Raw genomic sequence first — 223,951 nt, forward strand, 5'->3', positions numbered from 1 at the left:
CACCACCGCAAGCTGATCGATGATGACCTTACGCGGCTGGCCAAAGCCCAGCACCGCCAAGGTGTCGGCGATCTGGCGCAGTGGCGCCAGCAAGGCATCGAGGTCGTTGGTGTGTTGGCGGTCGCTGCGCACGAACAGGTCGAGGCGCTCCTTGACCCGCACCAGCTCCTCGCACAAGGCGCCGAGCACCGAGCCCATGGCATTGCGGTCAGGTCCAGCCAAACGTGCACGCTCGGCATCGACCACCGCGCTGTCGGGCAAGGCTTCATCCAGCCCGTATCGTTCCTTTAGGCTTTGCATGCGCGGCGTCGGCCGGGTGACCTTGGCCACGTAGAACAACAGGCTTTTTAGCAGCTCATCCGGCGCTGGCTGGTTGATGCCGCCGATGCCCTGGGCCAGCAGGCGCTTGAGTTGCTTGTCGCTGGCCTTGAGCAGGCTGCGCAGCGCCGGGCTGTTGGCGATCACGCCGGTGAGCATGCCTTCGACCAGCGCCGAGGTGACTTGCCACAATGGCAGCAATGGCGCGCCCTGGCACAGCGCTTCGAGGCGCGCGAACACCCGCGCCATGTCTTCCAGGTTGCTGGGGCCGTGGTCTTCACGCAACAGCCCGGCCAGGGCCTGTTGCAGCAATTGATGCCACTGGCGCAGTTGCTCGTGAAGGTCCGGCAGCATGCGCTGGGCCAAGGCCTCGTCGGGCAACGGCGCAATCGACAACAGTTGCGGGCTGAACAGGCTGGTCTCCGACAGCAGGCTTTCACCGCGCGCACTGCGCAGGTCGTTGAGCAGCGGCAACACCACCAATGGCAGGTCGCGGCGGGCGCTGTGCACGCGGTCGAGGTACAGCGGCAGTTGGCCGAGGGCCTGTTGCAGCAGGCGGATGCTTTCATCGCGCTGGCTGACGCGCTCGGCCTGCAGGGCCAGGGCCAGTGCTTCGATCTCTTCGGCCAGCAGCGCCGCGCCGTAGAACTCGACCATTTGCAGCGCGCCATGCACTTGGTGGATGCCGGCCAGGCACTCGGCAATGGCGTCGCTGTCGCGGGTTTCGACAAACGTGTCCAGCGCCGAACGGGCCTGTTTCAGGGTTTCGGCAATGTCGCCCTTGACCCATTCGAGGGCCACGTAGTCGTGCCGATCAACCATAACTGCTCCGCTTAGAATTCGTGAATTGCGTGTGTTGCCAAGATCTCAAATCAAAAGGAGATCCAATGTGGGAGCGGGCTTGCTCGCGAAAGCGGTGGGCCAGCTAATAGATCAGCTGACTGATACACCGCATTCGCGAGCAAGCCCGCTCCCACAGTTGGATAGCATTTCAATCGTCCACCTGCTTGGCGGCTGGCAACGTGAAACCCGACACCGAACGCCGCAACTGGCTGGCCATTTTTGCCAGGTTGCCGATGCTCTCCGCCGTGGCGGTCGAGCCCGATGACGTCTGCGTGGTGATCTGCTGGATCACGTTCATCGTCAGGGAAATCTGCCCGGCCGACGAGGTCTGTTGCTGCGCCGCGTTGGAAATACTCTGGATCAACGCTGCCAGGGTTTTCGACACGCCTTCGATCTCTTCCAGCGCCACCCCGGCGTCTTGCGCCAGCCGCGCGCCACGCACCACTTCGGTGGTGGTCTGTTCCATGGAAATAACCGCTTCGTTGGTGTCGGTCTGGATCGCCCGCACCAGGGTTTCAATTTGGCGGGTGGCGGCGGACGAGCGCTCGGCCAACCGCTGCACTTCGTCGGCCACCACGGCAAACCCGCGCCCGGCATCACCGGCCATGCTCGCCTGAATCGCGGCGTTGAGGGCAAGGATGTTGGTCTGATCGGCAATGTCGTCGATCAGGCTGACGATGTCGCCAATCTCCTGGGACGACTCGCCCAGGCGTTTGATGCGCTTGGCGGTGTCCTGAATCTGCTCGCGAATGTTGTCCATGCCGTGGATGGTGTTGTGCACCACCTCATTGCCCTTGTTGGCGATTTCCACCGAGCGCTCCGCCACCGCCGAAGACTCGGCGGCGTTGGCCGACACCTGGTCGATGGATTGGGCCATCTGGTTGATCGCGGTAGAAGCCTCGGCGATTTGCTGGGCCTGATGCTCCGAGGCCTGGGCCAGGTGCATGGCGGTGGCCTGGGTTTCCTGCACCGCGCCGGCCACTTGCCCGGCCGTGAGGTTGATGGTCGCCACCAGATCGCGCAGCTGGTCCACGGAATAATTGATGGAGTCGGCGATGGTGCCGGTGAAGTCTTCGGTGACCGAGGCGGTCACCGTCAGGTCACCATCGGCCAGGTCTTCGATTTCATCGAGCAGGCGCATGATCGCGTTCTGGTTGCGCTCGTTTTTCTCAGCGGTTTCATGCAGCTGGCGGTTGGTCTCGCGCACCATCACCAAGCCGATCAGAATGATCGAGGTCAGCGCCAGCAAGCCCAATACGTAGCCGCCGATGGTGTCGAAGCTGCGCCCGCTGGCGAGGTTTTCAAACCCGGTGGCCAGGTGCGAGGCTTCATCGAGCAGTGTTTGCGACAGGTTGAAAATATTGCTCGCCGAGGCGCGTACCTGGAACAGCTGCGGCGAGGTTTCGAGAATTTCATCCACGGAGCCGGAGACAAATTCAAACAGCTCGGCGATTTCCGCCAGCCGCGCACGGGCGTCGTGGTCTTCAACCTGAGCAATGCGCAGGCCGGCGTTGCCCTGGAGCATGCCGTTAAGCACTTGGCCAAAACGGTTGGCGTCGCGGCCAAAGGCATCGGCGGCCTGCACCGAGGTTTCGTCGCCGGCCAACACGGTATTGACTGCGCCGAGGATGCGTTCGGCCAGTAATGATTGGCGCTGGGCCAACACCACCTGGCTGGCCGGGGCGCCGCGTTGCAGCAGAATGTCGACGACCTTTTCCGATTCCATCTGCAATTGCGGCACGGTTTCGGCAAGGGTCGCGGCCACTTGGTGCAACGACAACACGGTCTGTTCGCTGGCGAGAATCGCGTCGGTGTTTTTCAGCAGCGCTTCCCAGTCGGTCTGCACCGCGCGCATTTCGGCGCGTACCGCGTTGGGTGCAGCCGGCAGGCCGGTCTCGGTGTCGCCTTTTTTCAGATAGCCCCAGCGCTGGGCGAAGTCGTTGCGTGCATCGCCCAGCAGCTTGAACGCGGCCGCCTTGCCGGCGGCGGCTTCGGTGGCGTTCTTGGCGATGCGCTGCGACAGCACGCGCAGCTCACCGGCGTGGCCGATGTACTGTTTGTCGTACGTGGACTGGGTATTGAGGTACGCGAAGTTGGCGAACAACAGCATGATGAACACGATCAGCGCGATAAACAGCACGATGATCTGCGAACGGCTGCGCGATGCGGCTTGCGGTTTGGGCGTGGTAGCGGTGGTCATGCGGCGACATCCATGAAGCCTGGGGCCTGGGCCAAAGCGAAGGGGCTGAAGACCTGCCACAGCTGGTCACTGTCGAACTGGCCCTGGATAAACGGCGCGGTGGGCGCGGTGCTCGCCAACAGTGCGTCTTGTGCGAAATGCTGCATGCCCACCACCTCGTCCACCAGCAGCCCGACAAACAAGTCGTTGAATTCCACCACCAGCACCCGCCGTTGCTTGCGGGCCCTGGACAGCCCGAGGTCGAGGAACCCGCCCAGGTCCATCACCGGCAGTAAACGCCCACGCAGGTTGGCCACGCCTTTGACCCAGGGCTTGACGCCGGGCATCAAGGTGCAGCGCGGTTCATGCAACACCTCGGCGACTTCGCCCATCGGCGCCACGTACCAATACGGCCCCAGGCGAAAACCGATCCCGCTCCAACGTTGCAGGCGGGTTTCCTGGGACGGCAGGTCGGCGGCCAGCAGGCGGCAGCGGCGGTCGATGTCCAGCAGCAGCTCGAAGGCGGTTTGTGACTCGGTCATGATGGCGTGCCGTCAGCCGGCCAACACCTTGTTCAGGGTGGCGATCAGAGTGTCTTCGTCCACGGGTTTGGTCAGGTAATCCTTGGCGCCCTGGCGTGCGCCCCAGATCTTGTCGGTTTCCTGATCCTTGGTGGTGATGATGATGATCGGGATGCCGTTGGTTTCCGGCTCCTTGGACAGCTGGCGGGTGGCCTGAAAGCCATTGAGGCCCGGCATCACGATGTCCATCAGCACGGCGTCGGGCTTTTCCTGACGGGCCAGGGCCACGCCGTCTGCGCCGTTTTCGGCTTTGAGGACCTGGTGGCCGTGCTTTTCCAGCATGCCGGTCAGTTTGTACATTTCGGTCGGCGAATCGTCGACGATCAGAACACGTGCCATGGTTTTCCCCACTACATTGGTGGACGCCGGCCCTTGTGAGGCGGTGTCAGTGTGCTTGTTCTACTGCGGCGAAGCCGGGCACGTAGGCCTTGATCGCGCTCAGCAGTTCTTCCTTGCTGAAAGGCTTGGTCAAAAACTGATCGACACCCACGATGCGCCCCTTGGCCTTGTCGAACAGGCCGTCCTTGGAGGACAACATGATCACCGGAATCGACTTGAACGCCGGGTTGTTCTTCACCAGCGCGCAGGTTTGATAGCCATCCAGGCGCGGCATCATGATGTCGACAAAGATAATGTGCGGGTGATGATCAACAATCCGGGCCAGTGCATCGAAACCGTCGATGGCCGTGATGACTTCGCACCCCACGTTCTTCAACAGGGTCTCGGCGGTGCGGCGGATCGTTTTCGAATCGTCGATCACCATCACTCTCAAGGCGTTGGAATGCTGTTCCATATCTGCTCTACCATCGCCACAGCGAATCGGTTTTCGGTGTGTACTGCCTGATGTTGCACAGGATGAGCGCTGCAAGCCTTGGAATTCAAGGGCTGCTGCACCGTGGGAGTCTTTTTAGCACAGTCTCCGGGCGCAATCTATCGAGCAACCGGCCAGGTGGTTTTTCCTTGACCCACAACAGCCGCAGCGCCACTCTGACGCCACTTTTATGCGCCCTAATTTGCTAGAGGAAATCCCCCATGAGCGTTCGCGTCGGCATTGTCATGGACCCTATTGCCAGCATTTCCTATAAAAAGGACAGTTCGCTGGCCATGCTCCTGGCCGCCCAGGCCCGCGGCTGGACGCTGTTCTATATGGAGCAGCCGGACCTTTACCAGGGCGACGGCGAGGCCCGCGCACGCATGCGCCCGCTGCAGGTGTTTGCCAACCCTGAAAAGTGGTTCGAGCTTGCAGATGAAATCGACAGCCCCTTGAGCGATCTGGACGTGATCCTGATGCGCAAGGACCCGCCGTTCGACATGGAATTCGTCTACTCCACTTACTTGCTGGAACAGGCCGAGCGGGCTGGCGTGCTGATCGTCAACAAGCCGCAAAGCCTGCGCGACTGCAATGAAAAGCTGTTCGCCACCCTGTTCCCACAGTGCACGCCGCCTACCGTGGTGAGCCGCCGCGCCGACGTGTTGCGTGAATTCGCCGCCAAGCACGGCGACGTGATCCTCAAGCCGCTGGACGGCATGGGCGGCACGTCGATCTTCCGCCACCGTGCCGGCGACCCTAACCTGTCGGTGATCCTGGAAACCCTGACCGCGCTGGGCACCCAGCAGATCATGGGCCAGGCTTACATTCCGGCGATCAAGGACGGCGACAAACGCATCCTGATGATCGACGGCGAGCCGGTGGATTATTGCTTGGCGCGTATCCCGGCCGCAGGCGAGACCCGTGGCAACCTGGCAGCCGGCGGTCGCGGTGAAGCGCGACCGCTGTCGGACAAAGACCGTTGGATCGCTTCCCAAGTCGGTCCAACGCTGCGCGAAAAAGGCCTGCTGTTCGTAGGACTGGACGTAATTGGTGAGAATCTCACCGAAATCAACGTCACCAGCCCGACCTGCATTCGCGAGATCGACAACGCATTTGGCACGAACATCGGCGAAATGTTGATGGCAGCCATCGAGCGCAAGCTGCAAGCCAAGTGACATAGAACAGCCGGACACACACCAACATTGCGTTATCATGCGGCACCTGTGAAACGCGCGATGTTGGTTTTTTTGTCATGACGCTCCCGCCCGATCTGCCCCCCGAACTCTCCCACAGCGGCGTGCGCCCGGCTGATCGGCTCGGATTTACCCTGTTTCTGGCAGCGCTGATCCACCTCGCCTTGTTACTCGGTCTGGGTTTCACCTTTGCCGAGCCCAAGCAGATCACCAAAACCCTGGAAATCACCCTCGCCACGTTCAAGAGCGAAAAACAGCCCGAAAAGGCTGACTTTCTCGCCCAGGACAATCAGCAAGGCAGCGGCACGCTCGACAAAAAGGCCGTGCCCAAGACCACCGAAGTGGCGCCGTTCCAGGACAACAAGGTGAATAAAGTCACCCCGCCGCCGACGCCCAAGCCTGAGGTCAAGCAGGCCGCGCCCAAGGCCGCCGTGACCACTGTTGCGCCGAAACCGCAAAAAGCCCCGACCCAGCGCGAGAAAACCAAGACTGAGCCGCAGCCCGAGCCGGTCAAGCCGGCGCCGACCTTCGACAGCTCGCAGCTCTCCGACCAGATCTCCAGCCTCGAAGCCGAACTGGCCAACGAACAACAGTTGTACGCCAAGCGCCCGCGCATCTATCGCCTGAACGCCGCCTCGACCATGCGCGACAAAGGCGCCTGGTATAAGGACGAATGGCGCAAGAAGGTCGAACGCATCGGCAACCTCAACTACCCGGACGAAGCCCGGCGCCAGCAGATCTATGGCAATTTGCGCTTACTGGTGTCGATCAACCGCGACGGTTCGTTATATGAAGTGCAGGTGCTGGAGTCGTCCGGCCAACCGTTGCTGGACCAGGCGGCTCAGCGCATCGTGCGCCTGGCCGCGCCTTTCGCGCCGTTTACCGGCGACTTGAACGACATAGACCGCCTGGAAATCATCCGCACCTGGAAGTTTGCCCGGGGTGATCGGCTTTCCAGTAACTGATCGTTCCTACACCCTGCCAAAGGCTGCACGCCCGTGTGGCGAGCGGGGCTGTCGTGGCGAGCGGGCTTGCCCCGCGCTGGGCTGCGAAGCGGCCCCCAACAGGGCCACCGCGCGCTGCCTGAAAGACCACAGCGCCAGATTTCAAGGCTGCTTCGCGCCCCAACGCGAGGCAAGCCCGCTCGCCACAACAGCTCGCTCGTCACGACAAGTCCACCCGCCACGGCAAGCCCGCTTACCACAATTAGCGTCCGCCGCAGCTTGTCAGTTCGCCCCTCCGACGCCACACTAGCGGACATGAAAAATGTCAGCCCGACCTACCTCAAGCACCAATTCCTGATCGCCATGCCCCATATGGCCGACCCGAACTTTGCGCAAACCTTGACCTACATCGTCGAGCACACGGCCAATGGTGCCATGGGGTTGGTGGTGAACCGCCCGCAAGAGCTGAACCTGGCCGACATTCTTGAGCAACTGCGCCCCGAGATCGACCCACCGGCGCGCTGCCAAAACGTACCGATCTACATCGGCGGGCCGGTGCAGACCGATCGCGGTTTTGTGCTGCACCCCACCGGGCCGAAGTTCCAGGCCACGGTCGACCTGGAAGGTGTGTCGTTGTCCACGTCCCAGGACGTGTTGTTCGCCATCGCCGACGGCGTGGGGCCTGAGCAAAGCGTGATCACCCTCGGCTACGCCGGCTGGGAAGCCGGGCAACTGGAAGCCGAACTGGCCAGCAATGCCTGGCTGACTTGCCCGTTCGACGCCGACATCTTATTCAACACCGCCAGCGAGCTGCGCCTGGAAGCGGCGGCAGCCAAGTTGCGGGTCAACCTCAACCTGCTGACCAGCCAGGCGGGGCACGCCTGATGGCCTTGCGCTTGATCCTCGGTTTTGACTACGGCACCAAACAGATCGGCGTAGCGGTCGGCCAGGTGATTACCGGCCAGGCCCGCGAGTTGTGCACCTTGAAGGCCCAGAACGGCGTTCCGGACTGGAACCAGGTCGAGGCCCTGATCAAGGAGTGGAAACCCGACGCCGTCGTGGTCGGCCTGCCCTTGAACATGGACGGCACCCCCAGCGACATGTGCCTGCGCGCCGAAAAGTTCGCCCGCCGCCTCAATGGCCGCTACAACCTGCCCTTCTATACCCACGACGAGCGCCTGACCACCTTTGAAGCCAAGGGTGAGCGCCGTGACCGTGGCGGGCAGAAAGGCAGCTACCGCGACAACCCGGTGGACGCCATCGCCGCCGCCCTGCTGTTGCAGGGTTGGCTGGATGAAAACACCGCTTTATTTGAATCCTGACTGACGCGGCTTGCCGCGTCTTTTTACGTTTGAGCCCGGACCTTGCCTGCGCGAGGCCTTGAAGGAGCCACCATGAGCCTGCCCAATCCCGCCGACCTGATCAGCCAGATGGCGATTCGCCTCAAGGCGCACTTGCAACACCGTGCCATCAGCGAACCGCGCTTCATCGGCATTCGCACCGGTGGTGTGTGGGTGGCCCAAGCGTTGCTGAAAGAGCTGGGCAGTGATTCGCCGCTGGGCACGCTGGACGTGTCTTTCTACCGCGACGACTTCAGCCAGAACGGCCTGCACCCGCAGGTGCGCCCTTCGGCCCTGCCGTTCGAGATCGAAGGCCAGCACCTGGTGCTGATCGACGACGTGCTGATGAGCGGCCGCACCATCCGCGCCGCCATGAACGAGTTGTTCGATTACGGCCGCCCGGCCAGCGTGACGCTGGTGTGCCTGCTCGACCTGGACGCTGGCGAATTGCCGATCAGCCCGGATGTGGTCGGTGCCACCCTGTCCCTGGAGGCCCACCAGCGGGTAAAATTGTCCGGTCCCACGCCGCTCGAACTCGAACTGCAAGACCTTGCCCTTTAAACCGCCTTGTACAGAGTCCCCGCGATGACGCCTCTAGATGCCAAGCGCCCGCTGCAGCTCAATGCTCAGGGCCAGTTGCAACACTTCTTGTCCCTCGACGGTTTGCCCCGCGAACTGCTGACTGAAATCCTCGACACCGCCGACTCGTTCCTCGAAGTCGGTGGCCGCGCGGTGAAGAAGGTCCCGCTGCTGCGCGGCAAGACCATCTGCAATGTGTTCTTCGAGAACTCCACCCGCACCCGCACCACCTTTGAACTGGCGGCCCAGCGACTGTCGGCCGACGTGATCACACTGAACGTGTCGACCTCGTCGGCGAGCAAGGGCGAGACCCTGCTCGATACCCTGCGCAACCTCGAAGCCATGGCCGCCGACATGTTCGTGGTGCGCCACGGCGACTCCGGCGCCGCACACTTCATCGCCGAGCATGTGTGCCCGAACGTGGCAATCATCAACGGCGGCGACGGCCGTCACGCGCACCCAACCCAAGGCATGCTCGACATGCTGACGATCCGTCGGCACAAGGGCGGTTTTGAAAACCTCTCGGTGGCCATCGTCGGCGACATCCTGCACTCGCGGGTCGCGCGCTCGAACATGCTGGCTCTCAAAGCCCTGGGTTGCCCGGACATCCGCGTGATCGCGCCGAAAACCCTGCTGCCGATTGGTATCGAGCAGTACGGCGTCAAGGTCTACACCGACATGACCGCAGGCCTCAAGGACGTAGACGTGGTGATCATGCTGCGCCTGCAACGCGAGCGCATGGCCGGTGGCCTGCTGCCGAGCGAAGGTGAGTTCTACCGCCTGTTCGGCCTGACCACCGCGCGGCTGGCCGGCGCCAAGCCGGATGCCATCGTGATGCACCCAGGGCCGATCAACCGTGGGGTTGAGATTGAGTCGGCGGTGGCCGACGGCAGCCAATCGGTGATCCTCAATCAAGTCACCTACGGCATCGCCGTGCGCATGGCGGTGTTGTCCATGGCCATGAGCGGGCAAACCGCGCAACGTCAATTCGAGCAGGAGAACGCCCAGTGAAGCTCAGCATTCTCGGCGCCCGAGTCATCGATCCGGCCAGCGGCCTGGATCAAGTTACCGATCTTCACCTGGAAGCCGGCAAGATCCTCGCCATTGGCGCTGCGCCTGCGGGATTCAACGCCAGCGAGACGATCGACGCCAAAGGCCTGGTGGCCGCGCCTGGTTTGGTCGACCTGAACGTCGCCCTGCGCGAACCGGGTTACAGCCGCAAGGGCACCATCGCCAGTGAAACCCGCGCCGCCGCTGCCGGTGGCGTCACCAGCCTGTGCTGCCCGCCGCACACCAAGCCAATCCTGGACACCTCGGCGGTGACCGAGCTGATCCTGGACCGCGCCCGCGAAGCCGGCAATTGCAAAGTGTTCCCCATTGGCGCGCTGAGCAAAGGCCTGGAAGGCGAACAACTCGCCGAGCTGATCGCCCTGCGCGACGCCGGTTGCGTGGCATTCGGCAACGGGCTGGAAAGTTTTCGCAGCACGCGCACGCTGTGCCGCGCCCTGGAATACGCGGCCACCTTCGACCTGACGGTGATCTTCCACTCCCAGGACCGCGACCTGGCCGAAGGCGGCCTGGCCCATGAAGGCGCCGTCGCCAGTTTCCTCGGCCTGCCGGGCATCCCGGAAACCGCTGAAACCGTGGCCCTGGCCCGTGATCTGCTGCTGGTGGAGCAAAGTGGCGTGCGTGCGCACTTCAGCCAGTTGACCAGCGCGCGCGGCGTGGCCCTGATCGCCCAGGCACAAGCGCGCGGCCTGCCGGTGACGGCGGACGTGGCGTTGTACCAGCTGATTTTGACCGATGAAGCGCTGATCGATTTCTCCAGCCTTTACCACGTGCAGCCACCCCTGCGCACGCTGGCCGACCGTGACGGTTTGCGCGCGGCCGTGAAGTCGGGTGTGGTGTCGGCAATCTCCAGCCACCACCAACCCCACGAGCGTGATGCCAAGCTGGCGCCGTTTGGCGCGACCGAGCCGGGCATCAGCAGTGTCGAACTGCTGCTGCCGCTGGCGATGACCCTGGTGCAAGACGGTCTGCTCGACCTGCCAACGCTGTTGGCGCGCCTGAGTGCCGGCCCGGCTGAGGCCTTGCGGCTACCGGCGGGCAAGGTGGCGGTGGGTTCGGCGGCGGACCTGGTGCTGTTTGATCCGACCAGCTCCACGGTTGCCGGGGAACACTGGCTGTCCAAGGGTGAAAACTGCCCGTTCATCGGCCATAGCCTGCCGGCGACGGTGCGGTACACCTTGGTGGATGGGCGGATCAGCTACCAGGCCTGATAGATCGCAAAATCTAAAGTGGCCACCGTGGGATCTGGCTTGCCTGCGATGCAGGCACCTCGGCCTTTCAGCCAAACCGAGGTGATGCTATCGCGGGCAAGCCCGGCTCCCACATTGCCCGTGCTCGCATTGAATGTATGCGCGCTTATCGGCCGTTGTTGCGCTCGGCATTGCGGATCGAAACCTGCGTATTCAGCGTCCAGAAGTCATACAGCACGCCCACCAGGAACAAACCGCCGGTCAGCAGGTAGATCAGGCCGGTGATCCATTTGCCCTGATACATGCGGTGCAGCCCGAACACGCCCAGGAACGCCAACAGTACCCAGGCCACGTTGTATTCGATCGGCCCGGCGGTAAAACGCAGGTCTGCTTCACGGTCCATGGCGGGGATCAGGAACAAGTCGATCAGCCAGCCGATCCCGAAAAGTCCAAAGGTGAAAAACCAGATCGTCCCGGTCACCGGCTTGCCGTAATAGAAGCGGTGCGCCCCGGTAAAACCGAAAATCCACAGCAGGTAACCGATCACCTTGCTGTGGGTGTCCTGCTGCATCACATCCTCTCGATAGGTGTTCATGGAGTACCTCTTTTGCCTCGATAGATAAATTTTTTCATTTTCTTTGTGACTTTTTTACGGGCGCCCGACGCACGGCAAATGGTATCTTCCTTCCCGCAAAGCCTTATGCCACCTGACCTCTGCAGGACAATAGCGGCAATTCGTCGCGTTTTTCCTGAATTTGACCCCAGGGTTCAGTCGACAAACGGCCTTAGAACGACACAAAAAGCTGTTATAAAGTTGCGCGCAAACCAAAAAGAGCCACGCCTAATGCGACCATTTTTCAAGACATGGCTAACCATCTGCCTATTAATGCCACTGGCCGCCCACGCCACCAATCGTGAGCAACGTCTTCCTAACGTTAACGGTTTCACCCCTAAAGTTCACAGCACACCAGGCACCGCCAAGTCGGTAAAGCTGACCGTCAACCGCCCGACTCAAGTGAGCAAGGCCCACGGTAAAGCAACCGCCGGCCTGATGGCAGTCAACACCAAACAAAGCAGCAACGTCCTCAGCCGCGCGGTTAATGTGCTCGGTACTCCTTATCGTTGGGGCGGCAGCAGCCCAAGTAAAGGGTTCGACTGCAGTGGTTTGGTGAAATATGCGTTTAATGACGTCAAAGCGGTGGATTTGCCACGCACTTCCAACGCCATGGCCGCCGGTCACGGGCTGAAGGTTGATCGTAAAGACCTGAAACCGGGCGACCTGTTGTTCTTCAAGCTCAAGAGCCGCCAGGTCAATCACGTTGCCATCTACCTGGGCAACGACCGCTTCATCCACGCACCGCGTCGTGGCAAGTCGGTAAGCATCGACACGCTGAAAAAGCCGTTCTGGGACAAGAACTACGTGATTGCCAAACGAGTTCTGCCGAAAGAGCAGAACAACAACCTGCGGGTTGTGCAGCGCTGATTTCAGTCTGATATGCGGTAACCAATGTGGGAGCGGGCTTGCTCGCGAATGCGTTAGATCAGTCAACCAAGCTGGTGACTGACACTGCGCATTCGCGGGCAAGCCCGCTCCCACATTTGATTTTCATTGCCCGCAAGACCTCAGATGTCCCCAGGCACCCTCGCCTGCCCCCGCGCATCTTCCCGGCTGATCAACCCCTCGCTGACCAACGCCTTCAAGCTCATGTCCAACGTTTTCATCCCCAGCGCCCCACCGGTCTGGATCGCCGAGACCATCTGCGCCACTTTGTCTTCACGGATCAAGTTACGAATAGCCGGTGTCCCCAGCATGATCTCGTGAGCCGCCACCCGCCCGCCGCCGATTTTCTTGACCAGCACTTGCGACACCACCGCCTGCAACGATTCCGAGAGCATCGAGCGCACCATGGCTTTTTCCGCTGCCGGGAACACGTCCACCAGCCGGTCCACGCTCTTTGCGGCCGACGTGGTGTGCAGGGTGCCAAATACCAGGTGCCCGGTCTCAGCGGCGGTCAGCGCCAGACGGATGGTCTCAAGGTCGCGCAATTCGCCCACCAGAATCACATCCGGGTCTTCACGCAGAGCCGAACGCAGCGCCGCCGAAAAGCTGTGGGTATCGCGGTGCACCTGGCGCTGGTTGATCAAGGCCATTTTCGGCCTGTGGATAAATTCGATGGGGTCTTCGAGGGTGAGGATGTGCTGGCGTCGATGCCCGTTGAGGTAGTCGATCATTGCTGCCAGCGTGGTGGACTTGCCCGACCCGGTCGGCCCGGTGACCAGCACCAGGCCGCGCGGCAGTTGCGCGATCCGCTGGAACACCGCCCCCAACCCGAGGCTTTCAAGGCTCTGCACCTCGGCGGGAATGGTGCGAAACACCGCCCCCATGCCGCGGTCCTGCTGAAATACGTTCACCCGGAACCGCGCCACGCTCGGCAGTTCAAAGGCAAAATCGGTTTCAAGAGATGTTTTGAAATCCTTTTGTTGGTAGCTGTTGAGCAAAGGGCTCAATAAGTCCGCAACTTGCGGGGGCGTGAGCACCGGGCCTTCCAGAGGCCAGACCTCGCCATCGACACGCAGCATCGGTGCCAGGCCGGCCGACAAATGCAGGTCGGAGGCGCCACGGCGCACGCTGGCCGTCAGCAATTCAGTGATATCCATAGGGCTTTCCATTTCCAGTAGAATGCCGCGGACTCCATATCCACGGGTGCATCTTGAATGTCGACGATAGCAGACAACATTGGCCTGGTTAGCGAGCGGATCCGTGCCGCGGCCCACGCCGTGCAACGTGACGAAAACAGCATCCACCTGCTGGCCGTGAGCAAGACCAAACCCGCGCAAGCTGTGCGCGAGGCCTACGCCGCCGGGATGCACGATTTTGGCGAGAACTACCTGCAGGAAGCCTTGGGCAAACAGGCGCAATTAACCGACCTGCCCTTGAGTTGGCACTTCATTGGCCCCATTCAATCGAACAAGACTCGTGCGATCGCCGAGAACTTCGCTTGGGTACATTCCGTGGACCGCTTGAAAATCGCTCAACGCCTGTCCGAACAACGCCCGGCCGACCTGCCGCCGCTGAACATCTGCATCCAGGTCAACGTCAGTGGCGAAGCCAGCAAATCCGGCTGTACGCCCGCCGACTTGCCGGCCCTGGCCCATGCGATCAGCGCTTTGCCGCGCCTGAAACTGCGCGGCTTGATGGCGATCCCCGAGCCGACTGAAGAGCGCGCCGCACAAGATGCGGCGTTCGCAGCGGTGAGAGACCTGCAAGCCAGCCTGAATCTGCCGCTGGACACACTTTCCATGGGCATGAGCCACGACCTCGAGTCGGCCATCGCCCAAGGCGCCACCTGGGTGCGGATCGGTACCGCCCTGTTTGGCGCCCGCGACTACGGCCAGCCGTGAAATGGCTGACTTTCCTCTGAATAAGGACTTGTCATGAGCAACACGCGTATTGCCTTTATCGGCGCCGGTAACATGGCGGCCAGCCTGATCGGTGGCCTGCGGGCCAAAGGCCTCGAAGCCTCCCAGATCCGCGCCAGCGACCCGGGCGCCGACACCCGCGCCCGCGTCAGCAACGAGCATGGCATTGAAACCTTTGCCGACAACGCTGAGGCCATCCAGGGCGTTGACGTGATCGTACTGGCGGTGAAACCGCAAGCTATGAAGGCCGTGTGCGAAAGCCTGCGCCCAAGCCTGCAACCGCATCAGTTGGTGGTGTCGATCGCCGCCGGCATCACCTGCGCCAGCATGAACACCTGGCTCGGTGAACAGCCAATCGTGCGCTGCATGCCCAACACCCCGGCGCTGCTGCGCAAGGGCGTGAGCGGCCTGTACGCCACCGCCGAAGTGACGGCTGAGCAACGCGATCAAGCGCAAGAGCTGTTGTCCGCCGTCGGCATCGCCGTGTGGCTGGAGCAAGAGCAGCAACTGGATGCGGTCACCGCCGTTTCCGGCAGCGGCCCGGCGTACTTCTTTCTGTTGATCGAAGCCATGACCGCCGCCGGCGTGAAACTGGGCCTGCCACACGAAGTGGCTGAGCAACTGGCTGAGCAAACCGCGCTGGGCGCCGCCAACATGGCCGTCGACAGCGACGTGGACGCCGCCGAACTGCGCCGCCGCGTAACGTCGCCGGGTGGCACTACGCAAGCGGCCATTGAATCGTTCCAGGCCGGTGGCTTTGAAGCCCTGGTGGAAAAAGCCCTGGGTGCTGCGGCACATCGTTCGGCCGAGATGGCCGAGCAACTGGGCAAATAGTCGTCCCCTGCAACTGGACCCGATAGGAAACAAACATGCTCGGAATCAATGACGCTGCCATTTTCATCATCCAGACCTTGGGCAGCCTGTACCTGCTGATCGTGCTGATGCGCTTTATCCTGCAATTGGTGCGGGCGAACTTCTACAACCCGCTCTGCCAGTTCGTGGTGAAAGCCACCCAACCGCTGCTCAAACCGCTGCGCCGCGTGATCCCAAGCCTGTTCGGCCTGGACATGTCATCGCTGGTGCTGGCGCTGCTGCTGCAGATTTTGCTGTTTGTGGTGATCCTGATGCTCAACGGCTACCAGGCCTTCACCCCGCTGCTGTTGCCATGGGGCCTGATCGGTATCTTCTCGCTGTTTTTGAAGATCATCTTCTGGTCGATGATCATCAGCGTGATCCTCTCGTGGGTTGCACCCGGCAGCCGTAGCCCTGGCGCGGAGCTGGTGGCCCAGATCACCGAACCGGTGCTGGCGCCGTTCCGTCGGTTGATCCCGAACCTGGGCGGCCTGGATATCTCGCCGATCTTCGCGTTTATCGCGATCCAGCTGCTGCAAAGCTGGGTGATCCCGCGCCTGGCTTACTACGCGTTCATGCCCAAGGAGCTGTTCGGGCTGATTTGATTCCTGGCGGATCACTGTGCAAGCCGCTTTTGGGTAAGCTGGCTTGCCTGCGATTGCATCACTGCGGTGTGACTGAAACACCGAGGTGACTGCATCGCAGGCAAGCCAGCTCCCACACAAGCCCCCTCCCACATTTGTATCTTTGTACGGGCGCAGGCCTTTGCTTGCCGCTAGGTGCAGCGGTCTTTAGACTTACGCCTCATTTAAACGAGAGCAGGGTCGATGCCAGCTGCCTTCCCCCCCGATTCTGTTGGACTGGTCGTGCCCCAAGTGGCGCACTTCAGCGAACCGCTGGCCCTGGCCTGCGGCCGTTCGCTGCCGGCCTATGACCTGATCTACGAAACCTATGGCCAACTGAACGCCACGGCGAGCAACGCCGTGCTGATCTGCCATGCCTTGTCCGGCCATCATCACGCCGCCGGTTTCCACAGTGCCGACGAGCGCAAGCCCGGCTGGTGGGACAGCTGCATCGGCCCCGGCAAGCCCATCGACACCAACAAATTCTTTGTGGTCAGCCTGAACAATCTCGGCGGCTGCAACGGCTCCACCGGCCCGAGCAGCCTCAACCCGGAAACCGGCAAACCGTTCGGCGCGGATTTCCCGGTGCTGACCGTGGAAGACTGGGTGCACAGCCAGGCGCGTCTGGCTGACCTGCTGGGCATCGGCCAGTGGGCTGCAGTGATCGGCGGCAGCCTGGGCGGCATGCAAGCGCTGCAATGGACCATCTCCTACCCGGACCGCGTGCGCCATTGCCTGGCAATCGCTTCGGCGCCGAAACTGTCGGCGCAGAACATTGCTTTCAACGAAGTGGCGCGTCAGGCCATCCTCACCGACCCCGAGTTCCACGGCGGTTCGTTCCAGGAAGCGGGCGTAATCCCCAAACGTGGCTTGATGCTCGCGCGCATGGTCGGGCACATCACTTACCTGTCCGATGACTCCATGGGCGAAAAATTCGGCCGTGGCCTCAAGAGCGAGAAGCTCAACTACGACTTCCACAGCGTCGAGTTCCAGGTCGAAAGTTACCTGCGCTATCAGGGCGAGGAGTTTTCCGGGCGTTTCGACGCCAACACCTACCTGCTGATGACCAAGGCGCTGGACTACTTCGACCCGGCCGCCAATTTCAACGACGACCTGGCGAAAACTTTTGAGGGTGCCACCGCCAAGTTCTGCGTGATGTCGTTCACCACCGACTGGCGCTTCTCGCCGGCCCGCTCCCGTGAGCTGGTGGACGCACTGATGGCCGCCAAGAAAGATGTCTGCTACCTGGAGATCGATGCTCCGCAAGGCCATGACGCCTTCCTGATTCCGATCCCGCGCTACCTGCAGGCTTTCAGCAATTACATGAACCGCATAACTCTGTGAGAACGCCATGAGAGCCGACCTGGAAATCATCCAAGACTGGATCCCCGCCGGCAGCCGCGTGCTCGACCTCGGTTGCGGTGATGGCGAACTGCTGAGCTGGCTGCGCGACAACAAGCAAGTCACCGGCTACGGCCTGGAAAATGACCCGGACAACATTGCCCAATGCGTGGCCAAGGGCATCAACGTGATCGAGCAGGACCTGGACAAGGGCCTGGGCAACTTTGCCAGCAACAGCTTCGACATCGTGGTGATGACCCAGGCCCTGCAAGCCGTGCACTACCCGGACCGCATTCTCGACGAAATGCTGCGTGTGGGCCGCCAATGCATCATTACCTTCCCCAACTTCGGCCACTGGCGCTGCCGCTGGTACTTGGCCACCAAGGGCCGGATGCCGGTGTCGGACTTCCTGCCGTACACGTGGTACAACACCCCGAACATCCACTTCTGCACCTTCGAAGACTTCGAAGCCTTGTGCGGAGAGCGTGAGGCCAAAGTCATCAACCGCCTTGCCGTCGATCAACAGCATCGCCACGGCTGGGCGAGTAAGCTATGGCCCAATCTGTTGGGCGAAATCGGGATCTACCGCGTCAGCAGTCCTGGCCTCACGGACCATCAAATTGCCGTCTAACCATTTTCAAGGAGGACGAACATGAGTCGTTTGGCTGTATTTCTACTCACCGCATGCCTGGGCGTCAGCGCCATGGCGGCGGATGCCATCGATGGTAATCGCCAGAAAGAATTCGGCGATATCACGGTGCATTACAACACCCTGACCACGAGTTTCCTGACGCCGGAAATGGCTCAGGAAGCCGGGATAGTACGCAGCAAAGAGCTGGGCATGATCAATGTGTTCGTGAACAAGGGCGTCGAACCGATCGACGCAACCGTCACCGGCACGATCAAAGACCTGGGCGGCAAGAGCGAGATGCTCACGTTCAAGAAAATCATCCAGAACGGCTCCACGCTGTATGTCGCCCAGTACGCGGTGCCACAGCAGGAAACCAAGATTTTCACCATCAATGTTGAAACCGGCGGCAAAGCCCACGGTTTCCAATTCAACCAAGAACTGTTTCCGGCCGACTGATGAACCTCACACAACTCGTACTGGCCAGCCATAACGCCGGCAAACTCAAAGAGCTCCAGGCGATGCTCGGTAATTGCGTGCAACTGCGCTCGATCGGCGAGTTCAGCCAGGTCGAGCCGGAAGAAACCGGCCTGTCGTTTGTCGAAAACGCGATCCTCAAGGCCCGCAACGCCGCGCGTATCTCCGGTTTGCCGGCGCTGGCGGATGATTCGGGCCTGGCGGTGGACTTCCTGGGCGGAGCACCTGGCATTTATTCGGCGCGGTATGCCGACGGCAAGGGCGACGCGGCCAACAACGCCAAGTTGCTGGACGCTCTCAAGGACGTGCCGGACGCGATGCGCGGTGCGCAGTTTGTCTGTGTGCTGGCGCTGGTGCGCCACGCCGACGACCCGCTGCCGATCCTCTGCGAAGGCCTGTGGCACGGGCGCATCCTGCATGCGGCCAGCGGCGAGCACGGGTTTGGCTACGATCCGCTGTTCTGGGTGCCGGAGCGTAATGTTTCCAGCGCCGAACTGAGCCCGGCCGACAAGAACCAGATCAGCCACCGCGCCCGCGCAATGGATTTGCTGCGCCAACGCCTGAGCCTGAAATGACCCAGAACACCTCCGCGCAGCCGCTGATCCACGGCGGCGCGCAAACGCCTCGGGCGGCCCTGCCGCACCTGCCGCCCTTGGCGCTGTACATCCACATTCCGTGGTGCGTGCGCAAATGCCCGTATTGCGACTTCAACTCCCACACCGCCAGCAAAGTGCTGCCGGAAGAAGAGTACGTGGACGCGTTGCTGGCTGACCTTGATCAAGACCTGCACGCGGTTTATGGCCGTGAACTCAGTTCGATCTTCTTCGGTGGCGGCACGCCAAGCTTGTTCAGCGCCGCTGCGCTGGGCCGTTTGCTCAAGGGCGTGGAAGCACGCATCCCGTTTGCCGGCGACATCGAAATCACCCTGGAAGCCAACCCCGGGACCTTCGAGCAAGAGAAGTTCGTGGCCTACCGCGCGCTGGGCATCAACCGCCTGTCCATCGGCATCCAGAGTTTCCAGCAGGAGAAGCTCGAAGCCCTGGGCCGCATTCACAACGGTGACGAAGCCGTGCGCGCCGCCGGCATGGCGCGCCAGGCCGGGTTTGATAACTTCAACCTGGACCTGATGCATGGCTTGCCCGATCAAACCCTGGACGACGCCCTGAGCGACTTGCGCCAGGCCATCGCCCTGAAACCGACGCACCTGTCTTGGTATCAGCTGACCCTGGAACCCAACACCGTGTTCTGGAACCAGCCGCCCGCGCTGCCGGAAGACGACACCCTGTGGGACATTCAGGAAGCCGGCCAGGCGCTGCTGGCTGAACACGGTTACGCGCAATATGAAGTGTCGGCGTATGCCCAAGCGGGCCGCCCAGCACGGCATAACCTCAATTACTGGAGCTTCGGCGACTTTATCGGCATCGGCGCTGGCGCCCACGGCAAGCTGAGCCATCCGGATGGGCGCATCGTGCGCACTTGGAAGACCCGAGCACCCAAGGACTACCTCAACCCGGCCAAAAGCTTTCAGGCCGGGGCGAAAGAACTGACCAATGAAGAGCTTCCATTCGAGTTCCTCATGAATGCGTTGCGGCTCACCGAAGGCGTCGACGCCACGCTCTACGCCGAGCGCACCGGCCTTGATCTGGCGAGCCTTGAGGAAGGCCGCCGTGAGGCAGAACAAAGTGGCTTAATGCAGGTCGAACCGTCACGCCTGGCGGCGACCGACCGCGGGCAACTCTTTCTCAATGACCTGTTGCAGAAGTTTTTGAGCTGACGCTCTAAGGAATTCGAATGGATTTGGTACTCGACCTGCTCGCCACCGTATCCCGCTGGAGCCGAAGTAACCTGTCGGAAATCTCTCTGGCTCTTGTCGGCTGCTTGCTGGTGTTGTTCGGCGCCGATATCAAAGGCTGGGTCGAGGCCCGCCTGGGCAGTATCGCGGGCGCATTGCGCGTCCCCTTGATGGCGCTGGTGTGCATGATCGGCAGCGGTGCGGCGTTGATCTACGCCACGCCATGGATTGTGCGGGGGTTGAGCCAGTTCAATAACTACAGCCTGGCGCCGGTGTTGGTGGTGGTGCTGGTGTTGATTGGCGTAGTAGCAGACCGCCGCTGACTGCCAATCCAACGGGGATACAAATGTGGGAGCGGGCTTGCTCGCGAAAACGGTGTGTCAGTCACCTTACAGGTCGACTGATTCAGCGCCTTCGCGAGCAAGCCCGCTCCCACTTTTTTGACCGTATTGCACGCTAATGGCTTGTCAGTCGACCTTCTCGAACTTCAGATCCCAAACGCCATGCCCCAACCGCTCGCCGCGGCGCTCGAACTTGGTGATCGGACGCTCAGCCGGGCGTGGCACGCATTTGCCGTCCTCGGCCAGGTTGCGATAGCCAGGGGCGACGTTCATCACTTCCAGCATGTACTCGGCGTACGGTTCCCAGTCGGTCGCCATGTGCAGGATGCCACCGACTTTAAGCTTGCTGCGCACCAGCTCCGCGAACGAAGCCTGGACGATGCGACGCTTGTGGTGACGGGCTTTGTGCCACGGGTCCGGGAAGAACAGCATCAGGCGATCGAGGCTGTTATCGGCGATGCAGCGGTTGAGCACTTCAATCGCGTCGCAGTCATAGACCCGCAGGTTAGTCAGGCCTTGGGTCAGCACGCCGTTGAGCAACGCGCCGACACCCGGACGGTGTACTTCCACACCGATGAAGTCCTGCTCCGGCGAGGCCGCGGCCATTTCCAGCAAGGAGTGACCCATGCCGAAACCGATTTCCAGGGAACGCGGGGCCGAACGGCCAAACACCTGGTCGTAGTCCACTGGCGCGTCGGCCAATGGCAAAACGAACAGCGGCGTGCCCTGCTCCAGGCCCTTTTGCTGGCCTTCGGTCATACGGCCCGCACGCATCACAAAGCTCTTGATGCGGCGGTGCTTGGACTCGTCGCCCTCTTCCACGGTGTTCGGCGTTTCGTTTGATTCAGTCATCAATAGCTCTTACTTGATCAGACCATCCAGCGGCGAAGAGGCGCTGGCATAGAGTTTTTTCGGCATACGGCCGGCGAGGTAGGCCAGGCGGCCCGCAACGATCGCATGGTTCATGGCTTCAGCCATCATGATCGGCTGCTGGGCATGAGCGATGGCCGAGTTCATCAGCACCGCATCGCAACCCAGCTCCATGGCAATGGTGGCGTCGGAGGCAGTGCCTACGCCCGCGTCCACCAGCACCGGAATCTTGGCTTCTTCGAGGATGATCTGCAGGTTGTACGGGTTGCAGATACCCAGGCCGGAACCGATCAGACCGGCCAGCGGCATCACGGCAATGCAGCCGATTTCTGCCAGTTGGCGGGCAATGATCGGGTCATCGCTGGTGTAAACCATCACGTCGAAGCCTTCCTTGACCAGCGTTTCGGCGGCCTTCAGGGTTTCGATCACGTTGGGGAACAGGGTTTTCTGGTCGGCCAGCACTTCCAGCTTCACCAGGTTATGGCCGTCGAGCAGCTCGCGGGCCAGGCGGCAAGTGCGCACCGCTTCAATCGCGTCGTAGCACCCGGCGGTGTTCGGCAAGAAGGTGTAGCGGTCCGGCGACAGCACTTCGAGCAGGTTTGGCTCGCCCTCGATCTGCCCGAGGTTGGTGCGACGCACGGCGAAGGTAACGATCTCGGCGCCCGAGGCTTCGATGGCCAGGCGGGTTTCTTCCATGTCGCGGTACTTGCCGGTGCCGACCAGCAGACGGGACTGGTAGGTACGACCGGCCAGAACGAAGGGCTTGTCGCTACGAACGATGCTCATGGGAAATCCTCGAGGTGGGGTGAGGTTCTGCAGAATGCGGATTGGCGCGCTGGCGCGCCGGGCGACTAGCCGCCGCCGATGGCATGGACCACTTCGACCTGATCACCTTCGGTGAGCGCGGTCTCGGCGTGCAGGCTACGCGGGACGATATCCAGGTTGAGCTCCACTGCGACGCGACGCCCGGTCAAGTCCAGACGGGTCAGCAGGGCCGCAACGGTTTCACCGTCGGGCAGTTCAAAGGATTCGCCGTTCAACTGAATGCGCATGCCACGGGCCGCCATCGTTTTTAGGGGCCAGCATTCTAGCCCGATTGGCGTTGTCGGCCCAAGCCCCTCGGTCAGATGACCTGCAGGCGCCATGCGGTGAGGCCGAGAAAGAACCAGCCCAACAGGAATGCCAGCCCACCAAACGGCGTAATGATGCCGAGCTTGCTGATGCCGGTCAGGGTCAGTGCATACAAGCTGCCGGAAAACAGCAGGATACCGACGGTAAACGAGATGCCCGCCCAGCTGACCAGCCGGCCAGGAATGTGCGCGGCCAGCAGCGCCACGCCGAACAGCGCCAGGGCGTGCACCAGTTGGTACGTCACGCCGGTATGGAAGATCGCCAGGTACTCGGCGCTCAAGCGGTTTTTCAGGGCATGAGCAGCAAAAGCGCCGAGGGCAACGCCGGTGAAGCCAAAAAAGGCAGCCAGCATCAGAAAGCTACGCAGCATGAGGAACTCCAGTCAGACTCAAAGGGCCGGGTCTGTATAATGGCCCGCTCAACGGGTTCGGCCAAGCCATCTCTATGCTGCGTCTCCTCTTCAAGCGTTTTCTCAAAGTCGTGAAATGGTTTGCCATCGGCAGTGTGCTGCTGGTGTTGCTGTTTCGTGTCGTGCCGCCACCGTTCACCGCATTGATGGTGGAGCGCAAGGTCGAATCCTGGGTCGACGGCGAGCCGATTGACCTGCAACGCACGTGGGTGGCGTGGGACGAGATCTCCGACGACCTCAAAGTGGCGGTGATGGCCGGTGAAGACCAGCGCTTCCCGCAGCATTGGGGCTTTGATTTTGACGCGATTCAAGCGGCGCTGCTGCACAACGAACGCGGCGGTTCTATTCGCGGCGCCAGCACCCTGAGCCAGCAAGTGTCGAAAAACCTGTTTCTGTGGACCGGCCGCAGTTACCTGCGCAAAGGCCTGGAGGCCTGGTTTACCGGGTTGATCGAGGTGTTCTGGCCCAAGCAACGGATTCTTGAGGTGTACCTCAACAGCGTCGAATGGGATGAAGGTGTGTTCGGCGCCGAAGCGGCGGCTCGGCATCACTTTGGCGTGAGTGCCAAAGGGCTTTCCCGTCAGCAGGCCAGTTACCTGGCGGCGGTGTTGCCGAACCCACGGGTATGGAGCGCCAGCCATCCAACCGCCTATGTGGCGCGACGGGCTGCGTGGATTCGCCAGCAGATGAGCCAGTTGGGGGGCGATGGTTATCTGGTCGAACTGAACAATTCGCGCAAGGCACCCTGGTCCGACTGATACCCACTGACGCAACACAAAAACAAATGTGGGAGCGGGCTTGCTCGCGAATACGGTGGTTCAGTCAACATTTGCGATGACTGACACTCCGCTTTCGCGAGCAAGCCCGCTCCCACATTCGATCGTGGTGTTTTCGAAACCAGCGTTTAGGCGGCGATGGACAGTTTCAGCTTGTTCATCGCGCTTTTTTCAAGCTGACGAATCCGCTCGGCCGACACGTTGTACTTCTGCGCCAAGTCGTGCAGCGTGGCTTTTTCTTCTGCCAGCCAGCGCTGGTAGAGGATGTCACGGCTGCGGTCGTCCAACACTTCCAGCGCTTCGTGCAGGTTGTGGTTGGAGTTGTCGCTCCAGTCCGCATCTTCCAGTTGACGCGCCGGGTCGTACCGGTGGTCTTCCAGGTAGTTGGCCGGCGACTGGAAGGCGCTGTCGTCGTCCGCTTCGGCGGCCGGGTCGAAGGCCATGTCATGACCGGTCAGGCGGCTTTCCATCTCGCGCACTTCACGCGGCTCTACACCGAGGCTTTCGGCCACACGGTGGACTTCCTCGTTGTTCAGCCACGCCAGGCGTTTCTTCTGGCTGCGCAGGTTGAAGAACAGCTTGCGCTGGGCCTTGGTGGTCGCGACTTTCACAATGCGCCAGTTGCGCAGGATGAACTCGTGAATCTCCGCCTTGATCCAGTGCACAGCAAACGACACCAGACGCACACCCATTTCAGGGTTGAAGCGTTTTACAGCCTTCATCAGGCCGACGTTGCCTTCCTGAATCAGGTCAGCCTGGGCCAGACCGTAGCCGCTATAGCTACGGGCGATATGTACGACAAAACGCAGGTGGGCGAGCACCATCTGCCGAGCCGCCCCCAAATCCTGCTCATAGTAGAGACTCTCGGCCAGTTCACGCTCCTGCTCGGGCGTCAGCAATGGAATGCTGTTGACCGTGTGCACATAGGCCTCCAGGTTCGCACCCGGGACCAGAGCATGAGCAGGTTGCAAAGAAGTGGTCATACGAAAAAACCTCCGACTTACATAACTCGTGCAGTTCAGCACTGCGAAAATTGACCGGGAACCGTAGGATAAGTTCCCTAAACCACTGATACGGTCAATACAAACGAAACCACATTAATCTGACATTAACTACTTCGGCGCCAGCTCACGTAAGTGACGAGCGACCGCAATCCACGCACCGATATACCCCAACAATACCGCGCCAAGCAAGAGTGACAACCCATCGGCAACCGGCACGCCGGCCAGGGCAAAATCGCTGCCGTACAAGCCGGCAAGCCCGACTACCGCGTCGTTCAGCCAGTCGAGGCCAAAAGCCAGTACGCCCCAGGACAAAATCCCGGCACCAAAGCCATAAAGCGCGCCCATGTACAGAAAAGGACGACGCACATAGCTGTCCGTGCCGCCAACCAGTTTAATCACTTCTATCTCGGTGCGACGGTTTTCAATATGAAGACGAATGGTATTACCTATCACCAAAAGTAATGCAGACACCAACAGCACCGTCAGGCCGAACACAAAGCGGTCGCCCAGCTTGAGAATCGCGGCAAGACGCTCTACCCAGACTAGATCAAGTTGCGCCTGTTGTACCTTCGGCATCTCTGCGAGTTTTTGTCGCAGGGCCTCCAGCGCCGGCTTGTCGACTTCATTTGGTGTTACCAGCACCACGCCCGGCAGCGGGTTCTGCGGCAACTCTTTGAGCGCCTCACCCAGGCCGGATTGCTGCTGGAACTCCTCAAGCGCCTGGTCGCGACTGATGTACTCGGCGTCCGCCACACCCGGCAGGTTCTTGATGTCATCGCGCAAGTTCTCGCCGTCTTTGGCGCTCGCGTCGAGGTTCAGGTACAGCGAAATCTGCGCCGCACGCTGCCAGGAACCGCCCAAGCGCTCGACATTGTTGAGCAGCAGCGACAAACCCATCGGCAGGCTCAGCGCCACGGCCATCACCAGGCAGGTGAAAAAGCTGCCAATCGGTTGCTTGCCCAGACGGCGTAGGCTGTCGAGCAGGCTGGCGCGATGGCTTTCGATCCAGGCGCGCAGCAGCGTGCCGAAGTCCGGACCGTCGTCCTCGTCGCGTTTTTTCTTCTGCGGCTGCGGGTCGGCGGCTTTAGGCGCCACACGCTCGGATACTTTAGGGCTGCGTGTTGCACTCATACGCCGGCCTCCCCATCACCAATCAGGCGGCCGCGTTGCAGGGTCAGCATGCGGTGGCGCATGCGCGCGATCAGCGCCAGGTCGTGACTGGCGATCAGCACGCTGGTGCCCAGGCGATTGATATCTTCGAATACGCCCATGATCTCGGCCGCCAGGCGCGGGTCGAGGTTACCGGTAGGTTCGTCCGCCAGCAGCAAGGCCGGGCGGTGAACAATCGCGCGGGCGATGCCGACGCGCTGTTGCTGGCCGGTGGACAAATCGCCCGGATACAGGTCTGTCTTGTCCGACAGCGCCACACGCTCCAGGGCCGAGTCCACCCGCTTGACGATCTCGGCCTTGGACAGCCCGAGAATCTGCAACGGCAGCGCAATGTTGTTGAACACGGTGCGATCAAACAGCAGCTGGTGATTCTGGAACACCACGCCAATCTGACGGCGCAGGAACGGAATCTGTGCATTGCTGATGGTGGCCAGATCCTGGCCCGCCAGCAGCAACTTGCCGGTGGTCGGGCGTTCCATGGCCAGCAGCAGCCGCAACAGCGTACTTTTGCCCGCGCCCGAATGACCAGTTACAAACAAGAATTCGCCACGACGCACTCGAAAGCTCAGCTCATGCAAGCCCACATGCCCGTTGGCGTAGCGTTTACCGACCTGTTCGAATCGAATCATGAACGCTCCCGCTCGGCGAAAAGTGCCTGTACAAAGGGTTCGGCTTCAAAGGTGCGCAGGTCGTCGATGCCTTCACCGACGCCGATGTAACGAATCGGCAACCCGAACTGTTTGGCCAGGGCGAAGATCACGCCGCCCTTGGCCGTGCCGTCGAGCTTAGTCAATGCCAGGCCGGTGAGTTGCACCGTCTGGTTGAATTGTTTGGCCTGGCTGATGGCGTTCTGGCCGGTGCCGGCGTCAAGCACCAGCAACACTTCGTGCGGCGCGTCGGCGTCGAGCTTGCTGATGACGCGGCGGACCTTTTTCAACTCTTCCATCAAGTTGTCTTTGGTGTGCAGACGACCGGCGGTATCGGCAATCAATACGTCGATGTTACGGGCCTTGGCGGCTTGCACGGCGTCGAAGATGACGGACGCGGAGTCGGCGCCGGTGTGCTGGGCGATGACCGGAATCTTGTTGCGCTCACCCCACACCTGCAGCTGCTCCACGGCTGCGGCGCGGAAGGTGTCGCCGGCGGCGAGCATGACTTTCTTGCCTTCCGACTGCAGCTTCTTGGCCAGCTTGCCAATGGTGGTGGTTTTGCCGGCGCCGTTGACACCGACAACCAGGATCACGAACGGCTTGTTCGGCGTGATCACCAGCGGCGCTTCCACGGGTTTGAGCATCGCGGCCAGTTCAGCCTGCAGCGATTTGTAGAGCGCGTCGGCGTCGGTCAGTTGTTTGCGCGCAACCTTCTGCGTCAGGCTCTGGATGATCACCGCAGTGGCTTCGACGCCCACGTCGGCGGTCAGCAGACGGGTTTCGATGTCTTCCAGCAGCTCGTCATCGATGACCTTTTTGCCCAGAAACAGACTGGCCATGCCTTCGCCGATGCTGGCGCTGGTCTTGCTCAGACCTTGCTTAAGGCGGGCAAAGAAGCCGGTTTTGCTGGTTTCAGCGGCAGCGGCGACCGGCTCCGGGGCAGCGGGCGGCTCGATCACGGCAGGCGCGGCAACGACGACAGGCGCTGGCGCAGGCTCAACAACTGCCGGCGCAGGCGCTTCGATGACAGGTGACGACTCAACCACAACGGCCACCGGCTCGACCGCGACCGGAATCGGCGGCGTCACGTGCTCAGCCTGCACATCCTCGACCAGTGCCACAGGTTCTTCGGCAACCGGTAGCTCAAGCCACGGCTTGTGTTCAGGCTCAGGTTCCGGCACCTCCTCAACCACCGGCTGCAACACCGGCTCGGCCATCGGCAACACCACCGGTGCCGGGATTTCAGCAACCGGTTCGGCGTCAACTATAGGTTCGGGAATCGGCTCAGGCTGAACCTGTGGCTGTTCGACGACGGTTTCCTGCGGCTTTTTGCGCAGCCATCCGAACAGGCCTTTTTTCTCGCCAGCCGCAGCTGGGCTCTTCTTGTCGTCGTTGGAACCAAACATGGAGGACGGCTATCTCAAAGTAGCGATGCGCCAGGGCGCCTCGGTAAATAAATTCGATGCAGAACAGACTGCTTTAACGCTCGCTTGTTCATGCGCAACATTCTGCAAGGCGTAAATAAAGGCCTCAACAAATCGTTTCAATAAAGGACTGAAGCGACAAAATCGGCGAAAAGTGGAAGATCATCGGGGAAAACCACCCTCTATTCCAACATTTCTACGACTGGATCCGGGACAAGATGGCCGCCGCAGTGGCCGTCCCTAAATCGGATCAGTATCCTAGCACCTCCTCGCCCGCCGACGCTAAGACCAAGCGGGCAGCCCAACAGGTTTAAAAACGAATGAATGCTCTAGCCCGCCGCGCTGCAGGCCTGCTGCTCAGCACAGTTTGTCTGCCCCTTTCAGCCTTGGCTGCCGACCCACAACCCACCCACGAATTCACCCTGGATAACGGCCTCAAAGTGGTCGTGCGCGAAGATCATCGCGCGCCGGTGGTGGTTTCACAGGTTTGGTACAAGGTTGGTTCGAGCTATGAAACGCCCGGCCAGACCGGGTTGTCCCACGCCCTGGAACACATGATGTTCAAGGGCAGCGCCAAGGTCGGCCCCGGCGAAGCCTCGCTGATCCTGCGCGACCTGGGCGCCGAAGAAAATGCTTTCACCAGCGACGACTACACCGCCTACTACCAAGTGCTGGCCCGTGACCGCCTGGGCGTCGCGTTCGAGTTGGAAGCCGACCGCATGGCCAGCCTGCGCCTGCCGGCCGATGAGTTCAGCCGCGAGATCGAGGTGATCAAGGAAGAGCGCCGCCTGCGCACCGACGATAACCCGATGTCCAAAGCCTACGAGCGCTTCAAGGCCATGGCCTACCCGGCCAGCGGCTACCACACGCCGACCATCGGCTGGATGGCGGACCTGGAGCGCATGAAAGTCGAAGAGCTGCGTCACTGGTATCAGTCCTGGTATGTGCCGAACAACGCCACGCTGGTAGTGGTCGGCGATGTGACCCCGGATGAGGTCAAGAACCTTGCCCAGCGTTATTTCGGCCCTATCCCCAAGCGTGACGTGCCACCCGCGAAAATCCCGCTGGAACTCGCCGAACCCGGCGAACGCCTGCTGACGATGCACGTGCAGACCCAACTGCCGAGCGTGATCCTGGGCTTCAACGTGCCGGGCCTGGCCACCGCCGAAGACAAGCGCTCGGTACAAGCCCTGCGTCTGCTCTCGGCGCTGCTCGACGGCGGCTATAGCGCGCGTATCTCGGAGCAACTGGAGCGCGGTGAAGAGCTGGTATCTGCCGCCTCCACCAGCTACGACGCCTACACCCGGGGTGACAGCCTGTTCACCCTGACGGCCACGCCGAACCAGCAGAAGAAAAAGACCATTGCCCAAGCCGAAGCCGGCCTGTGGCGCCTGCTGGATGAGCTGAAAGCCAAGCCGCCGACCACCGAAGAACTGGAGCGTATTCGCGCTCAAGTGATTGCCGGCGTGGTCTATCAACGTGACTCCATCACCAGCCAGGCCACGGCTATCGGCTCCCTGGAAACCGTCGGCCTGTCCTGGAAACTGATGGACACCGAACTGGCCGACCTGCAAAGCGTGACGCCGGAAGATATCCAGAAAGCCGCACGCACTTATTTCACCCGCGAGCGTTTGAGCGTCGCCCATGTTTTGCCTGAGGAGACCGCTCATGAATGATCGTAAAAGCAGCCGCCTGATCTTTCCTGGCCTGGTCGTCGTTACCCTGATCGCCGCCAGTGCCGTGTACTTCCTGCGCCCAAGCGAATCCGTCGCCAGCCAGGCCCTGGATAAAGCTGAATCGGCCAACAAATTGCAATCGCTGGCGGAACTGGACGGCAAGGCGCCGACCAACCGCAAGCTCGACGTGCAAACCTGGACCACCGCTGACGGCGCCAAGGTGCTGTTCGTCGAAGCCCACGAATTGCCGATGTTCGACATGCGCATCCTGTTCGCCGCCGGCAGCAGCCAGGACGGCGACACGCCCGGCCTGGCACTGTTGACCAATGCAATGCTCAACGAAGGCGTACCGGGCAAGGATGTCAGCCAGATCGCCAGCGGTTTTGAAGGCTTGGGCGCCGATTTCGGCAATGGTGCTTACCGCGACATGGCGCTGGTTTCGCTGCGCAGCCTGAGCGACAGCGACAAGCGCGACGCGGCCCTGGCGCTGTTCGACGACGTGATCGGCAAGCCGACCTTCCCTGCCGATTCCCTGGCGCGGATCAAAAACCAGATCCTCGCAGGCTTTGAATACCAGAAGCAGAACCCGGCCAAGCTGGCCAGCCTTGAGCTGTTCAAGCGCCTGTACGGTGACCATCCTTACGCCCACCCGAGCGAAGGCACGCCGGACAGCATTGCGAAGATTAACCTCGCGCAATTGCAGGCGTTCCACGCCAAGGCTTATGCCGCGGGCAATGCGGTGATTGCAGTGGTCGGCGACCTGACCCGTGCCGAGGCCGAAGCCATGACGGCCAAGGTCTCCGCGTCGCTGCCTAAAGGCCCGGCCCTGGCGAAGATCGCCCAACCGACCGAACCGCAACCCGGCTTGAGCCATATCGAATTCCCGTCCAAGCAGACGCACCTGCTGTTTGCGCAATTGGGCATCGACCGCGCCGACCCGGACTACGCGGCCTTGTCGCTGGGCAACCAGATCCTGGGCGGCGGTGGTTTCGGCACCCGCTTGATGAGTGAAGTGCGTGAAAAACGCGGCCTGACCTACGGCGTGTACTCCGGCTTCTCGCCGATGCAGGCACGCGGCCCGTTCATGATCAACCTGCAGACCCGCGCCGAAATGAGCGGCGGCACCCTGCGCCTGGTCGAAGACGTGCTGGCCGACTACCTCAAGACCGGCCCGACGCAAAAGGAACTGGACGACGCCAAGCGTGAGCTGGCCGGCAGCTTCCCGCTGTCCACCGCGAGCAACGCCGATATCGTCGGACAGCTGGGCGCCATGGGTTTCTACAACCTGCCGCTGAGCTATCTTGAGGATTTCATGAACCAATCCCAGGCCCTGACCGTAGAGCAGGTCAAGGCTGCAATGAATAAACACTTGAGCGCCGACAAGATGGTCATCGTGACCGCCGGCCCGACGATTGCGCAAAAGCCACTACCGCCCCCCACTGATAAACCTGCCGAGCAGCCGCTCGGGGTTCCGGAGCATTAATGGCCAGTTCATCTCGCCCGAAAAAACCCGTCCACAACGTGCATAACGGTGTGGGCCAACTGCGCATCATTGGCGGTGAATGGGGCAGCCGCAAGCTGAGCTTCCCCGACGTCGTAGGCCTGCGCCCGACGCCGGATCGCGTGCGTGAAACCCTGTTCAACTGGCTTGCGCCGTACATCGGCGGCGCCAAAGTGCTGGACCCGTTCGCCGGCAGCGGCGCGCTGTTCCTGGAGGCGCTGTCCCGTGGCGCGGCCCAGGCCCAGGCGCTGGATGCCAGCAATGTGGCGGTGTCCAGCCTCAAGGAGCACCTGGGCACTTTGCGCTGCACCACCGGCCAGGTCCAGACCGCCGACGCGCTGCGCTACCTGGAAACCCAGGCGGCGACTGAATACGACGTGGTGTTTCTCGACCCGCCGTTCAATCAGAACCTGTTGCCGACCGTGTGTGCGCTGCTGGAAGAGCGTCAGTGGCTGGCGGCAGATGCGTGGATCTACACTGAAAGTGAAACCGCGCCGTCTACCCTCGGCCTGCCGGGCGCCTGGCGCCTGCACCGCGAGCAGAAGTCCGGCCGGGTGTACTACGCGCTTTGGCATCGCCTGGTAGAAAGCGCCGCCTGATGTGTGGCAAGCGGGGCTTGCCCCGCGTTGGGCTGCGAGGCGGTCCCAAAAGAGTCACCGCGTTCACTCTGCCCGACCGCGGTGACTGAGCCAGGGCCACTGCGCAGCCCACGCAGGGCGGCCTGCTCGCCACATGAAGCCTCGCTCGCCACAACAAGTCCGCTCGCTACAGAGATGTCCATGACCCCTTCCGTCGACCTGTTCAAACCCGCTTTCGGCCTCGGCAACCCGCACCTGCAAACGCTGTGGGGGCCGTTGTGGCGTCCTACCACGCATATTGAACGCCAACGCGGACGCTTGTGGCTGGACGACGGCGACTTCCTTGACCTTGACTGGCACGGCCCCCATGACGCGCAAGCGCCATTGGTGCTGGTGCTGCATGGGCTGACCGGCTCGTCCAATTCGCCCTACGTGGCCGGCTTGCAAAAAGTCCTCGCCGCCCAAGGCTGGGCGAGCGCCGCGTTGAACTGGCGCGGGTGTTCGGGTGAGCCCAACCTGCTGGCGCGCAGTTACCACTCGGGCGCCAGCGAAGACCTGGCAGCAGCGATTGCGCATCTGCGCGCCAAGCGACCGTTGGCGCCGCTGTATGCCGTGGGTTATTCGCTGGGCGGCAATGTGCTGCTCAAGCACTTGGGTGAAACCGGCGAAGCCTCGGGGCTGCATGGCGCGGCCGCGGTGTCGGTGCCGTTTCGCCTGGACCAGTGTGCGGATCGCATCGGGCTGGGGTTTTCGCGGGTGTATCAGAAGCACTTTATGCGCGAGATGCTGGCGTATATCCGCGTCAAGCAACGTCGCTTTTTACAGGATGGCCAAGCTGACGGGCTGAAAACCCTCAAGGCACTCGGCTCACTGGAGAAGATGCGTACGTTCTGGGACTTCGACGGGCGGGTGACCGCGCCGCTGCATGGCTTTCTCAGCGCCGAGGACTATTACCGCCGCGCGTCGAGTCGCTATTACCTGGGCGATATTCGCACGCCGACGCTGATTATCCAGGCGGCCGATGACCCATTCGTGTTCGCCCACAGCTTGCCCGAGGCCAGTGAACTGTCGGCTTGCACCGAGTTCGAGTTGTTGGCCAAGGGTGGGCATGTGGGGTTTGTTGATGGGTCGCTGAAGCGCCCCACTTATTACCTGGAGCGTCGCATTCCACAGTGGCTACTGGCTCAACACGGCTAAAAATGTGGGCGCTGGCTTGCCGGCGATGAGGTCGTGTCAGTTGGCTGATTAAACACTGACACACCGCTGTCGCAGGCAAGCCAGCTCCCACACGTGATCTCATTTCAGACTGGGAATTTAGTCGCCGGTAGCAACTTCCCGCGCCGGGTCGGTAATCCACTCGCTCCATGACCCCGCATACAGCTTGCCCAACGGGTAACCCGCCAAACTCAGCGCAAACAGGTTGTGACACGCCGTCACGCCAGAACCGCAATACGCCACCAACTCTTCCGGCGAGCGGCCCTTCAACTGCGCAGCGAAACGCTGCTTGAGCTGCTCAGCTGGCAGGAAGCGACCGTCACTGCCCAGGTTTTCGTTGAACGCCGCACATTGGGCGCCGGGAATATGCCCGGCAATCGGGTCGATAGGCTCCACGTCGCCGCGAAAACGCGCTTGGGCGCGGGCATCGATCAAGGTCATGCCCGGTTCGCCCAAGCGTTTTTGCAAGTGCTCGGCGTCCAGCACGAGGTGATTGTCCGGGGTGCCGGCAAACGTCCCCGGCTCAACCACGGGCGCGTCCAGGCTCAGCGGGAAGCCGGCCGAGTGCCAGGCCTTGAGGCCTGCGTCCAGAATAAACACGCCGTCGCGTTTGCCCAGCCAGGCCAGCAGCCACCACGCGCGGGCGGCATAAGCGCCGGGGCCGTCGTCATACAGCACGATGTCCGTGTCGGCATTGATGCCCCAGGCCCGCAGTTGCGCGGCCAAGGTGTCCGCCGCCGGCAACGGATGACGCCCGGTCACGCCCTTTGTCACCGCACCGCTGAGGTGGCGCTCCAGGTCGGCATATTGCGCACCTTCGATATGCCCTTCGGCGTAGCTGCAAAGCCCGTAGTCCGGGTCTTCCAGGGCGAAGCGGCAATCCAGGATCACCAGCCCGGCCGCCTTCTGGCGCTCGGCGAGTTGCTGGGGGCTGATCAGTTGGGCAAGCGGCATGACGGACTCCTGTGAACAGATTCGGGAAAGGTCCTACTTCACTTCTTCCAGTGCCTGGTTCAACGGCACGTAAAACTCTTTGAACAAGGCGTCTACCGCCTCTTTGGCCTGGGGCGTGACAAACCCCGCCTCCAGCACCAGCACCTGGTACACCCCACGCTTGATCGCCTCGGCGCTCAAGTGGGCGGAATTTTCATTGGTGGTGCACAGAAATCGCACCCACGAGGTGAGGATGATCCAGGCATTGAGGGTCAGCGCCTCGGTTTGCACCGGGTCCATATTGAGGATGCCGGCATCGACAAACCCTTGATAGATGGCGCCGCCCTGGATCAGGCAACGCTGGGAAAAGCGCCGGTAGCCGGTGGCCAGCTCCGGGTCGCTTTCCAGCAGGTGTTCCAGGTCGCGGTGCAGGAAGCGGTAGCGCCACATGCCAGCCAGCACGGCCTGCAGGTAAAAACGCTTGTCTTCGACGGTGACGGCGCGGCCCTGGGGCGGGCGCAGGAAACTGTCCACTAGGACTTCGTATTCGCGAAACAGCACGGCGATGATCGCCTGCTTGTTGGGGAAGTGGTAGTACAGGTTGCCCGGGGAAATTTCCATGTGGGCGGCAATGTGATTAGTGCTGACGCTGCGCTCGCCCTGCTGGTTAAAAAGCTCCAGGCTGGTTTGCACGATGCGCTCGCTGGTCTTTACTCGTGGTGCCATAGGGGATCAGCTTCTGAACACGTGATGGGGCATCTTACGGCCTATCCTTGTCTGGATAAATCCGCATGTTGCTGCAATGACATTTGACAATTTAGAGCAATGACTCTAAAAATCCAGGCAGACCTATAACAATCGGGAACTGCGCCATGTCTGCCAACGTTGCCTACCTGCAAGATTCCCAGACACTGGATCAGCTCCAGGACCTGTTCGACGCCCAGCGCCGTGCCTATGCCGCCAACCCGATGCCACCGGCGGCGCAGCGCCAACAATGGCTCAAGGCATTGCGCGATGTACTCAGCGACGAACGCCAGGCCCTGATCGACGCGATCAGCCAGGACTTCAGCCACCGCAGCGCAGACGAAACCCTGTTCGCCGAATTGATGCCAAGCCTGCATGGCATTCACTACGCCAGCAAACACCTCAAAGGCTGGATGAAACCTTCCCGCCGCGCTGTAGGCATCGCCTTCCAACCGGCATCTGCCAAGGTCATCTATCAACCACTGGGCGTGGTCGGCGTGATCGTGCCGTGGAACTACCCGTTGTATTTGGCCATCGGCCCATTGGTCGGCGCGTTGGCGGCCGGTAACCGAGTGATGCTCAAGCTCAGCGAATCCACGCCCGCTACGGGTGAACTGCTCAAGGCGCTGCTGGCGAAAATTTTCCCCGAAGACCTGGTGTGCGTGGTGCTGGGCGAAGCAGAAGTGGGCATGGCGTTTTCCAAATTGCGCTTCGATCACCTGCTGTTCACCGGCGCCACTAGCATCGGCAAGCACGTGATGCGCGCGGCGGCTGAACACTTGACCCCGGTGACGCTGGAGCTGGGCGGCAAGTCGCCGGCAATAGTCTCCGCCGATGTGCCGCTCAAGGACGCCGCCGAGCGCATCGCCTTCGGCAAATGCCTGAATGCCGGGCAAACCTGCGTGGCGCCGGACTACGTGCTGGTGCCCGAAGATCGCGTCGAGGGGTTCGTCGAGGCATACAGCAAGGCAGTTCGCGGGTTTTACCCAACCCTGACCGACAACCCGGACTACACCGCCATCATCAATGATCGGCAACAGGCCAGGCTGAATGCCTACGTCAAAGACGCCACCGACAAAGGCGCCACCCTGATCGCCTTGTACGACCAAGGCCAGGCACGGCGCATGTCCCACAGCCTGTTGCTGAATGTCAGCGATGAAATGACCGTGATGCAGGACGAAATCTTCGGCCCGGTGCTGCCGATCGTGCCGTATCGCGGCATCGACCAGGCGTTTGCCTACATCAACCAACGCCCTCGCCCGTTGGCCCTGTATTACTTCGGCTACAACAAGGGCGAGCAGAACCGCGTACTGCATGAAACCCACTCCGGCGGCGTGTGCCTGAACGACACCCTGCTGCATGTGGCCCAGGACGACATGCCCTTCGGCGGCATCGGACCTTCCGGCATGGGCCACTACCACGGCCACGAAGGGTTCCTTACGTTCAGCAAGGCCAAGGGCGTGCTGGTGAAGCAGCGCCTCAACGCGGCGAAATTGATCTACCCGCCCTATGGCAAGTCGATTCAGAAGTTGATTCAGAAGTTGTTTATTCGCTGATTCCGCCACTCTCGGGACAACAATGACAATGAACCCTAGCCTGACTGAAACACCTGCGCTGTCGCGGCGCGGCGTCTTGAAAATTGGCCTGTGTGCCAGCGCGTTCCTGGCCACTGCCGGGCTGGGCGCCAGCCTCAGCGGGTGTTCCAGCAGCACCCCGGCCAGCGGCTTTGCCATGCTGCGCAGCAGCGACTTGCCGTTCTTGCGCGCGGTGATCCCGGTGCTGCTCGAAGGCGCGGCCAGCGCCCAGGACGTGGTCGCCGGGATTGAAGACACGCTGAAAAAACTCGACTACAGCCTGCAGCACCTGTCGCCGGAGATGTTCAAGCTTACCCAGCAACTGTTCGACGTGCTGGGCATGGGCATCACCCGCGGCCCGCTGACGGGGATCTGGGGCAGTTGGGAAAATGCCAGCGGTGAGCAGATCCGCAACTTCCTACATCGTTGGGAAAACAGCTACCTGAACCTGCTGCGCATGGGCCAGGGCTCACTGCTCAAGCTGGTGATCATGGCGTGGTACTTCCGCCCGCAATCCTGGGCCCATTGCGGCTACCCCGGCCCGCCGAAGATCTAGACCTGACAACCCGATTAGAAAATGTGGGAGCTGGCAGGCCTGCGATGGCGGTGTATCAGCGATGAATTGATCGGCAGGCAAACCGCTATCGCAGGCAAGCCAGCTCCCACACTGGTCGCAACTTCGTACAGAAAAATAAGAGTGCACACCTATGCCCGTACCCGATCTGTTCCGCGACGGCCTGGCCCGCGGCTGGAAAACCCACAATGGCGCCGCACTCGACAGCGACCTGACGCTGGAAGCCGATGTGGTGATCATCGGCAGTGGTGCCGGCGGTGGCACCACCGCCGAAATCCTCAGCGCCGCGGGCTACAAGGTGCTGCTGATCGAAGAGGGCCCGCTCAAGACCAGCAGCGACTTCAAGCTGCTCGAAGACGAGGCCTACGCCAGCCTGTACCAGGAAGGCATTGGCCGCATGACCAAGGACGGCGCGATCACCATCCTGCAAGGTCGAGCCGTGGGCGGCACCACATTGATCAACTGGACGTCGAGTTTTCGCACGCCCGACGCCACGCTTTCCCACTGGGCCAGCGAGTACGCGGTAAAAGGCCACAGCAGTGCCGAGATGGCGCCGTGGTTCGAAAAAATGGAACAGCGCCTGGGTATCGCGCCATGGGCGATTCCACCGAATGCCAATAATGATGTGATCCGCAAAGGCTGCGAAAAGCTCGGTTACAGCTGGCACGTCATCCCGCGCAACGTGCGCGGCTGCTTCAACCTGGGCTATTGCGGCATGGGCTGCCCGGTCAACGCCAAGCAATCGATGCTGGTGACCACCATCCCGTCCACGCTGGAGAATGGCGGCGAGCTGCTGTACCTGGCCCGCGCCGAACGCTTGAACTACAGCGGCGACACCATCAGCAGCCTGGAATGCGTGGCGATGGACGCGCGCTGCGTCGCGCCCACGGGTCGCAAGATAACGGTCAAGGCCAGGCATTACGTGCTGTCGGGCGGCGGCATCAACAGCCCGGCGCTGCTGATGCGTTCGGACGCGCCCGACCCGCACTCGCGCGTGGGCAAGCGCACGTTTCTGCACCTGGTGAATTTCTCTGCCGCGCAGTTCGACGAGGTGATCAACCCGTTCTACGGCGCGCCGCAGTCAATTTATTCCGATCATTTTCAGTGGGTGGACGGCACCACCGGCAAAATGTCCTATAAGCTGGAGGCACCGCCCTTGCACCCAGGGTTGGCCAGCACGCTATTCGGCGGTTACGGCACCGGCAACGCGCTGGATATGAGCCAGTTGCCACATACCCACGCCATGCTTGCCCTTTTACGTGATGGTTTTCATCCCGACAGCCCTGGCGGCACGGTGGAATTACGCGGCGACGGTACGCCGGTTCTGGATTACCCAGTATCGCCCTACGCCTGGGACGGCCTGCGCCGAGCCTTCCACAGCATGGCCGAGATCCAGTTCGCGGCGGGCGCCAAGTCGGTCAAGCCGTTGCATCACGACGCGCGTTACGTCAGCACCCTGGCCGAGGCACGCAGCCTGATCGACGGCCTGAGCCTGGAACTGCATCGGACCACCCTGGGCAGCGCCCACGTGATGGGCGGTTGCGCCATGGGCGAAGACCCGAAAAACGCAGTGGCTGACAGCCTCGGTCGCCATCACCAGTTGCGCAACCTGTCGATCCACGACGGCTCGTTATTCCCCACCAGCATTGGGGCTAACCCGCAATTGTCGGTGTATGGATTAACCGCGCAACTGGCGACAGCGTTGGCCGAACGTCTGAAAACAGCGTGAAAAAACAGGTTATTCGCGGTGTCTATAGTGCTTTCTTCTGCATAAGTTGACTTGGCCGACCGGGATGGCTGCGATACCATCCGGTTCCCCAACGGACTCCGCCAGGACGACGCGATGAACCGAGTGTTGTACCCAGGTACCTTCGACCCGATTACCAAAGGCCATGGCGATCTGGTCGAACGCGCCTCTCGCCTGTTCGACCATGTGATCATCGCGGTCGCTGCCAGCCCCAAGAAAAACCCGCTGTTTCCCCTGGAACAGCGCGTGGAACTGGCGCGTGAGGTCACCAAACACCTGCCTAACGTGGAAGTGGTGGGTTTTTCGACGCTGCTGGCACACTTCGCCAAGGAGCAGAACGCCAATGTGTTCCTGCGTGGCCTGCGCGCGGTGTCCGACTTCGAGTACGAATTCCAGCTGGCCAACATGAACCGCCAACTGGCGCCGGACGTCGAAAGCCTGTTCCTCACGCCGTCGGAGCGTTATTCGTTCATTTCCTCGACGTTGGTCCGTGAAATCGCCGCTTTGGGCGGAGATATCACCAAGTTCGTGCACCCGGCTGTGGCGGATGCGCTGACACTGCGCTTCAAGAAGTAATTTTCTGATGAGCGGGCTTGCCTGTGCCAAGCCTGACTTGTCCATGCTGAGCCTGATTTGCCTGCACTGAGCAGGCTTATTGTGGCAGCGGACTTGCTGTGGCGAGCGGGCTTGCCCCGCGTTGGGCTGCGAAGCAGCCCCAATGAAGCCACCGCGTAGTTCCAGCCAAAACACCGCCGCCTGTTTTTAGCGCCGCTTCGCAGCCCAAACCGGGGCAAGCCCGCTCCCCACAACAAGCCCAACGATCGCCACAGCTCGCACTGCGGGCGCCAATGCGGCACAATTGCGCGCATTCGTTTTCAGATGCCCTGGCTGACAGCCCTGGCAGGAGTTTCCATGTCCCTGATCATCACCGACGATTGCATCAACTGCGACGTCTGCGAACCTGAGTGCCCGAACGCTGCGATTTCCCAGGGTGAAGAGATCTACGTGATCGACCCCAACCTGTGCACCCAATGCGTCGGCCACTACGACGAGCCTCAGTGCCAGCAAGTGTGCCCGGTGGATTGCATTCCGCTGGACGAGGCACACCCTGAGACTGAAGAGCAGTTGATGGAAAAATATCGGTTGATTACCGGTAAGGCCTGAGGTTCTTGCAGTGCCTGCAAGGGCCTCTTTGCGAGCACGCCCGCTCCCACCGTTGACCAAGTACTCACATCAAAATGCGGTCGAATGTGGGAGCGGGCTTGCCTGCGATGGCGACATCAGCCCTCACACAACACTCAGCTCTGGCACTTAGGGCAAAACACACTCGCCCGCTGCCCCAACACCACATTGCGCAATTCGCTGCCGCAGACCTTGCACGCCTCGCCGCCCCGGCCATAGACGAACAGTTCCTGCTGAAAATACCCCGGCTGCCCGTCACCGCCGATGAAGTCCCGCAATGTGGTGCCGCCACGCTCGATGGCGGCGGCCAGCACACGCTTGATCTCAATCGCCAGCTTCAAATAACGCCCGCGAGAAATGCCACCGGCAGCCCTGCGCGGGTCAATCCCGGCGGCAAACAGCGCTTCGGTCGCATAGATATTGCCCACGCCCACCACCACCGCGTTGTCCATGATGAACGGCTTCACCGCCATCGACTTGCCGCGGGACAGCTGGAACAGCCGCTCGCCGTCAAACAGGTCAGTCAACGGCTCCGGCCCCAGGCGAATCAGCAATTCGTGGTTGTGCGGGTCCTGGCTCCAGAGCATCGCGCCGAAGCGCCGCGGGTCGGTGTAGCGCAGCGCCATTCCCGACTCCAGCTCGATGTCCACATGCTCATGCTTGAGCGCGGGTGAACCGGCTTCCACCAGCCGCAGGTTGCCCGACATGCCCAAGTGGCTGATCAAGGTGCCCACTTCGGCATTGATCAACAGGTACTTGGCCCGCCGCTCCACCAGCACGATGCGCTGCCCGGACAGGCGCACATCCAGGTCTTCCGGGATCGGCCAGCGCAAGCGCCGCTCACGCACCACCACACGGCTGACGCGTTGGCCTTCCAGGTGCGGCGCAATCCCGCGCCGGGTGGTTTCGACTTCTGGTAACTCGGGCATGTGTACCTCGTGAAAAAAGGGTCAGTGCGCGCCCAGTTCGCGGATCGACAACTTCATGCTTTCGAAGTCGTAGTCCGACAGGCCCACGTAATCCAGCACCAGATGGCCGATGCCATTCCATTCATGGTCCACGGCCTGGTTACCCAGCACGCGATAGGACGAACAGATGTGCTCAGCCATTTTCAGGATGGCCAGCAGGTTTTTAAGTTGCGGCGTGCGCGATGACTCATCGCTGAAAATCGCCAACGCGTTGTGGTGGTTGGCAATCGCGTCGGTCACATGCTCCGGCAGACGCCAGGATTTGGCGGTGTAGTAGCCGACCACGGCATGGTTGGTGTTGAACGCGTTGTTCTCGGTGTCGACCACGCGGCAATCGGGCCCCGCATTGGCGTAGGCCTGCTCCAGCACCGTCATGTAATTGGGGAACCGCTTGAGCATCAACGGCACGCCGCAATCGTGGAACAGCCCCAGGGCATAAGCCTCGTCCACCGCCTGCGAGCCGGTGCGCTTGGCCAGGGTCAGGCAGGTCATGGCCACATCCTGGGCGGTGTCCCAGAAACGGTTGAGGGTGACAATGGTGTCGTCGCTCATCTCGCCTTTGATCGACTGCGCGTTGATCAAGTTGATGATCGAACGGCTGCCCAGCAGATTCACCGCGCGCTGGATCGAGGCAATCTTGTTGCTCAGGCCGTAATACGGCGAGTTGACGATCTTCAGCAATGCGCCGGACAGGCCAGGGTCCTGTGAGATCAACCGCGCGATCACTTCCAGGTCCGGGTCGGGCATGTACTGCTCCATCTGCAAATCCACCATGATTTGCGGTTGAGGCGGCACGCTGATGCCTTGCAGGGCCTGTTGGATCTGCTCGGCGGAAAGCTCTTGGGACATAAGTACACACTCTGGGCTAGGCGGGGATTCTAACCCTTATGAAGACTTGACCGACACCCAAATGCCGAACTGAAACCGGATCAAATGTGGGAGCGGGCCTGCTCGCGAAAGCCCGGTTTCAGTCACCCAATACAGTGGCTGATCCACTGCTTTCGCGAGCAAGCCCGCTCCCACATGTCCGGCGGCGCCGCGAATTCATGCACAACACGGTATACTCCCGCTCTTTTTTCCGGAGCGACGTCATGTCCCTGCCAAGCCTGCGTCTCAAAGCCAACGCCGATCGTCGTTTGCGCAACGGCCACCTGTGGGTCTACAGCAACGAAATCGACGTGGCCGCCACCCCACTTCACGGCTTCCAGGCAGGCGACCAGGCTATCCTGGAAGCGGCCGGCGGCAAGACCCTGGGCATCGTGGCCATGAGCCCGAACAACCTGATCTGCGCACGCCTGCTGTCGCGCGACATCAAGTTGCCATTGGACAAGTCGCTGCTGGTGCACCGCATCAACGTCGCGCTGTCGCTGCGTGACCGCCTGTTCGACAAGCCGTTCTACCGCCTGGTGTATGGCGACTCCGACTTGTTGCCAGGCCTGGTGGTCGACCGTTTCGGCGACATTCTGGTCGTCCAGATCGCTTCGGCGACCATGGAAGCCCACAAAGAAGACGTGATCGCCGCCCTGACCCAAGTGCTCAAGCCAAGCGGCATCCTGTTCAAGAACGACTCCGCCGCGCGCGACGCCGAAGGCCTCAACCGCTACGTTGAAACCGTGTTCGGCCTGGTGCCGGAATGGGTCGCGCTGGAAGAGAACGGCGTGAAATTCGAAGCCCCGGTAATCCAGGGCCAGAAGACCGGCTGGTTCTACGACCACCGCATGAACCGCGCCCGCCTGGCGCCGTATGCCAAAGGCAAACGCGTGCTGGACCTGTACAGCTACATCGGCGGCTGGGGCGTGCAAGCTGCAGCCTTCGGCGCCAGTGAAGTGTTCTGCGTCGACGCTTCGGCCTTCGCCCTCGACGGTGTTGAGCGCAACGCGGCACTGAACGGCGTTGCCGAGAAGATGACCTGCATCGAAGGCGACGTGTTCGAAGCCCTCAAAGAGCTGAAAGCCAGCGAAGAGCGTTTCGACGTGATCGTGGCCGACCCACCTGCCTTCATCAAGCGCAAGAAAGACATGAAGAACGGCGAAGGCGCCTACCGCCGCCTGAACGAGCAAGCCATGCGCCTGCTCAGCAAGGACGGCATCCTGGTCAGCGCGTCGTGCTCAATGCACCTGCCGGAAGACGACCTGCAAAACATCCTGCTGACCAGCGCCCGTCACCTGGACCGCAATATCCAGATGCTCGAACGCGGCGGCCAGGGCCCGGATCACCCGGTGCACCCGGCGATTGCCGAGACTCGGTATATCAAGAGCATTACGTGCCGGTTGTTGCCGAATAGCTAAGTAACATCGCGGACCAAATGTGGGAGCTGGCTTGCCTGCGATAGCATCACCGCAGGGTATCTGACATACCGAGGTGCTTGCATCGCGGGCAAGCCCGGCTCCCACACAAGTCCATATAGCTTCCCGCAACGGTTTTGATTGAATTCCATTTTTCGCAGACTAGTATCGGTTTCTGGTTTTACTCCGGAAAATAACAACAATGTCTGATTCCTCTTATTCGCCGCCCCACGGCGACGTAAAACGCCATCATCTCTCGCGCTTCATCCTCATCACCTGCATTTCGCTGATCAGCTTTTTCCCGATCAATATCCTGCTGCCCTCATTCCCGGCCCTCGCCGCCCGATTCGACATGCCCAGCGCAGATGTCGCGCTATCCATCAGCCTGTTCACGCTGGTTTTTTCGATTTCCCAACTGGTCGCCGGCCCGCTGTCGGATAAATGGGGCCGCAAGGAAGTCTTGCTCGGTTGCATCACGCTGTCGATCCTGGGTGCGATAGGTTGCGCATTATCGACGGACTACCTGAGCTTCCTTCTGTTTCGCTCGGTCCAGGCCATGGGTTGCGGCTTCTTCGTACTGGGCCACGCGTTAGTGGAAGACCTGTTCGAAGAACAGGATAGAGCCCGTGTGCGCCTCTACTACATGACCCTGAGCGGCTCGTTCGTCGCTTTGTCACCGCTGATCGGCTCCTGGTTGCAAACCACCTTCGACTGGCAAGGTAGTTTCTATGGATTCGCACTGATGGCATTGGGCATGTTGATCCATGCGTTCTGCATACTGCCCTCCAAGTCCGCCAGCCCGCACCGCACGTCGGTGTCGATCATCGGCACGCTGAAAGATGTCGCGACCAATCGCGACTTCCTGCGTTACTGGTGGATCGCCGCGCTGGTGTTCGCCTGCTACTTCGCCTTGATCAGCGTGACACCGTTGATTTTCATGGACTCGTTGAAACTCTCCGAATACCAGTACGCACTGGTACTCATGGTGTATGGCGTGGCCTATCTGCTCGGTGGCTTGGCGGCGTCGTATCTTCAAAAACGCATTTCGCTGTCCCGGCAAATCAACATCGGCCTTGGATTGCTGCTTATCGCAGGCGTGCTTCTGATGCTGATCGTCGGTCTTGGGGCTATCACCACCATCACCCTGCTGATCCCGATGCTGATCAGCGCCCTGGCCGTAACTCTGGTTCGCCCCGCCGCGATTTCCGCCGCCATGTTGCTGTTCTCCAGCAGCGCCGGCACCGCCGCCTCGGCCGGCAACAGCATCATGTTCATCACCGCTGCCGTCAGCAGCGCCGCCCTCGCCCAAGCCGGGGCCAACCTGCTGATGACCATCGCCATCAGCTTCATCGTGTTCAGCGTTTGGGGCGTGGTGACGAACGCGCGGGTCGGCCGCTGACCATGAAACTTGCATACCCACACGTCTCGTAAGCGCTATCTACACGCTGGCGGCCATTCCCTCCGGCCGCCAGCGGTGTAGAATCGACCCTATTCATCGCCAGTCATCCCCCGGCGGGTTTATGAGCTCGAGGCCCAAGCACGCGGCGATCCCGCGACGCGAGTGGCAACGTTTGGACACACAGCCATTTTCTGAGTGTTCCAGACGCCAATAGAGGCTCACTTCCCTTTAGTACTTGATTAGCCGCCCGGAGTGCTTCATGCCTGATTACCGCTCGAAAACATCCACCCACGGCCGCAACATGGCCGGCGCGCGCGCACTGTGGCGTGCCACGGGGATGAAAGATGACGACTTCAAAAAGCCGATCATCGCGATTGCCAACTCGTTCACCCAGTTCGTACCCGGCCACGTCCATCTCAAGGACCTGGGCCAACTGGTCGCCCGCGAGATCGAACGCGCCGGCGGCGTGGCCAAAGAATTCAACACCATCGCCGTGGATGACGGCATCGCCATGGGCCATGACGGCATGCTGTATTCGCTGCCGAGCCGCGAGATCATCGCCGACTCCGTGGAATACATGGTCAACGCCCACTGCGCCGACGCCATCGTGTGCATCTCCAACTGCGACAAGATCACCCCCGGCATGCTGATGGCCTCCCTGCGCCTGAACATCCCGGTGATCTTCGTCTCCGGCGGGCCGATGGAAGCCGGCAAGACCAAACTCGCCTCCCACGGCCTCGACCTGGTCGACGCCATGGTCATCGCCGCCGATTCCAGCGCGTCTGACGAGAAAGTCGCGGAATACGAGCGCAGCGCCTGCCCTACCTGCGGTTCGTGCTCCGGCATGTTCACCGCCAACTCGATGAACTGCCTGGTGGAAGCCCTGGGTCTGGCCTTGCCGGGCAACGGTTCCACGCTGGCCACCCACAGCGACCGCGAGCAGCTGTTCCTGCAGGCTGGCCGTACCATCGTCGAGCTGTGCAAGCGTTACTACACCGACAACGATGAGTCGGTGCTGCCGCGCAACATCGCCAACTTCAAGGCGTTCGAAAACGCCATGACCCTGGACATCGCCATGGGCGGTTCCACCAACACCATCCTGCACTTGCTGGCCGCCGCCCAGGAAGCCGAGATCGATTTCGACCTGCGCGACATCGACCGTCTGTCCCGCCACGTGCCGCAACTGTGCAAAGTCGCGCCGAACATCCAGAAGTACCACATGGAAGACGTGCACCGCGCCGGCGGGATCTTCTCGATCCTCGGTTCGCTGGCCCGCGGCGGCCTGATGCACACCGACCTGCCGACCGTGCACAGCACGAGCATGGCCGAAGGTATCGCCAAGTGGGACATCACCCAGACCACCGACGAAGCCGTGCATCACTTCTTCAAGGCAGGCCCGGCCGGCATCCCGACGCAAACGGCGTTCAGCCAGTCCACCCGCTGGGACACCCTCGATGACGACCGTGAAAACGGCTGCATCCGCAGTGTCGAGCACGCCTACTCGCAAGAAGGCGGCCTGGCCGTGCTGTACGGCAACATCGCGCTGGATGGCTGCGTGGTGAAAACCGCCGGTGTGGATGAATCCATCCATGTGTTCGAAGGCAACGCCAAGATCTTCGAAAGCCAGGACAGCGCCGTGCGCGGCATCCTCGCCGACGAAGTCAGAGCCGGCGACATCGTGATCATCCGCTACGAAGGCCCGAAAGGCGGCCCGGGCATGCAAGAGATGCTCTACCCGACGTCGTACCTGAAATCCAAAGGCCTGGGCAAAGCTTGTGCGTTGCTCACTGACGGCCGTTTCTCCGGCGGCACCTCGGGCCTGTCCATCGGCCACGCTTCGCCAGAAGCCGCTGCCGGCGGCGCGATTGGCCTGGTGCAGGACGGTGACAAAGTGCTGATCGACATTCCGAACCGCTCGATCAACCTGTTGATCAGCGACGAAGAGCTGGCCGCGCGCCGGGTCGAGCAGGACAAGAAAGGCTGGAAACCGGTCGAGAAGCGTCCGCGCAAAGTCACCACCGCGCTGAAGGCTTACGCCCTGCTGGCCACCAGCGCCGACAAAGGCGCTGTGCGTAACAAAGCGATGCTCGACGGCCTGTAAGCCTCGCACATGAAAATGCCCCGCCACGTGCGGGGCATTTTTTTGTCTGGATAAACCCTTCAGCAGTAGACCGAGTTCCAACATGCGTGTGTGGTCGAATGTGGGGGCTGGCTTGCCTGCGATAGTGGTGGGTCAGCTGACTCATGCAGGGCCTGACACAAAGCCTTCGCGGGCAAGCCCGCTCCCACAGTTGATCGGGTTCCGGCTTGAGCATGCGGTTGAATGTGGGAGCTGGCTTGCCTGCGATCGCGGTGGGCCAGTCGCCTCATGCAGGGCCTGACACGCCGCCTTCGCGGGCAAGCCCGCTCCCACAGTTGATCGGGTTCCGGCTTGAGCATGTGGTCGAATGTGGGAGCTGGCTTGCCTGCGATCGCGGTGGGTCAGCTGACTCATGCAGGGCCTGACACACCGCTTTCGCGGGCAAGCCCGCTCCCACAGTTGATCGGGTTCCAGCTTGTGCATGCGGTTGAATGTGGGAGCTGGCTTGCCTGCGATAGCGGTGGGTCAGCTGACTCATGTCGGGCCTGACACAAAGCCTTCGCGGGCAAGCCCGCTCCCACAGGTGACCGGGTTCGAGCTTGTGCATGCGGTCGAATGTGGGAGCTGGCTTGCCTGCGATAGCGGTGGGTCAGCTGACTCATGCAGGACCTGACACAAAGCCTTCGCGGGCAAGCCCGCTCCCACAGGTGACCGGGTTCGAGCTTGTGCATGCGGTCGAATGTGGGAGCGGGCTTGCTCGCGAAGCAGGCGGCTCGGTCTTACTGAATCTCGTCCGGCTTGACGATCACCCAGTTCTTGTCCGCCGTCACCGGCAGCCCTTCCTTGGCCTGGGCCGCTGCGTGCTTGGCCATCATGCCGTTGAGTTGGGTCATGTATTTATCCTTGCGGTTGACCCACAGGTGGACGCCACCCTTGGCCACGTCCACATCGTGAAACAACATGTAGCCGTCGCTGGTGGGGGTGTCGCCGCCCACGATCACCGGTTTTTTCCACTCATCAATGTAGGTGAGGATCGCTGCGTGCTTGCCGGCCATCCAGGTCGCCGGGGTCCACAGGTACGGGGTCAGCTCCAGGCCGAGGTTGGCTTTTTCGTCGTATTTGCCGGCGGCGATCTGTTTGCGCGCAGTGGTCAGCTCGCCGGTCTTGCGATCCTTGAGCAAGGTGCTCACGCCGATGACGTTCTCGGGTTTGACGTTGTAGCCGTACTTGGGATCGGCAGCGACCATGCGCACTAACTCCTCGGATGCGGCGGTCATCACATACACCTCGATGCCGTTTTCCATCAGTTTGTTGAACAGCTCAGCCTGGCCGGTGAAGACCTTCGGCGGCTGCACGTCCATGGTCTTGACCACATCACCGTCGTAATAGGTGACCGGCACCGGCTTGCCCGACGCCATCATCTCGTCGACGTAGCCCTTGAGCTCCTTGAGGGTGAAGCCGGAGAAAATCTGCGCAACCCACGGGTAGCAGACCATGTCGTCCACTTCGCAGAGTCGGTAGTAGTAGCTGAACAGGCTTTCCTTGTGGTCGGCGGTGTCTTTGAACGGGATCAGCTTGAGGGACGGGTCCATGGTGTCGCGGGTGATCAGGCCTTTGTTCTCAAGGTACGGCAGCAGGGACTCTTCGAGGTCGTAACGGTAACTGGTGTTGTCCATGTCGAACACCGCGAAGTTACCCTTGTTAGCGTTGGCGGCGATCATCTTGTTCAGTTGCTCGGCGGCAGGCGCCGGCCAGTGCTTTAACTCGGTGGCGGCAAATGCCTGGCTGGCGAGGCCCAAGCAGAAGGCGGCGGCCAGTAGTGTTGGCGCGAGCTTCATAAGCGTTTTCTCCCTGAGTGAAAGACATCGACGCTAACAAATCTGTGTGACAGTTATCGCCCGAGCACGACCGCTTGCGTCGTGATTGCGCCAAGAGCGTGTGCCTGAGCGTCAAACGCTTATTCCAAAAACGACAGTCACCATTCCATATCGGTATTAAATCAATATATTTCAAGCTGTTAGGATTTCCGGTTCGCAATCGCAGGCTCACGCGATTGGCTGCCTTCTCAACGGAGCTTCAATGAATCTGCCCCTGATTCTCAACGTACTGGTGTTCGTGGCCCTGCTTTTGGGCCTGGCACAAACGCGTCACACCCACTGGAGCCTCGCTAAAAAGGTCCTGTTTGCGCTGGTGCTCGGCGTGCTGTTCGGCGCGGCGTTGCACACGATTTATGGCGACGGCAACCCGGTGCTCAAAGCCTCGATCAGCTGGTTTGATCTGGTCGGCAATGGTTACGTGCAGTTGCTGCAAATGATCGTGATCCCGCTGGTGTTCGCCTCGATCCTCAGCGCCGTGGCGCGTCTGCACAACGCCTCGTCCCTGGGCAAGATCAGCTTCCTGACCATCGGCACGCTGCTGTTTACCACAGCGATTGCGGCGCTGATCGGTATCGGCCTGACCAACCTGTTCGGCCTCACCGCCGAAGGCCTGTTGGCCGGCACCCAGGAAATGGCGCGCCTGCAAGTGATCCAGAGCGATTACGCAGGCAAGGTCGCCGACCTGAATATCCCACAGCTGCTGCTGTCGTTCGTGCCAGCCAATCCGTTTGCCGACCTGGCCCGGGCCAAGCCGACGTCGATCATCAGCGTGGTGATTTTTGCTGCGTTCCTCGGGGTTGCCGCGCTGCAACTGCTCAAGGACGACGTGGAAAAAGGCCAGAAAGTGCTCAACGCCATCGACACCCTGCAAGCCTGGGTGATGCGCCTGGTGCGCCTGGTGATGAAGCTGACGCCCTACGGCGTGCTGGCGCTGATGACCAAAGTGGTCGCCGGCTCCAACCTGCAAGACATCATCAAGCTCGGCAGTTTTGTGGTGGTGTCGTACCTGGCGCTGGGCCTGATGTTTGTGGTGCACGGCCTGCTGCTGTCGCTGGCCGGGGTCAACCCGCTGCGCTTCTTCCGCAAGGTGTGGCCGGTGCTGACCTTTGCCTTCACCAGCCGCTCCAGCGCAGCCGCGATCCCGCTGAGCATTGAAGCGCAGACCCGCCGCCTGGGTATCCCGCAATCAATTGCCGGTTTCGCCGCCTCGTTTGGCGCCACAATCGGCCAGAACGGTTGCGCCGGTCTCTACCCGGCCATGCTTGCGGTGATGGTTGCACCGACCGTAGGCATCAACCCACTGGACCCGCTGTGGATCGCGACCCTGGTGGCGATTGTGACCTTGAGCTCGGCCGGTGTGGCCGGTGTTGGCGGCGGCGCGACCTTTGCCGCGCTGATCGTACTGCCGGCGATGGGCTTGCCGGTGTCACTGGTGGCGCTGCTGATTTCCGTGGAGCCGCTGATCGACATGGGCCGTACGGCGCTGAACGTGAACGGTTCGATGACGGCGGGTGCGATTACCAGCCAGATCATGGGGCAGACGGATAAAGCGTTGCTGAATGCCGATGAGCATGCGGAGTTAGCGCAAGCCTGATAGACCGCTATCGGGGGCAAGCCCCCTCCCACAGTTGACCGATCGAACGCGATCAAGTGTGGGAGGGGGCTTGCCCCCGATGCTTTTAGGCTTTTTCCCAGACTTCGAAGTTGTACGCGGGCTTATCGCCCTCGGCCGGGTTCTCGACATTCGACACCAGCTTCCACTGGTTCAGATCAAACTCGGGAAACCACGCATCCCCTTCCGGGCTCAACGCAACCCGCGTCAGATACAGGCGATCCGCCTGCTCCAACCCTTGCGCATACAACTGCGCACCGCCGATCAGCATCAGCTCATCCACGCCCTGCTCCAGCGCCCAGGCCTCAGCCCGTTCCACCGCCGCAGCCAGCGACGGAAAAACTTGCGCACCTTCAAGCTTAAGATCGGTCTGACGGCTGACCACAATGTTCAAGCGCCCCGGCAACGGTCGGCCCAGTGAATCCCAGGTCTTGCGCCCCATGATGATCGGCTTGCCGAGCGTGGTGGCCTTGAAATATTTGAAATCCCCCGGCAAATGCCAGGGCATGCTGTTGTCGACGCCGATCACGCGGTTTTCACCGAGGGCTGCGATCAGGCTTAAAGGGAGAGTTTTTTTCATGGCGACGAGAATACCAGAGCTGCGAGTCTGCGGTTATGCTCCAACCTCACTTGCTCAACAGGACGGCGCGTGACTGCTCTGACTCCCCTGCACACACTTTGGCTGACAGAAACCGTACGCCTGCGTGAAGAACACGCCGGCCCACTCGAAGACCTGGAAGCCAACCGCCTGGCCCGCACGGCCGGCGGCGACTTGCCGACGCGCATCCAGGCGCGCGCCCTGCACTTGGCCGAGCGCGACGGACTGACCGGCGCCCTCACCCGCTGGCTGCAAGGCGCCCGTTTGGCGTTGGTGCTGCTGGCCGTGGTCGCGGTGATCAGCGGCGCCGGCCTGGCGTTTGCTGCGCTGGGTAACGGCCTGACTCCGGTGAATGTGTTCTGGGCGCTGGGCAGTCTGCTCGGTTTGAACCTGATTCTGCTGCTGAGCTGGGCCTTGGGCCTGGCGTTTGCCGGCGAGCACAGCGCCAGCCTCGGCCGCCTGTGGCTGTGGCTCAGCGAAAAATTCGCGCGTGATGCCAAGGCGGCTCAGTTGGCGCCGGCGCTGCTGCTGTTGCTGCAACGCCACAAACTCAATCGCTGGGCAGTGGGTGTGCTGGTCAACAGCCTGTGGCTGCTGGCATTGCTCAGTGCCATGGTGATTTTGCTGACACTGCTGGCCACCCGGCGCTACGGTTTTGTGTGGGAAACCACCATCCTGGGCGCCGACACGTTTGTCGCCGTCACCCAAGCCCTCGGCAGCCTGCCCGCGCTGCTGGGCTTTAACGTGCCGACCGTCGACATGATCCGCGCCAGCGGCGACTCCGCCCTGAATATCGAAAGCGCACGGCAGGCCTGGGCCGCCTGGCTGGTGGGCGTGCTGCTGGTGTACGGCCTGCTGCCGCGGTTGATCCTCGCGCTGCTGTGCCTGTGGCGCTGGAAACGTGGGCGCGCCGCCCTGCGCCTGGACCTCAACCTGCCCGGCTACAGCCCGCTGCGCGAACGCCTGATGCCAAGCAGCGAGCGGCTCGGTGTCAACGATGCAGCGCCTGAACAGCTGCACCACGTCAGCGGCGGCGTCAGCGAACTGGAGAGCGACGGCGCCTTGCTGGTGGCCATCGAACTCGATGATCAGCACCCGTGGCCGCCCAAACTACCGGCCAGCATCAAAAACGCCGGCATTCTGGACAGCCGCGAATCGCGCAACAAACTGCTGGAACAGCTCACGCGCTTCCCACCCGCACGCCTGGCCATCGCCTGCGACCCTCGTCGCTCGCCTGACCGTGGCAGCCTGGCGCTGATCGCCGAACTGGCACGCAGCGCCACGGCCACCCGCGTGTGGCTGCTGCAGGCACCGCCCGGCCAGGCGCTGGACGCCGAGCGCCTTGGCGATTGGCACGCCGCGTTGCACCAACTCGAACTGCCCTTCGCCGACTGCGCGCCGCTCACATGGCTGGAGACCGGTCATGACTAAACCGCTGAAACTGGCCGTGGTCGGCCACACCAATGTCGGCAAGACGTCGCTTTTGCGCACGCTGACCCGTGACGTCGGCTTCGGCGAAGTCTCCCATCGCCCCAGCACCACGCGGCATGTGGAAGGCGCGCGGTTGTCGGTCGACGGCGAAGCCTTGTTGGAGCTGTACGACACGCCCGGGCTGGAAGACGCGATTGCCTTGCTTGATTACCTGGAGCGCCTGGATCGCCCCGGCGAGCGCTTGGACGGCCCGGCACGCCTGGCGCGTTTCCTGGAAGGCAGCGAAGCGCGCCAGCGTTTCGAACAGGAGGCCAAGGTGTTGCGCCAACTGCTGGCCTGCGACGCCGGCCTGTATGTGATCGACGCTCGCGAGCCGGTGCTCGCCAAGTACCGCGACGAGCTGCAAGTGCTGGCCAGTTGCGGCAAGCCGCTGCTGCCGGTGCTCAATTTTGTCAGCAGCAGCCACCACCGCGAACCCGACTGGCGCGAAGCCCTGGCCCGCCTGGGTCTGCACGCGCTGGTGCGGTTCGACAGCGTCGCGCCGCCGGAAGACGGGGAGCGTCGCCTGTATGAAAGCCTGGCCCTGCTGCTGGAGAATGCGCGGCCGCAGCTGGAACGGCTGATCCTCGATCAGCAAGCCCAGCGCCAGGCCCGCCAGCTGAGCGCCGCGCGGTTGATCGCCGAATTGTTGATCGACTGCGCGGCGTGCCGGCGCAGCGTGGTCACCGAGGATGAACAGCAAGCCATCAGCGATTTACGCAAGGCCGTGCGCCAGCGCGAACAAAAATGCGTGGAAGCCCTGCTCAAACTCTTCGGCTTTCGCCCGCAGGACGCCACCGCCAGCGATTTGCCGCTGCTCGACGGCCGTTGGGGCGATGACCTGTTCAACCCCGAAACCCTCAAGCAACTTGGCGTGCGCGTCGGCGGTGGGATCGCCGCAGGCGCGGCCGCCGGGGCCGGCGTGGATTTGCTGGTTGGCGGCCTGACCCTGGGCGTCGCCGCGATTGCCGGTGCGATTGCCGGCGGTGCGCTGCAAACCGCGCGCAGCTACGGCAGCCGTCTGCTGGGCAAGATCAAAGGCCATCGCGAGCTGACCGTCGACGACAGCGTGCTGCGCCTGCTCGCCTTGCGCCAGCGCCAGTTGCTCAAGGCCTTGAACCTGCGTGGCCATGCGGCGATGCACAGCATCAAGGTCGACACGCCCCAGGACAAAACCTGGCGCGAGGGCAAGCTGCCGGACGCGCTGCATAAAGCCCGCGCGCACCCGCAATGGTCGTCCCTCAACCCTCACGCCAAACTCAGCCAGGCCGAACGCCAGGAACAGGTCGAGGCGCTGGCCCTGCGCCTGGATGAACGCTAAGCCGCAAGCAATCGCCGGGCCTTGGCCTTCAACACTTCAAGGTCCAGCACCGGCACGTGCATGTCCTTGGCCTGCTCATCCCAGTGGCGCATGCGCAGGCTCACCGAACAAAGCGGGTCCTGTTCGAACGCCTGGGCTTCTTCGGCGCTCATCACGCCGCCCTGGTAACCCAGGGTGCGGCGGCTGGCTTCGCTCAAGCGGGCATGATAGTCCGGCTGGCTGAAGGTCAGGTAACGCTTGGCCTGCACGTGATATTCCACCAGCCTGGCCATGCGTTCGCTGAACCCTGCGCGGCGCAAATAATCCGCGCCCAGCCGCTCATGACTGACCACGCCGTAGCCGCCCATGTTCTCGCCGCCCTGGCCGCAGAGGTGCCCGATGTCGTGGAAAAATGCCGCCAGCACCACTTCATCGTCAAAGCCCTCAGCCATCGCCAGCTGTGCGGCCTGGGACATGTGCTCGATCTGCGACACCGGCTCGCCGATGTAGTCGGCCGTGCCATGTTGATCGTACAGGCCGAAGAGTTCGGCAATCGCCTGTTCCGGGTTCATCACGCCTCACCCCACATTGTGCTGATGTTTCGTTCGGCCATCGCCGGCCCGACGCTCATGCCCACGCCGGTGTGCATCAACGCCGCGCTCACGCCCGGTGCTACGCGCAGGAACGAAAACGGCCCCGGTCCACGCGCGCCATACACGCCCTGCCAGCGCTCCACCACCTGAACCTTGCAACCCAGGGTCTGCTGCGCCAGTTCGATCATCCAGTCATCGACCTGCTCGGTATTGAACGGCGAGGCATCGCGGCCGTAGTCATGGGAATCACCGATGATCAGTTCGCCATAAGGCGTCGGGCTGATCAGCAAGTGAATGCCGTGTTCATGCAAATGCGGTGAATCGCGCAGGATGTGCGCCTGCACGGGCGAAGCTTCCGGCAAATCGGCGAAGGCGCCGTAGTGCACACAACTGAGACCTGTGAGCAACGCGTGTTGCAGGTTCAGGTTAACGACGGGGCGGGCGCGCAGCATTTGCAGGCGACAGACACTCGGGTTGAGTTCGGCGATCGATTCCGCCAGCAGGGTTTGGTAGTCATGGCCGGAGCACACGATGACCTGCTCGCCACGAAAGCTCCCCGCCGTGGTGTGCACGTGGCCGGGCTCAACGTCGCGCACCAGCGTGGAGAAATGAAACTCCACCTTCAATTCGCTGCGAAGGTAGTTGATCAGCGCCGGAATTGCTTCGCGCGAATACAACTGCTGATCGTCTTTGCCATGCAGCGCGGCGCGGTGATGGCGGAACTGGCCGCCATATAAATCCTTCATCGCGGCGCCTTGCAGCAGCTCGACGTTGTAGCCGTAAGCCTGCGCACGACCGGCGCAAAAAGCTTCCAACAGATGTTCTTCCGCCTCTGTACGCGCAAACAGGTATGAGCCCTTGCGCTTGAGCTGCAGGCCGGCCACCTGCGCCCAATGCCCCCAGATATCACGGCTTTGCCGGGCCAGGTCGAGCATCGGCCCCGGCGGTTGGCCGGTGACCAGCGCCTGGCCAAAGTTGCGCACTGAGGCGCCGAGCGGCGTGGCGCTGCGCTCGAAGACCTTGACCTTGAGGCCGCGCTTGGCAGCGGCGTAGGCGTGGGACAGGCCGAGGATGCCGGCGCCGATGATCAATAAGTCGCTGTGTTGTGTCATTAAATGGTGTCCTGAATTCGAAGCCGCTATCGCCGGCAAGCCAGCTCTCACATTTTTGATTTATGAACACCGTCAAATGTGGGAGCTGGCTTGCCGGCGAAGAGGCCATCAGCCCTAACGAAAAGCTTACTGACCGGCCACCTTCTCGGACTTGCCGTCATAGCGCTTGCGCCATTCAGTCAGGATGCTGTCGCGGTTTTTCGAGGCCCAGGCAAAGTCGTTCTTGATCAGGCGTTGCTCATAGTCGGCGGGCAATTCGGTCTGCGGCTTGGCGATACCGGGCTGGGCAAGTACGGCAAAATTGTCTTTGTACAGGTCCATCGCCGCCGCGCTGGCGGAGAAGTCCGCGAGCTTTTTAGCCGCATCGGCGTGGGCAGTGCCCTTGATCACAGCAGTCGCTTCAATGTCCCAGCCCAGGCCTTCCTTGGGCAGGATGATGTCCAGCGGCGCGCCCTGGCGTTTCAGTTGAACGGCGGGGTACTCGAAGGAAATACCAATCGGGAACTCACCCGAGGCCGCCAGCTTGCACGGCTTGGAACCGGAGTGAACGTACTGGCCGATGTTCTGGTGCAGGTCGTCCATGTACTGCCAGCCCTGCTTCTCGCCGAAGGTTTGCAGCCAGGCACTGACATCCAAAAAGCCGGTACCGGAAGAGGCCGGGTTGGGCATCACGATTTTGCCCTTGTACTCAGGCTTGGTCAGGTCTTGCCAGCTCACCGGCTTGGTCAGGCCCTGCTTCTCGGCTTCGATGGTATTGAAGCAGATGGTTGCGGCCCACACGTCCATGCCGACCCACGCCGGCGGGTTGGCAGCGTCGCGGTAGTTTTTGCCGATCTTGTCCAGGCCCTTCGGCGCATAGTTATCCAGCATGCCTTGCTGATCGAGAATCGCCAGGCTAGAGGCAGCCAGGCCCCAGACCACGTCGGCTTGCGGGCGGTCTTTCTCGGCCAAAAGTTTGGCGGTGATGATGCCGGTGGAGTCGCGCACCCATTTGATCTCGACGTCGGGATTGGCCTTTTCGAAGGCCTGTTTGTAGGTCTTCAACTGCTCGGCTTCGAGGGCCGTGTACACAGTCAGCTCGGTCTTGGCGAAGGCATTCAGGCTGAATGCGGTGAGTACGGCAGCGACCAGCGCCAGGGGCTTGAACATGGAGCACCTCCTTCAAGGATGTTTATTGGCCGGGCGCGGTCTGGCGCCAGGCTTGTGAGCGACGCAGCGCGCCACGTGAGGCCCACGCCAGCAGCAGCGAGACGCCGGCCGAGGTGAACAGAATCAAGGTCGACATGGCCGCCGCACCGCCCACGTTGCCGGCGTCGTCCATGTTCAATACGGCGACGGCGGCGAGGATGGTGTCGGGGCTGTAGAGGAAGATTGCGGCCGACACGGTGGTCATCGCCGACACAAACAGGTAGCGCACGATGTCCAGCAGCGCCGGCAGGCAAATCGGCACGGTGACACGCAGATAGTGGCGGTACAACGGCGCCTTGAGGGACAGCGCGGCGGCTTCGAATTCGCTGTCCAGCTGGCGCAAGGCCGTGGTCGCGGTCATCTGCGCGGTGGTCAGATAGTGCGCAATGGTGCACACCACCAACAGGGTCATAGTCCCGTAGAACACATGCAGCGGGTTGCCGACCAAATTGAAAAAGAACACGTAGCCCAGGCCCAACACCAAGCCCGGCACGGCCATCGGCACAAAACTGAGCATGCGCAGGGCCAGGTTCAGGCCCTTCTGGCTTTTGGTCTTTTCCATCAGGTAGGCGCCGGTGAAGATCAACACGCTGCCGATCAGCGCCGTGCACAGCGCCATGGTCAGGCTGTTGCGATAGGCCAGCCAACCGCCGCCGGCCGTGTCTTCGAACTGGTAGTGGTTGAGCGACAACGACAGGTTGTACGGCCAGAATTTCACCAGCGAGGAATACACCGCCATGCCGAATACCAGCAGCAACACCGCGCAGATCAGCAACACAATGGCCAGGTAGCAACCATCGCGCAGCCGCGACGGTGCCGGCTGGAACACCTGGGCGCGGCCGCTCATGGCATCGCCCTGCCGACGTCGCAGCCAGGCATCGACGCCAAAGCTGAACAGCGCCGGTAGCAGCAACACCATGCCGATCAACGCGCCGCGACCAAACTGTTGCTGGCCGACCACCGCCTTGTAGGCTTCCAGCGCCAGCACCTGATAATCGCCGCCTACTACAACGGGTACTCCGAAGTCGGTGATGGTCAGGGTGAACACCAGGCAAAACGCGGCGAACACCGCTTGGCGCGTGGCCGGCCAGGTGATGCTGCGAAACGCCCGCGCGGGGCTGGCGCCCATGCTCGATGCCGCATCGAAAAGCCGCGCATCCGCCAGCGACAGAGCCGACAGCAGGATCATCAAAGCGTGTGGGAAGGTGTAGATCACCTCGCCCAGAACAATGCCCCAGAAGCCGTAGATATTGTCCGAGAGCACACCGCGCAACAGGCCTTGGTTGCCGAACAGGTACACCAGCGCAATCCCCGGCAGCATCGACGGCGCCATCAACGGCAGCAGTGACAGACCACGCCACATCGCTTTGCCGGGAATCAGCGTGCGTTGCAGGGCGTAGGCAAAGAGGTAGGCCAGCGGTACGACGATGGCCGCCACGCTCAGGGAGACTTTCAGGCTATTGCCCAGCAGCCAGTGGAAGTTAGCGCTCGTCAGCATTTCCCGCGCCGCAGCAAGACCGCCGCCCTGCCCGGCTTCACTGCTGAAACCGCGCCAGAAGATCGCCAGCAATGGCAGCAATACGGCGACACCCAGCAGCACCAGCCACAGCAGTTTGCCGCCGAGCACAAAAATACGGTCGCCGTTTTCGGCGCGCGATACCGGGCGCGGCAGTGTCATCACAGCCGCCATCTCAGGCAAACACCTGCAGGCTGCGCGGCGGCAAGGCGACCCAGATGTCCTGGGCACCCAGGCGTGGCATGGCTTCCGGGGCCAACTCAGCCAGCAGCGCGTGGCCGGGCAATTGTTCCAGTTCAAACCGCATGCGGCAGCGATTGCCAAGAAACGTGATCTCGCGAACCTTGGCCGGGAACAGGTTTTCTTCATGCACCGGCGGGTTGACGCTGATGGCTTCCGGGCGGCAGAACAAGCGCCCGGATTTCGCCATGCCAGCATCATCGGCCAGGCGCATGTTCATCCCGCCAACCTGGGCATGGCTCGCACTGTTGCGGCTGAACGGCAGCCAGTTACCCTGGCCGACAAACTCGGCCACAAACGGCGTGGCCGGGCGGTCGTAGATTTCCTGGGGCGTGGCGTATTGCTCAACCTTGCCGTTGTTCATCACGGCAATGCGGTCGGCCATCAGCATGGCCTCGTCCTGATTGTGGGTGACCATCAGTGTGGTGATACCCAGGCGCCGCTGCAGCTGGCGCAGCTCGGTGCACAAATGCTCGCGCACACGGGCATCGAGGGCCGACATGGGCTCGTCGAGCAGCAACAGCGATGGCGCCGGTGCCAGGGCACGGGCCAGGGCGACGCGTTGTTGCTGGCCGCCGGAAAGTTGGCCGGGGTATTTCTTTTCGCTGCCCAGCAGGCCGACCAGTTCGAGCATCTGGCCGACACGCGTGCGCACCTCATCGCGACCGCTGCCGGTGAGGCCGTAGCCGATGTTCGCCTCGACGGTAAGGTTGGGAAACAGTGCGTAGGACTGAAACAGAATGCCGTAGTCCCGCGCCTGCGGTGGCAGCAGGGAAACGTCGCGGTTGCCCAGGCGCAGCTCACCGCTGTCCTGGCGTTCCAGGCCGGCGATGCAGCGCAGCAAGGTGGTTTTGCCGCAACCGGACGGGCCCAGCAGGCACACCAGCTCGCCGGCGGCGACGTCCAGGGACACATTGTCCAGCGCAGTGAAGGCACCGAAGCGTTTCTGGATACCGCGCACCGTCATTGGCGCGCCGGGGTGGGTCAGGGCTGTGTTCATGGAGGCACCTCATCAAACTGATGAAGGCCATGCTAGGTGGGCAATGCGTACCTGGTGTGGCAGGAAGGCAAAACGCGGTGATAGTGGTATTGGTGGATTTGGGTAGGATTTGGAGACTGTGTCGTCAGGGCTGACGCCATCGCGGGCAAGCCCGCTCCCACATTTTGATTTGTGAACGCATTCAAAGGTGGGAGCTGGCTTGCCTGCGATGGCGATTGCAATGCCACAGCAAATCTCAGAGTGGCGACATTTCCTGCGCTAACCCAAGAAACGCAGCCGGCAGACGCGCCGACTTTCGTTCCTTGAGGCAGTACAAATACTCGGGAATCTGCGGCGCGTTCTCGATGGTCAGCACGCGCAACTGCGGGTCATGAGGCACTTCCTGACGAGCGATGATGCTGATGCCGATATTGCGCAGCACCGCCTCGCGAATCGACTCACGGCTGCCAATCTCCAGCAGCGGCCCGTAACTCACGCCGGCGCCCTGCAGCATTTCTTCGGTCAGCCGCCGCGTGGTGGAGCCTGCCTCACGCATCAGCAAGGTATGCCCGGCCAACGCATTGAGCGGCACGTGATCAAGCTTGGCCAAGGGATGGTTGCGGTGCACCGCCAACACCAAAGGATCGGTGCCGAGCACGCGGCGAATCAGGCGGGGGTCTTCCAGCAGTTGGGAGGACGCGGCGACATCGACGCGGTAATCGTCCAGCGCTTCGAGCACCTGCTGGGAGTTGCCGATTTCCACCGACACCTCCACTTGCGGCAGGCGTTCGCGAAAGGCTTTGACCAGGTCGAGGATGTAATACGGCGCCGTTGCGGCAATCCGTAACGTGCCCTGGACCTGTCCGTTGTTGCGCAGGAAGAACTCGATGTCGGCTTCCTGCTGCAACAGCGCCTTGACCATCGGCAGCAGGCGCGCGCCGTCGTCGCTGACGGTGAGGCGGCGCCCGCCACGGTAGAACAGCTCAACGCCGTATTGGCTTTCCAGGTTGCGAATCTGGGTAGTCACCGTGGGCTGGCTCAGCCCGAGTTTTTTCGCCGCCTGGGTAATGCTGCCCAGGCGGGCGACCATAAAAAACGCCTTCAACTCGGCACTCAGCACACCACCCTCACATCAATTATTTGCGCAACAGGCGCAGGCCATTGAACACCACTAGCAGGCTTACGCCCATGTCGGCGAACACCGCCATCCACATGGTCGCCATGCCGAGGAAGGTGACTGCGAGGAAGATCGCCTTGATCACCAGCGCCAGGGCGATGTTCTGCTTGAGGATACTCGACGTTTGCCGGGAGAGCCGAATGAAAGCCGGGATCTTGCGCAAATCATCGTCCATCAAGGCCACGTCGGCGGTCTCGATGGCGGTGTCGGTACCGGCGGCGGCCATGGCAAAACCGATCTCGGCGCGGGCCAGCGCCGGGGCATCGTTGATGCCGTCGCCGACCATGCCTACGCGGTGGCCTTGGCCGTAGAGGGTCTCGATGGCTTGCAGTTTGTCGGTGGGCAACAGGTCGCCCTGGGCCTGGTCGATACCAACCTGGGCCGCAATCGCCTGGGCGGTGTGGGTGTTGTCGCCAGTGAGCATCAGGGTCTTGATGCCCAGGTCGTGCAGTTGCTGGATGGCTTCGCGGCTGCTGTCCTTGACCGTGTCGGCCACGGCGAACAACGCCAGCGGCCCGGACTTGTCGAGCAGCAACACCACGGACTTGCCTTGTTTCTCCAGCGCGAAGAGCTTTTCTTCAAGCTCGGGTGAACACAGGCCAAGGTCTTCCACCAGGCGGTGGTTACCCAAGTGATAGGTTTCACCGTTGATATCTCCGCGCACACCACGCCCGGCCAGGGCCTCGAAGTTATCCACAACGTGGCTCTGCAGGTTTTTATCCACAGCCGCATTGGCGATGGCCAGCGACACCGGGTGGTCGGAGCGTCCGGCCAGGCTGGCAGCCAGGGCCGGCGCGCTGTCTTCGATATTGGGAAACAGCGCCAGGTAATCGGTTTGCACCGGTTTGCCGTGGGTGATCGTGCCGGTTTTGTCGAGGGCCAGGTAGTCGAGCTTGTAACCGCCTTCCAGGTACACACCGCCTTTGATCAGGATGCCTTTACGCGCGGCCGCGGCCAGGCCGCTGACGATGGTCACCGGGGTGGAGATCACCAACGCGCAGGGGCACGCGACGACCAGCAGCACCAGGGCGCGGTAGATCCAGTCGAACCACACGCCCGCCATGAACAGCGGCGGGATAATCGCCACACCCAGGGCAAACAAGAACACCGCCGGGGTGTAAACCTTGGCGAAGGTGTCAACAAAGCGCTGGGTCGGCGCCCGAGCGCCTTGGGCCTGTTCCACGGCGTGAATGATGCGCGCCAGCGTTGAGTTGTTCGCCGCTGCGGTGACTTTGTATTCCAGCGAACCGGCCTGGTTGATGGTGCCGGCGAAGACTTTATCGCCCACGCCCTTTTCAATCGGCAGGCTTTCACCCGTGATCGGCGCTTGGTCGATGGTGGATTGGCCGGCGGTGACTTCACCGTCCAGGCCGATGCGCTCGCCGGGCTTAACCCGCACGATGGCGCCAAGCTCGATGCTTTTGACTTCTTGTTCGATCCACCCGCCGTCGGCTTGCTGCACCGTGGCTTGTTCCGGGGTCATCTGCATCAGGCCACTGATGGCATTGCGCGCTCGGTCCAGGGACTTGGCTTCGATCAGCTCGGCGACGGTAAACAGGAACATCACCATCGCTGCTTCCGGCCATTGGCCGATCAGGATCGCGCCGGTGACTGCGATGCTCATCAGCGCGTTGATGTTCAGATTGAGGTTCTTGAGCGCGATCCAGCCTTTTTTGTAGGTGGTGAGACCGCCGCTGAGGATCGACACCAACGCCACCAGTGCAATCACCCACGTCGGGGCTACACCGGTGAAATGCAGCACTTCAGCGCCCAGCGCACCGACGCCGGACAGCGCCAGCGGCCACCAGTGTTTCTTGGCCGGCGGCGCGGCGGCGGGGGCGCCTTCTTCGATGGGGTCGGCCTGCATGCCGATGGATTTGATCGCGTCGATGATCGGCGCAGTGCTCGGCAGGTCATGGGTGACGCCGAGGATACGGTTGATCAGGTTGAATTCCAGCTGCTGCACGCCGGCGAGCTTGCCCAGTTTGTTCTGGATCAGCGTCTGCTCGGTGGGGCAGTCCATGGCTTCGATGCGAAAAGTGCTCAAGCGCGAGCCCGCAGTCGGCGCTTCACTCAACGTGACCACGGCAGGCGCTGCCTTGCTGGAGCAGCACGTGTCGCCGTGGCTGGCGTGGTCGTGCTTTTTGACCGGCGTCAGTTTGGCGCCGTGATCGTGGCTATGGTCATGGTCATGGTCATGATCGTGCTTGTGATCATGCTTTTTGGGGGTGTAGATGGAATCGCTCATTCTGTCGCGTCCGTAAAGGTGCCTGTTGCCAAGTAAAGACCCTGTAGCCACTATAGGGTCAAGCACCCATTTGGAGATTGCTGCGATGAAGATCGGTGAATTGGCCAAACTGACCGACTGTCAGGTGGAAACCATCCGTTATTACGAGAAGGAAGGCCTGCTGCCGCCACCTGCGCGCACTGACGCCAACTACCGGGTGTACACCCAGGCGCACACCGAGCGGCTGATCTTTATCCGCAACTGCCGCAGCCTCGACATGACCCTCGAAGAAATCCGCAGCCTGCTCGGGCTGCGCGACAGTCCTCAGGACCAATGCGAAAGCGTGAATGCGTTGATTGATGAGCATATCCACCACGTGAAAGCGCGGATCGATGGACTGCTGGCGTTACAGGAACAGTTGCTGGACCTGCGCCAACGCTGCGGCGGTGGGCCGGGATTGGATCAATGCGCGATTTTGCAGCGACTGGAGGTCAGCGGCAGTGTGGCGGCCAGCGAGGCTGAGCCTTCGCACGTGGGCAGAAGCCACGGCCATTAACTCAAGTGAACACGGACCCAATGTGGGAGGGGGCTTGCCCCCGATAGCGGTGGTTCAGTCACCCGGTGGGCGACTGGCAGACTGCCATCGGGGGCAAGCCCCCTCTCACACAAGCCCATCCATTAAGACCAAGACAGTCTTTAGATGGCCACGTCAGCCTTGATGCTTGGGTCCGCGTCGTAGCCGACGATTTCAAAGTCTTCGAACTTGTAGTCGTAGATCGACGCCGGTTTGCGCTTGATCACCAGCTCCGGCAGCTTCTTCGGCGTGCGCGCCAGCTGGGTGCGGATTTGTTCCATGTGGTTGCTGTACGCGTGGGTGTCGCCGGTGGTGACGATGATCTCGTGCGGGATCAGGTCGCATTGCTGGGCCAGCATGTGGGTCAGCAACGCCAGCGCGGCGGTGTTGTATGGCAGGCCGAGGAAGACGTCGGAGCTGCGGATGTACAACTGCATCGACAGATGGCCGTCATGCACAAACGCCTGGTACAGCAGGTGGCACGGCGGCAGCGCTTGCTTGCCGTTGCGCGCGTTTTCCTGCGGGCTCTTGGTTTCGTCCGGCAGGTATTCGACGTTCCAGCCGTGGAACAGGATGCGACGGCTGTTGGGGTTGTTCTTCAACGTGTCGACCATGTAGTCGATCTGGTTGATCTTGCCGCCGTCCTTGGTCGGCCAGGCGGTCCACTGCTCGCCGTACACCGGGCCCAGGTCACCGTCTTCGGTGGCCCACTCGTCCCAGATTTTCACGCCGTTTTCGTTCAGCCACTTGATGTTGGTGTTGCCACTCAACATCCAGATCAATTCATTGGCGATGCTTTTGAAGTGAAGCTTCTTGGTGGTCAGCAGCGGGAAGCCGTCGGCCAAGTTATGCCGATACTGACGGGCAAACACGGCTTTGGTGCCGGTGCCGGTGCGATCGCCCTTGGTCAATCCATTGGTCACGACGTCGTTCAGTAGTTCGAGATATTGCTTCATGTAAGTACCCGTAGCGTAGAAGCCGAGGCTCTGCAAAAGCCTCGGCATTCGAATTTAAAGCGCGGCGTTCTTGATGCCCTGCGGACGGTTGTAAGCCCACCACAGCAGGCCCAGGCCCGCCAGAATCATCGGCATGCTGAGAATCTGCCCCATGGTCAACCAGCCCCACGCCAGGTAGCCCAGCTGTGCATCCGGCACACGCACGAACTCGACGATAAAGCGGAAGATCCCGTAGAACAGCGCGAACATCCCCGACACGGCCATGGTTGGGCGTGGCTTGCGCGAGAAGATGTACAGAATCAGGAACAGTGCCACACCTTCCAGGGCGAACTGGTAGAGCTGCGACGGATGGCGCGGCAACTGCGCCGGGTCGCTGAATGGCGGGAACACCATGGCCCACGGCACGTCGGTCGGCTTGCCCCACAACTCGGCGTTGATGAAGTTACCGATACGCCCGGCACCCAGGCCAATCGGCACGAACGGCGCGACGAAGTCCATCAGCTGGAAGAACGACTTGCCGTTACGGCGGCCGAACCACCACGCGGCGATCATCACGCCGACAAAGCCGCCGTGGAACGCCATGCCGCCCTTCCACACCTCAAAAATCAGCGTCGGGTTGGCGATATAGGCTGGCAGGTCGTAAAACAGCACATACCCCAGACGCCCGCCGACGATCACGCCCATCGACATCCAGAACACCATGTCGGAGAGTTTCTCCTTGGTCCAGGTCGGGTCGAAACGGTTCAGGCGCCGGGAAGCCAGCAGCCAGGCACCGCCGATGCCGATCAGGTACATCAACCCGTACCAGTGGATTTGCAGCGGACCGATGGCCACGGCCACCGGGTTGATCTGCGGGTAAGGCAGCATTGCGACTCCTCGTTAAATCATTAGTCATGGCGCACCGGACCATGCCGGTGTGCGATTAAGCCTGCGTTACAGCCGCTATTTCAAATTAAGAAGTTCACACGCGCCCAATAGCCCCGCATGTTAACGGATGGAAGGCGTGCGGCCCAACTTCGATACGATGGAACGCCCGCGTTTGTCTGGGTAGAGTGGAGCAAAACACAAAGGGGAATGCCTTATGTGCCTGATTGTTTTCGCCTGGCGACCGGGCCACGCCCATCCGCTGATCGTCGCGGCCAACCGTGATGAGTTCTACGCCCGCCCCAGCCTGCCGCTGGCCCAGTGGCCGGATGCGCCGCACATTTACGCCGGCCGCGACCAGGAAGCCGGTGGCACCTGGCTTGGGGTCAGCGCCGAGGGGCGCTTTGCGGCCCTGACCAATATCCGCGACCCGCACCAGCCGCCGTCACGTAAGTCGCGCGGGGAACTGGTGGCGCGATTCCTCGGCGGTTCACTGTCAATTGACGACTACTTGGCCGACGTTAACGGCCGTTCGATTGAATACGCCGGGTTTAACCTGTTAGTGGGTACGCAGAATGAGCTGTGGCATTACAACGCCAATGAGACTACGCCGACACAACTGAAGGCCGGGGTTTATGGGTTGTCCAACGCCGGGCTGGATACGCCATGGCCAAAGCTGCTCAAGGCCAAGGCGGCATTTGGCGAATTATTGGAAAATCCGCAGCCGCAGGCTTTGCTCGACATACTGAGCGACCCGCAGACCGCCCCGTTTGCCGACTTGCCGGACACCGGCGTGGGGTTGGCGACCGAGAGTTTATTGTCGAGTGTGTTTATTGCCAGTCCCAGTTATGGGACCCGGGCGAGTACGGCGTTGATTGTGAATGCGGATGGGTCACGGCGGATGGTGGAGCGTAGCTTCGGGCCGCTGGGTGGCCGACTGGGTGAAGTCGAACTCAACATTTAGCGGTGACTGGACTGGCACCATTGCAGGCAAGCCAGCTCCCACAGTTGGAATTCATTCCCCTGTGGGAGCTGGCTTGCCTGCGATGGCCGTGCCTCGGTCTAGAGGGTCTTCGCCGAGGCCGGGTTGATCATCCGCGTCAGCCCCAGGTTCTTCAGCGCCAACTGCAGCGAGCTGTGGATAACTTGCGGGTTGTCGATAGTCATCAGCTCGGCCAGCAATTCCTTGGCCATGCTCAGGTTCACCTGGCGCAGCATCCACTTCACCTTCGGCAAGTTGGTGGCGTTCATCGACAGGCTGTCAAAGCCCATCGCCATCAACAGCACCGCTGCGGCCGGGTCGCCGGCCATTTCACCGCAGATGCTCACCGGCTTGCCTTCGGCATGGGCGTCGCGCACCACATGTTGCAAGGCTTGCAGCACCGCCGGATGCAGGTAGTCGTAGAGGTCGGCCACCCGTGGGTTGTTGCGGTCCACGGCCAGCAAGTACTGGGTCAAGTCGTTGGAGCCGACCGAAAGGAAGTCCACCTGCCGCGCCAGCTCTTTAGCCTGGTACACCGCCGCTGGAATTTCGATCATCACGCCGATCGGCGGCATCGGCACGTCGGCACCTTCGTCGCGCACTTCGCCCCAGGCGCGGTGAATCAAATGCAGAGCCTCTTCCAGCTCATGGGTGCCGGAGATCATCGGCAACAGGATGCGCAGGTTGTTCAGGCCTTCGCTGGCCTTGAGCATGGCGCGGGTCTGCACGAGGAAAATTTCAGGATGGTCGAGGGTCACGCGAATGCCGCGCCAGCCAAGGAAGGGGTTGTCTTCCTTGATCGGGAAGTAAGACAGTGACTTATCGCCGCCGATGTCCAGGCTGCGCATCGTCACCGGCAACGGGTGGAAGGCAGACAGTTGCTCGCGATAAATCGCCAGCTGCTCCTTCTCGCTCGGGAACCGTTGGTTGATCATGAACGGCACTTCGGTGCGGTACAGCCCTACCCCCTCGGCGCCGCGCTGTTGCGCGCGGGCCACATCGGCGAGCAGGCCGGTGTTGACCAGCAGCGGCACGCGGTGGCCGTCGAGCGTCACGCACGGCAGTTCGCGCAGCGAATCGAGGCCCAGCGCCAGTTGCTTCTCTTCTTCCACCACTTCGGCGTATTGCTTGCGCAACAGCTCGCTGGGGTTGGTAAAAACTTCGCCGCGATGCCCATCGACGATCATGTCGATGCCGTCAACCTTGGAATACGGCAGGTCCACCAGGCCCATGACCGTCGGGATACCCATGGCCCGGGCCAGGATCGCGACGTGGGAGTTCCCCGAACCCAGAACCGAGACCAGGCCCACCAGTTTGCCTTCCGGCACTTCGCCGAGCATGGTGGCGGTCAGCTCTTCACTGATCAGGATGGTGTTGTCGGGGTAGACCAGGTTGGTGGTGCGGTCTTCCTGCAGGTAGGCCAGCAGACGGCGACCAAGGTCACGCACATCCGAGGCACGCTCGCGCAGGTAGGCGTCGTCCATCAACTCGAAACGGTTGACGTGATCGGTGACCACTTGGCGCAGCGCGCCCTGGGCCCACTGGCCGGTCTTGATCACGGTTTTGACTTCATTACCCAGCGACGCGTCGTCGAGCATCATCTGGTACACGTCGAATAGCGCGCGCTCTTCGGGGCGCAGTTGCGTGGCCAGCTTGGTCGACAGGTTGCGCATGTCGGCGCGCACGCCTTCCAGGGCGGTCTTGAACAGTTTGATTTCGGCGTCGATGTCGTGGACGGTCTTGTCCGGCACCACATCGAGGTCGGCCGGTGGCAGCATGACCACCGCCGTACCGACGGCAGCCCCCGGCGAACCCGGCACGCCGACGAACTTGGCTTCCTGGATGCCCTTGCCCTGACGGCCCAGGCCGCGAATCGAGCCCGTCGCCTCGGCGTGGGCAATAACCCCGGCGAGCTGCGCGCTCATGGTCACGAGGAAGGCTTCTTCACCTTCGTCGAACTGGCGGCGTTCTTTTTGCTGGATGACCAACACGCCGACAACGCGGCGGTGGTGAATGATCGGTGCGCCGAGGAACGAGGCGTAGCGCTCTTCGCCGGTTTCGGCAAAGTAGCGGTAACGCGGGTGATCGGCCGCGTTTTCAAGGTTCAGGGGTTCTTCACGCGTCCCCACCAGGCCCACCAGACCTTCATTGGGCGCCATGCTGACCTTGCCGATGGAGCGCTTGTTCAGGCCCTCGGTGGCCATCAGCACAAAACGGTTGGTCTCGGGGTCCAGCAGGTAAACCGAGCAGACCTGGCTGCCCATGGCTTCCTTGACGCGCAACACAATAATCCCCAACGCCGCCTTGAGATCCTTGGCGGAGTTAACTTCCTGGACGATCTTGCGCAGCGTATTGAGCATGGCTCGGGGTCGAACTCCGTCGTCAGTCGCGCGCTAAAAGGCGCGGGGCAAGCTCTTTGAGAGCGCGACGATAAACCTCGCGCTTGAATGTCACCACCTGGCCCAACGGGTACCAATAACTGACCCAACGCCAGCCATCGAACTCCGGTTTACCGGTCAAATCCATCCGCACCCGCTGCTCGTTGGAGATCAGGCGCAGGAGAAACCATTTCTGCTTCTGGCCGATGCACAGCGGTTGGCTGTGGGTACGCACCAGGCGTTGCGGCAAACGATAGCGCAACCAGCCACGGGTACAGGCCAGAATTTGCACATCTTCGCGCTCAAGGCCGACTTCTTCATTCAACTCACGGTACAAGGCGTCTTCAGGGGTTTCGTCGGGGTTGATTCCGCCTTGAGGAAACTGCCAGGCATCTTGGTTGATTCGGCGAGCCCATAGCACCTGTCCGGCATCATTCGTAAGAATAATCCCGACATTAGGACGGAAACCATCGGGGTCGATCACGGCAACAACCTCGCAAACGCATGTCACCGCATTGTTCCACAAACGTTGTTCCAGCGGCAACGAGGCTTCTTACCTTATGTGCACTCTTGTGAAAAGACCGTATTCTGGACGCCTTTTTACAGACTTTTCAGCGAGTAACTGCAATGCGCCTGGCTTTATTCGACTTGGACAACACGCTTCTGGGCGGTGACAGCGATCACGCCTGGGGCGATTACCTCTGCGAACGCGGGATTCTCGACGCGGTGGCCTACAAGGCCCGCAACGACGAGTTTTACCAGGACTACCTGGCCGGCACGCTGGATAACGCCGAGTACCTGAACTTCTGCCTGGAAATCCTCGGCCGCACCGAGATGGCCCAGTTGAACGAGTGGCACAACGACTACATGCGCGACTGCATCGAGCCGATCATGCTGCCCAAGGCCATGGAACTGCTGGCCAAGCACCGCGCTGCGGGCGACAAGCTGGTGATCATCACCGCCACCAACCGCTTCGTCACCGCGCCGATTGCCGCACGCCTGGGCGTTGAAACCCTGATCGCCACTGAGTGCGAGATGGAAAATGGCCGCTACACCGGGCGCAGCACCGACGTGCCGTGCTTCCGAGAAGGCAAGGTGACGCGTTTGAATCGTTGGCTGGAAGAGACCGGCTATAGCCTGGAAGACAGCTACTTCTATAGCGACTCGATGAATGATTTGCCGTTGCTGGAGCAAGTGACCCACCCGGTGGCGGTGGACCCGGATCCGAATTTGCGGGCTGAGGCCCAGAAGCGTGGCTGGCCGGTAATCACGCTGCGTAGCTGATGGCCCTATCGGGGCAAGCCCCCTCCCACCTTTAACCGAGTAGATCCTTTGGAATGCGGTCGAGTGTGGGAGGGGCTTGCCCCCGATGCAGCCGACGCGGTTTAAAGCCTTAAACCGGCTTGGCGCCCATCAACCCGGCAATCGCCACAAACCCCACCAGGCTGACCACCGCCAGCACCAACGTGAAATTCAGGCTACCGCCCTCGCCTTTACGCAGGCGATTAAGTCGCGCCACCAGCCAGAACCAGGCCAGCGCCGCCACGGTGTAGAGGATGCTGGAGCCCAGAATCCAGGTTTGCCCCAGCGGCCAGCCGATCAGGTGCGCCAGCCACCAACCGGTAAACGGCATGCTGACCATGCACACCCCCATCAACAACCACACAAACGCCCACGGACGTTGCACGGTAGCGGTCGGACCGGCGCTGCGTTTGCGCCAGGCCAGTACCGCCAGGCCCAGGCCGCTGAGCAGCAGTAACACAGTGGCGGTGATGTGGATCACCTTGAGGGTGGTCAGCGTTTCCATGGTCTTGATTCCTTGAAGGCCGCTCAGTCAGCGTAGTCGCTTAACCGAGGAACAGCTGGTAGGCCGGGTTTTCGCTTTCATCCCAGTACGGGTAGCCGATTTGCGCCAAGGCCGCCGGCACCAGATGGCGCTCGTCCGCCGGCACTTGCAGGCCCGCGACCACACGGCCATCGGCCGCGCCGTGGTTGCGGTAGTGGAACATCGAGATGTTCCAGCGCCCGCCCAGTTTGTTAAGAAAGTTGAACAGCGCGCCCGGACGCTCCGGGAACTCGAAACGCAGCACCAGCTCATCGCTGACTTTGGCCGCGTGTCCGCCGACCATATGGCGGATATGCAACTTGGCCAGCTCGTTCTCGGTCAGGTCCAGCACCGGGAAACCCTGACTGGTAAGGCTGGCGATCAGCGCGCTGCGCGGGTCGTTTTCCGGGTGCGTCTGCACGCCGACGAAGATGTGCGCCTCGCGGCCGGAGTGATAACGGTAGTTGAATTCGGTGATCTGGCGCTTGCCCACAGCCTCGCAGAACGCCTTAAAGCTGCCCGGCTGCTCGGGAATGGTCACGGCGATGATGGCTTCGCGGCCTTCACCCAGCTCGGCGCGCTCGGCCACGTGGCGCAAGCGGTCGAAGTTGACGTTGGCGCCGGAGTCGATGGCCACCAGGGTTTGACCGGTGATGCCCCGCGTTTCCACGTATTTCTTGATTCCTGCCACGCCAAGTGCGCCAGCAGGCTCGGTGATGGAGCGCGTGTCGTCGTAGATGTCCTTGATCGCCGCGCAGATTTCATCGGTGCTGACGGTGATCACTTCGTCCACATAGTCTTTGCAGATATCGAAGGTGTGCTGGCCGATCTGCGCCACCGCCACGCCATCGGCGAAGATGCCGACGGTTGGCAGCACCACACGCTCGCCCGCTGCCATGGCGGCCTGCAGGCAGTTGGAGTCATCCGGTTCGACACCGATGATCTTGATTTCAGGGCGCAGGTATTTCACGTACGCCGCGATACCGGCGATCAGTCCGCCGCCGCCCACCGGTACGAAAATCGCGTCCAGCGGCCCAGGGTGCTGACGCAGAATCTCCATCGCCACGGTGCCCTGCCCGGCAATGGTGTGCGGATCATCGTAGGGGTGAATGTAAACGTAGCCTTTTTCGTCGACCAGTTTCAGCGAATACGCCAGCGCTTCCGGGAAAGAATCACCGTGCAGCACGACTTTGCCGCCACGCGAACGCACGCCTTCCACTTTGATTTCCGGGGTGGTCTTGGGCATCACGATGGTGGCCTTGACCCCCAGCACCTTCGCCGCCAGGGCCAGGCCCTGGGCGTGGTTGCCGGCAGACGCGGTGACCACGCCGCGCGCACGTTCCTCGCTGCTCAGTTGGGTCAGCTTGTTGTAGGCGCCGCGAATCTTGAACGAGAACACCGGCTGCAAGTCTTCACGCTTGAGCCAGACCGTGTTGCCCAGCCGCTCGGAGAGCTGGCGCGCGGTCTGCAAGGGGGTTTCTACGGCAACGTCGTAAACGCGCGAGGTGAGGATCTTTTTGACGTACTGTTCAAGCATCGGCGGGAATCACTGAGCAGGTTGGGCAGGGCCAAGGAGTCTAACCCGGCTTTTGGCCGGGCGACCACACGAATACCGAGGTTTTGTTGGGTTATACTCGCCGCCCTCGATAACTCCCCGCCCGTTCCGGAGCCCGCATGACCCAGGATCAACTCAAACAGGCAGTGGCCCAGGCCGCCGTCGATTTAATCCTTCCTAAACTCGACGACAAGAGCATCGTCGGTGTCGGCACCGGCTCCACCGCCAACTGCTTTATCGATGCACTGGCCCAGCACAAAGGTGCATTTGACGGCGCCGTGGCCAGTTCCGAAGCCACCGCCGCACGCCTCAAGGGCCATGGCATTCCGGTGTACGAGCTCAACACCGTGAGCGACCTGGAGTTCTACGTCGACGGCGCCGATGAAAGCGACGAACACCTGAACCTGATCAAAGGCGGTGGCGCAGCCTTGACCCGCGAGAAGATCGTCGCGGCCGTGGCCAAGACCTTTATCTGCATCGCCGACGCCAGCAAGCTGGTGGCGGTACTCGGCGCATTCCCACTGCCAGTGGAAGTCATCCCGATGGCCCGCAGCCACGTAGCTCGCGAGCTGGTGAAGCTGGGCGGCGACCCGGTGTACCGCGAAGGCGTGTTGACCGACAACGGCAATATCATCATTGATGTGTTCAACATGCAGATCACCAACCCGGTGGAGCTGGAGACGCAGATCAATGCGATCGTCGGCGTGGTGACCAATGGGTTGTTCGCCGCGCGTCCGGCTGATGTGTTGCTGCTGGGCACTTCTGAAGGCGTGAAAACCCTGAAGGCTTAAAAAACCGCGAATCCCCCTGTGGGAGCCGGGTTTGTGTGGGAGCGGGCTTGCTCGCGAATGCGCTGTGTCAGTCGCTGGATCAGTGGCCTGACACACCGTCTTCGCGAGCAAGCCCGCTCCCACATTTGCGATGGGCTGGCCTCGATAGTTATGTAACAAAAACGCTACTTTTCGCTGCATCCCCTCGCCAACATCGTGCGCCACCTCGCGGCATGTCACACCTCACTCAGTATCAAACCCGTTACAAATTACAGCCAGGCGACTCACGCGTTTAACAATGCGCCACTTTGCAATCGCTCAAGGAATGAGGCGCGCATTGTGCAATGGGTCTGGGCTTGACCTTCCCCATCACCTCAAGGACGACCTTGTGATAAAGCCCCTAGCCCTCGCGATCAGCGTGGTCGGCAGCCTGCTGTCGACACATACCCAGGCCTACGATTACGGCCAGCACGCCAACACCACCCTGGAAAAGCTGATCAACGATTACCCCGGCCGGTATCGCGGCACCGCCAATTTCGCCGGCGCAGCAGATTGGATGCAAAGCCAGATGGGCTCGGCCTATAGCCTCAGTCGCCAGAACTTCACCTGGAACAACGGCACTCGCGCCTCTCAAAACGTGGTGGCCTACGCCGCCGGCACCACGCCGCGGTACGTGGTGATTGGCGCGCATTTTGACACCTACTTCGGCCGCCCGACCCTGCAAGGCCTGGACGACAATGGCTCCGGCGCCAGCGTGCTGACCGAAGTGGCGAAGAACCTCGGCGGTCTGCAACTGGAAAACGGCCTGCAAATCGTCGGCTTCGGCGCGGAAGAGGAAGGCCTGCGCGGCTCCAAGGCGTTTGTCGACTCACTCAGCGCCAGCCAGCGCGCGAACATGCTGGCAATGATCAACCTCGACAGCCTGATCACCGGCGACATGATGTACGCCCACGCCGGCCAGAACAGCACGGCCAACCCCGCCCTGGCCTCGCTGCGCGAACACACTTTCCAGATCGCCAAGGAATTGAACATCCCCCTGTTCACCAACCCTGGCCTGGACCCGCAATACCCCAAGGGCACCGGCTGTTGCAGCGATGGCGAGCCGTTCGAGCCGCTGAAAATCCCGATTCTGTATATCGAAGCCACCCACTGGGAGCTGGGCGACCTGGACGGCTACACCCAAACCAACAACCCGAAAATTCCGGGTGGCTCGACCTGGCATGACCCGGCCGAGGACAACAAAGCCGTGCTCACCGACGCCTTCGGCCAGGCGCGCATCGACCAGCGCCTGCGCGACTATTCGCGCCTGCTCAGCCGCCTGGTGCTGGAGCTGACCAACGCCGACCTGATGGCCTCGACTGCCTCCGGCGGCGCCGTTGCACGCAACATGCAGGACAACCTACAGCGCCAGCACCAAGCCATGGTGCGCCTGCATGATCGGCGCTGGCTGAGCTTGCAAGCAGCCAGTCGCGAGGTTGGCAGCTTTGACGGCGAGGTTGGCGTGGACGGTGAATACACCCCGGACAGCGGCTTCGACAGCCCGCTCAACCCTGAAGCGCGGCGTTTGGGCGTGCACGCGCTCGGCGACTACCAACTCACGCCCAGCCTGAACATCGGCGCCAGCCTGAGCTACCTCAACGGTCGCGACAAACTCGAGCACCGCGGCAAACTCGACAGCGACACCTGGCAGGCCGCGGCCTACGCCTTGCTCAACGACGGCGGGCCGAGCTGGCTGGCCGGCGACCTGAGCGTGGGTCGTACGCGCTTTGATGCCAAGCGCAACTTGTTGATCCAGGCCAATGGCGGCCCGGTCTTGCTCAATCAGCAACTAAGCGGCAACACCGACGCATTGTCCTTGGGCGCGCGTGTCCTGGGCGGCTATGACTTCGACGTCGGCGCGGTCAAGAGTGGTCCGTTTGCCGGTCTGGATTACAGTCACTCGCGCATCGATAAATTCCACGAAAAACAGAACCTGCGCACGGCGCTTGAGTACCAGGAGCAATCTTTCGACTCCCTGGAAGCCAGCTTCGGTTGGCGCGTGCGCGGTGCCGTCGCCCTGCCCTATGGCGTGAGCCTGCTGCCTTACGGCGACATCGCCTGGGTCAAGGAATTGGCTGACGGGCGTCTCGACGACCTGCAATTGACCGCCCGCGCCGACGGCCGGGCGCGCACCGCCAAACTGGGTGCCGTGGACAAAAGCTTTGGCCGCGCCCAAGTCGGCAGCCAGCTGGCGATCACACCGCAGCTGGGCGTTTACGCCGAGGTAAACAGCCGCCTGGGGCATGCCGAAGGCAGCCAGACCGGCTATTCGCTGGGTGTGCAGTGGATGTTTTGATCAGGGTTTCTTGAACACGTAAAACAGGTTCGGCTCGCTGACGAGGTACAAGCTGCCTTCGTCGTCCATGGCGATGCCCTCGGCCTGAGGCACACGTTTTTGCAGGCCATGGCGCCCGTTGAGCAGAGAAAGGCTGCTGAGCGGGCGACCGTCGATGTCCAGCTCCAGCACCAGAAACGACTCATCCGACAGCGCCAGCAGATGGCCGCTGCGCTCGTCGTATTGCAAACTCGACAGATCGCGTACAAACAGTCCGGCATCGCGCTTGGGGTTGTTGATGACGTGCACCGAGTAGGTTTTTTCCGGCTTGAAATGAGGGAAACCGCGCACCTCGTAAATCAGCATCGGGTCGCGCTCCTTGGCCACAAACAGGCGCTTGCCGACCGAATCGTACGCCAGGCCCTCGAAACCCTTGTTGCCGCCCATGTGTAAACCCAATGTCATCTGCTCCGCATCGGCGGCGTCGAGGAACTGGGTGTCATCGTTCACGTGCACTTTGATCAGCCGCTGCTGATGCTCATCGCTGATCACGTAGATGTTGTCGCTGATGAACTCCACGGCCTCGGCATCGCCAAAACCCACCAGTGGAATGCGCCGCAAAATCTTGCCATCCAGGGACAGCTCGACCAGCTCGGCGTTTTTATTGGTGACGGTAAACAGGCTTTTGCGCACCGGGTCATAGGTGAGGGCCGAGACATCATCGTCGAGGCCTTCGATCACCTTGGCTTCCAGGCTGACGCGATAATCGGCCAGGCCGATGGAGCGCTCATCGGCCGGCTGGCGCCAGGCCTGCCAGTTAAACCATGCGCGCTCGAACAGACGCAATTGCTGTGCGACCACACCGGCGGCTACCAGGGCGATCAGCAGCACAGTAAAAAACGCGGGTTTGGGGCGGGCGAATCGACGCATCAGGGCAGCTCGAAGTCAAAAAGTGGCGAATGAATATCACGCCTGTCTGAATTTAAACTTAAACGCTGCCGGATGTCTGGCGAATGCCGCTATTGGAGAAATGCCCGACGTAATGGTGGGTTATTTCTGTTTTTCGAAACGGTAGAACAGGTTCGGCTCACTGACCATGTACAAGGTGCCGCGCTCGTCCATGGTCACGCCTTCGGCACGCGGAATGGTGCGCTTGAGGCCGTTGAAGCCGCCGAGCAAGGTCATGAAGCTGACTTGCTCGCCCTTTTCATCCAGCTCCAGCAACAGGTGGGAGTCGGCCGACAATGCCAGCAAGTGGCCGGTACGCGGGTCCACGGCAAGGGCCGACAGGTTGCGCATGTCCAGCTCGGTGCTGGCGAGTTTTTGCTTGTCGCCCGTCAGCGTGGCGCCATCGCTTTTCCAGGTAAACAGCGCCGGTGGGCGCTCCTCGCCCAGCACGAGCTGTTGATTGCGCTTGTCCCAGGTGATGCCTTCGAAGGCTTTGTTCTGATCCTTGGACGGGCCAAGGTCGTAGCTCTTGAAGTCAGCGATATTCAGTTGCTGGGTGCCGGCATCGACTTTCACCACGGTGAGCGTGTGCATGCGCTCATCGACAATGGCCATCAGGCCGTTCTCCATCATCGTCAGGCCTTCCGGGTTGTTCCAGCCGTTGAGTGGCATCTTGCGCAGCACATCGCCTTGCAGGCTCAACTCAATCAGGAACGGGTTTTTGCCCATCACGGAAAACAGGGTCTTGGTCTGCGGATTGTAGGAAAGATCCGAAGCCTCATCCTTCTCCATGCCGGGCAGCAACTTGCCGTCAATGACCGCATGGTAGTCCGGCAGCCAGACGCTGGCCTGCTGCTCAGCCGGCGTTTCAAAGCGTTCCGCCACCCACAGTACGCCACGGTCATCCCAATGCATGAGCCAGGCAACGCCATACACAATCGCCCCGGCGAGGAACAGCCAGGAATACCAGCGCAGGGCAAAGCGTGAACGGGGCTTGGGTGCAGCGGAGGGCAAAGTCACGGCCATTGAGCGCTTTTCCGGAAAGTCAGCGTTAGGTGATAGCACAGGATCAGCGGGCCCGCGCGCAGGAGGGTGTGGATTATCCGGATGGCGTGTGAAAAAAATGCAAAAGCAGGGATTCAGAATGTATGAAGATCCAATGTGGGAGCGGGCTTGCTCGCGAATGCGCAGTGTCAGTCACCGAATGTATTGACTGGTACACCGCATTCGCGAGCAAGCCCGCTGCCACATTTTTTACTGCGTTTGGCCAGGAGTCAGCGAACGCTGCTTTCGAAACGGCTCACACCCGTCAACTCCAGCACCAGCTCGTCACCCACGTTCAACGGACCTACGCCCGCCGGGGTGCCCGTGAGAATCACGTCACCGGCCTGCAGCGAGAAGCAGCCAGCCATGTGCTGGATCATCGGGATAATCGGGTTGAGCATCTGCGAGCTGTTGCCGTCCTGGCGCACTTCGCCGTTGATGGTCAGGCGAATACCGATATCGGTCACGTCCGCAAAGGTGCTGCCGACCACGAACGGTGCAATCACTGCCGCGCCATCGAACGACTTGGCGATTTCCCACGGCAGGCCTTTGGCTTTGAGCTCGGCCTGTTTGTCGCGCAGGGTCAAATCCAGGGCCGACGCGAAGCCGGAGATGGCGTCCAGCACTTCTTCACGGCTGGGTTTGTTCGACAGGGGCTTGCCGATCAACACCGCGATTTCCGCCTCGTAGTGCACCGAACCGCGTTCGGTCGGGATGGCGAAGCCGCCTTCCAGCGCGACCACGCAGCTGCCCGGCTTGATGAACAGCAACGGTTCGGTGGGCACCGGGTTGTCCAGTTCCTTGGCATGTTCGGCGTAGTTACGCCCGATGCACACCACTTTACCCAGGGGAAAGTGGATGTTGGTGCCGTCGACGTACTTGTGCTGGTAGCTCATGAAACGACTCCTACAGGGGCGATTAAACAGCGAAAATCTTGCCAGGGTTCATGATCCCGTTCGGGTCGAACACCGCTTTGACTGCCTTCATGTATTCGATTTCAACCGGCGAGCGGCTGTACGTCAGGTAATCGCGCTTGGTCATGCCCACGCCGTGTTCGGCGGAGATCGAGCCGTTGTACTTCTCGACGGTTTCGAACACCCACTTGTTGACGGTCGCGCACTTGGCGAAGAACTCGTCCTTGCTCAGGTTTTCCGGCTTGAGGATGTTCAGGTGCAGGTTGCCGTCGCCAATGTGGCCGAACCAGACGATTTCGAAGTCCGGATAGTGTTCGCCGACGATCGCGTCGATTTCCTTCAAGAACGCCGGCACCTTGGAGACAGTCACCGAGATGTCGTTCTTGTAGGGCGTCCAGTGGGAAATGGTCTCGGAGATGTACTCACGCAGCTTCCACAGGTTGTGCAGCTGGGTTTCGCTCTGGCTCATCACGCCGTCCAGCACCCAGCCCTGCTCGACGCAATGCTCAAAGGTTTCCAGGGCGTGGTTGGCGACTTCTTCGGTGGTGGCTTCGAATTCCAGCAGCGCGTAGAACGGGCACTCGGTGTCGAACGGTGCCGGCACGTCGCCACGGCCCATGACCTTGGCCAAGGCTTTGTCGGAGAAGAATTCGAAGGCGGTCAGGTCCAGCTTGCTCTGGAACGCGTGCAGCACCGGCATGATCGAGTCGAAATCCGTGGTACCAAGCACCATGGCGGTGAGGTTTTTCGGCGCACGGTCCAGACGCATGGTGGCTTCGACGACAAAGCCCAAAGTGCCTTCAGCGCCGATAAACAGCTGGCGCATGTCGTAGCCGGTGGCGTTCTTGATCAGGTCGCGGTTCAGTTCCAGCACATCACCTTTACCGGTGACCACTTTCATGCCGGCCACCCAGTTGCGGGTCATACCGTAGCGAATGACCTTGATCCCGCCGGCATTGGTGCCGATATTGCCGCCAATCTGGCTCGAACCGGACGACGCGAAATCCACCGGGTAATAAAGGCCCTTTTCTTCAGCGACGTTCTGCAATTGCTTGGTGACCACGCCCGGCTGGCACACGGCGGTGCGGTCGGTGAGGTTCACCTCGAGAATCTGGTTCATGTAGTCAAACGACACCACCACTTCGCCATTCGCCGCCACCGCCGCAGCCGACAGGCCAGTGCGGCCGCCGGAAGGCACCAGCGCGACCTTGTGTTCGTTGGCCCAACGCACGATGGCTTGCACCTGCTCGGTGGTCTTGGGAAACACAATGGCGCAAGGCGCGGGTGCGAAGTGCTTGGTCCAATCCTTGCCGTAAGCCTCCAGGGAGTCTGCATCGGTCAGCACTTTGCCAGGCTCAACCAGGGTCTTCAGCTCATCAATCAGGGCAGGATGGGTCATCGACAGAACTCTCGAACAATTCATGGTCATCCTGAGAACGCTTCACGTCGCAGGAATGGGTGTTTAGCGGGGCACGTATGCTAGCATACCGCCCCCGCAGGACAGAGCCCAAGGGCGTTTCTGCGGTGACGGCTTTCCTGCCGTCCGGGTCAGCTCTTGTGCACTGATTCAAGGCACTAACTGCTCGATTCCCTGCCATTTTTCTCCGGGATACAGGTTTACGCAGATGAGCAAGACTTCTCTCGATAAGAGCAAGATCAAGTTCCTTCTTCTGGAAGGCGTCCACCCATCGGCTGTCGACGTACTGAAGGCCGCTGGGTACTCCAGCATTGAGTACATCACCAGTTCTCTGCCGGAAGCCCAGTTAAAGGAAAAGATCGCCGACGCGCACTTTATCGGCATTCGCTCCCGCACTCAGCTGACCGAAGAGATCTTCGACCACGCCAAGAAACTCGTGGCTGTCGGCTGTTTCTGCATCGGCACCAACCAGGTCGACCTCAACGCGGCGCGCGAGCGCGGCATCGCGGTGTTCAACGCACCGTACTCCAACACCCGTTCCGTTGCGGAGCTGGTATTGGCCGAGGCCATCTTGTTGCTGCGCGGCATCCCTGAGAAGAACGCTTCCTGCCACCGTGGCGGCTGGATCAAAAGCGCGGCCAACTCCTTCGAAATCCGCGGCAAGAAGCTGGGTATCGTCGGTTACGGCTCGATCGGCACGCAGCTGTCGGTTCTGGCCGAAGGCCTGGGCATGCAGGTGTTCTTCTACGACACCCTGACCAAGCTGCCATTGGGCAACGCCACTCAGGTGTCGAGCCTGACCGAGCTGCTGGGCATGTCCGACATCGTCACCCTGCACGTACCGGAAACCGCTGAGACCCAGTGGATGATCGGCGAGAAGGAAATCCGCGCCATCAAGAAAGGCGGCATCCTGATCAACGCTGCACGCGGCACCGTGGTTGAGCTGGACGCCCTGGCTGACGCGATCAAGGACAAGCACCTGATCGGCGCCGCGATCGACGTGTTCCCGGTGGAGCCACGCTCCAACGATGACATCTTCGAAAGCCCGCTGCGTGGCCTGGACAACGTGATCCTGACCCCGCACATCGGCGGTTCCACCGCTGAAGCCCAAGCCAACATCGGCCTGGAAGTGTCGGAGAAGCTGGTCAAGTACAGCGACAACGGCACCTCGGTGTCCTCGGTCAACTTCCCGGAAGTGGCGCTGCCTGCTCACCCTGGCAAGCACCGTCTGCTGCACATCCACCAGAACATCCCTGGCGTGATGATGGAGATCAACAAGGTCTTCGCAGAAAACGGCATCAACATTTCCGGTCAGTTCCTGCAGACCAACGAGAAAGTCGGCTACGTGGTCATCGACGTCGACGCCGAGTACTCCGACCTGGCGCAAGAGAAGCTGCAGCACATCAACGGCACGATTCGTAGCCGCGTGTTGTTCTAAGGTTTCAACGCAGCATAAAAAAGGGAGCCCCGCGGGGCTCCCTTTTTCACATCTGAACAAATCTTACTTGACGTTAACCGTGATGACTTTCGAGGCTACAGTCGGGTTGAACTGCATGTGCAGTTTGTCGCCGGCTACCAGCTGCAAGGTGTGCTTGCCAGGGGTGAGGGTCAGCTCGGTTTCGGTCTGGGCCTTGCCGTAGTGGATCACGGTGTCGGTGGCCGGGATCGGCACGCTGGCGTCAGGCAGCTCTTTCTGGTCAATCAGCAGGTGGTGGTGGCCGGTGCCTGGGTCCTGGCTGGTGGCCGGGGCCAGTTTCAGGCCTTCCATGCCGAATTTGACGGTGAAGGTTTTATCGACAGTGGCGCCGTCTTTTGGCGACACGATAAAGACTTTGGCGCCTTCAGGCGGCGCACTGCGTGGGATACCGTCAGCAGCGGTAGCCAACATCGAAGCACCCAGCAGAACGCTGGCCAGGGTGGCACGGGACAAAAAGGCTTTCATTCGCTTCTCCAGTTTTTCTATGAAATCTGTAGGGTTATGACAACTTCGCGACAAATTGCTGTCCAAGGCACTCAACACCATAGCAAAGCGATGCTGAACGGCCCCTCGCGTAGACGAATTCATCAGGAGCGACCATGCGCTTTTCGCCTGGCCTTGTACTTTTGCTGCCCCTTCTGAGCCCATTGGCTCACGCCGAATTGATTGATGATGTGTTTGATCGTGGCGAACTGCGCATCGCCCTGGAGGCCAACACGCCGCCGTTCAACTTCAAGGACGGCGACAAGCTCACCGGCTTTGAAGTGGAACTGGGCGAGCAGTTGGCGAAGGAAATGGATGTACGCCCCTCATTCATCACCACCGATGACGCCGACATGCTGCCAGGCGTTGAAACCGGCAAGTACGACGTAGCCATCAACCATATCGCTATGACTGCCGAGCTGCAGGATCGTTTCGATTTCAGCGATCCCTACAAGGAAACACCTGAGCTGGCCATTCCATTCCAAAAGGGCAACCCGGCGTTCAAAAACAGCCTGGACAAGGCGCTGCAGCAGGTGAAGGCGGATGGTCGCTTGAAGGCGCTGACGCAGAAGTGGTTTGAAGGCGACACACCGGTCCTCAAGACACCCTAGATCAATTGTGGGAGCGGGCTTGCCCGCGAAGACGGAGTGTCAGTACCCGAAACGGTGACCGACATAACGCCTTCGCGAGCAATCCCGCTCCCACATGTTGATTCAGGTGAGGGTTGCGAGTCGGGCCAAGGCCGCAGCTGCCTCAGGCAACTCCAGCTCGCTGAACACCAACACCCCGTGGCGCTTGAGCAACGCCGCCGTCACGCCTTCGCCGCTGACCTTTACGCCAGTGAACGTGCCGTCATAGGTCAGCACGTTGCCGCAGGACGGGCTATTGGCCTTGAGAACGGCGACACGGATATTGTGGCGTTGCACCAGCGCCAGGGCTTGGCGGGCGCCATCGAGAAAGGCGGCGCTGAAGTCTTCACCCTCAGCGGTCAGCACCTGGGCACGGCCCTCCCACACATCGATGCCCTGCCCGCCCGGGATTTCGGCAGAGGGCCGGGGCGTCGGCAAACCGCCAGACACTTCCGGGCAGATCGCAACCACACGGCCTTCAGCCTGCCACGCCGCCAATTGATCGAACGGGCCGCTGGCGCCGCCGTCGTAGCGCACTTTGTGCCCGAGCAGGCAGCGACTGATCAGAATCTTTTCCATGTTTAAAACGGCTCGTTACCCCGCCGGCGAAACCAGCCGGTCAGGGACAGGCGTTCGCGCGTGGCGGGCAGGACTTCGTGGGGCACCTCCCCGGACAGGAACACCACCAGGCTACCGCCGGTGGGCACCACGTCGTATTCGACGCCGCCCTTGAGGTACATGCGCAGCTGGCCGCCATGCTCGGGCAGCCAGGCGTCGTTCAAGTAGACCACCGCCGAGACCATGCGCCGGTCATCGTCGCGAAAACGGTCCAGATGCTTGAGGTAAAACGCACCCGGCGGGTACATCGCAAAGTGGCTTTCGAAATCTTCCAGGCCTAGGAACAGCCCGCGGTTCATGGCCGACCGCAGGCTGTCCATTACGCCCATGTAGGTCTCGCAGACCGCTGCATCACCCTCTTCCAACCACTGGATATGGTCACCGCGAATGCCCTCGCGAATCTCCTGAGCCGGCCCGCGTCCTACAGCTGCGGGTGCCAATTCCCCCTCCGCCGCACGTTTACGGCACTCAGCCGCCAGTTCCAGGGTCAGAGCCTGGGGCAGGAAGCCGTTCTGCTGCGACCAGCCTTTTTCGGCCAGGTCGTCGACAATGCGTTGCAGCAGGGGATGATCGAGGGGTATTTGCATGGCGCGCATAGTATCCATACGCCTGTGAATCTGACAGAGCCGCCGAGCGTCTGAATACACTTTAGTCAGGTGACCGATAGGATTTCTCGACAAATCCTACGCCCGACACGGACAATAGTGGCCGACTGACAGGAGTCCATATGCGTCGTTTGTTTTTTTCCGTGCTGATGTTCTGCGTTTTGCCCGCTTGGGCAGACGGCCATGACCAGTTGTACAAGGTCGCCGGCTGGGCTGAACAGCGTGCGCATTTCAATGACGCTCTGAGTGCCGCTCAGCAACGCTACCGCAACAGCCTGCCGCCGGCGGTGTACCAGGCACTGGTGGACAACAGCAATAAACGCTTTGCCGCCCAGGCCGTGGACCAGCGTGCCGAGGCGCAATTGCGCAAAAACCTGGCGGACCCGAAGCCCGCCCTGGCGTTTTTCCAATCACCATTGGGCCGCAAGATTGTCGCCGCCGAGTTGCTGGCCACGCGCCGCGACCAGTTGGCGAAAAACGCCCAAGGCCTGCCGCACATCGAGGCCGATGCCACCCGCAGCCTGATCATCGGCCACCTGGCCCAGGCCCTGCCTGCCCGTGAAGCCGGTGCGGAAGTCAGCCTGGCGATTGCCGGTGTGGCCGCCGACAGCTTGAGCCAGATGATTCCGGGCCTGTTGGGCGGCGGTCAGGCTCAAGGCATGTTGAATGGACAGCGTGAGCGGCTGATGCAGCAGATCGGCAATGACCTGAACAACACGCTGTTGTATGTCTATCGGGATTTGTCTGACCCGGAGCTGGAGGAATTCGCCACGTTCGCGGAGTCGCCGGAGGGTCGGGCGTATTACAAGGCGGCGCTGGCGGCCATTCGCGCAGGACTTGCCGTCGGCCAGAGCACTTCCAGCCTGTCGCAGTAACCAATGTGGGAGCGGGCTTGCTCGCGAATGCAGTGTGTCAGTTAGCAAATTAGTTGACTGACACTCCGCATTCGCGAGCAAGCCCGCTCCCACATTTGGATGGTGTTACTTCAGGTGGTCCGTCAAATAACGGAAGTATGCCTCACGAATCTCCGCAATCTCATTCGCCAAATGATGCCTGCCACGCGGGATCATCAACACTTCAGGCTGATCAAACTTGCCCCGCAGCACTTGCAGGTTGTGCTGCCAGTCCACCGTCATGTCTTCCTCACCCTGCACAATCACCGGCCGTCGTGGACTACGCGGTGCGGCTTCGATGCGTTTGATCCAGCGTGCCAGTGCGCCCACCCAGGCAGTCGGCAAGTGGCGCGGCTGCAGCGGGTCAGCTTCCAGGAACGGTTTGAACGCAGGGTCGTGGGTGTTCTCGCTGAACCGCCGCGCGATGCCTTTGACGAAGGGCCGCAGCAAGTAATAACTGACCTGCGACCAACCCCACGCACGCGGACGCACCAAGGGTGACAGCAGGAAGGTCTTGCCCTGCGCCGGGCTGTCGGCGCCGTGATGGAGCACATGGTCCACCACCACTGCACCGCCGGTGCTTTGCCCGAACAGATGCCAGGGCTGCGGCAGTTGCAGCGCCGTGGCCTGGGCAAACAGCGCCTGCACCACGTCCTGGTACACCGCAAAATCATCGATGCTGGCGCGCGCGCCGCTCGACAGGCCATGGCCGGGCAGATCGCAGGCAATCACCACACAGCCCTGGTCCAGCGCCCAGTCCACCACATGGCGGTACAGTCCCATATGGTCGTAGAAACCGTGGAACATGAACATCGTCGCCACGGGCTGGGGTGGCCACCACACCTGCGCCACCACTTGGAAGCCATCCACATCGAAACGCCCCAGGCGGCTCACCGCCGGTACCTTGCGCGCGGCCAGGTCCAGCCCGTAGAAACGCTGGTAGACCCGCGCCTCGGCGCTGAGCGGTTGCGCATCCACAAGTGGCCGCAAGCTTTCGCGCAGATGATCGGGGTCAAAGCTCACAGGCATAAAGGGTTCCAGACTGACGGTGAAGATGAATATCGAGCGGTGATATTCATCTGTCAGGACAAGCATGGCAAGCTACGCGACCTTCGAGGATTGATCTGAATGCGACAGCCCTACCGTTCCGCCCTGTTCGCCAGCCTGATCCTGGTCATCTGCGCCGGCGTGCTGTGGGCGGCGTATGACTGGTTCCAGGGCCGCTACCTGCGTGCATTCAGCGAACACACGGCGGTCTTCTCCGGCGACGCGCTGCGCCTGCCCGCCGAACTCTCAGGCCCCGGCCCGATCCGCCTGGTGCACTTCTGGGACCCGGCCTGCCCGTGCAATGTCGGCAACCAGCAACACCTGGGCGAGTTGATCGAGCACTACGCGCCCCAGGGCGTAGAGTTCTACGCCCTGCAAAAGGCCGGCAGCCACGGCCAACTGCCCGACAACCTGCGCAAAATGAAAACCCTCCACGCCCTGTCCGGTGCCGAGCAGATACCGGCCACGCCTGCCGTCGGAATCTGGGATCGAAGCGGCAAACTTGCGTATTTCGGGCCCTACAGCGAGGGGCTCACGTGCAATTCCAGCAACAGCTTCATCGAGCCGATCCTGCAAGCCCTCGAGGCCGGGCGTGAGGTCGATGCCACCCATACGTTGGCCGTGGGCTGCTATTGCGAGTGGCGTTCGGCGCCCTCTGCCCCCTAAGACTTAACGCAACCGGTCATTCATCCACTAACTCTTCCCCCGCCTCTGCCTAAGCACGAAAGTTAATAGAAACGCCTCCACACAATTACTCGATGCACTCACAACTTGGCTGCACTAGAGTGCAGATGCTCATCTCTAAAAGAGCGAACAACTAACTTTATATACACGAGCATGGAATGGCTCGTGCTGGCGCGTCAAATGAGGGAACGCATCAATGCCATATAGACCCGGAGATACTGTTTTCCTTGGAGAAACAAGGATAACTGCTTATAGAGAGCAAACATTTGGCCCAAATAACGGAGGTGGATATGACGATTTCTCAGGCAGCCGAGAAGCACAAAGAATCGGCTCCGCAACCCGTAACTACATTCTGGAAAAGTTTCCACCGCTCGTCGCGGCCGCAGTAAGAAATCAAGAAACACTCTATTCAGCCAGACTGGGGGCTCTGGCCACATCCATAGATGACAGTCTTTCTGCCATCAGGGAAAAGATGGTGACTACTGCCTTAACGGCTATCGAGGCGTTAAATCAGGAACGATCAATCAGAGAAACACTGCTTGCTGAAAAATCAGCAGCGATAACAACGCAGATAGCCACTGCAAACAGCTATTACCGCTCCAACTTCTTTAGCCGGCGCGTCAGCGACTTCATGAGAATCGCTATCTCCGACAGCATGATTTTTGCCAACCCAGACAAAAACTTCCAAAATTGGCAAAACTCCTTACACGCCGCCTATGCTGCCAAACTCCTGAATGATGAAATCACGTACCTGACGCAACAGATCGCGTGGCTGACGGCTCAAGTCGAACAGGCCAAGGCTGCTGAAGCTGCCGAGCAAGCTCAACTTTTAGCGCAGGCACAGACCCTCCGGGCGGCAAACACGTTCAGGGTTTCCGCGCTGCCGGTAGGTGCGCAACTCAGTACCACAGCAGGCTCAATTGCATTGACGGCTGGCTCTTCGCTAACGCTGGATACAGCCATTCAAGCGGCGATCCAGGCCCTGAGAGGGCTTGCCGCGACCGTACTGGACCGGGCAACAGGAGTGGGCATTGGCTTACTGTTGTATTCACCGGCATTGGGTAACAGCGACCTTTACCCAACGGCAATGAGCATTCCTGCCGCAGGATTGGCACCGCAACTGCCGGGCAACCTACCGGAAATCGCCGCCGCTGGCGGGACTGTGGATATGCCGTATCGTATTTACGGAGACCGCACCCAGTACTCCCTGATCGCAACCCCTGTCGGCGATCGAGCTGCAGCAAAGGTCGCCGTAAGGGCGCTGACACTGGACCCTTCGCTCAACGCCTACACCTTCACCTCAGCCGACACACCACCCCGAACACTGGTGTTTCCCATTGCGGCACCCGGCAACAGCTCGACCACATCCCCCGCCCAACCAATGGATGTGCCTGTCTATTCAGGTGTTACGTTGACACCGATCACGGCGACGACCGAAGTGCTGCCAGCGGTTGACCCGCTGGATATACGAGATGCAATTTATGTGTTTCCTGCGGGGTCGGGTATTGCGCCAATCTACGCAGTATTCAGCTCTCCTTATGATGGGGCAACGACAAGAGGCAAGCATAGTGGCAGACCCTATAACTCTGGTAATACAGGGGGGCCAATCTTGAACCTGGACTGGACGACAGCATCGGTTACTCAAGAAGGTATTGAGTTAGTCAAGTTGCATACGCAGCGATTCGGCCCGTCTGCTGACAACGCGGTTATGATCGACCGATTAGAGAGAGCGTTACGTGGTGAAATTTCTATTACAGATGTAGACAAGAGATTCTACACTCATGAAATCAGAGAACTGGAACGCTACCGTGCTTTAGGCACACCTGATCATATCGTGGATGAGACCATATGGAATGACGCGCATACTGCAACGCTAGAAGACTTTAAAATCAACGAGAAAAATCAACCTTTATATACTTCAGAAGCCAACGAAGCCTACATCAAGGCCGAACAGCAAAAATACAATGGAGGCCTCTAATGTCATCTATCGAACACGTCATCCAAACTGAAAGCGTTGAAGATGTATTACTGGCATTTGCCCCCAACACCCCTTATCCAAGCATAGATAGGCTTTACGTTCAATTTAACTTTGACGTCATCTCAACCGGCCAGCTTCTGCCAACTTACAAACGATTATTGGCTGAAGGAAAGCTGGCAAAAGACGCCAATGGGCACACACTCAAAGGCCCCAACTGGAAAGAGCCGACGTTTATCACTGAGAAAAAATATTCGTTTGAATAAACCTTAATACAGCAGCTGACAACGCCCAGATCAATGCTGGGCCTTGTGCCCTATTGATTACGCCTAAAACCGCCCGATCCGCTCGAGATAACATACTGATTCCAACTATGGTGGCCAGTCGCGGCTAGCACGTCATGCAACGCGTAGCCCTACCCCAAACTGAACACAGCCTGTTCAACCGACAAACTCCAATCACCCGATCATTGCGCTGCTGTATCGTACGTTTTCAGTGAGATTGTAAGCGTAGGAATACATGAGCCAGTTAACCATCATCCTCTGGATGCTCAACGTTATCGTTGACACGTCCGGCCAGTTGGCCTTTAAAGCCGCCGCTTCGGCCAGCGCCGAGCATGATGGCATTGCCCACTGGAAGCACATGCTCAAGCGGCCGTGGATCTGGCTGGGGGTGATCTGCTACGTCTTCGAATTCGTGTTGTGGCTGGCGTTCCTGACCCTGGTGCCGCTGTCGGTGGGCGTGATGCTGGGCTCGATCAATATTGTCGTGATCATGATTGCCGGACGGTTCCTGTTCAAAGAGAGTCTGAGCAAATGGCGCCTGATCGGCATCATGCTGATCGCCTGTGGTGTGACAGTCGTAGGGTTTGAATGATGAAACGCTTTTATATCCTGGGTTTTCTCGCGCTGATCATTTTCGACACCTTGGCGCAGGTCAGCTTCAAGTTCGCCTCGGTGCATGCCGAGCCGCTGACCATGGACGCCGCCTGGCTGGTTCGCGTATTTGGCGCGCCGTGGATCTACGGCGCCTTTGTGGGCTATATCGGCGCGTTCTTCACCTGGATGACGCTGCTCAAATACGCACCGGTGGGCCCGGCGTTTGCGGCCTCGCACTTGGAGCTGATCAGTGTGACGCTGATCTCTGTCTGGCTGTTCGATGACACCTTGACCCTGCCTAAAATCATCGGCGGTGCGCTGATTATTGCGGGCATTCTGTGCCTGGCGCGCAGCGAAGACAAAGAGAGCAAACCGGTCGAGGTCGAGCCGGCGCAGGCCCCGGTGTCATGACCCGCCAATGGGAAATTCCGCCGACCGCAGGGCTCCCTTTGCGCTGGTGGGATTTGCTCGGTTGCTCAGTAGACCTGGCCGATTCGCTGGCCCGCCAATTCTCGATTCCAAAGCCGGCGCTGCCCTGCTCCGGCACGGCGGCGTTGATCATCGCGCTGCGCACCTTGCAGCAGCGCATGCCCGGCCGCACCCGGCTCATCGTGCCGGCCTACACCTGCCCGTTGGTGGCACTGGCTGCGCATTACTGCCCGCCGTTGCGGGTGGTGCCCTGTGATTTGCAACCGGGCGGCATTGACCTGGACGAACAGCAACTCCAGCAGCTGTGCGATGAAAGCACACTGGCCGTGGTGGTCACCCACTTGGCGGGGCGCGTGGCAGATGTCGACACCGCCAAACGCATTGCTGACTCAGTCGGTGCGGCGGTCATCGAAGACGCCGCGCAAGCGATGGGCGCACTCGACGATGGCCACAGCGTCGGGCTCAAAGGCGACGTGGGCTTTTTCAGCATGGCGCTGGGTAAAGGCCTGACCACGGCCGAAGGCGGCGTGCTGTTCAGCCGCGACCCGGTGCTGCATCAGGCGCTGCACCGGCAATGCCAGCAGGACCTGCCGTTCAGCCTGCGCTGGGAGCTGCAACGCACCGCTGAACTGTGGGGTTACGCCCTGGCCTATCAGCCGCGCGGTTTGTACTACGTGTACGGCAAAGGGTTGCGCGCGGCGCTGGCGCAAGGCGATGAAGTGGCCGCCGTGGGCGACGACTTTTCGGTCGATGACATCCCGCTACACCGCCTGGGCGCCTATCGCCAGAAGGTCGGCGCCGCCGCGCTGGCTCGTTTGCCCGATCACCTGCAACAAGGCCGCAACCGGGCACTGCACCGCGCCGCACGCTTGAATGCCTTGCCCGGTGTCTCAGTCGTGATGGACCGGCCGGGGCAGCAAGGCACCTGGCCGTTTCTGATGGTGATGATGCCGTCGGCACACATGCGTGATGCGGCGATGACGCAGCTGTGGACCTCAGGGCTGGGTGTGACCCGCCTGTTTATTCACACCTTGCCGGACTACCCGGCCGTGGCCCCGCTGTTACAGCCTGGCAGCGACATGACCCAGGCCCAAGCCTTCGCCACTCGCACGCTGTCGATCAGCAACAGCCACTGGCTGACGGACGCTCTCTTCGAGCAAATACTGGCCCAGCTAAAAGCTATCGTCGCCAGCCCTGATTGATACGCGCCACCAAACGGCTGTTCAGCTCGTTCTGCTGCTGTTGCCAGATTTGCACCTGCGCTTCGGGCAGTTGTTCCTGGCCATCGGAGGCACTCAACCAGCGCTTGAACTTGCTTTCATAGTGGTAGGCCGACACATCGCCGGTGACGTCCGCGCCGATGATCTGGCCCTGGCAGGCGCTGATCAGGTCATTCAAATGCTGCTCGAGGAATTCACCCTGGTCCCAGTTGGTGTTCACCACATCGGGGCTGAGCACGTCTTTGTCGATGGACAGGTACACCGGCAGCGAACGGTCAAACTGCGCCAGGAACGCGCGCATCAATTCATCCGGATGAGTGAACGCGCGATTGCTGCGGCCGGCGCCGACCCAGTTCATCCAGCGCGTGTCGACGTTGATATTCCAGTAGGTCAATTTGCGCTTGAGCAGCGGCGACCAGTGATTCTCCCAGGCGTGGCCCAGGCCGATGTCCTGCGAGCCAATGCCCAGCACATGCACATGCTCGATTTGCGGCAAACGGCTGGCCCAATAGACCCACGAACCGCAGTGAATGCCGAACGGGTAACGCATGTTGTCCGGGTGGTTGTCGCAAATGATCAGTTGAAACTTCTGCTGCGTGGGCAGTCGGTTCAACAGCAATTGGCTGAGGTGGTGATAATCGCCACTGCCGGTAAACACACAGCCGTAGTCGCCGGGCATTTGCGCCTGCAGAGCGGTCTCCAGCTCTTTGAACTGCGCCCACCGGCAGCCAAAGCGGATTTTTTCCTGCCAGGCCTGCAACGGCAAAGTGATAGCGCCGGGTATGTCACTGACGGCGCCATCGAAATCCAGAATCAGCGGTGGTCGATCCTGGCTCATGAGGTGTGCTCCTGTTGCCACTGGGCATCGCTTTCAAAGTGATGGCGGAATCGATTGCCCAGCTTGCGCAACAGCGGATTGCGCACCCAGACCAGGTGGCGGGTGAAGGTGAAGTCGGCGCCGAGGCTGGCCTTGACCTGCGGGTCGGTCCAGCCGGCCACGTAAAACTTCAGGCCGTTGGCGACTGCGTACTCCAGGTTTACAAACCAACTGACGAAGTACAGGTTGAACTCCAGCGCCTGCGGGTAGTTGAGGCCGATGTACTTGTCGAGCAGCTTGTCGCCCTCCACGTAGCAGAGGTTGTAGCCGATCAATTCGTCGCAGTGCCAGTAGCAGAACACTCGCCCGTTGCTGGCGGCGTCCTTCAATAGGCTGCTGAAAAACTCCGGCGTGAGCAGGTCAAAATGGATCTCGCTTTGGTCGTAGACCGCCCTGTACAGCGCGTATAAGTGCGCCAGCCAGGCATCATCGTTGAAGCGTGCATCGCCGGTGTCCAGGACTTCCACGCGCAGCGCTTCACGACTGCGCAATTTGCGTCGGATATTGCGCCGACGGCTGTGAGACAAGCGCGCCAGGTACTCGTCGATAGTGGTGAAGTTGATCGGTACATACGCCAGCGCCTGGCCTTCCAGGCTGATGAAGCCGCGCCGGGTGCAGTCATCGATCAGGTCGTGCGCGTAGCGGTTGTCCGCGTCGCTGAGCAGCGGCGAGTTGCACGGCACGTCTTTGATCACGGTGAGTTTGCGCTGCGGCGCACACTCATGTTGCAGCCACTGCGCAAGGTCCTGCGGCGACACGCCTTGGGGGAACGGCGAGTATTCGCTGACCGTGGTGCCGACAAAACAGCTGTCGATACGCAGCCACGAATGCCAGAAACCATACCCCGGCCAACCCCGCACACGGTTCACGAACTCATCATCGGCGGTGGTCAGCAGGTCAAAGGGCGTGAAGAAGTACGGCAGGCCCTGTTCGGACAGGCGCACGTCGAAACCCACTGGCGGGTGCTGCAAAAAGCGCCCGATCAGCGATTGCCCTTCCAGGCAGCACGCATACGTAGCCTCGGGGCGGCTGGAGTCTGGCAGTGGTTGCGTGGCGCAAGTCATGACAAAAAGCTCAAAGATGACAGGTGGAATAATAGCCTCTTCGGGGTGTTCTCCACTTGAACCTCGGCTGTCGGCAGGGCACATCAGCATTTCCCGCAGCCCGCGCCAAACCTATTAGACTCCGCTGACCTGAAAGGTGAATGACCAAGGACCGTCCATGAAACGCAGCCTGACCGTACTCGCCATCCTGATTGCCGCCCTCATGGCCGGCGCCGGCTGGTATGTCTACAGCAAGCAGCCCACTCGCCAGGGCACCGAAACACTGGCCAACCTGCAAGGCACGGTCACGGTGCGTTACGACGACCGTGGCGTGCCGCACATCCGCGCCGAGAACGAGACCGACCTGTATCGCGCCTTAGGCTACGTTCACGCTCAGGACCGGCTGTTCCAGATGGAGATCATGCGGCGCCTGGCACGAGGCGAACTGGCCGAGGTGCTGGGGCCAAAAGTGCTGGAGACCGACAAGCTGTTCCGCAGCCTGCGCATCCGTGAGCGGGCCTTGAGTTACGTGGAACACATTGACCACGACTCCAAGGCGTGGAAGGCCTTGCAAGCCTATCTGGACGGCATCAACCAATATCAGGACAGCCACGCCAGCCCCATGGAATTCGACGTACTGGGCATCCCCAAGCGGCCGTTTACCGCCGAGGACACCATCAGCGTCGCCGGGTACATGGCCTACAGTTTTGCCGCCGCGTTTCGTACCGAGCCGCTGCTGACGTACGTCCGCGACCAGTTGGGCAGCGATTACCTGAAAGTCTTTGACCTGGACTGGCAACCCAAAGGCGCGCTGAACCTGGCCGCCAGCGACTGGAACACCCTGGGTGCCATCGCCTCTCTGAGCGATCAGGCCTTGGCCGACAACGGCTTGCCGCAGTTCGAGGGCAGCAACGCCTGGGCCATCAGCGGCAGCCGCACCCAAAGTGGCAAGCCGTTACTGGCGGGCGACCCGCATATCCGCTTCTCGGTGCCATCGGTATGGTACGAAGCGCAGCTCTCGGCGCCGGGCTTTGAGCTCTACGGTTATCACAACGCGCTGGTGCCGGTGGCGTTCCTGGGCCACAACCTGGATTTCGGCTGGAGCCTGACCATGTTCCAGAACGATGACCTCGACTTGATCGCCGAAAAGGTCAACCCGGACAACCCCAACCAGGTCTGGTATCACGGCCAATGGGTCGACATGACCAGCAGCGAGCAGCAGATTGCGGTCAAAGGCCAAGACCCGGTGATACTCACCCTGCGTCGCTCGCCCCACGGCCCGATCATCAATGACGTACTCGGCGAGAACGCCGGCAACACACCGATCGCGATGTGGTGGGCATTCCTCGACACCGAAAACCCGATCCTCGAAGGCTTCTACCAACTTAACCGCGCCGACACGCTGGCCAAGGCACGCGCGGCAGCGGCGATGGTGTCGGCGCCGGGGCTGAATATCGTGTGGGCGAACGCCAAGGGTGATATCGGCTGGTGGGCGGCGGCGCAGTTGCCGATCCGCCCGACGGGGGTCAACCCCGGCTTTATCCTCGACGGCAGCACCGCCCAGGCCGACAAACTGGGCTTTTACCCGTTCAGCGCCAACCCCCAGGAAGAAAACCCGGCGCGTGGTTATGTGGTGTCGGCAAATGCCCAGCCGGTGTCGCCCACTGGCATGGAAATACCGGGCTATTACAACCTGGCCGACCGTGGCCAGCAGTTGAACACGCAGTTGAGCGACAAAAGCGTGAAGTGGGACGTCAATAACAGCCAGGCCCTGCAACTGGGCACTACCACCGCTTATGGCCCACGCTTGCTGGCGCCGCTGTTGCCGGTGCTGCGTGAGGTGGTCAAAGACCCGGCGCAGTTGAAACTGGTGGAGCAGCTTGCGAGCTGGAAGGGTGACTACCCACTGGACTCCACCAGCGCCACGCTGTTCAACCAGTTCCTGTTCAACCTCACCGACGCGGCCTTTCACCCCAAACTGGGCGACGCGATGTTCAAGTCCCTGCTCACCACGCGGGTGATCGATGCGGCGCTGCCGCGCCTGGCCGCCTCAGCGGACTCGCCCTGGTGGGACGGCAAGCGCGCCAACACGGTCAAACTGGCGTGGGACAACAGCCTGGCGCATCTGAAAGCCACGTTCGGCGACGACCCGACGCAGTGGCAGTGGGGCAAGGCGCACACCCTGACCCACGGCCACCCGCTGGGCATGCAGAAGCCGTTGGACAAGCTCTTCAACGTCGGTCCCTTCCCCGCCCCCGGCACCCACGAAGTGCCGAACAACCAATCCGCTATGATCGGCCCGGCACCCTGGCCAGTGACATACGGCCCATCGACGCGCCGCCTGATCGACTTCGCCGACCCCGCTCACGCCCTGACCATCAACCCGGTGGGGCAAAGCGGCGTGCCGTTTGACTCGCACTATGACGACCAGGCGCAAACCTACATCGAAGGCGGGTATGAGCAGGCGCATTTCAGCGATGAGGAAGTGACGGCGAATACCCGAGGTACGTTGAAGCTGTTGCCAGCCAGGAAATAGCGCTGAAGGCATGCGGTTCAATGTGGGAGCGGGCTTGCTCGCGAATGCGCAGTATCAGTCACCAGATGTATCGACTGACTCCCTGCATTCGCGAGCAAGCCCGCTCCCACATTTGCTTTGTGTTGTAGCGACTATCGTGTGCGCATTCGCCCCGGCGCTTCGCCATAGGTGTCCTTGAACTTCTTGCTGAACGCCGCCTGGGACTGATAACCCACCTGGGCGGCGATATCCAGCAGGCTCAAGCGCGACTGGCGCAGCAGGTTGAACGCCAGCTCCATGCGCAGCTGAGTCAGCAGCACCCACGGCGACACACCCGCCACTTTCACAAACGCACGCATGAAGGTGGCCCGCGACATCGTCGCCGCAGCGGCCAGGCTGTCGATGGTCCATTCATGACCGGGCTCGGCCAGCATCGCCTGCCAGGCCTTGGTCAGGCGCTTGTCGGCGAGCAGGGCGAAGGTGCCGGCCACGGGCGCCTGACGGGTCAGCCAGGTGCGCAGAACCAGGGTAAATAACGCCAACGACAGCGCATCGATAAACGAGCGCGCGCCCAGTTGCTCGCCGTCCGCTTCGCTGCGCAGCAGCGCGATCAGCGCCGCCAACTGCTCGTCGCCCTGCCACTGCCGGCTGGACACCACCAAATACTCCGGCAACGCACTGAACAGCAAAGACTGGCGGTTGTAGTGAAAGCTACCGCACAGCATGTCGACCTCTGGCCGCGCGCCGCCCAAGCGATGCACCGGCAGCACGCCCCCTTCGATGACCTGCGGCTGCATCGGTCGGATACGCGCACCCTGGCTGCGCAACAAATGGGTGGCACCGCCGGGCATCAGCAGGATGTCGCCCTCCTCCAGCGTCACCTGCTGCCCACCCGAGAGCTCTGCACGGCACGTTCCGCTGAGCACGATGTGGTACGGCGCTACGCCAAATTTCTCAGGCGGGTGATCCAGCGCCCAGTCGCCCTGGAACTGGCAACGCAAATCCAGACTGCCGCGCAGGTTGGCCAGCGCAATAAGCGTGTCGATCGAATTCATTTGCGAGCATCGGTCAAAAAGATGAGCGGATCGAACAATAACGCCAACGCCGAACAGCAGAAACTGGCTTCACACCCCACCTGTTCAGGAGTTACCGCAATGTTCAATAACTGGTCCGACTTGCTGCCTACCGTGAAGAAAGCCTTTGGCGCGCTGGGCAAGAGCAACCCGAAGATGGTCAAAGCCTACATGGCGCTGGGCGAGGCTGCCGAGGAAAACAATGTACTCGACGCCAAGACCCGTGAGCTGATTTCCATCGCCGTGGCCATCACCACACGCTGCGACGGCTGCATCGGCGTACATGCCGACGCGGCGATCAAGGCCGGCGCGACCCGCGAAGAAGTGGCGGCCACGCTTGCCACCGCGATCTCGCTGAATGCCGGCGCCGCGTACATCTACTCGCTGCGTGCGCTGGAAGCCTACGACACGCTCAAACCGGCGCCGCAAAGTTAAGCCGGAACTGCTGCGGCGTCACGCCCAGCCGGCGGTTGAACACGCTGCGCATGTGCTGGGCGTCGCGAAACCCGCATTGATAGGCCACGGTCTTGAGTGGCGCAGGGCTGCTTTCGAGCATCACCCGCGCCGCATCCACCCGCGCCCGCTCGACAAACTCCGCCGGGGTGATGCGCGCCTCACGGGCAAACACCCGGGAGAAATTGCGCGCGCTCATATTCGCCGCCTTGGCCAGGTCGGCGATGGTCAAATCACCGGTCAGGTTCGCCAGCACGTACAACTGCACCAACGCCACCGCCGAGGTGCTTTCGGCGTGGGGCGTCAGGAACGGACTGAACTGCGACTGCCCGCCCGAGCGCTGGGTAAACACCACCAGGCGTTTGGCCACGCTCAGCGCGACTTCCGGACCATGGTCCTGGGCCAGCAGAAACAGTGACAAGTCGATGCCGGCCGTGACCCCGGCCGAGGTGTAGAGGTTGCCGTCCTGCACGTAGAGGCGGTCGGCGTCGACCTGGGCCGAGGGGCACAGACACGCCAGGTCGGCGGCATCGTTCCAGTGGGTGGTGACGGTTTTGCCGTCCAGCAAGCCGGCTCGCGCCAGCATGAAGGCGCCGTTGCAGATCGAACCGAAGCGCTGCGCCCGCGCGGCGGCGGCACGTAGCCAGTCATCAAACGGCGCGCCGAAATCCTCGAAGGGCAATTGCGGGCCACCGGCAACCAGCAGCAGGTCGTAGGCTTGCAGGGCTTCGCTGTAATGCCGGTGGGCCTGCAGCGACAAGCCATTAGAGGCGGTCAGTGTGCCGTGGCCCAGGCCGAGCACTTCAAGCTGGTAGTGGTCTTGCGGCGGCAGAAAACGGTTGGCCTCGCAGAACACATCCATGGGACCGGTCACGTCCAGTGACTGGACGCCGGGGAAGATCAGGATGGCGACGGTTTTGCCCATGCTGCAAACACCTTTTCTAACTGAATAAATGCAAAACCCCTGTGGGAGCGGGCTTGCTCGCGAATGCGGTAGTTCAGTTGACACACGCATTAACTGACATACCACTTTCGCGAGCAAGTCGAATCGTCGCACCGCCGCTCCCACATTTGATCCTCTTAGGCTTCAAGAGACTATTCCCGCTGGCGCGATATCGCGCCACATTGGCCGACATCGCATCCTCGCCGCGATGGCCCCGTCGCGGGCGCGCGCCCAGACTGGACTCATCGGCGCCACCCCCGGCGCTTTGTTGAGGAGAACGACCATGAGCACCACCATCGCCGGCATCCAGATCCCGGACAGCGCCTTGGCCAAGGCCACCACCGAGTACATCCGCGACGTCGAATCCGACCTGCTCTACCACCACTCCCGCCGCGTATTCCTGTTCGGCGTGCTGAGCGGTGAGCGCAAACAACTGGCCTACAACCCGGAGCTGCTTTACGTCGGCGCCATGTTCCATGACCTCGGCCTGGTTGAAGGCCATCGCAGCGACAACGAGCGCTTTGAAGTGGACGGCGCCAATGCAGCGGCGGCGTTCCTCAAGCCTTACGGGCTGAGCGACGACGATATCGAACAGGTGTGGCTGTCCATCGCCCTGCACACCACGCCGGGCGTGCCGCAGCATCTGCGCCCGACCGTGGCGCTGGTAACCGCCGGTGTCGAGATGGACGTGCTGGGCATGGACTACGCCGCGTTTTCCAGCGTGCAGCGCGAAGCCGTGGTGCATGCGCATCCACGCGGTGAAGGGTTCAAGGAGTGCATTATCTGCGCGTTTGCCGACGGCTTGCGCCATCGCCCGCAGACCACGTTTGGCAACGTGAAGACGGATGTGTTGGTGGATCAGGAGCCGGGGTTCAAGCCGATGAATTTTGTCGAGGTGATTCGCAAGTCGCCGTGGGCGGCTTAATCAGCCTGAAATACAATCAAATGTGGGAGCGGGCTTGCTCGCGAATGCGGAGTGTCAGTCACCAGATGTACTGACTGATCCACCGCATTCGCGAGCAAGCCCGCTCCCACATTTTTGAGCCGGTTCCGCCAGGCTGCGCGGGTTAGACCGGAGCAGGCGCCCGGCGCTTGTCCGGCTGCTGCCAGCCATCCGCAGCCGCTTCTTCAATCGCTTGCTGAATGGCTTTCTTGCGGTGCTCTTCGGCACGGCGGCTGAAGAACCACACCAGGAAGGTCACCAGCGACACCGCCAACAGGATCAGGCTGGCCACGGCGTTGATCTCGGGCTTAACCCCAAGACGCACGGCCGAGAATACTTCCATCGGCAAGGTCGTCGAGCCTGGACCGGACACGAAGCTGGCCAGTACCAGGTCATCCAGCGACAGCGCGAACGACATCATGCCGCCCGCCGCCAACGACGGCGCAATCATCGGGATGGTGATCAGGAAGAACACCTTCCACGGCCGCGCGCCCAGGTCCATCGCCGCTTCTTCAATCGACAGGTCCAGCTCACGCAAGCGCGCCGACACCACCACCGCCACATACGCCGCACAGAACGTGGTGTGGGCGATCCAGATAGTGACGATGCCACGCTCCTGGGGCCAACCGATCATCTGCGCCATGGCCACGAACAGCAGCAACAGCGACAGACCGGTGATCACCTCGGGCATGACCAGTGGCGCCGTTACCAGGCCGCCGAACAGCGTGCGGCCCTTGAAGTGACTGATGCGCGTCAGCACGAACGCCGCCAACGTCCCCAGCGCCACGGCGGCCACCGCCGTGTAGCAGGCGATTTCCAGGGAGCGTGCCACCGAGCCCATCAACTGGGTGTTGTCCAGCAGGCCCACGTACCACTTGATCGACCAACCGCCCCACACCGTCACCAGCTTGGATTCGTTGAACGAGTAGATCACCAGGATCAGCATCGGCAGGTAGATGAACAGCAACCCCGCCACCAGCATGAAACTCGAGAAACTGAAGCGCTTCATATCTTGCCCTCCATCTCTTTGGCTTGGCTGCGGTTAAACAGGATGATCGGCACAATCAGGATCGCCAGCATCACCACCGCCAGGGCAGACGCCACCGGCCAGTCACGGTTGTTGAAGAATTCTTGCCACAGCACTTTACCGATCATCAGCGTTTCCGGGCCGCCGAGCAGTTCCGGGATCACGAACTCGCCCACCACCGGAATGAACACCAGCATGCAGCCGGCGATGATGCCGTTCTTGGACAGCGGCACGGTGATTTTCCAGAAGCTGTTGAAGGTGCTCGAGCCCAGGTCGGACGCGGCTTCCAGCAGGCTCTGGTCGTGTTTGACGAGGTTGGCGTACAGCGGCAGGATCATGAACGGCAGGTACGAATAGACCACGCCGATGTACACCGCGATGTTGGTGTTGAGGATCTGCAGCGGTTCGTTGATCAACCCGATGGACATCAGGAAGCCGTTGAGCAAACCGTTGTTGCTGAGGATGCCCATCCACGCATACACGCGGATCAGAATCGCGGTCCAGGTCGGCATCATGATCAGCAGCACCAGCACGGTCTGCATCTCTTTACGTGCGCTGGCAATGGCGTAGGCCATCGGATAGCCGATCAACAGGCACAGGATCGTGCTGAAAAACGCCATCTTCAGCGAGCCCAGGTACGCGGCGATGTACAACTCGTCGTCACCCAGCATCGCGTAGTTGCCCAGGTTGAGCACCAGTTGCAGCTTTTGCTCAACGAAGGTGTAGATCTCGGTGTAAGGCGGGATCGCTACGTCGGCTTCGGCAAAGCTGATCTTCAAGACGATGAAGAACGGCAGCGCGAAAAACAGAAACAGCCAGAGGAAAGGGATCCCGATGACCACATGCCGGCCACCGGGTGTTATTCGTTGCAGCTGGCGTTTGAACTTCTTCATATTCATGAGCGAAGCACCACGCCGCTGTCGTCTTCCCACCACACATACACCTGGTCACCCCAGGTTGGGCGCTGGCCACGGCGCTCGGCGTTGGCGACGAAGGACTGCACCAGCTTGCCGCTCGGCAGCTCGACGTAGAACACCGAGTGGCCGCCCAGGTAGGCGATGTCGTGCACCTTGCCGCTGGACCAGTTGTGCTCACAGGTCGGCATTTCGGTGGTCACCAGCAGCTTTTCAGGGCGGATGGCGTAGGTCACCGACTTGTCTTCCACCGCCGTGGCGATGCCGTAGCCCACGTAGATGTCGCGGTCCAGGTCCGGGCACTTGAGCACCGCGTGGCCTTCGGCGTCGTCCACCACTTGGGTGTCGAAGATGTTCACGTTGCCGATGAACTCGCACACCAGGCGGCTGGTAGGCGTTTCGTAGATGTCGATCGGGCTGCCGATCTGCGCAATCCAGCCCAGGTGCATGATCGCGATGCGCTCGGCCATGGTCATGGCCTCTTCCTGGTCGTGGGTCACCATCACGCAGGTCACGCCCACGCGCTCGATGATCTCCACCAGCTCCAGCTGCATTTGCGAACGCAGCTTCTTGTCGAGGGCACCCATCGGCTCATCGAGCAGCAGCAGTTTCGGGCGCTTGGCCAGGGAACGCGCCAAGGCCACACGCTGACGCTGGCCACCGGACAACTGGTGCGGCTTGCGCTTGGCGTACTGGCTCATCTGCACCAGCTTGAGCATCTCGGCCACGCGGGCGTCGACTTCAGCCTTGGGAATCTTGTCCTGCTGCAGGCCGAACGCGATGTTCTGCGCTACCGTCATGTGCGGGAACAAGGCGTAGGACTGGAACATCATGTTGATCGGCCGCTCATACGGCGGCATGTCGGTGATGTCCACACCGTCGAGGTAAATGCGACCTTCGGTTGGGCGCTCGAAGCCTGCGAGCATGCGCAGCAAAGTGGATTTGCCCGAACCCGAACCGCCGAGCAAGGCGAAGATCTCGCCTTTCTTGATTTCCAGGGACACATCGTCCACGGCAATCGTCTCGTCGAACTTCTTCGTGACCCGGTCGATTTTGACCAACACCTTTTTCGGTGTCTGGTCGCCCTCGAGGGCTTTCTTATAGGCGCCGGAGGCAACTGCCATTTACGAAACTCCCAACAAAATTTGAGGTTCACCCAATACGGGCGAAACCTTGGATAGTTTGAGCTTTAAGCCTTACTTGCCCGTCTTGACCTTGGTCCAGCTACGGGTCATTAAACGCTGCACGTTCGGGGGTAACTCGAAGTTGACAAACGTCCGGTCGAGAACCGCCTGCGGTGGGTAAACCGCTGCGTCGGTGCGTATCGATTGCTCCATCAGTTTGTCCGCCCCGGGGTTAGGGTTGGCGTAACCGACGTAATCACTGACCTGAGCGATCACCTCAGGTTGCAGTAAATAGTTGATGTAGGCGTGGGCCTCTTTAACGTTGGTGGCATCCGCCGGGATCGCCAGCACGTCAAACCACAGGTTGCCGCCTTCTTTCGGAATCGCGTAGGCGATCTTCACGCCCTTGCCCGCCTCGGCCGCGCGGGCCTTGGCCTGGAACACATCACCGGAGAAACCTGCCGCCACGCAGATGTTGCCGTTGGCCAGGTCCGAAATGTACTTGGACGAGTGGAAGTAAGTCACGTAAGGACGCACTTTCAGCAGTTTCTCTTCGGCCTTTTTATAGTCGGCCGGGTTGGTGCTGTTGGGGTTCAGGCCCATGTAGTTGAGCACCGCCGGCAGCATTTCATCGGCCGAGTCCATGAACGAGACGCCACAGGTGGCCAGCTTTTTCATGTTCTCCGGCTCGAACAGCACGGCCCAGGAATCGATATGGTCGACGCCCAGTACTTCTTTGACTTTTTCGACGTTGTAACCGATCCCGTTGGTGCCCCACAGATACGGCACGGCGTACTGGTTACCCGGATCGTTCTTTTCCAGACGCTTGAGCAGCGCCGGGTCGAGGTTTGCATAATGGGTCAGCAATGACTTGTCGAGCTTCTGGAACGCCCCGGCCTTGATCTGCTTGCCGAGGAAGTGGTTCGACGGCACGACCACGTCGTAACCGGTGCGCCCGGCGAGCAACTTGCCTTCCAGGGTTTCATTGGAATCAAACACGTCATACACGGGCTTGATGCCGCTGGCCTTTTCGAAGTTGGCCAGGGTGTCGGGGCCGATGTAGTCCGACCAGTTATAAATATGCACAGTCGGCGCGGCCTGCACGCTGACAGCCAGCGTGATACCTGCACCTACCAGCACGGCTTTGCGAAATAAAGAAATTGGCAAGTGGAGGTCCTCTTAAATAGTTGGGCCTTAAAGTTGTTGCCCGGCAACAAAACCGGCGCGCAACTTACCCTCGATAAACCGATCCGGCAAAACTTTCTGTCATTTAATTTGTGGAAGTCGGTTTAGGAGGAGCGGGCTTGCTCGCGAAGGCGATGTGTCAGCCAGCAGGTGCATCAACTGATACACCGCTTTGGCGAGCAAATCGAATCGTCGAACCGCCGCTCCCACACAAGCCCGCTCCCACAGGGTTTAAGGCTTATTTACCCGATTTGATTTTGGTCCAGCTGCGGGTCATTTCACGCTGAGTTGCAGCCGGCAAGTCAGCAATGGCGTAGAGCTTGGCTTGCACATCGGCGGACGGGTAGATGCCCGGGTCGCTGGTGATGTCTTTGTCGACCAGTGGGGTCGCTTTCTCGTTACCGTTCGGGAAACGTACGCTGTTGGTGATGGCAGCCATGACTTTCGGCTCCAGCAGGTAGTTCATGAACTTGTAGGCAGCGTCGACGTTTTCGGCATCTTTAGGGATGGCGACCATGTCATAGAAACTGCCGGCGCCTTCTTTCGGAATGTCGTAGGCCACCTTGACCTTGCCACCGGCTTCAGCCGCGCGGGATTTGGCCTGCTGGATGTCACCCGAGTAGCCCACGGCTACGCAGATGTTGCCGTTGGCCAGGTCCGAGATGTACTTGGACGAGTGGAAGTAGCCGATCGAAGGGCGCAGCTTGAGGAACAGGTCCTCGGCTTGCTTGAGGTCGGCCTTTTTCTGGGTGTCGGTCGGCAGCCCCAGGTAATGCAGGGCCACCGGCAGCATTTCGGTTGGCGAATCGAGGAAGCTCACGCCGCAGCCTTTCAGCTTGGCGAGGTTTTCCGGCTTGAGGATGGTGTCCCAGGATTCGATCTTGTCGATGCCCAGTGCAGCCTTGACCTTCTCCGGGTTGTAGCCGATACCGATCGAGCCCCACATGTACGGGAAGGCGTGCTTGTTGTCCGGGTCGCTGACCGACACGGCCTTGAGCAGGGATTTGTTCAGGTTGTCGTAGTTGGGCAGCTTGGACTTGTCCAGCTCCTGATAGACACCGGCCTTGATCTGCTTGGCGAGGAAGTTGTTCGACGGTACGACGATGTCGTAACCGGACTTGCCTGCCAGCAACTTGGCTTCCAGCGTCTCGTTGCTGTCGAAAACGTCGTACACCACTTTAATGCCCGACTCTTTTTCAAAGTTGGCGATGGTGTCCGGTGCAATGTAGTCGGACCAGTTATAGACGTGCAGCACTTTATCGTCTGCCTGGGCCGCGCCCGCCATTGCGCCCAACAGGGACAAGGCGAGGAGGGTCTTGCCAGCGTTCTTCAAACCTAATGCCTTCATTTGGTGATGCTCCAATTTTTCTTTTTTGGGCCACATTTTTTACACGTTCAGCGGCCCTTCCAAAGGGCAACAAAACAGGGCGACAGTCTGGCAAGTTCAGGGGCCGGCTTTCAACCAAAGCGCCCTTATTACTGCGTTTTTGTAACTGCCCGGACGCAGCACCCGAAGCCGCTGCGCCCTGAGCCTAGCACTTAGCCCTGCAATGCCGCCAAAGTCAGGTCCAGGCACTGGCGAGCCTTGGTCACCAGCTCGTCGATTTCCGCCTTGCTGATCACCAGCGACGGCGAAATGATCATGGTGTCGCCCACGGCGCGCATGATCAGGCCGTTCTCGAAGCAGAACGTGCGGCAGATCATGCCCACACCACGGCCTTCGTAACGTTTGCGCGTGGCCTTGTCCTGCACCAGCTCAATCGCCCCGAGCATGCCGACTCCGCGAACTTCACCCACCAACGGGTGATCAGCCAGTTCCCTCAGACGTTTCTGCAAATACGGTGCCGTTTCTTCGTGCACACGGTTAACGATTTTTTCATCGCGCAGGATGCGGATGTTTTCCAGCGCCACGGCTGCCGCTACCGGGTGACCTGAATAGGTGAAGCCGTGGTTGAAATCGCCACCTTCATTGAGCACGGCGACCACGTCGTCGTGCACGATCAGGCCGCCCATGGGGATGTAACCCGAGGTCAGGCCTTTGGCGATGGTCATCATGTGCGGCTTGAGGTCGTAGAAGTCGCTGCCGAACCACTCACCGGTCCGGCCGAAACCGCAGATCACTTCATCAGCAACAAACAGGATGTCGTACTTGGCGAGGATTTCCTTGATGCGCGGCCAGTAGGTTTCTGGCGGCACGATCACACCACCGGCGCCCTGGATCGGCTCGGCAATAAAGGCACCGACGTTGTCCACGCCCAGTTCCAGAATCTTCTCTTCCAACTGGTTGGCGGCCCACACCCCGAACTCTTCCGGGCTCATGTCGCCGCCTTCGCCATACCAGTACGGCTGGGCGATGTGGGTGATGCCCGGGATCGGCAAGTCGCCCTGTTCATGCATATAGGTCATGCCGCCCAGGCTCGCGCCGGCCACGGTAGAGCCGTGGTAGCCATTCTTGCGGCTGATGATGGTCTTCTTGTTCGGCTGGCCTTTGACTGCCCAGTAGTGGCGGACCATGCGCAACATGGTGTCGTTGCCTTCGGAGCCTGAACCGGTGAAGAACACGTGGTTCATGCCGGCCGGTGCGATGTCGGAAATAACCTTGGCCAACTCCAGCACCGGCGGGTGAGCAGTCTGGAAAAACAGGTTGTAGTAGGGCAGTTCTTTCATCTGCTTGGCGGCGGCGTCAGCCAGTTCATCGCGACCGTAACCGATCGCCACGCACCACAGGCCGGCCATGCCGTCGAGGATCTTGTTGCCTTCGCTGTCCCACAGGTAAACGCCGTGGGCTTTGGTGATGATCCGTGGGCCTTTCACTTTCAATTGCTTGAAGTCACTGAACGGCGCCAGGTGGTGATCGTTGCTCAAGGCTTGCCATTCACGGGTTTGCGGGTTGTTGCTGGACATACCAATCTCCTAGACTTTTTCAGGTGAGGGCGCGCCAATCCTGCGGCGCGCCCGGCGCATCAGACGGCGAAGAGCAGGAATTCCCGCTCCCATGAACTGATCACGCGCTTGAAGTTTTCATGCTCGGCCCGCTTGACCGCGACGTAGCCTGTGATGAATTTTTGACCCAGGTATTTCTCGATGGTCTTGCTGTTTTCCATGCGTTCCAGGGCGTCTTCGATGGTCAACGGCAGGCGCAGGTTGCGCCGCTCGTAGCCACGACCCACCACGGGCGCGCTCGGGTTATGGCCTTCGACCATGCCGATGTAGCCGCACAACAGGCTGGCGGCAATTGCCAGGTACGGGTTGGCGTCGGCGCCCGGCAGGCGGTTTTCGACGCGACGGTTCTGCGGGCCGGCATCCGGTACGCGCAGGCCCACGGTGCGGTTCTCTTCGCCCCACTCCACATTCACCGGCGCCGAGGTGTCGGGCAGGAAGCGGCGGAACGAGTTCACGTTGGGGGCAAACAGCGGCAGCAACTCAGGGATGAATTTCTGCAGGCCGCCAATGTGGTTGAGGAACAGTTGGCTCATGGTCCCGTCTTCATTGGAGAAGACGTTCTTGCCAGTGGCGATGTCGATGATGCTCTGGTGCAAGTGCATCGCGCTGCCGGGCTCGCCGGTCATCGGCTTGGCCATGAAGGTGGCGGCCACGTTGTGCTTGAGCGCGGCTTCACGCATGGTGCGCTTGAACACCAGGATCTGGTCGGCCAGGGACAGGGCATCGCCGTGACGGAAGTTGATTTCCATCTGCGCCGTGCCGTCCTCGTGGATCAGCGTGTCGAGGTCCAGCTCCTGCAGCTCGCACCAGTCGTAGACGTCTTCGAACAATGGGTCGAATTCGTTGGCCGCTTCTATAGAGAAGGATTGGCGACCGGTCTCCGGGCGCCCGGAACGGCCGATCGGCGGTTGCAGCGGGAAGTCCGGGTCTTCGCAGCGTTTGGTCAGGTAGAACTCCATCTCCGGCGCCACGATGGGCTGCCAGCCTCTGTCGGAGTACAACTTGAGGACTTTCTTGAGCACGTTGCGCGGCGACAGCTCGATCGGGTTGCCTTGCTTGTCGTAGGTGTCGTGAATCACCTGGGCGGTGGGCTCGATGGCCCAGGGCACCAGGAATACGGCGTTCTGGTCCGGGCGGCAGATCATGTCGATGTCGGCCGGGTCGAGCAATTCGTAATAGATGTCGTCTTCGACATAGTCGCCGGTCACGGTCTGCAACAGAACGCTCTCGGGCAGGCGCATGCCTTTTTCGGCGATGAACTTGTTGGTCGGCGAGATCTTGCCCCGGGTGATGCCGGTGAGGTCGCCAATCATGCATTCGACTTCTGTGATCTTGTGGTCTTTCAACCAATCGGTGAGCTGGTCGAGGTTGTTACTCATAAATGCCTCTGGGCTGTGTTTCCTGACATCCATTAAAGGTCAGGCGTAAGTTGACGCAGCATCCGCGTCGCGTTGCATCGCCCGCTGTCGACAGGCCGAACCAAAGGCCTGGAAGATCGCGAGGTAGTGCGGGTTAGAGCTTACCTGCCATTCGGGGTGCCATTGCACTCCTAAAGCAAAAGCCTTGCCCGCGGTGTAAGAAAAAGCTTCGATCAGCCCATCAGGCGCGGTGGCTTCGACCTGCAAACCGGGCGCCAGGCGGTCAACGCCCTGGCTGTGAATCGAATTGACCTGGATCGTCTGCGGCAACCCCAGGCTTGCCAATACCCCATTCGGGGAGATCGCCACGGCGTGCGCCGGGCCGTACTGGACCTCCAACGGCTGAGTGTCGTCTTCGCGGTGATCCATCATGCCCGGCACTTCATGAACCTTCTGGTGCAGGCTGCCGCCAAACGCCACGTTCATTTCCTGGAAGCCACGGCAGATGCCCAGCACCGGCACGCCTGCCGCAATCGCGGCACGCAGCAACGGCAAGGTGGTCTGGTCGCGTGCAGAATCATGAGCAGTCCCGGGCGCGCTGGCCGGACCGTCGTAATGAAAGGGTTCGATATTGGAAGGAGAGCCGGTAAATAGAATGCCATCCAGGCCGTCAAAAATATTGGCCGGGTCGAGCAGATCGCCCAAGGATGGAATGATCAATGGCAAGCCCTTGGCAGCGGTGGCCACTGCACGGACGTATTTGTCGCCACTGATGTGATAAGCATGCAGACCGACCTGTTTGGAGCAGGCGGTGACGCCGATTAACGGCAGGCGAGACATGAAGCACCCCGGTATTATTGCTGTTATGGGTTTGAATCGAGCTTAGCCTTGTTCATTTTTTTACACAACACCCCCGTAAAAAATACAACACGGCCCGCTCAAGCCTGCTAGTCCCAAGCCCTCCAAACCCAAAAAACCGCCCCAAAAAGCCCCAAAAAAGGCCTCAAGGCGCTTTTTTAGGGCAAAAAAGGCCTCGCTTGACTTCGGCATGCCGTTCGGGTTGACTGAAACCAGAAAAGATCAATGATTGATATTTTTAACAACAAAGGTGTTGCATCATGTCGGTACCCCCGCGTGCCGTTCAGCTTAACGAAGCGAACGCGTTCCTTAAGGATCATCCTGAGGTTCTGTACGTAGACCTTCTAATTGCGGATATGAATGGTGTGGTGCGCGGCAAGCGCATCGAACGCACCAGCCTCCACAAGGTTTACGAGAAGGGCATTAACCTGCCTGCCTCTTTATTTGCCCTGGATATCAACGGCTCGACGGTGGAAAGCACCGGCCTGGGTCTAGACATCGGTGATGCTGACCGAATCTGTTATCCGATCCCCGACACCCTGTGCAATGAACCCTGGCAAAAGCGCCCCACCGCGCAACTGCTGATGACCATGCACGAACTTGAAGGTGAACCTTTCTTCGCCGATCCTCGCGAAGTGCTCCGCCAAGTTGTCAGCAAATTCGACGACCTCGGTCTGACCATCTGCGCCGCCTTCGAGCTCGAGTTCTACCTGATCGACCAGGAGAACGTGAACGGCCGCCCCCAACCGCCCCGCTCGCCGATCTCCGGCAAACGCCCGCACTCGACACAGGTCTACCTGATCGACGACCTCGACGAATACGTCGACTGCCTCCAGGACATTCTGGAAGGGGCCAAAGAGCAAGGCATCCCTGCCGACGCCATCGTCAAGGAAAGTGCCCCGGCGCAGTTCGAAGTGAACCTGCACCACGTGGCCGACCCGATCAAGGCCTGCGACTACGCGGTACTGCTCAAGCGCCTGATCAAGAACATCGCCTACGACCATGAGATGGACACCACCTTCATGGCCAAGCCTTACCCAGGCCAGGCGGGCAACGGTTTGCACGTACACATTTCGATCCTGGACAAGGACGGCAAGAACATCTTTGCCAGCGAGGATCCCGAGCAGAACGCCGCATTGCGTCACGCGATCGGCGGTGTGCTCGAGACCCTACCCGCCCAAATGGCGTTCCTGTGCCCCAACGTCAACTCCTACCGTCGTTTCGGCGCACAGTTCTACGTGCCGAACTCGCCGTGCTGGGGCCTGGATAACCGCACCGTGGCGATTCGCGTACCGACCGGCTCGTCCGATGCCGTACGTATCGAACACCGCGTGGCCGGCGCCGACGCCAACCCTTACCTGCTGATGGCTTCGGTCCTGGCAGGCGTGCACCACGGACTGACCAACAAAATCGAACCGGGCGCTCCAGTGGAAGGCAACAGCTACGAGCAGAACGAACAAAGCCTGCCGAACAACCTGCGCGATGCCCTGCGCGAGTTGGACGACAGCGAGGTGATGGCCAAGTACATCGATCCTAAGTACATCGATATCTTCGTCGCCTGTAAGGAAAGTGAGCTGGAGGAGTTTGAACACTCCATCTCCGACCTTGAGTACAACTGGTACCTGCATACCGTGTAAGCGGTTGCTGGATTGAAAAAACGCCACAGGCTTTTGGTCTGTGGCGTTTTTTTATGGGTTTATTCATGGAGACCGGGTTGGTCCATTCGCAGGCAAGCCAGCTCCCACATTTAACCGAGTTCCCACTTCGGAACGCAGTCAAATGTGGGAGCTGGCTTGCCTGCGAAGGCGGCGCGGCAGACAACACACTTGTGTGCTCATACAATGCCCGCTGCCTTGTAGGAGACTTCCATGACGACTCGCCCCGCCGCTCCTCGCAAACCCCGTGCCCGCAGCCAGGCCCGGATTGATGCGATCCTCGACGCCGCCCGCACCTTGCTGGCAACCGAAGGCGTGGCCAGTCTGTCGATCTACAGCGTGGCCGAGCGCGCGCAGATTCCACCGTCGTCGGTGTATCACTTTTTTGCCAGTGTGCCGGCGTTGCTGGAAGCCCTGACCGCCGACGTGCACGCCGCCTTCCGCGCTGCAATCCAGGCGCCCATCGAGCATGAGTCACTCAAGCATTGGCGTGACCTGTCCTGCCTCGTCGAGCAACGCATGCTCAGTGTCTACGACCATGACGCCGCCGCACGCCAGTTGATCCTGGCCCAGCATGGGCTGACCGAAGTGACCCAGGCGGACCGTCAGCATGATCTGGAACTGGGGGATTTGATGCTGGAGGTGTTCAATCGTCACTTCGAAGTGCCGACGTTGCCCGCTGATGTGGATGTGTTCGCCCTGGCGCTGGAACTCAGCGACCGCGTTTACGCGCGCTCGGTGCATCAGCACGGCCAGATCACGCCGCGCATGGCAGAAGAAGGGATGCGGGTGTTTGATGCGTATGTGGGGCTTTATTTGCCGACGTATTTGCCCAAGCGGTAAGGCTTGTGGTGACTGGGCCGGCCTCTTCGCGAGCAAGCCCGCTCCCACATTTGAATGCATTCCAGCGTTGGAACTCGGTCAAGTCTGGGAGCGGGCTTGCCCGCGAAGGCAGCCTCCAGAGCGACGGCAATCACAACTTGGCGATCGACACCTCAGTGGACTTCACAAAGGCAATCACTTCGCTGCCAATCACCAGCTCCAACTCTTTGACCGAGCGCGTGGTGATCACAGAAGTCACGATGCCAGACGCTGTCTGAACATCGATTTCGGAAAGCACGTCGCCTTCGACGATTTCCTTGATGGTGCCCTTGAACTGGTTACGCACGTTGATGGCTTTGATAGTCATGGTGTTTTTCCTTCGTGGGACAAGTAAGTTATTGAGCCCAACGCAATTGCGTAGGCAGCGGTGAAACAGGTTCGGGTTCAGGCGGCGTGCCGGGCAACGACAGCACACGGTTAAGCACTTCGGCTTCCAGCGCCGCCAGGCGATGTGAGCCCCGGGCGCGTGGGCGCGGCAGGTCGACAATCAGGTCCAGACCGATCTCGCCGTCCTCGATGAGGATCACCCGGTCGGCAATCGCCACGGCTTCACTGACGTCGTGGGTCACCAGCAACACGGTAAAGCCGTGCTTCTGCCAGAGGTTTTCGATCAGCTGCTGCATTTCGATACGGGTCAGGGCATCCAGCGCGCCCAGCGGCTCATCCAGCAGCAGCAGGCGCGGCTGATGAATCAGCGCGCGGGCCAGGGCCACGCGCTGCTTCTGGCCACCGGACAAGGCCGCGGGCCACTCGTTGGCACGCTCGGCCAGGCCAACCGCTTCCAGCGCTTCAAGCGCCTTGGGACGCCAGTTGCCCTTCAGACCCAGACCCACGTTGTCGATGATCTTTTTCCACGGCAGCAGGCGCGCTTCCTGAAACATCAACCGCGTGTCTTCAATCGCATCGCCAAGCGGCGCAGAGCCCGCCAGCAACTCGCCGCCGCTGGCTTTGTCCAGGCCAGCCAACAAACGCAGCAAGGTACTTTTGCCGCAGCCGCTGCGCCCCACCACCGCCACGAACTGGCCGGCGGGAATGTGCAGATCAATTTCTTTAAGTACTTCCCGCGCACCAAAGGCCTTGCGCAATTTGCGCACCGCCAGCGGGATACCCTTGAGCAGGCGCGGAGGTTGTTGAGCCGTCATGCCGCACCGCCTTTATTCACTTGATACGCCGGGTGCCAGCGCAGCCACACACGCTCCAGACCGCGCGCGGCCAGGTCGGCCAGCTTGCCGAGGATGGCGTACATGACGATGGCCAATACCACCACGTCGGTTTGCAGAAATTCACGCGCATTCATCGCCAGATAACCGATGCCGGAGCTGGCCGAGATGGTTTCCGCCACGATCAGCGTCAGCCACATAAAGCCCAGGGCAAAGCGCACGCCGACCAGGATCGACGGCAGCGCACCCGGCAGAATCACCTGGCGGAACAGGCTGAAGCCGGACAAGCCATAGCTGCGCGACATTTCTACCAGCGCCGGGTCGACGTTGCGGATGCCGTGATAGGTGTTCAGGTAAATCGGGAACAGTGTGCCGAGGGCGACCAGGAAAATCTTCGCGGTCTCGTCAATGCCGAACCACAGGATCACCAGCGGAATCAGCGCCAGGTGCGGCACGTTGCGGATCATCTGCACCGAACTGTCCAACAGGCGTTCGCCCCATTTCGACAGGCCGGTGATAAAGCCCAGGGCCAAACCGATGCTGCCACCGATCACAAAACCCAGGCCGGCACGCCAGCCGCTGATAGCCAGGTGCGTCCAGATTTCGCCCGTGCGAACCAGGTTGACCCCAGCCTCGATCACCGCACTCGGCGCCGGCAGAATGCGGGTCGACAACCAGCCCGCCGACACCGACAGCTGCCACACCGCCAGCAACAGGATTGGCAGCACCCAAGGCGCGACACGATGGCTTAATTTTTCATAGTTCATGACTACGCCTCAGCTCTGCGACGCCGCTTTGGGAAGGATGTCGTTGGCAACCATCTCGCCGAACGGGCTGACGTAACCGGCGCTTTTGGGCAGCTCGGGACGTTCGATATCCAAGTGCGGGAACAGCAGTTCGGCCACCCGATACGATTCTTCCAGGTGTGGATAACCCGAGAAGATGAACGTGTCGATGCCCAACGCAGCGTATTCATTGACGCGTGCCGCGACGGTCGGGCCATCGCCCACCAGCGCGGTGCCTGCGCCGCCACGTACCAGGCCAACGCCGGCCCACAGGTTGGGGCTGACCTCGAGGTTGTCGCGGTTGCCGCCGTGCAAGGCGGCCATGCGTTGCTGGCCGACGGAATCGAAGCGCGCCAGGGACGCCTGGGCACGCGCGATGGTGTCGTCATCCAAGTGGGAGATCAGCTTGTCGGCGGCCTTCCACGCTTCATCGTTAGTTTCACGCACGATCACATGCAGGCGAATACCAAAGCGCACGGTACGCCCGAGCTTCGCGGCCTTGGCGCGCACCTGTTCGATTTTTTCCGCGACGGCGGCCGGCGGTTCGCCCCAGGTCAGGACCATTTCCACCTGTTCGGCTGCCAGGTCCTGCGCCGCTTCGGAAGAACCGCCGAAGTACAGCGGCGGACGCGGTTGCTGGATCGGCGGGTAGAGCAATTTGGCGCCTTTGACGCTGATGTGCTCGCCGTCGTAGTCCACGGTTTCGCCTTCGAGCACACGGCGCCAGATGCGCGTGAATTCGACCGAGGCCTGGTAGCGCTCTTCGTGGCTGAGGAACAAGCCGTCGCCGGCCAGTTCTTCCGGATCACCACCGGTGACCAGGTTGAACAGCGCACGGCCGCCGGACAGGCGATCCAGAGTCGCGGCCTGACGTGCGGCCACCGTCGGGGAAATGATCCCGGGGCGCAGAGCCACAAGGAATTTCAAACGCTGGGTCACCGGGATCAGCGAGGCGGCCACCAGCCACGAGTCTTCGCAGGAGCGGCCGGTGGGAATCAGCACACCACCAAACCCCAGGCGGTCAGCGGCCTGGGCCACTTGCTGCAGATAACCGTGATCGACGGCGCGAGCGCCTTCGGCGGTGCCAAGGTAATGGCCGTCGCCGTGGGTAGGCAGGAACCAGAAAATATTGAGGCTCATGGAGTTGTCTCCTGAAGAAATCGGATTACGGCGCTGTGGCAACGGCGGCGGGTGGCGTCCAGATAACGTCCTTGATGTTCAAGGGTTTGGGGATCAGTTTGAGCTGGTAGAAGCTGTCGGCGATTTTCTGCTGGGCGGCAACCACGTCCGGGGTCAGAAACAGCGCGCCGTAGCCTTGGCGCTTCACCGAGGTCAGGGTGATGTCAGCCGGCAGGCCAAGCAGCGGTGCGACTTGTTCGGTGACTTCCTGCGGGTTGGCCTTGGACCATTCGCCCACTGCGCGCACTTCCTCCACCAGCGCCTTGATCACTTCAGGGTGCTGCGTGGCATAGGGCTTGGTCGCCAGGTAGAACTGGTGGTTGTCGGCAATGCCGGTGCCGTCACGCAGGGTGCGTGCCTGCAGTTGTTTCTCGGCAGCAGCCTGGTACGGGTCCCAGATCACCCAGGCGTCGACACTGCCACGCTCGAACGCGGCACGGGCATCGGCGGGCGGCAGGAACACGGTCTGCACGTCGGTGTATTTCAGGCCGGCATCTTCCAGCGCACGCACCAGCAGGTAGTGCACGTTGGAGCCTTTATTGAGCACGATTTTCTTGCCCTTGAGCTCGGCCACGGATTTGATCGGCGAGTCTTTCGGCACCAGGATCGCCTCACTGGTCGGCGCTGGCGGCTCGTAAGCCACGTAGAGCAGATCGGCACCGGCCGCCTGGGCGAAGACCGGCGGGGTTTCGCCGATGACGCCGAAGTCGATGGAGCCGACGTTCAGGCCTTCGAGCAGTTGCGGACCACCGGGGAACTCAGTCCATTGCACCTGCACGCCTTGGGCGGCCAGGCGTTTTTCCAGGGTGCCCTTGGCTTTGAGCAGCACCAGCGTGCCGTACTTCTGATAGCCGATTCGCAGGGTTTCGGCGGCTTGGGCTTGAACCATGGCGCCGAAGGACACAGCCGCAACGAACAGTGCGACCAGACCACGACGCAAGATGACAGTGCGCATGGCGCTCTCTCCAAAAATGCGATGAGGGGGTTGGCTGCACCTGCTTGGCCGTTGGCGGCTGAGTAAGGTGAGTACTACAACAATCGGGTCAGGCTTAAATGCTCCAGCGAGCACTCAACAAACGTTCATTCAACACATTGGGGTCCAGCGGTTTGGGGCGACGGGCCATGGCGCTATAGAAGGTCTCCAGGGCCTCGTGCAAACGCTGTTCAAGCACGGGCACCAGCTGCGCCTGGGCGCTGCCTTCGGCATAAGCGATCTGGCTGTCCTCGGCAAAAATGCCGTGGAGCAATTCCTGGGCCTTGAGGGCCGACAGCACGGGCTTCAGCGCGTAGTCCACCGCCAGCATGTGCGCGATGCTGCCGCCCGTGGCCATGGGCAATACGATCTTGTGGGCCAGGGCGCGTTCGGGCAGCAGATCCAGCACGGTTTTCAACGCGCCGGAGAACGAGGCTTTGTACACCGGGGTGGCAATGACCAGGCCGTCGGCGTTGGCGACCTGTTGCAGCAGGTCGATGACCTTGGGGCTGTCGAAGCGTGCATGCAGCAAGTCTTCGGCCGGGAAGTCCCGTATCTGATAACTCACCACTTCCACGCCTTTGTCTTGCAGCCACTGACGGGTTTTTTCCAGCAAGACCCCGGAGCGGGAACGCTGGCTGGGACTGCCTCCAAGTGTTACGACCAGCATGCAGGTATTCCTTGAGCAAGTGTCGGCGGTTCGCTGTGTGGCGATGGCGCCAAGATGGGACAGACCCTATCAGCATATTTATATATCTTTAAATCTTATTTTTTCATTTGTTTATTCTATAAATGCATATGGACTTTATATATCCTGGGGCGAAAAAAAAGGCCGTCGAAACGGCCTGAAAACCCCTGCTATGTGAGACTGCAAATGCGTTGAAATGTGGGAGCGGGCTTGCTCGCGAAGGCGGTGTGTCATTCAAATGCATCAACTGAGAGTCAGCATTCGCGAGCAAGCCCGCTCCCACATTGGGTTGCGTGTTAACGGTTGGGCTGTGGGGTGAGGCGCAGGTACGGCTTCACTGCGCGATAGCCCTTGGGAAAGCGTTTCTTGATCTCTTCCTCATCCTTGAGCGACGGCACAATCACCACCTCATCGCCGTCCTGCCAGTTGGCGGGCGTGGCCACCTTGTGGTTGTCAGTCAGCTGCAGCGAGTCGATGACCCGCAGGATTTCGTGAAAATTGCGGCCGGTGCTGGCCGGGTAGGTAATTGTCAGGCGGATTTTCTTGTTCGGGTCGATCACGAACAAGGAGCGCACGGTGAGGGTGTCACTGGCGTTCGGGTGGATCAGGTCATACAGGTCCGACACTTTACGATCGGCATCGGCCAGGATCGGGAAGTTGACGACCGTGTTCTGGGTTTCATTGATGTCTTCGATCCACTTGTGGTGCGAGTCCACCGGGTCGACCGACAGGGCAATGGCCTTGACGCCGCGCTGGGCGAATTCGTCCTTGAGCTTGGCGGTAAAGCCAAGCTCGGTGGTGCACACCGGGGTGAAGTCCGCCGGATGGGAAAACAGCACGCCCCAGCTATCGCCCAACCATTCGTGGAAACGAATCTTGCCGGCGCTGGAATCCTGTTCGAAGTCGGGGGCGATGTCGCCCAGTCTTAGGCTCATGGTGTGGCTCCTGGTGAGTGCTTATGGAGCCCACTGTGCATGGGTTGAAGATTATTTAAAAAGAATAAATATCGATTTATTTAGACGATAAACGAATATTAAAAATCAATTCATTGGACGCGACAAAGGCCGAGGATCAACATCCATCACAAGGTTCGAGAAGGCCTTGAGACGCTGTACAAAGAGGGGATTCAGGAAGGGCTTGCGGGGGTTGAGCCCGACTTGAACAGTAAGTCACCCTGCCCGGCGTTGCGCCGGGCAAGGTTTTACGCTCTTACTTGAACGCGTAGCTATAGCTAACGATTACACGGTTTTCGTCCTGGGCACGGGTGTTGACCAGGTCGGTACGCCACATAGCGTTTTTCCAGGCCACGCCGAGGTTTTTCAGCGGACCTTCTGGAACAACGTAAGCCAGAGTCAGGTCGCGTTCCCACTCGGTTTTATCGCCGGCGGTGGTCTGGATGTTGCTGCCTTTGAGGTACACAACACCAGCAGTCAGGCCTGGCAGGCCAACCTTGGCGAAGTCATACGCGTAGCGAGCTTGCCAGGTGCGTTCGCCAGCACGGGCAAACTTCTGGATTTGCATGTCGGTGGTGGTGCTGTTCGAAGAACCATCACCCTGGTTCAGCCAAGGGAAGTCGCTGTCGCCCTTGGTGTACTGGTAGCCACCGCCGAAGGTGTGACCGGCAACCGAGTACAACGCCAGGTAGCTGTACAGATCGTTATCGACCTTGCCTTTAACCTTGGTGGCGTTGGTCGGGTGATCCGAGTAGTAACCCGAGGTGTAGTAGCCCGCTTCGTTGCCGTTGGCGCCGTTGTCGCGGCTGCGGTAGTAACGCAGGTCACTTTTCAGCACGCCAGGACCGATAGCCCAGTTGTGGACCAAGCCCAGGAAGTTCTGCGCGTAGAAGTCTTTCAGCTCGCCGTAGTAGTACGAAGCGGTCAGATCCTTGGTGATTTTGTAGTCAGCACCGGCGTAGTAGAACTTGTTGACGAAGTTGCCAGCGTCATAGTTCGAGCTACCGTTGGCACCCGCCAGCGACAGGCCTTCGTTGTTGCTGGAGTTACGGCCCTTGGAGTGCTCGATCTGACCAGCAGTCAGGGTCAGGTCTTTGATCTCATTCGAGGAGATCTCGCCACCTTGGAATGTTTGCGGCAGCAAACGACCGTCGTTGGTCTTGATGACCGGGTTGTTTGGCTGCAGGGTGCCGATTTTCAGCACGGTCTGGGAAACCTTGACCTTACCGGTCACACCCAGGCTGGCGAAATCGTTGACAGCTTTGTTGCCATCGCTTGGGAACACGGTGCCGCCAGACGCGGTGCCCGTGTAGTTACCGTGGTCGGCACGGCTGGAATCCAGACGCACGCCGTACAGGCCGATCGCATCAAGGCCGAAACCAACGGTCCCTTCGGTGAAGCCGGAGATGAAACGCAGGTCAAAACCTTGGCCCCATTCAGCGTTCTTGCTGCGGGTGTTCGAGGTCGCCGAAGGCTTCAAATCACGGTTGTCGGTGTTGATGTAAAAGTTACGCAGACCCAGTGTTACTTTGCTGTCGTCGATGAAACCGGCGGCGTTTACCTGTTGGGCAATCGCAGCGACAGCCACGGCCAACGCCAATGTTGACTTCTTCATGTACCGCTCCTCTCATTTCTAATTTTTGTATTTCTTTGGTCTCGGGTCTGACGCCCTCGATCCACAGATGCGCGATTAGCGCCAGATAGTGACCGACAAGTCAATCGTAACCTTGTGTGTCTACTACCTTCGTCTAGCCGCAGTTAATTTGGTCCCTGCAGGGTAATGAGTTTTTCATACACCCAAAAAGAATTGTTTCATTCTTTTTCATACCATCCAGGAATAAGCCCTTTCATGACGCGAGCCGATCAGCATAGATCAACCGCTCCATAAGCTAATTCCTAAAGGGTATTTACTAGCCTTTTTTTAGATCGATTAGTGTGGACGTTCAGTTGCATACGTCACCCACGATCAAAAAGGCGACGCCATCATGGCCAAACGCACATCCTCCCGTCAATTTGTTACAGTTTTTGTGTCACTAATACTTTCTTTTGGTGTCAAAGCGGCCGATTTAACCATCGGCTACCAGACCGGCATCGACCCCAGCAAAGTCCCACAGGCCGACGGCCTCTATGAAAAAGCCCTCGGCGAGAAGATTGCCTGGCGCCGTTTCAACAGTGGGCCCGACGTCGTAACCGCGATTGCATCGGGCGATGTGCAAATCGGCAACCTCGGTTCCAGCCCCCTCGCAGCGGCGGCTTCACGCAATCTACCCATCGTGGCCTTTATCGTATCGGCGCAGATCAATGCTTCTGAAGCCCTGGTGGTGCGCAATGGCAGTGGTATCGACAAACCGCAGGACCTGATCGGTAAAACCATCGCTACGCCCTTCGTCTCAACCTCTCATTACAGCCTGCTCGGCGCGCTGAAGCATTGGGGGCTGGACACCAAACAAGTCAAAGTAGTGAACCTGCAGCCCGCCGAAATTGCGGCCGCGTGGAAACGGGGCGATATCGACGGTGCGTTCGTGTGGTCACCGGCGCTGGGGGAAATCCGCAAGACCGGGAAAACCCTGACAGACGCCGCCCAGGTGGGTCAGTGGGGTGCACCGACGTTTGAGGTGTGGGTGGCACGCAAGGATTTCGCGGAAAAACATCCTGACACAGTGGCCAAGTTTGCCAAGGTCACGCTGGATGCATTCGCCGACTACGCCGCCCATAAAGACAGCTGGACGGTGGATTCAGAGCCGGTGCAGAAAATCGCCAAACTGACAGGTTCGAATGCCGCCGATATCCCTGAGCTGTTGGCCGGCAGCACTTTCCCGGATGCGCAGGCGCAGCAAACCGATGCCCTGCTTAAAGGGGGCACGGCGAAGGCGATTGGGGAAACGGCAAAGTTTTTGAAGGAACAGGGGAAGGTTGAAGCGGTGTTGCCGGACTACTCGGCTTTCGTGACCGACAAATTCATCAAAGACTGAACGCGATCAAATGCGGGAGCGGGCTTGCTCGCGAAAGCGCTGGATCAGTCAACACATTCAGTGACTGACACTCCGCCTCCGCGAGCAAGCCCGCTCCCACACTTAGACCTGCTTGAGTTCCAAAATCGGGCTTACAGGGCCTTCTCGAAAATCTTCGAGTTACGCTGATAGTTGTACAGCGACGCCCGCGCTGACGGCAGGCGGTCAACGCTGCTCGGCACAAACCCGCGCTCGCGAAACCAGTGTGCGGTTCGCGTGGTAAGCACAAACAGCGTCTTCAAACCCTGCGCCCGCGCACGGGTCTCGATGCGCTCCAGCAACACGTCACCGCGTGCGCCGTGACGATACTCCGGGTTGACCGCCAGACACGCCAGCTCCCCTGCATCCGAATCCGCGATCTGATACAGCGCCGCACAGGCGATGATCATGCCTTCGCGCTCAACCACGCTGAACTGCTCGATCTCACGCTCCAGCACTTCCCGCGAACGCCGCACCAGAATGCCCTGCTCTTCCAGCGGGCTGATCAGGTCGAGCAGACCGCCCACATCCTCAATCGCCGCCTCGCGCACTTGTTCGAATTGCTCCTGGGCCACCAGCGTACCGCCGCCGTCCCGGGTGAACAGCTCGGTGAGCAACGCGCCATCTTCGGCGTAGCTGACGATATGGCTGCGCCCTACTCCGCCACGGCACGCTTCGGCGGCAGCGTCCAACAGTTCAGCTTGATAGTTGCTGCCCAGGCGCTGCAGGTGCGCAGGCACTTGCTGCGGACGCAGCTCGCGGACCAGGCGACCATGTTCGTCGATCAGGCCCAGATCGGCGCCAAACAGCAGCAGCTTGTCGGCCCCCAGGTCGATGGCGGCGCGGGTGGCGACGTCTTCGCAGGCCAGGTTGAAGATTTCCCCGGTCGGCGAGTAACCCAACGGCGACAGCAACACGATGGAGCGCTCGTCCAGCAGGCGGTTGATGCCCTTGCGGTCGACCCGGCGCACTTCGCCGGTGTGGTGGTAATCCACGCCTTCAAGCACTCCGATCGGCCGCGCCGTCACCAGGTTGCCGCTGGCGACGCGCAGGCGCGAGCCCTGCATCGGCGAGGAGGCCATGTCCATCGACAGGCGTGCTTCGATAGCAATACGCAGGTGGCCGACCGCGTCGATTACGCACTCCAGCGTCGCGGCATCCGTGATGCGCAAGCCTTCGTGATAAGCCGGGGTGAGGCCGCGCGCTTCAAGGCGCGCTTCGATTTGTGGGCGCGACCCATGAACCAATACCAGCCGCACACCCAGGCTATGGAGCAGCACCAGGTCGTGGACGATATTGCCGAAGTTGGGGTGTTCCACACCATCGCCGGGCAGCATGACCACAAAGGTGCAGTCGCGGTGGGCGTTGATGTAGGGCGAAGCGTGACGAAGCCAATTGACGTATTCGGGCATAAAACCTGGGCCTGTAATAAAAAGCAGCCAAAAAAGGATGAAACATAAAAGCGCACAGCGGGCTGATGGTTATCGTCGGAACAGGCTTGGCGACACGCTCGCTCTCCTTATGTACGAATGGGCGGGGGTTAATTTATGCAGGTTTCAGGCAGTAATGGTCGATCAGTTCCCGCAATAGACGCACTGTAGGCGTCAAGCGTGACATTTCGAGGTACTCGCCCGGCTGGTGGGCGCAGGCGATATCGCCAGGGCCGAGCACCAGGGTTTCGCACCCAAGGCGCTGAAGATAAGGCGCTTCGGTGCCGAACGCTACTGCTTCGGCACGATGACCGGTCAATCGTTCCGCCACCCGCACCAGCTCGGCGTCTTCGGCCTGCTCGAACGGCGGCACTTCGGGGAACAACGGCGCATAGTCGATCTTGACCTTATGGCGCTCGGCCAGGGGTTCGAGCTTTTGCCGGATAGCGTCGCGCAGCACCTTGGGGTCCATGCCCGGCAGGGGCCGCAGGTCGAACTCCAGGGAACATTGGCCGCAGATACGGTTGGGGTTGTCACCGCCGTGGATGCAACCAAAATTCATCGTCGGCTGCGGCACGCTGAATTGCGGGTTGCGGTACTCGCGCTGCCAGGCCAGGCGCAGGCCGCGCAGCTCGCCGATGGCATCGTGCATGGCTTCCAGAGCACTGTGGCCCAGGCTTGGGTCTGACGAATGGCCGCTTTGGCCAAGGATGTCGATGCGCTCCATCATCACGCCCTTGTGCAGGCGGATCGGCTTGAGGCCCGTCGGTTCGCCAATCACCGCCGCGCGGCCCAGGGGACGCCCGGCCTCGGCCAGTGCGCGGGCGCCGGACATCGAGCTTTCTTCATCGCAGGTCGCGAGGATCAGCAGCGGTTGTTTGAACGGCTGGTCCAGCAACGGCAGCACAGCTTCAATGGCCAGCGCAAAAAAGCCCTTCATGTCACAACTGCCCAGTCCTACCCAGCGGCCGTCAACTTCCGTCAACTTGAGCGGATCGGTCTTCCACAGCGCGGCGTCGTAGGGAACGGTATCGCTATGGCCAGCCAACACCAGGCCGCCGGGGCCACTGCCGAAACTGGCGAGCAGGTTGAATTTGCCCGGGCTGACTTGCTGGATGTCGATGGCAAAACCCAGGTCGCCCAGCCACCCGGCGAGCAGGTCGATCACCGGGCGGTTGGTCTGGTCGAGAGACGCTTGGGTGCAACTGACCGACGGCGCGGCAATCAATGCGGCGAATTGCTCTTTCATGGACGGTAACGGCATGCGCGGCCTCTCAACTTCCCGGATGAGCCCCACTATAGAACCATCTGCACGCCACAATAAACCGTTGCGGCGCGTTGCCGGGCTCAGTCCTGTACACTGCACGACCTTGGCAGCCACTCTTTTCCCCGGCTGCGCTCCCGATCCTGGATTTTCCGGCCATGCAGAAAGAAACCGAAATCAAGCTCCGCGTCAGCCGCGAAACACTCGCCGCGCTGCGTGAGCACCCGCTACTGAAAAAACGCAACAAAAGTGGCTGGGAACGCCGTGAGTTGATGAACCAGTATTTCGACACCCCCGAGCGCGACCTGGCCCAGGCCAAAGTCGCCCTGCGTTTGCGCAAGGACGGTGACGAAATCATCCAGACCCTCAAGACCCGTGGCCAAAGCGTCGCCGGCTTGTCGGAACGCAATGAGTACAACTGGGACCTGCCCAAAGCCAAGCTCGACGTGAAGAAGCTCGACGGCGAATGCTGGCCCGAGCAACTGGCCGAGTTGGACAAAAAGACCCTCAAGCCGATTTTCACCACCGATTTTGTGCGCGAACGTGCCGAAATCGCCTGGGGCCGTGGCAAGGCCAAGGTCGTGATCGAAGCCGCCCTGGACCTGGGCCACGTGGTGGTCGGCAAGCAGAAAGAAGAAATCTGCGAGCTGGAACTGGAACTGCGCGAAGGTGAACCGGCCGCCCTGCTGGAACTGGCTGCCGAACTGGCCGCCACCCTGGCGCTGATGCCGTGTGATATCAGCAAGGCCGAGCGCGGCTACCGTCTATACGACGCCAGCAGCTACTCGCTGAGCCTGCCTGCGCCGCAGATCCACGCCGAAATGCCGCTGGACGACGCCTTCGCCGCGATCATGTGGCACCTGTTGGGCAGCAGCCAGCGCCTGGCCGAGCAATATCGTTTCAATGGTCACTGGCGCTTGCTGCAGGACTGGGTCGAAAACCTCGGTGAACTGCGCGCGCTGATCGGCAGCCTCGGCCAGGCCGCTCCGCGTCAATCCACCAGCGAGCTGCGCAGCGCACTCGATGCATTGCTGGAAGACTGGCGCCCACTGGTGCAGGCCGGTGACGACGATGAAGACATCCGCAAAGCCGCACCTGAACAGTTTGTTGAAGAGCTGCAAGACGTGCGCTGGGGCTTGTTCTCGCTGAACACCTCGCGCTGGCTGCTGGCCCGCACCTGGACCGCCGACCGCAACGTACGTGGCAACCGCCAGGGCGCTGCGCAAATCACCAACTGGCTGCCGCGCCTGCTGGCTGACGACGCCGTTGCCCTGCAACTGTCGCGCTACCAGCAACAACCGGAAGACCTGGCCGAGCAGCTGCCGCGCATTGAACGCATCCAGGCCTGGCTGCACCACGCGCGTCAGGTGGTAGACATTCCGGAGCTGGACCGTTTGTACGGTGAGCTGAACAAGCTGGCGGTACTGGCTAATCAGCCGATTACCGACGAGTCGCTGGATGCGCGTATGCATCAGGCGATTGCGGTGTATCAGAACCGTGCGTGGAAGACTTTGCTGCGCCTGTAATACCAGGCAGCTGGGTCAAATGTGGGCGCGGGCTTGCTCGCGAAAGCGCTGGATCAGTCGACTTCTTTAGTAGCTGACACACCGCATTCGCGAACAAGCGCGCTCCCACCGTCAGCGCAGCACTGGCAGGCTGGTGGTGGACTTGATCTCCGACAGGGCCACAATCGAATTCACCTCCTGAATCCCCGGCACCATCGACAGCTTCTCGAAGAAAAACCGCTCATACGCCTCGATGTCAGAGGTAACGATGCGCAGCAGAAAATCCACCGCCCCCATCAGCACATAGCACTCCAGGACTTCCGGAAACCCGCGAATCGCTTCGGTGAATTCGGTGAAGTTGGACCGTCCATGAGCATTAAGTTTGACCTCGGCGAAAATCTGCGTGTTGAGACCGATCTTCTTGCGGTCCAGCAGCGTGACCTGGCCGCGAATCACACCCTCCTCTTTAAGCCGTTGAATACGCCGCCAGCATGGCGACTGCGAGAGACCCACCTGCTCGGCGATCTGCGCGCTGGAAAGCGAGGCGTCCTCTTGCAGCAGGGCCAGAATGCGGCGGTCGTAGACGTCCAACTCACTGTGCATAAAAATACCTCTGAAAGCGCTAAGCCTGAATTACGTGAGTCTTTTTCTCACCAATAAGCCGCATCTTAGATAAGAAATCTCCGCACGCGAATGTAAAAATTTCTCCAGTCGAATCTGGAGAGTCAGCATGCACGCCGTCGAAACCACCTGCCCCGCTACGCGTATCGATGCATGGGCCGTCAACAGCGCCCACTGCCAAGCGCATTATCAGATCACCGCCGAGGCAGAACCGGACCTGCTGTGCCGGGTACTCAATTACTTCGCGCTGCAGTTTTTGACGCCGCAACAGGTCAATGTGAGCCGTGACGACGACCTGCTGAGCATTGATATCGTGATGAACGGTCTGAGCTGGCACCGCGCCCAGGTGATCGGTGAAAAGATTCGAAACCTGATCAGCGTGTGCTCGCTGGAGGTGTGGCAGGCCGATTCCGTGCGGCCCCAAGCGGTGGCGGCGGCCAATCAGTAAAAGCCTGCAATACACCCCGAGCGGTGAGTGTTCAGAGGATGGCTAGCCTGAGATCACGCCCGACGTCACTCAGGAAATCTTCATGCTCGCCGCCTTGCACGATCAGCGATTGGAACTGCATCAACTGTTACCTGCATTGGTCGAGCAGGGGCTGATTACAGCGCACGAGGCGCAAAGGTCAGCGGCAGCACCCGCCACTCAACATCCGTTGGAAAGCATCGCGGCTGAAGGGCCTTGCCTCGAAACGTTGACTCAATGGCTTGCCGGGCATGTCGGGCAACCTTATCTGCGTATCGACCCGCTGAAGATCGACGTGGCGGCGGTGGTGCCGTTGATGTCCCACGCGTTCGCGCAGCGCCACGCCATCCTTGCGGTGGCGGTGGATGCGCAGACCGTCACCGTCGCCAGCGCCCAGCCGCATATCCGTGGATGGGAGGCCGGTTTGGCACAGGTGCTCAAGCGCTCGATCAGGCGCGTGGTCGCCAACCCCCGAGAGATTCAGCGCTGTATCGGTGACTTTTACCGGCTGGCCAAGTCCGTCAGCGGCGCCGATCTAAAAGTCGCAGTGGCTGGCAACTTCGAACTGCTCAACCTCGGCACCGGTGATCAGGAGCCGGATGCCAATGACGCGCATATCGTCAACATCGTCGACTGGCTGTTGCAGTACGCCTTCGGCCAGCGAGCCAGTGATATCCATATCGAACCCTGCCGCGACCAGGGCCGCGTGCGTTTTCGCATCGACGGGCTGCTGCATGACGTCTATCAGTTTCCACCCCAGGTCACCATGGCGGTGGTCAGCCGCCTGAAAAGTCTGGGCCGAATGAATGTGGCGGAAAAACGCAAACCCCAGGACGGCCGGGTCAAGACCAAGAGCCCGGCGGGCATCGAAGTGGAGTTGCGCCTCTCAACACTGCCGACAGCGTTTGGCGAAAAACTGGTGATGCGAATTTTCGACCCGCACGTCCTGCTCAAGGATTTTGACCAGTTGGGTTTGTCTGCCGATGATCAGCAACGCTGGCATGCCATGGCCGGCCAGGCCAACGGCATCATCCTGGTCACCGGGCCTACCGGCTCAGGCAAGACCAGCACGCTCTACGCCACGCTCAAGCAACTGGCGACCCGCGAGGTCAACCTGTGCACGGTAGAAGACCCGATAGAAATGGTGGAACCCGCCTTTAACCAGATGCAAGTGCAGCACAACATCGACCTGACCTTCGCCAGCGGTGTTCGCGCACTGCTGCGCCAGGACCCGGACATCATCATGATCGGCGAGATTCGCGATCAGGAAACTGCAGAAATGGCCATCCAGGCCGCGCTCACCGGGCACCTGGTGCTGTCGACCCTGCACACCAACGACGCACCCAGCGCTATCAGCCGTTTGCAGGAACTTGGCATTGCTCATTATTTGATCAAAGCTACGCTGATAGGCGTGATGGCGCAGCGCTTGGTGCGGCTTTTATGCCCTCACTGCAAACGTGGGGTGACTGGGCAGGGCAATACCCATGAAGCGGTCGGCTGCGCGGACTGTCGTGATAGTGGTTATCGAGGTCGGGCCGGGCTCTACGAAATCATGGTGATGGACGAGAAGCTCAAGGCGCTGATTACACCCGGCGCCGACGTGCAGGCTTTACGTCGGGCATCGCGCAGCCAAGGCATGCGCAGCCTGCGGATGAGTGGCATCGACAAAGTGAATGCCGGGCTGACAACGATGGCAGAAGTATTACGGGTAACGCCTGGGGATTCAGAAACAAATGATTTGCTTGTTGCACCCTGAAACCGTCCTTATCAGTGACCAGACCGTTACAATCGGCCGCACGTCGCTTCACTGACACCATCAGATAGGGAATCGCTATGCAGATCGGAACCGTACTGCTTCTTTTCGTGGGGTTGGCCGTGGCCATCCTTTTCATGGGTTTCAAGGTGGTGCCTCAGGGTTACCAGTGGACGGTCGAGCGTTTCGGCCGCTACACCAACACCCTTAAACCTGGCCTCAACATCATCATCCCGGTCATGGACCGCATCGGTCGCAAGATCAACGTGATGGAAAGCGTGCTGGATATCCCGCCCCAGGAAGTGATCACCGCCGACAACGCCACCGTGCAGATCGACGCCGTGTGCTTCTTCCAGGTGGTCAACACCGCCCAGGCCGCCTACGAGGTCAATAACCTCGAGCATGCCATCCGTAACCTGCTGCAAACCAATATCCGTACCGTGCTCGGCTCCATGGAGCTGGACGCGATGCTTAGCCAGCGTGACGGCATCAACGAAAAACTGCTGCGCACCGTGGACGAAGCCACGGCGCCGTGGGGCATCAAGATCACCCGTATCGAGATCAAGGACATCAGCCCGCCCGCCGACCTGATGGCCGCCATGTCCGGCCAGATGAAGGCCGAGCGAATCAAGCGCGCGCAGATCCTGGAAGCCGAAGGCCTGCGGGCATCGGCAATCCTGACCGCCGAAGGCAAGAAGCAGGCGCAGATCCTTGAGGCCGAAGGTGGACGCCAGGCAGCCTTCCTCGAATCCGAAGCCCGTGAACGCCAGGCAGAAGCAGAGGCCCGTGCAACCCAGGTGGTTTCAGAAGCAATCGCCACCGGTAACGTGCAGGCCATCAACTACTTTGTCGCGCAAAAATACATCGATGCCCTGGGCAAGCTGGCGTCGGCCAACAACAGCAAAGTCATCCTGATGCCGCTGGAAGCCAGCCAGGTGATTGGCGCCGTCGGTGGTATCGGCGAGATCGTCAAGGCAACCTTCGACAACAAGAAAGGCTGAGGCAATCGCCATGTGGGATTTCCTGCAGCATCTGTCGTTCTGGGATTGGTTGGCGCTGGGTACGGTGCTGTTGATTCTTGAAGTGTTTGGCGCCGGTGGCTACCTGCTGTGGATGGGAATCGCTGCCGCTGCTGTGGGCGTGATCAAGTTTTTGATCCCACCACTCGGGCTGGAATGGCAACTGCTGCTATTTGCCGTATTGTCGATCCTCACTGCGGTGTACTGGTGGAAACGCCAGCGCAGCAGCGCGAAGGTGAGCGACCAGCCAGGGCTGAACATGCGCGGCTCGGAATTAGTAGGTCGCACCTTTGTGGTGCATCAAGCCATCGTCGATGGTCGAGGCAAGATAAAAGTCGGCGATGGCGTGTGGATGGCAACCGGGCCGGACAGCCCCGTCGGCGCTCAAGTACGTGTCATCGGTCAGGATGGCGTGGTTTTACAGGTCGAAACTGTTTAGTCAGTGATGGAACTCGCCTAGGTTATCTACAATCAAACTGTTCAGATAACCCACCCGGAGTCACCCACCATGCGTCTCAAATATGCTGTCGCAACCCTCGCTGTGCTTTCCCTACCTGTCGGTTCAGCCATGGCCGACAGCTTCTGGCGCAATGTCATCTCGTCGGGTGCCACGACCGGCTCGACGTACCTGACCTTCAAGGACCACAAGCTGGTAGTCGCCGCCCAAGACGACGCTGGTAGCTTTGTCGCCAGCGACGGCGGCATCCGCGGCCCCTACCTGGAAGCTGCCATGCAGAAAGTTCGCGCCGACAACCCTGGCCTGCAAGCCACGGACATGGAGTTGGCCAACGCCATCCTCGCGAAAAATGCTGTGACCGAGTAATACCTGCCCATAAAAAATGCCGCTTTTTAAGCGGCATTTTTTATGCCCGTTTCTCTACGATCTCCGCCGCCGCCCAGACCTTCTGCTTTTTCCCGTTGAAAGCGGAAAACTCCTGCCGAACCCAAAAGTACCAAGCGCCACACTGAGATTCTCTTATTTAAAGTGAATCATCTCCCATTCAAAAACTTGCTTACGCTTTGGCTCTCTCTGCGTTAGCTGCACCTTTGGCTCAGGCAGAAAATTGGTACGGGTCGGCAAAACTCAACAGTGCCCGTCAGAACCTCTCCAGTGCGCAATTGACCAGCCCACGCGTCACTAATCGCGTGCAGGCCCCTGACAGTAACAAGGCGTTCACTGGGTCACTGGCTCTAGGCTACTCCTTTGCTGATGGCTGGCGCCTGGAAGGGGAATACACCACGCGCAGCAGCTCGACGTTCGACTCCTATTGGGCGCCCTTCAATGCCAACGTCAACCGCTGGAGGTCGACAGCCAGCGCGTGATGCTCAACGGCTATAAAAATATCGCGGTCAATGACTGGCTGTCGTTCTACGCCATGGCCGGTATCGGCATGGCGCAAATTGATGCCGCGGGATACCAGAGCAATGCCACCCGCCAGTTCGCCAGTAACCGCCACTACAACTTTGCCTACAGCGCAGGCTTGGGCCTGGAGGCCAAGGTCAGCGAAAAAGTCACTCTGGGCACAGGCTGGCGTTACGTGGACATGGGCAAGGTCGAAACCGGCTACAACACCTTCGCTAACCGGATAAACGCCCGCGATGAACAGCTCAAGGGCAAACTCAAGGAGCAGAATGTGTTTCTTGAAGCTCGCGTTTCATTCTGACCTGCAACAGAAAATGCCGCTGACAAGCGGCGTTTTTATGCGCCACATGACAATTCGTTCACCGACGACAGGCTATATTCAGTCGAGCCGTGCAACCATGCGGTACTGATACCTCTATTACTCATCGCCTATCTGAAACGGATGCCTTCGTCGTTATGAGCCAACAGCCCTTTCTGCCGTTTTCCAAACCTACCATTGACGAAGCGACCATCTCGGCGGTCGGCGATGTACTGCGCTCGGGCTGGATCACCAGCGGGCCGAAAGTGCAGGCGTTCGAAGCGCAGCTCTCGGAATACTTTGGCGGCCGTCCGGTGCGTACTTTCAATTCCGGCACCTGCACCATGGAGATCGCGTTGCGCATCGCCGGCATCGGGCCTGGGGATGAAGTGATCACCACGCCGATTTCCTGGGTCGCCACAGCCAACGTGATTCTGGAAGTAGGTGCCACGCCGGTATTTGCGGATATCGACCCGGTCACCCGCAATATCGACCTGGCTCAGGTAGAAGCCGCGATCACCCCGCGCACCAAGGCGATCATTCCTGTGTACCTGGCGGGCCTGCCCCTGGATATGCCGATGCTCTACGCGCTGGCCAACAAGTACAACCTGCGCATTGTCGAAGACGCCGCCCAGGCATTGGGTTCCAGCTGGGATGGCGAGCGTATCGGCGCGACCGGCGACTTCGTGTCGTTCAGCTTCCAGGCGAACAAGAACATCACGTCTTCCGAAGGCGGTTGCCTGGTGTTGAACAATGCCGAGGAAGCCCGTCTGGCTGAAAAGTATCGCCTGCAAGGTGTTACCCGCACCGGCTTCGACGGCCTGGACGTGGATGTGCTGGGCGGCAAGTTCAACATGACCGATATCGCCGCCGCTATCGGCCTGGGCCAGTTTGCGCATATCGAGAAAATCACTGCGCATCGCCAGAACCTTGCACGCCATTACTTCAAGTGCTTCGGCAGCGACTTTGAAGCGCAATATGGCGCGCAACTGCCGCCAGCTGATTTCGAAAACAGCAACTGGCACCTGTTCCAGCTGGTACTGCCGGAGCGTCAGGACGGTCTGCCCGCCCGCGCTACGTTCATGGAACAGATGCAGGCCCACGGCGTCGGCATTGGCTATCACTACCCGCCAATCCACCTGCTGAGCTTGTATCGGGCGCAGGGTTTCAAGGAAGGCATGTTCCCGGTAGCGGAGCGTGTTGGGCGTTTGATCGTATCGTTGCCGATGTTCACGGCGATGACAGAAGCGGACGTAGAGCGGTCTGTAGCGGCGGTAAAAGCGGTACTGCAAGCGAGCTGAAAACAAACTGCCAGCTATCCGCAATCAACTGTGGGAGCTGGCTTGCCTGCGATGCCGGCACCGCGGTGATTCAATCACACCGCAGTGATGCTATCGCAGGCAAGCCAGCTCCCACATTGATTTGTGCTGTTCCAACGGCTTGCGTTTACTCGCCGATGGCCGCTTTGTAGCCAGCGGCATCAAGCAGTTTTTCCAAGTCAGCCGGGTTGCTTGGCTTGAGCTTGAAGATCCAGGCGCCATACGGGTCGGAGTTCAACAGTTCAGGGCTGCCGCTCAGTTCCTCGTTGACGGCGATCACTTCGCCAGCAACCGGTGAGTAGATATCTGACGCAGCTTTCACCGACTCGACGACGCCAGCCTGGCCTTGAGCGTCAAAGTTGGCACCCACCTCAGCCAGCTCAACGAACACCACATCACCCAAAGCTTCCTGAGCATGGTCGGAGATACCGACGGTCACGGTGCCGTCGGCTTCCAGACGGGCCCACTCGTGACTTTCGGCAAAACGCAGGTCGGCAGGGATATCGCTCATAGTCTGTGTCCTCAAGAAGAAATGTCAGCGGCCTCAGGCCTGCCGGAAATAGTTAGATCAAGGTTTTGCCATGGCGCACGAAGGTCGGTTTGACCACTCGAACCGGGTACCACTTGCCGCGGATTTCCACTTCGGCCCGATCGGCGGTGGCCGTCGGTACGCGCGCCAGGGCAATGGATTTGCTCAGCGTAGGAGAGAAGCTACCACTGGTTATCTCCCCTTCGCCAACATTGGCGATACGAACCACCTGATGAGCGCGTAAAACACCACGCTCTTCCAGTACCAGCCCGACCAATTTGAACTGCACACCTGCGGCCTTTTCCGCCTCAAGGGCAGTGCGGCCGATGAACTGACGCTCAGCCGGTTCCCAGGCAATGCTCCACGCCATATTGGCCGCCAGAGGCGATACATCCTGGTGAATATCCTGGCCGTACAGGTTCATGCCGGCTTCGAGGCGCAGCGTATCGCGGGCGCCAAGGCCGATAGGTGAGATACCGGCCCCTACCAGATCGTTGAAAAAGCCCGGAGCCTGCTCGGCCGGCAGGACAATTTCCAGGCCGTCTTCGCCGGTGTAACCCGTGCGGGCGATAAACCAATCGCCATCGGCCTGGCCTTCAAAGGGCTTGAGCTGGTGGATAAGCGTGCCGCGGGCCTGCGTGACCAGCTCGGCGATTTTCTGCCGGGCGTGCGGGCCTTGAATGGCGAGCATCGCCAATTCTGGCCGCTCATGCAGCTGAGCCGCGTAGTCGCCCAGCTGTGCTTGCATCCAGGCCATGTCCTGATCACGCGTAGCGGCGTTGACCACCAGCCGGTAACCGGTCTCGGTGCGGTAAACGATCATGTCGTCCACCACGCCGCCCTGCTCATTGAGCATGGCGCTGTAGAGCGCACGGCCGCAGCCATGCAAACGATCGACATCATTGGCCAGCAGGTGCTGGAGCCATTCCTTGGCCTGAAGGCCTGTGACATCGATCACGGTCATATGAGATACGTCAAACACCCCGCAGTCGCGTCGCACCTGATGGTGCTCTTCAACTTGCGAGCCGTAGTGCAGAGGCATATCCCAACCGCCAAAATCGACCATTTTCGCGCCGAGGGCGAGATGCAGGTCATACAGAGGCGTACGCTGTCCCATGGGTTTCTCCTTCCGGGATTGGCGAAGATGCACAGAGCTGCTGTTTGCGCTCAATACCTCTGACTACAAGGCCTGCAGCGACACACAGCGACTCGATCCGAAGGACGGAGCGCACCGAATGCCGCGCATTGTAGCCGCAAGCCGTAGGACTGGCACCTAACCGATTTGCCGGGCGGAGCGTCGAATCAGGCCGATCACCGGCAACAGGCCCACCAACACCAACGTGAGTGCGGGTAATGAGGCTCGCGCCCACTCCCCTTCGCTGGTCATTTCAAAAATTCGTACAGCCAGGGTGTCCCAGCCAAACGGGCGCATCAGCAGGGTCGCAGGCATTTCCTTGAGCACATCGACAAACACCAGCAGCGCCGCGCTCAACGTCCCCGGCAGCAACAGCGGCAGATACACTTTGCAAAACAGTCGCGGTCCGCTCACGCCGAGGCTGCGCGCGGCTTCCGGCAACGAAGGGCGGATTCGCGCCAGGCTGTTTTCCAACGGCCCGTAGGCCACTGCCAGGAAACGCACCAGATACGCCAGCACCAGCGCCGACAGGCTGCCCAGCAACAGAGGCTTGCCCGCGCCGCCGAGCCAACTCGACAATGGCACCACCAGTTCACGGTCCAGGTAGCTGAACGCCAGCATGATCGACACCGCCAGCACCGAGCCCGGCAAGGCATAGCCGACATTACCGAGACTGATCCCGGAGCGAATCGCCCGCGTAGGCGCCAGGCGATTGGCAAAGGCCAATATCAACGCCACGCTGACCGTAATCAGTGCCGCGATGCCACCCAGGTAAAGGGTATGGATGATCAAGCCGCTGTAACGCTCATCCAGGTCGAAACGGCCACGTTGCCAGAACCAGGCGACCAGTTGCAGCATGGGGATGACAAAGGCGCAGGCGAACACCAAGCCGCACCACGTGCTGGCTGCCGCCGCTTTGAAACCGCGCAGGTGATACAACGCCTTGCCACGGGGTCGCTCATTACTCGGGCGGCTGGCGCCTCGGGCACGTCGTTCGCCGTACAGCACCAGCATCACCACCAGAAGCAACAGGCTGGCGAGTTGGGCGGCGCTGGAAAGGCTGAAAAAGCCGTACCAGGTCTTGTAGATGGCCGTAGTGAAGGTGTCGAAGTTGAACACCGAAACCGCGCCGAAGTCCGCCAGGGTTTCCATCAATGCCAAGGCGACGCCGGCACCAATCGCCGGCCGCGCCATGGGCAATGCGACACGCCAGAACGCTTGCCATGGCGATTGACCGAGCACCCGCGCCGCTTCCATAAGGCCTTTGCCCTGCGCCAAAAATGCAGTGCGCGCCAACAGGTAGACGTAGGGATAGAACACCAGCACCAGCACGATGATCACGCCGCTGGTAGAGCGCACGCGTGGCAGGCGCAAGCCGTTGCCGAACCATTCGCGCAGCAGGGTTTGCACCGGCCCCGCGAAATCCAGTAGGCCGACAAACACAAAAGCCAGCACGTAGGCCGGAATCGCGAAGGGCAGCATCAACGCCCAGTCGAGCCAGCGCCGCCCCGGAAATTCGCAGAGGCTGGTCAGCCAGGCCAGGCTTACGCCCAACAGCGTCACGCCGGCGCCAACGCCCAACACCAATGTCAGGGTGTTGCCCAGCAGGCGGGGCATCTGGGTTTCCCACAGGTGCGACCAGATCTGTTGATCGATGCTCTGCCAGGACAGCAACAACACGCTCAGCGGCAACAGCACCAGTGCGGCGACGGTGAAAACCGGCAGGTACCAGCGACGTTGGGCGGGGTGGGCCAAGGAAAAGTTCTCTGGAAATGATGGTGTTGAAGTCGCGGCTAACACTGTGGGAGCGGGTTGTGTGGGGCCGGGCTGGCCCGCGATGCAGGCACCTCGGTGCGTCAGTCACACCGAGGTAATGCTATCGCAGGCCAGCCAGCTCCTACACAAGGCCGCTCCCACATTTAGATCGGTACTCAGTTCCAGCCCGCGCGATCCATCAGGCGAATGGCCTCAGCCTGACGTTTACCGGCTACCTCCACCGGCAAGGTATCGGCCACGAACTTGCCCCAGGTTGCGACTTCCGCCGATGGCGGCACAGCGGGGTTGGCCGGAAACTCCTGGTTCACGTCGGCAAAGATCTTCTGCGCCTCAGGCGTGGTCATCCATTCCACCAAGGCCTTGGCGGCTTCCGGGTGCGGCGCATGTTTGGTCAGGCCGATGCCCGACAGGTTCACATGCACCCCACGGTCGCCCTGGTTCGGCCAGAACAGCTTCACCGCGAGGTCCGGTTTCTGCTTGTGCAAACGGCCGTAGTAGTAGGTGTTGACGATGCCTACGTCGCACTGCCCGGCGTTGATCGCTTCGAGCACGGCGATGTCATCGGAGAACACATCGGTGGACAGGTTGTTGACCCAACCCTTGACGATTTCTTCGGTCTTGGCCGCGCCATGGGTTTCGATCAGCGTGGCGGTCAGCGACTGGTTGTAGACCTTCTTCGCCGTGCGCAGGCACAGACGCCCTTCCCATTGCTTGTCGGCCAGCGCTTCGTAGGTGGTCAGGTCACTGGGCTTTACCCGGTCGGTGGAATAGGCGATGGTCCGCGCGCGCAGGCTCAAGCCGGTCCACGCATGGTTGGAAGAGCGGTATTGCAGGGGGATATTCTTGTCGATCACTGCAGAAGTGAACGGCTGCAGGATGCCCATCTGTTCGGCTTGCCAGAGGTTGCCGGCATCGACGGTGAGCAGCAGGTCAGCCGTGGCGTTTTCGCCTTCGGCCTTGATCCGCTGCATCAAGGGGGCTTCCTTGTCGGTGATGAACTTCACCTGCACGCCGGTCTTCTGGGTGTAGGCGTCAAACACCGGTTTGATCAGTTCGTCGATGCGCGAGGAGTAGACCACGACTTCGTCGGCTGCCTGCACGGTGGTGCTGCCGATAAGGGTGAGTGCCAGGGCAGTCAGGAGGCGCTTGGGTGCCAACATGGGTGCGGTCTCTCATTTGCAAAAAGAGGGCAAATGATAAGGACTCACATTTAGTAGCGCTTGCTGGAGGCGTTACCAGATGTTGCATAGTTGGGATGTGCGATGGATGGGCTGGCCTCATCGGGGCAAGCCCCCTCCCACAGGGGGCTTATTTCGATTCAGGGCTTTGCGAGGTCTGGCAGGTCGCCCGATAGCCCGAGGGCCTGGCGCACAAACACTGCCTTGGCTTCGGGCATCTGGTCGACCAGTTTCAATCCGGCATTACGCAGCCAACGCAACGGCAGCCGGTCCGCCTGGAACAACCGTTCAAAGCCTTCCATTGCCGCCATCAGCGCGAGGTTATGCGGCATGCGCCGACGCTCGTAACGGCTCAGCACCTTCACATCCGCCAGGCGCTCGCCGCGTTCGGTCGCCGACAACAGCACTTCAGCCAACACCGCCGCATCAAGAAAGCCCAGGTTCACACCTTGCCCCGCCAACGGGTGGATGACGTGGGCCGCGTCACCGATCAACGCCAGGCCTTCGGCCACATAGCGTTTGGCGTGGCGCTGGCGCAACGGCACACAGACCCGTGGATCGGCGCTGATGACCGTACCGAGTCGCCCTTCAAAGGCTCGCTCCAGCTCACGGCAGAAGCGTTCATCATCCAACGCCATCAGGCGCTCGGACTCAGCGGGTGTGGTCGACCACACGATCGAGCACCAGTCCTCTTGACCCTCGCGCACCAGCGGCAAAAATGCCAGCGGGCCGGTATCGGTAAAGCGTTGCCACGCCGTGCGCTGGTGCGGCTGGCTGCTGCGCACGCTGGTGACAATGGCGTTGTGCAGGTAATCCCATTCGCGCGTGGCGGTGCCGGTCAAGCGGCGCACAGCAGAATTGGCGCCGTCGGCGGCCACCACCAGGGGCGCACGCAATTTGCGACCGTCGGCCAGGGTCAGCAGCCAGTCATCGCCGGAGCGACGCATCTGCTCCAGGCGCGCGTTGGCCAGCAGGCCCAGGTCGCAGTCGTGCAGGCGGTCGAGCAAAGCATCCTGAACCACCCGGTTCTCGACGATATGCCCGAGCACTTCGGCATGCACACTGGCCGCCGAAAAATGGATCTGCCCGGTGCCGCTGCCGTCCCACACCTGCATTTCACCGTAAGGGCTGGCGCGCCGTTCGACAATGCCATCCCACACGCCCAGGCGCTCCAGAATGCGCTGGCTGGCGGCCGACAAGGCACTCACGCGGGGTTCGAAGGCCGCATCCTGGTCGAACGGTTTAACGCTCAGCGGGCTGCCATCGAGCAGCAGCACCTGCAGGCCACTGCCTTGCAACGCCAGCGCCAGGGCGCTTCCGACCATTCCGGCCCCGACAATCAGCACATCTGCGCGCATGTCCATGCTTTAAGCCTGCTTTGCTGGCGGCTTGCGCCGCACGTAAAGGGTTTTGTCGACCCGCGCCACCAGAGTGCCGGAGCCGTCATGAATCTGTACTTTGAGGAGGGGCAAATACTTCTCGCCGCCTTCGGTTTGCCGGCGAATCTCGTCCAGCAAGGCCTCGTCGATGGAAAACTCAGCGTAGACCGGGCCTTTGCCCGGCGACACGAAGTCGATGCTCGCAGCTTTATCCCAGACGATGTAGTCGCGCCCCAGGTTCTCCATCAACAGCAACATGTAGAACGGATCGACCATCGAATACAGGCTGCCGCCAAATTGCGTACCGACGTAATTGCGGTTGTACCAGCCCAGGCCCATGTGCACCTTGGCATGGCGAAAATCGGCGCTGAGGACCTGCACCCGAATTCCCGCGCCCAGGTAAGGCGGGTACAGGGACAGCACCCAGCGCAACAGCCGCGCCTTGCCCAGGCGTCGGGTCAGCCAGTTACGCATCAGGGCGTGTGCCCAGGCCCATGGCCTGACGGGCGAACCAGCGTTTGGCGGGCGGCAACAAATCCAGGCCCAGCAGGCCCATGTTACGGCCCAATGCCACTAACGGTTGCGCGCTGCCAAACAGTCGGGTCACTTGATCGGAAAAACCTACGGTCAGTTGCTGGTCCTGGCGCTGGCGCTCGCGATAGCGTTGCAAGGTTGCCAGGTCGCCGGGCACTGCCGGCCCGGCCAGCAAGGCCTCGGCCAAGGCGTCCGCGTCGCGCAGGGACAAGTTGAAACCCTGCCCGGCAATCGGGTGCAGGCTGTGGGCGGCATTACCGAGGATCGCCAGGTGCGAGCGCACTTGTTCTTCGGCCTCCACCAGCGTCAGCGGGTACAAATGGCGGGCGCCAACTTGTTTCAGCGTGCCCAGGCGGTAGCCGAAAACGCCCTGCAATTCACTCAGGAAACTGCGCTCATCGAGGTTGGCCAGGCGCTGGGCGTCCATGCCGATGCGCGTCCATACCAGCGCGCAACGGTTGTCCGGCAGCGGCAGCAAGGCCATTGGGCCTTCGTCGGTAAAGCGCTCGAACGCCTCGCCATTGTGCGCCTCGCTTGGAGTGATGTTGGCGATCAGCGCGCTCTGGTTGTAGGGCCGGGTTTTCACGCCGATGCCCAATTGCTCGCGCAAACCGGAGCGGCCGCCATCGGCCAATACCGCAAGGTCGCATTCGAGCACGGTTTCGTCGTTGAGCGTCAGGCGATACCCGTCGGGCAGTGGCTCCATGCGGGTGACTTCCGCCGGGCAGCGCCAACTGACCACTTGTTTGTCCAAACCTTGCCACAGGCACTGGCCAAGCCAGGCGTTTTCCACCACGTAGCCGAGGGCCGGCACGCCCTCCTCCATGGCAGACAAGCGCGCGGTGGAGAAACGGCCACGGTCCGACACGTGAATCTGTTTGATCGGCTCGGCGCGGCGGGAGATGTCCTGCCACACACCCAAGCGCTGATAAATCTGCCGGGCGCCGTAGGACAACGCCGAAGAACGCGCGTCGTAGCTCGGTTGGTAACTGTCGCCTGGCGCGAACGGTTCGATCAGCACGATTTTCCAACCCCGTGCCTTGGCACCCGCCTGCAACGCCAACGCCAGGCTGGCGCCTACCAGTCCGCCGCCGATGATGGCCAGGTTGACCCGGCTCATCGGGCAGCCGCCATCAGCGCTTCGATATCAGCGACAGTCTTGGGCACGCCGCCGGTCAGAATTTCACAGCCTTGCTTGGTCACTACCACGTCGTCCTCGATGCGTACGCCAATGCCACGCCATTTTTTCGCCACGTTCTGGTTGTCCGGCGAAATATAGATGCCGGGTTCCACGGTCAACGCCATGCCGACTTCCAGCACCCGCCATTCGCCGCCCACCTTGTATTCGCCTACATCATGCACGTCCATGCCCAGCCAATGGCCGGCGCGGTGCATATAAAAAGCGCGGTAGGCTTCGCTGGCAATCAACTCGTCGACGTCGCCTTGCAGCAGTCCCAGCTTTACCAGCCCGGCGGTGATGACGCGCACCGTCGCCTCATGGGCCTGGTTCCAATGTTTGTTCGGCGCGATCTCGGCAAAGGCGGCTTCCTGGGAGGCCAGCACAATCTCGTAGATCGCCTTTTGCTCGGGCGAAAACCTGCCGTTGACCGGCCAGGTACGGGTGATGTCGCTGGCGTAGCAGTCGATCTCGCAACCGGCGTCGATCAGCACCAGGTCGCCGTCCTTGAGCACGGCGTCATTCTGCTGGTAATGCAGGATGCAGCTGTTACGCCCGGCAGCGACGATGGAGCCATAGGCCGGCATCTTCGCGCCGCCCTTGCGGAATTCGTAATCCAGCTCGGCTTCGAGGCTGAACTCATATAACCCGGCGCGGCTGGCCTGCATCGCCTTGACGTGCGCCGCGCAGGAAATTCGCGCGGCCTCGCGCATCACCTTCACTTCTGCCGCCGATTTATACAGGCGCATGTCGTGAAGCAGGTGATCCAGGGCAACAAACTCGTTCGGTGGCTGGGCGCCCAGGTGCGCTTTAGAGCGGATCACGTTGATCCATTCCATCACGTGCCGGTCGAATTCGGCGTTGCTGCCCATGGCCGAATACACCCGGTCACGGCCTTCGATCAGGCCGGGCAGGATGTCGTCGATATCGGTGATGGGAAACGCGTCGTCGGCGCCAAAGTCACGGATTGCGCCTTCGGTGCCAGCGCGCAGGCCGTCCCACAATTCGCGCTCGGCATTGCGCTCGCGGCAGAACAGCACGTACTCGCCGTGCTGGCGACCAGGCATCAGCACGATCACCGCTTCCGGTTCAGGGAAGCCGCTCAGGTATTGAAAGTCGCTGTCCTGGCGGTAAACATGCTCGACATCACGGTTGCGGATCGCCACGGCGGCGGCCGGCAGAATTGCGATGCTGTTGGGTTCCATCTGCGCCATGAGCGCCTTGCGGCGACGGGTGTATTCCGCTTTCGGGATATGGATCATGGGCAGATGGGCTTCCTTTCTTAGTGCAGCGACGGCTTGGGTGCGGCTGGCTCAGCGGCCTTTTTGGTCTCGGTGAACAGCAGCAGTGGCGCGACGCGCAGGTATTCCATGACTTCCATGTAATCGCCTTCGCCGTCTTCGGACTCTTCCAGGGCGTCTTGCACCTGGGAAATAGCCGCCAGGTCCTGCAGCACTTCCTTGGCGTCGGTGCTCAGTTCCAGGCCGCCGGCGTTCACGCCGAAACCGTGGAGGAAACCCTGGCACCATTGGCCCAGCGCAGCAGCGCGCTCGGTCAGCGGCGCGTCGTCGGTCGGCAGCAGCAGGACCACGGTGACGTCATCACCGGTCAGCTCGCCTTTGACCATCTCTTGCAGGCCGATCAGCGCGTTACGCACGTTCTCGGTCGGCTCGGTTTCCAGCAGCTCGGCCACATCAGCCAGCCAATTGTCGGCATCAAAGCCAACACCGGTGCAGCTGCGGCCCAACAACACGCCGTGCAGTTCGGCAGGCGAGCAAGGATGACCGCTGGTGCTCAGCAGTTTGGAAAAAGCGTCGTACGGGGAGTTCTGAATAGGCATGGTGAGCTAGGCGCCAGACGGCGCAATGTCTAGAATGAAGCGCTGTATCCTAGCACCGGCAGACGTACCAAGACTATCGAGGGCGTCAGATCGTTTATCCTGCAGTTGCCATTCATCAGACAAATCCAGTGGAACCCAATGGAAGACACCGACCTGCAAGCGCTGATGGCCAGACTCGAATTGCTAATTGATCGGGTCGAGCAACTTAAGAGTCAAAACGGACTCCTATTAGCTCAGGAAAAGACCTGGCGCGAGGAACGCGCTCACCTCATTGAAAAAAACGAAATCGCCCGGCGTAAGGTCGAATCGATGATTTCGCGCCTGAAGGCCCTGGAGCAAGACTCATGAGTTCAAGCAATAGCGTTACCGTGCAGATCCTCGACAAAGAATATTCGATCATCTGCCCCCAGGAAGAACGCAGCAACCTGGTGAGTGCTGCCCGCTACCTGGATGGCAAGATGCGTGAAATCCGCAGCAGCGGCAAAGTCATCGGCGCCGATCGTATCGCCGTGATGGCCGCGCTGAACATTACCCACGATTTGCTGCATAAGCAGGAACGGCCTGACGTACAGGCCAGTGGTTCGACGCGCGAGCAAGTGCGCGACCTGCTGGAACGGGTTGATCTGGTACTTTCTACCGATCCAGAGCCACCCAAGGGCTGATTGCCGAGTCTGTTTAAGGTATACTCGCCCCACTCCCTGGCGTGTTTGCCAGTCGGCGATGTCCCTGAGCCGATTCGCACTACCCTGGAAGTTGCACGTTGGGCTGGTGTGCATGTCCGCTAGACGGAAAGCCTTAAAGCCTACTGCATCTTCCACCTTGAACTTTCGGGTTCAAGGGCTAAGTCGACAGCGGCTCTGTCGGGGAGCCTGAATTCCAAACTCAATGCCAGTCCTCGGACTGGCATTGTTTTATGAGCCGAAAAACCATGACCGAACCTGCGCCGCTTTCCCGTCCGCAACTTCGACGCATGTTGCGCAAAGCCCGCCGCGAACTGACGCCGAGCGAGCAGCGCAAGGCCGCCCATGGCCTGTATCGGCAACTGGCGCAGCACCCGCTGTTTCGCCGGGCTAAACATATTTCCTTATATCTACCGACGGACGGTGAAATCGATCCGCGCCTGCTGCTGCGCGCCGCTCAGCGCCGGGGCAAGGCGACTTACCTGCCAGTGCTCAGCGCCTGGCCGCGAACCAAGATGGTGTTCCAGCGGGTGCGGCCTGGGGACAAGTTGTCGCCCAACCGTTTTCGTATCCTGGAGCCGCGCGTGAATGCCAATCGCCAGCGCCCCGTCTGGGCACTCGACCTGGTGCTGCTGCCGCTGGTGGGTTTCGATGATGTGGGTGGGCGTCTGGGCATGGGCGGTGGGTTTTACGACCGCAGCCTGGCCTACCTCGCCAGGCGCCAGAGTTGGCGCACGCCGGCGCTGCTGGGGCTGGCCCATGAATGTCAGAAAGTCGAGCGCCTGGCGCAGGCAAGCTGGGATGTGCCGCTGGCAGGCACCGTCACGGATAAGCAGTGGTATGTCGCACAAACGTCGCTGGAACCAGCGACGCCTTGAAGGGTGTTAACGCTTGAACGGTTGTGGCTGCTGCTGAGCCAGTTCAACCGGCGCATCGGTCTTGTTCGACCACAAGCTCTGGGCATACCCGGTGGTCACGACGCCCAGACCAAACAAAATAACCAAAATCCATAGTAAATCCGGTTTACGTTGCATCGATTGCCCCCCTTCAGGCACCTCGTACACGATGACAACAACGTTCCAAAGTAGTCCGTTGCAGCTGCGTCAAGCTTAAAAGCGCGCATTCTGCGGTAACGTGAACCAACACGCAAACCTTGGCGCCAACCGACTGTCGGTTTGTCATGGGATTGCCCGACAACTTGCCCAATGCCTTTTTCAGGAGCCCAACAATGGCCTACTGGCTGATGAAATCCGAGCCCGACGAACTCTCCATCAAGGGCCTGGAAACGCTCGGCGAAGCCCGCTGGGACGGCGTACGCAATTACCAGGCACGCAATTTCCTGCGCGCCATGGCCGTCGGTGACGAGTTTTTCTTTTACCACTCCAGCTGCCCCGAGCCCGGCATTGCCGGCATCGGCAAGATCGTCGAGGCAGCCTACCCGGACCCGACAGCGCTGGAGCCGCAAAGCCACTATTTCGACGCCAAGGCCAGCCCGCAGAAAAATCCGTGGAGTGCAATCAACGTCGCCCACGTCGAAACCTTCGCAAAGGTGCTGGGCCTGGGCTATCTGAAACAACAAAGCGCCCTCGCCGAGTTGCCCTTGGTGCAAAAAGGCAGCCGACTGTCGGTGATGCCGGTGACCGCCGAGCAGTGGGCGGCGGTGCTGGCGCTGCGCTGAAAGGGCAGAACCCTGCGGTCACACTTCTGGCGCATGCATCTGCGTGCCAAGCGGGTTAGGCTTGCGCTTCATTTGACCGGTATCAACGGCCGCTCCGGCGCTATCGGTCAAACTAGGATGCTAATGCCGCAGGATGCAGCCATGTCTACGAACCATCATATGTCGCGCCTTTTCGCCATCGCCCTGATCGTCCTGTTACTGGGCGCAGGCGGCTTCGGTTACTGGCGATCGACCCAGGACCGCCTGCCCGAAGGCTTGAGCATGGGCAATGGCCGCCTGGAGTCCACCGAAGTACAGATCGCCGCCAAGATCCCAGGGCGCCTGGCCGAAGTGCGCGTGGATGAAGGCGACAAAGTGCTCAAGGGCCAATTGCTCGCGCGCATGGACACCCGCACCCTCGAAGCCCAGCGCGCCCAGGCCGAAGCCGAGGTGCTGCGCGCCAGGGAAAACTTCGCCGCCGCCCAGGCCAACGTGCAGTTGCGCCAAAGCGAGCAACTGCTGGCCAATCAGGAACTCAAGCGCACCCAGGAGCTGTACAAGCGCGGCTTCGCCAGCAGCCAGTTGATCGACCAACAACAAGCACGCCAGAACACCGGTAATGCCGCAGTAATCGCCGCGCAAGCCCAGGTCAACTCGGTGAAGGCTGCCATCGGCGCCGCACAGGCCCAGGTTGCGCAGCTCACCAGCGAAATCGACGACAGCAGCCTGCGCGCGCCCATCGACGGCATTATCCAATTGCGCCTGGCCGAGCCAGGTGAAGTGCTCGGCGCGGGCGGTCGCGTGTTGCTGCTGATCGATCCGAATGACCAGTACATGAACCTCTACCTGCCTGCCTCTGTCACCGGTCGCCTGACCGTCGGCAGTGACGCGCTTATTCTGCTCGACGCCCTGCCCCAACAACCGCTGCCGGCCAAAATCAGCTTTGTCGCGGCTAAATCGCAGTTCACGCCCAAGGAAGTGGAAACCCGCGACGAACGCCAGAAGCTGGTGTTTCGCGTCAAACTGCGCCTGACCCAACCCAGTGCCGTACCGCAAGCCAAACCGGGCATGCCCGGCGCCGGCTACGTGCGCACGGCGGATATCGACTGGCCGGCCAACCTGCAATGACCGGCCTGGCGCTGCACGCCACGGGCATCAACCATCGCTACGGCAAGCAACAGGCACTGGTCGACATTGCCTTCAGCCTGCCCGCCGGCACGCGCTGCGGGTTGATCGGTCCGGACGGCGCGGGCAAATCGAGCTTGCTGGGGTTGATCGCCGGGGTTAAAAAACTTCAAAACGGGCAGCTCGAGGTGCTCGGCGGCTCCATTGAGGATCGCCGCCACCGCAACAGCCTGTACCCGCGTATTGCCTTCATGCCCCAAGGCCTGGGTGGCAACCTGTATCCGGAATTGTCCATCAGCGAGAACATCCGCTTCTTCGCCACACTGTTCGGCCTGTCGAAAGGCGATTGCGAACAGCGCATGCACAACCTGCTGCTGGCCACCGACCTTGCACGCTTCGCCGAGCGCCCGGCCGGCAAGTTGTCCGGCGGCATGAAACAGAAACTCGGCCTGTGCTGTGCACTGATCCACGACCCGGACCTGTTGATCCTCGACGAGCCCACCACCGGCGTCGACCCGCTGTCGCGCCGACGCTTTTGGGAACTGGTCGAAAGCGTGCGCAGCGAGCGCCCGCAACTGACGCTGCTGGTGGCTACGGCCTACATGGAAGAAGCCGAGCAGTTCGAACATTGCCTGATGCTCGATCGCGGCAAACTCATCGCCGATGGCCTGAGCCGCGAACTGGCAGCCGCGACACCCAGCGGCAAACTCGATGAAGCCTTTACCCATTTCCAGGGCGACAGCGCCCACAACAATCAGCCTTTGGTGATCCCGCCGCGCGAAAACGGCAACACCGATATCGCCATCGAAGCCCACGACCTGACCCTGCGCTTTGGTGATTTCACGGCGGTAAACAAGGTCAGCTTCGCGATTGGTCGCGGTGAGATTTTCGGCTTTCTCGGCTCCAACGGCTGCGGCAAGACCACCACCATGAAAGTCCTCACCGGGCTGATGCCGGCCACCGAGGGCAGTGCCACGCTGCTCGGCAACCCGGTGAATGCCAAGGACCTGGCGACCCGCAAGCGCGTTGGGTTCATGTCGCAAAGTTTCTCGCTGTACGGCGAACTCAGTGTGCGCCAGAACCTGGTGTTGCACGCGCAGCTGTTCGATTTGCCCAAGGCCGACAGCGGCCCGCGTATCGATGAGTTGATTCAGCGCTTCGACCTCGGCGAGGTGGCCGACCAGCCTTCCGGCGAATTGCCCCTTGGCCTGCGCCAGCGCCTGTCATTGGCCGTGGCGGTGCTGCATCGCCCGGAAGTGCTGATCCTCGATGAGCCCACCTCGGGCGTCGACCCGGCAGCGCGGGATGACTTCTGGCGGCTGCTGATCGAACTGTCCCGCGAACAAGGCGTGACGATCTTCCTGTCCACCCATTTCATGAACGAAGCCCAGCGCTGCGACCGCATCTCTCTGATGCACGCGGGTAAAGTGCTGGCATGTGACACACCCGACGCCCTGCAACAGCAATTTCACGGCGACACCCTGGAAGCCGCGTTCGTCACCTGCCTGGAGCAAGCTCAAGGCGCTCCCGAACCCGCAGCACCCAGCAGCACCGTCAGCGAAACCAGTGCGCCGCCCGTGAGCAAACGTGGTTTCAGTCTTTCTCGGCTGTTGGCCGTGGCCAGCCGCGAAGGCAAAGAGCTACTGCGCGACAAAGTGCGCATGGCCTTTGCCCTGCTCGGGGCGATGTTCATGATGGTGATCTTCGGCTACGGCATTTCCCTGGACGTGGAAAACCTAGCCTTCGCCGTCTATGACCAGGACCAGACCCCACAAAGCCGCGCCTACCTGGAAGCCTTCCGCAGCTCGCGCTATTTCGCCGAACAGGCGCCCATTCGCGATACCAACGAACTGCATCGGCGCCTGCAACGTTCGGAAATCAAACTCGCCCTGGAAATCCCGCCCGGCTTTGGCCGTGACCTCTACGCCGGCCGCCAACCCACCGTGGCGGCGTGGATTGACGGCGGCATGCCGTTTCGCGCGGAAACCAGCCGTAATTACGTGGAAGCGGTACATCAAGGCAACCTCCAGCAACTGGCCGACCTGAGCAGCCTGCCCCGCAGCACTCAAGCCGCCGCCAAGCTGGAAACGCGCTTTCGCTACAACCAGGACGTGGTCAGCGTGAATGCCATTGGCCCCGGCGTGATGGCGCTGATCCTGGCGTTTATCCCGGCGATGCTCACCGCGCTGGGCATCGTGCGCGAAAAAGAGCTGGGCTCGATCACCAACTTCTATGCCACGCCCCTGACCCGCCTGGAGTTTCTGCTGGGCAAGCAGGCGCCGTACCTGGCCGTTAGCCTGGTCAACCTGGCGTTGCTGGTGGCCATGAACCGTTGGTTGTTCGGCGTGCCGTTCAAGGGCAGCGGCCTGGCGCTGGCATTCGGCGGCCTGTTGTATGTGTTGGCCACCACCAGCATGGGTTTGCTGATTTCGGCGTTCACACGCACGCAGATCGCGGCAATCCTGGGCACGATGATCATCACCAGCCTGCCGACCATCCAGTTCTCCGGGCTGATCGTGCCGCGCTCATCTCTGGAGGGCGCGGCCGCGCTGATAGGCATGCTGTTTCCGGCCGGGCACTTTCTGGATATCGCCGTGGGCACCTTCACCAAGGCCCTCGACCTGCGCCAGTTGTGGCCGCAATGCCTGGCGCTGTTCGGGTTTTTCGTCGGGTTCACCGGCCTGAGCCTGATCATGCTCAAGAAGCAGGAGGCCTGATGCACAAGCTCGCTCATATCCTGCGCCTGGGCTTCAAGGAATTGACCAGCCTGCGCCATGACAGCGTATTGCTGCTGTTTCTGGCCTACGCCTTTACAGTCGCGATCTACATGCCCGCCGCCGGTTCGGTGATTGGCGTGCACAACGCCAGCGTGGCCTTTGTCGATGAAGACCACAGTGCGCTCTCGCGGCGAATGGCCGAGGCGTTGCAACCGCCCGAATTCCAGCCGCCTGCGCCGCTGGCCTACGACCAGCTGGACAAGGTCATGGACAGCGGCGAGTACACATTCGTGATCAACGTGCCGGCCAATTTCCAGGCCGATCTGCTGGCCGGGCGCCAGCCAGGTGTGCAGGTCAACGTGGATGCCACGGCGATGAGCCAGGCGTTTATGGGCGCAGGTTACATCGGCAGGATTTTTCAGCGCGAATTGCTCAACTACAGCGGCCAAACCGACGCCAGCCAAAAGGCGCCTGCACTGCTGACCACCCGCGCGCTGTTCAATACCAACCTGGAAGGCGGCTGGTTTCTGGCGGTGATCCAGATCGTCAACAACATCACCATCCTCGCGATTGTGCTGACCGGCACCGCGCTGCTGCGCGAACGCGAGCACGGCACCCTCGACCATTTGCTGGTGCTGCCACTGACCGCGCTGGAAATCATGCTGGCAAAAATCTGGAGCAACATGCTGGTGGTGGTGCTGTGCACGTGGCTGTCGCTGGAGCTGGTGGTCAAAGGCCTGCTCGGCGTGCCGTTGGCCGGCTCCTTGAGCCTGTTTCTGTTTGTGACGGCGCTGTATTTGTTTGCGAGCACCGCGCTGGGGATATTCCTCGCCACTCTCGCCCGTTCGACGCCGCAGTTCGGGCTGCTGGCGATTCCGGTGATCATCCCGATGCTGTTGCTGTCGGGCGGCAGTACGCCGTTGGACAGCATGCCCGAGTGGTTGCAATGGGTGATGCAGGGATCGCCGTCGACACACTTTGTGAGTTTGAGCGCAGCGATTCTGTTCAGGGACGCAGGCGTGAGCGTGGTGTGGCCGGATGTGCTGGCGCTGGCGGGGATTGGGTTAGTGTTTTTTGCAGTGGCACTGGCACGGTTCAGAAAGAGCCTGGCCTCTTAATTGTGGCGAGCGGGCGTGTTGTGGCGAGCGGGCTTGCCCCCGCGTTGGGCTGCGCAGCAGCCCCCTTCAAAGTCAGCGCATTGGTTCAGGTGTACCGAGGCGTATGGTTGTGGGGCGGCTTCGCCACCCAACGCGGGGCAAGCCCGCTCGCCACGACAAACCTGTTTGCCACGACACGCCCGCTCGCCACATGGAACCGTTACTGGATGATCAAGTTGTTGAACAACAGGTCTTCCACCACCGGTTTGCCGGTCTCGTCGTTCATCACTTGCTGGGTTTGCTTGAGGGCTTCCTGGCGCAGCTTTTCCTTGCCCTCAACGGTGCTCATGGCCTCGTTGGTCTGCTGGGTGAACAACGCCACCAGTTGGTTACGAATCAACGCATCGTTGGCTTTGACCGCAGCGGCGGCTTCAGGCCCGGTCACGCGCAGGGCAATGTCGGCCTTGAACACCTTGAGCTTTGCGGAGCCGTCCAGGCCATAGTTGCCCACGAACGGCGGCGTCAGGCTGATGTAGCTGACCTTCGGTGCCTCGCCTTCTTTCGCTTCTTCGGCCTGGGCTGCCATCGGCAAGGTCAGGGCGAGCATCAACAGGATCCACGCTTTCACAGTTCATTCCTCAAATTCGGTTGCCGGGTAGCATAACGCTAGCAAGGCTGAGCACAAGCTTATGGCGACTTATCAGGCCTGGGCATGCTCGTTGACCCACGGGCGTACCCTCCTACACTTATCGGCCATGACGCCAAAAGGAATAGTCCGATGAAAGCTGTGCTGTGCAAAGCCTTCGGCCCCGCCGAAACCCTGGTGCTGGAAGAGATCGCAAGCCCCACGATCAAGAAGAACGAAATCCTGCTGGACGTGCACGCGGCCGGGGTCAATTTCCCGGACACCTTGATCATCGAGGGCAAATACCAGTTCAAGCCGCCCTTCCCGTTCTCGCCGGGTGGCGAAGCGGCGGGCGTGATCAGTGAAGTGGGCGAAAAGGTCAGCCATTTGAAAGTCGGCGACCGGGTCATGGCGCTGACCGGCTGGGGCAGCTTTGCCGAGCAGGTCGCGGTCCCCGGCTACAACGTGCTGCCGATCCCGCCGAGCATGGATTTCAACGTCGCGGCCGCGTTCAGCATGACTTACGGCACCTCGATGCATGCCTTGAAACAACGGGCCAACCTGCAGCCCGGCGAAACCCTGCTGGTGCTCGGCGCGTCTGGCGGCGTGGGCCTGGCCGCCGTGGAAATCGGCAAGGCCATGGGTGCCCGCGTGATCGCCGCCGCCAGCAGCGCCGACAAACTCGCCGTGGCCAAGGCGGCCGGTGCAGACGAGTTGATCAACTACAGCGAAGCCAGCCTCAAGGATGAGATCAAGCGCCTGACCGACGGCAACGGTGTCGATGTGATCTACGACCCGGTGGGCGGCGATCTGTTTGACCAGGCCGTTCGCGGCATCGCCTGGAACGGCCGCCTGCTGGTGGTGGGTTTTGCCAGTGGGCGTATTCCCGAGCTGCCGGTGAACCTGGCGCTGCTCAAAGGTGCGTCGGTGGTCGGGGTGTTCTGGGGTTCGTTTGCCCAGCGCCAGCCGCAGGACAATGCGGCGAATTTCCAGCAACTGTTCACCTGGTACGCCGAGGGCAAGTTGAAGCCGCTGGTGTCGCAGGTGTATCCGCTGGAGCAGGCTGCCCAGGCGATCAATGATCTGGGGCAGCGCAAGGCGGTGGGCAAGGTCGTCGTCCAGACCCGCTGACTGATCTGGAACGCGGTCAATGTGGGAGCGGGCTTGCTCGCGAAGGCGGTCTGTCAGCGATACATGTTCTGACTGACCCAGCGCTTTCGCGGGCAAGCCCGCTTCCACATTTGGATTCCCATCGTTCTGAAGAACGCAATCACGACCCACACTTGCCTATTAGCGACATGTTCATAAGAGAACATGCAATCGCTCCGATTTCCTGTGTTTGCAGATAAGAGGCGATGCTATTTTCGGTAACGAAACTGTAACATTCGCATCCGCAGTCAAAACAAGAAATTTGGAGCTCTTGAATGTTTGCTTTCTTTCGCCCTGCCGCACACCAGGCGCCTCTGCCTGAAGAAAAAATAGACAGTACCTACCGACGGCTGCGCTGGCAGATATTCGCCGGTATTTTCTTTGGTTACGCCGGTTACTACCTGCTGCGCAAAAACTTCTCGCTGGCCATGCCGTACCTGATCGACGAGGGTTACACCCGTGGTGAGCTGGGCCTGGCGATGTCGGCGATTGCGATTGCCTACGGCTTGTCCAAATTCCTCATGGGCCTGGTGTCCGACCGCTCCAACCCACGCTATTTCCTGCCCTTCGGCCTGCTGATATCGGCCGGGGTGATGTTCATTTTCGGTTTCGCGCCTTGGGCCACGTCCAGCGTGACCATGATGTTCATTTTGCTGTTCATCAACGGCTGGGCTCAGGGCATGGGCTGGCCGCCGAGCGGACGCACCATGGTGCACTGGTGGTCGCAGAAAGAACGCGGCGGCGTGGTGTCGGTATGGAACGTGGCGCACAACGTCGGCGGTGGCCTGATCGGCCCGCTGTTCCTGCTGGGCATGGCCTGGTTCAACGACTGGCACGCAGCGTTCTATGTGCCGGCGACCGTGGCATTGCTGGTAGCGGCGTTTGCCTTCATCACCATGCGTGACACCCCGCAATCGGTCGGCCTGCCGCCAATCGAGGCATACAAAAACGACTACCCGGAAGGCTACGACGCCAGCCACGAAGACGAATTCAGCGCCAAGGAAATCTTCGTCAAGTACGTGCTGCGCAACAAAATGCTGTGGTACATCGCCTTCGCCAACGTCTTCGTCTACCTGCTGCGCTACGGCGTATTGGACTGGGCGCCAACGTACCTCAAGGAAGCCAAGCACTTCGACGTGGATAAAACCTCGTGGGCATACTTCTTCTATGAGTGGGCGGGTATTCCGGGCACGCTGCTGTGCGGCTGGATGTCGGACAAGATCTTCCGTGGCAACCGCGGCCTGACCGGCATCGTGTTCATGGCGTTGGTCACCGTGGCGACCCTGGTTTACTGGCTCAACCCGCCAGGCAACCCGATGATCGACATGATCGCGCTGTTCTCCATCGGCTTCCTGATTTACGGCCCGGTGATGCTGATCGGCCTGCAGGCGCTGGAACTGGCGCCGAAAAAAGCCGCGGGCACCGCTGCGGGTTTCACGGGCTTGTTCGGTTACCTGGGCGGTTCAGTGGCAGCGAGTGCGGCCATGGGTTACACCGTGGACCATTTCGGCTGGGACGGTGGTTTTGTGTTGCTGGTAGGCGCGTGTCTGTTGGCGATTGCCTTCCTGATCCCAACGCTGTGGCACACCAACAGCGTCAGCGCAGCGCGTTAACCGCCTGAGCAATCCTTTGCACAACGCTTGAGCCGCGCCTCCAGATTTTTATCTGGCATGGCGTGGCTACGCAGGGCGTTAACGGTCTGCTCGACATAATCGCGCGTGGTGCCGTAACGCCCGCAAGCGCTTTCCAGTACGTGATTGAGCACGATATCGGGCAAGTTGCCGGCATAGCTGGGCAAATGCCGCTCCAACACAAACCCCAACGCTTGTACCTGACTGCCATCTTCCAGACGGCAGCTGAGCCAGTGCGGCCGGTATGAGGGATAGGGCATCTCGCGCTGCCACAGGGCGTAAAGCGAGGCCTCCAGCTGATCCTCCGGCAAGCGGTAGGCAAACCCGCTGCATGAGCCGCCGCGATCCAGTCCGAACACCAACCCCGGCAACTCCGGCGTACCCCGATGCTCGTGTGACCACAGGTACAAACCCCGGTGATAGCCGTGAACCCGTGCGCGCATGCGCTGGGTCGACGAGCATTCGGGGCGCCAGATCAGCGAACCATAAGCGAACAGCCAGACCGGCCCACCCTTGTGCTTGGCCATGGTGGCCTGCATCGAACTCATTAATTGCTCGTGAGTCAGTTGCGGCCCCAGATCGAGCCGCGGAGGGTAAGCCAATTGCAAAAGATCGGTTTCAATAACGGTCATGGCGGATCGCTTAGGTCTCCTTTATCACTCAAATAAGCTGTTACCAGTTGTAAGCAACTTTACCGTAATAAAACGCGCCGCTGTAACCGTACGGCGAAAAAGTGCTATAGGCGAGGTTGCCGCCACTGCTGGCGTAAGCGTTGACCTTTTCCGGGTATTTATCGGTGACGTTGTCGCCGCCCAGGGTGAAGGTCCAGTTCTTGAGCTTGTAGTCCGCCGACAGGTCCAACACCCAGGCGGCCTTGAAGGTCTGGTCGTTGACCTTGTCCGCCTGATAACTGGTGAATTCACCGTAGCGAACCAGGTTGCTGTGCAGCGCCCAATGGCCATAGGTGAAATCGTTACCCAGGCTCAGTTTGTGCTGAGGCGTGGTGTCGCCGAGCAAACCGATGCGCTCACGACGGTCCACCCGCACCAGGTTGGCGCCCAGGCTGTCCAGAATCTCCGGGTTAGGCTTCACGTCGGTCACTTTGGTGTGGTTGTAGTTGTAGCCCACGGTGCTGTTCCAGCGGATGCCGTTATCGAACGGGTAGCGATAGTTGGCCACCAGATCGACGCCGTCGGTGCTGGTGTCGGTGGCGTTGGTGAAGTAACGGGCGCTGGTGTAGTTGATATTACCAACCCCATTGGCTTGCAGGTAGGCGATGGTGGCCGGGTTGAGATTGAGGTTGGAGGACAGGCTGATGCGATCGCGGATATCGATGCGGTACACGTCGAGCGTCACGGTCAAGTCATCGGCAGGCTCCAGCACCAGACCAAGGCTGTAGTTGCGCGACTTCTCGGCTTTCAGGTCTTCGGCGCCAAGCAGGCGGGCCACCTGGCTGTTGGCCGGGAACGTGCCGGCTTCCTGAATGGTGTTACCGATCAACTGGGACGAGGTGTAGGCAAAGTTCTGCTGGGCCAGGGAAGGTGCGCGAAAACCGTTCGAGATGCTGCCACGCAAGGCCACTTGCGGGGTGAAGTCATAACGGGCCGACAGCGAACCGCTGACGTTGGACCCAAAGTCGCTGTAGTCCTCATGACGCACGGCGGCCGAGGCGCTGAGTTTTTCGGTGAAGTTGGTTTCCAGGTCCAGGTACTGCGCCCAGCTATGCCGCGCGCTGCTGCCGGCGTCGGCATCACGGAAACCACCCAGGCCCGAGCTGCCGCTTTGATAGTAGGACGCAGGTTCTCCGGCTTCGATTTCATAGCCCTGGCGCAGGTACTCGCCGCCAAATGCCACCGACACCGGGTACGGCAGGAAGCCCACGTCGAATTCGCGCGACAGGTCCAGGCTGACTTGCTTCTGGTCATTGCTCAGGGTGCCGTTGTCGAACTTGCGCGGCGTGGCCAGGCCCAGTGAGGTGTTGATGGTTTCGGTGCTCAGCTCGTACTGGTTCTTGCCGTAGTTGGCCGACAGGTCGTAATGCCAGTCGTAAGCCAGCAAGCCGCGCAGGCCGACGACCAATGAGGTGTCTTCCAGGTTGCCTTTGATCAACGGCAGGTAACCATTAGGGTTCAGCGCCGGGATGTTATTGGACGCATTGCTCGCCCGGTAGAACGCCGCCGTCTCGCCGCGACGCTTGCTGTAGCCGCCGAAGGTGTAGAACTCGGCTGCATCGTTGAAGGAATATTCCGAGTTGAACTGGAATTTGCCTTCATTGGTGGCCGGTTCGCCCTGACGGAACACGCGCTGGCCATACGTGGTGGAACCGATGCTGCCTGGGCGGAAGTCGTCGCCGGCGCGGTTGGTGTAATCGTTGTCGGCACCTTCGCCCGAGACATTGATAAAGCCATTGTCGCCCAAGGCAAACCCGGTATTGCCGCTGACATTGCGCTGGATGCCATCTCCCTTTTTGTATTCGCCGAACTTGGTCGAGATCGAACCGCCGTGGTCGTCGTGCTTGAGGATCACGTTGATCACGCCGGCGATCGCGTCAGAGCCATAACGCGCTGACGCGCCGTCACGCAGCACTTCGATGTGGTCGACTGCCGACAACGGGATCGCATTCAAATCCGCCGGGGCCGAGCCACGCCCCACCGCCCCGCCAAGGTTGACGAAGGCGCTGGTGTGGCGGCGTTTGCCATTGACCAGCACCAGCACTTGATCCGGCGACAGACCGCGCAGTTGCGCAGGGCGCACCAGTTCGGCGCCGTCCACCAGGCTTGGACGCGGGAAGTTGATCGACGGAATCAGGCGCGCCAACACAGCGCCCAGCTCATCGGAGCCGGTGCTGCGCAGGCTGTCGCCGGAAATCACATCAATGGGCGACAGCGAAGCACTGGCCGTGCGCTCTTGGGCGCGAGTGCCGGTGACGATGACGGTGTCGAGTTTTGGTGCATCGGTGGCCGCTGTCTGCGCAGCCATGACGGGATTGAATCCCACAGCAGTCAGCAAATTGGCCGACAAAATCGCTGTGTACAGCGCGTGTTTCTTGTAGCTCCCCATACCGCTCCCCTCAGAATCAAACATCAGAACGTCATGCTCTGAGTTCCTACGATCGATCCGGCTGGCGGGCGGTGGCGGTCAGTTATTGGTTATTGGCAGATAGTCGGTAGTCCGTTGAGATATAGCTTAATGATATTTATGTAACAAATTAAATACCTTTAAAGCATAAGCAAAAGCATAAGCGCCGCACCTGTTCATCAGGATTGGGCCCATCAATCCCGGTAATTTCAGCCGCGGTTCAGCCTGACAACGCGCCAAGCCCTCAAAATAGCGCACAGCACGACCCACTTAGCCGTCCAACCGCCTATCGAGGTCGCACCCATGAAGAAGTTTCGATTGCCCAGCCTGTTGTTCCTGGCCCAGGCCACCACCGCACTGGCGGCCGAAGTGCCGCCAACTGATGAAAACAAGGGGTTCTGGTACGCGCAGACCAGCGTCTACACCCGGCATTTCGCGCCCGACCCTAAGCACAACAACAACCAGGACCTGATCGGCCTGGAGCGCAATGAGGCGTCAGGTTTTGTGTACGGCGCGGCGACATTTCGCAATTCGTTCAGCCAACGCGCTTACTACGCCTATGCAGGCAAGCGCTATGACATGGCCGACTATCCGGTGTATGTAAAACTCACGGGCGGGTTATTGCAGGGCTATCGCGGCGAGTACCGCGACAAGATCCCGTTGAACCGTTTCGGCGTTGCGCCGGTGATCATCCCGTCCGTGGGCGCCCACTATGGGCCGGTAGCAGCAGAGCTGGTGTTACTGGGCTTTAATGCCGCGATGGTCACCACCGGCGTGCGCTTTTAAGGGCGCGGTGCGTAGGCGAACACATCGGCGCGCATCTGGTGCGCATCCATACCCGCTTCAACCAGCGCATCCAGCGTGCCGTAGATCATCGCCGGCGAGCCACTGGCGTAGACATGCACGGCTTTAAGGTCGCTGATGTCTTCACACACCGCTTCATGCAGGAGGCCGCAACGGCCTTCCCAGCCACAGAGGTCGCTGACCACTTTGTGCAGGAACAGGTTGGGCAGTTTCAGCCACTGGTCCCAGTGCTCGATTTCGTAGAAGTCTTCCGGGCGGCGCACGCCCCAGTACAGGTGCACCGGGTGCTTGAAGCCAGAGGCGCGGCAATGCTCGATCAGGCTGTGCATCTGCGCCATGCCGGTGCCGGCGGCGATCAATACCAGCGGTCCGTCCGGCAGTTCAGCCAGGTGGGTGTCGCCAAACGGCAATTCGATGCGAGCCATCTGATTACGCTGCAACTGTTCGAGCAGGTTACGCGCGCTGTCCTCACGGGCCAGCACATGCAATTCCAGCTCACGCCCGGCGTGGGGCGCCGAGGCCAAAGAAAACGCCGACTTCTCGCCATTCTCCCGCTCGATCATCAGGTATTGCCCGGCGTGGTAACGCACCGGCTTGCCGGCCGGAGCCCGCAGGCGCACGCGCCATACATCGCCACCGACTTCCACGCACTCACTCAATTGGCACGACAACTTGCGCAACGGCAACTCTCCCGGCGCCAGCACGCCATCCCACAACACAATGCAATCTTCCAGCGGCTCGGCGATGCAGGTGTAGAACTCACCATGGTCGCGCACCTCGCCGGCTTGCTGTACCCGCCCTTCTACCAGCAGCGCCGCGCACACATGGCACACGCCATTGCGACAGGCTTGCGGGCACTCGTAGCCCAGGCGGCGCGCACCTTCGAGGATCCGCTCGCCAGGGACCAGTTCCAGTACAGCGCCGGAAGGTTGCAGGGTTACACGCATCAATCTATTCCCAATTCTTTCCAGATTGCATCGACACGCGCGGTCACGGCGTCATCCTTGACGATTACCCGGCCCCATTCGCGGGTCGTTTCACCCGGCCATTTGTGGGTGGCGTCCAGGCCCATTTTCGAGCCCAGGCCTGACACTGGCGATGCGAAGTCGAGGTAGTCGATCGGCGTGTTGTCGATCATCACCGTGTCGCGCTTGGGGTCCATGCGCGTGGTGATGGCCCAGATCACGTCGTTCCAGTCCCGGGCATTGATGTCGTCGTCGGTGACAATAACGAACTTGGTGTACATGAACTGTCGCAAAAACGACCACACACCGAGCATTACCCGCTTGGCGTGGCCCGGGTACGACTTCTTCATCGTCACGATGGCCATGCGGTACGAGCAGCCTTCCGGCGGCAGGTAGAAGTCGGTGATTTCCGGGAATTGCTTCTGCAGGATCGGCACAAACACTTCGTTGAGCGCCACGCCCAGGATGGCCGGCTCATCCGGCGGCCGGCCGGTGTAGGTGCTGTGGTAGATCGGTTTGATCCGATGGGTAATGCGCTCGACGGTGAACACCGGGAAGCTGTCGACTTCGTTGTAGTAGCCGGTATGGTCGCCGTAAGGGCCTTCATCGGCCATTTCGCCCGGATGAATCACGCCCTCAAGGATGATTTCGGCGGTGGCCGGCACTTGCAGGTCGTTGCCGCGGCACTTCACCAGCTCGGTACGGTTACCGCGCAGCAGGCCGGCGAAGGCATATTCAGAGAGGCTGTCGGGGACTGGCGTGACGGCGCCGAGAATCGTCGCCGGGTCAGCGCCCAGGGCCACGGAAACCGGGAACGGCTTGCCGGGGTGTTTTTCGCACCACTCACGAAAGTCCAGTGCGCCGCCACGGTGGCTCAGCCAGCGCATGATCACCTTGTTGCGGCCGATCACTTGCTGACGGTAGATGCCGAGGTTCTGGCGGTCTTTGTTCGGGCCTTTGGTGACGGTCAGGCCCCATGTGATCAGCGGGCCGACGTCGCCCGGCCAGCAGGTCTGCACGGGCAGCATGCCGAGGTCGACGTCATCGCCTTCGATGACCACTTCCTGGCACACGGCGTCTTTGACCACCTTGGGCGCCATGGCGATGATCTTGCGGAAGATCGGCAGCTTCGACCAGGCATCCTTGAGGCCCTTGGGTGGCTCGGGCTCCTTGAGGAAGGCCAGCAGCTTGCCGATCTCGCGCAGCTCGCTGACCGACTCGGCGCCCATGCCAAAGGCAACACGGTCGGGCGTGCCGAACAGGTTGCCGAGCACCGGAATATCAAAGCCGGTCGGGTTTTCGAACAGCAGCGCCGGGCCCTTGTTACGCAGGGTACGGTCGCAAATCTCAGTCATTTCCAGCACCGGGGAAATCGGCACCTGGATACGTTTCAACTCTCCGCGCTGCTCAAGTTGCTGCACGAAATCCCGAAGATCCTTGAATTTCATTAACCATGCCACTCGTAAAATAGGCGTACATCCTACCTGCTCTTACGAGCGCTGGCAGCTTATTGCACATCATTGCGGCTTACATCTGTTTGCACCGAGGCCTGGCGCAGGGTGCGGAAGAACGGCTCCAGGAACCCTTCCACATACCGCGTGCCCACGCTTGAGAGGTGGTTGTCATCGGTATACAGCGACTGGCCGCCGAGTTCGACGCGACACCACCCATTGGTGTCGCACAGCTTCGGCGCCGGGTCCAGTAGTTGAACACCTGGATCGGCCGCTGCGATCTGCTCAAAGACACCGCTGATGAAGGTTTGGCGCTGCAGGTGTTCGGCCAGGGGCAAGCCTTCGCGGTCGGTCGGGCGCCCCAACATGGCCAAACGGCTAAGCCGGTACGGCACATTGAATTCCTGCAGCGGCACTTCCTTGACCAGCCATACACGATGACCACCGGCGCGTAATTGCTGCACCAAGGTATTCAAACCCTCGCTGAATAGCTGCTCAGCCACGGCGCGGTCATATTTCCCCGTCGCCGGGTCATGGATCGACGCACCGGTATCACCGGAGCGCTGCCCATACACGTAGAGGCTCCAGCGCGCCACCAGCACCACATCACTGAAGGGCTCGCGCTTGAGCAACTGCGTAACGCGCTCGTTGAACGCCCCGCACCCTGGGGTGTTTTCTTTGCGGTAGAACGGCAGGCAACCGGCGTAGCCCGCCTGGGTGATGCTGAAGTCGTACTGTTTTGAAGCATCGCTCAATGCCGGAATCAACGCCGAGGCATGGCTGTCGCCCCAGACCAGCGCCTTGGCCGTGGCCGCCTGCGGACCAAAATGGCACAACTCACGGTGCTTGTTTTTCTTGTCGTCCGACAAGCAGTTCATAAGCGTGGGACTCCAGGTGTACGCCTGGGCAAATTGCAGCGCCTGAGGCGGCAGCCGCCACGCAAAACCATCCGACCACACCAGGCTCTTGCCGATCAGGCCGAGGCTGACGAGCGCCATGACGCCCGCGGCCAGGATTGCCCGATTGCCCGCCAACAGACGCCGCTCGCGAAAGGGCCCCTCAACGAATCGCCAGGACCCATAGCCCAGTACCAGACTCAGGAAAAACAGGCCCGCAACCTCCACAGGTGCCAGGCCGAAAATGCTGGCGTACTTGCCAAACACCAGCACCGGCCAGTGCCACAGGTACCAGGAATAGGAAATCAGCCCCACACCCACCAGTACACGGCTACCCAACAACCGGCCTACCAGTGTGCTGTGCTGACCGTTGGCCCAAATAAGCCCGACCACACCCACTACCGGCAACAGCGCTGCAACCCCTGGAAAGGCGGTGCTGGCGTCATAACCCAGTACCGCCACCAGAATCATTCCCAGGCCGATCAAGCTGACCGTCTGCGCCAGCATCGGGCTTGCGCGCTGCGCCCGCGCCGGCATTACCGCCAGCATGGAACCCGCCAACAACTCCCAGGCCCGCATCGGCAGCAGGAAAAAGGCCTTGTCCGGTTCTCGGGACACCGCCCACACGCTGGCAGCAAATGAGGCGAGCATCAGCACAAACAAGGCACCGCGCCATTGCTTGAGCCGGCTCGACAGCAGCGCCAGCAGGAGCGGGAAACCGATGTAGAACTGCTCTTCAACCGAAAGCGACCAGGTGTGCAGCATCGGCTTCATATCGGAGGCTGTATCGAAATAGCCGTTCTGACGCATAAAGAAGAGGTTGGAGATGAAGATCACTTGGTTGTGAATCGAGCGTCCCAGCTCTGAATAGTCCTTGGGCGCCATCAAAAACCAGCCAACCACCAATGACACGAACATCATGACGACCAGTGCCGGCAGGATGCGCCGGGCCCGGCGAGCCCAGAAATCGAGGAAACTGAAACGCCCGGCTTCACGCTCGCGCCAGATAATCGAAGTGATCAGGAACCCTGAAATCACAAAGAACACATCAACGCCAACAAAGCCGCCAGTGACGCCTGGAACTCCAAAATGGAACAGCACAACAGCCAGGACAGCGATGGCACGCAGGCCGTCAATGTCCCTTCGGTAAGCAAGAGCGGTCATAAATCGTAGGTCAGCCTGATTCGAATGGGAATGAGCGTAGCCGCACTCAGTTTTTTTGTTTCTTAACTGACACTATTGTCCTGCAAAGCTCTCTTTCTCAACACAAAAAAATGGCGCCCCGAAGGGCGCCATTTTTTCGGACCTGGAGCGTCGTGTTACTTACGCTTCATCGACAGGAAGAACTCGTCGTTGGTCTTGGTGGTTTTCAGCTTGTCGATCAGGAACTCGATGGCGGCGACTTCGTCCATCGGGTGCAGCAGCTTGCGCAGGATCCACATGCGCTGCAGTTCGTCGTCGGCGGTCAGCAACTCTTCACGGCGGGTGCCGGAGCGGTTGATGTTGATCGCAGGGAACACACGCTTCTCAGCGATACGACGGTCAAGCGGCAGTTCCATGTTGCCGGTACCCTTGAACTCTTCGTAGATCACTTCGTCCATCTTCGAGCCGGTTTCAACCAGCGCGGTGGCGATAATGGTCAGCGAGCCGCCTTCTTCGATGTTCCGCGCAGCACCGAAGAAACGCTTTGGTTTCTCCAGGGCGTGGGCATCGACACCACCGGTGAGCACTTTGCCGGAGCTTGGGATCACGGTGTTGTAGGCACGGGCCAGACGGGTGATGGAGTCGAGCAGGATCACCACGTCTTTCTTGTGTTCGACCAGGCGCTTGGCCTTCTCGATCACCATTTCGGCAACCTGCACGTGGCGGGTTGGCGGCTCGTCGAACGTGGAGGCAACCACTTCGCCGCGCACAGTGCGCTGCATTTCGGTTACTTCTTCCGGACGCTCATCGATCAGCAACACGATCAGGTGAACTTCCGGGTTGTTACGAGCGATGTTCGCTGCAATGTTCTGCAGCATGATGGTCTTACCGGCTTTCGGCGGTGCGACGATCAGACCGCGCTGGCCTTTACCGATCGGGGCGCACAGGTCGATGACACGACCGGTCAAGTCTTCGGTGGAACCGTTACCGGCTTCCATCTTCATGCGCACAGTCGGGAACAGCGGGGTCAGGTTCTCGAAGAGAATCTTGTTTTTCGCGTTCTCGGGACGGTCGAAGTTGATCGTGTCGACCTTGAGCAGGGCGAAATAACGCTCGCCTTCCTTAGGAGGGCGGATCTTGCCAACGATGGTGTCACCGGTGCGCAAGTTGAAGCGACGGATCTGGCTCGGCGAGACATAGATGTCGTCTGGGCCGGCAAGATAGGAAGCGTCTGCAGAGCGGAGGAAGCCGAAGCCGTCCTGGAGAATCTCCAGCACGCCATCACCGGAGATTTCCTCGCCGCTTTTCGCGTGCTTTTTGAGCAGGGAGAAAATCACGTCCTGCTTGCGCGAACGGGCCATATTTTCTATGCCCATTTCTTCGGCCAATTGGAGCAGGTCGGTAATCGGCTTTTGCTTGAGTTCAGTCAGATTCATATAGGAATGACGTAATCATTTATGGAGGGGGGAAATTAAGCTTTTGGCTTAATGAGGCCGCGCCGCAGAGAAGGCGACAGGATCGCGTACTAATCGAAAAGGAATGCGTCGGCGACGGCTTGCAGGGGGCAGTGGAGAAACCAGTGCGGGGCCGAATGTACCACCTGAGTTTCGGAGCGTCTAGCCCTGTTTCACGAAAAAGCCCCGCAATTTGCGGGGCTTTTTTGACGACGCTTAAATGTTCGCGTCGAGGAAAGCTTGCAGCTGGGACTTGGACAGCGCGCCTACTTTAGTGGCTTCGACGTTGCCGTTCTTGAACAGCATCAGGGTCGGAATACCACGCACGCCGTGCTTGGCCGGAGTCTCCTGGTTATCGTCGATGTTCAGCTTGGCAATGGTCAGCTTGCCGTCGTAGGTGGTTGCAATGTCGTCCAGAACAGGGGCGATCATTTTGCAAGGGCCGCACCATTCAGCCCAGTAGTCAACCAGGACCGGGCCTTGAGCCTTGAGTACTTGTTCCTCAAAGTTCGCGTCGGTGACGTGCTTGATAAGATCGTTGCTCATGGATGTCTCCGGATTGTAAGCAAAAAAAACGTGGCCCATCATAGCCGCCCTTCCCCCGTTCAGGAAGCCGCCTCTGATTGACTCTTGCTATGGTGACGCATGAGTTTGGGTATAGCTCAACTTACGGCGTCACGGGAGTCACGAAGGCAATGCCAGTGCGCAATGCCGCATTGCGTACGTGTTCCTGCATGGTTCTCTGGGCTTGCGCACTGGCGCGCCGCGCCAGTGCGCGCAGGATCTTGCGGTGCTCCTGCCAGGTTTCCATGGCCCGTTCCGGCCGGATGAACGGTAGCTTCTGGCTCTCCAGAAACACCTCGGCGCTGGCACTCAGGATACTCACCATCGCCTGATTACCACTGGCCAGCAGAATCCGCTGGTGAAATTCGAAGTCGAGCCGGGCGGCGGCTTCAAAATCGCCGGCCTTGAGCACCTTGCGCATCGCCTCGACATTGTCTTCCAGGCCGTCCAACTCATCGATGCTCAACGTTACGGCCGCCAGCCCGGCGGCAAAACCCTCCAGCGCATAGCGCAACTGGAAGATATCCAGCGGTGTGGCCTGGGCGGCGAAAGGCCAGGCAAAACCCGGCGCCTCCTGCACCTCTTGCACGAACACACCCTTGCCCGGCTGCACGCTGACCACGCCCAGCGCACTCAAGGACGACAACGCCTCGCGCAGCGATGCCCGACTCACGCCCAACCGCACCGCCAGGTCGCGCTGCGAGGGCAACGCATCGCCCGCTGCAAAGCCCTGCTCCTTGATCAGTTTGCGGATGGCCTGCAGGGCCGCTTCCGGTACGGCTTGGGCGATGGAATTCATATAAAACTCATAGTTCCAGACAACTGAGCGGCTAGTTGTAAAGCTATTCGCAGCCGGCGGCAAGCCACGCCCCAAAGGGGCTCGCGGGCTTTTACCGGCGCTCGAAAAAGGTGCGAAAAGCGCACGCACTGTTCAGACCAGTAAGACCACCGCACCTCAACAAATCCCGGCCTTGCAGGCAATACCAGCAGTGATGGCATGGGCTGTGCACTGAGCAAAATCAGAAAATCCCTTCGCCCTTTTCGGAGAGTTGCCATGACCAAGCGCTACAGCGCCCTGCTCACTGCCCTGTTTGCCAGCCTGATGCTGAGCCAGGCACCCGCCCAGGCCAATGGTCTGGACGACATCGTCGCCCGTGGCACCCTCAAGGTCGCCGTGCCTCAAGACTTCCCGCCGTTCGGCTCGGTCGGTCCGGACATGAAGCCCCGCGGCCTGGACATCGACACCGCCAAGCTGCTGGCTGACCAGCTCAAGGTCAAGCTGGAGCTGACGCCGGTCAACAGCACCAACCGCATTCCATTCCTCACCACCGGCAAGGTCGACCTGGTGATTTCCAGCCTGGGCAAAAACGCCGAGCGGGAAAAAGTCATCGATTTCTCCAAGGCCTATGCGCCCTTCTACCTGGCAGTGTTTGGTCCGCCTGATGCGCCGATCAGCACCACTGACGACCTCAAGGGCAAGACCATCAGCGTGACCCGCGGCGCCATCGAAGACATCGAGTTGACCGCCGTAGCGCCCAAGGAAGCCACGATCAAGCGCTTCGAAGATAACAACTCGACCATCGCCGCCTACCTGGCCGGCCAGGTCGACCTGATCGCCAGTGGCAACGTGGTGATGGTGGCAATCAGCGAGCGCAACCCGAAACGCGTGCCGGCCCTGAAAGTGAAACTCAAAGACTCGCCGGTCTACGTGGGCGTGAACAAGAACGAGCCGGCGCTGCTGGAGAAGGTCAACCAGATCCTGGTAGCGGCCAAAGCCGATGGCAGCCTGGAGAAAAATGCGATGCAGTGGCTTAAAGAGCCGCTGCCCGCCGACCTTTAAAGCGACGGAGCTGATTCATGGCGTATCAATTTGACTTTATGCCTGTGCTCGCCAACACCGACCTGCTGTTGCGCGGTGCGCTGTTCACGCTTGAGCTGACGGCCATCGGCGCGATCCTCGGGGTGGCCCTGGGCACCGTCGGCGCCGTGGTGCGGGCGTGGAAGATCCAGCCGTTTGCGTGGTTCTTCGGTGTGTATGTCGAGTTGATCCGCAACACGCCGTTTCTGGTGCAGCTGTTCTTCATCTTCTTTGGCCTGCCCTCGCTGGGGCTGAAAATAACCGAATGGCAAGCCGCCGTGCTGGCGATGGTGATCAACCTGGGGGCCTACTCGACCGAGATCATTCGCGCCGGCATCCAGGCCATCCCTCGCGGCCAGCTGGAAGCCGCCGCCGCACTGGCAATGACGCGTTTCGAAGCGTTCCGCCACGTGGTGCTGCTGCCGGCGCTGGGCAAGGTGTGGCCGGCCCTGAGCAGCCAGATCATCATCGTGATGCTCGGCTCGGCCGTGTGTTCGCAGATCGCCACCGAAGAGCTGAGCTTTGCCGCCAACTTTATTCAGTCGCGTAACTTCCGCGCCTTTGAAACCTACGCACTGACCACGCTGGTGTACCTGTGCATGGCGTTGATGATTCGCCAGTTGCTCAACTGGATTGGCCGGCGGTTTGTGATGAGGAACAGCCGATGAGTGATTTTTCGTTCTGGGACATCGTGCGCAACCTGGCTGTTGGCCTGCAATGGACCCTGCTGCTGTCGCTGGTGGCGTTTGTCGGCGGCGGCCTGATCGGTTTGCTGGTGATGACCATGCGCATCAGCCGCAAAGCCTTCGCGCGCAATGTTGCGCGCACCTATATCGAACTGTTTCAGGGCACGCCGCTGTTGATGCAGCTGTTCCTGGTGTTTTTCGGCATTGCCCTGCTGGGTGTGGATATTTCGCCCTGGCTGGCAGCGGCAATCGCGTTGACCCTGTTTACCAGCGCCTACCTGGCCGAGATCTGGCGCGGCTGCGTCGAATCCATCGCCCATGGGCAATGGGAAGCGTCGGCCAGCCTGGCGCTCAACCCGCTTGAACAACTGCGCTACGTGATCCTGCCCCAAGCGCTGCGGATTGCCGTGGCACCCACCGTTGGGTTCTCGGTGCAGGTGGTCAAAGGCACCGCCGTGACGTCGATCATCGGCTTTACCGAACTGACCAAGACCGGCGGCATGCTCGCCAACGCCACCTTCGAACCCTTTATGGTCTACGGACTGGTGGCCCTCGGTTACTTCCTGCTCTGCTACCCCTTGTCCCTCAGTGCCCGCTACCTGGAAAGGAGACTGCATGCCTCTGCTTAGAATTTCCGCCCTGCATAAGTATTACGGCGATCACCACGTACTCAAAGGCATCGACCTGACCGTGGAAGAGGGCCAGGTGGTGGCGATCATCGGCCGTAGCGGCTCGGGCAAGTCCACCTTGCTGCGCACCCTCAATGGCCTGGAATCGATCAACGACGGTGTGATCGAAGTCGATGGCGAATACCTCGATGCCGCGCGCGCCGACCTGCGCAGCCTGCGGCAGAAAGTCGGCATGGTGTTCCAGCAGTTCAACCTGTTCCCGCACCTGACGGTGGGCGAAAACGTCATGCTCGCGCCGCAAGTGGTGCAGAAAGTGCCCAAGGCCAAAGCCGCACAGCTTGCCAGGCAGATGCTGGAGCGCGTCGGGCTGGGCGAGAAGTTCGACGCCTTCCCGGATCGCCTGTCCGGTGGCCAGCAACAGCGCGTCGCGATTGCGCGTGCACTGGCCATGTCACCCAAGGTGCTGCTGTGCGACGAAATCACCTCGGCCCTGGACCCTGAACTGGTCAATGAAGTGCTCAGCGTGGTGCGTCAACTGGCCAACGACGGCATGACCCTGATCATGGTGACCCACGAAATGCGCTTCGCCCGGGAAGTCGGCGACAAACTGGTGTTCATGCACCAAGGCAAAGTGCATGAGGTGGGCGACCCCAAGACACTGTTCGCCAACCCAAAAACGCCGGAACTCGCCAACTTCATTGGCTCAGTGGAACAACCGGGCTGACCAGTTCGAAACTGCCCTGCCCTTCAAGGTGCGTCTCGCTACGCACCTGGAAGGCATCGGCAGCCAGGTCGGTGTCGATATCGACCTGGGCCGTGAATTGACGCCCTGCCCTCGGCCCCCCGGCCACTCGCGCTATCAACGTCTGGCCGGGCAACAGGTGCCCGCTGACCGTCTCACCGGCTGAGTGCGCGGGCGCCCAGCCGACGGCTTGCCCATCTAAACGCGCGTGTTTGAGGTTCAGGCGCAAACGCCCCTGGCGCCCGAAACGAAAGCTCTCGCCATCGGCCGCCACGCCGACAAAACGCAACGCGATTGCCGCGGGCTCAGCACACAGTACATTCACGCTCAACGAGCGAGTGCCGAGCGCCATGGACGTGCTTTCAACAAGCGCCTCCCTGCGAATAGCGCCGTAGTCTATGCGCGGCTGGCTCACCGATAACCGGCAATTTTCCGCCCGGGCATCAGGCGTCGCGAGCAGTGCGCAGAGCATTACCAAGGGCACGCTTTTAAGCTTAACGGCCATGGCACACCGCCGAGGTGGTTTCATAGAACTTGTCATTGTCGGGTTGGCTCTTGAGGTCAATGCGTAGCAGGCAGGTGGAAGCGTCCGGCAATGAAACACGCAGGCTTTGCGCCTCATTGACGTCATTGAGGAACACCATGCCCTCGCCCACCACGCTGGTCACGAAGCGATCGCCCGTGCCGAACACCGAGGCGCCTTGAGGCAATGGCCGGCCATGCTGATCCTTTGCGGTGAGCAAAATACGGCGCACTTTCACCACATCGAAATCCACGGCATTGAAGGATCCACGGCCCGCCGTGAGCACCTGCGTGCCGTTTTTCAGGTCGACGCGCCTGGGCAAGGACGGGGTCTGCACCTCAACCCGGCTGTTGGTATAAGCCGGCAGGCCTGCGATCACGGCTTGCCCGCTGAAATCGGTCCACACCGGGCCTTGGGGGGTTTGGACTTTTGCCGCGCCGATATCCCCGACAGAGACGATGCCGAAGGTGTCCTGCACGGGGTAAGGCGAAAAGGTCAGCCCGCCTGCGTGAGCCACCACGCCGCCTTGCAACTGCCCGGTGTAACTGGTGCCCTGCGGGTCGCGGCTGACACCCAGGCCGACCCGGGTATAACGAGGCAGCAGGTCCACCTGCCCGCGCACCGATGCCTGCCGGGCCTTGAGGTCGCGCTCGACGCCCACTTCGTAATTCACATACTCGTTGACCCGTTCACTGAGCGACGTGCCGGCGGTGAACTGATCACCGCGACGACTGGTGTAACTGTGCACACGACGCTCCCCACCCAATGGCACGCTGACCTGTAACCGCACGGACAAATCGTTGTCCAGCGCCCGTTCGCGCCGGTTGCCGGCACGCGTGACGTCACGATCAGACCGAGTGCCGCCCACTTGCGAGTCGGCAATCAACGCGACATCGGCGCGGCTGAATGACTTGTTCCACGAGGTGAACACATGCTCGCTCGTTCGCCCGTCAAATTGGGCGCTGCGGGTATAACCCAGCGAGAACACCCCCAGCGTGGGGTCGGCCCAGCTCATGCCTGCCGTGTACTGGTTCTTGAAGCGCGAACCCAATTCGTCGGGCCGGGAGACGCGGCCGGCTTCAGTGACCTCACGATAACCCTGGGTCTGGGTGGTCGCACTGAGGTTGACGTCAACATTGGGCAGCACCGGGCTGCTCACGGAGACGCTGCTGCGCGACCCGGACACTGCGTTTTTGCTGTCTCGCGACAAGTTGTGACGCGCCCCCACGGAAACCCGCTGCACAAACACGCTGTTCAGGGTGCCGCCCGCCGACCCATAGTCATCGGCGCTCAACAAGCCAAAGCCCGCCGACGAGTCGCGCCCCAGCCCCCATGTGCCGCTGGCCATGGCGACCCGCGGTGATGGCCCCTCTTCGAGGGTGTTTTTGCGCAACTTGCCAACCGAGAAATAATAACCAGGCGCCGCCGGGCCAGCCCCCGCGAACGACGCCGCCGGCACCACGAAGCTGCGCCTGACACCGCGCACATCGATCACGCTGACGTCCAGGTCACTGGTGTCATTGAGCAGCGGCAACCCCGCAAGCCTGAACCGGCCTTCAGGCACCAACGTGCTGTAGATCAACGCACCGGACTGGCGCACTTCAACCCGCGACTGGCTCTGGGCGAGCCCTTCAACCACCGCATGGTTGCCGCCCGCCGCGGCACGCGATTGGCCATCGGGGTAAAACTGCAGCCCAGACAACTGGACCCCGCCAAACAACGGGTTATGGCTGGAGATCTGGCCGACCTGGAACGTCGACTGCAACGCAGCAATATCCCGCTGGGCAAACGCGTAAAGGTGTTCGGTGCGTGTCTTGCCGTTGTCGGACACATAGAACTGGCGGCTGCGGACCACCCAATCGTCAAGGTTGAAGCCTGCCTCGGTGTAGGCCGAGATGAACCGGCTGGGCCCACTGCGCGAATGACTGTCCAGACCCAGCACGTCATAGTTGAACAGCGCGGCTGCGCCGCCCGTGGAAAAGGGCCCGGCCTCCCACTGCGGCGCACGCAATGACTGGGTCGGCACAACCAGCGTCACTTCCTCGGTACCGGGGCGCAACCTCAGCATTGTGGTCGGGAACGCAGCGAGAAAGTTATGACAGGCCGCGTCCGGTGTAGCGCCTTCGTGGAGGATGTCGCGCGGCTTTACCAGCCCGGCCTTTTCCAGCAGCCCAGGCGTAAAACACAATCGACCCTCGTGATCGAAACGTGCATCTACCAGCCCAAGCGGGTTTCCATTGACCCGCAGGCCCACCACGTGGACGCCTTCACGAAAGCGCGCTGCACTGCGAAAGTAGTCGGAGACCTTGGGGTCAATACCGTGGGTCGTCAGTGCCGCGAGGTCAAAGCCCTCTCCCAGCTCCAGCGCAGAAACAACGCCGGGCAAGCTCCAAAGGGCTGCAAAACCCATGATCAAGGTGGGCCTGCCGGGCCTAAAAAATGCCGCAATGCGGTGACTCGAAGGGTTAATCATCGGCCGATCAACCCTCATCGGTAAGGATCGGGGCGCGGTAGTTTTCTACCGAAAACCCATAGACCGTGGCGGGCTGGATCTGGACCTCGGCCACACCGTCCAGTGGGCCATCGACCTCTGCGGTCAATGCTTCACCCGGCAAAAGGTAAGCGCGCGGCAACGTGGCCGAGGCGCCTTGTGGAAGCAGGCGCACCTCCGGCGCCAGGCGCACCACATAGGCACTGTCGTTATGGACCGTGAGGCCCTGCCCGGTCCGCTTCCACTTCAACAACTCCCAGGGGGTTGTGTGCCGAGGCAAACCTTTGGGGTGCAGGATCAGCGGCAAATTCTGCCGAAGGGTGATACCGATGGTCGCACCGCCCGCCGTGCGCGCCTGGGGGATGCCCTCGAACGACACACGCTTGAGGCGTTGGGTCTTGAGCGGCTCACCCTGGGTGCTGATAAAACGCACCAACTGCGTGTCGCCCGCCTCCACTCGTGTGATGGGCGGTGTAACGATCAACAGCAGTTGCGGGTCCTCGGGCACGTTCTCCACCACCGAGTGAAGCAACGCCGGCCCGGCATCGGTGTTCTTGATGTTTATTGTGGCCTCGCCCTCTTCCTCATAAAGCACCACAACCGTTGTTTCCGGAAGCATGCCGTCCGCCAGGGCAACATCGGTAAAAAAACCACAGGCACCTGCACTCCAAAACAACATAAAACTTATTATTGAAAACCCACGCACTCGACGTTCCCCGCAACCGACAAAGTTGACCATGGGCAGTTAAACGCCCACAAAAAAACAGCCAACCAGAAAGTGTCAGTTTCTTGATTGGCTGTTTTGCGCTGTTTAGATGTAACTCAATACCAGTGTGGCGCGCCCATCAAGGGAGACATCGCGACTCAAGTCCAGATCCTGCGCCCGGTTGATGACCGCCTTCACCGCAAGAGTGCCGGTCAACTGGTTGATAGAGGCCGGCGTAAAGGTGGTGCTATTGCGCCACGAATACTGGGCAGGTGATTGAGCAACTTTGCCATCGCTGGTGAGCCAAACGCCGGTGCCATTACGCAGGATGGGGTACAGCGCCACGCCGGCAGAACGTAGGTCCCTGAGCGTGACCGAATAGCCACCGGTTCGCCGAGTCCCTACAGAACCCAGACCAAAATTCTGCGCCTCGGTAAAGCCTGGACCCAGGACACCCGGCACTTTGCTGCCCGCCTGCAGGTCGGTGAAGGAGATTCCGAACCTCGCCGGCGTCGTGCCGCAATTGACCACCAGGGAAGTGGTCTTCTCTTCGCGGGTGTTGAACGCGGTCTGGGATAATTCGCCGGAGCGAATCGTGCCGTAGTCGATGATGCCGCTGCCGGCGAGGCTGAGGTTACAGGCAGCGGGAGTAATCGTGCCCCTGACGACCAATTGGGCACTGGTGGTCGCCTGAGCGTTGAGGGTTGCAGCCAGGCAGGCGATACCGAGAGTCAAACCAACAATTGTTTTCATTTTTGTCCTGTCACTACGAAGTTAACAGGCATTGTTTATTCGCGTCCTGGCGAATCCATCGCCCAACCACTTATCTTCCCGGACATACATAACGATAAATAAATAACACCCAGGCAACATTGCCGAGTGACAGTCTGCTGCTTTGGTACCTCATTAAAAAATCGGACAACACATCAGTTATTGTCGGAGTGATGAAAATAAATAGTGGCTCACAGTTAATAACAAGGTAGTCCATAACAAAACAAACTAAGAGAACAGCGACTCAATCATTGTAGGCAAATTCAGAATCCGCCTTGAAAACCACAAACGTCAAAATGCCTACATCATTGAATGGCTTATTCGTCGCATGCTTACGAAACCGGCCTACATTTCCCACATGAATTCCCCACAGACAGCATCACGCAAATTACTGAAGCACAACGCGTTGGCGCCAGCGTTCGATCGTGGCACGATGGTCAGGTTATCGACCGAGACCCCCAAACCATGCCGCAATCCCAAGCCAAGAATCTGTCCTTGATCGCCGCTATCGACCTGGGCTCCAACAGCTTTCACATGGTCGTGGCCAAGGCCCAGAACGGCGAAATCCGCATCCTTGAGCGGCTCGGCGAAAAAGTGCAACTGGCTGCCGGGATCGACGACGAGCGCCAGCTCAATGAAGAATCCATGCAGCGCGGGCTCGATTGCCTCAAGCGCTTTGCCCAACTGATCAACGGCATGCCCCTGGGCGCTGTGCGAATCGTTGGCACCAACGCCTTGCGCGAAGCCCGCAACCGCGGCGAGTTCATCCGCCGCGCCGAAGCAATCCTCGGGCATCCGGTAGAGGTCATTTCGGGCCGCGAAGAAGCGCGCCTGATCTACCTCGGCGTCTCCCACACCCTGGCCGACACCCCCGGCAAACGCCTGGTGGCGGACATCGGCGGCGGCAGCACCGAATTCATCATCGGCCAGCGTTTCGAACCGCTGCTGCGCGAAAGCCTGCAGATGGGTTGCGTCAGTTATACCCAGCGTTATTTCAAGGACGGCAAGATCACCCCGGCGCGCTATGCCCAGGCCTACACCGCGGCGCGTCTGGAAATCATGAGCATCGAACACGCCCTGCATCGCTTGACCTGGGATGAAGCCATCGGCTCGTCCGGCACCATCCGCGCCATCGGCCTGGCCCTCAAAGCCGGCGGCCATGGCACCGGTGAGGTCAACGCCGAAGGCCTGGCCTGGCTCAAGCGCAAACTGTTCAAGCTGGGCGACGCAGAGAAAATCGACTTTGACGGCATCAAGCCTGATCGGCGCACCATTTTCCCGGCCGGCCTGGCAATTCTCGAGGCGATTTTCGACGCCCTCGAACTGCAACGCATGGACCACTGCGACGGCGCGCTGCGCGAAGGCGTGCTCTATGACCTGCTGGGCCGCCATCACCATGAAGACGTGCGTGAACGCACCCTCAGCTCGTTGATGGAGCGTTATCACGTCGACCTGGAACAAGCCGCGCGCGTGGAGCGCAAGGCCCTGCATGCCTTCGACCAGGTGGCCGAGGACTGGGACCTGGCAGACGGCGTGTGGCGCGAGCTGCTCGGCTGGGCTGCCAAGGTGCATGAAGTGGGCCTGGACATCGCCCACTACCATTACCACAAGCATGGCGCCTACCTGATCGAGCACTCGGACCTCGCCGGTTTCTCACGCGAAGACCAACAGATGCTCGCCCTGCTGGTGCGTGGCCATCGCCGCAACATTCCCAAGGACAAGTTTGCCGACTTCGGCAGCGAAGGCAGCAAGTTGATTCGCCTGTGCGTGCTGCTGCGCTTTGCGATCCTGTTCCACCACATTCGCGGCACCCAGGAAATGCCCCAGGTCACCCTGCGCGCCCACGGCGACAGCCTGGACGTGGTGTTCCCCAAAGGCTGGCTGGATGAAAACCAACTGACCCAGGCGGATTTTGCCCAGGAAGCGGAATGGCTGACGCGGGTGGGATTCAGCCTGAACCTGCGCTGAGCCGATCTAAAGAACACTGCACAAACACATGTGGGAGGGGGCTTGCCCCCGATGGCGGTGGACCAGTCAATGAATCTGTTGACTGACACTCCTTCATCGGGGGCAAGCCCCCTCCCACATTTTCAGAGCGCGTTGGCTTTAGTTCACCGCAAGAATCGGGCTACCCAGCTTTTCCAGCAACGTCGCCTGCGCACTGCGCGGGTTCTGGTTGCCGGTCGGCGTGTTGCGCACGTAGCGGCCGTCCGACTGCAGGCTCCAGCTGTGGGTGTTGTCAGTGAGGTAGCTTTCCAGCTCTTTCTTGACGCGCATGATCAGCTTCTTGCCTTCCACCGGGAAGCAGGTCTCTACACGCTTATCGAGGTTTCGCTCCATCCAGTCGGCACTGGAGAGGAACATCTGCTCTTCGCCGCCGTTGAGGAAGTAGAACACCCGCGTGTGCTCCAGGAAGCGCCCGATGATCGATCGCACGTGGATGTTATGCGAAACCCCGGCGATGCCCGGACGCAGGCAGCACATGCCACGCACCACCAGGTCGATGCGCACACCGGACTGGCTGGCCTTGTACAGCGCGCGGATGATCTTCGGATCGGTCAGCGAGTTGAACTTGGCGATGATGTGCGCCGGTTTGCCGTCGAGGGCGAACTGGGTCTCCCGGGCAATCATGTCGAGCATGCCCTTTTTGAGCGTGAACGGCGCGTGCAGCAGCTTCTTCATGCGCAAGGTCTTGCCCATGCCGATCAACTGGCTGAACAACTTGCCGACGTCTTCACACAACGCGTCGTCGGAGGTCAGCAGGCTGTAGTCGGTGTAGAGCTTGGCGTTGCCGGCGTGGTAGTTGCCAGTGCCCAAGTGCGCGTAACGCACAATCTCGCCGGCTTCGCGGCGCAGGATCAGCATCATCTTGGCGTGGGTCTTGAAACCGACCACGCCGTAGATCACCACGGCACCGGCCGCTTGCAGGCGGCTGGCCAGTTGCAGGTTGGACTCTTCGTCAAAGCGCGCACGCAACTCGATCACCGCGGTGACTTCCTTGCCGTTTCGCGCGGCGTCTACCAGCGCGTCGACGATTTCCGAGTTGGCGCCGGAACGGTACAGCGTCTGGCGCACAGCCAGAACATGCGGGTCCTTGGCGGCCTGGCGCAGCAGGTCGACCACCGGAGTGAACGACTCGAACGGGTGCAGCAGCAGAATGTCCTGCTTGCTCACCACGCTGAAGATGTTCTCGCTGTTTTGCAGCAATTTCGGGATCTGCGGCGTGAACGGCGTGTATTGCAGCTCCGGGTGGCTGTCCAGACCGGTGATGCTGAACAAGCGCGTCAGGTTGACCGGGCCATTGACCTGGTACAACTCGGACTCGGCCAGGTTGAACTGCTTGAGCAGGTAGTCCGACAGGTGTTTAGGGCAGGTGTCTGCCACTTCCAGACGCACCGCGTCGCCGTAGCGGCGCGAGAACAGCTCACCGCGCAGGGCGCGGGCCAAGTCTTCGACGTCTTCGGAGTCCAGCGCCAGGTCGGCGTTACGGGTCAGGCGGAACTGGTAGCAGCCCTTTACCTTCATGCCCTGGAACAGGTCATCGGCGTGCGCGTGGATCATCGACGACAGGAATACATAGTTGTCGCCAGCGCCCCCCACCTCTTCCGGTACCTTGATGACTCGTGGCAACAGACGCGGCGCCGGGATGATCGCCAGGCCCGAATCGCGGCCGAAGGCGTCGATGCCTTCCAGTTCGACGATGAAGTTCAGGCTCTTGTTCACCAGCAGCGGGAACGGGTGCGTCGGGTCCAGACCAATCGGGGTGATGATCGGCGAAATTTCGTCTCGGAAGTAACGGCGCACCCAGGTCTTGATCTTGGTGGTCCAGTGCCGGCGACGAATGAAGCGGACCTGATGTTTTTCCAGCTCCGGCAACAGGATGTCGTTGAGGATCGCGTATTGGCGGTCCACGTGGCCGTGCACCAGCTCGCTGATGCGCGCCAGGGCCTGGTGCGGCTGCAGGCCGTCGGCGCCCGCTTGTTCGCGGGCGAAGGTGATTTGCTTCTTGAGGCCGGCGACGCGGATCTCGAAGAACTCGTCCAGGTTGCTGGAGAAAATCAGCAGGAATTTCAGCCGTTCCAGCAGCGGATAGGACTCATCCAGCGCCTGCTCGAGCACGCGGATGTTGAATTGCAGTTGTGACAGCTCGCGGTGGATGTACAGGCTGCTGTCATCCAGGTTGGTCACCGCGACCACCGGCGCCGGCGCGGGGGCCTCGGCCACCACGGCAGGCGGTGCGGGCTCCAGCTCCGGCGGCGTTTCGGTGACTTGTTCCACCACCGGGTGAGCGTCTTTTACGGCAACTTCTGAGAGTCCTTCGGTATTCATTGAGTGTTCCTGTGAGGGCTATTGTTGCTCTCTAAGCAATTGGGCGGCGCGGGCGGCGAAGTAGGTCAGAATGCCATCAGCGCCGGCACGTTTAAAGGCAGTCAGGGATTCGAGGATCACCGCTTCACTCAACCAACCATTCTGGATCGCGGCCATGTGCATCGCGTATTCACCGCTGACCTGATAGACAAAGGTCGGCACCTTGAATTCCTCTTTGACCCGATAAAGGATGTCCAGGTACGGCATCCCTGGCTTGACCATCACCATGTCGGCGCCCTCAGCCAGATCCGCCGCGACTTCGTGCAGGGCTTCCTGGCTGTTGGCCGGGTCCATCTGGTACGAAGCCTTGTTGGCCTTGCCCAGATTCAGTGCCGAGCCCACCGCATCGCGGAAAGGCCCGTAATAGGCGCTGGCGTACTTGGCCGAGTAGGCCATGATCCGCACATTGACGTGACCGGCCAGCTCCAGGGCTTCGCGAATCGCCTGGATGCGACCGTCCATCATGTCCGACGGTGCGACGACCTGGGCGCCAGCGGCTGCGTGGGACAACGCCTGTTTGACCAGCGCATCGACGGTAATGTCGTTTTGAACATAGCCGTCTTCGTCAAGAATGCCATCCTGGCCGTGGGTGGTGAACGGGTCCAGCGCCACGTCGGCGATCACCCCCAGCTGCGGGAAACGCTCGCGCAACGCGCGGGTGGCACGCTGGGCAATGCCTTGCGGGTTCCAGGCTTGCGCAGCGTCAAGAGACTTGAGTTCAGACGGCGTCACTGGAAACAGCGCCAGCGCCGGAATTCCGAGTTCCACCCAGTTCGCCGCCTCGATCAGCAGCTGATCAATGGTCAAACGCTCCACACCCGGCATCGATGCCACGGCTTCCCGACGGTTTTCACCGTCCAGCACAAACACCGGCAAGATCAGATCGTTCGTCGTCAGCACGTTTTCACGCACCAGGCGGCGAGAAAAATCATCACGGCGATTGCGGCGCAGGCGGGTAGCAGGGAACAGGCGATTGGCAGGGGTAAAGCTCACGACAGACTCCTGAGCCCGTGTTTACGGGCGAGCGTTGCAGTTATAAGCGGCCATTATGACGAAGGAATGACAGTTGTGCTTATCGATGCGACCTGCAGTCGCATTCGTCGCATATGTAGGAATTGTTCACTTCGTGACACATCTCGATACTTTCATGAATGTTCACGAAGGCGTAGGCTGCGCGTTCATTTCGCCAGCACCCCAGACCATGCTTCAACAATTTCTGCATGACTTCGGCTACTTTGCGCTCTTCCTGGGCACGTTCTTCGAAGGCGAAACCATTCTGGTTCTCGCAGGCTTCCTGGCGTTCCGTGGATACATGGATATCAACCTGGTGGTGGTCGTTGCCTTCTTTGGCAGCTATGCCGGTGACCAGCTGTGGTACTTCCTGGGGCGCAAGCATGGCCGCAAACTGTTGGCGCGCAAGCCGCGCTGGCAATTGATGGGCGACAAAGCGCTGGAACACATCCGCAAGCATCCGGATATCTGGGTGTTGAGCTTTCGGTTCGTCTACGGGCTGCGCACCGTGATGCCGGTGGCGATTGGCTTGTCCGGCTACCCGCCTTTGCGCTACCTGCTGCTCAACGGCATTGGCGCGGCGGTGTGGGCGGCGGCGCTGGGCGCTGCGGCTTATCATTTTGGCGCGGTGCTGGAAGGCATGCTCGGCAGCATCAAGAAATATGAGCTGTGGGTGCTGGGCGCGCTGCTGTTGCTGGGCCTGGGCCTGTGGCTGCGCCGCCGCTTCAAGAACGCGCGCATTGCCCGCCAGGCCTGCGAAGATGCCAAGGCCCGGCTGGCCGCAGAGCAACTCGCCGAGCCCGCCAAGGTCGACGCGCCTAAGACGCCAATCGAGTAAGCCGGTCTCTGCAGCAGTAGAGACCCATCACGCTGAGCAAGCTGTAACTCACCAGGCCCAGCCAGCCCAAATTGCTGGCCGGCCACAGCCCCACCACCGGCGCCAGCCATACCAACGGTACATTCAGCCCCAGGCGCACCAGCTCAGCTTTCAGGGCCCAGGGGCGATTTTCCAACGCCACGCCCAGCGTGAACAACCCTGACGCCATCGCGCTCCAGCCCAGGATCAACGCCGCCGTGGGCAGCCCTTCGCCGGCATTCATCAGATAGCTGCCAAACCCCACATATGCCGCAAATTGCAGGGCAACGTAGATTTGCTGGCGTGCGTCCAGCGGCACTTCGAATTTGCGGAACTGGCTCAAATCGGGCTTGGCCAGCGGGTATTTGGCTTTGACATCCGCCGGGCGCCACCCGGTGCGCATGAACCAGATGCGCAGCTTGTCCCACCAGCTCTCGGTACGCCGCGCATCACTCCACAACTGCGCATAAAACTGCAGGTTGGCCCACAGCGGGTTCCAACTGGCCAAGGGCGTGGTCACGCCAAAGATCACCGGCTCGTTGTCGTCTTCTTCCTGGAAGCTGCCGAACAGCCGGTCCCAAATAATGAACACGCCGCCATAGTTGCGATCCATGTAAAGAGCGTTCTGTGCATGGTGAGCCCGATGATTGGACGGTGTGACGAAGAACCATTCGAACCAGCCAAGCTTGGGCACGTGGCGGGTGTGCACCCAGAACTGATACAGAAGATTGAGCGAGGCCACGCTGATAAACACCACCAGCGGCACGCCCACCACGGCCAGGGGCAGGTAGAAAATCCAGCTCAGCAAGAAGCCGGTACTGGTCTGGCGCAGGGCGGTGGTGAGGTTGTAGTCCTCGCTCTGGTGATGCACCGAGTGCGCGGCCCACAGGATGTTGCGCTCATGCCCGCAGCGATGCAGCCAGTAGTAGCAGAAGTCATAGAACACAAAGGCGAATACCCAGGTCCACACGCTCTGGGCCGAGAGTTCGATCAGGGCCAGGTGCTTGAGGGCGAAGGCGTAGGTCAGCAGCCCGACGCCTTTTGTCAGCAAGCCCGTGGTGGTGGACAGCACGCCCGTGCTGAGGCTGTTGATGGCGTCGGCCACCCGATAGTTGCGCTCGCCGCGCCAGCGGTCGGCCAGCAGCTCAACCACGATCAAGGCGATGAAAAACGGTACCGCGTAAGGCACGAAGTCCATGGGCTAGTCCGGTCTGTTTTTGTTACATCAAGATTAGGTGTAGCGGCGCGAGATCCCATTGGCAACAGGTGACAAATTAGTAGACATTTAACGCCATGAAATAGGGAGAAATACTCATGAGCAAAAAGATTGCAGTGATCCTTTCCGGCTGTGGCGTGTACGACGGCGCAGAGATCCACGAAAGCGTGATCACCTTGCTGCGCCTGGACCAGCGGGGCGCCCAGGTGCAATGTTTTGCGCCGGATATCGCGCAACATCACGTGATCAACCACCTCACCGGCGAAGAGATGCCCGAGTCGCGTAACGTGCTGGTGGAGTCGGCGCGGATTGCCCGGGGTGACGTGAAAGATATTCGAGAGGCCCGCGCCGAAGACTTTGATGCGCTGATCGTGCCCGGCGGGTTTGGCGCGGCGAAGAACCTGTCGAACTTTGCCGTGGAAGGCGCAGGTTGCAGCGTCAATCCGCAGGTGCTGGCGCTGGCGGAAGCCTTCGCCGAAGCGAGCAAGCCGGTGGGGCTGATCTGCATTTCGCCGGCACTGGCCGCGAAAATCTACGGCCCCGGCGTGACCTGCACCATCGGCAACGATGCCGACACCGCCGCTGCCCTCGACAAGATGGGCGCCACCCACCGCGACTGCACAGTGGAAGACATCGTCGAGGACACCCCGCGCAAACTGGTGAGCACCCCGGCCTACATGCTTGGCAAGAACATCAGCGAAGTGGCCTCAGGTATCAACAAACTCGTGGATCGGGTATTGGAATTGACTCACGAGGATGATTGATCGCCTCCCGAACACTTAAGGGTGGCTAGCCCACCTATTGTGGCGGGCAAGCTCTTCGTGGCGAGCAGGGCTTATTGTGGCGAGCGGGCTTGCCCCGCGTTGGGCTGCGCAGCAGCCCCAATTCAGGCGACGCGGTCAGTCAGTTAATCTGCGGCGCGCAGTTTTGGGGCGGCTTCGCCCCCCAACGCAGGGCAAGCCCGCTCACCACAGGAACACCGCCCGCCAACGTCAGGCCTCGCGCATTAGCTTGGTCAATATCCTGTCCAGCGCATTGGCAAACGCCTGCTTATCCTTTTCCCCATGGGGCGGCGGCCCTCCGCCCATCTGGCCCTGCTCGCGCAGATCAGTAAACAGGTTACGCACCGCCAGCCGTTCGCTCATGTTTGCCGGGCTGAACTCCTTACCGCGTGGGTCAAGGGCCGTGACGCCCTTCTTCACCAGCCGGTCGGCCAAGGGCACGTCGCTGCAAATCACCAGCTCACCGGGCACGGCGTGTTCCACCAGGTAGTCATCCGCCGCATCCGGGCCGCTGGGTACCACGATCAACTTCACACACGCAAAGCTCGGTTTGATCTGGCTTTGCCCCGCCACCAACACCACCTCGAACTGGCGCTTGAGGGCGAATTTCACCACTTGGTCCTTGGCCGCCCGTGGGCAAGCATCCGCATCGATCCACACGCGCATGGTCAGGCTGCCACGCGGCGTTTTTCTGCCAGGCGGCTGCGGCCGTACAGCACCACAATCGCCAGGATCGCCACGGCCTGCGCACTCAACGAATACGCGTCGGCGTGGATGCCCAGCCAGTCGAAGTCAAAGAACGCCACCGGCCGTGTGCCGAAGATGCCGGCTTCCTGCAAGGCCTTCACGCCATGGCCGGCGAACACCACCGACAGCGCGCACAGCAGCGCTGCGTTGATGCCGAAGAACAACGCCAAGGGCAGCTTCGCCGAGCCGCGCAGGATCACCCACGCCAGGCCCACCAGCAGCACCAGCGCCGTGGCGCCACCGGCCAGCACCGCGTTGTGCCCGGCAGGGCCGGCTTGCAGCCACAGGGTTTCGTAGAACAGGATCACTTCGAACAGCTCGCGGTACACCGAGAAGAACGCCAGCATCGCAAAGCCGAAGCGGCCGCCGCCGCCCACCAGGCTGCTCTTGATGTAATCCTGCCAGGCCGCCGCGTGGCGTCGGTCGTGCATCCACACGCCCAACCACAGCACCATCACGCTGGCGAACAGTGCCGTGCAGCCCTCAAGCAATTCGCGCTGGGCGCCGCTGACGTCAATCACATACGCCGCCAATGCCCACGTCGCCAGCCCGGCCAACAGCGCCAGGCCCCAACCGACGTTGACGCTGCGCACCGCCGATTGCTGGCCGGTGTTACGCAGGAAAGCCAGAATCGCCGCCAGCACCAGGATCGCTTCCAGACCTTCACGCAACAGAATCAGGAGGCCGGAGATGTAGCTCAACGACCAGCTCAAGCCATCGCTGCCCAGCAGACCGGCAGATTCAGTGAGTTTGCCCTTGGCCACGTCCAGACGCTGTTGCACCTGCTCGATCGGCAGGCCGTCCTGCAATGACTGCCGGTAGGCCATCAGGGCTTTCTCGGTGTCCTTGCGCACGTTGGCATCGACGTTGTCCAACGAGCTTTCTACCAGCTCAAACCCTTCCAGGTAGGCGGCTACCGACAAGTCGTAGGCCTGTTCGTGATCACCGTTACGGAACGCGGCGAGGCTCTTGTCCAGCGTGGTCGCGGTGTAATCGAGCAACTGTGCCGGGCCACGCTTGACCTGCGGCGGCTGCGCACGTTGGGCGCGGAACGTCGCGGCGGCGGCCGGGCCGTTTGCGGCCAGCACTTCATTGGGGGTCTGGCGGGCCAGGTCGGCAAGGTTGAAGGGTTGTTCGCTGTTTGCCGCAGCCGGGTCAGCAGTGAAACCGGCGATGTAGGTCGCCAGGTCCCAGCGTTGACGGTCATCGAGTTGGTCGGCGAAAGACGGCATGTCAGTGCCCTCGACGCCCAGGCCGAGTGTGTTGTAGATCGCGTAAAGGCTCAGGCGGTCCAGGCGCGCGGCGTCACGCAGGTTCGCGGGCGGCGGCGTCATGCCGGTGCTGGCCGGGCCATCACCGGCGCCCGCAGTGCCGTGGCACACCGAGCAGTGCTGGGCATAGAGCGGTGCGCCGCGCGTGGGGTCTGGTGTGATCGCCGGAGCCTGGCTGACTTCGTACGCCACTGCCAACTTGGCACCCAATTGACGGGCCTGGTGGGCGACGGTCGTGCCCTCTTCACGCGCGGTCACCGCCGCCAGCAATTCATTGACGCCCTTTATCAAATCGGCGCGTTCGGGCTTCTCGGGTAAATCCGCTACCAGGCCCTGCAATACCCCAAGAAACTCCACCTGCTCGCGGTATTCGGATTCATCCACGACCGTGCCCGCGTCCACCGTCGGCGGGTAGTCGGCCCCGATGTAATCGAGCAGATGCAAGGCTTGAGGCGCGCCCTCGGCAGTGGCCGCCAACAGATTAAAGCTGCACGACATCAGCGCCGGCAGCATCAGCCAGGCGAGAAAACGGTAAAGGGCAGTCATGAATGAATCTCAAAGGGAAATGCGAAGTAACACATTGTTTAACGTTAAGGGGTTTGACTCAAGACGGCAGTGATAAGGCGATGGAAATATCGCTGTCGGCATGATGGCAATCGCACAAATAAACGAAGCAAAAAGCCATTGTTTTGCCAGTAATGGCGCCTATAATGCCGCGCCCTGTTATTGCGAAAGGGAATTTATTTCCTCGTTTTTATGAGGAATAGGCACATCGGCTGATTATTTTCAGGGAAGAAGTTTGTATGGCATTTCGCGCCTTAACCCCGCTCGCACTCGCGGCGGTGACCTTGCTGTCCGGTTGTTCGATGTTTCGCAGCTACGACACGGAGCTGCAAGCCACCAACCAACAGCTGGCCACCGGCAATGTCGACGGTGCCCTGACCCTGCTGGAAAAAAACAATACCGGCGACGACAAAGACCTGCTCTATTTCTTCGAAAAGGGCGAGCTGTTGCGCGCCAAGGGCGACCTCACCGGCAGCCAGACCGCCTGGCGCAGCGCCGACCTGCAAGTCTACAAGTGGGAAGAGTCGGTCAAGTTCGACAGCGAAAAGTACCTCGCCCAGTTCGGCAGCTTCCTGGTCAACGACAAAGTGCGTCGCTACGAAGGTTATGACTACGAAAAAGTCATGCTCACCACCCAGATGGCCTTGAACCTGCTGGCCGTGAATGACTTCGACGGTGCCCGCACCGAGATCAAGAAGACCCACGAACGTGAAGCGGTGATCGCCGACCTGCGCGACAAGGAATACCTCAAGCGCGAAAACGAAGCCGAGCGCCAAGGCGTCACCACTCAGATCAAAGACCTGCGCGGTTACCCGGTGGAAGCGCTGGACGCGCCGGATGTGGTCGGCCTGAAAAACAGCTACCAGAGTGCGTTCAGCCATTACCTGGCAGGCTTCGTCTACGAAGCCCTCGGCGAAAAAGACCTGGCTGCGCCCGGCTACCGCAAGGCCGCCGAGCTGCGCCCCAACACGCCGCTGCTGGAGCAGGCGTTGCTCGAGCTGGACAAGTCCAGGGGCGGCGCCGATGAGACCGACGTGCTGATCGTGGTCCAGAGCGGCCTGGCACCGGCACGCGATTCGATCCGCCTGCCATTGCCAATCCCGATCAATGGCAACCTGGTGATCACCCCGCTGTCGTTCCCGGTGATCAAGGCCGATAACTCCACGGCGACCTTTGGCCAGATCGGCGTGGACGGCAAGCAACAGAACCTCACCGCACTCAACAGCACCACGGCCATGTCGCGCCGCGCGCTGCGTGACGACATGCCGGGGATCATCCTGCGCACCACCGTGCGTGCGGTCAGCCGTGGCGTGGCGCAGAACAACCTGAACAAGACCAACCCCATGGCGGGCCTGGTGCTGGGCATCGCCTCGGCCGTGACCGAAGGCGCCGACACTCGCACCTGGCGCACGCTGCCGGACCTGACCCAAGTGACGCGACTGCGCCTCAAGCACGGCGACCACCAGGTCAGCCTGCCCAACGCCCTGGGCGGCACGCTGGTGACGGTCAAGGCCGACCAGCGCTATCAAGTGATCACCCTGCGCGTGGTCGGCAACCAGGTATTCGCGGGCGGCCTCGCGGCCCACGTGGTGCCGAGTGCTGCCAACCAGGCCATCGCCCTCAAACAACCTTAAGGAGCACGCTATGCGTCATTTCATTCTCGGCGCCCTGGCGCTGGTCCTGCTCGCCGGCTGTGCCACCCCGCCGCCGCCGGAGCCTGGCAGCGCCGCCAGCAAAATCGTGGTGATGGGCACGTTCAAGGGCATCGCCGTCGGTGCCATTCGTGTGGCCCGCGAAAATGGCTTTCTCACCGCCAAGGTGCAGCTGAGCAACATCACCAGCAGCAACCAGATGATGTATTACCGCTTTGCCTGGCTGGGCGCCGACGGCTTCCCGGTGGGCGATGAAGAAACCTGGAAAGTGCTGAACCTGTACGCCAACCAGGCCACTTTCCTGCCGGCCATCGCCAACCTGCCTCAGGCGGCGGACTTTCGTCTTGAAGTGAAAACGCCTTGAAGCCTTCACCTATCAGTTTTCAGAGAGATTTCCCCATGTTTGCACGCGTCTCGATTCTCGCCGTGGTTGCCCTGTTGGCCAGCGGTTGCTCCAACACCTCGCCGGTCCTTGGCGGCAAGAACATCAGCTACGGCGACTCTAAGGCCGTGGAGTTGGTCACCAACGAGTTCGGCTCGACCGACCTGCAGATGATCGCCGAAAGCATGACCCGCTCCCTGGCCCAGTCCGGCATCTTGCAGGGCCGCCCGGTCGTGCAGGTGTATGACGTGAAGAACAAGACCAGCGAGTACATCGACACCCGTGAGATCACCACGTCGATCAAGACCCAGCTGATGAAGACCGGCACTGCGCGCTTCGCCAGCGACAACACCGATATGCAGAGCCAGGTTGATCAGCTCAAGCTGCAAAACCAGAGTGGCCTGTACAAAAAAGCCACGGTCAGCAAGACCGGCAATATGGTCGCCGCCAAGTACCGCCTGGAAGGCTCCATCAGCTCCATCGTCAAGCGCAGCTCGGACTACAAAGACGTCTTCTACAAATTCAGCCTGCAGCTGATCGACGTCGAGAGCGGCCTGGCCGAATGGATGGACGAGAAAGAAATCCGCAAAACCACGGAGCGCTGAGCAATGCGTGCATGGATCGGCATGATCGGCCTGCTGTGCGCCTTTGGCGCCTCGGCCGCCCCGAAGATCGCGGTGACTGACCTTGCCTACGAGGCACGCGTCGAGGAGTACATCCACGCGGTCTCGGCCAGCAACAACTTCCAGGCCAGCGCCTATCAGGCCAGCGGTGCGTCGAGCTACAGCGAGTATGAGAGCCGCACCAGCTACATCGAACAGGCTGAGCTGCGTAAATTCAGTGGTGATATCAAGGGCGAGATTCTCAAGTCGCACCAGTTCCAGCTGGTACAGGGCACGCCTTACACCGCCGACGCCAAGGGCGATGTGTATGACGTGATCAAGCGCATCAAGGCCGGCAACTTCAAGGGCGCCGACTACGTGCTGTTCGGCACCTTGTCAGACATCGACTTCACCCAGGACATCAACGCGCTGGACCACACCAACAGCTACTCGGCCGTGCTGGGCCTGACGCTGGTGGCGGATTTCAGCCTGATCAACACGCGCACCTTCGAGATCACCTCGGCATTTACCGCGATGGGTGAAGGCCAGGACACCAAGCTGGTGAACAGCCGCGATCTACGCGTGAGCCTGAACCGGCCGCGGGTGGTAAGGGACGTGTCGAAAGCCTTGGGTGAAGATGTGGCCCGGCAATTGGCAGAGCAGCTGGGCGGCGGGTATCAAGAACCCGGCAAGCCTGCGCTGCGCAACAACCTGCCAAGGGACGAAGCGCCGAAGATTCTGCGCTGAGCACTCGTCTCAGAGCCAACACATAACAAATGTGGGAGCTGGCTTGCCTGCGATACAGACACTGCGGTGCGTCAGTTACACCTCGGTGATGCTATCGCAGGCAAGCCGGCTCCCACATTTTTGATCCGGTTTCGTCAATCAAGCCGTTGCGCGATGCAGACTGGCCAGGAAACCCGCAGCCCCCACAAACAACCCGGCAAAGGTGCGGTTCATGCGTTTTTGCTGTTTAGGCGTGCGCAGCAGGCGCAAGACCTTCGACGCCAGCCCCGTATAGCCCGCCATCACGATCATATCGACGCAGATCATGGTCGCGCCCAGGATCAGGTACTGAATCAGCAGTGGCGCCTGCGGGTTCACGAACTGCGGCAGCACCGCCAGCATGAACACCAGCGCCTTGGGGTTGCTGGCATTGACCAGAAAACCACGGAACATCATCGCCAGCGGCTTGCCGATCGGGCGTATGGCTGAATCTTCGCTCATGTCCATGGGCAGCGCGCGCCATTGCTTGACCGCGAGGTACACCAGGTACGCCACGCCAAACCATTTGATCGCATAAAACGCGTTCGAGGACGCCGCCAGAATGGCACCCAGGCCACCCGCGACCACAGCAATCTGCATCGCCAGGCCCAGTTGCAGGCCAATGGCATTCCAATAGCCGCGCAGGAAACCGTATTGCAGGCCGCTGGACATCGACGCGATGGCGCCAGCGCCGGGGGACAGGGAGATGATCCAACTGGCCACAAAAAAGGCCAGCCATGTGTCGAGTGCCATTACACACCTCAGAGGGAGAGTTAGCGGTTGAGCCTAAAGCTAACTCCGCCGAGCAAAGGCTGGCTAGATATTTTTACAGGATGTAAATACTAGCGGTCGCCCGGAAACACATGGGTGCCGGGCCAACGCCGCACCGAGCGCTGGAAGAACAGGCTGTTAGGCACTTGCACCATCGCACTGTCGGTACCGGCGTCCTGCACTTCGATCAATGTGGTGTAGAGCAGGTTGATCGCCACGACCCGGCCTTTGACGCCCGGTTTGTCGACGGTATCCACCAACTCGACGATGTCACCCAGGCGGAACGGCCCGACGGTGAAAATCAAGATCGCGCACAGCAGGTTGGACAGCACCGACCACATCGCGAAAAACGCCACGGCGGCCACTGCGACAAACCCCGACAGCGCCGTCCACAGCACCGTGGCTGACACACCAAGACGGCCCAGCACAAAGATCAACGCGCTGCCCATGATCAGCCAGCGCAGGCCGCCACGCAGGGGCATCAGCAGTTGTGGCGGGAACGGGTAGCGCTCCCCCAGACGATTCAGACCCTTGGCGACGAAGCGCTGGGCGAGATAACCCGCCAGCAGGATCAGCAGGATTTGCACAGCGATCCAGACCGGTTCGACCCACTGCGTCGGCAATGGCAATTGCAGCGCTTCCATCAGGACAGCGCCTCCAGCTCCGCTTGCAGGGTTTCCAGCAGTTCGAGGGCTTCCATCCAGGTTTCCTCTAACTGACCTTCACGCACCTTGAGCTTGGCTTGTTCGGCCAACAGGTCGCGCAACTCGTCCTTGCGCGCCGCCTCGTACACGGCGCTGTCGCCCAGGCTGGTTTCGATCCTGGCCAGGCGCTCGTGCACCTTGCCCAGCTCGGCTTCCAGCTTGTCGGCTTCGCGCTTGTGCGGCGCCAACTGCTGGCGCAGTGCGGCGGCGGCCTGGCGCTGGGCCTTCTTGTCAGTTTTGTCCGGGTTGACCGGCGTGTTGCTGGCTGGCGCGTTGCGCAGACGGTAGTCCGTCAGCCACCGTGCGTAGTCGTCCAGGTCGCCGTCGAACTCTTCAACTTTGCCGTCAGCCACCAGCAGGAAGTTGTCGGTGGTGCTCTTGAGCAAGTGGCGATCGTGAGACACCACCAGTACCGCACCACTGAATTCCTGCAAGGCCATGGTCAGCGCCAGGCGCATTTCCAGGTCCAGGTGGTTGGTCGGTTCGTCGAGCAGCAGCAGGTTTGGCCGGTCCCAGGCGATCAGGGCCAAGGCCAGACGGGCTTTTTCGCCGCCGGAGAAGTTCAACACCGGCTCATCGATGCGTGCGCCACGGAAGTCGAAGCCACCAAGGAAGTCACGCAAGGTTTGCTCACGTTCGGTCGGCGCCAGACGCTGCAGGTGCAGCAACGGGCTGGCCTTGGAATCGAGGGAATCCAGCTGATGCTGCGCGAAGTAGCCCACCACCAGGTTCTCGCCGCGCGTCAGGCGGCCGGCCAGGGGTTGCAGTTCACCCGACAGGTTCTTGATCAGCGTCGACTTGCCTGCGCCGTTGGGGCCGAGCAAACCGATACGCGCACCCGGCGTGAGCTGCAGCTTGACCTTCTCCAGGATGGTTTTGTCGCCATAACCCAGGCGTGCATCCGAAAGGTCCAGCAACGGGCTGGAGATCTTTACCGACTCGCGGAACACGAAGTCGAACGGCGAATCGACGTGGGCCGCCGACAGCTCTTCCATGCGCTCCAACGCCTTGATCCGGCTCTGGGCCTGACGGGCCTTGGTGGCCTGGGCCTTGAACCGGGCGATGTAGCTTTCCATGTGCGCACGTTGCGCTTGCTGCTTCTCGAAGGCTTGCTGCTGCTGAGCCAGGCGTTCGGCGCGGGCGCGTTCGAACGCGGTGTAGCCGCCACGGTAGAGCGTGATTTTCTTCTGTTCGACGTGGGCGATATTGTCGACCACAGCGTCGAGGAAATCCCGGTCGTGGGAAATCAGCAACAAGGTGCCCGGGTAGCTCTTGAGGAAATCCTCCAGCCACAGGATCGCATCGAGGTCCAAGTGGTTGGTCGGTTCGTCGAGCAGCAACAGGTCGGATGGGCACATCAGCGCCTGGGCCAGGTTCAGCCGCATGCGCCAACCGCCGGAGAAGTCGGCGACCGGGCGGTCCATCTGTTCATTGGTAAAACCAAGGCCGGCCAGCATCTTGCGGGCGCGAGCGTCGGCCGTGTAGCCGTCGGCACTGTCGAGTTCCGAGTGCAGGCGGGCCTGGGCGGCGCCGTCCTGGGCTTTCTCGGCCTCGGCCAGGTCGTGTTGTACCTGGCGCAGGCGCAGGTCGCCATCGAGCACGTAGTCGATCGCGATGCGGTCCAGGGTGTCGATCTCCTGGCGCATATGGGCGATGCGCCAGTCGGCCGGCAGCAGGCAGTTCCCGGAATCCGGGGTCAGCTCACCGAGCAACAGGGCGAACAACGTGGATTTGCCGGCGCCGTTGGCACCGATCAGGCCGGCTTTGTGACCGGCGTGCAGGGTCAGCTCGGCGTCTTCAAGAAGACGTTGCGGGCCACGCTGTAATGTTAGGCTTTGAAGTCGGATCATAATGGCGGCGGAGTCTACCAGCTTCGTTGGCCGCTGGCTTGGGTGTGAATATGTGCGCTGACCTGTGGAGCTTTGCCCTCTCGACGTATGCCCACTCGGGCGTCGAAGCCGCTTGCCTGCGCTTGCAGGCACAAGGCGCGGATGTGTGCCTGTTGCTCTGCGGCGCCTGGCTGGAGCAGCGCGGTGTTGCACCGACCGCCGAACGCATGCAGGCGTTGCGCCAGATTGCGCAGCCGTGGCAGCAAGACGTGGTCGAACCATTGCGGCAGATACGCGTGCAATGGCGAGCCATGGCGCAGCAGGATGCGCAATTGGCGACGCTACGCGAAAGGGTCAAGGCCCTGGAGTTGGAAGCTGAACGGCAGTTGCTGACACGCCTGCAAGCGTTGGCGCAAGCATGGCCGACGGGCGAGAAAGGGGGTCAATCGAGATGGCTTGAAGGCTTGGCGACCGAAGCCGCCAACCTTGACCACGACGCGCTGCAGTCGCTGCGCGTCGAGGCCACCGGCACTTAGGAAGCGCTGGTTGGGGTGGTGCTTGGCGCTACCGGTGCAGGCGTGCTGCTGGCCGACGCAGTTGGAGCGGTGGACGGTGCCGGGGTAGCAGCCGGAGCTGCAGGGGTTGCTGGCTTGGCCGGTGCAGGCTTGGCGGCTGGCTTTGCAGCAGCGGGTTTTGCGGCTGGCTTGGCAGCTGGTTTTGCAGCAGCCGGTTTGGCAGCTGGCTTGGCCGCTGGTTTTGCAGCAGCGGGTTTAGCGGCTGGCTTGACGGCTGGTTTTACAGCAGCAGTTTTAGCGGCTGGCTTGGCAGCTGGTTTTGCAACAGCAGTTTTGGCAGCTGGCTTGGCGGCTGGTTTGGCAGCAGCAGTTTTAGCGGCTGGCTTGGCGGCCGGTTTTGCAGCAGCGGTTTTGGCAGCTGGCTTGGCGGCTGGTTTTGCAGCTGCAGTTTTAGCGGCTGGCTTGGCGGCCGGTTTTGCAGCTGCAGTTTTAGCGGCTGGCTTGGCGGCCGGTTTTGCAGCAGCGGTTTTGGCAGCTGGCTTGGCGGCTGGTTTTGCAGCTGCAGTTTTAGCGGCTGGCTTCGCGGCTGGTTTTGCAGCTGCAGTTTTAGCGGCTGGCTTGGCGGCCGGTTTTGCAGCAGCAGTTTTGGCAGCTGGTTTGGCGGCTGGTTTTGCAGCAGCAGTTTTAGCGGCTGGTTTGGCGGCTGGTTTTGCAGCAGCAGTTTTAGCGGCTGGCTTGGCGGCTGATTTTACAGCAGCAGTTTTAGCAGCTGGTTTTGCAGCAGCAGTTTTGCCCGCGGATTTGGACGCTGCTTTAGTCGAAGCCTTCGACGCAACGGCTTTTGCTGGCGTGCGAGCACCCAGTGCTTTAGCCACGGCTTCTTTCACACGACCAACGCCCTGGGCCAGCTTCAGGCTTTCCTGAGCATCGCGTTTGAGTTGGGAAATGTAGGTGCGGGTTTCAGCTTGGCGATCCTTGAGGGCGTCCAGCAGATCCTCAAGTTCTTTGACGGCGTCTTTGGCTTTGGCTTGTGCCTTGGCCTTGCCGGCGGTGGCGGCGTCTTGCAGTTTGGTACGGGATTTGTGCAGCTTTTCTTGCGCTTTACCGCGTTGTTTTTCCAATTTGGCGAGCAGTTTTTCTGCATCAGCCAAGGCTTGGGAACACGCGCTTTCCAGATGTTCGAGCAAGCTGCCCGAAAGTTGTTGGAGTAAATGCAACGGGGTATTTACAGGCTTCTGTTTGGCCGACATGGTTTACCTCCTGGCTGACGTGGGTGCGGCTCATACTAGCCCTCTGCTCTTACCGCCGCTAGGGCATGTTGACAGTATCGTTTGCCTTGCGTTGCACCGTAGGAAAATTCTTATCGATATAACGAAAAACCACGGCACTTTTTACGCACTCACACTGGCATAATCCGTCGCACTTTCGGCGGGAGAATAACCATGTCGCGTTACCTTTTTTTAATGCTTGGCTTGGTGGTTTCCATGACCCATGCGGCAGAACAATCGCCGTCAAAAACTACAGCCCAAGACCCGCACGACCTTGCTTACAGCTTGGGCGCCAGCCTCGGCGAACGACTGCGCCAGGAAGTGCCCGACCTGCAGATCCAGGCGTTGATCGATGGCCTTAAACAAGCCTATCAAGGCAAACCACTGGCGCTGGACAATGCACGGATCGAGCAGATCCTCGCCGAGCACGAAGCACAGAGCGCGGCCGAGGCTGAGGCACCGCAAAGCGAAAAAGCACTCGCTGCCGAACAGCAATTTTTATCCAAGGAAAAAGCAACAGCCGGCGTGCGTGAGTTATCGAATGGCATCCTGCTGACGGAGCTGACGCCGGGTACCGGCAGCAAGCCGTTGGCCAGTGATGAGGTGCAAGTGAAATACGTAGGGCGGTTGCCCGATGGGACTGTCTTCGATCAGAGCACACAACCGCAATGGTTTCGCCTGGACAGTGTGATCAGCGGCTGGAGCAGCGCGCTGCAACAGATGCCGGTAGGCGCGAAATGGCGTCTGGTGATCCCTTCCGCCCAAGCCTATGGCGCCGACGGTGCTGGCGAGTTGATCCCTGCTTATACGCCGCTGGTGTTCGAGATCGAACTGCTCGGCACTCGCCATTGACCCAATAAAAAACGGTGCGCCATGCGCACCGTTTTTTGTCTCGCCGCCAAGGCTCAGGCCTGGGTGGCGGCCTCTTCTTTGTGAGCGTTGTGCAACACTTCGATCAGGCAATCTTCCAGCTCGAAACGTTCGTGCAGTAACCCGCCAAGCTCTTTGAATTTTTCGGCAACACATTTGCCGGCATCGCACAATTCGGTGAACACCAGCAGTTTTTCCGTGATGACATCGATGCGCGGGTAGATGGTCTCGGCCAAGTCCAGACCACGCTGATCATCAAAGGCTTCCGCCTCTTTGGTCAGTTGTTCGTAGACGCCGAAATGTCCGGCAGACACGTAGTCCACCAACACAACGCAAAAGTCTTGCAGCGGCTCGCGATTCTCACCCAATGCTTCGGGCTTGGCGCCAAGAGCATCAAAGGCCCGAACCAGTTCGTGACGTGCCTTCAACCAGCTGTCGATCAGCTTGTGCACCCCACCCCAGCGTTCCTGAGCATTCTGACAACTTTCCAGCATGATGATCTCTCTTCCCTATAGGGGGCGCTGCCGCCTGTGCCCGCGCAACACTCAAGGATAAAAGCAGCAGCCGGACAAGGCCGCATTTGGCAAACGGTTTCGATAATGCGTGCGGGCCAGATTATGCCCGCATGACTATGGCTTCAAGGTACGCAGGAGAGAAAGTTCATACAAGTGTTTAATCCCGTCCTACGACCCGCGACACACTTTCAAGGCCTTGCGAGACCCCATCGGCGACTTAAAAACAACCGCGAAAACTGCAGGATGCCCAGCATCAGCATGGCCAGGAAGAACAGTAAGCTCCATTCGGGAACGCTGAGATCGAGCAGTGTCCAGTTGATCTCAACGCAATCGACAGTGCCTTTGACGGTCAACTGCAGTGCTTGCCACAGCGACAGGTTTTCAATCATGTAGTGCAGGCTTGGCCAACAATCGGTGGTCTGCCCCGGTGCGGCATTTTGTAGCAGCACCTGGCGTACGGCAGTGATAGCGCCGAGCAATGCGCAGCCCATGCTGGCAAACCCGTAGAGGTAAACCGCAGAGCGCTTTGGATTATGAATCGCCGCGATCAGATTGATCAGCGTGAAGGCTGCCAGAAAGATACGTTGCAGCTGGCAAAGGAAACACGGGCGTAGCAACGCGCCGTACTCAAGATAAAACGACGCGCCCAACGTCAGCACACCAGCCATGAACGCCAGGAAAAACAAGGAGCGTGAAGGGGCCAAAGACATTGTTATCCGTACCGCAAGAGATAGGCCGTCACGGTAGAGGAAAGGCCTGACCCCTTTCAATACTCGTTAGAGCAGACAATTCCGCGAGAGCATAGGGATATCTCGTCAGACCCTGGATGACTTTAAGCAGCTATCAGTAGGAATTTACTACGTAGCGCTTTAGACCCAGTATTTACAGGCTAACGAAGGGTTGGCTCTCAGAAACGTCCGAGCCAACCTTCGCCAACTTTCCTACTTCAAACCCGCGCGGGCATGGGCAAGGGTGATGCCAGCAAGCGACTGTCCAGCAGCCCCAGACCCTCCTGGAACAGCTGATTGCTGCGCTCGGTGTCACCCAATTGGGCCAACAGCCGTGCCAGCTCAGCGCAAGCCTCAGGGTTGCGTTGAACCTGCAGGCTGCTTTCAAGGTAATCCCGCGCCTTGCCCCACAAGCTGTTTTGCAGGCACAAGCGACCCAGGGTCAGCAGCAAGCTGGCGTCACCCGGGTGATCCTTGAGCCAGCCTTCGGCAAACTTCAATTGCCGGGCCGAATCAGCGCCCCGCAACAAACCATAAAGCCGGATCAAGTGGCTGTCATAGCCGCGCTTGATGGCGCTGCGCAGCACGTCCTCAGCCTTGGCGTCGGCCCCCAGCCGGCGCAGTTGCTCGGCGTATGCCAGAACCAGCTGCGGCTCATGGCGCTGGGCGGATGTGAGTTGCTCCCACGCCCGATCAAGAGACTGCAAGCCTGCTTCACCCTGCTCTTCACGCTGGGCCGCCAGCCCGAGGTTTTCACCCCAGGCGCGACGCTCCAGCTCGGCCAGCTCGCTGGCGGGAAGGACTTTGTCTTTTCGCAGCTCCGGCAACAAGCGAATCACTGATGACCAATCGCCCCGCTGCTGATGCAGACGCTGCAACTGTCGCAACACCTGCGGATTGTGCGGATGGCGCTCGTGCATCGCCTGCAAGGTCACCAAGGCGCCTTCTGTATCGCCACGGTCCATCTGCAATTGCGCATGGCTCAAGGCAACCGCCAGCTCAGCCTGGGGCTGGCGCTCCAGAGCGCGCTCCAGCAAACCGTCGGATTCTTCATAACGGCCCTGCTCATTGGCCGCACGTGCCGCGCCAAGGTAGTACAGCAGTGGCTGGCGCTCCGCTTCGGCGGCGCGGTGCAGGTGGCGTTCGGCACTGGCCCAGCGACCTTCGGCGAGGTCCAGCTGGCCCTGCTCAATCGCAATTTGTACCCGGCGACTGCGGTTACGTCGCGACCATGGGTTGACCACACCACCGGAGGTGCTGAGCAGGCTCAGCAACACACGGATCAGATAGATCGCCAGGCCGACGGCAAACACGGCCACCAGCGTCGCCCACAGGCTCGACTCGTAATGCAGCAGATGGGGATAGGTAATCAGCACGTAGCCGGCGTGCTTGGAAATGCCCACGCCCAGCGCCAGGGCGATTGCTATCGCCAGGACCAGGATCACATAGAAACGCTTCATCGGCTCTACTCCTGGGTCGCCGGCGTGCCCGCCGACGCCTTAGCTTCATCGGCAGACAGATGACGACGTTCGAGGTAGGCCTGCACGGCGGCCAGGCTGGCCGCCAGGTCAGGCGTGACCACGGAAACGGCCTTGGGCTCAAGCTCGGCGATACGCGCAAGCATCGCTTTGCTCTGCGGGTTGTCCTGGTTGAAGTTATCTTGCAGGACACTGCGCGCCTCGCCCAGGGAACGGCTGTACACCGCCGTTTCACCATTGAGCGCAGCCCATTGCGCCTGCTCAAGAGCCAGGCTCAACGCCAGGCGTACCTGATTCAGGCCTTGACCGGCGAGCAACGGTCGAATGTTGTCGTCCGGGTTGAAGTCGATGCGGAAGTAGCGGGAAATCTCCTCCCACCATTGGCTCAGGCGACCTTGCGTATCGCTGGTCGGACGACCTTGAGAGCCCGGCTCGCTGAGCTGATATTCCGGGGCAATAGCCGCCAGTTGTACAACCTGATCGCGCAGCGCGGCGAGTTGCAGATAAAGCCCGGTGCGGTCCGGCTGCTCGGTACTGCGCAACGCGGCAAGGCTCTTGGCCAGTTGCTCGCGTGCGGCGTAGGAGCCCGGATCACTTTGCTCACGCAGAATTTCGTCCGCCCCCTGGACCAGTGACTGCGCGCTGTTGATGTCCTGCAGGGCAGACAAACGCAAGCTGGCCAGACGGATCAAATGCTCGGCTTCAGCCAGACGCCAGTCCTGGCGACTGGCACCCAGCACGGTTTCCAGGCGCTGGCTCAAACGCTGCTGATCGCCCTGCAACTGGGCTACCAGACGGCGGCGCTCTTCCAGCTCATCTGCACCGGGCAATTGCGCCAGTCGGGTAGTCAGCTGTTGCTGGCTCTGCTTGAGGGATTGGGATTGCTCGTCGAGTGCCTGCACCTGGCTCGACTGTTGTTGACTGCCGGCTTGCAGGGCGCGGACCTGCCAAATGCCCCATCCGCCAGCGGCGACACCTGCGGCGCCGAGCAACAAGGCCACGATTGCCAGGCCATTGCCACGGCGTGGCGCGGCGACCGGTGACTCAACCGGCGCATCGAGTGCGGGCTGGGTTTCATCTTTAGGCAAGGCTGTTTCGCTCACGTATCCGTCCTTTGCGTATCAGAGAGTGGGCGCGGCTTGCCTCACAAGGCAGCGCTGCGCAACGCCACTAACAAAGCCGCGGCACTCGCACCGCGACAATCCACAACTTTTTCTGCGCCAGCGGCCCGCGCCATTTCATAGACGCGAGGGCTGGGCACGAACAATGGCAGCCGTGCCACCTGCGGCCAATCGGGGCCAGCCAACGCTTGCAGGTGCAAAAAACCCTGCCCACTGCTGACCACCACGCCGTTCAAGCGTTCCAACTGTATGCGTTGCATCAGCTCCCCGGCGTCATACGCCGGAAGGGAGCGACGATACAACTCCAGATAATCGACACTAGCACCTTGCTCGCGTAAACGCTCAGCCAGCAGCTCCCGCCCGCCTTCGCCACGCAGGATCAACACCTGCGCATCGGGGTGTGCGATAGCCTCGCGCAAGGCGGGCAGTGCAAGCAAGGCCTCGCTGTCATCGCCGGTTTGCGGGTAATGAACAGTGAGGTTGTGATCGGCCAGTACTTGCGCGGTGGCCGCGCCGACGCTGAACCAGGGCAGTTGCGGCCAATGCCGATCCAGCTGTTGCAAGGCCAGGCGCGCGGCAGGCTTGCTGACCACGATGACCGCGCTATAACGGCCCAGATCACAAAAGACCGCTTGTTGCTCAGCCGTCACCGGCAAGGCCTGGATCGCCAACAATGGCAGGCTGCTGCTGAAAATGCCGGCCTCGGACAACGTCGCGGCCAGGGCCATGGCTTCCTCGACAGGCCGCGTCAGCAACAGACGCCAGTCGGTCACTGCGGACCAGCCTCGCCATAGATTTTTTGCAGAATGACACCGGCGCCTTTTTCCAGCAGCTCTTCTGCCACCTGAATTCCCAGCGCGGTAGCATCACGCTGCGGCCCGCGAACCTCGGCGGTGAGCAGCGTGCCGCCTGCGGGGTCGCCTACCAGGCCACGCAGCCACAGGTTTTCACCCTCGAGCACGGCGTAACAGGCGATCGGTACCTGGCAGCCGCCGTTGAGGCGTTTGTTCAGCGCGCGCTCGGCCGTGACACGCACTTCGGTGTCTTGATGATCAAGGGGTTTGAGCAGGGCGTGAATTTCACTGTCCGCGGTGCGGCATTCGATACCCACAGCGCCTTGTCCGCCCGCGGGCAAGCTGTCTTCCACGCTGATGGCCGAGGTGATGCGGTCTTCGAAGCCCAGGCGAACCAGGCCAGCCGCTGCAAGAATAATCGCGTCATATTCGCCCGCATCCAACTTGGCCAGACGGGTATTGACGTTGCCGCGCAGAAAACGAATTTGCAGGTCCGGCCGGCGAGTCAGCAACTGCGCCTGGCGACGCAGGCTTGAGGTGCCGACGACACTGCCCAAGGGCAGCTCATCCAGCGACGCGTAAGTGTTGGATACAAACGCGTCACGCGGGTCTTCGCGCTCGCAGATGCAATACAGGCCAAGACCTTCAGGGAAGTCCATCGGCACGTCTTTCATCGAATGCACGGCGATGTCGGCTTCGTTTTCCAGCAGTGCGGTTTCCAGTTCCTTGACGAACAAGCCCTTGCCGCCAATCTTCGACAATGGCGAGTCGAGCAGCTTGTCGCCGCGACTGACCATGGGCACCAGAGACACTTTCAGCCCTGGATGGGCTTGCTCAAGGCGTGCTTTGACGTATTCGGCCTGCCACAAGGCCAGGGCACTTTTACGGGTGGCGATGCGGATTTCGCGAGAGGACATGGATCAATCCGTACTGAATAGATACGGCAGATAATAACAGCTCAGGCAAACACGCTTTGATTTGAATCAGCAAGTGCGGGGCCTCCCTGGCCGCGTCGCACCGGGATACAGCATGCAGACCTCGCCAAAGCCCCTGGCTAAAGCTGCTGCATCATCTTGCGCACACCGGCGACGTGGCGTCGGCTGACGATCAAGGCATCGCCGTTAAGCCCTTTGAGGAACAACTGAAAGTGCCCCAGAGGCGTGCGCTGCAGGCGTTCTATTCGCTCACGGGCCACCAGCGCGTTGCGGTGGATGCGCACAAAGCGGTCGCCGAATTCGTCCTCAAGGGCCTTGAGCGGCTCATCGAGCAACACTTCACCCGTCTCGTGACGCAAGGTCACGTACTTGTGGTCGGCGATAAAGTAGACCACCTGGTTCAGCGGAATCAGCTCGATACCTTTACGGGTCCGTGCACTGATATGGCTGCGTGGCCCGTTACCACTCTGAGCTGCTGGCTGGGTCAAAGCGGCAAGCTGGACGCGGTTGGGACGCTCGGCCTTTTTCAGGGCCTTGAGCAGCGCCTCAGGGGTCACCGGCTTGGCAAGAAAGCTGACACCGCTGTCTTCCAGGGTTTGCGCAGAAAACTCTTCTTGAGCTGCACACAACACCACGGCAGGCGGCGATTCTCGCTCGCTCAAGCGGGCGGCCACTTGCAAGCCATCAAGGCCCGGCAGGCGAATATCGAGCAACACCACATCCGGCTTGAGACTGTCGATCAGCGTCAACGCCTCTTCGCCGTTGGTGGCGCTCGGTTCAAGGACTGTATAACCCTCGAGTTCACTGACCAAACGGCTCAGTCGCTCGCGGGCTTGGGGTTCGTCATCAACGATCAGGACATTCATATTGCGCTGGATTCCTGCGTGAGTCTCGCACAAGGATAGCGTAGACAGGTGCGGTGACTTGCGTCACAGCGATCCACGCTAAGACTAGCGCGAGCGGCAAAAAGTGCCCCGGCAGCGGCACCCATATTTACCCGGACCGGTTCAATTGCGCCCAAGACCTGCTGCCTTCGGGCATCGTCGTAGGGTTTGCTGATACACAATCCGAATACCCCCTTTTTTAATGGATAGTCAGGCTATGACCGCATCACCCGACTTTGGTGCATTCACGCTCTATCAGTGCAACTGTAGACGCTCGCTGAGACGATATTGCTCAATCGTCAAATATCGTTTCAATAAAGGCCTGTTCCAGTCTCTTCCCGGAAGCGTTCGGCGGCAAGGCACTTAGCCACCCTTGGCACAAATAAAAATGCCGACCACCCGCAGCACCGCCTCCAAGTGCAACCCTGTTATTATCGGCGGCACACCTCAACGCCTCTTTTAAGCAGATCACGAGCGAATCCATGAGCACCGACAAGACCAACCAGTCCTGGGGCGGCCGCTTCAGTGAACCCGTCGACGCCTTCGTCGCGCGCTTCACCGCCTCCGTCACTTTCGACCAGCGCCTGTACCGCCACGACATCATGGGCTCGATCGCCCACGCCACGATGCTGGCCAAGGTCGGCGTGCTGACCGACGCCGAGCGCGACAGCATCATCGATGGCCTGACCACCATTCGCGGGGAAATCGAGGCCGGCACGTTCGACTGGCGCGTCGACCTGGAAGACGTGCACATGAACATCGAAGCCCGTCTCACCGATCGCATCGGTGTGACCGGCAAGAAACTGCACACCGGTCGCAGCCGTAACGACCAGGTGGCTACCGATATTCGCCTGTGGCTGCGTGACGAAATCGACCTGATCCTGGGCGAAATCACCCGCCTGCAAAAAGGTTTGCTCGAGCAGGCCGAGCGTGAATCCGGCACTATCATGCCCGGCTTCACCCACCTGCAAACTGCGCAACCGGTGACCTTCGGCCACCACTTGCTGGCCTGGTTCGAAATGCTCAGCCGCGACTACGAGCGCCTGGTGGATTGCCGCAAGCGCGCCAACCGCATGCCTCTGGGCAGCGCCGCACTGGCCGGCACCACTTACCCGATCGACCGCGAATACACCGCACAACTGCTGGGTTTTGACGCGGTTGGCGGCAACTCCCTGGACGGCGTGTCGGACCGTGACTTCGCCATCGAATTCTGCGCTGCCGCCAGCATCGCGATGATGCACTTGTCGCGCTTCTCCGAAGAACTGGTGCTGTGGACCAGTGCGCAATTCCAGTTCATCGACCTGCCGGACCGCTTCTGCACCGGCAGCTCGATCATGCCGCAAAAGAAAAACCCTGACGTGCCTGAGCTGGTGCGTGGCAAAAGCGGCCGTGTATTCGGCGCGCTGATGGGCTTGCTGACCTTGATGAAGGGCCAGCCATTGGCCTACAACAAAGACAACCAGGAAGACAAAGAGCCGCTGTTCGACGCCGCCGACACGCTGCGCGATTCGCTGCGTGCATTTGCCGACATGATCCCGGCGATCAAGCCCAAGCACGCGATCATGCGTGAAGCGGCCTTGCGCGGGTTCTCCACGGCAACCGACCTGGCGGACTACCTGGTGCGCCGTGGCCTGCCGTTCCGTGACTGCCACGAAATCGTCGGCCATGCCGTGAAATACGGCGTGGACACCGGCAAGGACCTGGCGGAAATGAGCCTGGAAGAGTTGCGCCAATTCAGCGACCAGATCGAGCAGGACGTGTTTGCCGTGCTGACCCTGGAAGGCTCGGTGAATGCGCGTAATCACGTAGGCGGGACTGCACCGGCGCAGGTCAAGGCCGCGGTCGTGCGTGGCAAGGAATTGCTCGCCAGCCGCTAAAAGCATCGCAGGCAAGCCAGCTCCCACCTTTGAATGGTTCACCACTCAAAGTGTGGGAGCGGGCTTGCTCGCGAATACGGTAGACCAGTCTCTATATGTATTGACTGACACACCGCTTTCGCGAGCAAACCCGCTCCCACATTTGATGTGTGCACGGCTGATTACTTCTTGGCCGCAATCATCGCCATAAAGGCCGGCATCGCTGCCTCCCTGTCCGCCGCCACTTTCTGCGCGTTGGGCATCGCGTGCAGTCGCTCCAGCAGCGCTTTCGCCTTCGGCAACTCAGCCAGCAAATCCAGGCCAAACAGCTTCTCGCCCACGGCACAGGCGAGGTTCACGCTGTACATGAAATACAGATCGGCAAGCGTGAAGCTCTCCCCCGCCACGTACGGCGCAAACTTGCCGTGTCGACCTAGAGCACTGATCCCCAACAGCAACTCAGCCCTGGATTTTTCCTTGATCGCCTCCGGCACCGGCATACCGAAGAACGCCTCGGCGAAACACGCGCGGGCGGGCAACTCGATGTACAGCTCGATTTCCCTGCACAGCGCCAGCACCTGAGCCCGCTGAAAAGGCTCGGCCGGCAGCAACGAAGGGCCTTCCTGAGTGTGTTCGATGTACTCCAGAATCACGCTGGTTTCATTGATAAAGCCTTGCTTGACGCCCAGCACCGGCACTTTGCCTCGCGGGCTTACCGCAAGCGCTTCAGGCGTCTGGCCTGCATAAAATGGCACTTCTTCAAACGGCAGGCCTTTCTCCAGCAGCGCCAGTTTGACCATGTTGTAGTAGTTGCTGACCGAAAATCCGTAAAGCTTGAGCATCGCGAATGCCTCCAGGCCGGGTGTGGGGTTGGCTGCAGAAGTTATAGAGCGTGCGGCCCGACCTGACCAGCAGCATCACCTGCCTGAATGGGGGTAGACTGGCGCCCTTTCCTTGAGGAGCCCCGCCATGAGCGAGCCGACCGATATCGACAACGACGAAGAAGAATTCACCGAAAGCACGCTGACCCAGGCCATCGAAAACCAGATCGAAAGCGACAACCCGCCTGCCGCCAAGGCCACCTTCAACAAGCTGACCCTGGTGGGCTACGAGCGCGAAGACATTCTGAATCTCATGGCCCACGTGCTGGCTGTTGAAATCGACAAGATGCTTGAAGAAGACCGCGCCTTCGATACCCAATGGTATGAAACCGCGCTGCGCGCATTGCCGGAATTACCCCCGGAAAACGACTGAATCGAGCACTTTCGTGGCCGGGAAGCCTGCTTCCTCGCCACAAACCTGCGCCATATCAAGACCCATGACTTTCACACTGGACAGCCCGGCAAAGTGCGTTCACCTTATGCCCTGCTAGCCTCTAATAAATTTTAGAAAGTCTGGAGTCCTTATGTCGTATACCCCTGAGTTGGTTGCCGAACTGGAAATCCTTGTACTCTTCCCCTTGGACAGCACCAAGGAAGGTCTGAAAGTCCACCAGACCGCTGCTCCCGCTGCCATCGCCGCGGCCAAGCGCCTCCATGCGAAAGGCCTTATCGACCAGCCAGACGGGGGCTACCTGACCAGCCTTGGCCGGGACGCTGCAGAGCAGGCCCAAACCCTGCTGACCATTCTGACGACCGCTACCACCAAAGAAGCTGCCTGATCCCTGATACCGCCCATGGAGTCCGCTTTCTGCGGATTCCGAGGGCACTGATGTGGATGGCACAAAATTCTGACGCCAGAAACCATTTCCCTCTAAACCTCCTACGCTTCTGTCTGTAAACTCCTACACGGCCGCCCACGTCGGGCCCTGCGAGCCAACGAGTTCGACATGACCCGCACCCATGAAATCCGCCCCGACCTGGACGAAGGCATCGACCGCAAGGTGCTGGCCCAATTGCGCGCGCGTTTCATGGCCCTCAACGAAGGGCGCATGGCCCGGGCCGTCGAAGGTCTGACCCCGCGCCAGCAAAGCGTGTTGACGCTGTTGCCGCTGTTTTTCCACGTCAACCACCCCCTGCTGCCCGGTTATGTCTCGGGCAGCACGCCGGCCGGGCTGTCCAATTTCGAACCGGACGCCCAGGCGCTTACTGAAGCTCAGCGCCTGACCCGATCGTTCTCCTACAAGCCACGCCATGGCAATCCGCCACGGCCTATCCTTGGCCTGTACCTGATGGGCAGCCTTGGCACCCTGGCTCAAGCGGACCAGAGCGATATGGACGTGTGGGTCTGCCACTCGCCCGAACTTGGCGAAGCCGAACTGGCCGAGCTGCGCAAAAAGTGCCAGTTGCTGGAAGCCTGGGCCCTGACCATGGGCGCCGAGGCGCATTTTTTTCTGATCGAACCGACGCGCTTTGTATTGGGTGAGCGCGACACGCAACTGAGCTCCGACGACTGCGGCACCACCCAGCATTACCTGCTGCTGGATGAGTTCTACCGCACCGCCATCTGGCTGGCCGGGCGTACGCCGATCTGGTGGCTGGTGCCGGTGTACGAGGAAAGCCGCTACGCCGAGTTCACCCATGCGCTGATCTCTAAGCGCTTCATCCGCGCCGACGAAACCCTGGACCTTGGGCACCTGGCCCACATCCCTCCGGGCGAATTCATCGGCGCCGGGCTGTGGCAGTTGTTCAAGGGCATCGAGTCGCCCTACAAATCAGTGCTCAAGCTGCTGCTGACCGAGGTCTACGCCAGCGAGCACCCGAACGTGCACTGCCTGAGCCTGCGCTTCAAGCGCGCCGTGTTCGCCAATCAGATGGACCTGGACGAGCTAGACCCGTACATCGTGGTTTACCGCCGCATCGAGGAATACCTCAAGGCGCGCAATGAGCCGGAGCGCCTTGAACTGGTGCGGCGCGCGCTCTACCTGAAGGTCAATCGCAAGCTCAGCGTCGGCCAACGCAGCACTGGTTGGCAACGACGCTTGCTGGAGCGCCTGGCCAATGAATGGGGTTGGGACCAGCGCCAACTGGCTCTGCTGGACAGCCGCAGCCAGTGGAAAGTGCGCCAGGTCGCCTCCGAGCGCCGCGCGCTGGTCAACGAACTGAATTACAGCTACCGCTTCCTCACCCAGTTCGCCCGCACCGAGCAAACCGCCAGCCTGATCAACAAGCGTGATTTGAACGTGCTGGGCCGGCGCTTGTATGCAGCGTTCGAACGCAAGGCCGGCAAGGTCGAGTTCATCAACCCCGGCATCGCGCCTGACTTGGCCGAAGACACGCTCACGCTGGTGCAGTCCCCCAATCGCAAGGAGCCGGGCCAGCATCACTGGGGCCTGTACAACGGTAACCTCACGGCGCTGGAATGGGAGCACTTCGCGCCGATCAAGCGCAGCCGCGACCTCTTGGAAATGCTCACCTGGTGCCATCGCAACGGCGTGATCGACAGCAGCACCCGTCTGGCGCTGCACCCGGGCGTCAGCGACATGACCGAATTCGAGCTGTTCAACCTGCTGGGCAGCCTGCAACACACCATCGCCCTGCCCCTGGCCAGCGTCGATGAGGATCACCTGTTGCGCTCGGCGGTACCGGAAGAAGTGCTGTTGTTGATCAACGTCGGTGTCGACCCGCTCAAACATCATCGCGACTTGAACATCCTGATGACCACCGAGCGCACCGACTCCCTGAGCTATGCCGGCGTACGCGACAACCTGGTGCTGACCCTGGATCAGGTCACGCTCAATAGCTGGAACGAGGTCATGGTCAGCCGCTACGACGGCCCCCACGCACTGCTCGACTGCCTGCGTGACTACCTCAATCAACTGCCGTCGGATCACCTGCCACGCCTGCAAGTGCGCTGCTTCTGTCACAACCGTGCGCAGTTCATTGCCCAGCGTGTAGAAGAAATTTTCGACACCGCGCAAAACCTGCAGCTTAGCCAGTCCAATCACCGCTACCTGTTGCAGGTGCAGCAGCACTACCACGTGATGGAGCTGATGCCGGGCCAGGCCACCCATGTGTCGCTGCCGACCCAAGACGCGCTGATTGCCTACCTCAGCGAAGAACTGGCCAGCTACAGCCCGTTGCACCTGGACGCCATGGCCCTGGAAGACCACGACCTGGCGCTGCTGCTGCCGATGGGCTTGGCCGATTGCGTGCAGGTGTTCTACCGGGTCAATGAAGGCGTTGCCGAGTTGTATGTGCTGGATGAGTTCAACGCGCTCTGGCAGCAACGCCTGCCGTTTCATGATGAGCAGAGCCTGCTGGCGCCGTTGCAGCGTTTTCTGCAATCGATCATCTATCGCCGCGAAGCGCTGGCGCCGCTGGATACGCAGCAGCCGTTGGGCGAAGTGCAAATCTTGTATTACCAACTGTTGCCATCAGGCAGCAATCGCGCACGCGGCATCGAGCCGCGCCCCGCGCCGCAGAACCCGGCCAATAAGCCGTTTTATGACGTGCAGGCGATTATCGGCAAGGCGGCGCCCGGACAAGTGGGCATCACCCTGTACTGCAACCAGCGGGAGTTTTGCGAACTGGAGTTTGGCGACCAGCTGTTTGCCGTGGTCGCCCAGGAAATCGTCGGGCAACGTCGAGAAACCGAACGTTACCGCTGCTACATCACCGACCTGGACCTGTCCGGCCTGCTCGGTGATGTGCAAAGCCCAAGCAACCTGTACCTGCGTTACAAGGCCGAGCTGGAGCTGTCGCTCAACAACGCACTGAAGCAGGTTTAAAGCGGCTCTTGTTACAGAGAGAACGCGCCACCGTCTTTGGGCTGGCCGTCAACGCTGAGCAGCTCAAGCTTGAGGGTTTTGCCGCCGGGTGCCGGCCAGTCGATATGCTGGCCCACCTTCAGGCCGAGTAATGCACTGCCTACCGGCGCGAGGATCGAGATCTTGCCCTCGTCTGCGTTGGCATCCTTTGGGTAAACCAGGGTCAGGTGATAGTCCTTGCCGCTGCCTTGCTCACGGCAATGCACGCTGGAGTTCATCGTCACGACACTTGCAGGCACTTCCTCGTGGCCAACCACTTCTTCAGCGCGGTCGAGTTCGTGTTGCAGGGCTTCGACGCCCGGCGAGTCCTCGCCTACACGGTCGATCAATTGCTCAAGACGCTGTACGTCGAGGCGGGTAAGTATGATGGAAGGTGCGGTCATGATTCAGGCAGACTCCTTTTTTCTGCACAAAAAAGCAAAACCCCGCCAGAAAAAGGCGGGGTTCTCACGGACCTCGATGAGTTGAGGTGTACCCGGACACTACCACAGCGACACAAATAAACAAGACGACCTCAGGCACGCTCCCTGCGTTGCTCGGCCTCGGCGCAGATCACCCGGCGCCGGTTATCGTCAGCGGAGCGCCATTCACGAATGTCTTCCACATGGCGGAAGCAGCCGAGGCAGACTTTCTGCTCGTCCAGGCGACACAAACTGATACAAGGTGACGGCACCGCCGGGCTGACATTGCTGAACAGCGGCTTGGGCGGGCGTACGGGTGCAGGCTGGGTCACGATCAGATCTCGTCGAAGTCCAGGTCGGCGCCGGACTGTTCCTTCGTGAGGCGCGCAAGCATTTCGCTCAGCAGCTCCTCGGTGGTGTCGTGCGCCCAACGGTTTTCTTCCTCGTCATAGTCGAAGTGAAAACCACCGGTACGGGCCGCCAGCCATAGCTGACGCAACGGCTCCTGGCGACTGAAGATCAGTTGGGTGCCGTTTTCAAACTTGACGGTCAGCACGCCGGCCGAGTTTTCCAGGTCCACGTCCAGGCCGCTGTCGTCGAAAATATCTTCCAGCGCCTGCTGGGTCGCATCCACCAGGTCGTGAAAACGGGCTTCGGTCAAACTCATTGTGGCAACCTCAAAAGTGTCTGGTTCTGCTCAAGCGCCGCACGATACGGGCGAGCCCCGCTGATTGCAAAGGATACCGAGTTCATTACCGATGGAGCTATGAAATATCCCCGGCCAGCGTAGCCTGCTTCGCGCTCAAGTCGGCAAACCCCCGCCGGACGGGTATTTCGGCGCATAGGCAAGCTGGCGGGTGGTCGGTATACTCGGGCGCAATTAATGCATATTCAAGGATTTCGCCATGAAGCGCCTGATCTCTTCCCTTGCTGCGCTCGTCGCGGTCGCTTGCCTCGTTAGTGCCTGTGGTCAAAAAGGCCCGCTCTACCTGCCCGATGACAGCAAAGACCCAAATGACCAGGCGCAGTCGTCACAAAAGCCGTCAAAAGCGCACAAGCACGACACCTATCAATAAGGGAAACCCATGGACGCTTTTAACTACCGGGACGGCGAGCTGTTCGCGGAAGGCGTGGCGTTGTCCGCGATTGCCGAGCGCTTTGGCACCCCGACCTATGTGTACTCGCGTGCGCACATCGAAGCCCAATACCGCTCCTTTACCGACCCACTGAACGGCGTTCCACACCTGGTGTGCTACGCGGTCAAGGCCAACTCCAACCTGGGTGTACTCAATGTCCTGGCGCGTCTGGGCGCCGGTTTCGACATCGTCTCCCGTGGCGAGCTGGAGCGTGTGCTGGCGGCCGGCGGCAAGGCTGACAAAATCGTCTTCTCCGGCGTCGGCAAGAGCCGAGAAGACATGCGCCGTGCTCTGGAAGTCGGCGTGCATTGCTTCAACGTCGAGTCCACCGACGAGCTGGAGCGCCTGCAAGTCGTCGCCGCCGAGATGGGCGTTCGTGCGCCGATCTCGCTGCGCGTCAACCCGGATGTCGACGCCGGCACTCACCCCTACATTTCCACCGGTCTCAAAGAGAACAAGTTCGGCATCGCCATTGGTGACGCCGAGGACGTGTACATCCGCGCCGCGCAGTTGCCGAACCTGGAAGTGCTGGGTGTCGACTGCCATATCGGCTCGCAACTGACCAGCCTGCCACCGTTTCTGGATGCGGTCGACCGCCTGCTGGCGTTGATCGATCGCCTGGGCGAGTGCGGCATTTACCTGCAACACATCGATCTGGGTGGTGGCGTGGGTGTGCGTTATCGCGATGAAGAGCCGCCGCAGATCGCCGACTACATCCAGGCTGTGCGCGAGCGCACTGAAGGCCGCGGCCTGACCCTGATGTTCGAGCCGGGCCGCTACATCGTCGCCAACGCCGGCCTGCTGCTGACGCAAGTCGAGTACCTCAAGCACACCGAGCACAAGGATTTCGCCATCGTCGACGCGGCGATGAACGACCTGATCCGCCCGGCGCTGTACCAGGCCTGGATGAATGTGACAGCCGTCAAGCCACGTGCTGGCGTTGGCCGCAGCTACGACATCGTCGGCCCGATCTGCGAGACCGGTGACTTCCTGGCCAAGGAGCGTCAACTGGCCCTGGAAGAAGGCGATCTACTGGCCGTGCATTCGGCCGGTGCCTATGGGTTTGTCATGAGTTCCAACTACAACACCCGCGGCCGTGCCGCCGAGGTGCTGGTGGACGGTGATCAAGCGTTTGAAGTGCGTCGCCGCGAGACGGTAGCCGAGTTGTATGCTGGCGAAAGCCTGCTGCCGGAGTAAGCCATGCTGCTGCGTTTTACCAAAATGCACGGGCTGGGCAACGACTTCATGGTCCTCGACCTGGTCAGCCAGCACGCGCACATCCTGCCCAAGCACGCTAAACAATGGGGCGACCGTCACACCGGCATTGGCTTTGATCAATTGCTGATCGTCGAGGCGCCGAGCAACCCGGAAGTCGATTTCCGTTACCGGATCTTCAACTCCGACGGTTCCGAAGTGGAACAGTGCGGCAACGGTGCGCGTTGCTTTGCGCGTTTTGTGCTGGACAAGCGCTTGACCGCCAAGCGCCAGATTCGCGTCGAAACTAAAAGCGGCGTGATCGAACTGGATGTTCGCAGCGACGGCCAGATCAGCGTCAACATGGGCGCGCCACGCCTGGTGCCGGCGGATATTCCGTTTCAGGCCACCGAGCAGTCGACCAGCTATGCGCTCGACGTCGATGGCAAGTACGTGGATATCGCCGCAGTGTCGATGGGCAACCCGCACGCCGTGCTGCGGGTCAACGACATCAATAACGCCCCGGTGCATGAATTGGGGCCGAAAATCGAACATCACCCGCGCTTTCCGGCACGGGTCAATGTGGGCTTCCTGCAGGTGATCGACCGTTCCCGCGCGCAATTGCGTGTGTGGGAACGCGGCGCCGGCGAAACCCAGGCCTGCGGCACCGGCGCTTGCGCTGCGGCCGTGGCCGCGATCAGCCAGGGGTGGATGGATTCGCCGCTGTTGATCGACCTGCCCGGCGGACGTTTGTCCATCGAATGGGCAGGCCCTGGCCACCCGGTGATGATGACCGGGCCGGCCTCGCGCGTATACGAAGGACAGGTCCGCCTATGAGTGAGCAAAGCTAATGACCGACACGCCTCAAGTACCCGCCCAAGCATCCCCGAGCGAAAGTCTGGAGGCCGCTGCTGTCGCGGCGTACCTTGAGGCTAATCCGGACTTCTTCGTCGAACACGAAGAGCTGTTGCCCGCCCTGCGCATCCCCCACCAGCGCGGCGATACCGTGTCGCTGGTGGAGCGGCAGATGAAGATCCTGCGCGAGCGCAATATCGAAATGCGCCATCGGCTCTCGCAGTTGATGGACGTGGCCCGCGACAACGACCGCCTTTTCGACAAGACCCGTCGCCTGATTCTTACCCTGATGGACGCCACCAGCCTGGAAGAAACGGTGATTGCCGTGGAAGACAGCCTGCGCCAGGACTTCCAGGTGCCGTTTGTGAGCCTGATCCTGTTCAGCGACAACCCGATGCCGGTGGGTCGCTGGGTCAGCGGTGGTGAAGCGCAAACCGCGATTGGCGGCTTGCTCTCTGAAGGCAAGACCATCAGCGGCACCTTGCGTGAGCATGAGCTGGATTTTCTGTTTGGCGCCGAACAGCGCAAACAGATCGGCTCCACCGCCGTGGTCGCCCTCAGCCATCAAGGCCTGCACGGCGTACTGGCGATCGCCAGCCGTGACCCGCAGCATTACAAAAGCTCTGTAGGCACGCTGTTTTTGACCTACATCGCTGAAGTGCTGGGCCGGGTACTGCCGCGCTTCACCACCGTCCTGCGCGCGGTGCGCTAGTCATGGAACGGCAACTGGACGCTTATTGCGCTCACCTGCGCAACGAGCGCCAGGTGTCGCCCCATACCCTGGAAGCCTATCGACGGGACTTGAACAAGGTTCTGGCGTACTGCGAAAAACAACAGATCGCCAGCTGGAAAGCCCTGGATATCCAGAGCCTGCGCAGCCTCATCGCGCGTCTGCACCAGCAAGGCCAGTCTTCACGCAGCCTGTCGCGCCTGCTTTCGGCGGTGCGCGGCCTGTATCACTACCTCAACCGTGAAGGCCTGTGCGATCACGACCCGGCCAATGGCCTGGCCCCGCCCAAGGGCGAACGGCGCCTGCCCAAGACCCTCGACACTGATCGTGCCCTGCAATTGCTGGACGGTGCCGTCGAAGACGACTTCCTCGCCCACCGCGACCAGGCCATCCTTGAGCTGTTCTATTCCTCGGGCCTGCGTTTGTCAGAGCTGACCGGCCTGAACCTCGATCAACTGGACCTGGCGGACGGCCTGGTGCAAGTGCTCGGCAAAGGCAGCAAGACCCGCGTGCTGCCGGTCGGCCGCAAGGCTCGGGAAGCCTTGCAGCTATGGTTGCCGCTGCGTCTGTTGACCAACCCCGCGGACGACGCGGTGTTTGTCAGCCAGCAAGGCCGACGCCTGGGGCCACGGGCGATCCAGGTGCGGGTCAAGCTCGCCGGTGAACGCGAGCTGGGGCAGAACCTGCACCCGCACATGCTGCGCCATTCTTTTGCCAGCCATCTGCTGGAATCGTCCCAGGACCTGCGCGCGGTGCAGGAGCTGCTCGGCCACGCCGACATCAAGACCACGCAGATCTACACCCACCTCGACTTCCAGCACCTGGCTACGGTGTACGACAGCGCCCATCCACGGGCCAAACGCATCAAGGGCGGCGACTCATGAGTATCAAGCTGATCACCTTCGACCTGGACGACACACTCTGGGACAACATACCCGTCATCATCGGCGCCGAAGCGTCGATGCGCGAATGGCTGGCGACCCATGCCTCCAAGGTCGGCGATTTGCCTCTTGAGCATTTCGCCAGCCTTCGCCAACAGGTGCTGGAGCGCCATCCCGAGCTCAAGTACCGCATCAGCCTCCTGCGCCACCGCGTACTGATGCACGCGTTTGAAGAGGCGGGTTATCCACAGCCCGAGGCCACGCAAATGGCAGACGTGTGCTATGAGGCGTTCATTCATGCCCGGCACCAGCTCACGCCATTTCCCGAAGCCGAGCCGATGCTTCAAGCATTGCGCCAGCATTTCCTCCTGGGCGTGATCACCAACGGCAACGCCGACGTGCAGCGCGTGGGCCTGGCAGATTATTTCCACTTTGCGCTGCGCGCCGAAGATATCGGCATCGCCAAGCCGGATGCGCGACTGTTTCAGGAAGCGCTGCAACGCGCCGGCGTGGACGCCAGTCAGGCCGTGCATATTGGCGATCACCCCGGCGATGACATCGCCGGGGCGCAGCAGGCGGGGCTGCGGGCGGTGTGGTTCAACCCGACGGGCAAAGCATGGGAAGCGGATAAACGCCCGGATGCGGAAATTCGCAGCTTGAAAGAACTGCCGCCGTTGCTTCGCAGTTGGCAGTAACGCTATCGCGGCAACACTAAAAACCAAAATGTGGGAGCGGGCTTGCTCGCGAAGGCGGTGTATCAGTCAGCACATCAGCAACTGACAGAGCGCTTTCGCGAGCACGCCCGCTCCTACATTTGATGGGTGGTGACCCTTAGGATTTATTACATCCATGAAAAAGCCCGCAGCGACGGCGGGCTTTTTCATGCAAGCGAGCGGCTGACCTCAGATAGGACGGCTACCGTACTTGTTATCCGGCTTCTTCGGTGGATCTGCTACCACGTTGGCCTCGACTTCCTGCACTTTGCCGCCTTTGGCGAGGAATTCTTCCATCGCACGGGCCAGCGCATCGCGCTCTTTGTTCTTGGCTTCAACGCTTGGCAGTTCATCTACCGAAACAGCGGCCTTGGCTTTGCCTTTGGCTGCCGGGACAGGTGCATCGTCGCCACCGTCGTCGTCAGCAACGTCCTCAGCTGCCGCCTCAAGACCTTCTTCGGCCTCGTCGTCGTCACCGACTTCGAGTTCGTCGTTTTCCAGATCATCGTCGCTCATGTTCTACCTCATGACTTGCGAAAAGCAGATTAGTTATAGCCCAGCTTCACCCTCTGTCGAGGTCGCCGGAAAAAAATCAACATCCACTGGATTGCCAGTGGCTTATGCCCCATCACCGTGCAAGGTGGCGAGGACTTTACGAGCACCGCCATGATCACGGTGCTCGCCCAGATAAACACCTTGCCAGGTCCCCATCGCCAAGCGGCCGGCCTTGACCGGCAAACTCAGCTGGCAGCCCAGAAGACTGGCCTTGAAGTGCGCCGGCAGATCATCCGGACCTTCGTCGTTGTGTTCGAACCCTGCACGCCCTTGCGGCACCAGCGAGTTGAAAAAACGCTCGAAGTCACGGCGAACCGCCGGGTCGGCATTTTCGTTGACCGTCAACGAAGCCGAGGTGTGCTGCAACCACAAATGCAACAGGCCCACACGGCACGCCTTCAATTCAGGCAGGCCGGCGAGCAACTCATCCGTCACCAAGTGAAAGCCCCGGGGCTTGGCCCGCAGGGTTATCAGGGTCTGTTGCCACATACAGTTCTCCGCCTATCGGCGCGCATTCTAGCGCGCTCTGGAAAAAAACAAAGTACCGAATACACCTACATGCCTGTAAGACATTCACACCCTTAAAAGTGCCGTGTGGTTCCCATCACAAAGTCGGCATAAACCCGTACACCTTTAGCCACAGACAAACCCCAGACAAAAAAATGCCCGGCAAGCCGGGCATCTTTTTTTCGCGTACTTACAAGTTGTAGCCGCGCTCGTTGTGTTGTGCCAGATCGAGGCCCACGGCCTCTTCTTCGTCGGTAACCCGCAGGCCCATGACCATGTCCAGCACCTTGAGGATGATGAAGGTCACGATAGCCGTGTAGATCACGGTGAAGCCGACGCCTTTGCACTGGATCCAGACTTGCGCTGCGATGTCAGTGGTCGCCGCGTTGAAGCCGCCCAGAGACGGAGCCGCGAACACGCCGGTCAGGATCGCGCCGAGGATACCGCCGATACCGTGCACGCCGAAGGCGTCCAGGGAGTCGTCGTAGCCCAGTTTGCGTTTCAGGGTAGTGGCGCAGAAGAAGCACACCACGCCCGCCGCCAGACCAATCACCAGGGCGCCCATTGGGCCCACGGTGCCCGCAGCAGGGGTGATTGCAACCAAACCTGCCACCACACCCGAAGCGATGCCCAGTGCGCTTGGCTTACCGTGAGTGACCCACTCGGCAAACATCCAGCCCAGCGCGGCAGCAGCGGTCGCAATCTGAGTGACCAGCATCGCCATACCGGCAGTGCCGTTGGCCGCAGCCGCAGAGCCGGCGTTGAAGCCAAACCAACCGACCCACAGCATGGCAGCACCGACCAGGGTGTAACCCAGGTTGTGAGGCGCCATCGGCGTGGTTGGGAAGCCTTTACGCTTGCCGAGTACCAGGCACGCCACCAGGCCAGCCACACCGGCGTTGATGTGCACCACAGTGCCGCCGGCGAAGTCCAGCACGCCCCAATCGCCCAGCAACGAACCCGGACCGCCCCACACCATGTGCGCAATCGGTGCGTAGACCAGGGTGAACCAGACGCCCATGAAGATCAGCATCGCGGAGAACTTCATACGCTCGGCGAAGGCACCGACGATCAGCGCAGGCGTAATGATGGCGAACGTCATCTGGAAAGTGACGAACACCGCCTCAGGGAACAGCGCCGCAGGGCCGGTGATGCTCGCCGGGGTGACACCCGACAGGAACAGTTTGGACAGGCCGCCCACGAACGAGTTGAGGTTGACGACGCCTGCTTCCATACCGGTAGTGTCGAACGCCATGCTGTAGCCGTAAACGAACCACAAAATGGTGATCAAGCCGGTGATGGCGAAGCACTGCATCATCACGGAAAGAATGTTTTTGGAGCGAACCATGCCGCCATAGAACAGCGCCAGGCCTGGAATGGTCATGAACAGCACCAGCGCGGTGGATGTGAGCATCCACGCCGTGTCGCCGGAATTGAGGACTGGAGCGGGGGCTGGGTCCGCCGCCAATGCCAGGGCCGGCATTACGAGGGACAACAGGGCTCCTAGCCCTGCGAATTTACGCAGAGTCATATTGTTTTCTCCTGGGGCGTTGGGGGTTTGGCGGCTTAGATTGCGTCGGTATCGGTTTCGCCGGTACGGATGCGAATAGCCTGTTCCAGATTGACCACGAAGATCTTGCCGTCACCGATCTTGCCGGTGTTGGCCGCCTTGGTTATCGCCTCGATAACCCGGTCAAGATCCTTGTCGTCAATGGCGACATCAATCTTCACCTTTGGCAGAAAATCGACCACGTATTCCGCGCCGCGATACAGCTCGGTGTGACCCTTCTGCCGACCGAAGCCTTTGACCTCAGTAACGGTAATGCCCTGCACGCCGATCTCGGACAGCGACTCGCGTACATCGTCCAACTTGAACGGCTTGATGATGGCAGTGACTAGCTTCATGAAAACTCTCTCCCGAATTGGTGGACTTGCCCCAGGAAAACAAACCCGTCTCAAGTCTAAGCGCAGTGCCTGGCTTTGTAACGCGTCGTCGCCTCGGCATTTACCGTTGCGACGCCAGCGAACCACTGGTGACGAAACCTGTACCCCTGATCCGTCGGCGCACTGCATTCGTCACAGCGACTGCATCAGTGCATGGGTCATGATCGTCTAAGCAGAAAGCTTGCCAGCTCCGTAAAAATCACTGAAATCAGTCCTTTGCCCACTTATGCCCACCTGCGGGGCGTTTTGGCGACGCCAATGCGCACAAAAACAGTGCGCAGCCGCCCGGGGCACTGCGCGAAAAGCGTGCGCTCCAGGCGGTGAAAAAGACTATAGACGCTGCGTGATACACTGCCCGCCAACCGTTTTTCCGGAATGTTTCCCATGCTCGCGCCCAAAGATCTCCTAGACGCCCTGAGCGGCCACGCCTCTCGCCTGTTCAGCGGCGAAACCCCGCTGCCTCGCAACGAAATCGAAAGCCAGTTCAAGGCGCTGCTGCAAAGCGGCTTCAGCAAGCTCGACCTGGTGAGCCGTGAAGAATTTGACAGCCAAATGGTGGTGCTGGCCCGCACGCGTGCACGGCTGGAGAGCCTCGAGGCGAAAGTCGCGGAGTTGGAAGCGCGGCTGACGCCACCTGCTGCTGAATAAACACGCTCAGTGTGGGAACTGGCTTGCCTGCGATGGCATCGACTCGGTGTAACTGATACACCGAGGCGCCCGCATCGCAGGCAAGCCAGCTCCCACATTTGCTCTACGTTGCGCTCTGGATACGTTCTGTAAAACCTCCCCCGCCTCGCTCTTCGCCACCTCGTCTACCCTTGAAAAACCCGCAGGAAGCGGCCCTCCACTCAAGGAACGAGCATGTCCCTCGCCATCGTCCACAGCCGCGCCCAGATTGGCGTCGAAGCCCCTGCCGTCACGGTTGAAGTGCACATGGCCAATGGTCTGCCATCCCTGACACTGGTGGGTCTGCCGGAAACCGCCGTCAAGGAAAGCAAGGACCGCGTGCGCAGCGCCATCCTGAACTGCGCGCTGCAATACCCAGCCCGGCGCATCACCCTCAACCTCGCGCCCGCCGACCTGCCCAAGGACGGCGGGCGTTTTGACTTGGCGATTGCCTTGGGCATCCTGGCTGCAAGCCTGCAGGTGCCGTCGTTGATGCTGGATGACGTGGAATGCCTGGGCGAATTGGCACTGTCCGGCGAAGTACGCGCAGTCAAAGGCGTGTTGCCGGCAGCACTGGCAGCCCGCAAGGCCGGACGCACCGTGATAGTGCCGCGGGCGAATGCCGAGGAGGCGTGCCTGGCCTCTGGGTTGAAGGTGATTGCGGTGGATCACTTACTGCAAGTGGTGGCGCACCTGAATGGGCAGGTGCCGATCGAGCCCTATAAGTCCGATGGCTTGCAGTACTTGAACAAACCCTATCCAGACCTGAGCGAAGTACAAGGCCAACTGGCGGCCAAGCGCGCGCTGCTGATCGCTGCGGCGGGCGCGCATAACCTGCTGTTCAGCGGGCCGCCCGGCACCGGCAAGACCTTGCTGGCCAGCCGGCTGCCGGGGTTACTGCCACCGTTGAGCGAGCAGGAAGCGCTGGAAGTGGCGGCGATCCAGTCGGTGGTCAGCCTCGCACCACTGAGCCATTGGCCGCACCGGCCGTTCCGTCAGCCACACCACTCGGCCTCGGGGCCGGCGCTGGTGGGCGGCGGGTCAAAACCGCAACCGGGGGAAATCACCCTCGCCCACCACGGCGTATTGTTTCTGGATGAGTTGCCGGAGTTTGATCGCAAGGTCCTGGAGGTGCTGCGCGAACCGCTTGAATCGGGACACATCGTCATTTCCCGTGCGCGCGACCGAGTGAGTTTCCCGGCACGCTTTCAACTGGTGGCGGCCATGAACCCCTGCCCTTGCGGGTATATGGGCGAACCGAGTGGGCGCTGTCGGTGTACGCCGGAGCAGATTCAGCGCTATCGCAACAAACTTTCCGGTCCCCTGCTGGACCGGATCGACTTGCACCTTACCGTCGCCCGGGAAACCACAGCACTAAACCCGACCCAGCCGCCTGGCGATAACACGGCGAAGGCCTCGGCACAGGTGGCCGACGCCCGCGAGCGCCAACTCAAACGCCAGGGTTGCGCCAATGCCTTTCTGGATTTGCCAGGGTTACGCAAACACTGCCAATTGGCGAAAGCCGATGAAGGCTGGCTGGAAAGCGCCTGCGAGCGGCTGACGCTGTCGCTGCGCGCGGCACATCGCTTGCTCAAGGTGGCGCGCACGCTGGCAGACCTTGAGCGGGTTGAGAATATTGCTCGGCATCACTTGGCCGAGGCACTGCAATATCGGCCTGCGGCGGTCGGTTAGCCTGAGGCCAGCATCATCCCTTGCAGTAAACGGGCTTCTTGTAGTGAGCGGGCTTGCCCCGCGTTGGGCTGCGCAGCAGCCCCAGAAATTGGCGACGCGGTCTAACAGTTAAAGCATGGCAGCCGGACTGGGAGCGCTTCGCACTCCAACGCGGGGCACGCCCGCTCGCCACGCAGGAATGTGGTGGCCGCCAAAAGTGCGCGGAGGCCTAAGCGGTGAAATCCAGCAACAGCCTCGCCACTTCCATGACTTCATCCAGCACCGCTTCTGCCGACTCGGTAGAAGGATTCAGCATCAGGTCATCGGCATACCCCATCGCCATGGCGAAGATCTGCCGGGCAGCACGATGGGGCGCATCACAGCGGAAAACGTTGGCAGCGACGCCGCGCTCGATCACCTCGGCAAGCATGCCCTGCCACTGCGCGTTGATCACCAAGTACGCCTGGGCCATCTGCGGGTCGTGCATCGCTTCGTCCCAGGCATCCAGCCACAGTGCCCAGCCCGCGTCGGCCGTGCACGGCAGGCAGTCGCGCAAGAAACCCACCAGCGCCTCAAGCGGTGCCACGCCCACCAGCGGCGCACGCACTTGCTCCAACTGTTCATTGGCAAAGCGCACAAAGGCTTCCCGGCGCAGTTCATTCCAATCGCTGAAGTAGTGGTAAACGTGGCTGCGCGACAGGCCGGCATGTTCGGCCAGGTCGCGGGTGGACACATCGGCAAACCCTTTGTTGCGAAACAGCTCCAGGGCGGCGGCGATGATCTGGTCTTTACGGTCGATACGCGACATTCGGCATTTCCCTCAGGCGTCGGATGATGAGTGGCGCTTGCTTTTTGAGCGATCGCTCAAGGATACTTGAGCAGTCGCTCAATAATAGCGTCTATCACTCCTTTGGTGCACCCATGTCATCCGTCACCCCACAAATCCTGATTGAAGAAAGCAAGAAAATCGGCCAACAGTCCGCCAGCCAGACGCTCAAGGCAATCGCCCGCGCATATCCCGGAAAGCTCTTTTGCACACTGTCACTGGTCGCGTTGGAAAATGCGCTGCTGCTGGCCTACCCGCTGTTTGCCGGGTTCGCGGTGGATTCGATCATCCGTGGCGATGCCGCCAGCGCGCTGTTTTACGCCGCGGTGGTTTTGGCGTTCTGGGTGGTCGGGGCGGCACGCCGTGCGCTGGACACGCGCACCTTCACGCGGATCTACGCCGACCTCGCGGTACCGGTGATTCTCAACCAGCGCCTGCAAAACCACAGCACCTCACGTGCGGCGGCGCGGGTGGTATTGGCGCGGGACTTTGTGGACTTCTTCGAAAAACACGTGCCGATCATCGCCACGGCGCTGGTTTCCATCGTCGGCGCGGCGGTGATGTTGCTGGTGATCGAGCCGTGGATCGGCCTGGCGTGCCTGAGTGCATTGCTGTTGTGCACCACCTTGCTGCCACGGTTTGCGCGGCGCAATCAGCAGTTGCATGAACGCCTGAATGACCGCCTGGAGAAGGAAATCGGCCTGGTGGAAAAGGTCGGTGCGCACACCTTGCAGCGCCACTATCAAGTGCTGTCGCGCCTGCGCATCTGGCTGTCAGACCGCGAGGCCGCCGCGTTCCTGTTTATCGGTACGCTGGCAGCCCTGCTGTTTGTGGTCGCCATCAGCCAGTTGGCGTTGTCGCCGGCGGTGAAGGCCGGCCACGTGTACGCAGTGATGACCTACCTGTGGACCTTCGTCAGCAGCCTGGACGAGGCGCCCGGCATGGTCGATCAACTGGCGCGCCTCAAAGACATCGGCAAACGCGTAGACCCGGGCCTGGGCGAGCGCTAAGCCTCAACGAAACCGATCAACCTCATGCCGCAAACCCGCCGCCAGGGTTTCCAGCTCCTTGGCGGTAACGGCCAGGTTCGACACCACTTCACGCTGCTCGCTGTTGGCCAGCGCAATGCTTTGCAGGTTGCTGCTGAGCAAGGTCGCGGTGCTGCTCTGCTCTTGGGTTGCCGTGGTAATTGCCGCAAATTGCTGACCGGCCGAGCGGCTTTGCTCGTCGATACGCGCCAGGGCTGAAGCCACGTCGGCGTTGCGCGACAGGCCTTCCTGCATCAACGTATTGCCGTGTTCCATGGTGCTGATGGCATTACCGGTTTCCTGCTGAATGCTCTGGATCATCCCGGAGATTTCATCAGTAGCCTGGCGGGTGCGCGAGGCCAGGTTGCGCACCTCGTCGGCGACCACGGCAAAACCACGGCCTTGCTCACCGGCGCGGGCGGCTTCGATGGCCGCGTTGAGCGCCAACAGGTTGGTCTGTTCGGCAATCGAGGTGATCACACCCACGATCCCGCCGATTTCCTGGGAGCGCTGGCCCAAGGTATTGATCACCGTGGCCGTGCTGTTCAGCGCGGTGGCGATATGTTCCAGCGACGACGAGGCCTCCTGCATCGAGGTGCGGCCGATGCGCGTTTGCTGGGCGTTTTCCTGGGCCAACCGCTCGGTGTTGCCCATGTTGTCGGCGATGTTCAGCGACGTTGCGCTGAACTCTTCTACCGCGCCGGCCATGCTGGTGATTTCGCCGGACTGCTGCTCCATGCCTTCATAGGCGCCACCCGACAAACCGGACAATGCCTGGGCACGGCTGTTGACCTCTTCGGCGGCCTTGCGGATATGCGAGACCATGGTCGACAGCGCTTCACCCATCTGGTTGAAGCTGCGCGCCAATTGGCCGATTTCGTCATTACTGGACACATTGAGGCGCGCACTCAAGTCACCCGCGCCGAGGGCTTCGGCTTGACGCACGAGGTCACTCAAGGGTTGCAACTTACTGCGCAACAGCCAGACCGCCGCGCCCACCGCGAACAACATTGCCAACACGCTGCCAATCACCAGGCGAATACCAACGGCCCAGGTCACTTCGCGAATTTCGGATTTCGGCATGCTCGCCACCACCGACCACGGGCCGCCTTCAAACGGCACTGAGACGCTGTAGAAATCTTCGTTTTTGTCACTCCAGAAACGCCCCTCGCCCGGTTTTTTGGCCAGGTCGAGCACCACCGGTACCGCCTGGTCCAGTGCCTGCACGCCGGCGGGTGGCACCAGCCAGTGCTTCTGTTCGTCTAGCAGCGCAAGGGAACCCGTCTGGCCGATACGGAAGCGCTTGAGGTTTTCAAACTGGGCGTTCTGGGCATCGGTGTAGTCGAAACCGACAAACAGCACCGCAATCACTTTGCCGCCGGCATCGCGCACCGGTGTGTATTGGGTCATGTAGGAGCGGTCGAACAGCACGGCGCGGCCGACGTAACTTTGCCCGGCAAGCAGGCGTTGATACGCCGGATGCTGGTGGTCCAGCGCCGTACCGATGGCGCGACTGCCGTCTTGTTTGGTCAGGGACGTGCTGATGCGGACAAAGTCTTCGCCGCTGCGCACAAACACGGTGGCCACGCCGCCGGAGGTGTCCTTGAATTCATCGACCTCATCGAAATCGTTGTTCAACAGGTCGTTGCCCATGAACAGGCTCGGGGTTTGTACACCCGCCACTGCGACCTGCTGCTCGCCGCGTACACTCAACCCCGCACCAAAGCGCTTTTCAAACAGCCCGCTCAAACGCTGGGTACTTTCGCGCAAGGTGCTGTGGAAGGTATTGAGTTGGTCGGCGAGCAAACGCGCTTCGCTGGCCAGGTGTTCCTCGCGGGTGTCGAGGTTGGCGGAGTCGAGCGACCGCAAGGCGAAAACCGTACTGCCGCTAATGACGACAGCCAGTATCACGGCTAATGCGAGGCCTAACTGGGAGGCAATCCGAGCGCGAGGTTGAGACATGACAGCTCCTGGCCGAGGCCAGGATCATCCTGATCTCATAGCGCTACTCGGCAAATTATCTAGTGGGAAACGTTGGTGCACGGTAGTTCCAACACACCTTATTCGGCGGGCGCGGGGAATACTTGAGCGATTCACAGGGGTATCGCGCATACGATTGCATAAAAGGCCAGTAACGCTTCAGTCAAGGCGCTCGACCTGGGGCAACTCCATGGCCTTGACCTCACCTTGAAGAAATTCCGCCAGACGCCTTAAACGCTCGCCACCAGGGCGGGTTCTCGGCCACACCAGGTAGTAATTTTCGCCACTGGCCACGGCGGTCGGCCACGGCAGGCTCAATCGTCCCTGGGCCACGTCCTCGGCGACCATCAGCAAATCGCCCATCGACACCCCGTAACCCCGTGCTGCGGCGATCATGCCCAGCTCAAGCGTGTCGAACACCTGCCCGCCCTTGAGCGAGACCTGAGATGCAAGCCCCATGCGCTGCAGCCAATTGCGCCAGTCGCGGCGGTCGGGCGTGGGGTGCAGCAGCTCAGCGCACGCCAGACGCGTTACGTCCCACGGCCCGTCTGCCAGCAGGTTGGGGGCGCCCACGGGGATCAGCAGTTCGGGGAACAGGTAACTGGCTTCCCAGTCCGCCGGAAAATGCCCATAACTCAGCAACACCGCGCAGTCGAACGGCTCCTGGTTGAAGTCCACTTCGTCCACGCTCATCCACGCACTGGTCAGTTGCACCTCGTTGCCCGGCTGCAACGCCCGGAAGCGGCTGAGCCGCGCCAGCAACCAGCGCATGGTCAGGGTCGACGGCGCTTTCATGCGCAGGATGTCGTCTTCGGCATTCAGGGTGTGACAGGCCCGCTCCAGCGCAGCAAAACCCTCGCGCACGCCGGGCAGCAGCAAGCGCGCCGCTTCGGTGAGCTGCAGGTTGCGGCCGCTGCGCTGGAACAGGCGGCAGGCAAAATGCTCTTCGAGTGTGCGGATATGCCGGCTGACGGCACTTTGCGTGATCGACAGCTCCTCTGCCGCGCGGGTAAAGGAGTTGTGCCGTGAAGCGGCCTCAAACGCGCGCAAGGCGTACAACGGAGGAAGACGACGTGGCATAGGGAACCTCCGACAGAGCAAGACCAAACCCTACCATGAGTTTTAATCATGCGAACGATCGCTTTTATCCTTTTGTGTAATGCGTTGGGAGCGCCGAGAATCAACCCCTCCCCAACCCTCTGACTTTTTGAGCGTGATGATCATGCAGCATCCGGTGCGTACTGAACTCTGGGCCATTCTGCGGCTGTCGGGGCCGTTGATTGCCTCACAGTTGGCGCACATGTTGATGGTACTGACCGACACCCTGATGATGGCCCGCCTGAGCCCCGAAGCCCTCGCCGGTGGCGGCCTGGGCGCAGCGAGCTATTCGTTCGTGGCGATTTTCTGCATCGGCGTGATTGCTGCAGTCGGCACGCTTGTGGCCATTCGCCAAGGCGCGGGCGACATCGAAGGCGCCACCCGCCTGACCCAGGCCGGGCTGTGGCTTGCCTGGCTGATGGCATTGGTGGCCGGCTTGCTGCTGTGGAACCTCAAGCCCGTATTGCTGATGTTTGGCCAGACCGAAACCAACGTGCATGCGGCGGGGCAATTTCTGACCATCCTGCCGTTCGCCCTGCCCGGCTACCTGAGCTTCATGGCCTTGCGCGGCTTTACCAGCGCTATCGGCAAAGCCACGCCAGTGATGGTGATCAGCCTGGGCGGTACGGTGCTCAACTACTGCCTCAACCACGCCTTGATAGAAGGCATGTTCGGCCTGCCGAAACTGGGATTGATGGGTATTGGCCTGGTCACTGCGATTGTCGCCAACAGCATGGCTTTGGCGCTGATGTGGTACATCCGCAGTAACCGGGCTTACGCTGCCTACCCGCTGAGTTCAGGCCTGCTGCGCCTCAACACCCTGTATCTGCGCGAGCTGTGGCGCCTGGGCTTGCCGATTGGTGGCACCTATGCGGTGGAGGTCGGCTTGTTTGCCTTCGCGGCGCTGTGCATGGGCACCATGGGCAGTACGCAACTGGCGGCGCATCAGATTGCCCTGCAAATCGTCTCGGTAGCGTTCATGGTGCCAGCGGGAATGTCATACGCGATCACCATGCGCATCGGCCAGCATTACGGCGCCGGACAGTTGCTGCAGGCGCGCATGGCCGGGCGTGTCGGCATCGGATTCGGTGCGGCAGTGATGTTGGGATTTGCCGCAGTGCTGTGGCTGTTTTCCGATGCGCTTATCGGGCTGTTCCTCGACCATAACGACCCGGCTTTCCATGACGTAATCGTCCTGGCCGTCAGCCTGCTGGCCGTGGCGGCCTGGTTCGAATTGTTCGACGGTGTGCAGACCATCGCCATGGGCTGCATCCGTGGGTTGAAGGACGCCAAGACGACCTTTCTGGTGGGCTTGGGTTGCTACTGGCTGATCGGCGCGCCGGCGGCGTGGTTGATGGCATTCACCCTCGGCTGGGGGCCGACCGGTGTGTGGTGGGGTCTGGCGTTGGGCCTGGCCTGCGCGGCCGTCAGTTTGACCTGGGCGTTTGAGGCGAAGATGAAGCGCATGATTAGGCGGGAGCCGGAAATTCGTGCTGAGTTTCAGGCCATGCAACCCGACTAGAGACTGTACTCGTTCAATGTGGGAGCTGGCTTGCCTGCGATGGCATCACCTGGTTATGCATGACACACCGAGGTGTCTGCATCGCAGGCAAGCCAGCTCCCACACAAGCCAGCTCCTACAGTTGATTGGGTTCGCACTTCAACCCAGCAAAGCCTGCTGGCTCTTGCCAAACGTCAAATACTCCACCAATTCCGGCAACGGCAACGGCTTGCTGATCAAATAACCCTGCGCCTGGTCGCAACCGAACAAGCGCAACAGCGCCAACTGCTCGGGCGTTTCCACACCTTCAGCCACCACTTCCAGGTTGAGGTTGTGCGCCAGGTTGATCATGGCGTGCACCAGCTTGCGATTCTCTTCGCGCTCTTCCATGCCGCCGACAAAGCTCTTGTCGATCTTCAACAGGGCAATCGGCAGGCTGTTGAGGTGCACGAACGACGAGAATCCAGTGCCAAAGTCATCCAGGGAAAACCGCACGCCCAGGCGGCCGAGGGCGTCCATGGTTTGTTTGACCAAGTCACTGCGGCGCATGACGGCGGTTTCGGTCAATTCGAACTCCAGCCACTGCGCTTCCACACCACGCTCGGCAATCAGCCGGCTGAGAGTCGAGAGCAGTTGGCTGTCCTGGAACTGGCGAAACGACAGGTTGACCGCCATGTGCAGCGGCGGCAGGCCTCGTTCGCGCAGGTCTTGCATGTCGCGCAGGGCACGGGAGATCACCCAGTAGCCCAGCGGCACAATCAGGCCGCTCTGTTCGGCCAGTGGCACGAACTCGCTGGGTGGCAACAGGCCGCGTTCGCCATGGCGCCAGCGCACCAAGGCTTCCAGGCCGACAATATGCCCGTCGTCCAGGTCCAGGCGCGGCTGGTAGTGCAGTTCCAGCTCGTCGCGGCGCAATGCGCGGCGCAGTTCACTTTCCAGGTCGGCCAGGCTGCGCGCGTTGCGGTTGATGCGTTCGTTGAAGATATGAAAGGTGCAGCCTTGCGTACTTTTGGCTTGCTGCATGGCGATGTGCGCGTGCCACATCAGTGGGTCGGCGCCAGCACGCGCGCGGGCATGCGCCACGCCCAGGCTGCAGCCGATCAACAAGCTTTCGCCATCCACCCAATAGGGTTCGGCCATGGCTTCGGTGATGCGTTCGGCCATCCATTCGGCACGCTGGGGCGCGCGGCGCGTATCGATCAGCAGGGCGAACTCATCGCTGCCCAGGCGCGCCAACTGGTCCCCGGCTTCGAGCTGGCTCTTGAGGCGCGAAACCACTTGCAGGATCAACCGGTCGCCGGCCTGGTGGCCTAAAGCGTCGTTGGCATGGCGAAAGTTATCGAGGTCAAGGTGGCCGAGCGCCAGGCCACGGCCTTCGTTTTCAACCAGCCGCGCCGCCAGCAGGGTTTGGAAACCCTGGCGATTGGCGATCCCGGTGAGCGGGTCCTGTTCGGCCAGACGCTGCAGGGTGGTCTCCAGCACGCCGCGCTCGCGGACATGGCGCAGGCAGCGGCGCAATGTATCGGCATCCAACACCTCACGGATCAACCAATCGCTGACACCCAGCGGGGAAACCAGCGGTTCCTGCTCCAGCAGTAATACGCACGGCAAGTTGCAACGGCCGGGGCCGGGTTGCAGGCTGGGCGTGGTCAATAACACGGCCGTGTGGTCGTCATCGAACAGACGACTCACCGAGTCCCAGTTGGGCGCACTGATCAGCACAGCCCCATCGCCCATCGGCGCCAGGCACTCGCGCAACAACGCTGCCCACGCTGGCTCATCGGCCAGTAGCAGCAAACGCAAGGGTTCGACAGGCGTAGACAAGCTAGCTCCCTAGACTCTGCAAAATTTCGTTGGCGGCGGGCATTATGACGCGCGGCCTGATAATCACCAATGATAAGGGTTATCAAATACGCTGGCTGTAAGCATTCGTCCCGATCTTCAAGGACAGAAGGCCCCCACATCCTGCGGCAAAGTATCAAAACCGGCAAATTTAGATCGAGTGGTACGTCACACTGTCGTTCTGTGAGAGCAGAATCCTGCGAGCCTGTTAAAATGCCCGCCCTTTTGAACAACGACTCCCTGAATTCTGTATGTCCCGACTCAATCCCCGGCAGCAAGAAGCCGTGAACTACGTCGGCGGCCCTCTATTGGTGCTCGCCGGCGCAGGCTCCGGCAAGACCAGCGTGATTACCCGCAAGATCGCGCACCTGATCCAGAACTGTGGCATCCGCGCCCAGTACATCGTCGCCATGACCTTTACCAACAAGGCGGCGCGCGAAATGAAAGAGCGTGTCGGCACGCTGCTCAAGGGCGGCGAAGGCCGTGGTCTCACCGTGTGTACCTTCCACAACCTGGGCCTGAACATCATCCGCAAGGAGCATGCGCGGCTGGGCTACAAGCCCGGTTTCTCGATTTTCGACGAAACCGATGTGAAGTCGCTGATGACCGACATCATGCAAAAGGAATACGCAGGCGACGACGGCGTGGATGAGATCAAGAACATGATCGGCGCCTGGAAAAACGACCTGATCCTGCCGCCCCAGGCCCTGGAAAACGCGCGCAACCCCAAGGAACAGACCGCCGCCATCGTCTACACCCACTACCAGCGCACGCTCAAGGCGTTCAACGCGGTGGACTTTGACGACCTGATCCTGCTGCCGGTAAAGCTGTTCGAGGAACACGCCGACATCCTCGAAAAATGGCAGAACAAGGTCCGCTACCTGCTGGTGGATGAATACCAGGACACCAACGCCAGCCAGTACTTGCTGGTAAAAATGCTGATCGGCACGCGCAACCAGTTCACCGTGGTGGGCGACGACGACCAGTCGATCTATGCCTGGCGCGGTGCGCGCCCGGAAAACCTGATGCTGCTCAAGGACGACTACCCGTCCCTGAAAGTGGTGATGCTGGAGCAGAACTACCGCTCCACCAGCCGTATCCTGCGTTGCGCCAACGTGCTCATCTCCAACAACCCCCACGAGTTTGAAAAACAACTGTGGAGCGAGATGGGCCACGGCGACGAAATCCGCGTGATCCGCTGCCGCAATGAAGACGCCGAAGCCGAGCGCGTGGCCGTGGAAATCCTCAGCCTGCACTTGCGCACCGACCGCCCCTACAGCGACTTTGCGATCCTGTACCGCGGCAACTACCAGGCCAAGCTGATCGAACTGAAATTGCAGCACCACCAGGTGCCGTATCGCCTGTCGGGCGGCAACAGCTTTTTCGGACGCCAAGAAGTGAAAGACCTGATGGCTTACTTCCGCCTGATCGTGAACCCGGACGACGATAACGCCTTCCTGCGCGTGATCAACGTCCCACGCCGGGAAATCGGTTCGACTACGCTGGAAAAGCTCGGCAACTACGCCACGGAACGCAAAATCTCGATGTACGCCGCCACCGACGAAATCGGCCTGGGCGAGCACCTGGACACTCGGTTCACCGACCGCCTGGCGCGCTTCAAGCGCTTCATGGACAAGGTGCGCGAGCAGTGCGCCGGCGAAGACCCGATCAGCGCGCTGCGCAGCATGGTCATGGACATCGACTATGAAAACTGGCTGCGCACCAACAGTTCCAGCGACAAGGCCGCGGATTACCGCATGGGCAACGTCTGGTTCTTGATCGAAGCGCTGAAAAACACCCTGGAAAAAGACGAAGACGGCGAAATGACCGTCGAAGACGCCATCGGCAAGCTGGTGCTGCGCGACATGCTCGAGCGCCAGCAGGAAGAGGAAGACGGCGCCGAAGGCGTGCAGATGATGACCTTGCATGCCTCCAAGGGCCTGGAATTCCCCTACGTGTTCATCATGGGCATGGAAGAGGAAATCCTCCCGCACCGCTCCAGCATCGAAGCCGACACGATCGAAGAAGAACGGCGCCTGGCCTACGTGGGCATTACCCGCGCGCGTCAGACGCTGGCCTTCACCTTCGCCGCCAAGCGTAAGCAATACGGCGAAATCATCGACTGTGCCCCCAGCCGGTTCCTCGACGAGCTACCGCCGGACGATCTGGCCTGGGAAGGCAATGACGACACCCCGACCGAGGTGAAGGCCGTTCGCGGCAATACCGCCTTGGCGGATATACGCGCGATGTTAAAGCGCTAGAATCGACTACTTTTTAATCTACTTTCGGCGCACACCGCGCCATTAGAGGAAGCTTTCCGTGGAAGCACTGCACAAGAAAATTCGCGAAGAAGGCATCGTGCTTTCCGATCAGGTACTCAAGGTCGACGCCTTTCTGAACCACCAGATCGACCCGGCGCTGATGAAACTGATCGGCGACGAATTCGCCGAGCGCTTCAAGGACTCGGGCATCACCAAGATCGTCACCATCGAAGCCTCGGGCATTGCGCCGGCGATCATGACCGGCCTGAACCTGGGCGTGCCGGTGATTTTCGCGCGTAAGCAGCAGTCCCTGACCCTGACCGAGAACCTGCTGTCGGCAACGGTGTACTCGTTCACCAAGAAGGTCGAAAGCACCGTGGCAATCTCGCCGCGCCACCTGACCAGCAGCGACCGCGTGCTGGTGATCGATGACTTCCTGGCCAACGGCAAGGCGTCCCAGGCGCTGATCTCGATCATCAAACAAGCTGGCGCGACCGTCGCAGGCCTGGGGATTGTGATCGAGAAGTCGTTCCAGGGTGGCCGTGCCGAGCTGGATGCGCAGGGTTATCGGGTTGAGTCGCTGGCGCGGGTGAAGTCGTTGGCCGGTGGTGTGGTTACTTTCATCGAGTAATCGATAACACCC

Annotated in this window: 215 protein-coding genes, 1 other RNA gene and 2 pseudogenes (1 of these 218 cut by a window edge); 101 read left to right on the forward strand and 117 right to left on the reverse strand. The window is 60.8% G+C overall.

Annotated features, from left to right (window positions below; all coding sequences use genetic code 11):
- The 5 genes from AC19YS_RS06445 to pilG all read right to left on the reverse strand — a co-directional run.
- Positions 1-1,140, reverse strand: the 5' end (the start) of a protein-coding gene (locus tag AC19YS_RS06445; protein WP_500601243.1) for an Hpt domain-containing protein. 4,677 nt of this gene lie to the left of the window's left edge; the window shows 1,140 of its 5,817 coding nt (coding positions 1-1,140); the start codon lies at positions 1,138-1,140; its stop codon lies beyond the left edge, outside the window.
- Positions 1,141-1,309: 169 nt separating this feature from the next.
- Positions 1,310-3,361 carry a methyl-accepting chemotaxis protein gene (locus AC19YS_RS06450; RefSeq protein ID WP_119737461.1) on the reverse strand — a complete coding sequence of 684 codons (2,052 nt, stop codon included), beginning with the start codon at positions 3,359-3,361 and terminating at the stop codon, positions 1,310-1,312.
- Entirely contained in the window at positions 3,358-3,882 is a 525-nt protein-coding gene (locus AC19YS_RS06455; RefSeq protein ID WP_119737459.1) for a chemotaxis protein CheW, read from the reverse strand. Before AC19YS_RS06455 ends, AC19YS_RS06450 begins: the two co-directional genes overlap by 4 nt.
- Positions 3,883-3,894: 12 nt before the next feature.
- Complete coding sequence (gene pilH / locus AC19YS_RS06460; RefSeq protein ID WP_003234583.1) at positions 3,895-4,260, reverse strand: twitching motility response regulator PilH; 366 nt, start codon at positions 4,258-4,260, stop codon at positions 3,895-3,897.
- Between the two features lie 46 nt (positions 4,261-4,306).
- Positions 4,307-4,714 carry a twitching motility response regulator PilG gene (gene pilG, locus AC19YS_RS06465; protein WP_106575669.1) on the reverse strand — a complete coding sequence of 136 codons (408 nt, stop codon included), beginning with the start codon at positions 4,712-4,714 and terminating at the stop codon, positions 4,307-4,309.
- Between the two features lie 239 nt (positions 4,715-4,953).
- Between pilG and gshB the strand changes: the two genes are divergently transcribed.
- The 7 genes from gshB (at position 4,954) to AC19YS_RS06500 (ending at position 11,067) form a co-directional block, all read left to right on the forward strand.
- Positions 4,954-5,907 carry a glutathione synthase gene (gene gshB, locus AC19YS_RS06470; protein WP_106575670.1) on the forward strand — a complete coding sequence of 318 codons (954 nt, stop codon included), beginning with the start codon at positions 4,954-4,956 and terminating at the stop codon, positions 5,905-5,907.
- 77 nt (positions 5,908-5,984) lie between these two features.
- A complete protein-coding gene (locus AC19YS_RS06475) occupies positions 5,985-6,890 on the forward strand; it encodes an energy transducer TonB (RefSeq protein ID WP_472526802.1) in 906 nt (301 codons plus the stop codon).
- A 294-nt stretch (positions 6,891-7,184) separates the two neighbouring features.
- The gene (locus AC19YS_RS06480) at positions 7,185-7,754 is read left to right on the forward strand and encodes a YqgE/AlgH family protein (RefSeq protein ID WP_106575672.1); all 570 of its coding nucleotides are present in this window, start codon (positions 7,185-7,187) and stop codon (positions 7,752-7,754) included.
- Complete coding sequence (gene ruvX, locus AC19YS_RS06485; RefSeq protein ID WP_003195067.1) at positions 7,754-8,191, forward strand: Holliday junction resolvase RuvX; 438 nt, start codon at positions 7,754-7,756, stop codon at positions 8,189-8,191. Before AC19YS_RS06480 ends, ruvX begins: the two co-directional genes overlap by 1 nt.
- Positions 8,192-8,263: 72 nt before the next feature.
- Positions 8,264-8,770: a bifunctional pyr operon transcriptional regulator/uracil phosphoribosyltransferase PyrR gene (pyrR, locus tag AC19YS_RS06490; RefSeq protein WP_119737455.1), complete on the forward strand. Its 507-nt coding sequence runs from the start codon at positions 8,264-8,266 to the stop codon at positions 8,768-8,770.
- 24 nt (positions 8,771-8,794) lie between these two features.
- Complete coding sequence (locus AC19YS_RS06495) at positions 8,795-9,799, forward strand: aspartate carbamoyltransferase catalytic subunit (protein ID WP_106575675.1); 1,005 nt, start codon at positions 8,795-8,797, stop codon at positions 9,797-9,799.
- On the forward strand, positions 9,796-11,067 hold the full coding sequence (locus tag AC19YS_RS06500; RefSeq protein ID WP_106575676.1) for a dihydroorotase: 1,272 nt from the start codon (positions 9,796-9,798) through the stop codon (positions 11,065-11,067). Before AC19YS_RS06495 ends, AC19YS_RS06500 begins: the two co-directional genes overlap by 4 nt.
- 145 nt (positions 11,068-11,212) lie before the next feature.
- Here AC19YS_RS06500 and AC19YS_RS06505 read toward each other — a convergent pair whose 3' ends face one another.
- Positions 11,213-11,641 carry an NINE protein gene (locus AC19YS_RS06505; protein WP_500601249.1) on the reverse strand — a complete coding sequence of 143 codons (429 nt, stop codon included), beginning with the start codon at positions 11,639-11,641 and terminating at the stop codon, positions 11,213-11,215.
- A 249-nt stretch (positions 11,642-11,890) separates the two neighbouring features.
- Here AC19YS_RS06505 and AC19YS_RS06510 point away from each other — a divergent pair, with 249 nt between their 5' ends.
- Positions 11,891-12,529, forward strand: a complete 639-nt coding sequence (locus AC19YS_RS06510; protein ID WP_106575678.1) for a C40 family peptidase — start codon at positions 11,891-11,893, stop codon at positions 12,527-12,529.
- Between the two features lie 140 nt (positions 12,530-12,669).
- Here AC19YS_RS06510 and AC19YS_RS06515 read toward each other — a convergent pair whose 3' ends face one another.
- Positions 12,670-13,704 (reverse strand): type IV pilus twitching motility protein PilT, encoded by a 1,035-nt coding sequence (locus tag AC19YS_RS06515; RefSeq protein WP_448209939.1) that lies wholly within the window; start codon positions 13,702-13,704, stop codon positions 12,670-12,672.
- 57 nt (positions 13,705-13,761) lie between these two features.
- On the opposite strand from AC19YS_RS06515, the gene AC19YS_RS06520 reads away from it, so the two are divergent.
- From AC19YS_RS06520 to AC19YS_RS06560, 9 genes are all read left to right on the forward strand, one after another.
- A complete protein-coding gene (locus AC19YS_RS06520; protein ID WP_500601251.1) occupies positions 13,762-14,448 on the forward strand; it encodes a YggS family pyridoxal phosphate-dependent enzyme in 687 nt (228 codons plus the stop codon).
- A 33-nt stretch (positions 14,449-14,481) separates the two neighbouring features.
- A complete protein-coding gene (gene proC / locus AC19YS_RS06525; RefSeq protein WP_500601253.1) occupies positions 14,482-15,300 on the forward strand; it encodes a pyrroline-5-carboxylate reductase in 819 nt (272 codons plus the stop codon).
- 35 nt (positions 15,301-15,335) lie between these two features.
- A complete protein-coding gene (locus tag AC19YS_RS06530) occupies positions 15,336-15,923 on the forward strand; it encodes a YggT family protein (RefSeq protein ID WP_106575682.1) in 588 nt (195 codons plus the stop codon).
- A 222-nt stretch (positions 15,924-16,145) separates the two neighbouring features.
- Positions 16,146-17,285, forward strand: a complete 1,140-nt coding sequence (gene metX / locus AC19YS_RS06535) for a homoserine O-succinyltransferase MetX (protein ID WP_179676532.1) — start codon at positions 16,146-16,148, stop codon at positions 17,283-17,285.
- 7 nt (positions 17,286-17,292) lie between these two features.
- Positions 17,293-17,913, forward strand: a complete 621-nt coding sequence (gene metW, locus AC19YS_RS06540) for a methionine biosynthesis protein MetW (RefSeq protein ID WP_003213768.1) — start codon at positions 17,293-17,295, stop codon at positions 17,911-17,913.
- A gap of 21 nt (positions 17,914-17,934) precedes the next feature.
- Positions 17,935-18,369, forward strand: a complete 435-nt coding sequence (locus tag AC19YS_RS06545; protein ID WP_106575685.1) for a DUF4426 domain-containing protein — start codon at positions 17,935-17,937, stop codon at positions 18,367-18,369.
- Positions 18,366-18,962, forward strand: a complete 597-nt coding sequence (gene rdgB / locus AC19YS_RS06550) for an RdgB/HAM1 family non-canonical purine NTP pyrophosphatase (RefSeq protein ID WP_119737443.1) — start codon at positions 18,366-18,368, stop codon at positions 18,960-18,962. The genes AC19YS_RS06545 and rdgB overlap by 4 nt, the downstream gene beginning before the upstream one ends.
- The gene (gene hemW / locus AC19YS_RS06555) at positions 18,959-20,161 is read left to right on the forward strand and encodes a radical SAM family heme chaperone HemW (protein WP_500601257.1); all 1,203 of its coding nucleotides are present in this window, start codon (positions 18,959-18,961) and stop codon (positions 20,159-20,161) included. Before rdgB ends, hemW begins: the two co-directional genes overlap by 4 nt.
- A 17-nt stretch (positions 20,162-20,178) precedes the next feature.
- On the forward strand, positions 20,179-20,502 hold the full coding sequence (locus tag AC19YS_RS06560) for a DUF3392 domain-containing protein (protein WP_016972961.1): 324 nt from the start codon (positions 20,179-20,181) through the stop codon (positions 20,500-20,502).
- Positions 20,503-20,646: 144 nt separating this feature from the next.
- Here the strand turns inward: AC19YS_RS06560 and trmB are convergent, their stop codons facing one another.
- From trmB to AC19YS_RS06580, 4 genes are all read right to left on the reverse strand, one after another.
- Positions 20,647-21,372 carry a tRNA (guanosine(46)-N7)-methyltransferase TrmB gene (gene trmB, locus AC19YS_RS06565; RefSeq protein WP_106575687.1) on the reverse strand — a complete coding sequence of 242 codons (726 nt, stop codon included), beginning with the start codon at positions 21,370-21,372 and terminating at the stop codon, positions 20,647-20,649.
- 9 nt (positions 21,373-21,381) lie between these two features.
- Positions 21,382-22,176: a thiazole synthase gene (locus tag AC19YS_RS06570; protein ID WP_015886353.1), complete on the reverse strand. Its 795-nt coding sequence runs from the start codon at positions 22,174-22,176 to the stop codon at positions 21,382-21,384.
- A 65-nt stretch (positions 22,177-22,241) separates the two neighbouring features.
- Positions 22,242-22,442, reverse strand: coding sequence for a sulfur carrier protein ThiS (thiS, locus tag AC19YS_RS06575; protein WP_015886354.1), 201 nt, complete (start codon positions 22,440-22,442; stop codon positions 22,242-22,244).
- A 71-nt stretch (positions 22,443-22,513) separates the two neighbouring features.
- A complete protein-coding gene (locus tag AC19YS_RS06580) occupies positions 22,514-22,891 on the reverse strand; it encodes a DUF423 domain-containing protein (protein WP_106575688.1) in 378 nt (125 codons plus the stop codon).
- 74 nt (positions 22,892-22,965) lie between these two features.
- Here AC19YS_RS06580 and mtgA point away from each other — a divergent pair, with 74 nt between their 5' ends.
- A complete protein-coding gene (mtgA, locus tag AC19YS_RS06585; protein ID WP_106575689.1) occupies positions 22,966-23,688 on the forward strand; it encodes a monofunctional biosynthetic peptidoglycan transglycosylase in 723 nt (240 codons plus the stop codon).
- A 146-nt stretch (positions 23,689-23,834) separates the two neighbouring features.
- Here mtgA and rpoH read toward each other — a convergent pair whose 3' ends face one another.
- The 4 genes from rpoH to ftsY form a co-directional block, all read right to left on the reverse strand.
- Entirely contained in the window at positions 23,835-24,689 is an 855-nt protein-coding gene (gene rpoH, locus AC19YS_RS06590) for an RNA polymerase sigma factor RpoH (protein ID WP_200622219.1), read from the reverse strand.
- Positions 24,690-24,818: 129 nt separating this feature from the next.
- On the reverse strand, positions 24,819-25,841 hold the full coding sequence (ftsX, locus tag AC19YS_RS06595; protein WP_106575690.1) for a permease-like cell division protein FtsX: 1,023 nt from the start codon (positions 25,839-25,841) through the stop codon (positions 24,819-24,821).
- Complete coding sequence (ftsE, locus tag AC19YS_RS06600; protein WP_003213784.1) at positions 25,838-26,509, reverse strand: cell division ATP-binding protein FtsE; 672 nt, start codon at positions 26,507-26,509, stop codon at positions 25,838-25,840. The genes ftsX and ftsE overlap by 4 nt, the downstream gene beginning before the upstream one ends.
- On the reverse strand, positions 26,506-27,936 hold the full coding sequence (ftsY, locus tag AC19YS_RS06605; RefSeq protein ID WP_500601262.1) for a signal recognition particle-docking protein FtsY: 1,431 nt from the start codon (positions 27,934-27,936) through the stop codon (positions 26,506-26,508). Before ftsY ends, ftsE begins: the two co-directional genes overlap by 4 nt.
- 338 nt (positions 27,937-28,274) lie before the next feature.
- On the opposite strand from ftsY, the gene AC19YS_RS06610 reads away from it, so the two are divergent.
- The 4 genes from AC19YS_RS06610 to AC19YS_RS06625 all read left to right on the forward strand — a co-directional run bounded on the left by AC19YS_RS06610 (position 28,275) and on the right by AC19YS_RS06625 (position 32,906).
- Positions 28,275-29,630, forward strand: coding sequence for a M16 family metallopeptidase (locus AC19YS_RS06610; protein ID WP_119737435.1), 1,356 nt, complete (start codon positions 28,275-28,277; stop codon positions 29,628-29,630).
- Positions 29,623-31,113 carry a M16 family metallopeptidase gene (locus tag AC19YS_RS06615; protein ID WP_500601263.1) on the forward strand — a complete coding sequence of 497 codons (1,491 nt, stop codon included), beginning with the start codon at positions 29,623-29,625 and terminating at the stop codon, positions 31,111-31,113. Before AC19YS_RS06610 ends, AC19YS_RS06615 begins: the two co-directional genes overlap by 8 nt.
- Positions 31,113-31,730, forward strand: coding sequence for a 16S rRNA (guanine(966)-N(2))-methyltransferase RsmD (rsmD, locus tag AC19YS_RS06620; RefSeq protein WP_106575694.1), 618 nt, complete (start codon positions 31,113-31,115; stop codon positions 31,728-31,730). The genes AC19YS_RS06615 and rsmD overlap by 1 nt, the downstream gene beginning before the upstream one ends.
- 180 nt (positions 31,731-31,910) lie before the next feature.
- The gene (locus AC19YS_RS06625; RefSeq protein WP_500601266.1) at positions 31,911-32,906 is read left to right on the forward strand and encodes a hydrolase; all 996 of its coding nucleotides are present in this window, start codon (positions 31,911-31,913) and stop codon (positions 32,904-32,906) included.
- A gap of 117 nt (positions 32,907-33,023) precedes the next feature.
- Here the strand turns inward: AC19YS_RS06625 and AC19YS_RS06630 are convergent, their stop codons facing one another.
- Both AC19YS_RS06630 and AC19YS_RS06635 read right to left on the reverse strand, forming a co-directional pair.
- Positions 33,024-33,878, reverse strand: a complete 855-nt coding sequence (locus AC19YS_RS06630; protein WP_124418670.1) for a sulfurtransferase — start codon at positions 33,876-33,878, stop codon at positions 33,024-33,026.
- A 33-nt stretch (positions 33,879-33,911) separates the two neighbouring features.
- A complete protein-coding gene (locus tag AC19YS_RS06635; protein WP_106575697.1) occupies positions 33,912-34,583 on the reverse strand; it encodes a TetR/AcrR family transcriptional regulator in 672 nt (223 codons plus the stop codon).
- 146 nt (positions 34,584-34,729) lie between these two features.
- On the opposite strand from AC19YS_RS06635, the gene AC19YS_RS06640 reads away from it, so the two are divergent.
- The 5 genes from AC19YS_RS06640 to AC19YS_RS06660 all read left to right on the forward strand — a co-directional run bounded on the left by AC19YS_RS06640 (position 34,730) and on the right by AC19YS_RS06660 (position 39,660).
- Positions 34,730-36,157 carry a coniferyl aldehyde dehydrogenase gene (locus AC19YS_RS06640; protein ID WP_200622239.1) on the forward strand — a complete coding sequence of 476 codons (1,428 nt, stop codon included), beginning with the start codon at positions 34,730-34,732 and terminating at the stop codon, positions 36,155-36,157.
- 28 nt (positions 36,158-36,185) lie between these two features.
- Entirely contained in the window at positions 36,186-36,731 is a 546-nt protein-coding gene (locus AC19YS_RS06645) for a twin-arginine translocation pathway signal protein (RefSeq protein WP_106575699.1), read from the forward strand.
- A gap of 151 nt (positions 36,732-36,882) precedes the next feature.
- Complete coding sequence (locus AC19YS_RS06650; protein ID WP_500601269.1) at positions 36,883-38,478, forward strand: GMC family oxidoreductase; 1,596 nt, start codon at positions 36,883-36,885, stop codon at positions 38,476-38,478.
- Between the two features lie 114 nt (positions 38,479-38,592).
- On the forward strand, positions 38,593-39,072 hold the full coding sequence (gene coaD / locus AC19YS_RS06655; protein WP_003176711.1) for a pantetheine-phosphate adenylyltransferase: 480 nt from the start codon (positions 38,593-38,595) through the stop codon (positions 39,070-39,072).
- A 336-nt stretch (positions 39,073-39,408) separates the two neighbouring features.
- Positions 39,409-39,660 carry a YfhL family 4Fe-4S dicluster ferredoxin gene (locus AC19YS_RS06660; RefSeq protein WP_003213796.1) on the forward strand — a complete coding sequence of 84 codons (252 nt, stop codon included), beginning with the start codon at positions 39,409-39,411 and terminating at the stop codon, positions 39,658-39,660.
- Between the two features lie 134 nt (positions 39,661-39,794).
- On the opposite strand, the gene mutM is transcribed toward AC19YS_RS06660, so the two are convergent.
- Both mutM and AC19YS_RS06670 read right to left on the reverse strand, forming a co-directional pair.
- Positions 39,795-40,607 (reverse strand): bifunctional DNA-formamidopyrimidine glycosylase/DNA-(apurinic or apyrimidinic site) lyase, encoded by an 813-nt coding sequence (gene mutM / locus AC19YS_RS06665; protein WP_106575702.1) that lies wholly within the window; start codon positions 40,605-40,607, stop codon positions 39,795-39,797.
- 21 nt (positions 40,608-40,628) lie between these two features.
- A complete protein-coding gene (locus AC19YS_RS06670) occupies positions 40,629-41,441 on the reverse strand; it encodes an HDOD domain-containing protein (protein ID WP_500601492.1) in 813 nt (270 codons plus the stop codon).
- Positions 41,442-41,737: 296 nt separating this feature from the next.
- On the opposite strand from AC19YS_RS06670, the gene AC19YS_RS06675 reads away from it, so the two are divergent.
- The 3 genes from AC19YS_RS06675 to ilvD all read left to right on the forward strand — a co-directional run bounded on the left by AC19YS_RS06675 (position 41,738) and on the right by ilvD (position 46,431).
- Positions 41,738-42,934 carry a class I SAM-dependent rRNA methyltransferase gene (locus AC19YS_RS06675; RefSeq protein WP_003213799.1) on the forward strand — a complete coding sequence of 399 codons (1,197 nt, stop codon included), beginning with the start codon at positions 41,738-41,740 and terminating at the stop codon, positions 42,932-42,934.
- 199 nt (positions 42,935-43,133) lie between these two features.
- On the forward strand, positions 43,134-44,330 hold the full coding sequence (locus AC19YS_RS06680; RefSeq protein ID WP_500601270.1) for an MFS transporter: 1,197 nt from the start codon (positions 43,134-43,136) through the stop codon (positions 44,328-44,330).
- 259 nt (positions 44,331-44,589) lie between these two features.
- Positions 44,590-46,431 (forward strand): dihydroxy-acid dehydratase, encoded by a 1,842-nt coding sequence (gene ilvD / locus AC19YS_RS06685; protein WP_500601272.1) that lies wholly within the window; start codon positions 44,590-44,592, stop codon positions 46,429-46,431.
- A 758-nt stretch (positions 46,432-47,189) separates the two neighbouring features.
- On the opposite strand, the gene AC19YS_RS06690 is transcribed toward ilvD, so the two are convergent.
- Positions 47,190-48,248 carry an HAD family hydrolase gene (locus AC19YS_RS06690; protein ID WP_106575706.1) on the reverse strand — a complete coding sequence of 353 codons (1,059 nt, stop codon included), beginning with the start codon at positions 48,246-48,248 and terminating at the stop codon, positions 47,190-47,192.
- 241 nt (positions 48,249-48,489) lie between these two features.
- Here AC19YS_RS06690 and AC19YS_RS06695 point away from each other — a divergent pair, with 241 nt between their 5' ends.
- Entirely contained in the window at positions 48,490-49,881 is a 1,392-nt protein-coding gene (locus tag AC19YS_RS06695; RefSeq protein WP_500601274.1) for an L-cystine transporter, read from the forward strand.
- Between the two features lie 85 nt (positions 49,882-49,966).
- Here the strand turns inward: AC19YS_RS06695 and AC19YS_RS06700 are convergent, their stop codons facing one another.
- Positions 49,967-50,479 (reverse strand): dihydrofolate reductase, encoded by a 513-nt coding sequence (locus AC19YS_RS06700; protein WP_124418676.1) that lies wholly within the window; start codon positions 50,477-50,479, stop codon positions 49,967-49,969.
- Between the two features lie 69 nt (positions 50,480-50,548).
- Between AC19YS_RS06700 and AC19YS_RS06705 the strand changes: the two genes are divergently transcribed.
- Positions 50,549-51,928 carry a DUF2868 domain-containing protein gene (locus AC19YS_RS06705; protein WP_500601276.1) on the forward strand — a complete coding sequence of 460 codons (1,380 nt, stop codon included), beginning with the start codon at positions 50,549-50,551 and terminating at the stop codon, positions 51,926-51,928.
- Positions 51,921-53,288 (forward strand): GTPase/DUF3482 domain-containing protein, encoded by a 1,368-nt coding sequence (locus AC19YS_RS06710; protein WP_448201975.1) that lies wholly within the window; start codon positions 51,921-51,923, stop codon positions 53,286-53,288. Before AC19YS_RS06705 ends, AC19YS_RS06710 begins: the two co-directional genes overlap by 8 nt.
- Here the strand turns inward: AC19YS_RS06710 and AC19YS_RS06715 are convergent.
- The 7 genes from AC19YS_RS06715 to AC19YS_RS06745 form a co-directional block, all read right to left on the reverse strand.
- A complete protein-coding gene (locus tag AC19YS_RS06715; protein WP_500601278.1) occupies positions 53,285-53,839 on the reverse strand; it encodes a phosphonate degradation HD-domain oxygenase in 555 nt (184 codons plus the stop codon). The genes AC19YS_RS06710 and AC19YS_RS06715 overlap by 4 nt on opposite strands.
- On the reverse strand, positions 53,839-54,972 hold the full coding sequence (locus AC19YS_RS06720; RefSeq protein WP_200622255.1) for a TIGR03364 family FAD-dependent oxidoreductase: 1,134 nt from the start codon (positions 54,970-54,972) through the stop codon (positions 53,839-53,841). The genes AC19YS_RS06715 and AC19YS_RS06720 overlap by 1 nt, the downstream gene beginning before the upstream one ends.
- Before the next feature lie 126 nt (positions 54,973-55,098).
- On the reverse strand, positions 55,099-56,121 hold the full coding sequence (locus tag AC19YS_RS06725) for a putative 2-aminoethylphosphonate ABC transporter substrate-binding protein (protein ID WP_106575713.1): 1,023 nt from the start codon (positions 56,119-56,121) through the stop codon (positions 55,099-55,101).
- Positions 56,122-56,143: 22 nt separating this feature from the next.
- Positions 56,144-57,850, reverse strand: coding sequence for a putative 2-aminoethylphosphonate ABC transporter permease subunit (locus AC19YS_RS06730; RefSeq protein ID WP_119737401.1), 1,707 nt, complete (start codon positions 57,848-57,850; stop codon positions 56,144-56,146).
- A 1-nt stretch (position 57,851) separates the two neighbouring features.
- A complete protein-coding gene (locus tag AC19YS_RS06735) occupies positions 57,852-58,916 on the reverse strand; it encodes a putative 2-aminoethylphosphonate ABC transporter ATP-binding protein (protein WP_106575715.1) in 1,065 nt (354 codons plus the stop codon).
- A gap of 235 nt (positions 58,917-59,151) precedes the next feature.
- Positions 59,152-60,015, reverse strand: coding sequence for a LysR family transcriptional regulator (locus tag AC19YS_RS06740; RefSeq protein ID WP_106575716.1), 864 nt, complete (start codon positions 60,013-60,015; stop codon positions 59,152-59,154).
- A gap of 16 nt (positions 60,016-60,031) precedes the next feature.
- Positions 60,032-62,320 (reverse strand): heavy metal translocating P-type ATPase, encoded by a 2,289-nt coding sequence (locus AC19YS_RS06745; protein ID WP_500601280.1) that lies wholly within the window; start codon positions 62,318-62,320, stop codon positions 60,032-60,034.
- An 85-nt stretch (positions 62,321-62,405) separates the two neighbouring features.
- Between AC19YS_RS06745 and cadR the strand changes: the two genes are divergently transcribed.
- Positions 62,406-62,855 (forward strand): Cd(II)/Pb(II)-responsive transcriptional regulator, encoded by a 450-nt coding sequence (cadR, locus tag AC19YS_RS06750; protein WP_119737395.1) that lies wholly within the window; start codon positions 62,406-62,408, stop codon positions 62,853-62,855.
- Between the two features lie 140 nt (positions 62,856-62,995).
- Here cadR and AC19YS_RS06755 read toward each other — a convergent pair whose 3' ends face one another.
- Positions 62,996-63,829 carry a thymidylate synthase gene (locus AC19YS_RS06755; protein ID WP_106575719.1) on the reverse strand — a complete coding sequence of 278 codons (834 nt, stop codon included), beginning with the start codon at positions 63,827-63,829 and terminating at the stop codon, positions 62,996-62,998.
- A gap of 54 nt (positions 63,830-63,883) precedes the next feature.
- Positions 63,884-64,696: a prolipoprotein diacylglyceryl transferase gene (gene lgt / locus AC19YS_RS06760; RefSeq protein ID WP_056857664.1), complete on the reverse strand. Its 813-nt coding sequence runs from the start codon at positions 64,694-64,696 to the stop codon at positions 63,884-63,886.
- A 214-nt stretch (positions 64,697-64,910) separates the two neighbouring features.
- Here lgt and AC19YS_RS06765 point away from each other — a divergent pair, with 214 nt between their 5' ends.
- Positions 64,911-65,657, forward strand: a complete 747-nt coding sequence (locus tag AC19YS_RS06765; RefSeq protein ID WP_200622270.1) for an NRDE family protein — start codon at positions 64,911-64,913, stop codon at positions 65,655-65,657.
- A 98-nt stretch (positions 65,658-65,755) separates the two neighbouring features.
- On the opposite strand, the gene ptsP is transcribed toward AC19YS_RS06765, so the two are convergent.
- Positions 65,756-68,035 carry a phosphoenolpyruvate--protein phosphotransferase gene (ptsP, locus tag AC19YS_RS06770; RefSeq protein ID WP_500601282.1) on the reverse strand — a complete coding sequence of 760 codons (2,280 nt, stop codon included), beginning with the start codon at positions 68,033-68,035 and terminating at the stop codon, positions 65,756-65,758.
- Between the two features lie 22 nt (positions 68,036-68,057).
- On the reverse strand, positions 68,058-68,537 hold the full coding sequence (locus tag AC19YS_RS06775) for an RNA pyrophosphohydrolase (protein ID WP_003176750.1): 480 nt from the start codon (positions 68,535-68,537) through the stop codon (positions 68,058-68,060).
- A gap of 143 nt (positions 68,538-68,680) precedes the next feature.
- On the opposite strand from AC19YS_RS06775, the gene AC19YS_RS06780 reads away from it, so the two are divergent.
- On the forward strand, positions 68,681-69,337 hold the full coding sequence (locus tag AC19YS_RS06780; protein ID WP_179609974.1) for a histidinol-phosphatase: 657 nt from the start codon (positions 68,681-68,683) through the stop codon (positions 69,335-69,337).
- Between the two features lie 109 nt (positions 69,338-69,446).
- On the opposite strand, the gene AC19YS_RS06785 is transcribed toward AC19YS_RS06780, so the two are convergent.
- Both AC19YS_RS06785 and ilvA read right to left on the reverse strand, forming a co-directional pair.
- Positions 69,447-69,860, reverse strand: a complete 414-nt coding sequence (locus AC19YS_RS06785) for a DUF2269 family protein (protein ID WP_124418687.1) — start codon at positions 69,858-69,860, stop codon at positions 69,447-69,449.
- A gap of 40 nt (positions 69,861-69,900) precedes the next feature.
- Positions 69,901-71,415, reverse strand: a complete 1,515-nt coding sequence (gene ilvA, locus AC19YS_RS06790; RefSeq protein WP_106575723.1) for a threonine ammonia-lyase, biosynthetic — start codon at positions 71,413-71,415, stop codon at positions 69,901-69,903.
- Between the two features lie 137 nt (positions 71,416-71,552).
- On the opposite strand from ilvA, the gene rpiA reads away from it, so the two are divergent.
- Both rpiA and AC19YS_RS06800 read left to right on the forward strand, forming a co-directional pair.
- Entirely contained in the window at positions 71,553-72,224 is a 672-nt protein-coding gene (gene rpiA, locus AC19YS_RS06795) for a ribose-5-phosphate isomerase RpiA (protein ID WP_119737384.1), read from the forward strand.
- Positions 72,225-72,591: 367 nt separating this feature from the next.
- Positions 72,592-74,538, forward strand: a complete 1,947-nt coding sequence (locus AC19YS_RS06800; protein ID WP_500601283.1) for an autotransporter domain-containing protein — start codon at positions 72,592-72,594, stop codon at positions 74,536-74,538.
- Here the strand turns inward: AC19YS_RS06800 and AC19YS_RS06805 are convergent, their stop codons facing one another.
- The 4 genes from AC19YS_RS06805 to AC19YS_RS06820 all read right to left on the reverse strand — a co-directional run bounded on the left by AC19YS_RS06805 (position 74,539) and on the right by AC19YS_RS06820 (position 78,822).
- Positions 74,539-75,447, reverse strand: a complete 909-nt coding sequence (locus AC19YS_RS06805; protein WP_214247455.1) for an SdiA-regulated domain-containing protein — start codon at positions 75,445-75,447, stop codon at positions 74,539-74,541.
- A 120-nt stretch (positions 75,448-75,567) separates the two neighbouring features.
- On the reverse strand, positions 75,568-76,491 hold the full coding sequence (locus AC19YS_RS06810; protein WP_500601285.1) for an SdiA-regulated domain-containing protein: 924 nt from the start codon (positions 76,489-76,491) through the stop codon (positions 75,568-75,570).
- Positions 76,492-76,739: 248 nt separating this feature from the next.
- Complete coding sequence (locus AC19YS_RS06815; RefSeq protein WP_500601287.1) at positions 76,740-77,405, reverse strand: fumarylacetoacetate hydrolase family protein; 666 nt, start codon at positions 77,403-77,405, stop codon at positions 76,740-76,742.
- Positions 77,406-77,427: 22 nt separating this feature from the next.
- The gene (locus tag AC19YS_RS06820; RefSeq protein ID WP_106575729.1) at positions 77,428-78,822 is read right to left on the reverse strand and encodes a D-2-hydroxyglutarate dehydrogenase; all 1,395 of its coding nucleotides are present in this window, start codon (positions 78,820-78,822) and stop codon (positions 77,428-77,430) included.
- A 226-nt stretch (positions 78,823-79,048) separates the two neighbouring features.
- Here AC19YS_RS06820 and serA point away from each other — a divergent pair, with 226 nt between their 5' ends.
- Positions 79,049-80,278, forward strand: coding sequence for a phosphoglycerate dehydrogenase (serA, locus tag AC19YS_RS06825; protein ID WP_010167810.1), 1,230 nt, complete (start codon positions 79,049-79,051; stop codon positions 80,276-80,278).
- A 63-nt stretch (positions 80,279-80,341) separates the two neighbouring features.
- Here the strand turns inward: serA and AC19YS_RS06830 are convergent, their stop codons facing one another.
- Positions 80,342-80,782, reverse strand: a complete 441-nt coding sequence (locus AC19YS_RS06830; RefSeq protein ID WP_106575730.1) for a DUF4399 domain-containing protein — start codon at positions 80,780-80,782, stop codon at positions 80,342-80,344.
- 134 nt (positions 80,783-80,916) lie between these two features.
- On the opposite strand from AC19YS_RS06830, the gene AC19YS_RS06835 reads away from it, so the two are divergent.
- Positions 80,917-81,411, forward strand: coding sequence for a transporter substrate-binding domain-containing protein (locus AC19YS_RS06835; RefSeq protein ID WP_145157845.1), 495 nt, complete (start codon positions 80,917-80,919; stop codon positions 81,409-81,411).
- Between the two features lie 102 nt (positions 81,412-81,513).
- On the opposite strand, the gene AC19YS_RS06840 is transcribed toward AC19YS_RS06835, so the two are convergent.
- The gene (locus tag AC19YS_RS06840) at positions 81,514-82,008 is read right to left on the reverse strand and encodes a 2-thiouracil desulfurase family protein (RefSeq protein WP_200622287.1); all 495 of its coding nucleotides are present in this window, start codon (positions 82,006-82,008) and stop codon (positions 81,514-81,516) included.
- Between the two features lie 2 nt (positions 82,009-82,010).
- Positions 82,011-82,643, reverse strand: coding sequence for a 2OG-Fe(II) oxygenase (locus tag AC19YS_RS06845; protein WP_106575733.1), 633 nt, complete (start codon positions 82,641-82,643; stop codon positions 82,011-82,013).
- A gap of 131 nt (positions 82,644-82,774) precedes the next feature.
- Here AC19YS_RS06845 and AC19YS_RS06850 point away from each other — a divergent pair, with 131 nt between their 5' ends.
- Positions 82,775-83,527, forward strand: coding sequence for a DUF2059 domain-containing protein (locus AC19YS_RS06850; RefSeq protein WP_106575734.1), 753 nt, complete (start codon positions 82,775-82,777; stop codon positions 83,525-83,527).
- A gap of 105 nt (positions 83,528-83,632) precedes the next feature.
- Here the strand turns inward: AC19YS_RS06850 and bipL are convergent, their stop codons facing one another.
- Positions 83,633-84,574, reverse strand: a complete 942-nt coding sequence (gene bipL / locus AC19YS_RS06855; protein WP_500601494.1) for a phospholipase BipL — start codon at positions 84,572-84,574, stop codon at positions 83,633-83,635.
- A gap of 99 nt (positions 84,575-84,673) precedes the next feature.
- Between bipL and AC19YS_RS06860 the strand changes: the two genes are divergently transcribed.
- From AC19YS_RS06860 to AC19YS_RS06885, 6 genes are all read left to right on the forward strand, one after another.
- Positions 84,674-85,258 (forward strand): DUF6436 domain-containing protein, encoded by a 585-nt coding sequence (locus AC19YS_RS06860; protein WP_169367796.1) that lies wholly within the window; start codon positions 84,674-84,676, stop codon positions 85,256-85,258.
- Between the two features lie 214 nt (positions 85,259-85,472).
- A complete protein-coding gene (locus tag AC19YS_RS06865) occupies positions 85,473-87,254 on the forward strand; it encodes an S-type pyocin domain-containing protein (protein WP_500601292.1) in 1,782 nt (593 codons plus the stop codon).
- Positions 87,254-87,517, forward strand: a complete 264-nt coding sequence (locus AC19YS_RS06870) for an immunity protein (protein ID WP_200622299.1) — start codon at positions 87,254-87,256, stop codon at positions 87,515-87,517. The genes AC19YS_RS06865 and AC19YS_RS06870 overlap by 1 nt, the downstream gene beginning before the upstream one ends.
- 253 nt (positions 87,518-87,770) lie before the next feature.
- Complete coding sequence (locus AC19YS_RS06875; RefSeq protein WP_065902270.1) at positions 87,771-88,127, forward strand: EamA family transporter; 357 nt, start codon at positions 87,771-87,773, stop codon at positions 88,125-88,127.
- Positions 88,127-88,540: a DMT family transporter gene (locus AC19YS_RS06880; protein ID WP_124418694.1), complete on the forward strand. Its 414-nt coding sequence runs from the start codon at positions 88,127-88,129 to the stop codon at positions 88,538-88,540. Before AC19YS_RS06875 ends, AC19YS_RS06880 begins: the two co-directional genes overlap by 1 nt.
- Entirely contained in the window at positions 88,537-89,760 is a 1,224-nt protein-coding gene (locus AC19YS_RS06885; RefSeq protein ID WP_500601294.1) for a DegT/DnrJ/EryC1/StrS family aminotransferase, read from the forward strand. The genes AC19YS_RS06880 and AC19YS_RS06885 overlap by 4 nt, the downstream gene beginning before the upstream one ends.
- Here AC19YS_RS06885 and AC19YS_RS06890 read toward each other — a convergent pair.
- Together AC19YS_RS06890 and AC19YS_RS06895 are read right to left on the reverse strand one after the other, a co-directional pair.
- Positions 89,738-90,616 (reverse strand): hypothetical protein, encoded by an 879-nt coding sequence (locus tag AC19YS_RS06890; protein ID WP_200622303.1) that lies wholly within the window; start codon positions 90,614-90,616, stop codon positions 89,738-89,740. The two genes, AC19YS_RS06885 and AC19YS_RS06890, sit on opposite strands and share 23 nt — an antisense overlap.
- On the reverse strand, positions 90,613-91,719 hold the full coding sequence (locus AC19YS_RS06895) for a GNAT family N-acetyltransferase (protein WP_200622305.1): 1,107 nt from the start codon (positions 91,717-91,719) through the stop codon (positions 90,613-90,615). Before AC19YS_RS06895 ends, AC19YS_RS06890 begins: the two co-directional genes overlap by 4 nt.
- 157 nt (positions 91,720-91,876) lie before the next feature.
- Here AC19YS_RS06895 and AC19YS_RS06900 point away from each other — a divergent pair, with 157 nt between their 5' ends.
- A complete protein-coding gene (locus tag AC19YS_RS06900; protein WP_179676507.1) occupies positions 91,877-94,234 on the forward strand; it encodes a penicillin acylase family protein in 2,358 nt (785 codons plus the stop codon).
- 131 nt (positions 94,235-94,365) lie between these two features.
- Here the strand turns inward: AC19YS_RS06900 and AC19YS_RS06905 are convergent, their stop codons facing one another.
- A complete protein-coding gene (locus AC19YS_RS06905) occupies positions 94,366-95,268 on the reverse strand; it encodes an AraC family transcriptional regulator (RefSeq protein WP_500601297.1) in 903 nt (300 codons plus the stop codon).
- Positions 95,269-95,367: 99 nt separating this feature from the next.
- On the opposite strand from AC19YS_RS06905, the gene AC19YS_RS06910 reads away from it, so the two are divergent.
- Positions 95,368-95,721, forward strand: coding sequence for a carboxymuconolactone decarboxylase family protein (locus tag AC19YS_RS06910; RefSeq protein ID WP_016973032.1), 354 nt, complete (start codon positions 95,368-95,370; stop codon positions 95,719-95,721).
- On the opposite strand, the gene AC19YS_RS06915 is transcribed toward AC19YS_RS06910, so the two are convergent.
- Positions 95,699-96,664 (reverse strand): GlxA family transcriptional regulator, encoded by a 966-nt coding sequence (locus AC19YS_RS06915; protein ID WP_500601300.1) that lies wholly within the window; start codon positions 96,662-96,664, stop codon positions 95,699-95,701. The genes AC19YS_RS06910 and AC19YS_RS06915 overlap by 23 nt on opposite strands.
- A 301-nt stretch (positions 96,665-96,965) precedes the next feature.
- On the opposite strand from AC19YS_RS06915, the gene AC19YS_RS06920 reads away from it, so the two are divergent.
- Positions 96,966-97,607 carry an HD domain-containing protein gene (locus tag AC19YS_RS06920; protein WP_500601302.1) on the forward strand — a complete coding sequence of 214 codons (642 nt, stop codon included), beginning with the start codon at positions 96,966-96,968 and terminating at the stop codon, positions 97,605-97,607.
- A gap of 142 nt (positions 97,608-97,749) precedes the next feature.
- Here AC19YS_RS06920 and AC19YS_RS06925 read toward each other — a convergent pair whose 3' ends face one another.
- The 8 genes from AC19YS_RS06925 to AC19YS_RS06960 form a co-directional block, all read right to left on the reverse strand.
- Positions 97,750-98,634: an ABC transporter permease subunit gene (locus AC19YS_RS06925; protein ID WP_106575745.1), complete on the reverse strand. Its 885-nt coding sequence runs from the start codon at positions 98,632-98,634 to the stop codon at positions 97,750-97,752.
- On the reverse strand, positions 98,631-99,551 hold the full coding sequence (locus AC19YS_RS06930; RefSeq protein WP_017139530.1) for an ABC transporter permease subunit: 921 nt from the start codon (positions 99,549-99,551) through the stop codon (positions 98,631-98,633). The genes AC19YS_RS06925 and AC19YS_RS06930 overlap by 4 nt, the downstream gene beginning before the upstream one ends.
- Positions 99,548-100,690 carry an ABC transporter ATP-binding protein gene (locus tag AC19YS_RS06935; protein ID WP_003176776.1) on the reverse strand — a complete coding sequence of 381 codons (1,143 nt, stop codon included), beginning with the start codon at positions 100,688-100,690 and terminating at the stop codon, positions 99,548-99,550. Before AC19YS_RS06935 ends, AC19YS_RS06930 begins: the two co-directional genes overlap by 4 nt.
- Positions 100,691-100,762: 72 nt before the next feature.
- Entirely contained in the window at positions 100,763-101,857 is a 1,095-nt protein-coding gene (locus AC19YS_RS06940; protein WP_169367803.1) for a polyamine ABC transporter substrate-binding protein, read from the reverse strand.
- A gap of 256 nt (positions 101,858-102,113) precedes the next feature.
- Positions 102,114-103,208, reverse strand: a complete 1,095-nt coding sequence (locus AC19YS_RS06945) for a polyamine ABC transporter substrate-binding protein (RefSeq protein WP_367242287.1) — start codon at positions 103,206-103,208, stop codon at positions 102,114-102,116.
- 206 nt (positions 103,209-103,414) lie between these two features.
- Positions 103,415-104,779: an aspartate aminotransferase family protein gene (locus AC19YS_RS06950; RefSeq protein ID WP_179676506.1), complete on the reverse strand. Its 1,365-nt coding sequence runs from the start codon at positions 104,777-104,779 to the stop codon at positions 103,415-103,417.
- Positions 104,780-104,838: 59 nt separating this feature from the next.
- Entirely contained in the window at positions 104,839-106,197 is a 1,359-nt protein-coding gene (locus AC19YS_RS06955; protein WP_017139534.1) for a glutamine synthetase family protein, read from the reverse strand.
- A 39-nt stretch (positions 106,198-106,236) separates the two neighbouring features.
- Complete coding sequence (locus AC19YS_RS06960; protein ID WP_106575748.1) at positions 106,237-107,016, reverse strand: gamma-glutamyl-gamma-aminobutyrate hydrolase family protein; 780 nt, start codon at positions 107,014-107,016, stop codon at positions 106,237-106,239.
- A 278-nt stretch (positions 107,017-107,294) separates the two neighbouring features.
- On the opposite strand from AC19YS_RS06960, the gene AC19YS_RS06965 reads away from it, so the two are divergent.
- A complete protein-coding gene (locus tag AC19YS_RS06965; protein ID WP_003213894.1) occupies positions 107,295-108,671 on the forward strand; it encodes a glutamine synthetase family protein in 1,377 nt (458 codons plus the stop codon).
- 231 nt (positions 108,672-108,902) lie between these two features.
- Complete coding sequence (locus AC19YS_RS06970; RefSeq protein ID WP_500601305.1) at positions 108,903-109,532, forward strand: TetR/AcrR family transcriptional regulator; 630 nt, start codon at positions 108,903-108,905, stop codon at positions 109,530-109,532.
- 130 nt (positions 109,533-109,662) lie between these two features.
- On the opposite strand, the gene AC19YS_RS06975 is transcribed toward AC19YS_RS06970, so the two are convergent.
- The 8 genes from AC19YS_RS06975 to AC19YS_RS07010 form a co-directional block, all read right to left on the reverse strand.
- Positions 109,663-109,878, reverse strand: coding sequence for a TOBE domain-containing protein (locus tag AC19YS_RS06975; RefSeq protein ID WP_003213899.1), 216 nt, complete (start codon positions 109,876-109,878; stop codon positions 109,663-109,665).
- A 28-nt stretch (positions 109,879-109,906) separates the two neighbouring features.
- Positions 109,907-110,713, reverse strand: a complete 807-nt coding sequence (gene ssuB / locus AC19YS_RS06980) for an aliphatic sulfonates ABC transporter ATP-binding protein (RefSeq protein WP_106575750.1) — start codon at positions 110,711-110,713, stop codon at positions 109,907-109,909.
- Positions 110,710-111,498 (reverse strand): aliphatic sulfonate ABC transporter permease SsuC, encoded by a 789-nt coding sequence (gene ssuC, locus AC19YS_RS06985; protein ID WP_106575751.1) that lies wholly within the window; start codon positions 111,496-111,498, stop codon positions 110,710-110,712. The genes ssuB and ssuC overlap by 4 nt, the downstream gene beginning before the upstream one ends.
- A 9-nt stretch (positions 111,499-111,507) precedes the next feature.
- A complete protein-coding gene (ssuD, locus tag AC19YS_RS06990; RefSeq protein ID WP_106575752.1) occupies positions 111,508-112,656 on the reverse strand; it encodes an FMNH2-dependent alkanesulfonate monooxygenase in 1,149 nt (382 codons plus the stop codon).
- A gap of 25 nt (positions 112,657-112,681) precedes the next feature.
- Positions 112,682-113,650 carry a sulfonate ABC transporter substrate-binding protein gene (locus AC19YS_RS06995; protein WP_500601308.1) on the reverse strand — a complete coding sequence of 323 codons (969 nt, stop codon included), beginning with the start codon at positions 113,648-113,650 and terminating at the stop codon, positions 112,682-112,684.
- 94 nt (positions 113,651-113,744) lie between these two features.
- A complete protein-coding gene (gene ssuE / locus AC19YS_RS07000; protein ID WP_106575754.1) occupies positions 113,745-114,338 on the reverse strand; it encodes an NADPH-dependent FMN reductase in 594 nt (197 codons plus the stop codon).
- Positions 114,339-114,652: 314 nt separating this feature from the next.
- Positions 114,653-115,291 (reverse strand): peroxiredoxin, encoded by a 639-nt coding sequence (locus tag AC19YS_RS07005; protein WP_015886425.1) that lies wholly within the window; start codon positions 115,289-115,291, stop codon positions 114,653-114,655.
- Positions 115,292-115,565: 274 nt separating this feature from the next.
- A complete protein-coding gene (locus AC19YS_RS07010; protein WP_106575756.1) occupies positions 115,566-116,924 on the reverse strand; it encodes an OprD family porin in 1,359 nt (452 codons plus the stop codon).
- 370 nt (positions 116,925-117,294) lie between these two features.
- On the opposite strand from AC19YS_RS07010, the gene tauA reads away from it, so the two are divergent.
- Positions 117,295-118,281 (forward strand): taurine ABC transporter substrate-binding protein, encoded by a 987-nt coding sequence (gene tauA, locus AC19YS_RS07015; protein WP_124418703.1) that lies wholly within the window; start codon positions 117,295-117,297, stop codon positions 118,279-118,281.
- Between the two features lie 131 nt (positions 118,282-118,412).
- On the opposite strand, the gene argA is transcribed toward tauA, so the two are convergent.
- Both argA and argE read right to left on the reverse strand, forming a co-directional pair.
- Positions 118,413-119,711 (reverse strand): amino-acid N-acetyltransferase, encoded by a 1,299-nt coding sequence (gene argA / locus AC19YS_RS07020; RefSeq protein WP_119737335.1) that lies wholly within the window; start codon positions 119,709-119,711, stop codon positions 118,413-118,415.
- Positions 119,712-119,844: 133 nt separating this feature from the next.
- On the reverse strand, positions 119,845-120,993 hold the full coding sequence (gene argE, locus AC19YS_RS07025) for an acetylornithine deacetylase (protein ID WP_106575759.1): 1,149 nt from the start codon (positions 120,991-120,993) through the stop codon (positions 119,845-119,847).
- A 158-nt stretch (positions 120,994-121,151) separates the two neighbouring features.
- Here argE and AC19YS_RS07030 point away from each other — a divergent pair, with 158 nt between their 5' ends.
- Positions 121,152-122,519 (forward strand): CYTH domain-containing protein, encoded by a 1,368-nt coding sequence (locus tag AC19YS_RS07030; RefSeq protein ID WP_119737333.1) that lies wholly within the window; start codon positions 121,152-121,154, stop codon positions 122,517-122,519.
- A 111-nt stretch (positions 122,520-122,630) separates the two neighbouring features.
- Here AC19YS_RS07030 and AC19YS_RS07035 read toward each other — a convergent pair whose 3' ends face one another.
- Positions 122,631-123,101 carry an Lrp/AsnC family transcriptional regulator gene (locus tag AC19YS_RS07035; protein ID WP_010167872.1) on the reverse strand — a complete coding sequence of 157 codons (471 nt, stop codon included), beginning with the start codon at positions 123,099-123,101 and terminating at the stop codon, positions 122,631-122,633.
- Between the two features lie 127 nt (positions 123,102-123,228).
- Here AC19YS_RS07035 and AC19YS_RS07040 point away from each other — a divergent pair, with 127 nt between their 5' ends.
- The 7 genes and pseudogenes from AC19YS_RS07040 (at position 123,229) to AC19YS_RS07070 (ending at position 129,319) form a co-directional block, all read left to right on the forward strand.
- Entirely contained in the window at positions 123,229-123,567 is a 339-nt protein-coding gene (locus AC19YS_RS07040) for an ACT-like domain-containing protein (RefSeq protein ID WP_448198560.1), read from the forward strand.
- A gap of 82 nt (positions 123,568-123,649) precedes the next feature.
- Complete coding sequence (locus tag AC19YS_RS07045) at positions 123,650-125,341, forward strand: GspE/PulE family protein (RefSeq protein WP_500601311.1); 1,692 nt, start codon at positions 123,650-123,652, stop codon at positions 125,339-125,341.
- A gap of 77 nt (positions 125,342-125,418) precedes the next feature.
- Positions 125,419-126,339, forward strand: a complete 921-nt coding sequence (locus tag AC19YS_RS07050) for an SPFH domain-containing protein (RefSeq protein ID WP_024077991.1) — start codon at positions 125,419-125,421, stop codon at positions 126,337-126,339.
- 10 nt (positions 126,340-126,349) lie between these two features.
- Positions 126,350-126,796, forward strand: a complete 447-nt coding sequence (locus tag AC19YS_RS07055) for an NfeD family protein (protein WP_106575763.1) — start codon at positions 126,350-126,352, stop codon at positions 126,794-126,796.
- Positions 126,797-126,865: 69 nt separating this feature from the next.
- Positions 126,866-127,180, forward strand: a complete 315-nt coding sequence (locus tag AC19YS_RS07060; RefSeq protein WP_003176799.1) for a DUF2388 domain-containing protein — start codon at positions 126,866-126,868, stop codon at positions 127,178-127,180.
- Positions 127,181-127,356: 176 nt separating this feature from the next.
- A pseudogene (locus AC19YS_RS07065) lies at positions 127,357-128,021 on the forward strand (outer membrane protein).
- A gap of 155 nt (positions 128,022-128,176) precedes the next feature.
- Positions 128,177-129,319, forward strand: a complete 1,143-nt coding sequence (locus AC19YS_RS07070; protein WP_500601313.1) for a DegT/DnrJ/EryC1/StrS family aminotransferase — start codon at positions 128,177-128,179, stop codon at positions 129,317-129,319.
- A 145-nt stretch (positions 129,320-129,464) separates the two neighbouring features.
- On the opposite strand, the gene gcvH is transcribed toward AC19YS_RS07070, so the two are convergent.
- The 9 genes from gcvH to AC19YS_RS07115 form a co-directional block, all read right to left on the reverse strand.
- Positions 129,465-129,848: a glycine cleavage system protein GcvH gene (gene gcvH, locus AC19YS_RS07075; RefSeq protein ID WP_106575766.1), complete on the reverse strand. Its 384-nt coding sequence runs from the start codon at positions 129,846-129,848 to the stop codon at positions 129,465-129,467.
- A gap of 52 nt (positions 129,849-129,900) precedes the next feature.
- Positions 129,901-130,983, reverse strand: a complete 1,083-nt coding sequence (gene gcvT / locus AC19YS_RS07080; protein ID WP_145157939.1) for a glycine cleavage system aminomethyltransferase GcvT — start codon at positions 130,981-130,983, stop codon at positions 129,901-129,903.
- A 156-nt stretch (positions 130,984-131,139) separates the two neighbouring features.
- Positions 131,140-132,756: an ABC transporter permease gene (locus AC19YS_RS07085; protein WP_119737322.1), complete on the reverse strand. Its 1,617-nt coding sequence runs from the start codon at positions 132,754-132,756 to the stop codon at positions 131,140-131,142.
- Between the two features lie 176 nt (positions 132,757-132,932).
- Entirely contained in the window at positions 132,933-133,937 is a 1,005-nt protein-coding gene (locus AC19YS_RS07090) for an extracellular solute-binding protein (RefSeq protein WP_448193404.1), read from the reverse strand.
- Between the two features lie 158 nt (positions 133,938-134,095).
- Complete coding sequence (locus AC19YS_RS07095; protein WP_500601495.1) at positions 134,096-135,313, reverse strand: 2-octaprenyl-3-methyl-6-methoxy-1,4-benzoquinol hydroxylase; 1,218 nt, start codon at positions 135,311-135,313, stop codon at positions 134,096-134,098.
- Positions 135,314-135,322: 9 nt separating this feature from the next.
- Positions 135,323-135,808 carry a DUF4442 domain-containing protein gene (locus AC19YS_RS07100; protein ID WP_500601315.1) on the reverse strand — a complete coding sequence of 162 codons (486 nt, stop codon included), beginning with the start codon at positions 135,806-135,808 and terminating at the stop codon, positions 135,323-135,325.
- The gene (gene ubiH, locus AC19YS_RS07105) at positions 135,801-136,988 is read right to left on the reverse strand and encodes a 2-octaprenyl-6-methoxyphenyl hydroxylase (protein ID WP_500601316.1); all 1,188 of its coding nucleotides are present in this window, start codon (positions 136,986-136,988) and stop codon (positions 135,801-135,803) included. Before ubiH ends, AC19YS_RS07100 begins: the two co-directional genes overlap by 8 nt.
- The gene (pepP, locus tag AC19YS_RS07110) at positions 136,985-138,307 is read right to left on the reverse strand and encodes a Xaa-Pro aminopeptidase (protein ID WP_106575773.1); all 1,323 of its coding nucleotides are present in this window, start codon (positions 138,305-138,307) and stop codon (positions 136,985-136,987) included. Before pepP ends, ubiH begins: the two co-directional genes overlap by 4 nt.
- A 20-nt stretch (positions 138,308-138,327) precedes the next feature.
- Positions 138,328-138,885 (reverse strand): YecA/YgfB family protein, encoded by a 558-nt coding sequence (locus tag AC19YS_RS07115; protein ID WP_106575774.1) that lies wholly within the window; start codon positions 138,883-138,885, stop codon positions 138,328-138,330.
- A 138-nt stretch (positions 138,886-139,023) separates the two neighbouring features.
- Between AC19YS_RS07115 and AC19YS_RS07120 the strand changes: the two genes are divergently transcribed.
- The 4 genes from AC19YS_RS07120 to AC19YS_RS07135 all read left to right on the forward strand — a co-directional run bounded on the left by AC19YS_RS07120 (position 139,024) and on the right by AC19YS_RS07135 (position 140,443).
- Positions 139,024-139,233: a TIGR02449 family protein gene (locus AC19YS_RS07120; RefSeq protein WP_003177365.1), complete on the forward strand. Its 210-nt coding sequence runs from the start codon at positions 139,024-139,026 to the stop codon at positions 139,231-139,233.
- Positions 139,230-139,547: a cell division protein ZapA gene (locus tag AC19YS_RS07125; RefSeq protein ID WP_003213956.1), complete on the forward strand. Its 318-nt coding sequence runs from the start codon at positions 139,230-139,232 to the stop codon at positions 139,545-139,547. Before AC19YS_RS07120 ends, AC19YS_RS07125 begins: the two co-directional genes overlap by 4 nt.
- A gap of 30 nt (positions 139,548-139,577) precedes the next feature.
- Positions 139,578-139,756, forward strand: a non-coding RNA gene (ssrS, locus tag AC19YS_RS07130) — 6S RNA.
- Positions 139,757-139,813: 57 nt separating this feature from the next.
- Complete coding sequence (locus AC19YS_RS07135; protein ID WP_119737311.1) at positions 139,814-140,443, forward strand: 5-formyltetrahydrofolate cyclo-ligase; 630 nt, start codon at positions 139,814-139,816, stop codon at positions 140,441-140,443.
- A 6-nt stretch (positions 140,444-140,449) separates the two neighbouring features.
- Here AC19YS_RS07135 and AC19YS_RS07140 read toward each other — a convergent pair whose 3' ends face one another.
- Complete coding sequence (locus AC19YS_RS07140; protein WP_010207387.1) at positions 140,450-140,599, reverse strand: hypothetical protein; 150 nt, start codon at positions 140,597-140,599, stop codon at positions 140,450-140,452.
- A gap of 194 nt (positions 140,600-140,793) precedes the next feature.
- Between AC19YS_RS07140 and AC19YS_RS07145 the strand changes: the two genes are divergently transcribed.
- From AC19YS_RS07145 to AC19YS_RS07160, 4 genes are all read left to right on the forward strand, one after another.
- Positions 140,794-141,243: an EVE domain-containing protein gene (locus AC19YS_RS07145; protein ID WP_124418713.1), complete on the forward strand. Its 450-nt coding sequence runs from the start codon at positions 140,794-140,796 to the stop codon at positions 141,241-141,243.
- Positions 141,244-141,384: 141 nt separating this feature from the next.
- Positions 141,385-142,350: an HlyD family secretion protein gene (locus tag AC19YS_RS07150; RefSeq protein WP_500601319.1), complete on the forward strand. Its 966-nt coding sequence runs from the start codon at positions 141,385-141,387 to the stop codon at positions 142,348-142,350.
- Positions 142,347-145,064 (forward strand): ribosome-associated ATPase/putative transporter RbbA, encoded by a 2,718-nt coding sequence (rbbA, locus tag AC19YS_RS07155; protein ID WP_500601320.1) that lies wholly within the window; start codon positions 142,347-142,349, stop codon positions 145,062-145,064. Before AC19YS_RS07150 ends, rbbA begins: the two co-directional genes overlap by 4 nt.
- Complete coding sequence (locus tag AC19YS_RS07160) at positions 145,064-146,182, forward strand: ABC transporter permease (protein WP_106575779.1); 1,119 nt, start codon at positions 145,064-145,066, stop codon at positions 146,180-146,182. The genes rbbA and AC19YS_RS07160 overlap by 1 nt, the downstream gene beginning before the upstream one ends.
- A 199-nt stretch (positions 146,183-146,381) precedes the next feature.
- On the opposite strand, the gene AC19YS_RS07165 is transcribed toward AC19YS_RS07160, so the two are convergent.
- Positions 146,382-146,789, reverse strand: a complete 408-nt coding sequence (locus AC19YS_RS07165) for a flagellar basal body-associated protein FliL (protein WP_106575780.1) — start codon at positions 146,787-146,789, stop codon at positions 146,382-146,384.
- A gap of 150 nt (positions 146,790-146,939) precedes the next feature.
- On the opposite strand from AC19YS_RS07165, the gene AC19YS_RS07170 reads away from it, so the two are divergent.
- Together AC19YS_RS07170 and glpT are read left to right on the forward strand one after the other, a co-directional pair.
- The gene (locus tag AC19YS_RS07170; protein WP_106575781.1) at positions 146,940-147,917 is read left to right on the forward strand and encodes an NADPH:quinone oxidoreductase family protein; all 978 of its coding nucleotides are present in this window, start codon (positions 146,940-146,942) and stop codon (positions 147,915-147,917) included.
- A gap of 293 nt (positions 147,918-148,210) precedes the next feature.
- Positions 148,211-149,548, forward strand: coding sequence for a glycerol-3-phosphate transporter (glpT, locus tag AC19YS_RS07175; RefSeq protein WP_106575782.1), 1,338 nt, complete (start codon positions 148,211-148,213; stop codon positions 149,546-149,548).
- On the opposite strand, the gene AC19YS_RS07180 is transcribed toward glpT, so the two are convergent.
- Together AC19YS_RS07180 and AC19YS_RS07185 are read right to left on the reverse strand one after the other, a co-directional pair.
- The gene (locus tag AC19YS_RS07180) at positions 149,545-150,198 is read right to left on the reverse strand and encodes a gamma-glutamylcyclotransferase (protein ID WP_119737303.1); all 654 of its coding nucleotides are present in this window, start codon (positions 150,196-150,198) and stop codon (positions 149,545-149,547) included. The genes glpT and AC19YS_RS07180 overlap by 4 nt on opposite strands.
- Before the next feature lie 40 nt (positions 150,199-150,238).
- Complete coding sequence (locus AC19YS_RS07185; protein WP_500601323.1) at positions 150,239-152,626, reverse strand: TonB-dependent receptor plug domain-containing protein; 2,388 nt, start codon at positions 152,624-152,626, stop codon at positions 150,239-150,241.
- A gap of 321 nt (positions 152,627-152,947) precedes the next feature.
- Here AC19YS_RS07185 and AC19YS_RS07190 point away from each other — a divergent pair, with 321 nt between their 5' ends.
- Entirely contained in the window at positions 152,948-153,430 is a 483-nt protein-coding gene (locus AC19YS_RS07190; RefSeq protein ID WP_200622334.1) for a sn-glycerol-3-phosphate transporter, read from the forward strand.
- Here AC19YS_RS07190 and AC19YS_RS07195 read toward each other — a convergent pair.
- The 6 genes from AC19YS_RS07195 to AC19YS_RS07220 form a co-directional block, all read right to left on the reverse strand.
- Positions 153,427-154,395: a CDP-6-deoxy-delta-3,4-glucoseen reductase gene (locus AC19YS_RS07195; RefSeq protein ID WP_179676497.1), complete on the reverse strand. Its 969-nt coding sequence runs from the start codon at positions 154,393-154,395 to the stop codon at positions 153,427-153,429. The two genes, AC19YS_RS07190 and AC19YS_RS07195, sit on opposite strands and share 4 nt — an antisense overlap.
- The gene (gene ubiD, locus AC19YS_RS07200; protein WP_106575787.1) at positions 154,395-155,861 is read right to left on the reverse strand and encodes a 4-hydroxy-3-polyprenylbenzoate decarboxylase; all 1,467 of its coding nucleotides are present in this window, start codon (positions 155,859-155,861) and stop codon (positions 154,395-154,397) included. The genes AC19YS_RS07195 and ubiD overlap by 1 nt, the downstream gene beginning before the upstream one ends.
- Positions 155,862-155,920: 59 nt before the next feature.
- Entirely contained in the window at positions 155,921-157,924 is a 2,004-nt protein-coding gene (locus AC19YS_RS07205) for an acyltransferase family protein (RefSeq protein ID WP_500601326.1), read from the reverse strand.
- A 155-nt stretch (positions 157,925-158,079) separates the two neighbouring features.
- On the reverse strand, positions 158,080-159,339 hold the full coding sequence (gene rho / locus AC19YS_RS07210) for a transcription termination factor Rho (protein ID WP_003176825.1): 1,260 nt from the start codon (positions 159,337-159,339) through the stop codon (positions 158,080-158,082).
- Between the two features lie 234 nt (positions 159,340-159,573).
- Complete coding sequence (trxA, locus tag AC19YS_RS07215; protein WP_106575789.1) at positions 159,574-159,903, reverse strand: thioredoxin TrxA; 330 nt, start codon at positions 159,901-159,903, stop codon at positions 159,574-159,576.
- A gap of 121 nt (positions 159,904-160,024) precedes the next feature.
- Positions 160,025-160,720 (reverse strand): FadR/GntR family transcriptional regulator, encoded by a 696-nt coding sequence (locus AC19YS_RS07220; RefSeq protein WP_500601328.1) that lies wholly within the window; start codon positions 160,718-160,720, stop codon positions 160,025-160,027.
- 255 nt (positions 160,721-160,975) lie between these two features.
- On the opposite strand from AC19YS_RS07220, the gene AC19YS_RS07225 reads away from it, so the two are divergent.
- From AC19YS_RS07225 to AC19YS_RS07240, 4 genes are read left to right on the forward strand one after another with little or no spacing between them, the layout of a single operon-like run.
- Complete coding sequence (locus AC19YS_RS07225; protein WP_106575791.1) at positions 160,976-161,761, forward strand: transporter substrate-binding domain-containing protein; 786 nt, start codon at positions 160,976-160,978, stop codon at positions 161,759-161,761.
- A gap of 17 nt (positions 161,762-161,778) precedes the next feature.
- Positions 161,779-162,447 (forward strand): amino acid ABC transporter permease, encoded by a 669-nt coding sequence (locus AC19YS_RS07230; protein WP_064454658.1) that lies wholly within the window; start codon positions 161,779-161,781, stop codon positions 162,445-162,447.
- The gene (locus AC19YS_RS07235) at positions 162,444-163,094 is read left to right on the forward strand and encodes an amino acid ABC transporter permease (protein ID WP_106575792.1); all 651 of its coding nucleotides are present in this window, start codon (positions 162,444-162,446) and stop codon (positions 163,092-163,094) included. The genes AC19YS_RS07230 and AC19YS_RS07235 overlap by 4 nt, the downstream gene beginning before the upstream one ends.
- Positions 163,081-163,818, forward strand: a complete 738-nt coding sequence (locus AC19YS_RS07240) for an amino acid ABC transporter ATP-binding protein (protein ID WP_500601331.1) — start codon at positions 163,081-163,083, stop codon at positions 163,816-163,818. Before AC19YS_RS07235 ends, AC19YS_RS07240 begins: the two co-directional genes overlap by 14 nt.
- Here AC19YS_RS07240 and AC19YS_RS07245 read toward each other — a convergent pair.
- From AC19YS_RS07245 to AC19YS_RS07260, 4 genes are all read right to left on the reverse strand, one after another.
- Positions 163,790-164,341 carry a DUF1120 domain-containing protein gene (locus tag AC19YS_RS07245; RefSeq protein WP_106575794.1) on the reverse strand — a complete coding sequence of 184 codons (552 nt, stop codon included), beginning with the start codon at positions 164,339-164,341 and terminating at the stop codon, positions 163,790-163,792. The genes AC19YS_RS07240 and AC19YS_RS07245 overlap by 29 nt on opposite strands.
- Positions 164,331-166,769, reverse strand: coding sequence for a fimbria/pilus outer membrane usher protein (locus tag AC19YS_RS07250; RefSeq protein ID WP_500601333.1), 2,439 nt, complete (start codon positions 166,767-166,769; stop codon positions 164,331-164,333). The genes AC19YS_RS07245 and AC19YS_RS07250 overlap by 11 nt, the downstream gene beginning before the upstream one ends.
- A 70-nt stretch (positions 166,770-166,839) precedes the next feature.
- Positions 166,840-167,529 carry a fimbria/pilus chaperone family protein gene (locus AC19YS_RS07255; protein WP_200622348.1) on the reverse strand — a complete coding sequence of 230 codons (690 nt, stop codon included), beginning with the start codon at positions 167,527-167,529 and terminating at the stop codon, positions 166,840-166,842.
- 132 nt (positions 167,530-167,661) lie between these two features.
- Positions 167,662-168,309 carry a DUF1120 domain-containing protein gene (locus AC19YS_RS07260; protein ID WP_106575797.1) on the reverse strand — a complete coding sequence of 216 codons (648 nt, stop codon included), beginning with the start codon at positions 168,307-168,309 and terminating at the stop codon, positions 167,662-167,664.
- A gap of 483 nt (positions 168,310-168,792) precedes the next feature.
- On the opposite strand from AC19YS_RS07260, the gene ppx reads away from it, so the two are divergent.
- Complete coding sequence (ppx, locus tag AC19YS_RS07265; RefSeq protein WP_106576072.1) at positions 168,793-170,295, forward strand: exopolyphosphatase; 1,503 nt, start codon at positions 168,793-168,795, stop codon at positions 170,293-170,295.
- Between the two features lie 138 nt (positions 170,296-170,433).
- Here ppx and ppk1 read toward each other — a convergent pair whose 3' ends face one another.
- Together ppk1 and hemB are read right to left on the reverse strand one after the other, a co-directional pair.
- The gene (ppk1, locus tag AC19YS_RS07270) at positions 170,434-172,656 is read right to left on the reverse strand and encodes a polyphosphate kinase 1 (RefSeq protein ID WP_500601336.1); all 2,223 of its coding nucleotides are present in this window, start codon (positions 172,654-172,656) and stop codon (positions 170,434-170,436) included.
- 18 nt (positions 172,657-172,674) lie between these two features.
- Positions 172,675-173,688, reverse strand: coding sequence for a porphobilinogen synthase (hemB, locus tag AC19YS_RS07275; protein WP_200622350.1), 1,014 nt, complete (start codon positions 173,686-173,688; stop codon positions 172,675-172,677).
- A 208-nt stretch (positions 173,689-173,896) separates the two neighbouring features.
- Between hemB and AC19YS_RS07280 the strand changes: the two genes are divergently transcribed.
- Positions 173,897-174,544, forward strand: a complete 648-nt coding sequence (locus AC19YS_RS07280; protein WP_106576073.1) for a DedA family protein — start codon at positions 173,897-173,899, stop codon at positions 174,542-174,544.
- Here the strand turns inward: AC19YS_RS07280 and AC19YS_RS07285 are convergent.
- Positions 174,525-175,760, reverse strand: a complete 1,236-nt coding sequence (locus tag AC19YS_RS07285) for a sterol desaturase family protein (protein ID WP_106575800.1) — start codon at positions 175,758-175,760, stop codon at positions 174,525-174,527. The two genes, AC19YS_RS07280 and AC19YS_RS07285, sit on opposite strands and share 20 nt — an antisense overlap.
- A 116-nt stretch (positions 175,761-175,876) precedes the next feature.
- Between AC19YS_RS07285 and elbB the strand changes: the two genes are divergently transcribed.
- Positions 175,877-176,542: an isoprenoid biosynthesis glyoxalase ElbB gene (gene elbB / locus AC19YS_RS07290; protein WP_119737287.1), complete on the forward strand. Its 666-nt coding sequence runs from the start codon at positions 175,877-175,879 to the stop codon at positions 176,540-176,542.
- A gap of 228 nt (positions 176,543-176,770) precedes the next feature.
- Here elbB and AC19YS_RS07295 read toward each other — a convergent pair whose 3' ends face one another.
- Both AC19YS_RS07295 and AC19YS_RS07300 read right to left on the reverse strand, forming a co-directional pair.
- The gene (locus AC19YS_RS07295) at positions 176,771-177,226 is read right to left on the reverse strand and encodes a YaiI/YqxD family protein (protein ID WP_101273534.1); all 456 of its coding nucleotides are present in this window, start codon (positions 177,224-177,226) and stop codon (positions 176,771-176,773) included.
- Between the two features lie 2 nt (positions 177,227-177,228).
- Complete coding sequence (locus tag AC19YS_RS07300; protein WP_169367822.1) at positions 177,229-179,124, reverse strand: FTR1 family protein; 1,896 nt, start codon at positions 179,122-179,124, stop codon at positions 177,229-177,231.
- 257 nt (positions 179,125-179,381) lie between these two features.
- Between AC19YS_RS07300 and AC19YS_RS07305 the strand changes: the two genes are divergently transcribed.
- From AC19YS_RS07305 to AC19YS_RS07320, 4 genes are read left to right on the forward strand one after another with little or no spacing between them, the layout of a single operon-like run.
- The gene (locus AC19YS_RS07305; RefSeq protein ID WP_200622354.1) at positions 179,382-180,776 is read left to right on the forward strand and encodes a COG3014 family protein; all 1,395 of its coding nucleotides are present in this window, start codon (positions 179,382-179,384) and stop codon (positions 180,774-180,776) included.
- Between the two features lie 10 nt (positions 180,777-180,786).
- Positions 180,787-181,158 (forward strand): YcfL family putative periplasmic lipoprotein, encoded by a 372-nt coding sequence (locus AC19YS_RS07310; RefSeq protein WP_106575804.1) that lies wholly within the window; start codon positions 180,787-180,789, stop codon positions 181,156-181,158.
- Positions 181,159-181,193: 35 nt separating this feature from the next.
- Complete coding sequence (lpoB, locus tag AC19YS_RS07315; RefSeq protein WP_106575805.1) at positions 181,194-181,781, forward strand: penicillin-binding protein activator LpoB; 588 nt, start codon at positions 181,194-181,196, stop codon at positions 181,779-181,781.
- Positions 181,782-181,784: 3 nt separating this feature from the next.
- A complete protein-coding gene (locus tag AC19YS_RS07320; protein ID WP_106575806.1) occupies positions 181,785-182,525 on the forward strand; it encodes a penicillin-binding protein activator LpoB in 741 nt (246 codons plus the stop codon).
- A gap of 138 nt (positions 182,526-182,663) precedes the next feature.
- Here the strand turns inward: AC19YS_RS07320 and AC19YS_RS07325 are convergent, their stop codons facing one another.
- From AC19YS_RS07325 to AC19YS_RS07335, 3 genes are all read right to left on the reverse strand, one after another.
- A complete protein-coding gene (locus AC19YS_RS07325; RefSeq protein ID WP_106575808.1) occupies positions 182,664-183,296 on the reverse strand; it encodes a LysE family transporter in 633 nt (210 codons plus the stop codon).
- 89 nt (positions 183,297-183,385) lie between these two features.
- A complete protein-coding gene (locus tag AC19YS_RS07330; RefSeq protein ID WP_106575809.1) occupies positions 183,386-183,958 on the reverse strand; it encodes a mechanosensitive ion channel family protein in 573 nt (190 codons plus the stop codon).
- Positions 183,958-185,868, reverse strand: coding sequence for an ATP-binding cassette domain-containing protein (locus tag AC19YS_RS07335; protein ID WP_119737279.1), 1,911 nt, complete (start codon positions 185,866-185,868; stop codon positions 183,958-183,960). Before AC19YS_RS07335 ends, AC19YS_RS07330 begins: the two co-directional genes overlap by 1 nt.
- Before the next feature lie 50 nt (positions 185,869-185,918).
- Here AC19YS_RS07335 and AC19YS_RS07340 point away from each other — a divergent pair, with 50 nt between their 5' ends.
- Entirely contained in the window at positions 185,919-186,383 is a 465-nt protein-coding gene (locus AC19YS_RS07340) for a TIGR02444 family protein (protein WP_200622365.1), read from the forward strand.
- Here AC19YS_RS07340 and AC19YS_RS07345 read toward each other — a convergent pair.
- A complete protein-coding gene (locus AC19YS_RS07345; protein WP_448201947.1) occupies positions 186,380-187,612 on the reverse strand; it encodes an AlgP family protein in 1,233 nt (410 codons plus the stop codon). The genes AC19YS_RS07340 and AC19YS_RS07345 overlap by 4 nt on opposite strands.
- 192 nt (positions 187,613-187,804) lie before the next feature.
- On the opposite strand from AC19YS_RS07345, the gene AC19YS_RS07350 reads away from it, so the two are divergent.
- Complete coding sequence (locus AC19YS_RS07350) at positions 187,805-188,482, forward strand: FKBP-type peptidyl-prolyl cis-trans isomerase (RefSeq protein ID WP_119737275.1); 678 nt, start codon at positions 187,805-187,807, stop codon at positions 188,480-188,482.
- Between the two features lie 53 nt (positions 188,483-188,535).
- Here AC19YS_RS07350 and rsd read toward each other — a convergent pair whose 3' ends face one another.
- The 8 genes and pseudogenes from rsd to AC19YS_RS07390 form a co-directional block, all read right to left on the reverse strand.
- Positions 188,536-188,994 (reverse strand): sigma D regulator, encoded by a 459-nt coding sequence (gene rsd, locus AC19YS_RS07355; RefSeq protein ID WP_200622377.1) that lies wholly within the window; start codon positions 188,992-188,994, stop codon positions 188,536-188,538.
- 209 nt (positions 188,995-189,203) lie between these two features.
- Positions 189,204-189,725 carry a disulfide bond formation protein B gene (locus AC19YS_RS07360; protein ID WP_200622378.1) on the reverse strand — a complete coding sequence of 174 codons (522 nt, stop codon included), beginning with the start codon at positions 189,723-189,725 and terminating at the stop codon, positions 189,204-189,206.
- A 236-nt stretch (positions 189,726-189,961) separates the two neighbouring features.
- The gene (locus AC19YS_RS07365) at positions 189,962-191,203 is read right to left on the reverse strand and encodes a heme biosynthesis protein HemY (protein WP_500601343.1); all 1,242 of its coding nucleotides are present in this window, start codon (positions 191,201-191,203) and stop codon (positions 189,962-189,964) included.
- Positions 191,204-191,208: 5 nt separating this feature from the next.
- Entirely contained in the window at positions 191,209-192,324 is a 1,116-nt protein-coding gene (locus tag AC19YS_RS07370; RefSeq protein WP_106575817.1) for a uroporphyrinogen-III C-methyltransferase, read from the reverse strand.
- 41 nt (positions 192,325-192,365) lie between these two features.
- Positions 192,366-193,115: a uroporphyrinogen-III synthase gene (locus tag AC19YS_RS07375; RefSeq protein WP_500601345.1), complete on the reverse strand. Its 750-nt coding sequence runs from the start codon at positions 193,113-193,115 to the stop codon at positions 192,366-192,368.
- Positions 193,112-194,053, reverse strand: coding sequence for a hydroxymethylbilane synthase (gene hemC, locus AC19YS_RS07380; protein ID WP_500601347.1), 942 nt, complete (start codon positions 194,051-194,053; stop codon positions 193,112-193,114). Before hemC ends, AC19YS_RS07375 begins: the two co-directional genes overlap by 4 nt.
- Positions 194,054-194,190: 137 nt before the next feature.
- Positions 194,191-194,937 carry a LytR/AlgR family response regulator transcription factor gene (locus AC19YS_RS07385; protein ID WP_500601349.1) on the reverse strand — a complete coding sequence of 249 codons (747 nt, stop codon included), beginning with the start codon at positions 194,935-194,937 and terminating at the stop codon, positions 194,191-194,193.
- Positions 194,934-195,050 (reverse strand): annotated as a pseudogene (locus AC19YS_RS07390) (sensor histidine kinase); the annotation flags it as partial. The pseudogene AC19YS_RS07390 and the gene AC19YS_RS07385, both read right to left, overlap by 4 nt.
- A 387-nt stretch (positions 195,051-195,437) precedes the next feature.
- Here AC19YS_RS07390 and argH point away from each other — a divergent pair.
- The gene (gene argH / locus AC19YS_RS07395; protein ID WP_169367827.1) at positions 195,438-196,832 is read left to right on the forward strand and encodes an argininosuccinate lyase; all 1,395 of its coding nucleotides are present in this window, start codon (positions 195,438-195,440) and stop codon (positions 196,830-196,832) included.
- Between the two features lie 161 nt (positions 196,833-196,993).
- On the opposite strand, the gene AC19YS_RS07400 is transcribed toward argH, so the two are convergent.
- Positions 196,994-197,653, reverse strand: coding sequence for a glutathione S-transferase family protein (locus tag AC19YS_RS07400; RefSeq protein ID WP_179610004.1), 660 nt, complete (start codon positions 197,651-197,653; stop codon positions 196,994-196,996).
- A gap of 127 nt (positions 197,654-197,780) precedes the next feature.
- Between AC19YS_RS07400 and AC19YS_RS07405 the strand changes: the two genes are divergently transcribed.
- The 3 genes from AC19YS_RS07405 to AC19YS_RS07415 all read left to right on the forward strand — a co-directional run bounded on the left by AC19YS_RS07405 (position 197,781) and on the right by AC19YS_RS07415 (position 201,480).
- Entirely contained in the window at positions 197,781-198,065 is a 285-nt protein-coding gene (locus AC19YS_RS07405) for a hypothetical protein (protein ID WP_106575823.1), read from the forward strand.
- 151 nt (positions 198,066-198,216) lie between these two features.
- Complete coding sequence (locus tag AC19YS_RS07410) at positions 198,217-198,471, forward strand: TIGR02647 family protein (RefSeq protein ID WP_106575824.1); 255 nt, start codon at positions 198,217-198,219, stop codon at positions 198,469-198,471.
- A 168-nt stretch (positions 198,472-198,639) separates the two neighbouring features.
- Entirely contained in the window at positions 198,640-201,480 is a 2,841-nt protein-coding gene (locus tag AC19YS_RS07415; protein WP_500601352.1) for a class I adenylate cyclase, read from the forward strand.
- Between the two features lie 11 nt (positions 201,481-201,491).
- Here the strand turns inward: AC19YS_RS07415 and rnk are convergent, their stop codons facing one another.
- From rnk to cyaY, 3 genes are all read right to left on the reverse strand, one after another.
- Positions 201,492-201,902: a nucleoside diphosphate kinase regulator gene (gene rnk, locus AC19YS_RS07420; protein ID WP_106575826.1), complete on the reverse strand. Its 411-nt coding sequence runs from the start codon at positions 201,900-201,902 to the stop codon at positions 201,492-201,494.
- Between the two features lie 131 nt (positions 201,903-202,033).
- Positions 202,034-202,252, reverse strand: coding sequence for a DUF1289 domain-containing protein (locus AC19YS_RS07425; protein ID WP_106575827.1), 219 nt, complete (start codon positions 202,250-202,252; stop codon positions 202,034-202,036).
- Positions 202,253-202,254: 2 nt separating this feature from the next.
- A complete protein-coding gene (cyaY, locus tag AC19YS_RS07430) occupies positions 202,255-202,587 on the reverse strand; it encodes an iron donor protein CyaY (protein ID WP_094948747.1) in 333 nt (110 codons plus the stop codon).
- A 238-nt stretch (positions 202,588-202,825) separates the two neighbouring features.
- Between cyaY and lptM the strand changes: the two genes are divergently transcribed.
- The 6 genes from lptM to AC19YS_RS07460 are packed head-to-tail and all read left to right on the forward strand — an operon-like array spanning position 202,826 to position 207,411.
- Complete coding sequence (gene lptM, locus AC19YS_RS07435; protein ID WP_106575828.1) at positions 202,826-202,996, forward strand: LPS translocon maturation chaperone LptM; 171 nt, start codon at positions 202,826-202,828, stop codon at positions 202,994-202,996.
- Between the two features lie 9 nt (positions 202,997-203,005).
- A complete protein-coding gene (gene lysA / locus AC19YS_RS07440) occupies positions 203,006-204,253 on the forward strand; it encodes a diaminopimelate decarboxylase (RefSeq protein ID WP_500601355.1) in 1,248 nt (415 codons plus the stop codon).
- A gap of 3 nt (positions 204,254-204,256) precedes the next feature.
- Positions 204,257-205,087, forward strand: coding sequence for a diaminopimelate epimerase (gene dapF / locus AC19YS_RS07445; RefSeq protein WP_500601357.1), 831 nt, complete (start codon positions 204,257-204,259; stop codon positions 205,085-205,087).
- Between the two features lie 13 nt (positions 205,088-205,100).
- Complete coding sequence (locus AC19YS_RS07450; protein ID WP_500601359.1) at positions 205,101-205,817, forward strand: DUF484 family protein; 717 nt, start codon at positions 205,101-205,103, stop codon at positions 205,815-205,817.
- Positions 205,818-205,819: 2 nt separating this feature from the next.
- A complete protein-coding gene (xerC, locus tag AC19YS_RS07455; protein WP_124418740.1) occupies positions 205,820-206,719 on the forward strand; it encodes a tyrosine recombinase XerC in 900 nt (299 codons plus the stop codon).
- Positions 206,716-207,411, forward strand: a complete 696-nt coding sequence (locus AC19YS_RS07460; protein WP_500601361.1) for an HAD family hydrolase — start codon at positions 206,716-206,718, stop codon at positions 207,409-207,411. The genes xerC and AC19YS_RS07460 overlap by 4 nt, the downstream gene beginning before the upstream one ends.
- A 207-nt stretch (positions 207,412-207,618) precedes the next feature.
- Here AC19YS_RS07460 and sutA read toward each other — a convergent pair whose 3' ends face one another.
- The 4 genes from sutA to glnK form a co-directional block, all read right to left on the reverse strand.
- Entirely contained in the window at positions 207,619-207,945 is a 327-nt protein-coding gene (gene sutA / locus AC19YS_RS07465; RefSeq protein WP_106575834.1) for a dormancy-specific transcriptional regulator SutA, read from the reverse strand.
- Between the two features lie 102 nt (positions 207,946-208,047).
- Positions 208,048-208,473 (reverse strand): secondary thiamine-phosphate synthase enzyme YjbQ, encoded by a 426-nt coding sequence (locus AC19YS_RS07470; protein WP_071485166.1) that lies wholly within the window; start codon positions 208,471-208,473, stop codon positions 208,048-208,050.
- A gap of 208 nt (positions 208,474-208,681) precedes the next feature.
- Positions 208,682-210,022, reverse strand: coding sequence for an ammonium transporter (locus AC19YS_RS07475; RefSeq protein ID WP_017135897.1), 1,341 nt, complete (start codon positions 210,020-210,022; stop codon positions 208,682-208,684).
- A gap of 35 nt (positions 210,023-210,057) precedes the next feature.
- Positions 210,058-210,396 carry a P-II family nitrogen regulator gene (gene glnK / locus AC19YS_RS07480; RefSeq protein WP_002555808.1) on the reverse strand — a complete coding sequence of 113 codons (339 nt, stop codon included), beginning with the start codon at positions 210,394-210,396 and terminating at the stop codon, positions 210,058-210,060.
- 423 nt (positions 210,397-210,819) lie between these two features.
- Between glnK and AC19YS_RS07485 the strand changes: the two genes are divergently transcribed.
- Both AC19YS_RS07485 and AC19YS_RS07490 read left to right on the forward strand, forming a co-directional pair.
- A complete protein-coding gene (locus tag AC19YS_RS07485) occupies positions 210,820-211,083 on the forward strand; it encodes an accessory factor UbiK family protein (RefSeq protein ID WP_058421153.1) in 264 nt (87 codons plus the stop codon).
- A 213-nt stretch (positions 211,084-211,296) separates the two neighbouring features.
- Positions 211,297-212,793 (forward strand): YifB family Mg chelatase-like AAA ATPase, encoded by a 1,497-nt coding sequence (locus AC19YS_RS07490; RefSeq protein ID WP_106575835.1) that lies wholly within the window; start codon positions 211,297-211,299, stop codon positions 212,791-212,793.
- Between the two features lie 208 nt (positions 212,794-213,001).
- Here AC19YS_RS07490 and AC19YS_RS07495 read toward each other — a convergent pair whose 3' ends face one another.
- Positions 213,002-213,580 carry a TetR/AcrR family transcriptional regulator gene (locus AC19YS_RS07495; protein ID WP_106575836.1) on the reverse strand — a complete coding sequence of 193 codons (579 nt, stop codon included), beginning with the start codon at positions 213,578-213,580 and terminating at the stop codon, positions 213,002-213,004.
- A 113-nt stretch (positions 213,581-213,693) separates the two neighbouring features.
- Between AC19YS_RS07495 and AC19YS_RS07500 the strand changes: the two genes are divergently transcribed.
- A complete protein-coding gene (locus AC19YS_RS07500) occupies positions 213,694-214,608 on the forward strand; it encodes an ABC transporter six-transmembrane domain-containing protein (RefSeq protein WP_177410054.1) in 915 nt (304 codons plus the stop codon).
- Positions 214,609-214,611: 3 nt separating this feature from the next.
- Here AC19YS_RS07500 and AC19YS_RS07505 read toward each other — a convergent pair whose 3' ends face one another.
- Together AC19YS_RS07505 and AC19YS_RS07510 are read right to left on the reverse strand one after the other, a co-directional pair.
- A complete protein-coding gene (locus AC19YS_RS07505) occupies positions 214,612-216,588 on the reverse strand; it encodes a methyl-accepting chemotaxis protein (RefSeq protein ID WP_500601363.1) in 1,977 nt (658 codons plus the stop codon).
- Positions 216,589-216,765: 177 nt separating this feature from the next.
- Positions 216,766-217,686, reverse strand: a complete 921-nt coding sequence (locus AC19YS_RS07510) for a LysR substrate-binding domain-containing protein (protein ID WP_500601364.1) — start codon at positions 217,684-217,686, stop codon at positions 216,766-216,768.
- 136 nt (positions 217,687-217,822) lie between these two features.
- On the opposite strand from AC19YS_RS07510, the gene AC19YS_RS07515 reads away from it, so the two are divergent.
- A complete protein-coding gene (locus AC19YS_RS07515) occupies positions 217,823-219,226 on the forward strand; it encodes a NorM family multidrug efflux MATE transporter (RefSeq protein WP_500601365.1) in 1,404 nt (467 codons plus the stop codon).
- 138 nt (positions 219,227-219,364) lie between these two features.
- Here the strand turns inward: AC19YS_RS07515 and AC19YS_RS07520 are convergent, their stop codons facing one another.
- Complete coding sequence (locus tag AC19YS_RS07520) at positions 219,365-221,029, reverse strand: putative bifunctional diguanylate cyclase/phosphodiesterase (RefSeq protein WP_106575841.1); 1,665 nt, start codon at positions 221,027-221,029, stop codon at positions 219,365-219,367.
- Between the two features lie 269 nt (positions 221,030-221,298).
- Between AC19YS_RS07520 and rep the strand changes: the two genes are divergently transcribed.
- Together rep and AC19YS_RS07530 are read left to right on the forward strand one after the other, a co-directional pair.
- The gene (gene rep, locus AC19YS_RS07525) at positions 221,299-223,308 is read left to right on the forward strand and encodes a DNA helicase Rep (RefSeq protein ID WP_169367837.1); all 2,010 of its coding nucleotides are present in this window, start codon (positions 221,299-221,301) and stop codon (positions 223,306-223,308) included.
- A 58-nt stretch (positions 223,309-223,366) separates the two neighbouring features.
- A complete protein-coding gene (locus AC19YS_RS07530) occupies positions 223,367-223,939 on the forward strand; it encodes a xanthine phosphoribosyltransferase (RefSeq protein WP_094948722.1) in 573 nt (190 codons plus the stop codon).
- Positions 223,940-223,951 lie beyond the last annotated feature (12 nt).

The organism is Pseudomonas sp. MF08831 (genome assembly GCF_059862645.1).

Bases quoted from the DNA above. Each gene is read 5' to 3' on its own strand.
- AC19YS_RS06450 (WP_119737461.1), bottom strand. From the start codon at position 3,361: ATGACCACCGCTACCACGCCCAAACCGCAAGCCGCATCGCGCAGCCGT.
- AC19YS_RS06455 (WP_119737459.1), bottom strand. From the start codon at position 3,882: ATGACCGAGTCACAAACCGCCTTCGAGCTGCTGCTGGACATCGACCGC.
- pilH (WP_003234583.1), bottom strand. From the start codon at position 4,260: ATGGCACGTGTTCTGATCGTCGACGATTCGCCGACCGAAATGTACAAA.
- pilG (WP_106575669.1), bottom strand. From the start codon at position 4,714: ATGGAACAGCATTCCAACGCCTTGAGAGTGATGGTGATCGACGATTCG.
- gshB (WP_106575670.1), top strand. From the start codon at position 4,954: ATGAGCGTTCGCGTCGGCATTGTCATGGACCCTATTGCCAGCATTTCC.
- AC19YS_RS06475 (WP_472526802.1), top strand. From the start codon at position 5,985: ATGACGCTCCCGCCCGATCTGCCCCCCGAACTCTCCCACAGCGGCGTG.
- AC19YS_RS06480 (WP_106575672.1), top strand. From the start codon at position 7,185: ATGAAAAATGTCAGCCCGACCTACCTCAAGCACCAATTCCTGATCGCC.
- ruvX (WP_003195067.1), top strand. From the start codon at position 7,754: ATGGCCTTGCGCTTGATCCTCGGTTTTGACTACGGCACCAAACAGATC.
- pyrR (WP_119737455.1), top strand. From the start codon at position 8,264: ATGAGCCTGCCCAATCCCGCCGACCTGATCAGCCAGATGGCGATTCGC.
- AC19YS_RS06495 (WP_106575675.1), top strand. From the start codon at position 8,795: ATGACGCCTCTAGATGCCAAGCGCCCGCTGCAGCTCAATGCTCAGGGC.
- AC19YS_RS06505 (WP_500601249.1), bottom strand. From the start codon at position 11,641: ATGAACACCTATCGAGAGGATGTGATGCAGCAGGACACCCACAGCAAG.
- AC19YS_RS06510 (WP_106575678.1), top strand. From the start codon at position 11,891: ATGCGACCATTTTTCAAGACATGGCTAACCATCTGCCTATTAATGCCA.
- AC19YS_RS06515 (WP_448209939.1), bottom strand. From the start codon at position 13,704: ATGGATATCACTGAATTGCTGACGGCCAGCGTGCGCCGTGGCGCCTCC.
- AC19YS_RS06520 (WP_500601251.1), top strand. From the start codon at position 13,762: ATGTCGACGATAGCAGACAACATTGGCCTGGTTAGCGAGCGGATCCGT.
- proC (WP_500601253.1), top strand. From the start codon at position 14,482: ATGAGCAACACGCGTATTGCCTTTATCGGCGCCGGTAACATGGCGGCC.
- AC19YS_RS06530 (WP_106575682.1), top strand. From the start codon at position 15,336: ATGCTCGGAATCAATGACGCTGCCATTTTCATCATCCAGACCTTGGGC.
- metX (WP_179676532.1), top strand. From the start codon at position 16,146: ATGCCAGCTGCCTTCCCCCCCGATTCTGTTGGACTGGTCGTGCCCCAA.
- metW (WP_003213768.1), top strand. From the start codon at position 17,293: ATGAGAGCCGACCTGGAAATCATCCAAGACTGGATCCCCGCCGGCAGC.
- AC19YS_RS06545 (WP_106575685.1), top strand. From the start codon at position 17,935: ATGAGTCGTTTGGCTGTATTTCTACTCACCGCATGCCTGGGCGTCAGC.
- hemW (WP_500601257.1), top strand. From the start codon at position 18,959: ATGACCCAGAACACCTCCGCGCAGCCGCTGATCCACGGCGGCGCGCAA.
- AC19YS_RS06560 (WP_016972961.1), top strand. From the start codon at position 20,179: ATGGATTTGGTACTCGACCTGCTCGCCACCGTATCCCGCTGGAGCCGA.
- trmB (WP_106575687.1), bottom strand. From the start codon at position 21,372: ATGACTGAATCAAACGAAACGCCGAACACCGTGGAAGAGGGCGACGAG.
- AC19YS_RS06570 (WP_015886353.1), bottom strand. From the start codon at position 22,176: ATGAGCATCGTTCGTAGCGACAAGCCCTTCGTTCTGGCCGGTCGTACC.
- thiS (WP_015886354.1), bottom strand. From the start codon at position 22,442: ATGCGCATTCAGTTGAACGGCGAATCCTTTGAACTGCCCGACGGTGAA.
- AC19YS_RS06580 (WP_106575688.1), bottom strand. From the start codon at position 22,891: ATGCTGCGTAGCTTTCTGATGCTGGCTGCCTTTTTTGGCTTCACCGGC.
- mtgA (WP_106575689.1), top strand. From the start codon at position 22,966: ATGCTGCGTCTCCTCTTCAAGCGTTTTCTCAAAGTCGTGAAATGGTTT.
- rpoH (WP_200622219.1), bottom strand. From the start codon at position 24,689: ATGACCACTTCTTTGCAACCTGCTCATGCTCTGGTCCCGGGTGCGAAC.
- ftsX (WP_106575690.1), bottom strand. From the start codon at position 25,841: ATGAGTGCAACACGCAGCCCTAAAGTATCCGAGCGTGTGGCGCCTAAA.
- ftsE (WP_003213784.1), bottom strand. From the start codon at position 26,509: ATGATTCGATTCGAACAGGTCGGTAAACGCTACGCCAACGGGCATGTG.
- ftsY (WP_500601262.1), bottom strand. From the start codon at position 27,936: ATGTTTGGTTCCAACGACGACAAGAAGAGCCCAGCTGCGGCTGGCGAG.
- AC19YS_RS06610 (WP_119737435.1), top strand. From the start codon at position 28,275: ATGAATGCTCTAGCCCGCCGCGCTGCAGGCCTGCTGCTCAGCACAGTT.
- AC19YS_RS06615 (WP_500601263.1), top strand. From the start codon at position 29,623: ATGAATGATCGTAAAAGCAGCCGCCTGATCTTTCCTGGCCTGGTCGTC.
- rsmD (WP_106575694.1), top strand. From the start codon at position 31,113: ATGGCCAGTTCATCTCGCCCGAAAAAACCCGTCCACAACGTGCATAAC.
- AC19YS_RS06625 (WP_500601266.1), top strand. From the start codon at position 31,911: ATGACCCCTTCCGTCGACCTGTTCAAACCCGCTTTCGGCCTCGGCAAC.
- AC19YS_RS06630 (WP_124418670.1), bottom strand. From the start codon at position 33,878: ATGCCGCTTGCCCAACTGATCAGCCCCCAGCAACTCGCCGAGCGCCAG.
- AC19YS_RS06635 (WP_106575697.1), bottom strand. From the start codon at position 34,583: ATGGCACCACGAGTAAAGACCAGCGAGCGCATCGTGCAAACCAGCCTG.
- AC19YS_RS06640 (WP_200622239.1), top strand. From the start codon at position 34,730: ATGTCTGCCAACGTTGCCTACCTGCAAGATTCCCAGACACTGGATCAG.
- AC19YS_RS06645 (WP_106575699.1), top strand. From the start codon at position 36,186: ATGAACCCTAGCCTGACTGAAACACCTGCGCTGTCGCGGCGCGGCGTC.
- AC19YS_RS06650 (WP_500601269.1), top strand. From the start codon at position 36,883: ATGCCCGTACCCGATCTGTTCCGCGACGGCCTGGCCCGCGGCTGGAAA.
- coaD (WP_003176711.1), top strand. From the start codon at position 38,593: ATGAACCGAGTGTTGTACCCAGGTACCTTCGACCCGATTACCAAAGGC.
- AC19YS_RS06660 (WP_003213796.1), top strand. From the start codon at position 39,409: ATGTCCCTGATCATCACCGACGATTGCATCAACTGCGACGTCTGCGAA.
- mutM (WP_106575702.1), bottom strand. From the start codon at position 40,607: ATGCCCGAGTTACCAGAAGTCGAAACCACCCGGCGCGGGATTGCGCCG.
- AC19YS_RS06675 (WP_003213799.1), top strand. From the start codon at position 41,738: ATGTCCCTGCCAAGCCTGCGTCTCAAAGCCAACGCCGATCGTCGTTTG.
- AC19YS_RS06680 (WP_500601270.1), top strand. From the start codon at position 43,134: ATGTCTGATTCCTCTTATTCGCCGCCCCACGGCGACGTAAAACGCCAT.
- ilvD (WP_500601272.1), top strand. From the start codon at position 44,590: ATGCCTGATTACCGCTCGAAAACATCCACCCACGGCCGCAACATGGCC.
- AC19YS_RS06690 (WP_106575706.1), bottom strand. From the start codon at position 48,248: ATGAAGCTCGCGCCAACACTACTGGCCGCCGCCTTCTGCTTGGGCCTC.
- AC19YS_RS06695 (WP_500601274.1), top strand. From the start codon at position 48,490: ATGAATCTGCCCCTGATTCTCAACGTACTGGTGTTCGTGGCCCTGCTT.
- AC19YS_RS06700 (WP_124418676.1), bottom strand. From the start codon at position 50,479: ATGAAAAAAACTCTCCCTTTAAGCCTGATCGCAGCCCTCGGTGAAAAC.
- AC19YS_RS06710 (WP_448201975.1), top strand. From the start codon at position 51,921: ATGACTAAACCGCTGAAACTGGCCGTGGTCGGCCACACCAATGTCGGC.
- AC19YS_RS06715 (WP_500601278.1), bottom strand. From the start codon at position 53,839: ATGAACCCGGAACAGGCGATTGCCGAACTCTTCGGCCTGTACGATCAA.
- AC19YS_RS06720 (WP_200622255.1), bottom strand. From the start codon at position 54,972: ATGACACAACACAGCGACTTATTGATCATCGGCGCCGGCATCCTCGGC.
- AC19YS_RS06725 (WP_106575713.1), bottom strand. From the start codon at position 56,121: ATGTTCAAGCCCCTGGCGCTGGTCGCTGCCGTACTCACCGCATTCAGC.
- AC19YS_RS06730 (WP_119737401.1), bottom strand. From the start codon at position 57,850: ATGGCGGCTGTGATGACACTGCCGCGCCCGGTATCGCGCGCCGAAAAC.
- AC19YS_RS06735 (WP_106575715.1), bottom strand. From the start codon at position 58,916: ATGAACACAGCCCTGACCCACCCCGGCGCGCCAATGACGGTGCGCGGT.
- AC19YS_RS06745 (WP_500601280.1), bottom strand. From the start codon at position 62,320: ATGAGCGATTCCATCTACACCCCCAAAAAGCATGATCACAAGCACGAT.
- cadR (WP_119737395.1), top strand. From the start codon at position 62,406: ATGAAGATCGGTGAATTGGCCAAACTGACCGACTGTCAGGTGGAAACC.
- AC19YS_RS06755 (WP_106575719.1), bottom strand. From the start codon at position 63,829: ATGAAGCAATATCTCGAACTACTGAACGACGTCGTGACCAATGGATTG.
- lgt (WP_056857664.1), bottom strand. From the start codon at position 64,696: ATGCTGCCTTACCCGCAGATCAACCCGGTGGCCGTGGCCATCGGTCCG.
- AC19YS_RS06765 (WP_200622270.1), top strand. From the start codon at position 64,911: ATGTGCCTGATTGTTTTCGCCTGGCGACCGGGCCACGCCCATCCGCTG.
- ptsP (WP_500601282.1), bottom strand. From the start codon at position 68,035: ATGCTCAATACGCTGCGCAAGATCGTCCAGGAAGTTAACTCCGCCAAG.
- AC19YS_RS06780 (WP_179609974.1), top strand. From the start codon at position 68,681: ATGCGCCTGGCTTTATTCGACTTGGACAACACGCTTCTGGGCGGTGAC.
- AC19YS_RS06785 (WP_124418687.1), bottom strand. From the start codon at position 69,860: ATGGAAACGCTGACCACCCTCAAGGTGATCCACATCACCGCCACTGTG.
- ilvA (WP_106575723.1), bottom strand. From the start codon at position 71,415: ATGCTTGAACAGTACGTCAAAAAGATCCTCACCTCGCGCGTTTACGAC.
- rpiA (WP_119737384.1), top strand. From the start codon at position 71,553: ATGACCCAGGATCAACTCAAACAGGCAGTGGCCCAGGCCGCCGTCGAT.
- AC19YS_RS06805 (WP_214247455.1), bottom strand. From the start codon at position 75,447: ATGCGTCGATTCGCCCGCCCCAAACCCGCGTTTTTTACTGTGCTGCTG.
- AC19YS_RS06810 (WP_500601285.1), bottom strand. From the start codon at position 76,491: ATGGCCGTGACTTTGCCCTCCGCTGCACCCAAGCCCCGTTCACGCTTT.
- AC19YS_RS06815 (WP_500601287.1), bottom strand. From the start codon at position 77,405: ATGAGCTACCAGCACAAGTACGTCGACGGCACCAACATCCACTTTCCC.
- AC19YS_RS06820 (WP_106575729.1), bottom strand. From the start codon at position 78,822: ATGACCCATCCTGCCCTGATTGATGAGCTGAAGACCCTGGTTGAGCCT.
- serA (WP_010167810.1), top strand. From the start codon at position 79,049: ATGAGCAAGACTTCTCTCGATAAGAGCAAGATCAAGTTCCTTCTTCTG.
- AC19YS_RS06830 (WP_106575730.1), bottom strand. From the start codon at position 80,782: ATGAAAGCCTTTTTGTCCCGTGCCACCCTGGCCAGCGTTCTGCTGGGT.
- AC19YS_RS06835 (WP_145157845.1), top strand. From the start codon at position 80,917: ATGCGCTTTTCGCCTGGCCTTGTACTTTTGCTGCCCCTTCTGAGCCCA.
- AC19YS_RS06840 (WP_200622287.1), bottom strand. From the start codon at position 82,008: ATGGAAAAGATTCTGATCAGTCGCTGCCTGCTCGGGCACAAAGTGCGC.
- AC19YS_RS06845 (WP_106575733.1), bottom strand. From the start codon at position 82,643: ATGCGCGCCATGCAAATACCCCTCGATCATCCCCTGCTGCAACGCATT.
- AC19YS_RS06850 (WP_106575734.1), top strand. From the start codon at position 82,775: ATGCGTCGTTTGTTTTTTTCCGTGCTGATGTTCTGCGTTTTGCCCGCT.
- bipL (WP_500601494.1), bottom strand. From the start codon at position 84,574: ATGCCTGTGAGCTTTGACCCCGATCATCTGCGCGAAAGCTTGCGGCCA.
- AC19YS_RS06860 (WP_169367796.1), top strand. From the start codon at position 84,674: ATGCGACAGCCCTACCGTTCCGCCCTGTTCGCCAGCCTGATCCTGGTC.
- AC19YS_RS06865 (WP_500601292.1), top strand. From the start codon at position 85,473: ATGCCATATAGACCCGGAGATACTGTTTTCCTTGGAGAAACAAGGATA.
- AC19YS_RS06870 (WP_200622299.1), top strand. From the start codon at position 87,254: ATGTCATCTATCGAACACGTCATCCAAACTGAAAGCGTTGAAGATGTA.
- AC19YS_RS06875 (WP_065902270.1), top strand. From the start codon at position 87,771: ATGAGCCAGTTAACCATCATCCTCTGGATGCTCAACGTTATCGTTGAC.
- AC19YS_RS06880 (WP_124418694.1), top strand. From the start codon at position 88,127: ATGAAACGCTTTTATATCCTGGGTTTTCTCGCGCTGATCATTTTCGAC.
- AC19YS_RS06885 (WP_500601294.1), top strand. From the start codon at position 88,537: ATGACCCGCCAATGGGAAATTCCGCCGACCGCAGGGCTCCCTTTGCGC.
- AC19YS_RS06890 (WP_200622303.1), bottom strand. From the start codon at position 90,616: ATGAGCCAGGATCGACCACCGCTGATTCTGGATTTCGATGGCGCCGTC.
- AC19YS_RS06895 (WP_200622305.1), bottom strand. From the start codon at position 91,719: ATGACTTGCGCCACGCAACCACTGCCAGACTCCAGCCGCCCCGAGGCT.
- AC19YS_RS06900 (WP_179676507.1), top strand. From the start codon at position 91,877: ATGAAACGCAGCCTGACCGTACTCGCCATCCTGATTGCCGCCCTCATG.
- AC19YS_RS06905 (WP_500601297.1), bottom strand. From the start codon at position 95,268: ATGAATTCGATCGACACGCTTATTGCGCTGGCCAACCTGCGCGGCAGT.
- AC19YS_RS06910 (WP_016973032.1), top strand. From the start codon at position 95,368: ATGTTCAATAACTGGTCCGACTTGCTGCCTACCGTGAAGAAAGCCTTT.
- AC19YS_RS06915 (WP_500601300.1), bottom strand. From the start codon at position 96,664: ATGGGCAAAACCGTCGCCATCCTGATCTTCCCCGGCGTCCAGTCACTG.
- AC19YS_RS06920 (WP_500601302.1), top strand. From the start codon at position 96,966: ATGAGCACCACCATCGCCGGCATCCAGATCCCGGACAGCGCCTTGGCC.
- AC19YS_RS06925 (WP_106575745.1), bottom strand. From the start codon at position 98,634: ATGAAGCGCTTCAGTTTCTCGAGTTTCATGCTGGTGGCGGGGTTGCTG.
- AC19YS_RS06930 (WP_017139530.1), bottom strand. From the start codon at position 99,551: ATGAATATGAAGAAGTTCAAACGCCAGCTGCAACGAATAACACCCGGT.
- AC19YS_RS06935 (WP_003176776.1), bottom strand. From the start codon at position 100,690: ATGGCAGTTGCCTCCGGCGCCTATAAGAAAGCCCTCGAGGGCGACCAG.
- AC19YS_RS06950 (WP_179676506.1), bottom strand. From the start codon at position 104,779: ATGTCCAGCAACAACCCGCAAACCCGTGAATGGCAAGCCTTGAGCAAC.
- AC19YS_RS06955 (WP_017139534.1), bottom strand. From the start codon at position 106,197: ATGAGTAACAACCTCGACCAGCTCACCGATTGGTTGAAAGACCACAAG.
- AC19YS_RS06960 (WP_106575748.1), bottom strand. From the start codon at position 107,016: ATGTCTCGCCTGCCGTTAATCGGCGTCACCGCCTGCTCCAAACAGGTC.
- AC19YS_RS06965 (WP_003213894.1), top strand. From the start codon at position 107,295: ATGTCGGTACCCCCGCGTGCCGTTCAGCTTAACGAAGCGAACGCGTTC.
- AC19YS_RS06970 (WP_500601305.1), top strand. From the start codon at position 108,903: ATGACGACTCGCCCCGCCGCTCCTCGCAAACCCCGTGCCCGCAGCCAG.
- AC19YS_RS06975 (WP_003213899.1), bottom strand. From the start codon at position 109,878: ATGACTATCAAAGCCATCAACGTGCGTAACCAGTTCAAGGGCACCATC.
- ssuB (WP_106575750.1), bottom strand. From the start codon at position 110,713: ATGACGGCTCAACAACCTCCGCGCCTGCTCAAGGGTATCCCGCTGGCG.
- ssuC (WP_106575751.1), bottom strand. From the start codon at position 111,498: ATGAACTATGAAAAATTAAGCCATCGTGTCGCGCCTTGGGTGCTGCCA.
- ssuD (WP_106575752.1), bottom strand. From the start codon at position 112,656: ATGAGCCTCAATATTTTCTGGTTCCTGCCTACCCACGGCGACGGCCAT.
- AC19YS_RS06995 (WP_500601308.1), bottom strand. From the start codon at position 113,650: ATGCGCACTGTCATCTTGCGTCGTGGTCTGGTCGCACTGTTCGTTGCG.
- ssuE (WP_106575754.1), bottom strand. From the start codon at position 114,338: ATGCTGGTCGTAACACTTGGAGGCAGTCCCAGCCAGCGTTCCCGCTCC.
- AC19YS_RS07005 (WP_015886425.1), bottom strand. From the start codon at position 115,291: ATGAGCCTAAGACTGGGCGACATCGCCCCCGACTTCGAACAGGATTCC.
- AC19YS_RS07010 (WP_106575756.1), bottom strand. From the start codon at position 116,924: ATGAAGAAGTCAACATTGGCGTTGGCCGTGGCTGTCGCTGCGATTGCC.
- tauA (WP_124418703.1), top strand. From the start codon at position 117,295: ATGGCCAAACGCACATCCTCCCGTCAATTTGTTACAGTTTTTGTGTCA.
- argA (WP_119737335.1), bottom strand. From the start codon at position 119,711: ATGCCCGAATACGTCAATTGGCTTCGTCACGCTTCGCCCTACATCAAC.
- argE (WP_106575759.1), bottom strand. From the start codon at position 120,993: ATGCCGTTACCGTCCATGAAAGAGCAATTCGCCGCATTGATTGCCGCG.
- AC19YS_RS07030 (WP_119737333.1), top strand. From the start codon at position 121,152: ATGCAGAAAGAAACCGAAATCAAGCTCCGCGTCAGCCGCGAAACACTC.
- AC19YS_RS07035 (WP_010167872.1), bottom strand. From the start codon at position 123,101: ATGCACAGTGAGTTGGACGTCTACGACCGCCGCATTCTGGCCCTGCTG.
- AC19YS_RS07040 (WP_448198560.1), top strand. From the start codon at position 123,229: ATGCACGCCGTCGAAACCACCTGCCCCGCTACGCGTATCGATGCATGG.
- AC19YS_RS07045 (WP_500601311.1), top strand. From the start codon at position 123,650: ATGCTCGCCGCCTTGCACGATCAGCGATTGGAACTGCATCAACTGTTA.
- AC19YS_RS07050 (WP_024077991.1), top strand. From the start codon at position 125,419: ATGCAGATCGGAACCGTACTGCTTCTTTTCGTGGGGTTGGCCGTGGCC.
- AC19YS_RS07055 (WP_106575763.1), top strand. From the start codon at position 126,350: ATGTGGGATTTCCTGCAGCATCTGTCGTTCTGGGATTGGTTGGCGCTG.
- AC19YS_RS07060 (WP_003176799.1), top strand. From the start codon at position 126,866: ATGCGTCTCAAATATGCTGTCGCAACCCTCGCTGTGCTTTCCCTACCT.
- AC19YS_RS07070 (WP_500601313.1), top strand. From the start codon at position 128,177: ATGAGCCAACAGCCCTTTCTGCCGTTTTCCAAACCTACCATTGACGAA.
- gcvH (WP_106575766.1), bottom strand. From the start codon at position 129,848: ATGAGCGATATCCCTGCCGACCTGCGTTTTGCCGAAAGTCACGAGTGG.
- gcvT (WP_145157939.1), bottom strand. From the start codon at position 130,983: ATGGGACAGCGTACGCCTCTGTATGACCTGCATCTCGCCCTCGGCGCG.
- AC19YS_RS07090 (WP_448193404.1), bottom strand. From the start codon at position 133,937: ATGTTGGCACCCAAGCGCCTCCTGACTGCCCTGGCACTCACCCTTATC.
- AC19YS_RS07095 (WP_500601495.1), bottom strand. From the start codon at position 135,313: ATGCGCGCAGATGTGCTGATTGTCGGGGCCGGAATGGTCGGAAGCGCC.
- AC19YS_RS07100 (WP_500601315.1), bottom strand. From the start codon at position 135,808: ATGCGTAACTGGCTGACCCGACGCCTGGGCAAGGCGCGGCTGTTGCGC.
- ubiH (WP_500601316.1), bottom strand. From the start codon at position 136,988: ATGAGCCGGGTCAACCTGGCCATCATCGGCGGCGGACTGGTAGGCGCC.
- pepP (WP_106575773.1), bottom strand. From the start codon at position 138,307: ATGATCCATATCCCGAAAGCGGAATACACCCGTCGCCGCAAGGCGCTC.
- AC19YS_RS07115 (WP_106575774.1), bottom strand. From the start codon at position 138,885: ATGCCTATTCAGAACTCCCCGTACGACGCTTTTTCCAAACTGCTGAGC.
- AC19YS_RS07120 (WP_003177365.1), top strand. From the start codon at position 139,024: ATGGAAGACACCGACCTGCAAGCGCTGATGGCCAGACTCGAATTGCTA.
- AC19YS_RS07125 (WP_003213956.1), top strand. From the start codon at position 139,230: ATGAGTTCAAGCAATAGCGTTACCGTGCAGATCCTCGACAAAGAATAT.
- AC19YS_RS07135 (WP_119737311.1), top strand. From the start codon at position 139,814: ATGACCGAACCTGCGCCGCTTTCCCGTCCGCAACTTCGACGCATGTTG.
- AC19YS_RS07140 (WP_010207387.1), bottom strand. From the start codon at position 140,599: ATGCAACGTAAACCGGATTTACTATGGATTTTGGTTATTTTGTTTGGT.
- AC19YS_RS07145 (WP_124418713.1), top strand. From the start codon at position 140,794: ATGGCCTACTGGCTGATGAAATCCGAGCCCGACGAACTCTCCATCAAG.
- AC19YS_RS07150 (WP_500601319.1), top strand. From the start codon at position 141,385: ATGTCTACGAACCATCATATGTCGCGCCTTTTCGCCATCGCCCTGATC.
- rbbA (WP_500601320.1), top strand. From the start codon at position 142,347: ATGACCGGCCTGGCGCTGCACGCCACGGGCATCAACCATCGCTACGGC.
- AC19YS_RS07160 (WP_106575779.1), top strand. From the start codon at position 145,064: ATGCACAAGCTCGCTCATATCCTGCGCCTGGGCTTCAAGGAATTGACC.
- AC19YS_RS07170 (WP_106575781.1), top strand. From the start codon at position 146,940: ATGAAAGCTGTGCTGTGCAAAGCCTTCGGCCCCGCCGAAACCCTGGTG.
- glpT (WP_106575782.1), top strand. From the start codon at position 148,211: ATGTTTGCTTTCTTTCGCCCTGCCGCACACCAGGCGCCTCTGCCTGAA.
- AC19YS_RS07180 (WP_119737303.1), bottom strand. From the start codon at position 150,198: ATGACCGTTATTGAAACCGATCTTTTGCAATTGGCTTACCCTCCGCGG.
- AC19YS_RS07185 (WP_500601323.1), bottom strand. From the start codon at position 152,626: ATGGGGAGCTACAAGAAACACGCGCTGTACACAGCGATTTTGTCGGCC.
- AC19YS_RS07190 (WP_200622334.1), top strand. From the start codon at position 152,948: ATGAAGAAGTTTCGATTGCCCAGCCTGTTGTTCCTGGCCCAGGCCACC.
- AC19YS_RS07195 (WP_179676497.1), bottom strand. From the start codon at position 154,395: ATGCGTGTAACCCTGCAACCTTCCGGCGCTGTACTGGAACTGGTCCCT.
- ubiD (WP_106575787.1), bottom strand. From the start codon at position 155,861: ATGAAATTCAAGGATCTTCGGGATTTCGTGCAGCAACTTGAGCAGCGC.
- AC19YS_RS07205 (WP_500601326.1), bottom strand. From the start codon at position 157,924: ATGACCGCTCTTGCTTACCGAAGGGACATTGACGGCCTGCGTGCCATC.
- rho (WP_003176825.1), bottom strand. From the start codon at position 159,339: ATGAATCTGACTGAACTCAAGCAAAAGCCGATTACCGACCTGCTCCAA.
- trxA (WP_106575789.1), bottom strand. From the start codon at position 159,903: ATGAGCAACGATCTTATCAAGCACGTCACCGACGCGAACTTTGAGGAA.
- AC19YS_RS07220 (WP_500601328.1), bottom strand. From the start codon at position 160,720: ATGAATTCCATCGCCCAAGCCGTACCGGAAGCGGCCCTGCAGGCCATC.
- AC19YS_RS07225 (WP_106575791.1), top strand. From the start codon at position 160,976: ATGACCAAGCGCTACAGCGCCCTGCTCACTGCCCTGTTTGCCAGCCTG.
- AC19YS_RS07230 (WP_064454658.1), top strand. From the start codon at position 161,779: ATGGCGTATCAATTTGACTTTATGCCTGTGCTCGCCAACACCGACCTG.
- AC19YS_RS07235 (WP_106575792.1), top strand. From the start codon at position 162,444: ATGAGTGATTTTTCGTTCTGGGACATCGTGCGCAACCTGGCTGTTGGC.
- AC19YS_RS07240 (WP_500601331.1), top strand. From the start codon at position 163,081: ATGCCTCTGCTTAGAATTTCCGCCCTGCATAAGTATTACGGCGATCAC.
- AC19YS_RS07245 (WP_106575794.1), bottom strand. From the start codon at position 164,341: ATGGCCGTTAAGCTTAAAAGCGTGCCCTTGGTAATGCTCTGCGCACTG.
- AC19YS_RS07250 (WP_500601333.1), bottom strand. From the start codon at position 166,769: ATGGGTTTTGCAGCCCTTTGGAGCTTGCCCGGCGTTGTTTCTGCGCTG.
- AC19YS_RS07255 (WP_200622348.1), bottom strand. From the start codon at position 167,529: ATGTTGTTTTGGAGTGCAGGTGCCTGTGGTTTTTTTACCGATGTTGCC.
- AC19YS_RS07260 (WP_106575797.1), bottom strand. From the start codon at position 168,309: ATGAAAACAATTGTTGGTTTGACTCTCGGTATCGCCTGCCTGGCTGCA.
- ppx (WP_106576072.1), top strand. From the start codon at position 168,793: ATGCCGCAATCCCAAGCCAAGAATCTGTCCTTGATCGCCGCTATCGAC.
- ppk1 (WP_500601336.1), bottom strand. From the start codon at position 172,656: ATGAATACCGAAGGACTCTCAGAAGTTGCCGTAAAAGACGCTCACCCG.
- AC19YS_RS07280 (WP_106576073.1), top strand. From the start codon at position 173,897: ATGCTTCAACAATTTCTGCATGACTTCGGCTACTTTGCGCTCTTCCTG.
- AC19YS_RS07285 (WP_106575800.1), bottom strand. From the start codon at position 175,760: ATGGACTTCGTGCCTTACGCGGTACCGTTTTTCATCGCCTTGATCGTG.
- elbB (WP_119737287.1), top strand. From the start codon at position 175,877: ATGAGCAAAAAGATTGCAGTGATCCTTTCCGGCTGTGGCGTGTACGAC.
- AC19YS_RS07295 (WP_101273534.1), bottom strand. From the start codon at position 177,226: ATGCGCGTGTGGATCGATGCGGATGCTTGCCCACGGGCGGCCAAGGAC.
- AC19YS_RS07300 (WP_169367822.1), bottom strand. From the start codon at position 179,124: ATGACTGCCCTTTACCGTTTTCTCGCCTGGCTGATGCTGCCGGCGCTG.
- AC19YS_RS07305 (WP_200622354.1), top strand. From the start codon at position 179,382: ATGGCATTTCGCGCCTTAACCCCGCTCGCACTCGCGGCGGTGACCTTG.
- AC19YS_RS07310 (WP_106575804.1), top strand. From the start codon at position 180,787: ATGCGTCATTTCATTCTCGGCGCCCTGGCGCTGGTCCTGCTCGCCGGC.
- lpoB (WP_106575805.1), top strand. From the start codon at position 181,194: ATGTTTGCACGCGTCTCGATTCTCGCCGTGGTTGCCCTGTTGGCCAGC.
- AC19YS_RS07320 (WP_106575806.1), top strand. From the start codon at position 181,785: ATGCGTGCATGGATCGGCATGATCGGCCTGCTGTGCGCCTTTGGCGCC.
- AC19YS_RS07325 (WP_106575808.1), bottom strand. From the start codon at position 183,296: ATGGCACTCGACACATGGCTGGCCTTTTTTGTGGCCAGTTGGATCATC.
- AC19YS_RS07330 (WP_106575809.1), bottom strand. From the start codon at position 183,958: ATGGAAGCGCTGCAATTGCCATTGCCGACGCAGTGGGTCGAACCGGTC.
- AC19YS_RS07335 (WP_119737279.1), bottom strand. From the start codon at position 185,868: ATGATCCGACTTCAAAGCCTAACATTACAGCGTGGCCCGCAACGTCTT.
- AC19YS_RS07340 (WP_200622365.1), top strand. From the start codon at position 185,919: ATGTGCGCTGACCTGTGGAGCTTTGCCCTCTCGACGTATGCCCACTCG.
- AC19YS_RS07345 (WP_448201947.1), bottom strand. From the start codon at position 187,612: ATGTCGGCCAAACAGAAGCCTGTAAATACCCCGTTGCATTTACTCCAA.
- AC19YS_RS07350 (WP_119737275.1), top strand. From the start codon at position 187,805: ATGTCGCGTTACCTTTTTTTAATGCTTGGCTTGGTGGTTTCCATGACC.
- rsd (WP_200622377.1), bottom strand. From the start codon at position 188,994: ATGCTGGAAAGTTGTCAGAATGCTCAGGAACGCTGGGGTGGGGTGCAC.
- AC19YS_RS07360 (WP_200622378.1), bottom strand. From the start codon at position 189,725: ATGTCTTTGGCCCCTTCACGCTCCTTGTTTTTCCTGGCGTTCATGGCT.
- AC19YS_RS07365 (WP_500601343.1), bottom strand. From the start codon at position 191,203: ATGAAGCGTTTCTATGTGATCCTGGTCCTGGCGATAGCAATCGCCCTG.
- hemC (WP_500601347.1), bottom strand. From the start codon at position 194,053: ATGTCCTCTCGCGAAATCCGCATCGCCACCCGTAAAAGTGCCCTGGCC.
- AC19YS_RS07385 (WP_500601349.1), bottom strand. From the start codon at position 194,937: ATGAATGTCCTGATCGTTGATGACGAACCCCAAGCCCGCGAGCGACTG.
- argH (WP_169367827.1), top strand. From the start codon at position 195,438: ATGAGCACCGACAAGACCAACCAGTCCTGGGGCGGCCGCTTCAGTGAA.
- AC19YS_RS07400 (WP_179610004.1), bottom strand. From the start codon at position 197,653: ATGCTCAAGCTTTACGGATTTTCGGTCAGCAACTACTACAACATGGTC.
- AC19YS_RS07405 (WP_106575823.1), top strand. From the start codon at position 197,781: ATGAGCGAGCCGACCGATATCGACAACGACGAAGAAGAATTCACCGAA.
- AC19YS_RS07410 (WP_106575824.1), top strand. From the start codon at position 198,217: ATGTCGTATACCCCTGAGTTGGTTGCCGAACTGGAAATCCTTGTACTC.
- AC19YS_RS07415 (WP_500601352.1), top strand. From the start codon at position 198,640: ATGACCCGCACCCATGAAATCCGCCCCGACCTGGACGAAGGCATCGAC.
- rnk (WP_106575826.1), bottom strand. From the start codon at position 201,902: ATGACCGCACCTTCCATCATACTTACCCGCCTCGACGTACAGCGTCTT.
- cyaY (WP_094948747.1), bottom strand. From the start codon at position 202,587: ATGAGTTTGACCGAAGCCCGTTTTCACGACCTGGTGGATGCGACCCAG.
- lptM (WP_106575828.1), top strand. From the start codon at position 202,826: ATGAAGCGCCTGATCTCTTCCCTTGCTGCGCTCGTCGCGGTCGCTTGC.
- lysA (WP_500601355.1), top strand. From the start codon at position 203,006: ATGGACGCTTTTAACTACCGGGACGGCGAGCTGTTCGCGGAAGGCGTG.
- dapF (WP_500601357.1), top strand. From the start codon at position 204,257: ATGCTGCTGCGTTTTACCAAAATGCACGGGCTGGGCAACGACTTCATG.
- AC19YS_RS07450 (WP_500601359.1), top strand. From the start codon at position 205,101: ATGACCGACACGCCTCAAGTACCCGCCCAAGCATCCCCGAGCGAAAGT.
- xerC (WP_124418740.1), top strand. From the start codon at position 205,820: ATGGAACGGCAACTGGACGCTTATTGCGCTCACCTGCGCAACGAGCGC.
- AC19YS_RS07460 (WP_500601361.1), top strand. From the start codon at position 206,716: ATGAGTATCAAGCTGATCACCTTCGACCTGGACGACACACTCTGGGAC.
- sutA (WP_106575834.1), bottom strand. From the start codon at position 207,945: ATGAGCGACGATGATCTGGAAAACGACGAACTCGAAGTCGGTGACGAC.
- AC19YS_RS07470 (WP_071485166.1), bottom strand. From the start codon at position 208,473: ATGTGGCAACAGACCCTGATAACCCTGCGGGCCAAGCCCCGGGGCTTT.
- AC19YS_RS07475 (WP_017135897.1), bottom strand. From the start codon at position 210,022: ATGACTCTGCGTAAATTCGCAGGGCTAGGAGCCCTGTTGTCCCTCGTA.
- glnK (WP_002555808.1), bottom strand. From the start codon at position 210,396: ATGAAGCTAGTCACTGCCATCATCAAGCCGTTCAAGTTGGACGATGTA.
- AC19YS_RS07485 (WP_058421153.1), top strand. From the start codon at position 210,820: ATGCTCGCGCCCAAAGATCTCCTAGACGCCCTGAGCGGCCACGCCTCT.
- AC19YS_RS07490 (WP_106575835.1), top strand. From the start codon at position 211,297: ATGTCCCTCGCCATCGTCCACAGCCGCGCCCAGATTGGCGTCGAAGCC.
- AC19YS_RS07495 (WP_106575836.1), bottom strand. From the start codon at position 213,580: ATGTCGCGTATCGACCGTAAAGACCAGATCATCGCCGCCGCCCTGGAG.
- AC19YS_RS07500 (WP_177410054.1), top strand. From the start codon at position 213,694: ATGTCATCCGTCACCCCACAAATCCTGATTGAAGAAAGCAAGAAAATC.
- AC19YS_RS07505 (WP_500601363.1), bottom strand. From the start codon at position 216,588: ATGTCTCAACCTCGCGCTCGGATTGCCTCCCAGTTAGGCCTCGCATTA.
- AC19YS_RS07510 (WP_500601364.1), bottom strand. From the start codon at position 217,686: ATGCCACGTCGTCTTCCTCCGTTGTACGCCTTGCGCGCGTTTGAGGCC.
- AC19YS_RS07515 (WP_500601365.1), top strand. From the start codon at position 217,823: ATGATCATGCAGCATCCGGTGCGTACTGAACTCTGGGCCATTCTGCGG.
- rep (WP_169367837.1), top strand. From the start codon at position 221,299: ATGTCCCGACTCAATCCCCGGCAGCAAGAAGCCGTGAACTACGTCGGC.